General features: G+C 62.8%; 212 protein-coding genes, 3 tRNA genes and 2 pseudogenes (2 of these 217 cut by a window edge). 121 read left to right on the top strand and 96 right to left on the bottom strand.

The genetic code is table 11. The features are described 5' to 3' along the window. Nucleotides 1-507: the 5' portion of a 4-hydroxyphenylacetate 3-hydroxylase C-terminal domain-containing protein gene (locus EN862_RS02575; RefSeq protein WP_245519481.1), read on the bottom strand. Its footprint begins 120 nt before the window's first position; only the first 507 of its 627 coding nucleotides appear in the window; it begins with the start codon at nt 505-507; its stop codon lies off the left edge, out of view. An 80-nt stretch (nt 508-587) separates the two neighbouring features. Here EN862_RS02575 and EN862_RS02570 point away from each other — a divergent pair, with 80 nt between their 5' ends. The 4 genes from EN862_RS02570 (at nt 588) to EN862_RS02555 (ending at nt 2,628) form a co-directional block, all read left to right on the top strand. Then, nucleotides 588-1,157: a rod-binding protein gene (locus EN862_RS02570; RefSeq protein ID WP_245519480.1), complete on the top strand. Its 570-nt coding sequence runs from the start codon at nt 588-590 to the stop codon at nt 1,155-1,157. Between the two features lie 8 nt (nt 1,158-1,165). Then, complete coding sequence (locus EN862_RS02565) at nt 1,166-1,585, top strand: hypothetical protein (RefSeq protein WP_127864309.1); 420 nt, start codon at nt 1,166-1,168, stop codon at nt 1,583-1,585. A 31-nt stretch (nt 1,586-1,616) separates the two neighbouring features. Further along, nucleotides 1,617-2,147 (top strand): hypothetical protein, encoded by a 531-nt coding sequence (locus tag EN862_RS02560; RefSeq protein ID WP_127864308.1) that lies wholly within the window; start codon nt 1,617-1,619, stop codon nt 2,145-2,147. Between the two features lie 196 nt (nt 2,148-2,343). Further along, complete coding sequence (locus EN862_RS02555; protein WP_127864307.1) at nt 2,344-2,628, top strand: SCP2 sterol-binding domain-containing protein; 285 nt, start codon at nt 2,344-2,346, stop codon at nt 2,626-2,628. A 116-nt stretch (nt 2,629-2,744) separates the two neighbouring features. Here the strand turns inward: EN862_RS02555 and EN862_RS02550 are convergent, their stop codons facing one another. After that, on the bottom strand, nt 2,745-3,458 hold the full coding sequence (locus EN862_RS02550) for an N-acetyltransferase (RefSeq protein WP_245519479.1): 714 nt from the start codon (nt 3,456-3,458) through the stop codon (nt 2,745-2,747). Between the two features lie 101 nt (nt 3,459-3,559). Then, nucleotides 3,560-4,693 carry an ornithine/lysine decarboxylase gene (gene odc2 / locus EN862_RS02545; RefSeq protein ID WP_127864306.1) on the bottom strand — a complete coding sequence of 378 codons (1,134 nt, stop codon included), beginning with the start codon at nt 4,691-4,693 and terminating at the stop codon, nt 3,560-3,562. A 540-nt stretch (nt 4,694-5,233) separates the two neighbouring features. Here odc2 and EN862_RS02540 point away from each other — a divergent pair. From EN862_RS02540 to EN862_RS02525, 4 genes are all read left to right on the top strand, one after another. Continuing rightward, on the top strand, nt 5,234-6,430 hold the full coding sequence (locus tag EN862_RS02540; RefSeq protein WP_127864305.1) for an amidase: 1,197 nt from the start codon (nt 5,234-5,236) through the stop codon (nt 6,428-6,430). A 2-nt stretch (nt 6,431-6,432) separates the two neighbouring features. Beyond that, the gene (locus EN862_RS02535) at nt 6,433-7,335 is read left to right on the top strand and encodes a LysR family transcriptional regulator (RefSeq protein WP_127864304.1); all 903 of its coding nucleotides are present in this window, start codon (nt 6,433-6,435) and stop codon (nt 7,333-7,335) included. Nucleotides 7,336-7,410: 75 nt separating this feature from the next. Beyond that, the gene (locus EN862_RS02530) at nt 7,411-8,079 is read left to right on the top strand and encodes a DUF1007 family protein (protein ID WP_127864303.1); all 669 of its coding nucleotides are present in this window, start codon (nt 7,411-7,413) and stop codon (nt 8,077-8,079) included. A gap of 121 nt (nt 8,080-8,200) precedes the next feature. Beyond that, nucleotides 8,201-9,385 carry a nickel/cobalt transporter gene (locus EN862_RS02525; protein WP_127864819.1) on the top strand — a complete coding sequence of 395 codons (1,185 nt, stop codon included), beginning with the start codon at nt 8,201-8,203 and terminating at the stop codon, nt 9,383-9,385. A gap of 35 nt (nt 9,386-9,420) precedes the next feature. Here EN862_RS02525 and denD read toward each other — a convergent pair whose 3' ends face one another. The 4 genes from denD to EN862_RS02505 are packed head-to-tail and all read right to left on the bottom strand — an operon-like array spanning nt 9,421 to nt 12,321. Continuing rightward, a complete protein-coding gene (gene denD, locus EN862_RS02520; RefSeq protein WP_127864302.1) occupies nt 9,421-10,395 on the bottom strand; it encodes a D-erythronate dehydrogenase in 975 nt (324 codons plus the stop codon). A 2-nt stretch (nt 10,396-10,397) separates the two neighbouring features. Further along, nucleotides 10,398-10,604, bottom strand: a complete 207-nt coding sequence (locus EN862_RS02515; RefSeq protein ID WP_127864301.1) for a hypothetical protein — start codon at nt 10,602-10,604, stop codon at nt 10,398-10,400. Nucleotides 10,605-10,647: 43 nt separating this feature from the next. After that, entirely contained in the window at nt 10,648-11,622 is a 975-nt protein-coding gene (locus tag EN862_RS02510) for a cation diffusion facilitator family transporter (protein ID WP_127864300.1), read from the bottom strand. 12 nt (nt 11,623-11,634) lie between these two features. Then, on the bottom strand, nt 11,635-12,321 hold the full coding sequence (locus EN862_RS02505; protein WP_127864299.1) for a GNAT family protein: 687 nt from the start codon (nt 12,319-12,321) through the stop codon (nt 11,635-11,637). A gap of 82 nt (nt 12,322-12,403) precedes the next feature. Between EN862_RS02505 and EN862_RS02500 the strand changes: the two genes are divergently transcribed. Then, a complete protein-coding gene (locus EN862_RS02500; RefSeq protein ID WP_127864298.1) occupies nt 12,404-13,588 on the top strand; it encodes a pyridoxal phosphate-dependent aminotransferase in 1,185 nt (394 codons plus the stop codon). A gap of 157 nt (nt 13,589-13,745) precedes the next feature. On the opposite strand, the gene EN862_RS02495 is transcribed toward EN862_RS02500, so the two are convergent. The 3 genes from EN862_RS02495 to EN862_RS02485 form a co-directional block, all read right to left on the bottom strand. Beyond that, complete coding sequence (locus EN862_RS02495) at nt 13,746-14,507, bottom strand: SDR family oxidoreductase (RefSeq protein ID WP_127864297.1); 762 nt, start codon at nt 14,505-14,507, stop codon at nt 13,746-13,748. Nucleotides 14,508-14,748: 241 nt separating this feature from the next. Further along, nucleotides 14,749-15,480, bottom strand: coding sequence for a tellurite resistance TerB family protein (locus EN862_RS02490; protein WP_127864296.1), 732 nt, complete (start codon nt 15,478-15,480; stop codon nt 14,749-14,751). 112 nt (nt 15,481-15,592) lie between these two features. After that, entirely contained in the window at nt 15,593-16,522 is a 930-nt protein-coding gene (locus tag EN862_RS02485) for a rhodanese-related sulfurtransferase (RefSeq protein WP_127864295.1), read from the bottom strand. Nucleotides 16,523-16,667: 145 nt separating this feature from the next. Here EN862_RS02485 and EN862_RS02480 point away from each other — a divergent pair, with 145 nt between their 5' ends. Next, the gene (locus EN862_RS02480; RefSeq protein ID WP_127864294.1) at nt 16,668-17,306 is read left to right on the top strand and encodes a 2-dehydro-3-deoxy-phosphogluconate aldolase; all 639 of its coding nucleotides are present in this window, start codon (nt 16,668-16,670) and stop codon (nt 17,304-17,306) included. Between the two features lie 9 nt (nt 17,307-17,315). On the opposite strand, the gene EN862_RS02475 is transcribed toward EN862_RS02480, so the two are convergent. Beyond that, nucleotides 17,316-18,065 (bottom strand): SDR family NAD(P)-dependent oxidoreductase, encoded by a 750-nt coding sequence (locus tag EN862_RS02475; RefSeq protein ID WP_127864293.1) that lies wholly within the window; start codon nt 18,063-18,065, stop codon nt 17,316-17,318. Nucleotides 18,066-18,251: 186 nt separating this feature from the next. On the opposite strand from EN862_RS02475, the gene EN862_RS02470 reads away from it, so the two are divergent. The 12 genes from EN862_RS02470 (at nt 18,252) to EN862_RS02415 (ending at nt 32,535) form a co-directional block, all read left to right on the top strand. Continuing rightward, nucleotides 18,252-19,145 carry an AraC family transcriptional regulator gene (locus EN862_RS02470; RefSeq protein WP_127864292.1) on the top strand — a complete coding sequence of 298 codons (894 nt, stop codon included), beginning with the start codon at nt 18,252-18,254 and terminating at the stop codon, nt 19,143-19,145. A 274-nt stretch (nt 19,146-19,419) separates the two neighbouring features. Continuing rightward, nucleotides 19,420-20,769, top strand: a complete 1,350-nt coding sequence (locus EN862_RS02465) for a tyrosine-type recombinase/integrase (protein ID WP_127864291.1) — start codon at nt 19,420-19,422, stop codon at nt 20,767-20,769. Continuing rightward, nucleotides 20,769-21,383: a hypothetical protein gene (locus tag EN862_RS02460; protein WP_127864290.1), complete on the top strand. Its 615-nt coding sequence runs from the start codon at nt 20,769-20,771 to the stop codon at nt 21,381-21,383. The genes EN862_RS02465 and EN862_RS02460 overlap by 1 nt, the downstream gene beginning before the upstream one ends. 95 nt (nt 21,384-21,478) lie before the next feature. Further along, nucleotides 21,479-21,754, top strand: coding sequence for a transcriptional regulator (locus tag EN862_RS02455; RefSeq protein ID WP_245519478.1), 276 nt, complete (start codon nt 21,479-21,481; stop codon nt 21,752-21,754). Between the two features lie 133 nt (nt 21,755-21,887). Further along, a complete protein-coding gene (locus EN862_RS02450) occupies nt 21,888-22,511 on the top strand; it encodes a hypothetical protein (protein ID WP_127864289.1) in 624 nt (207 codons plus the stop codon). Further along, on the top strand, nt 22,508-24,997 hold the full coding sequence (locus EN862_RS02445) for a hypothetical protein (protein WP_127864288.1): 2,490 nt from the start codon (nt 22,508-22,510) through the stop codon (nt 24,995-24,997). Before EN862_RS02450 ends, EN862_RS02445 begins: the two co-directional genes overlap by 4 nt. A gap of 192 nt (nt 24,998-25,189) precedes the next feature. Beyond that, nucleotides 25,190-25,534, top strand: coding sequence for a hypothetical protein (locus EN862_RS02440; RefSeq protein WP_127864287.1), 345 nt, complete (start codon nt 25,190-25,192; stop codon nt 25,532-25,534). Beyond that, on the top strand, nt 25,531-25,725 hold the full coding sequence (locus tag EN862_RS02435) for a hypothetical protein (RefSeq protein ID WP_127864286.1): 195 nt from the start codon (nt 25,531-25,533) through the stop codon (nt 25,723-25,725). The genes EN862_RS02440 and EN862_RS02435 overlap by 4 nt, the downstream gene beginning before the upstream one ends. A gap of 116 nt (nt 25,726-25,841) precedes the next feature. Next, a complete protein-coding gene (locus tag EN862_RS02430) occupies nt 25,842-26,375 on the top strand; it encodes a helix-turn-helix domain-containing protein (RefSeq protein WP_127864285.1) in 534 nt (177 codons plus the stop codon). A 306-nt stretch (nt 26,376-26,681) separates the two neighbouring features. Continuing rightward, on the top strand, nt 26,682-28,241 hold the full coding sequence (locus EN862_RS02425; RefSeq protein WP_127864284.1) for a C1 family peptidase: 1,560 nt from the start codon (nt 26,682-26,684) through the stop codon (nt 28,239-28,241). Then, nucleotides 28,238-28,783 (top strand): OmpA family protein, encoded by a 546-nt coding sequence (locus EN862_RS02420; RefSeq protein ID WP_127864283.1) that lies wholly within the window; start codon nt 28,238-28,240, stop codon nt 28,781-28,783. The genes EN862_RS02425 and EN862_RS02420 overlap by 4 nt, the downstream gene beginning before the upstream one ends. A gap of 14 nt (nt 28,784-28,797) precedes the next feature. Then, entirely contained in the window at nt 28,798-32,535 is a 3,738-nt protein-coding gene (locus EN862_RS02415) for a caspase family protein (RefSeq protein ID WP_127864282.1), read from the top strand. 184 nt (nt 32,536-32,719) lie between these two features. Here the strand turns inward: EN862_RS02415 and EN862_RS02410 are convergent, their stop codons facing one another. Then, nucleotides 32,720-33,982, bottom strand: a complete 1,263-nt coding sequence (locus EN862_RS02410; RefSeq protein ID WP_127864281.1) for a hypothetical protein — start codon at nt 33,980-33,982, stop codon at nt 32,720-32,722. 460 nt (nt 33,983-34,442) lie between these two features. On the opposite strand from EN862_RS02410, the gene EN862_RS02405 reads away from it, so the two are divergent. From EN862_RS02405 to EN862_RS02395, 3 genes are all read left to right on the top strand, one after another. Further along, entirely contained in the window at nt 34,443-37,013 is a 2,571-nt protein-coding gene (locus tag EN862_RS02405; protein WP_127864280.1) for a UvrD-helicase domain-containing protein, read from the top strand. A 373-nt stretch (nt 37,014-37,386) separates the two neighbouring features. Beyond that, entirely contained in the window at nt 37,387-38,271 is an 885-nt protein-coding gene (locus EN862_RS02400; protein ID WP_127864279.1) for a class I SAM-dependent methyltransferase, read from the top strand. A 471-nt stretch (nt 38,272-38,742) separates the two neighbouring features. Further along, nucleotides 38,743-39,411 carry a hypothetical protein gene (locus tag EN862_RS02395; RefSeq protein ID WP_127864278.1) on the top strand — a complete coding sequence of 223 codons (669 nt, stop codon included), beginning with the start codon at nt 38,743-38,745 and terminating at the stop codon, nt 39,409-39,411. 97 nt (nt 39,412-39,508) lie between these two features. Here the strand turns inward: EN862_RS02395 and EN862_RS02390 are convergent, their stop codons facing one another. The 3 genes from EN862_RS02390 to EN862_RS02380 all read right to left on the bottom strand — a co-directional run bounded on the left by EN862_RS02390 (nt 39,509) and on the right by EN862_RS02380 (nt 47,777). After that, nucleotides 39,509-40,537 (bottom strand): hypothetical protein, encoded by a 1,029-nt coding sequence (locus EN862_RS02390; RefSeq protein WP_127864277.1) that lies wholly within the window; start codon nt 40,535-40,537, stop codon nt 39,509-39,511. Further along, entirely contained in the window at nt 40,534-46,227 is a 5,694-nt protein-coding gene (locus tag EN862_RS02385; protein WP_127864276.1) for a hypothetical protein, read from the bottom strand. The genes EN862_RS02390 and EN862_RS02385 overlap by 4 nt, the downstream gene beginning before the upstream one ends. Nucleotides 46,228-46,289: 62 nt before the next feature. Next, nucleotides 46,290-47,777: a sigma 54-interacting transcriptional regulator gene (locus tag EN862_RS02380; protein WP_127864275.1), complete on the bottom strand. Its 1,488-nt coding sequence runs from the start codon at nt 47,775-47,777 to the stop codon at nt 46,290-46,292. A gap of 146 nt (nt 47,778-47,923) precedes the next feature. On the opposite strand from EN862_RS02380, the gene EN862_RS02375 reads away from it, so the two are divergent. Both EN862_RS02375 and EN862_RS02370 read left to right on the top strand, forming a co-directional pair. Next, on the top strand, nt 47,924-48,241 hold the full coding sequence (locus tag EN862_RS02375; RefSeq protein WP_127864274.1) for a hypothetical protein: 318 nt from the start codon (nt 47,924-47,926) through the stop codon (nt 48,239-48,241). Then, a complete protein-coding gene (locus EN862_RS02370) occupies nt 48,238-48,510 on the top strand; it encodes a helix-turn-helix domain-containing protein (protein WP_127864273.1) in 273 nt (90 codons plus the stop codon). Before EN862_RS02375 ends, EN862_RS02370 begins: the two co-directional genes overlap by 4 nt. Here EN862_RS02370 and EN862_RS36725 read toward each other — a convergent pair. After that, nucleotides 48,492-48,635 carry a hypothetical protein gene (locus EN862_RS36725; RefSeq protein ID WP_245519477.1) on the bottom strand — a complete coding sequence of 48 codons (144 nt, stop codon included), beginning with the start codon at nt 48,633-48,635 and terminating at the stop codon, nt 48,492-48,494. The two genes, EN862_RS02370 and EN862_RS36725, sit on opposite strands and share 19 nt — an antisense overlap. Nucleotides 48,636-48,704: 69 nt before the next feature. On the opposite strand from EN862_RS36725, the gene EN862_RS02365 reads away from it, so the two are divergent. The 5 genes from EN862_RS02365 to EN862_RS02345 all read left to right on the top strand — a co-directional run bounded on the left by EN862_RS02365 (nt 48,705) and on the right by EN862_RS02345 (nt 61,220). After that, nucleotides 48,705-50,366, top strand: coding sequence for a DEAD/DEAH box helicase family protein (locus tag EN862_RS02365; RefSeq protein ID WP_245519476.1), 1,662 nt, complete (start codon nt 48,705-48,707; stop codon nt 50,364-50,366). Nucleotides 50,367-50,538: 172 nt separating this feature from the next. After that, nucleotides 50,539-54,051 carry a DUF3883 domain-containing protein gene (locus tag EN862_RS02360; RefSeq protein WP_127864271.1) on the top strand — a complete coding sequence of 1,171 codons (3,513 nt, stop codon included), beginning with the start codon at nt 50,539-50,541 and terminating at the stop codon, nt 54,049-54,051. Nucleotides 54,052-54,126: 75 nt separating this feature from the next. Beyond that, a complete protein-coding gene (locus tag EN862_RS02355) occupies nt 54,127-54,930 on the top strand; it encodes a hypothetical protein (protein ID WP_127864270.1) in 804 nt (267 codons plus the stop codon). Continuing rightward, the gene (locus tag EN862_RS02350; protein ID WP_245519475.1) at nt 54,923-57,850 is read left to right on the top strand and encodes a DUF1156 domain-containing protein; all 2,928 of its coding nucleotides are present in this window, start codon (nt 54,923-54,925) and stop codon (nt 57,848-57,850) included. The genes EN862_RS02355 and EN862_RS02350 overlap by 8 nt, the downstream gene beginning before the upstream one ends. 25 nt (nt 57,851-57,875) lie before the next feature. Further along, complete coding sequence (locus tag EN862_RS02345) at nt 57,876-61,220, top strand: DUF499 domain-containing protein (RefSeq protein ID WP_127864269.1); 3,345 nt, start codon at nt 57,876-57,878, stop codon at nt 61,218-61,220. Nucleotides 61,221-61,661: 441 nt separating this feature from the next. Here EN862_RS02345 and EN862_RS02340 read toward each other — a convergent pair. The 3 genes from EN862_RS02340 to EN862_RS02330 form a co-directional block, all read right to left on the bottom strand. Further along, nucleotides 61,662-61,735: transfer RNA gene (locus EN862_RS02340), tRNA-Gln, on the bottom strand. A gap of 84 nt (nt 61,736-61,819) precedes the next feature. Further along, nucleotides 61,820-63,682: a DUF882 domain-containing protein gene (locus EN862_RS02335; protein WP_127864268.1), complete on the bottom strand. Its 1,863-nt coding sequence runs from the start codon at nt 63,680-63,682 to the stop codon at nt 61,820-61,822. 378 nt (nt 63,683-64,060) lie between these two features. Continuing rightward, complete coding sequence (locus tag EN862_RS02330; RefSeq protein ID WP_127864267.1) at nt 64,061-65,608, bottom strand: sigma-54 dependent transcriptional regulator; 1,548 nt, start codon at nt 65,606-65,608, stop codon at nt 64,061-64,063. A 156-nt stretch (nt 65,609-65,764) separates the two neighbouring features. Between EN862_RS02330 and EN862_RS02325 the strand changes: the two genes are divergently transcribed. From EN862_RS02325 to EN862_RS02275, 11 genes are all read left to right on the top strand, one after another. Beyond that, nucleotides 65,765-67,603 (top strand): M3 family oligoendopeptidase, encoded by a 1,839-nt coding sequence (locus EN862_RS02325; RefSeq protein WP_127864266.1) that lies wholly within the window; start codon nt 65,765-65,767, stop codon nt 67,601-67,603. Between the two features lie 351 nt (nt 67,604-67,954). After that, nucleotides 67,955-68,656, top strand: a complete 702-nt coding sequence (locus EN862_RS02320; RefSeq protein WP_127864265.1) for a proton-conducting membrane transporter — start codon at nt 67,955-67,957, stop codon at nt 68,654-68,656. 153 nt (nt 68,657-68,809) lie between these two features. Then, complete coding sequence (locus EN862_RS02315; protein WP_127864264.1) at nt 68,810-69,955, top strand: aminodeoxychorismate synthase component I; 1,146 nt, start codon at nt 68,810-68,812, stop codon at nt 69,953-69,955. Next, nucleotides 69,904-70,566: an aminotransferase class IV family protein gene (locus tag EN862_RS02310; RefSeq protein ID WP_127864263.1), complete on the top strand. Its 663-nt coding sequence runs from the start codon at nt 69,904-69,906 to the stop codon at nt 70,564-70,566. Before EN862_RS02315 ends, EN862_RS02310 begins: the two co-directional genes overlap by 52 nt. Nucleotides 70,567-70,605: 39 nt before the next feature. Next, the gene (locus EN862_RS02305; protein WP_127864262.1) at nt 70,606-71,541 is read left to right on the top strand and encodes a DUF3445 domain-containing protein; all 936 of its coding nucleotides are present in this window, start codon (nt 70,606-70,608) and stop codon (nt 71,539-71,541) included. Between the two features lie 132 nt (nt 71,542-71,673). Continuing rightward, nucleotides 71,674-73,119: a homospermidine synthase gene (locus tag EN862_RS02300; RefSeq protein ID WP_127864261.1), complete on the top strand. Its 1,446-nt coding sequence runs from the start codon at nt 71,674-71,676 to the stop codon at nt 73,117-73,119. An 86-nt stretch (nt 73,120-73,205) separates the two neighbouring features. Further along, nucleotides 73,206-73,580 (top strand): hypothetical protein, encoded by a 375-nt coding sequence (locus EN862_RS02295; protein WP_127864260.1) that lies wholly within the window; start codon nt 73,206-73,208, stop codon nt 73,578-73,580. A 187-nt stretch (nt 73,581-73,767) separates the two neighbouring features. Then, entirely contained in the window at nt 73,768-75,780 is a 2,013-nt protein-coding gene (locus tag EN862_RS02290) for a bifunctional UDP-sugar hydrolase/5'-nucleotidase (RefSeq protein WP_127864259.1), read from the top strand. A 143-nt stretch (nt 75,781-75,923) separates the two neighbouring features. Beyond that, the gene (gene hemH / locus EN862_RS02285) at nt 75,924-76,988 is read left to right on the top strand and encodes a ferrochelatase (RefSeq protein ID WP_127864258.1); all 1,065 of its coding nucleotides are present in this window, start codon (nt 75,924-75,926) and stop codon (nt 76,986-76,988) included. Between the two features lie 134 nt (nt 76,989-77,122). After that, nucleotides 77,123-78,073: an SPFH domain-containing protein gene (locus EN862_RS02280; RefSeq protein WP_127864257.1), complete on the top strand. Its 951-nt coding sequence runs from the start codon at nt 77,123-77,125 to the stop codon at nt 78,071-78,073. Nucleotides 78,074-78,103: 30 nt separating this feature from the next. Further along, on the top strand, nt 78,104-78,568 hold the full coding sequence (locus EN862_RS02275) for an NfeD family protein (RefSeq protein WP_127864256.1): 465 nt from the start codon (nt 78,104-78,106) through the stop codon (nt 78,566-78,568). A gap of 153 nt (nt 78,569-78,721) precedes the next feature. On the opposite strand, the gene EN862_RS02270 is transcribed toward EN862_RS02275, so the two are convergent. Then, nucleotides 78,722-79,723: a KpsF/GutQ family sugar-phosphate isomerase gene (locus EN862_RS02270; RefSeq protein ID WP_127864816.1), complete on the bottom strand. Its 1,002-nt coding sequence runs from the start codon at nt 79,721-79,723 to the stop codon at nt 78,722-78,724. Nucleotides 79,724-79,896: 173 nt separating this feature from the next. Between EN862_RS02270 and EN862_RS02265 the strand changes: the two genes are divergently transcribed. The 3 genes from EN862_RS02265 to EN862_RS02255 all read left to right on the top strand — a co-directional run bounded on the left by EN862_RS02265 (nt 79,897) and on the right by EN862_RS02255 (nt 83,378). Further along, nucleotides 79,897-81,696, top strand: coding sequence for an outer membrane beta-barrel protein (locus EN862_RS02265; RefSeq protein WP_127864255.1), 1,800 nt, complete (start codon nt 79,897-79,899; stop codon nt 81,694-81,696). A 219-nt stretch (nt 81,697-81,915) separates the two neighbouring features. Further along, entirely contained in the window at nt 81,916-82,446 is a 531-nt protein-coding gene (locus EN862_RS02260; protein ID WP_245519474.1) for a TetR/AcrR family transcriptional regulator, read from the top strand. Between the two features lie 113 nt (nt 82,447-82,559). Then, complete coding sequence (locus tag EN862_RS02255) at nt 82,560-83,378, top strand: alpha/beta hydrolase (RefSeq protein WP_127864253.1); 819 nt, start codon at nt 82,560-82,562, stop codon at nt 83,376-83,378. A 264-nt stretch (nt 83,379-83,642) separates the two neighbouring features. Here the strand turns inward: EN862_RS02255 and galU are convergent, their stop codons facing one another. After that, on the bottom strand, nt 83,643-84,548 hold the full coding sequence (gene galU / locus EN862_RS02250) for a UTP--glucose-1-phosphate uridylyltransferase GalU (RefSeq protein WP_127864252.1): 906 nt from the start codon (nt 84,546-84,548) through the stop codon (nt 83,643-83,645). A 236-nt stretch (nt 84,549-84,784) separates the two neighbouring features. Between galU and EN862_RS02245 the strand changes: the two genes are divergently transcribed. Together EN862_RS02245 and EN862_RS02240 are read left to right on the top strand one after the other, a co-directional pair. Then, the gene (locus EN862_RS02245) at nt 84,785-86,005 is read left to right on the top strand and encodes a lytic murein transglycosylase (protein WP_127864251.1); all 1,221 of its coding nucleotides are present in this window, start codon (nt 84,785-84,787) and stop codon (nt 86,003-86,005) included. A gap of 114 nt (nt 86,006-86,119) precedes the next feature. Beyond that, nucleotides 86,120-87,328 carry a DUF459 domain-containing protein gene (locus EN862_RS02240; protein ID WP_127864250.1) on the top strand — a complete coding sequence of 403 codons (1,209 nt, stop codon included), beginning with the start codon at nt 86,120-86,122 and terminating at the stop codon, nt 87,326-87,328. Nucleotides 87,329-87,482: 154 nt separating this feature from the next. Here the strand turns inward: EN862_RS02240 and EN862_RS02235 are convergent, their stop codons facing one another. Beyond that, a complete protein-coding gene (locus tag EN862_RS02235) occupies nt 87,483-88,937 on the bottom strand; it encodes a glutamate synthase subunit beta (RefSeq protein ID WP_127864249.1) in 1,455 nt (484 codons plus the stop codon). A gap of 191 nt (nt 88,938-89,128) precedes the next feature. Next, nucleotides 89,129-93,865, bottom strand: coding sequence for a glutamate synthase large subunit (gene gltB, locus EN862_RS02230; RefSeq protein ID WP_127864248.1), 4,737 nt, complete (start codon nt 93,863-93,865; stop codon nt 89,129-89,131). A gap of 490 nt (nt 93,866-94,355) precedes the next feature. On the opposite strand from gltB, the gene EN862_RS02225 reads away from it, so the two are divergent. Then, entirely contained in the window at nt 94,356-95,405 is a 1,050-nt protein-coding gene (locus EN862_RS02225) for a low specificity L-threonine aldolase (protein WP_127864247.1), read from the top strand. A gap of 14 nt (nt 95,406-95,419) precedes the next feature. Then, a complete protein-coding gene (locus EN862_RS02220; protein WP_127864246.1) occupies nt 95,420-96,313 on the top strand; it encodes an MBL fold metallo-hydrolase in 894 nt (297 codons plus the stop codon). Between the two features lie 101 nt (nt 96,314-96,414). On the opposite strand, the gene EN862_RS02215 is transcribed toward EN862_RS02220, so the two are convergent. Beyond that, complete coding sequence (locus EN862_RS02215) at nt 96,415-96,882, bottom strand: Hsp20 family protein (RefSeq protein WP_095806478.1); 468 nt, start codon at nt 96,880-96,882, stop codon at nt 96,415-96,417. Nucleotides 96,883-97,395: 513 nt separating this feature from the next. Between EN862_RS02215 and EN862_RS02210 the strand changes: the two genes are divergently transcribed. Further along, nucleotides 97,396-98,352 carry an alpha/beta hydrolase gene (locus tag EN862_RS02210; protein WP_127864245.1) on the top strand — a complete coding sequence of 319 codons (957 nt, stop codon included), beginning with the start codon at nt 97,396-97,398 and terminating at the stop codon, nt 98,350-98,352. 27 nt (nt 98,353-98,379) lie between these two features. On the opposite strand, the gene hisN is transcribed toward EN862_RS02210, so the two are convergent. Both hisN and EN862_RS02200 read right to left on the bottom strand, forming a co-directional pair. Beyond that, nucleotides 98,380-99,153, bottom strand: a complete 774-nt coding sequence (gene hisN / locus EN862_RS02205; RefSeq protein ID WP_127864244.1) for a histidinol-phosphatase — start codon at nt 99,151-99,153, stop codon at nt 98,380-98,382. 357 nt (nt 99,154-99,510) lie between these two features. Then, nucleotides 99,511-100,467: an N-formylglutamate amidohydrolase gene (locus EN862_RS02200; RefSeq protein WP_127864243.1), complete on the bottom strand. Its 957-nt coding sequence runs from the start codon at nt 100,465-100,467 to the stop codon at nt 99,511-99,513. Nucleotides 100,468-100,617: 150 nt separating this feature from the next. Here EN862_RS02200 and EN862_RS02195 point away from each other — a divergent pair, with 150 nt between their 5' ends. From EN862_RS02195 to EN862_RS02185, 3 genes are all read left to right on the top strand, one after another. Further along, nucleotides 100,618-100,980 carry a response regulator gene (locus tag EN862_RS02195; protein WP_006199474.1) on the top strand — a complete coding sequence of 121 codons (363 nt, stop codon included), beginning with the start codon at nt 100,618-100,620 and terminating at the stop codon, nt 100,978-100,980. 231 nt (nt 100,981-101,211) lie between these two features. Next, nucleotides 101,212-101,286, top strand: a tRNA-Val gene (locus EN862_RS02190). A gap of 198 nt (nt 101,287-101,484) precedes the next feature. Next, on the top strand, nt 101,485-102,669 hold the full coding sequence (locus EN862_RS02185) for a hypothetical protein (RefSeq protein ID WP_127864242.1): 1,185 nt from the start codon (nt 101,485-101,487) through the stop codon (nt 102,667-102,669). A 67-nt stretch (nt 102,670-102,736) separates the two neighbouring features. On the opposite strand, the gene EN862_RS02180 is transcribed toward EN862_RS02185, so the two are convergent. The 4 genes from EN862_RS02180 to EN862_RS02165 all read right to left on the bottom strand — a co-directional run bounded on the left by EN862_RS02180 (nt 102,737) and on the right by EN862_RS02165 (nt 106,917). Next, on the bottom strand, nt 102,737-103,030 hold the full coding sequence (locus EN862_RS02180) for a DUF1330 domain-containing protein (RefSeq protein ID WP_189400987.1): 294 nt from the start codon (nt 103,028-103,030) through the stop codon (nt 102,737-102,739). 249 nt (nt 103,031-103,279) lie between these two features. After that, the gene (locus EN862_RS02175) at nt 103,280-104,710 is read right to left on the bottom strand and encodes a hypothetical protein (protein ID WP_245519473.1); all 1,431 of its coding nucleotides are present in this window, start codon (nt 104,708-104,710) and stop codon (nt 103,280-103,282) included. Next, nucleotides 104,697-105,683, bottom strand: a complete 987-nt coding sequence (locus EN862_RS02170) for a GDP-L-fucose synthase (protein ID WP_127864240.1) — start codon at nt 105,681-105,683, stop codon at nt 104,697-104,699. Before EN862_RS02170 ends, EN862_RS02175 begins: the two co-directional genes overlap by 14 nt. A gap of 79 nt (nt 105,684-105,762) precedes the next feature. Next, nucleotides 105,763-106,917 (bottom strand): dihydrodipicolinate synthase family protein, encoded by a 1,155-nt coding sequence (locus tag EN862_RS02165; RefSeq protein ID WP_127864239.1) that lies wholly within the window; start codon nt 106,915-106,917, stop codon nt 105,763-105,765. Between the two features lie 241 nt (nt 106,918-107,158). Here EN862_RS02165 and EN862_RS02160 point away from each other — a divergent pair, with 241 nt between their 5' ends. The 14 genes from EN862_RS02160 to EN862_RS02095 all read left to right on the top strand — a co-directional run bounded on the left by EN862_RS02160 (nt 107,159) and on the right by EN862_RS02095 (nt 123,116). Next, nucleotides 107,159-108,202 carry a LacI family DNA-binding transcriptional regulator gene (locus tag EN862_RS02160; RefSeq protein ID WP_127864238.1) on the top strand — a complete coding sequence of 348 codons (1,044 nt, stop codon included), beginning with the start codon at nt 107,159-107,161 and terminating at the stop codon, nt 108,200-108,202. Then, nucleotides 108,199-109,215: a Gfo/Idh/MocA family oxidoreductase gene (locus EN862_RS02155; RefSeq protein WP_127864237.1), complete on the top strand. Its 1,017-nt coding sequence runs from the start codon at nt 108,199-108,201 to the stop codon at nt 109,213-109,215. Before EN862_RS02160 ends, EN862_RS02155 begins: the two co-directional genes overlap by 4 nt. Then, nucleotides 109,212-110,813 (top strand): acyl CoA:acetate/3-ketoacid CoA transferase, encoded by a 1,602-nt coding sequence (locus EN862_RS02150; RefSeq protein WP_127864236.1) that lies wholly within the window; start codon nt 109,212-109,214, stop codon nt 110,811-110,813. The genes EN862_RS02155 and EN862_RS02150 overlap by 4 nt, the downstream gene beginning before the upstream one ends. Then, nucleotides 110,806-111,579 (top strand): enoyl-CoA hydratase/isomerase family protein, encoded by a 774-nt coding sequence (locus EN862_RS02145; RefSeq protein ID WP_127864235.1) that lies wholly within the window; start codon nt 110,806-110,808, stop codon nt 111,577-111,579. The genes EN862_RS02150 and EN862_RS02145 overlap by 8 nt, the downstream gene beginning before the upstream one ends. A 10-nt stretch (nt 111,580-111,589) precedes the next feature. Beyond that, nucleotides 111,590-113,101: an aldehyde dehydrogenase family protein gene (locus EN862_RS02140; protein WP_127864814.1), complete on the top strand. Its 1,512-nt coding sequence runs from the start codon at nt 111,590-111,592 to the stop codon at nt 113,099-113,101. Nucleotides 113,102-113,159: 58 nt separating this feature from the next. After that, nucleotides 113,160-114,413, top strand: coding sequence for an ABC transporter substrate-binding protein (locus EN862_RS02135; protein ID WP_127864234.1), 1,254 nt, complete (start codon nt 113,160-113,162; stop codon nt 114,411-114,413). Between the two features lie 125 nt (nt 114,414-114,538). After that, nucleotides 114,539-115,498: a sugar ABC transporter permease gene (locus tag EN862_RS02130; RefSeq protein WP_127864233.1), complete on the top strand. Its 960-nt coding sequence runs from the start codon at nt 114,539-114,541 to the stop codon at nt 115,496-115,498. Then, nucleotides 115,495-116,439 carry a carbohydrate ABC transporter permease gene (locus EN862_RS02125; protein ID WP_127864232.1) on the top strand — a complete coding sequence of 315 codons (945 nt, stop codon included), beginning with the start codon at nt 115,495-115,497 and terminating at the stop codon, nt 116,437-116,439. The genes EN862_RS02130 and EN862_RS02125 overlap by 4 nt, the downstream gene beginning before the upstream one ends. A gap of 23 nt (nt 116,440-116,462) precedes the next feature. Continuing rightward, nucleotides 116,463-117,578, top strand: a complete 1,116-nt coding sequence (locus EN862_RS02120) for an ABC transporter ATP-binding protein (protein ID WP_095817080.1) — start codon at nt 116,463-116,465, stop codon at nt 117,576-117,578. A 5-nt stretch (nt 117,579-117,583) separates the two neighbouring features. After that, nucleotides 117,584-119,083 (top strand): GMC family oxidoreductase, encoded by a 1,500-nt coding sequence (locus EN862_RS02115; RefSeq protein ID WP_127864231.1) that lies wholly within the window; start codon nt 117,584-117,586, stop codon nt 119,081-119,083. Continuing rightward, nucleotides 119,080-119,841 carry a 3-ketoacyl-ACP reductase gene (locus EN862_RS02110; RefSeq protein ID WP_127864230.1) on the top strand — a complete coding sequence of 254 codons (762 nt, stop codon included), beginning with the start codon at nt 119,080-119,082 and terminating at the stop codon, nt 119,839-119,841. Before EN862_RS02115 ends, EN862_RS02110 begins: the two co-directional genes overlap by 4 nt. A gap of 6 nt (nt 119,842-119,847) precedes the next feature. Further along, nucleotides 119,848-121,476, top strand: a complete 1,629-nt coding sequence (locus EN862_RS02105) for a choline dehydrogenase (RefSeq protein WP_127864229.1) — start codon at nt 119,848-119,850, stop codon at nt 121,474-121,476. A 10-nt stretch (nt 121,477-121,486) separates the two neighbouring features. After that, complete coding sequence (locus tag EN862_RS02100) at nt 121,487-121,804, top strand: Dabb family protein (protein ID WP_127864228.1); 318 nt, start codon at nt 121,487-121,489, stop codon at nt 121,802-121,804. A gap of 94 nt (nt 121,805-121,898) precedes the next feature. After that, nucleotides 121,899-123,116, top strand: a complete 1,218-nt coding sequence (locus EN862_RS02095) for an MFS transporter (RefSeq protein ID WP_127864227.1) — start codon at nt 121,899-121,901, stop codon at nt 123,114-123,116. A 6-nt stretch (nt 123,117-123,122) separates the two neighbouring features. Here EN862_RS02095 and EN862_RS02090 read toward each other — a convergent pair whose 3' ends face one another. From EN862_RS02090 to EN862_RS02025, 14 genes are all read right to left on the bottom strand, one after another. Next, nucleotides 123,123-123,968: an EamA family transporter gene (locus tag EN862_RS02090; RefSeq protein WP_127864226.1), complete on the bottom strand. Its 846-nt coding sequence runs from the start codon at nt 123,966-123,968 to the stop codon at nt 123,123-123,125. A gap of 7 nt (nt 123,969-123,975) precedes the next feature. Then, nucleotides 123,976-124,893, bottom strand: a complete 918-nt coding sequence (locus tag EN862_RS02085; RefSeq protein WP_127864225.1) for an endonuclease/exonuclease/phosphatase family protein — start codon at nt 124,891-124,893, stop codon at nt 123,976-123,978. Between the two features lie 227 nt (nt 124,894-125,120). After that, complete coding sequence (locus EN862_RS02080; RefSeq protein ID WP_127864224.1) at nt 125,121-126,671, bottom strand: sodium:proton antiporter; 1,551 nt, start codon at nt 126,669-126,671, stop codon at nt 125,121-125,123. A gap of 169 nt (nt 126,672-126,840) precedes the next feature. Then, a complete protein-coding gene (locus EN862_RS02075; RefSeq protein ID WP_127864223.1) occupies nt 126,841-127,905 on the bottom strand; it encodes an ABC transporter ATP-binding protein in 1,065 nt (354 codons plus the stop codon). Nucleotides 127,906-127,916: 11 nt separating this feature from the next. After that, complete coding sequence (locus EN862_RS02070) at nt 127,917-128,708, bottom strand: ABC transporter permease (protein WP_095817069.1); 792 nt, start codon at nt 128,706-128,708, stop codon at nt 127,917-127,919. Further along, nucleotides 128,705-129,619 (bottom strand): ABC transporter permease subunit, encoded by a 915-nt coding sequence (locus EN862_RS02065; RefSeq protein ID WP_127864222.1) that lies wholly within the window; start codon nt 129,617-129,619, stop codon nt 128,705-128,707. The genes EN862_RS02070 and EN862_RS02065 overlap by 4 nt, the downstream gene beginning before the upstream one ends. Before the next feature lie 61 nt (nt 129,620-129,680). Next, nucleotides 129,681-130,787, bottom strand: a complete 1,107-nt coding sequence (locus EN862_RS02060) for an ABC transporter substrate-binding protein (RefSeq protein ID WP_095817067.1) — start codon at nt 130,785-130,787, stop codon at nt 129,681-129,683. Between the two features lie 244 nt (nt 130,788-131,031). Beyond that, nucleotides 131,032-132,204 (bottom strand): iron-containing alcohol dehydrogenase, encoded by a 1,173-nt coding sequence (locus tag EN862_RS02055; protein ID WP_127864221.1) that lies wholly within the window; start codon nt 132,202-132,204, stop codon nt 131,032-131,034. An 18-nt stretch (nt 132,205-132,222) separates the two neighbouring features. Beyond that, nucleotides 132,223-133,608, bottom strand: coding sequence for an aldehyde dehydrogenase family protein (locus tag EN862_RS02050; protein WP_127864220.1), 1,386 nt, complete (start codon nt 133,606-133,608; stop codon nt 132,223-132,225). 17 nt (nt 133,609-133,625) lie between these two features. Further along, nucleotides 133,626-133,988, bottom strand: coding sequence for a hypothetical protein (locus EN862_RS02045; RefSeq protein WP_127864219.1), 363 nt, complete (start codon nt 133,986-133,988; stop codon nt 133,626-133,628). Between the two features lies 1 nt (nt 133,989). Further along, nucleotides 133,990-135,360 (bottom strand): glutamine synthetase family protein, encoded by a 1,371-nt coding sequence (locus tag EN862_RS02040; protein ID WP_127864218.1) that lies wholly within the window; start codon nt 135,358-135,360, stop codon nt 133,990-133,992. 87 nt (nt 135,361-135,447) lie between these two features. Further along, nucleotides 135,448-137,004 carry an amino acid permease gene (locus EN862_RS02035; RefSeq protein ID WP_127864217.1) on the bottom strand — a complete coding sequence of 519 codons (1,557 nt, stop codon included), beginning with the start codon at nt 137,002-137,004 and terminating at the stop codon, nt 135,448-135,450. A gap of 88 nt (nt 137,005-137,092) precedes the next feature. Then, entirely contained in the window at nt 137,093-138,631 is a 1,539-nt protein-coding gene (locus tag EN862_RS02030) for an amino acid permease (RefSeq protein WP_127864216.1), read from the bottom strand. A 12-nt stretch (nt 138,632-138,643) separates the two neighbouring features. After that, nucleotides 138,644-139,471, bottom strand: a complete 828-nt coding sequence (locus tag EN862_RS02025; protein WP_127864215.1) for an N-formylglutamate amidohydrolase — start codon at nt 139,469-139,471, stop codon at nt 138,644-138,646. 143 nt (nt 139,472-139,614) lie between these two features. On the opposite strand from EN862_RS02025, the gene EN862_RS02020 reads away from it, so the two are divergent. After that, a complete protein-coding gene (locus tag EN862_RS02020; protein ID WP_127864214.1) occupies nt 139,615-140,439 on the top strand; it encodes a MurR/RpiR family transcriptional regulator in 825 nt (274 codons plus the stop codon). 101 nt (nt 140,440-140,540) lie between these two features. On the opposite strand, the gene EN862_RS02015 is transcribed toward EN862_RS02020, so the two are convergent. The 6 genes and pseudogenes from EN862_RS02015 to EN862_RS01990 form a co-directional block, all read right to left on the bottom strand. Then, nucleotides 140,541-140,948, bottom strand: coding sequence for a GtrA family protein (locus tag EN862_RS02015; RefSeq protein WP_127864213.1), 408 nt, complete (start codon nt 140,946-140,948; stop codon nt 140,541-140,543). Further along, nucleotides 140,945-141,766: a ChbG/HpnK family deacetylase gene (locus EN862_RS02010; protein ID WP_127864212.1), complete on the bottom strand. Its 822-nt coding sequence runs from the start codon at nt 141,764-141,766 to the stop codon at nt 140,945-140,947. The genes EN862_RS02015 and EN862_RS02010 overlap by 4 nt, the downstream gene beginning before the upstream one ends. Beyond that, nucleotides 141,763-142,731, bottom strand: coding sequence for a glycosyltransferase family 2 protein (locus tag EN862_RS02005; protein ID WP_127864211.1), 969 nt, complete (start codon nt 142,729-142,731; stop codon nt 141,763-141,765). Before EN862_RS02005 ends, EN862_RS02010 begins: the two co-directional genes overlap by 4 nt. Beyond that, nucleotides 142,724-143,890 carry a glycosyltransferase family 87 protein gene (locus tag EN862_RS02000; protein ID WP_127864210.1) on the bottom strand — a complete coding sequence of 389 codons (1,167 nt, stop codon included), beginning with the start codon at nt 143,888-143,890 and terminating at the stop codon, nt 142,724-142,726. Before EN862_RS02000 ends, EN862_RS02005 begins: the two co-directional genes overlap by 8 nt. 121 nt (nt 143,891-144,011) lie before the next feature. Next, nucleotides 144,012-145,048 (bottom strand): annotated as a pseudogene (locus EN862_RS01995) (zinc-binding dehydrogenase). Between the two features lie 4 nt (nt 145,049-145,052). Further along, complete coding sequence (locus tag EN862_RS01990; RefSeq protein WP_127864209.1) at nt 145,053-146,294, bottom strand: acyl-CoA dehydrogenase family protein; 1,242 nt, start codon at nt 146,292-146,294, stop codon at nt 145,053-145,055. Between the two features lie 115 nt (nt 146,295-146,409). On the opposite strand from EN862_RS01990, the gene EN862_RS01985 reads away from it, so the two are divergent. From EN862_RS01985 to EN862_RS01960, 6 genes are all read left to right on the top strand, one after another. Beyond that, nucleotides 146,410-147,225, top strand: a complete 816-nt coding sequence (locus EN862_RS01985) for an SDR family oxidoreductase (RefSeq protein ID WP_127864208.1) — start codon at nt 146,410-146,412, stop codon at nt 147,223-147,225. A 39-nt stretch (nt 147,226-147,264) separates the two neighbouring features. Beyond that, nucleotides 147,265-147,750, top strand: coding sequence for a MaoC family dehydratase (locus EN862_RS01980; protein ID WP_281035842.1), 486 nt, complete (start codon nt 147,265-147,267; stop codon nt 147,748-147,750). After that, nucleotides 147,747-148,784 carry a phosphotransferase family protein gene (locus EN862_RS01975; RefSeq protein WP_127864207.1) on the top strand — a complete coding sequence of 346 codons (1,038 nt, stop codon included), beginning with the start codon at nt 147,747-147,749 and terminating at the stop codon, nt 148,782-148,784. Before EN862_RS01980 ends, EN862_RS01975 begins: the two co-directional genes overlap by 4 nt. Nucleotides 148,785-148,800: 16 nt before the next feature. Continuing rightward, nucleotides 148,801-149,577: an SDR family oxidoreductase gene (locus EN862_RS01970; RefSeq protein WP_127864206.1), complete on the top strand. Its 777-nt coding sequence runs from the start codon at nt 148,801-148,803 to the stop codon at nt 149,575-149,577. A gap of 141 nt (nt 149,578-149,718) precedes the next feature. Beyond that, complete coding sequence (locus EN862_RS01965) at nt 149,719-150,363, top strand: TetR/AcrR family transcriptional regulator (RefSeq protein WP_127864205.1); 645 nt, start codon at nt 149,719-149,721, stop codon at nt 150,361-150,363. A 165-nt stretch (nt 150,364-150,528) separates the two neighbouring features. Continuing rightward, nucleotides 150,529-150,762: a DUF680 domain-containing protein gene (locus EN862_RS01960; RefSeq protein WP_127864204.1), complete on the top strand. Its 234-nt coding sequence runs from the start codon at nt 150,529-150,531 to the stop codon at nt 150,760-150,762. Nucleotides 150,763-150,840: 78 nt separating this feature from the next. Here EN862_RS01960 and EN862_RS01955 read toward each other — a convergent pair whose 3' ends face one another. The 7 genes from EN862_RS01955 to EN862_RS37310 form a co-directional block, all read right to left on the bottom strand. Continuing rightward, complete coding sequence (locus EN862_RS01955) at nt 150,841-151,062, bottom strand: hypothetical protein (RefSeq protein ID WP_127864203.1); 222 nt, start codon at nt 151,060-151,062, stop codon at nt 150,841-150,843. 86 nt (nt 151,063-151,148) lie between these two features. Continuing rightward, entirely contained in the window at nt 151,149-151,730 is a 582-nt protein-coding gene (locus tag EN862_RS01950) for a sarcosine oxidase subunit gamma (protein ID WP_127864202.1), read from the bottom strand. Then, a complete protein-coding gene (locus EN862_RS01945) occupies nt 151,723-154,716 on the bottom strand; it encodes a sarcosine oxidase subunit alpha (RefSeq protein ID WP_127864201.1) in 2,994 nt (997 codons plus the stop codon). The genes EN862_RS01950 and EN862_RS01945 overlap by 8 nt, the downstream gene beginning before the upstream one ends. Continuing rightward, on the bottom strand, nt 154,713-155,009 hold the full coding sequence (locus tag EN862_RS01940) for a sarcosine oxidase subunit delta (RefSeq protein ID WP_040997306.1): 297 nt from the start codon (nt 155,007-155,009) through the stop codon (nt 154,713-154,715). Before EN862_RS01940 ends, EN862_RS01945 begins: the two co-directional genes overlap by 4 nt. Nucleotides 155,010-155,022: 13 nt before the next feature. Further along, entirely contained in the window at nt 155,023-155,445 is a 423-nt protein-coding gene (locus EN862_RS01935) for a hypothetical protein (RefSeq protein WP_127864200.1), read from the bottom strand. Continuing rightward, entirely contained in the window at nt 155,445-156,698 is a 1,254-nt protein-coding gene (locus EN862_RS01930; protein WP_127864199.1) for a sarcosine oxidase subunit beta, read from the bottom strand. The genes EN862_RS01935 and EN862_RS01930 overlap by 1 nt, the downstream gene beginning before the upstream one ends. A gap of 41 nt (nt 156,699-156,739) precedes the next feature. Beyond that, complete coding sequence (locus EN862_RS37310) at nt 156,740-156,865, bottom strand: hypothetical protein (protein WP_281035831.1); 126 nt, start codon at nt 156,863-156,865, stop codon at nt 156,740-156,742. Nucleotides 156,866-156,895: 30 nt separating this feature from the next. Here EN862_RS37310 and EN862_RS01925 point away from each other — a divergent pair, with 30 nt between their 5' ends. The 7 genes from EN862_RS01925 to EN862_RS01895 all read left to right on the top strand — a co-directional run bounded on the left by EN862_RS01925 (nt 156,896) and on the right by EN862_RS01895 (nt 162,114). Then, complete coding sequence (locus EN862_RS01925) at nt 156,896-157,264, top strand: DUF2568 domain-containing protein (protein ID WP_127864198.1); 369 nt, start codon at nt 156,896-156,898, stop codon at nt 157,262-157,264. Nucleotides 157,265-157,430: 166 nt separating this feature from the next. Further along, nucleotides 157,431-157,823 (top strand): SET domain-containing protein-lysine N-methyltransferase, encoded by a 393-nt coding sequence (locus EN862_RS01920; RefSeq protein ID WP_127864197.1) that lies wholly within the window; start codon nt 157,431-157,433, stop codon nt 157,821-157,823. 173 nt (nt 157,824-157,996) lie between these two features. Beyond that, complete coding sequence (gene rpsU / locus EN862_RS01915) at nt 157,997-158,263, top strand: 30S ribosomal protein S21 (protein WP_042639546.1); 267 nt, start codon at nt 157,997-157,999, stop codon at nt 158,261-158,263. Nucleotides 158,264-158,395: 132 nt separating this feature from the next. Continuing rightward, nucleotides 158,396-159,247 (top strand): tetratricopeptide repeat protein, encoded by an 852-nt coding sequence (locus tag EN862_RS01910; protein ID WP_127864196.1) that lies wholly within the window; start codon nt 158,396-158,398, stop codon nt 159,245-159,247. Nucleotides 159,248-159,480: 233 nt separating this feature from the next. Then, a complete protein-coding gene (locus tag EN862_RS01905; protein ID WP_095817041.1) occupies nt 159,481-159,957 on the top strand; it encodes a DUF992 domain-containing protein in 477 nt (158 codons plus the stop codon). A 147-nt stretch (nt 159,958-160,104) separates the two neighbouring features. Further along, nucleotides 160,105-160,587, top strand: coding sequence for a DUF992 domain-containing protein (locus EN862_RS01900; RefSeq protein ID WP_127864195.1), 483 nt, complete (start codon nt 160,105-160,107; stop codon nt 160,585-160,587). Between the two features lie 135 nt (nt 160,588-160,722). Next, nucleotides 160,723-162,114: an MFS transporter gene (locus EN862_RS01895; RefSeq protein ID WP_127864813.1), complete on the top strand. Its 1,392-nt coding sequence runs from the start codon at nt 160,723-160,725 to the stop codon at nt 162,112-162,114. Between the two features lie 46 nt (nt 162,115-162,160). Here EN862_RS01895 and EN862_RS01890 read toward each other — a convergent pair whose 3' ends face one another. Beyond that, nucleotides 162,161-163,018, bottom strand: coding sequence for a LysR family transcriptional regulator (locus EN862_RS01890; RefSeq protein WP_127864194.1), 858 nt, complete (start codon nt 163,016-163,018; stop codon nt 162,161-162,163). A 96-nt stretch (nt 163,019-163,114) separates the two neighbouring features. Here EN862_RS01890 and EN862_RS01885 point away from each other — a divergent pair, with 96 nt between their 5' ends. Both EN862_RS01885 and EN862_RS01880 read left to right on the top strand, forming a co-directional pair. Then, complete coding sequence (locus tag EN862_RS01885) at nt 163,115-164,494, top strand: aspartate aminotransferase family protein (protein WP_127864193.1); 1,380 nt, start codon at nt 163,115-163,117, stop codon at nt 164,492-164,494. 68 nt (nt 164,495-164,562) lie between these two features. Beyond that, a complete protein-coding gene (locus EN862_RS01880) occupies nt 164,563-164,928 on the top strand; it encodes a VOC family protein (protein WP_127864192.1) in 366 nt (121 codons plus the stop codon). An 8-nt stretch (nt 164,929-164,936) separates the two neighbouring features. Here the strand turns inward: EN862_RS01880 and coaBC are convergent, their stop codons facing one another. From coaBC to ubiE, 3 genes are all read right to left on the bottom strand, one after another. Further along, nucleotides 164,937-166,409, bottom strand: a complete 1,473-nt coding sequence (gene coaBC / locus EN862_RS01875; protein ID WP_210235647.1) for a bifunctional phosphopantothenoylcysteine decarboxylase/phosphopantothenate--cysteine ligase CoaBC — start codon at nt 166,407-166,409, stop codon at nt 164,937-164,939. Between the two features lie 73 nt (nt 166,410-166,482). Next, nucleotides 166,483-168,057 (bottom strand): 2-polyprenylphenol 6-hydroxylase, encoded by a 1,575-nt coding sequence (gene ubiB, locus EN862_RS01870; protein ID WP_127864191.1) that lies wholly within the window; start codon nt 168,055-168,057, stop codon nt 166,483-166,485. A 57-nt stretch (nt 168,058-168,114) separates the two neighbouring features. After that, nucleotides 168,115-168,891, bottom strand: coding sequence for a bifunctional demethylmenaquinone methyltransferase/2-methoxy-6-polyprenyl-1,4-benzoquinol methylase UbiE (gene ubiE, locus EN862_RS01865; RefSeq protein ID WP_127864190.1), 777 nt, complete (start codon nt 168,889-168,891; stop codon nt 168,115-168,117). Between the two features lie 168 nt (nt 168,892-169,059). On the opposite strand from ubiE, the gene EN862_RS01860 reads away from it, so the two are divergent. The 3 genes from EN862_RS01860 to EN862_RS01850 all read left to right on the top strand — a co-directional run bounded on the left by EN862_RS01860 (nt 169,060) and on the right by EN862_RS01850 (nt 171,465). Continuing rightward, nucleotides 169,060-170,034: an adenosine deaminase gene (locus EN862_RS01860; protein ID WP_127864189.1), complete on the top strand. Its 975-nt coding sequence runs from the start codon at nt 169,060-169,062 to the stop codon at nt 170,032-170,034. A 128-nt stretch (nt 170,035-170,162) separates the two neighbouring features. Continuing rightward, a complete protein-coding gene (gene upp, locus EN862_RS01855; protein WP_027165262.1) occupies nt 170,163-170,792 on the top strand; it encodes a uracil phosphoribosyltransferase in 630 nt (209 codons plus the stop codon). 106 nt (nt 170,793-170,898) lie between these two features. Beyond that, complete coding sequence (locus EN862_RS01850) at nt 170,899-171,465, top strand: TIGR02281 family clan AA aspartic protease (RefSeq protein WP_127864188.1); 567 nt, start codon at nt 170,899-170,901, stop codon at nt 171,463-171,465. A 106-nt stretch (nt 171,466-171,571) separates the two neighbouring features. On the opposite strand, the gene deoA is transcribed toward EN862_RS01850, so the two are convergent. From deoA to EN862_RS01820, 6 genes are read right to left on the bottom strand one after another with little or no spacing between them, the layout of a single operon-like run. Then, nucleotides 171,572-172,888, bottom strand: coding sequence for a thymidine phosphorylase (gene deoA / locus EN862_RS01845; RefSeq protein WP_127864187.1), 1,317 nt, complete (start codon nt 172,886-172,888; stop codon nt 171,572-171,574). After that, a complete protein-coding gene (locus EN862_RS01840; protein WP_127864186.1) occupies nt 172,888-173,691 on the bottom strand; it encodes a purine-nucleoside phosphorylase in 804 nt (267 codons plus the stop codon). The genes deoA and EN862_RS01840 overlap by 1 nt, the downstream gene beginning before the upstream one ends. Next, nucleotides 173,688-174,098: a cytidine deaminase gene (gene cdd / locus EN862_RS01835; RefSeq protein ID WP_348632070.1), complete on the bottom strand. Its 411-nt coding sequence runs from the start codon at nt 174,096-174,098 to the stop codon at nt 173,688-173,690. Before cdd ends, EN862_RS01840 begins: the two co-directional genes overlap by 4 nt. A gap of 57 nt (nt 174,099-174,155) precedes the next feature. Next, nucleotides 174,156-175,127: an ABC transporter permease gene (locus tag EN862_RS01830; RefSeq protein ID WP_127864184.1), complete on the bottom strand. Its 972-nt coding sequence runs from the start codon at nt 175,125-175,127 to the stop codon at nt 174,156-174,158. 1 nt (nt 175,128) lies between these two features. Then, nucleotides 175,129-176,268, bottom strand: a complete 1,140-nt coding sequence (locus EN862_RS01825) for an ABC transporter permease (protein ID WP_127864183.1) — start codon at nt 176,266-176,268, stop codon at nt 175,129-175,131. After that, nucleotides 176,265-177,797, bottom strand: coding sequence for an ABC transporter ATP-binding protein (locus EN862_RS01820; protein WP_127864182.1), 1,533 nt, complete (start codon nt 177,795-177,797; stop codon nt 176,265-176,267). The genes EN862_RS01825 and EN862_RS01820 overlap by 4 nt, the downstream gene beginning before the upstream one ends. Before the next feature lie 156 nt (nt 177,798-177,953). On the opposite strand from EN862_RS01820, the gene EN862_RS01815 reads away from it, so the two are divergent. Both EN862_RS01815 and EN862_RS01810 read left to right on the top strand, forming a co-directional pair. After that, nucleotides 177,954-178,160 (top strand): SlyX family protein, encoded by a 207-nt coding sequence (locus EN862_RS01815; RefSeq protein WP_095817028.1) that lies wholly within the window; start codon nt 177,954-177,956, stop codon nt 178,158-178,160. Between the two features lie 22 nt (nt 178,161-178,182). After that, nucleotides 178,183-178,590, top strand: a complete 408-nt coding sequence (locus EN862_RS01810) for a hypothetical protein (protein WP_127864181.1) — start codon at nt 178,183-178,185, stop codon at nt 178,588-178,590. Nucleotides 178,591-178,696: 106 nt separating this feature from the next. On the opposite strand, the gene EN862_RS01805 is transcribed toward EN862_RS01810, so the two are convergent. From EN862_RS01805 to EN862_RS01785, 5 genes are all read right to left on the bottom strand, one after another. Then, entirely contained in the window at nt 178,697-179,686 is a 990-nt protein-coding gene (locus tag EN862_RS01805; RefSeq protein WP_112126444.1) for a BMP family ABC transporter substrate-binding protein, read from the bottom strand. A gap of 278 nt (nt 179,687-179,964) precedes the next feature. Further along, a complete protein-coding gene (locus tag EN862_RS01800) occupies nt 179,965-180,291 on the bottom strand; it encodes a hypothetical protein (protein WP_127864180.1) in 327 nt (108 codons plus the stop codon). Nucleotides 180,292-180,376: 85 nt separating this feature from the next. After that, entirely contained in the window at nt 180,377-181,078 is a 702-nt protein-coding gene (locus EN862_RS01795) for a DUF2569 family protein (protein ID WP_127864179.1), read from the bottom strand. 104 nt (nt 181,079-181,182) lie between these two features. After that, nucleotides 181,183-182,595 carry a bifunctional serine/threonine-protein kinase/universal stress protein gene (locus tag EN862_RS01790; protein ID WP_127864178.1) on the bottom strand — a complete coding sequence of 471 codons (1,413 nt, stop codon included), beginning with the start codon at nt 182,593-182,595 and terminating at the stop codon, nt 181,183-181,185. 120 nt (nt 182,596-182,715) lie between these two features. Continuing rightward, a complete protein-coding gene (locus EN862_RS01785; protein WP_127864177.1) occupies nt 182,716-183,456 on the bottom strand; it encodes a metallophosphoesterase family protein in 741 nt (246 codons plus the stop codon). A gap of 485 nt (nt 183,457-183,941) precedes the next feature. On the opposite strand from EN862_RS01785, the gene EN862_RS01780 reads away from it, so the two are divergent. From EN862_RS01780 to EN862_RS01765, 4 genes are all read left to right on the top strand, one after another. Next, nucleotides 183,942-184,031, top strand: a tRNA-Ser gene (locus tag EN862_RS01780). A 297-nt stretch (nt 184,032-184,328) separates the two neighbouring features. Then, nucleotides 184,329-184,562 (top strand): hypothetical protein, encoded by a 234-nt coding sequence (locus EN862_RS36540; RefSeq protein WP_127877182.1) that lies wholly within the window; start codon nt 184,329-184,331, stop codon nt 184,560-184,562. A gap of 196 nt (nt 184,563-184,758) precedes the next feature. Beyond that, nucleotides 184,759-185,040: a hypothetical protein gene (locus EN862_RS01770; protein ID WP_127864175.1), complete on the top strand. Its 282-nt coding sequence runs from the start codon at nt 184,759-184,761 to the stop codon at nt 185,038-185,040. A gap of 711 nt (nt 185,041-185,751) precedes the next feature. After that, a complete protein-coding gene (locus tag EN862_RS01765; RefSeq protein ID WP_127864174.1) occupies nt 185,752-186,027 on the top strand; it encodes a helix-turn-helix transcriptional regulator in 276 nt (91 codons plus the stop codon). A gap of 7 nt (nt 186,028-186,034) precedes the next feature. Here EN862_RS01765 and EN862_RS01760 read toward each other — a convergent pair whose 3' ends face one another. Then, nucleotides 186,035-187,087 (bottom strand): hypothetical protein, encoded by a 1,053-nt coding sequence (locus EN862_RS01760; protein ID WP_127864173.1) that lies wholly within the window; start codon nt 187,085-187,087, stop codon nt 186,035-186,037. A gap of 257 nt (nt 187,088-187,344) precedes the next feature. Between EN862_RS01760 and EN862_RS01755 the strand changes: the two genes are divergently transcribed. The 10 genes and pseudogenes from EN862_RS01755 (at nt 187,345) to EN862_RS01710 (ending at nt 196,517) form a co-directional block, all read left to right on the top strand. Further along, nucleotides 187,345-188,067 (top strand): heme-binding protein, encoded by a 723-nt coding sequence (locus EN862_RS01755; RefSeq protein WP_127864172.1) that lies wholly within the window; start codon nt 187,345-187,347, stop codon nt 188,065-188,067. Further along, nucleotides 188,064-189,937 (top strand): annotated as a pseudogene (locus EN862_RS01750) (methanol/ethanol family PQQ-dependent dehydrogenase). The gene EN862_RS01755 and the pseudogene EN862_RS01750 overlap by 4 nt, the downstream one beginning before the upstream one ends. Further along, nucleotides 189,918-190,787, top strand: coding sequence for a substrate-binding domain-containing protein (locus EN862_RS01745; RefSeq protein ID WP_127864171.1), 870 nt, complete (start codon nt 189,918-189,920; stop codon nt 190,785-190,787). Before EN862_RS01750 ends, EN862_RS01745 begins: the two are co-directional and overlap by 20 nt. Further along, nucleotides 190,784-191,317: a c-type cytochrome gene (locus EN862_RS01740; protein ID WP_127864170.1), complete on the top strand. Its 534-nt coding sequence runs from the start codon at nt 190,784-190,786 to the stop codon at nt 191,315-191,317. The genes EN862_RS01745 and EN862_RS01740 overlap by 4 nt, the downstream gene beginning before the upstream one ends. Next, nucleotides 191,314-192,327 carry a cytochrome c oxidase subunit II gene (gene coxB, locus EN862_RS01735; RefSeq protein ID WP_245519471.1) on the top strand — a complete coding sequence of 338 codons (1,014 nt, stop codon included), beginning with the start codon at nt 191,314-191,316 and terminating at the stop codon, nt 192,325-192,327. Before EN862_RS01740 ends, coxB begins: the two co-directional genes overlap by 4 nt. Then, on the top strand, nt 192,324-194,300 hold the full coding sequence (gene ctaD, locus EN862_RS01730; protein WP_127864169.1) for a cytochrome c oxidase subunit I: 1,977 nt from the start codon (nt 192,324-192,326) through the stop codon (nt 194,298-194,300). Before coxB ends, ctaD begins: the two co-directional genes overlap by 4 nt. Then, the gene (locus EN862_RS01725; protein WP_127864168.1) at nt 194,297-194,902 is read left to right on the top strand and encodes a cytochrome c oxidase subunit 3; all 606 of its coding nucleotides are present in this window, start codon (nt 194,297-194,299) and stop codon (nt 194,900-194,902) included. Before ctaD ends, EN862_RS01725 begins: the two co-directional genes overlap by 4 nt. Nucleotide 194,903: 1 nt before the next feature. After that, nucleotides 194,904-195,245 carry a hypothetical protein gene (locus EN862_RS01720; RefSeq protein ID WP_127864167.1) on the top strand — a complete coding sequence of 114 codons (342 nt, stop codon included), beginning with the start codon at nt 194,904-194,906 and terminating at the stop codon, nt 195,243-195,245. Beyond that, the gene (locus EN862_RS01715) at nt 195,242-196,120 is read left to right on the top strand and encodes a cytochrome c oxidase assembly protein (RefSeq protein WP_127864166.1); all 879 of its coding nucleotides are present in this window, start codon (nt 195,242-195,244) and stop codon (nt 196,118-196,120) included. The genes EN862_RS01720 and EN862_RS01715 overlap by 4 nt, the downstream gene beginning before the upstream one ends. Further along, a complete protein-coding gene (locus EN862_RS01710) occupies nt 196,101-196,517 on the top strand; it encodes a c-type cytochrome (RefSeq protein ID WP_127864165.1) in 417 nt (138 codons plus the stop codon). Before EN862_RS01715 ends, EN862_RS01710 begins: the two co-directional genes overlap by 20 nt. On the opposite strand, the gene EN862_RS01705 is transcribed toward EN862_RS01710, so the two are convergent. The 14 genes from EN862_RS01705 to EN862_RS01635 all read right to left on the bottom strand — a co-directional run bounded on the left by EN862_RS01705 (nt 196,518) and on the right by EN862_RS01635 (nt 206,765). Next, on the bottom strand, nt 196,518-197,324 hold the full coding sequence (locus EN862_RS01705; protein WP_127864164.1) for an ABC transporter permease: 807 nt from the start codon (nt 197,322-197,324) through the stop codon (nt 196,518-196,520). Next, on the bottom strand, nt 197,321-198,046 hold the full coding sequence (locus tag EN862_RS01700) for an ATP-binding cassette domain-containing protein (protein ID WP_127864163.1): 726 nt from the start codon (nt 198,044-198,046) through the stop codon (nt 197,321-197,323). The genes EN862_RS01705 and EN862_RS01700 overlap by 4 nt, the downstream gene beginning before the upstream one ends. After that, nucleotides 198,043-199,002 carry a PQQ-dependent catabolism-associated beta-propeller protein gene (locus EN862_RS01695; RefSeq protein WP_127864162.1) on the bottom strand — a complete coding sequence of 320 codons (960 nt, stop codon included), beginning with the start codon at nt 199,000-199,002 and terminating at the stop codon, nt 198,043-198,045. The genes EN862_RS01700 and EN862_RS01695 overlap by 4 nt, the downstream gene beginning before the upstream one ends. Next, nucleotides 198,990-200,096 carry a branched-chain amino acid ABC transporter substrate-binding protein gene (locus EN862_RS01690; protein WP_245519470.1) on the bottom strand — a complete coding sequence of 369 codons (1,107 nt, stop codon included), beginning with the start codon at nt 200,094-200,096 and terminating at the stop codon, nt 198,990-198,992. Before EN862_RS01690 ends, EN862_RS01695 begins: the two co-directional genes overlap by 13 nt. Before the next feature lie 203 nt (nt 200,097-200,299). Then, nucleotides 200,300-200,809, bottom strand: a complete 510-nt coding sequence (locus EN862_RS01685) for a ferritin-like domain-containing protein (protein WP_127864160.1) — start codon at nt 200,807-200,809, stop codon at nt 200,300-200,302. Nucleotides 200,810-200,882: 73 nt separating this feature from the next. After that, complete coding sequence (locus EN862_RS01680) at nt 200,883-201,749, bottom strand: DUF3618 domain-containing protein (protein ID WP_127864159.1); 867 nt, start codon at nt 201,747-201,749, stop codon at nt 200,883-200,885. Then, nucleotides 201,746-202,138 carry a phage holin family protein gene (locus tag EN862_RS01675; RefSeq protein ID WP_127864158.1) on the bottom strand — a complete coding sequence of 131 codons (393 nt, stop codon included), beginning with the start codon at nt 202,136-202,138 and terminating at the stop codon, nt 201,746-201,748. Before EN862_RS01675 ends, EN862_RS01680 begins: the two co-directional genes overlap by 4 nt. Next, a complete protein-coding gene (locus EN862_RS01670) occupies nt 202,135-202,749 on the bottom strand; it encodes a hypothetical protein (protein ID WP_189400990.1) in 615 nt (204 codons plus the stop codon). Before EN862_RS01670 ends, EN862_RS01675 begins: the two co-directional genes overlap by 4 nt. A gap of 162 nt (nt 202,750-202,911) precedes the next feature. After that, nucleotides 202,912-203,241: a hypothetical protein gene (locus EN862_RS01665; RefSeq protein ID WP_127864157.1), complete on the bottom strand. Its 330-nt coding sequence runs from the start codon at nt 203,239-203,241 to the stop codon at nt 202,912-202,914. A 2-nt stretch (nt 203,242-203,243) separates the two neighbouring features. Further along, nucleotides 203,244-203,603 carry a hypothetical protein gene (locus EN862_RS01660; RefSeq protein WP_127864156.1) on the bottom strand — a complete coding sequence of 120 codons (360 nt, stop codon included), beginning with the start codon at nt 203,601-203,603 and terminating at the stop codon, nt 203,244-203,246. After that, complete coding sequence (locus tag EN862_RS01655) at nt 203,603-204,823, bottom strand: divalent metal cation transporter (protein WP_127864155.1); 1,221 nt, start codon at nt 204,821-204,823, stop codon at nt 203,603-203,605. The genes EN862_RS01660 and EN862_RS01655 overlap by 1 nt, the downstream gene beginning before the upstream one ends. Beyond that, a complete protein-coding gene (locus tag EN862_RS01650; RefSeq protein WP_127864154.1) occupies nt 204,820-205,254 on the bottom strand; it encodes a hypothetical protein in 435 nt (144 codons plus the stop codon). The genes EN862_RS01655 and EN862_RS01650 overlap by 4 nt, the downstream gene beginning before the upstream one ends. 237 nt (nt 205,255-205,491) lie before the next feature. After that, nucleotides 205,492-206,460 carry an alpha/beta hydrolase gene (locus EN862_RS01640; protein WP_127864152.1) on the bottom strand — a complete coding sequence of 323 codons (969 nt, stop codon included), beginning with the start codon at nt 206,458-206,460 and terminating at the stop codon, nt 205,492-205,494. Nucleotides 206,461-206,519: 59 nt separating this feature from the next. Beyond that, nucleotides 206,520-206,765, bottom strand: coding sequence for a hypothetical protein (locus EN862_RS01635; protein WP_127864151.1), 246 nt, complete (start codon nt 206,763-206,765; stop codon nt 206,520-206,522). 242 nt (nt 206,766-207,007) lie between these two features. Between EN862_RS01635 and EN862_RS01630 the strand changes: the two genes are divergently transcribed. Next, entirely contained in the window at nt 207,008-207,202 is a 195-nt protein-coding gene (locus EN862_RS01630; protein WP_127864150.1) for a hypothetical protein, read from the top strand. Nucleotide 207,203: 1 nt separating this feature from the next. Here the strand turns inward: EN862_RS01630 and EN862_RS01625 are convergent, their stop codons facing one another. Beyond that, nucleotides 207,204-207,530, bottom strand: a complete 327-nt coding sequence (locus EN862_RS01625) for a DUF768 domain-containing protein (RefSeq protein WP_127864149.1) — start codon at nt 207,528-207,530, stop codon at nt 207,204-207,206. A gap of 238 nt (nt 207,531-207,768) precedes the next feature. Here EN862_RS01625 and EN862_RS01620 point away from each other — a divergent pair, with 238 nt between their 5' ends. The 7 genes from EN862_RS01620 to pqqE all read left to right on the top strand — a co-directional run bounded on the left by EN862_RS01620 (nt 207,769) and on the right by pqqE (nt 212,214). Beyond that, complete coding sequence (locus tag EN862_RS01620) at nt 207,769-208,098, top strand: low affinity iron permease family protein (RefSeq protein WP_127864148.1); 330 nt, start codon at nt 207,769-207,771, stop codon at nt 208,096-208,098. Between the two features lie 206 nt (nt 208,099-208,304). Further along, nucleotides 208,305-208,823: a ferritin-like domain-containing protein gene (locus EN862_RS01615; protein ID WP_095820222.1), complete on the top strand. Its 519-nt coding sequence runs from the start codon at nt 208,305-208,307 to the stop codon at nt 208,821-208,823. A 58-nt stretch (nt 208,824-208,881) separates the two neighbouring features. Then, nucleotides 208,882-208,977 carry a pyrroloquinoline quinone precursor peptide PqqA gene (locus EN862_RS01610; RefSeq protein ID WP_108702850.1) on the top strand — a complete coding sequence of 32 codons (96 nt, stop codon included), beginning with the start codon at nt 208,882-208,884 and terminating at the stop codon, nt 208,975-208,977. A 123-nt stretch (nt 208,978-209,100) separates the two neighbouring features. Continuing rightward, on the top strand, nt 209,101-210,039 hold the full coding sequence (pqqB, locus tag EN862_RS01605) for a pyrroloquinoline quinone biosynthesis protein PqqB (RefSeq protein WP_127864147.1): 939 nt from the start codon (nt 209,101-209,103) through the stop codon (nt 210,037-210,039). Continuing rightward, nucleotides 210,036-210,794 (top strand): pyrroloquinoline-quinone synthase PqqC, encoded by a 759-nt coding sequence (gene pqqC, locus EN862_RS01600; protein ID WP_127864146.1) that lies wholly within the window; start codon nt 210,036-210,038, stop codon nt 210,792-210,794. Before pqqB ends, pqqC begins: the two co-directional genes overlap by 4 nt. Continuing rightward, complete coding sequence (gene pqqD / locus EN862_RS01595) at nt 210,791-211,087, top strand: pyrroloquinoline quinone biosynthesis peptide chaperone PqqD (RefSeq protein WP_127864145.1); 297 nt, start codon at nt 210,791-210,793, stop codon at nt 211,085-211,087. The genes pqqC and pqqD overlap by 4 nt, the downstream gene beginning before the upstream one ends. Further along, complete coding sequence (gene pqqE, locus EN862_RS01590; protein ID WP_127864144.1) at nt 211,084-212,214, top strand: pyrroloquinoline quinone biosynthesis protein PqqE; 1,131 nt, start codon at nt 211,084-211,086, stop codon at nt 212,212-212,214. The genes pqqD and pqqE overlap by 4 nt, the downstream gene beginning before the upstream one ends. 184 nt (nt 212,215-212,398) lie before the next feature. On the opposite strand, the gene EN862_RS01585 is transcribed toward pqqE, so the two are convergent. Next, nucleotides 212,399-213,031, bottom strand: coding sequence for a hypothetical protein (locus EN862_RS01585; protein ID WP_127864810.1), 633 nt, complete (start codon nt 213,029-213,031; stop codon nt 212,399-212,401). Between the two features lie 185 nt (nt 213,032-213,216). On the opposite strand from EN862_RS01585, the gene EN862_RS01580 reads away from it, so the two are divergent. The 5 genes from EN862_RS01580 to xth all read left to right on the top strand — a co-directional run bounded on the left by EN862_RS01580 (nt 213,217) and on the right by xth (nt 216,623). Further along, nucleotides 213,217-213,780, top strand: a complete 564-nt coding sequence (locus EN862_RS01580) for a DUF1003 domain-containing protein (RefSeq protein WP_127864809.1) — start codon at nt 213,217-213,219, stop codon at nt 213,778-213,780. A gap of 53 nt (nt 213,781-213,833) precedes the next feature. Continuing rightward, nucleotides 213,834-214,199, top strand: a complete 366-nt coding sequence (locus EN862_RS01575; protein ID WP_127864143.1) for a VOC family protein — start codon at nt 213,834-213,836, stop codon at nt 214,197-214,199. Between the two features lie 181 nt (nt 214,200-214,380). Further along, nucleotides 214,381-215,130 (top strand): DUF4142 domain-containing protein, encoded by a 750-nt coding sequence (locus tag EN862_RS01570; protein WP_127864808.1) that lies wholly within the window; start codon nt 214,381-214,383, stop codon nt 215,128-215,130. A gap of 24 nt (nt 215,131-215,154) precedes the next feature. Further along, nucleotides 215,155-215,760, top strand: coding sequence for a general stress protein (locus EN862_RS01565; protein WP_127864142.1), 606 nt, complete (start codon nt 215,155-215,157; stop codon nt 215,758-215,760). A 92-nt stretch (nt 215,761-215,852) separates the two neighbouring features. Further along, nucleotides 215,853-216,623 (top strand): exodeoxyribonuclease III, encoded by a 771-nt coding sequence (gene xth / locus EN862_RS01560; protein ID WP_127864141.1) that lies wholly within the window; start codon nt 215,853-215,855, stop codon nt 216,621-216,623. A gap of 345 nt (nt 216,624-216,968) precedes the next feature. Here the strand turns inward: xth and EN862_RS01550 are convergent, their stop codons facing one another. Continuing rightward, nucleotides 216,969-217,844, bottom strand: coding sequence for an SDR family oxidoreductase (locus EN862_RS01550; protein ID WP_245519542.1), 876 nt, complete (start codon nt 217,842-217,844; stop codon nt 216,969-216,971). An 867-nt stretch (nt 217,845-218,711) separates the two neighbouring features. On the opposite strand from EN862_RS01550, the gene EN862_RS01545 reads away from it, so the two are divergent. Further along, nucleotides 218,712-219,335, top strand: coding sequence for an NAD(P)H-dependent oxidoreductase (locus EN862_RS01545; protein ID WP_127864140.1), 624 nt, complete (start codon nt 218,712-218,714; stop codon nt 219,333-219,335). 82 nt (nt 219,336-219,417) lie between these two features. On the opposite strand, the gene EN862_RS01540 is transcribed toward EN862_RS01545, so the two are convergent. From EN862_RS01540 to EN862_RS01530, 3 genes are read right to left on the bottom strand one after another with little or no spacing between them, the layout of a single operon-like run. After that, nucleotides 219,418-221,697, bottom strand: a complete 2,280-nt coding sequence (locus EN862_RS01540) for a xanthine dehydrogenase family protein molybdopterin-binding subunit (RefSeq protein ID WP_127864139.1) — start codon at nt 221,695-221,697, stop codon at nt 219,418-219,420. A gap of 2 nt (nt 221,698-221,699) precedes the next feature. Further along, nucleotides 221,700-222,722 (bottom strand): xanthine dehydrogenase family protein subunit M, encoded by a 1,023-nt coding sequence (locus EN862_RS01535; protein ID WP_127864138.1) that lies wholly within the window; start codon nt 222,720-222,722, stop codon nt 221,700-221,702. Nucleotide 222,723: 1 nt separating this feature from the next. Next, nucleotides 222,724-223,344, bottom strand: coding sequence for a (2Fe-2S)-binding protein (locus EN862_RS01530; RefSeq protein ID WP_127864137.1), 621 nt, complete (start codon nt 223,342-223,344; stop codon nt 222,724-222,726). A 204-nt stretch (nt 223,345-223,548) separates the two neighbouring features. Between EN862_RS01530 and EN862_RS01525 the strand changes: the two genes are divergently transcribed. Genes EN862_RS01525 through EN862_RS01515 form a run of 3 tightly spaced genes read left to right on the top strand, consistent with a single transcriptional unit; the run spans nt 223,549 to nt 225,474 of the window. Next, nucleotides 223,549-223,992, top strand: a complete 444-nt coding sequence (locus EN862_RS01525; RefSeq protein ID WP_127864806.1) for a PPC domain-containing DNA-binding protein — start codon at nt 223,549-223,551, stop codon at nt 223,990-223,992. A 46-nt stretch (nt 223,993-224,038) separates the two neighbouring features. Beyond that, nucleotides 224,039-224,470, top strand: coding sequence for a GFA family protein (locus tag EN862_RS01520; protein ID WP_127864136.1), 432 nt, complete (start codon nt 224,039-224,041; stop codon nt 224,468-224,470). Continuing rightward, a complete protein-coding gene (locus EN862_RS01515; RefSeq protein ID WP_127864135.1) occupies nt 224,464-225,474 on the top strand; it encodes an ATP-dependent DNA ligase in 1,011 nt (336 codons plus the stop codon). Before EN862_RS01520 ends, EN862_RS01515 begins: the two co-directional genes overlap by 7 nt. Before the next feature lie 28 nt (nt 225,475-225,502). On the opposite strand, the gene EN862_RS01510 is transcribed toward EN862_RS01515, so the two are convergent. Next, nucleotides 225,503-226,714 (bottom strand): FAD-binding oxidoreductase, encoded by a 1,212-nt coding sequence (locus EN862_RS01510; RefSeq protein WP_127864134.1) that lies wholly within the window; start codon nt 226,712-226,714, stop codon nt 225,503-225,505. Between the two features lie 135 nt (nt 226,715-226,849). Here EN862_RS01510 and EN862_RS01505 point away from each other — a divergent pair, with 135 nt between their 5' ends. Further along, a complete protein-coding gene (locus EN862_RS01505) occupies nt 226,850-227,131 on the top strand; it encodes a hypothetical protein (RefSeq protein WP_127864133.1) in 282 nt (93 codons plus the stop codon). A gap of 3 nt (nt 227,132-227,134) precedes the next feature. Here the strand turns inward: EN862_RS01505 and EN862_RS01500 are convergent, their stop codons facing one another. Together EN862_RS01500 and EN862_RS01495 are read right to left on the bottom strand one after the other, a co-directional pair. Next, complete coding sequence (locus EN862_RS01500; RefSeq protein ID WP_127864132.1) at nt 227,135-227,881, bottom strand: metallophosphoesterase; 747 nt, start codon at nt 227,879-227,881, stop codon at nt 227,135-227,137. Next, nucleotides 227,874-228,358, bottom strand: partial view of a nucleotidyltransferase gene (locus tag EN862_RS01495; RefSeq protein WP_127864131.1) — the 3' portion only. Its footprint extends 322 nt past the window's final position; 485 of the gene's 807 nt are visible here — the last part of the coding sequence; the start codon falls outside the window, past its right edge — the gene reads right to left on this strand; its stop codon occupies nt 227,874-227,876. The genes EN862_RS01500 and EN862_RS01495 overlap by 8 nt, the downstream gene beginning before the upstream one ends.

Here is a 228,358-nt window from a genome sequence, read left to right as displayed (position 1 = left end):
CGAAGCCAGATCTCCGGTCGCGGCAGCGGCGTTCAGCGTTTCAAGCCTCAGGTTCTCATAGTTGCCGGCATAGTTTCGTTCATAAAGTTCGTGTCGTCCGCCGAATTCGGTTCCGATGGCGTCCCAAAGCAGTTTCAGCAGCTTGACGCGGTCGAGCGCTGCGTAACCGTTCGAACCGCGCACGAAGCGGTCGAGATAGGGCCGGATCGCCTCGCTCTCGAAATCGGCCGAACTCGACGGCAGGTAGATCAGCCCGCTGGCGACGTGCCGTTCGATAAGCTCCTTGATCCTGGGGTAAGCCACCGGTGCCAGCACGCGGTAAGCAAGCCCGGCATTGAGGTTGGGGAGGTTGTACCCGTCGGTACCGTCCCATGGAACCGGCGATTTGACCATGGCGTCGCCGAGCGCATGGAAGGTGTTGCGCCATGCGATGACTTCGCCGACGCCTGCCTGGACGCCGCGAAAGTCCTTTGGCGCGAAGCAGACAGCCGACCCATACATCCGCATTCCGCCTCCGTTCCCGCAAGCCTGCCACAAGCTTGTTCAGTCATTGTGCGGATAACAAAACCGGCAAAGGGCGGACTTTCTTGGCCATTTCCCCACCCAGCGACATCGTCATGGACGTTGCCCGCGCAGCGGAGCCGGCCGATGTCGAGGCCGCTCGCGCGGCGCTCCTCAGGCGCGCGGGTGGTGCGCCTGGCGCCTTCTCGGTCGACCCATCCGCGACCGTCGATGCCGGCTCCGTGCTCTCGCGTGCGACCGCCGACAAGGCGGAAGCCGCCAATCCCGCGAAGAAGTTCCAGCGCTTCGAGGCGATGGTGCTGACGACCTTCATCCAGAACATGATGCCCAAGGACACCGAGGGCGTTTACGGCAAGGGCCTGGCCGGCGACATGTGGAAGTCACAGCTCGCCGAAAAGGTTGCCGATGTCATGGCCGCGCATGGCGGCATCGGCATCGCCCGATCCATGCTCGCCGACCACTATCTCGACGGCAAGCACAAGGTGCCGGTCGGCCCCGTTGCCGGGGGACCCCAGAAGGCGGAGATCGACCAGCAGACCAGGCTTTCGACCTCGATGGTCGAGGAGCTTGAGCGCAAGGCCGCACGGTCTATGACCGGCGACGACACAACCATAAAAACGGACATCAAGATCTAGGGACCTACATGGCCGACCAGACGGACCTTTCCAGCCTTCCCGCGCGCGCCAATGCATTGGAAGCGCCCGCCGCCGCACGACCCGGCAACCTCGCCGCCATCATCGGCCGCATCGAGGAAGTCGTGGACGAGGAGACCGCCGGCATCCGCAGTGGAACAGCCTATGACCTCAAGGCCTCGAACGCGCGCAAGAGCCGGTATCTCTACGAGCTGAACCGGGCGCTCAAGGGCGCCAACGAGATCGAATTCCTCGAGCAGCATCGCGAAGGCCTTTTGCGGCTGCGCCAGAAACTGGCCAAGAACGAGGCGGCGATCCTTGCCCATCTCAACGCCGTCAACGAGGTCGCCACGCTTCTGAGGAACGCCATCCAGCGCGCCGACGCCGACGGCACCTATTCGGCCGGCGAGTTCGGAATGGCCAGGGCCTGACGACGATGATCACGGCGCGAGGGCAGATTCGGTGATAAAATTCATCGCCGCCGCGCTGTGGATTTGCGCCGTGACGCTCGGCGCGGTCTTCTATTCCTTCCAGGCGGCCAGCCAACGCGGCGCGGCCGAACCGCCGAAGCCGATGCTGGGCGGCCTCGACTACGTCAAGACCGACATGATCTCGGTGCCGCTGCTGCGCGATGGCACGATCGACGGCTATTTCCTCACCAAGCTCGTCTACACGATAGAGCCGGAACAGATGAAGAAGCTGTCGGTCCCGGCGCAGGCGCTGATGACCGACCAGGTCTATTCCTATCTCTACTCCAATCCGCAGATCGATTTCACCAAGAAGGAATCGATCGATCTCGACGCCTTCCGCAAGTCGGTCCGCGACACCATCAACGCCCGCATTGGCGTCGAGCTGGTGCACGACGTGCTGATCGACCAGGTTAACTTCCTCTCCAAGGACGATATCCGCGACAACGCGCTGCGCCGCCGCAGGGGTGCCGGTGAAACCGCGGCGGCGATGACCAAGGCGTTCAAGACCGCGCCGGAGCATTGATTGTCCGGCCAAGGTTCGGCATGGATGCCTGAGCCAGCTTCCCCGTGATGCGACTTGACGCATGGTGACCGCGTTGACGTTAACGTCAACTCAAAGCTATATGCGCCGGTGACAGGTGGCCGCGCAAGGGCGCGGCGCCTCGCCCAGCGGCTCGACAAGCCGGTGCGCGTCAACGCAACAAACGAGGAGAACAGCCATGGGCGTTCAGGAGATTGCCGACAGGATCAAGTCGCGCGTGGCAAGCGCCGGCTTCGAACATTCGGTCAAGTTCGACACCGGCAGCGACGGCGTCATCGTCATCGACGGCGCGACCGTCTCGACGACTGATGCGCCAACCGACTGCACCGTCAAGCTCTCGCTTGACGATCTGGACTCGCTGATTGCCGGCGACCTCAACCCGACCATGGCCTTCATGGCCGGCAAGCTCAAGGTCGAGGGCGACATGACCGTCGCCATGGCGCTCAGCCAGCTGCTCGGCTGATCATTCGCAAAAAACAACGCCGCCCATCGGGCGGCGTTGTTTTTTGTCGAACTTAGAGCAATTCCAGGAAAAGTGCGTAGCGGTTTTCCGTCCGGAATAGCGTGAAAACAAAGCCTTCAGGCGACGAAGCCCTGGGCCTGTCCCTTGATCTTGCGGCCGGCGGCCTTGATCGTGCCCTTGGCGCCATCCAGCGCGCCGTCCTTCAGCTCCAGCGCCAGAAGCCGGTGCCGCTCATAGGGGCCAGGCATGGCAAGCGCTCCGGTGCGATCGGCCGAGAAGCCGAACCGTCCGTAATAGGGAGCGTCGCCGACGAGCAGGATCGCGCCATGGCCGAGCCGCGCGGCCTCGGCGACCGCATGCCGCATCAGTGCCGAGCCGATGCCGCCGCTCTTCAAGCCAGGCTCGACCGCGAGCGGCCCAAGCAGAAGCGCTGCAGGACCGCCCTCGCCCAGCCTCACATCCCAAAGCCGCACCGTGCCGACGACGACGCCCGACGCATCGCGGGCGACGAAGGCCAGTCCCTCCGACGGCCGGCGGCCGCGCCGCAGCTTCTCGGACGACTTCTTCTTGCGCTTCGGCCCCATGGCGCGGTCGAGCAGCATTTCGCGCGCCGCGGCGTCGCCGGCGCCTTCGCCCACGATGACAAAGGCCGGCGCCTGGGCGGCCCCCTCGTCCGGCGCGCCGCGCGAGCCAGCCTGTGCCCGGTGGGCAAGGGAGGGCGCCAGCGCCGCCGAAAGACTCTTCTCCCCCGCGGAGAAAAGCTCAGCCGACGGTCCGGACGAGGGGGCAATTTCGGTGGCCGCAATGGCCGATTTGATCAGGTATTCCATGTCCGCGATCCTTCACGAGCGGAGATCTGTTCCACAAGCGAGCCCGGACGGGCGATGGACATCGCCCGCGCCGGTCGATCTGAGCTGTCCTTGCGAACGGCTCAGATCACGTAGGATCGGAGAGGCTCGAAGCCGTTGAAGGCGACCGCCGAATAGGTGGTCGTGTAGGCTCCGGTGCCTTCGATCAGCACCTCGTCGCCGATGGTCAGCGACAAAGGCAGCGGATAAGGCGTCTTCTCGTACATCACGTCGGCCGAATCGCAGGTCGGGCCGGCGAGCACGCAAGGCGCGGTCTCCGAGCCGTCATGGCGGGTGACCAGCGGATAGCGGATCGCCTCGTCCATCGTCTCGGCGAGACCGCCGAACTTGCCGATGTCGAGGAACACCCAGCGCACATTGTCGTTGTCGGCCTTTTTGGAGATCAGCACGACTTCCGACTTGATGACGCCGGCATTGCCGACCATGCCGCGGCCCGGCTCGATGATCGTCTCGGGCAGCGCGTTGCCGAAATGCTTGCGCAGCGCCGAGAAGATCGCCTGGCCATAGGCCTGCGCGGCGGGCACGTCCTTCAGGTAACGGGTCGGGAAGCCGCCGCCCATATTGACCATCTTCAAGACGATGCCTTCGTCGGCCAGCGTCGCGAACACCTTCTTGGCGTCGCCCAGCGCGCGGTCCCAGGCCGTGAGATCCGTTTGCTGCGAGCCGACATGGAACGACACGCCATAGGCGTCGAGTCCGAGGCCCTTGGCATGGCGCAGCACGTCGACGGCCATCGCCGGCACGCAGCCGAACTTGCGCGACAGCGGCCACTCGGCGCCTTCGCCGTCGGTGAGCACACGGCAGAACACGCGCGAGCCGGGCGCGACGCGAGCGATCTTCTCGACCTCCTCGACGCAGTCCACGGCGAACAGGCGAATGCCGAGCTGATAGGCGCGTGCGATGTCACGCTCCTTCTTGATGGTGTTGCCGAAGGAAATGCGGTCCGCAGGCGCGCCCGCGTCCATCGCCATCTCGACCTCGGCAACCGATGCGGTGTCGAAGGACGAGCCCATCGCAGCAAGGAGGCGCAGGATTTCCGGCGCCGGGTTCGCTTTCACCGCATAATAGATCTTGGAATCGGGCAACGCCTTCTCGAAGGCGCGGAAATTGTCGCGCACCACATCGAGGTCGACGACGAGGCAGGGGCCGTTCGGACGTCGGGTGGCGAGGAAGTCAAGGATGCGCTGGGTGGCCATCGGGTCTCTCCATAACGCCTTTCGGCGCGCACAAAGGCTGCGAACGCGGGCGCTCAGCCTCGCGAACTCGCGGTCAAACAAAGGCGGGACGTCAAATTCATGGAACCAGCCGGTGGAGACCCCGGAACCATGAAATGCCGTCTCGCGGCGATGAACCTTGGCCTTGCCCGGCCTCGGTTCGCTTTGTCTGCCTTGGCTTGGATGGGAGACCCCGTCCGCACTGCCGGCAATGAAGGTGTGCCTCTTTAGTAACCCCGGTCTTTGGACGACCGGAAGAGAACCAGAAAGGCCCGCACCGTCGTTGCTTCAAGGTGTCCTCGATCTTGTGGTTGGCCACTGACCGACTGGAGTGGTTGGCTCCAGTTACCTTACCGATTGCCCTCACCATTCGAGGATCGGCGGACACCCACAGGCACGTGCGACTTTGGGCAAGCGCGATATAGGGGCGAAGGGTTTCACAATCAATAAAAATCGTAAGCCCAGGTTGTAAAATTTCTGGCATCGAACAATGTTTGTCGCACCGTATCCGGAAATCGAACGATGCCAGGAACTCAAGGACCGCTGAACGCCTTCCTCGATCTGCGCCAGATGCCTGTGGCGCATGCGGAATTGGGCCCGCTCGCCGGCCTGCGCCTCGCGGTCAAGGACATCTATGACGTCGCCGGCTACCGCACCGGCTGCGGCAACCCGCAGAAATACGAGGAGGCGCATGCCGCCTCGCGCACGGCCGAAGCGGTGCAGGCGATCCTCGATGCCGGCGCGCGATTCGTCGGCAAGACCCAGACCGACGAATTGGCCTTCTCGCTGTTCGGCCAGAACGCGCATTTCCCCTACCCGGTCAATCCCGCCGCGCCCGATCGCGTCACAGGCGGCTCCTCCTCCGGCTCGGCGGCCGCCGTTGCGGGTGGGCTGGCGAACATCGCCACCGGCTCCGACACCGGCGGCTCGATCCGCGCCCCGGCGAGCTTCTGCGGCCTGATCGGGCTGCGCACCACCCATGGCCGCATCTCCCTCGACGGCGCGATGAAGCTGGCATCGAGCTTCGACACTTTCGGCTGGTTCGCCGACGACATCGAGACCTACGAGACGGTCGGCAAGCTTCTGCTCGGTCGCGACCCGCACCAGCACCCGCTCAGCCGCCCGCTGTCGATCCGCTGGCTGGACGCCTTCGTCATGGGTCAGGCGGAGGCCGTGCAATATGCGCGCATGAAGGCGCTGGCCGCCTCCGTCATCGGCCAGCCGGTGGAGACCGAATACGCCTTCGCCTCATTCCCCGACGAGCTTTACTGGTGCTTTCGCCGCCTGCAGGCCTTCGAGGCCTGGCGCGAGCATGGCCCGTGGATTTCGGCCGGCGGCCGCCTCAGCCCGGGCGTCGAGGAGCGTTTTGCCTTCGGCCGCACCATAGATGCCAAGACCACCGCCGCCGAAGCGGCGCGGCGGCTGGCGTTCCGGGCCGAGCTTGGCGCCCTGCTCGGCAACAACGGCTTTCTGGTCCTGCCCACCGTTCCCGGCGCGGCACCGCTCGCCGCCAGCACACCGGAACAGTTCCAGGCCTATCGCGAAAGGGCGCTGCATCTCTTGTGCCTTTCAGGCCTTTCGGGCTTTCCGCAGATCACCTTGCCGATCGGTTCCGTCGACGGCGCACCCTTCGGCCTTTCGCTGCTCGGCCCTTCCGGCAGCGACGTTGCCCTGATACGGCTCGGCCGCAGAATTCTCGACGCGGCACGGAAGGTCTGACCATGGATACATTGACCCGCATGCGCGCCTTCATCGACGTGGTCGAGGCGGAAGGCTTTTCGGCCGCAGCGCGCAAGATCGGCCGCTCCAAGGCGCTTTTGTCGAAATATGTGCGCGAGCTGGAGGACGAGCTCGGCGCGCTGCTCTTGAACCGCACCACGCGCCAGTTCTCGCTGACCGAAGCCGGCCACACCTACTATCAGCGCGCCTCGGAGATCGTGCGCGAGGTCGACAGCCTGGCCGAGACGGTGCGCCAGTCTTCCGGCGACGTCCGCGGCAGGATCAAGCTGTCGGCCGCCCGCACCTTCGCCGACGCGCCGATCGGCCAATCGCTGATCGATTTCACCAGGCAGCATCCCGACATCGTGCTCGACATCCATCTCGACGACCGTTTTGTCGACCTTGTCGAGGAAGGTTTCGACCTTGCCGTGCGCATCTCGCGGCTGGAGAACTCTTCGCTGATCGCCAGGCGGCTGGCGCCGTTCTCGGTCAGGCTTTGCGCGTCGCCGGAGCTGATCGCCAAGCATGGCGCGCCGACCAGGCCGCAGGATCTCGCCAACCTGCCCTGCATCGTCGACACCAACGGCCGCTCGCTGGCCAACTGGCGCTTCAAGGGCGAAGGCGAGGAATCCATGAGCGTCGCCGTTTCCGGGCCTATCGAGGTCAACAGCCCGATCGTGGCGAGAGCCGCCGCGCTCTCCGGCCTGGGCTTCGCCATGCTGCCCGATTTCATCGCCGCCCCCGACGTCGCGTCCGGCAAGCTGGTCACAGCGCTCGACGATCGGCTCCTGGCCGGCACCGGCATCTTCGCCGTCTACCCGCACCGCCGCTACCTGCCGGCCAAGGTAAGGGTCTTCGTCGACTTCCTGGTGCACTGGTTCCGGACGCGCGACACGGGCGCCTGAACAAGCGTCCCAATTTCGCCCCCTTTCTGCTAACTCTCGGGCTCGCCCTAGAAGTCAATGGAATCGCGGCACGGAATGCATCTGAAACGGCAAGCAACCATGCTGGCTTCGGCCCTTGCGGCCACATTGGCCTCGGTCGAGCAGGCTGAAGTCCACCCGCATGTCTTCGCCGAAGCCCGGCTCGACGTCATCCTCAGCCAGGATCACCAAAGTGTGACGGCGCTACGCCACCTTTGGCGCTTCGACGACCTGTTTTCGAGTACAGTGATGATGGAGTTCGACAAGAACTCCGATCTGAAGCTTGACGACAAAGAGCTCAAGGAAGTGGCCGACACCGTCCATTCCTCGCTGGCCGAGTTCAACTACTTCCAGCTCGTCACCCAGGACGGCAAGGACGTGCCCATGGTGCCGCCGCCGCATCTGATGGCGAATTTCGACAACGACCAGTTGATCATCCTCTTCGAGTCGCAGCCCAAGACGCCGATCAAGCTTGCCGGCAAGATCGACATCGGTGTCTACGATCCAACCTTCTACACCGCGATCGACTTCACCGACGACGCCAACCTCACCGTCGAAGGCCTGCCCTCGACCTGCGCCAAGAAGGTCATCCGTCCGGATCCGGACGAGGCGATCAAGGAAAACCAGAAGACCCTGACGGACGCGTTCTTCAACGATCCGACAGGCACCGACATGAGCAAGATCTTCGCCACCAAGCTCGAATTGGACTGCCCGCCGGAAGGATGATTTGGTGATGAAACCGTCGTTGCGCGCAAGCAGGTTCCGCAAAAGTGTCCCACGGTTTTGCGATCGGAACCTGCGACAGACAAGGGAATCCAGGCGCACATTCGTGGGGCATCCCACGAATATGCGCCTGGCGCTTGGCCTGCTGGCCGCCACCTTGGTGATCGCCCACCTGCCCGGCGCCGCGCATGCGCAAAGCTCGCTCGGCATCGGCACCAATGACGGCATGGCGCCGACCACCACGGGCCCGTTCGCCCACATCCTGATGTGGATCAATCTCAGGCAGCAGGAATTCTACCATTCGCTGGCGGCGGCCATGAAGGCGATGCGCCAGGACGGCAGCAAGCTCTGGCTGCTGATCGGCCTGTCCTTCGCCTATGGCATCTTCCATGCCGCCGGCCCCGGCCACGGCAAGGCGGTGATCTCCTCCTACATGGTCGCCAATGAAGTGGCGCTGAGGCGCGGCATCATGCTCTCCTTCGTCTCGGCGCTGCTGCAGGGCCTGACGGCGGTGGTGGTCATGATGCTTGCCTATTTCGTGCTGCGCGGCACCGCGATCTCGATGACCGACGCCGCCTGGTTCCTCGAAATTTCCAGCTTTGTGCTGGTCACCTTGTTCGGCGCCTGGCTGCTTTGGCGCAAGCTCGGCCCATCGGTACTGCGCCTCTTCGGCAGGACGCCCGCCTACAGCCTGTCGGCCGCCCATTCCAGCCATTCGCATGGCGGGCATTCCCACGCTCACGCTCACGCGCATTCCCATGCCGGCCATTCCCATGCGCATGCCCACGCGCTGCATGTGCATGACGATGATGACCATGACCATACACATAGCCATGATCACGGCGCGCATGATCTCCATCATCAGGACCATGCCGCGCACAGTCGCAGTCATGAACATCAGCATCACGACCACGGCCCGGGCGAAGTCTGCGAGACCTGCGGCCATTCGCATGCGCCGGATCCGGCGATGCTCTCGGGCGACCGCTTCGACTGGAAGACCGCCTGGTCGGCTGTGGCCGCCGTCGGCATCCGCCCCTGCTCCGGCGCGCTAATCGTGCTGAGCTTCGCGCTGCTCAACGGACTTTGGTTAGGCGGGCTGCTGTCGGTGCTGGCGATGTCGATCGGCACCGCGATCACCGTCTCGGCGCTGGCCACGATCGCCGTGCTGGCCAAGAACTGGGCGGTCTATTTCGCCGGCGAAGGACGTATCGGCAACCGCATCCATTCCATCGTAGAGGTCGGCGGCGCCGCCTTCATCTTCCTTGTCGGCCTGCTGCTGCTGTCGGCCAGCCTGTCGGGCGGCGCCTGACCGCCCGAATTTTCGCCGCCCAGCGCCGAATAGCCCTACGCTATCTTCCCGCCGAGCTCGTCCTCGATATGCGCTCGAATGATCTCGTCAAAGCTGCTCTCGGCGGCAAAGCCGAGCTCCCGTGCCCTGCTTGCCTCGAACCGTGTCGGCCAGCCTTTGACGATCGCCCAGATGGTCTCGTCGGGCTGCTCGCGGATCCGCTTCGCGACCGCGGCGCCGGCAATGCGCTCCAGCGCCTCGATCTGCTCGCCGACGGTGACGGCGACGCCAGGCATTGTGAGGTTGCGGCGCGGTCCGACCTTGTCGCCGTCGATCTCGGCCGCATGGATGAGGAAATTCACCGCCGAGCGCGGGCTGGCATGGGTGTGCAGCACCGAGCGCGGCACCGGCAGGATCGCCTCCTGCCCGGCGAGCGGCTCGCGGATGATGCCGGAGAAGAAGCTGGAGGCCGCCTTGTTCGGCTTGCCGGGGCGCACGCAGATCGTCGGCAGCCTTATACCGATGCCGTCGAAGAAGCCGCGCCGTGTGTAATCGGCGAGCAGCGCTTCGCTCATCTGCTTCTGCGTGCCGTATGAGGTGAGCGGCGTCGGATGGAATTCGTCCGGAATGACATCCGGGAACGGCGCGCCGAACACGGCGATCGACGAGGTGAACACAAGGCGCGGCGCGAAGGCCGCCAGCCGCACCGCGTCGAACAGCGCCCGCGTGCCGTCGAGATTGACCCGGTAGCCGAGATCGAAATTGGCTTCCGCCTCGCCCGAGACGATGCCCGCCAGGTGGAAGATCACATCCGGGCGCGGAGCCACGAGAGCCGCCATGGCGCCGGGCGCGGAAAGGTCGCCGGTATGGATCGACACATCGACGCCCGCGAGCGCCGGCGCCTGCGGCGCGACGATGTCATGCAGGTCGAGCGCCGTTATCTTGCGCCCGCGCAAGGCGCCGTCCCTCGCCAGCCGCGCGATAAGCTTGCGGCCCACCATTCCGGCCGCGCCTGTGATCAGAATTCTCATCTTCAGAGACCTTTCTTGTGCTGGCTGCGTCCGCGCAGCCACAGGACGACGAACAGCCCGACCATGAAGACCACCGCGATGACGGCCGCCAGCACCGTCGACACCTTGCCCGCGGCCAGCATGATGGCCGGCAGGAAATAGGCGGCGAGACCGAACACGAGCAGTATCACAGCCGCGGCGATCGCCGCGTTGCGTGTGTCACGATCCATCAGCAGGATTTCCTGGCTTCGACGCTGTTAGGCATAATGGTGATCAGTGGTAGTGCCGGCGATCGGCGGGCGCGCCATGCGCGTGATCGTGGTGGTGGTCGTGCATGTCATGGCTGTCGGCGCATTGCCCGAATTCCGGTTCGACCGTGGCATGATCGATACCATGCTTTGCGGCAAGCCGTTTCTTGATGGCGCTCACCGCTACAAACGCATCCACGCCGTCGTTCAGGCAGGCATGCAACGTCGCCATGTTGGAGGTCCCGTCGAGCGACCAGACATGCATGTGGTGCACCTCGCGCACGCCCTTGACCGCGCCTTCGATGTCCTTGGCGATCAGGTCGCGATCGAGGCTCGCCGGCACGCCTTCGAGCAGCACATGCGCGGCCTCGCGCATCAGCGACCATGCCGTCGAAAGGATCAGCAGCGACACCAGCACCGACAGGATTGGATCGATCGGAGTCCAGCCCGTCGCCAGGATGATGATGGCGGCGATAATGGCCGCGGCCGAGCCCAGCAGGTCGCCCAGCACATGCAGGATGGCGCCGCGCATGTTGAGGCTCTCTCGGTCGCCGCCATGCAGCACGAAGAAGGAGGCGATATTGACCAGCAGGCCTGCCACCGCCACGACCAGCATCGGCCCGCCGAGCACGGGCGCCGGGTGCATCAGCCGTCCCCAGGCTTCGTAGACGATCCACAGCGCGATGACGAAAATGGCGATGCCGTTGGTGTAGGCGACCAGCGTCTTCACCCGGCCGAAGCCATAGGTCAGACGGCCCGTTGCCGGGCGTCCGGCGAGATGGAAGGCATACCAGGCAAGGCCGAGCGCGATGGCGTCGGCCAGCATGTGGCCGGCATCGGCGACAAGCGCCAGCGATCCGGTGAGCCAGCCGCCGAGGGCCTCGGCGACCATGAAGCCGGCCGTCAGGCAAGTGGCCGTCAGCACCCGTTTCTTGTCGGTCGAGCCATGCACATGGCCGGCGCTATGGTTGTGCCCATGCGAACCGTGGTCATGCGCCATCGCGGAACTCCTTTACGCGCCAAAGTCGGAGCGGAAATCCTCCAGCCGCCGCTTCTGGACGCCTTCGCCATCGAAATTCGCCGGGTCGAGCCAGCCCTCATAGGCTTTGCGCAAGGCCGGCCATTCCTTGTCGATGATCGAATACCACGCCGTATCGCGGTTTTCACCCTTCACCACAAGATGCTGGCGGAAGATGCCTTCGAACTTGAAACCGAAGCGCTCGGCGGCGCGCTTCGAGGGCTCGTTGCGGTTGTTGCATTTCCATTCGTAGCGGCGGTAGCCGAGATCGTCGAAAAGATATTTCGCAAACAGGAACTGCGCCTCGGTGGCCGCCGGCTTGCGCGAGATCAGCGGACCCCAATAGATGTTGCCGATTTCCCCGACGCCGTTGGCGGCGTCGATACGCATCAGCGTCTGGCGCCCGGCGATCTTGCCGCTGGCCTTGTCGATGACGGTAAAGAACAGCGGATCCTCGCTCGCTTCCGCCTTGTCGAGCCACGGCTGGAAGGCGGCGCGGGTCTCCGGCGGGTAGTCGGGCAGCCAGGCGAAACGTCCGCCGACATCCGAAACCGACGAGGCCTCGTAGAGGCCGTCACCGTGCTTTGCCGCGCTCAGCGGCTCGAGCCTGACTGTGCGTCCATCGATCGCCTTGCGTTCCGGCCGTGGGCGCGGCTGCCAATTCTTCAGATCTTCCGACACCGGCCACTCCAATCCGTTGACTTTTCCCAGCGGACGGTCACAAAAACGCTCGCTCATAGAAAGAACCACAGGGACGGGAAAAATGCTCCACACCATCGCCGCCTTCGATCGTCTCGGCGAGGAAAATGCCTTCGCGGTGCTGGCGAGGGCCACCGCGCTTGCCCATCAGGGTCGCGACATCATCAATCTCGGCATCGGCCAGCCCGACTTCAAGACGCCGCAGCACATCGTTGAGGCCGCGATCAAGGCGCTACGCGACGGCCACCACGGCTACACGCCGGCCAACGGCCTGCTCGCCACACGCGAGGCCGTCGTGCGCCGTACGCTGACCACCACCGGCGTCGAGGTGTCGCCCGAGAATGTGATGATCCTGCCCGGCGGCAAGCCGACCATGTTCGCCGCGATCCTGATGTTCGGCGAACCCGGCGCCGAGATCCTCTATCCGGATCCCGGCTTTCCGATCTACCGCTCGATGATCGAGTTCACCGGCGCGACGCCGGTGCCGGTGCCGATCCGCGAGGAGAACGGCTTTGCCTTCTCGGCCGACGAGACGCTGGCGCTGATCACGCCGAAGACCAGGCTGCTGATCCTCAACTCGCCCGCCAATCCGACCGGCGGCGTCACGCCGCGCGCCGAGATCGAGAAGCTGGTCAAGGGCCTGGAGAAGCACCCTGACGTCGCCATCATGTCGGACGAGATCTACGACGTGATGACTTACGACGGCGAGACTCATTTCTCGCTGCTCAACTTCCCCGAAATCCGCGACCGGCTGATCGTGCTCAACGGCTGGTCGAAGACCTGGGCGATGACCGGCTGGCGCATGGGCTGGTCGATCTGCCCGAATGGCGACAAGGGCGCCCATCTCTACGACAAGGTGCGCAAGCTGGCGGTGAATTGCTGGTCCTGTGTCAATGCGCCCAGCCAGTTTGCCGGGATCGCCGCGATCGACGGCCCGCAGGACGATGTCGACAAGATGATGCGCGCCTTCGACAACCGCAGGAAGATCGTGGTCGAGGGGCTGAACGCGCTGCCCGGCATTTCCTGCATTACGCCGAAGGGCGCCTTCTACGCCTTCCCCAATGTGTCGAAGACCGGCTGGAAGGCGAAGAAGCTTGCCTCGGCGCTGTTGGAGGAAGCCGGCGTGGCGCTGATCGGCGGCCCGGATTTCGGCGTGCTTGGCGAAGGCTATATCCGGCTTTCCTACGCCAATTCCGAGGAAAACATCCTGCGCGCGCTGGAACGGATCGAGGCGTTTCTGACGAAGTGACCCCGCTCGTCCGGCTGCTTCGCGGCCATCTTCTCCCCGGTGAGGAGAACAGGTTGGCGCCGGCGTCGGCGATCTCCTCTCCCCTCGGGGAGAGGTCGGATTGCTCCGAATTGCCCTTCGCAATTCGGTTGGCAATCCGGGTGAGGGGGACTCTTCTCTAACCTCGCCCGACAAACGGCATCTTCGTCGCCATCACCGTCATGAACAGCACGTTGGCTTCGAGCGGCAGGCTGGCCATATGCAGCACCGCGTCGGCGACGCGCTGCACATCCATCACCGCCTCGGCGGCAATCGAGCCGTTGGCCTGCGGCACGCCGACCGTCATCGGCTGCGCCATCTCGGTCAGCGCATTGCCGATGTCGACCTGGCCGCAGGCGATATCGAAGGGCCGGCCGTCGAGCGCCAGCGTCTTGGTCAATCCGGTGATCGCATGCTTGGTCGCCGTGTAGGGCACGGAGCCCGGCCGCGGCGCATAGGCCGACACCGAGCCGTTGTTGATGATACGGCCGCCCATCGGCTTTTGCCGGCGCATGGCGCCGAAAGCGGCGCGAGCACACAGGAACGAGCCGGTGAGGTTGACGCCGACGACGTCGTTCCAGACCTCGACCGGGATCTCGTCGATCAGTGTCGATTTGTAGCCCATGCCGGCATTGTTGAAGAGCAGGTCGACGCGGCCGAAGGCCTCGAGCACCGTCTCGAACATGTCGTCGACTTCTGCCGCCTTGCTGATGTCGCAGGCGACGGCCAATGCCTTGGCCTGCGTCTTGCCGGCATCGGCGATCGCCTCTTGCAGCACCGTCTTGCGGCGGCCGCAGAACACCGTGTTCCAGCCCGCCTGGAGCAGCGCCGTGGCGACGCTCTTGCCGATGCCGGTGCCGGCGCCGGTCACGATAGCGGTCTTCTCTGCTATGGCGGTCATCGCCGTCCTCCCGGTCATGCATGGAAAGACGTGGCATCGCAAATGCCAGGGATCAAGGCAAGCCGCTATTGGCGATAAAGAAAGGGCCAACAAAAAGGGCGGCCATTGGCGACCGCCCCGATCTGAACCGCGCTTGGGAGGAGGAAAAGCCGGTCCGACTGATTAGAATGATGCGCTTGCTGGGTTAACGAGAGATTAATGACCGGCGAGGCGTGGCCGGATAGCGTTTACCAAGGCTTATTCACCACGGCGAACCGGGCGCGCTCCCGGCCGGCACCTTGGCCGCCGAAACCGTCGCTTCGACATGATCGACCAGGGCATCCGGCAGGCCAAGCCGGCCGGCAAGCAGGTCGAGATAGCCGCGCTCGGCGCGCGTGTCGGGATCGATGGTCAGACGCGAGGCGGTGTAGAGCTCGAGCTTCTGCGCATCCGTCTTGGCGCCGGCGACCAGCGTGTCGAGATCGAGCGGTCTGTCGAGTTCGGCAAGCAGGAATTTTTCGGCTTCCGCGCCGATGCCGGCGAGCTTGAGCTTGTCGGCGATTTTCTTGCGCTCTTCGTCGTCGACATGGCCGTCGGCCTTCGCCGCGGAGATCATCGCCCGGACCAGCGTCAGCGTGAACTCGGCCTCGCCCTGCGGCGCCTGCGCGGGATCGAAAGCGGTATCGGCTGGCGGCGGGAGCAGTTCAGGCTCGCCGGACGCGGGCGCCTGCGCCGGCTCGTTGCCGGCCTTGTAATTCTGATAGGCCTTGTAAGCGAGGCCGCCGATCGCCGCCAGGCCGCCGAGCTTGATGGCCGCGCCCGTCACCTGCCGGCCGGTGCCTGTGCCGAGCAGCACGGCGGCAAGCGCTCCGGCAGCCAGCGGATTGTCCTTCGCCATCTGCACCGCTTGCCCCGCCTTGTCGCGGACGGTCGAGCCCGTACCGGGAACTTGCGAGCCGAGAAGGTCGTCGAGCAGCTTCTTGGGGTCGAGCATCAATGCCTCCAGAATTGGCCCGGCCGAATGCGCGCGGGCAAGGTTTCGGACCGGCAAGAGGTAGGCCCCGCGCTTTAACATTACAATGACGGAGCGGGTTTTGCGTGAGGCTCTAGCTGCCGATATGGCGCTTGCCGCCGCGCGCCTGCGCCAGTTCCACCTGGCGATGCCGTTCGGCGTAGCGCGCTCGATCTTCGTCGGAGCGCGTTCCAAAACAATGCGGGCAGGAGACGCCGATTGCGTATTTCGGCGACAGCCGGTCCTCGACCGTAAGCGGATGCCGGCAGGCGCGGCAGAGCTCCGCCTCGCCCTCGGCCAACCCGTGCGAGACGGACACCCGCTCGTCGAACACAAAACACTCGCCCTGCCACAGGCTCTCTTCGGCCGGCACCTCTTCGAGATATTTCAGGATACCGCCCTTGAGATGGAAGACATTTTTGAGGCCAAGCGACCTCACATAGGCCGTCGCTTTCTCGCAGCGAATGCCGCCGGTGCAGAACATCGCCACCTTGCGGCCCTCGAGCTCTTCACGGTGCTCTTCCACCCAGGCCGGGAACTCGCGGAAGCTGGAGGTCCTCGGGTCGACCGCGCCCTTGAACGTGCCGAGCGAGACTTCATAGGCGTTGCGCGTGTCGATGACGACGGTGTCGGCATCTGAGATCAGCGCGTTCCAGTCGGCCGGCGCGACATAGGCGCCGGCGCTGGTTGCCGGATCGATGTCCTCGACGCCCATGGTGACGATCTCTCGCTTCAACCGCACCTTCATGCGGTGGAACGGCATCTCGGCGGAGCTGCTGTATTTGACTTCCAGCCCGGCAAGGCCTTCGATGGCCTGCAGATGGCCAATGAGCGTGGCAATCGCCTCCTCGCTGCCGGCGACGGTACCGTTGATGCCTTCATGCGCCAGAAGCAGCGTGCCCTTGATGCCGCGCCCGCAACAGAAAGCGGCGAGTGGCGCGCGAAGGGCCTCGTATCCGTCGAGCCGCGCGAATTTGTAGAGTGCGGCGACGCGGATTGGGTGGATTTCCGTGGCTATTGTCATGGCAATGCCACTAGACCGTGCTGAAAGCGCTTTCAAGGGAGCCAATATGCAACTGGCCACGCGGCATCACGAAACGCCACCCTTCGTGGACTTGGCATATTCCTTCTGCTAATCGGTTTAAAACGATCGAAATGGAGATCAGCACATGACCAGCAAGACCGAAAAGCTCCTGTCGCTCCTCAACGGTCAGCCGGTTATCCCGGTGCTCAAGATCGCCAATGTCGCCGATGCCGTGCCGCTTGCCCGTGCTTTGTCGCGCGGCGGGTTGCGGGCCATCGAGATCACGCTGCGCACCGCCGACGCGCTGGAAGCGATCCGTCGCGTGGCAGCCGAAGTCGAGGACGCGGTCGTCGGCGCCGGCACAATTCTCGATGCCAGGCAGTTCGACGAAGCAGCCCGCGCCGGCTCGAAATTCATCGTCAGCCCGGGCATCACCAGCCAGCTTCTCGACGCGGCCAAGGACAGCCCCGTACCGCTGCTGCCGGGCGCCATCACGCCCGGCGAAATCATGGCCGCGCGCGAAGCCGGCCTGCGCTTCCTGAAATTCTTCCCGGCCGAGCAGTCCGGCGGCATCGCGTCATTGAAGGCATTCGCCTCGCCGCTCGCCGACGTGAAATTCTGCCCGACCGGCGGCATAACGGCCAGGAACGCCGCGGACTATCTCAGCTTGCCCAACGTCATCTGCGTCGGCGGCTCCTGGGTGGCGCCCGACGATCTCATCAAGGCCGGCAAGTGGGACGAGATCGAAGCGCTGGCGCGCGAAGCGAGCAAGCTCAAGACGTAATCAGCGCTTTCACCAGGGCAGCGCGCCGTTCTCATCGAAATAGCCGCCCGTCGGCCCGCCTGGCTCCAGCGTCGCCAGGCGCACGATGATCTCGGCCGCCTGCTGCACCGTGCGGCCGCCCCTGTGCGCGTTGAGATCCGTCGCGGTGTAGCCGGGAGCGGCGGCATTGACCATGATGCCGTGTGGCGCGAGTTCCCTGGCGAAGGCGAGCGTGACGGCGTTGAGCGCGGTCTTCGAGCTGCCATAGCCCATGACATTGGGCGACTGGCTGTTGCCGGCCGCGCGCGCCAGCGATCCGAGATAGCTGCTCACCATGACGATGCGTGAAGCGGGCGATGCCAGGAGCAGCGGCAGGAATGCCTGCGTGACCCGCACCGGACCAAAGACATTGACGTCATAGGTCGCTTTCATGTCAGCGAGACTCTCGCGGCTCGGCGGCCGTTCATAGCGGCCGTCCGGGCCGAGCGCCTCGACATAGCCGGGGGCGATGCCCGCATTGTTGACCAGAATGTCCAGGCCGGGCGCCCGCGCCGCGACGGCTTTGGCCGCGGCCGCCACGCTGTCGTCGCTGGCGACGTCGAGCGCGAGCCACTCGACGTCCAGCCCCTCGCCGCGCAACGCGTGAGCAGCGGTCTCGCCACGCACGGCGTCGCGCGCGCCGAGCCACACCTTGTAATCCAGCGCCGCCAGCCGGCGGGCCGTCTCACGGCCGATGCCCTTGTTGGCGCCGGTCACCAGCGCGTTCTTTCGCGTCGTCATATCCATGTCTCCTGTTCGGTGACCTAGACATGAGGTGAACCGGCTCGCTTCGCGCGCCAAAAGCTCTCAACCTCTTGCCTGATCCTCTCAGGTGCGCGTCTTCGCGTCACCCAGGTGCGCGTCTTTCCGGGCGCGTCAGCGCCTCGCTTGGTTGCTTGGCCGCGATGGATCGGCAATGCTGAAACGATGAACGAAGCGCTTCGGGAATTGATCGCCATCGCCGGCCGCCATGCGCGCGGACGGCGCACGAAGACGGCCATTCCACGCGTCACGATCGGCCGCAGCGAGGTTCCAACGCCGCCGCTGCCGGAGCTTTGCCAGCCGACCACGCTGTTCGTCCTGCAGGGAACCAAAACGGTGCTGCTGGGAGACCGCACGCTCGCCTATAGCGCAGGCAGTTATTTCGTCTATGCGGTCGAGACACCAGCAACCAGCCAGCTGATCGAGGCCAGCGTTGCGCAGCCTTACACGGCCATCGCCCTCTCGCTCGATACCGAGCTGATCGCCGGCCTGCTCATCGACCACAAGCCGGCGATCGACGGCGATAGCTTCGCGACCAATCAGGTCGGTGACTTGCTGCTCGACGCCTGGCGCCGGATGTTGCGGCTGCTCGACAAGCCGGCCGAGATACCGGTTCTCGCGCCCATGCTCGAACGGGAGATCGCCTTCAGGCTCTTGCAGGGCCCGCAGGGCGAAAAGCTGCGCCAGCTCGCGCTCGCCGATGGCCGCCTGTCGCGGATCCGCCGCGCCACGGCTTGGATCCGGGCGCATTACAACGAACCGATCGATGTGAGCGAACTGGCCGCGCTGTCGCATATGAGCAATGCCGCTTTTCATCGCCACTTCAAGGCCGCGACGGCGATGAGCCCGATCCAGTATCAGAAGCAGCTCCGCCTGCTGGAGGCCCGCCACCTCTTGATCGCGCAACCGGGCAACGCCGCGCAGGTTGCTTTCACCGTCGGCTATGAAAGCGCTTCCCAGTTCAGCCGCGAATATGCGCGCCAATTCGGCCTGCCGCCCGCGCGCGACGCCGCACGACTGCTGGCCAAGGGTGAAGCGGCTGCGCTGGAGGTCGACTGAACAGTAAAAGCCGGCCGCCTGGTTCCGACCTCCTCAGGGAAAGTTCAAGCCGATCAGCTCGCGCAATGCCAAACAACGCCAACCGAGGACTGGTTCCCGCTCATGGATTCGAACCACGATTCACGCCTTCAAAGGGCTTGTAACCAGTCCATCCTGGTCCAGTCTGAATCACTAAAACCGACGCTTTCGTGGGATTTCAGCCGGTCAAGTGCATCCTTGTCCAACTCAGTCCAAGCCTATATATTGGACAAAATGTTGGACAAACGGAGCGATCATGGCAAGGCAGGTGAAGGATGCGCAGCTTGGAAGCCGCACGGCGCGCGAGAAGCTGAAAGTCCAAGGCAAGCCCTATTATCGGGAGATCGGCGGCGGCCTGCATCTCGGCTACCGGAAAGGCAAGACCGGCGGCCGCTGGGTCGCTCGCCTCTATAGAGGTGAACGCGATTATCAAGTCGAGACGTTTGCCGATGCCGACGACAAGCTCGACGCCAACGGTAAGACCGTTCTGACTTTCAACCAGGCGCAGGACAGGGCGCGCGAGCTGCATGCCAAGCTGCATGCGCCGGCCGAGCCGGCCGCGCCCGTGACTGTCGGGCAGGTCGTGAAGGACTACGTCGCGATGCGTGATGCTCGTGACAACCGCCGACAAGGTCGAGAGGTGCGCTCGGACGCCGCGCGCCGTCTGGGCCGCTACGTGCTCGGGCAGGACAAGCGCGGCAAGCAGGAAGGGGTGCCAGCGGCGCCCCTGGCTGGCGTAGCGATGACGGCGCTGAGCGAGGATGACCTCGTCAAATGGCGCGCTGGCCTACCCTCAGCGTTGAAGGAGACGACCAAGCGCAGGCTGGTCAATGACCTGAAAGCCGCGCTTAATTCTCGCGCCAAGCTCTTGCCCGCCTCGCTGGCAATCGGCTCCGGGCTGAAGGGCGATGCGGCCGACGACGCCGAGCCCGTCGCGCGCGACAACCAGATTTTGAGCGACGCGCAGCTGATGCGATTGCTGGTGGCCACGCGCCAAGTCGACGCCGATCTCGGATATGACGGTGATCTTTTCCGGCTGGTGGCGGTTCTGAGCGCCACGGGCGCGCGGTTTAGCCAGATCGTCCGCATGAAGGTCCGAGACTGTCAGCTGGACAAGGCCCGCCTCCTGGTGCCCAGCAGCCGCAAAGGCCGCGGTGGCGGCAAGTCTGGTGCGATCACAATTCCGGTCGAACCTGCCGTCGTTGACCTCCTACGTCCGGTGGTGACGGGTCGCAGCAGTGATGCGTCATTGCTTGAGCGCTGGAACCATCGTCGCATATCTGGCGCCATTCGCTGGGAGCGCACGACGCGCGGGCCGTGGCAAACCGCCAGCGACCTTGCTCGGCCTTGGAAGGCTATCCGTGCGCGGGCCGAGATGCCCGGCGTCATCGCCTATGCATTGCGGCACTCATCCATCGTTCGCGGCATTCGGCAAAATCTGCCGATCCGGCTCGTCGCCGCCGCGCACGACACGTCGGTCGCGATGATCGAAAAGCACTATGCCAAGTGGATCACCTCGGGCTTGGAAGAAATGGCGCGGGCGGCGATTGTTCCGCTGTTGCCGCCGGTCGAGAGCGGCAAGGTCGTTCAGATTGGAACGCGGTGATGAATGCAAAGAAGCTTGATGACCTCATGGAACTCGCTGGCGCCGACGTCAACGACAGCGACGCGCGTTGGCGGCTGGAAACAGCGCTAAAGGCAACGACCTCGGACTACGACCCCGAAACCGTCCACCGACCCCTACCATCTGATTGGAACGCGCCTTTGGACGAATTGAAGAAGCGCGCCGACGCGCTGCTGGGGCAGCTCGAAAAACTGCAATACCATCACCACGCGAACTCGGCCTTCTGGCGCTCTCCATCGTTCGTCGACAATAAAGACGATCACGAGCCAGACGATCAAGTTGATGAGCCCGCGAGAGACGTCGTGATACGGACCGTTGAGATGATCTCTAGCGCAGCGGCGCAGGCGCGTTTCGAGCAACAAGGTCGGCCCACCGAGCATCGGAAGCAGCATGCGGTTGATCGCGCCACCGAGTTCTGGGTGCGCCATTCACCTTATGAGATCAGCGGCACGTCGACTGGCAAATTCGCTGACTTCGCTCGTGCTTTTTATCTCGCTGCCCGCGGCAATGGTGGCGACACACCTGACTTGGATCGGCAGATAAAGCGCGCCGCTGCCCGTGTGGTATCCGAACGAAAGCCTCCTGTTTTATCGTAGGGTTTCATCCTACCCAACCGCAGCCCGCTCGACGAGAAATGGCTCATCAGCAAACCTGGTTGTGCCCAACCGGGTCCAGAAAGAGGATGTAGCCCATGAACGCCGTCGTCAGCGCCGCAGTCAACGACCCGTCTTTTCGCGACCTTTTGCGCGATCTCTCAATCGACCACACCGACCGGTCCATTCCCGGCTTCTGTCGCCGGCAAAAGATCAGTCGCTCCAGCTATTACAATTTGAAGACAGCGGGGCTGGCCCCACGCGAGTACGTCATCGGCAAATTGGTGCGGATTTCACCTGAAGCCGAGGCCGACTGGGTCAAAGCCCGCGAAGCCGACGGCGATGCTCGCCGCGCAGCGAACACAGAAGCATAAGAACGAAAACGCCGGCCGCGCGAGGGCGCACGACCGGCGAGGAATAGGACTACGTCAACAACTAGGAATATAGTCCTATTACCCTCGCCAAGGCAAGCCCCTCTGCGACCGGTCCGAAAGGACCGTCTACGTGGTGTACAGTCTCGTCAAGCGCGCTCTGGTGCCGCCGCTTTCCGAACTCGAACGAGAGAACACGCTAGCTGAATTTGCGGCGCGGGGGCGCCGCGATGGCTGGCGCCGGCGGCAAGCGGCCTGCCTTTTAGCCGACGACTACGGCTACAAGCGCGGCTGGTACCGCTCGCGTGCCACGTTCTGCCTTGGCCAGCTGGAACGGCGCTCCAATCAGACGCGCCGAGGCGAGCAGGCCGGTGTCATCGAATACGGAGCGCTAATCGACCACCCCACATGGTACCGCGCAGGCGGCCGGCCGGCCGCGATTGTGGCGCAGCCTTACTACGTCAACGAACGTCTGCTCGCGGAGCTGCGTCGGCGCTACCTTCTGCGTGTCGAGGTCGACGACAGCTACCCTCCATGGAAAGGCAGCGCGATCCTCGTCATGACCCCGGACGACGAGCAAATCGCGGCGCTCGACGCTGAAGCTGCACGCCTGCAGGGGCTGTACGGCAAAGGCTCAGTCCGGGATTGGTGCGACCATCTGCGCGGCAGGCGGCTGCTACTCATGCCGAGGATCGGCCCGGCACCTGGCTTCGGTTCCTGGACCGCACCGACCGCGCCCAAAAAGGAAATCACAGCATGACCATCACTCAACGCATAACCGACCTGCGCACGCTGTTGCTACAGAACGGCTTCACGCCAACGCCTAACGAAGGAAAGCCTTGCTACCTGCCGGGATGGCCAACAGAAAAGGTTACAAGCGAGCTTATAACCAAGCGCTGGAACCGTATGCTCAAATACACCACTACGGGCATACGCCTCGATGGTGACCTCGCCGTGATCGACATCGACATCGATGACGAAACGCAGGTCAGCCGGATACTGAACGCGTTCTATGATGCGTTTCCCGACACGCTCGGCAATCCCGATCTGCCGCTTCTGATCCGCCATGGCGGCGGCGCTAAGCTCGCCCTCTTTGTCCGAACCAATGAGCCGTTCGGATGCATTCGCTCGCGGTGCTGGGTGAAGCCTGGCGAGACGGCCGACGACGGGGCCCACAAAGTCGAAATCTTCGGCAGTGCGTCGGGTCGGCAATTCGGGTCCTTTGGCCCGAGGAGCTTCGCCAAGGATGGCAGCGTCGAGACTGAGTACCGCTGGCAGGACCGCTCACCAGCCGACACCCGCAAAGCAGAATTGATCGAGCTGCCTAAGAATAACTTCTTTAAGCTCATCGACATCACAGACGCCATCCTCGAAGCGGCAGGCTGGCAGGTCGTTCAGAAAAGCACCAAAGGCGAAAGTTCCGGCAGGCCAATCTACGATCTCACAGACGAGATGCAGTTCGACTGCGCCGATGGCGTAAGCCGCACGCTTGCGGAATTGCAGGCGCTTGGTGAAGGCATAAAAGGCCTCCGGTGTTCGGCGGCATGGCTCGAAGGTCCGACGGCGAAAAAGACTGACCGCTGTCTGCTCGGGCTCGACCACGCCGGTGAGGTCTTTGTCCATGAGTTCACGACCGGCACCCACATGCCTGTAACGGCCGCGCCTGCTAGGGTGGCGGAGATGGCCAGGAAGCTAAAGGAGAAGGGTCTCACGCCTCGTACGATACAGGTCAAGGCCGGCGTACTGCCTGAACTGGCAACCGAAGCCGAACAGGCGTTGATAGAGGCGGGCGCGCCCTTTTACGTGCACGGCGACACGATCAAGCGGCCGGTAATCGACGACGTCGAAGCATCCCGCGGACGCGAAACCAAGGTCGCTCGGCTCACGCCCGCCACGGCCGACATGCTGCGCGATCACTTCAGCCGTGTGGCAAACTGGGAAAAGTACGACGCGCGGGCGAAAAAGCTTGTGCCGACCGACCCGCCGCGCGACGTCGCCGCAACGCTGCTTTCGCGCGTGGGCGAGTGGAAATTTCCGCCTGTCGCTGGCGTGATCACCACGCCAACGCTTCGGCGCGACGGGACCATAATGAGCGAGCCGGGCTACGACCCCGAGACCCGGCTGCTGCTCGTCGAGCCGCCGACACTACCGCCGATCCCTGAAGTTCCGAGCCGTGATGACGCGCTCGCCGCGCTCGACACCCTCGACCAGTTGCTCGCCGAGTTCCCGTTCGTGGACGACGCCAGCCGGTCGGTGGCGCTGTCGGAACTGATTACACCCGTCGTTCGCGGCGCCATCGCGGCTGCTCCGCTGCACGTCAACACCGCTCCCGAGGCGGGCACCGGCAAGAGCTACATCGTCGATATCGCTTCCGCAATCGTGAGCGGGCAGCGCTGCCCTGTGTTCGCGGCCGGGCACACAGGCGAAGAGACGGATAAGCGCATCGGCGCCGCGCTCATGACTGGGCAGGCGCTGGTCTCGATAGACAACCTCAACGGCGAGCTTGGCGGCTCTAGCGTCTGCCAAGCGGTTGAAAGGCCCGTGGTCGACGTCCGCGTGCTAGGGCAGTCCAAGAATGTGCGCGTCGAGAACCGGGCAACCTTTTTCGCCAACGGCAACAACATCAAGCTTGTCGAGGACGTCGTCCGGCGCACGGTGCTGTGCTCGCTAGATGCGAACATGGAACGGCCGGAGCAGCGCCAGTTCAAGGCCAAGCCCTTCGATCTCGTGATCGCCGACCGTGGCCGCTACATCGCCGCCGCGCTGGTCGTCGTGCGCGCCTACGTCGTGGCGGGATGCCCTGACACGCTGCCAGCGCTCGCCTCTTTCGAAGATTGGTCGAGGCTGGTCCGCTCGGCGCTCGTCTGGCTTGGCCGGGCCGACCCGGTCGCGACGCAGGAAGCCGCGCGCAGAGACGACCCGAGCAAGAACCTGTTTCGACAGTTCGTTGCCGGGTGGCGGGAGGCCTCCGGCACCGATCACCCACTGACCGCCACGGAATTGAAAAAGTTGGCTGAAGAGAAGACCAATATCGGCATGTTCGAACCCAAGCACATGGAACTGCACGCGGCGCTCGTCGCGATTGCAGCGCCTCCCGGCCGCGGCGAAATCAGCGTGCTACGGCTGGGGAAGTGGCTCGGGGAGCGCTTCGGGCAGATCGTTGACGGCGTGAAGCTCTTGGGCGAGCGGGACAAGCACTCAAAAGTCAACGTGTACTGGCTGAGCGAAACGGAGCCGCGTGCGTGAATAACGGCCTCGGCAATGGTCAATTTTGCGGGGGGTTGCGGGTGTTGCAGAGTTCCTTTTGCTCAAGCGCAGCAAACTGTCAGTGTTGTTAGATGACATACGAGTATGACAGTTACGTAGAGGTGGCTCAAACGACCCCCGCACCCCTACGCAACCCCCGCAAGCGGGATTGAAACGAAAGGAGAGTTGAAAATGGTCAACGATGACAACGTTGTCTACCCAGACGCATGGCGCCGCCGCCGCGACCCGGCGCTACCTGATAACGGGCTAGTCGGGATCATCGACGTAGAGCGCGCGCTTGTTCTGGGCTGGCTAGCGCGGTACGGCCGGTTTCAGCCGGCTGACCTGCTTGATCGGGTTGCTCATGAAGAGCGGGCGGTGATGCTGACCGACGACGAGCAGCAGCTTTTGAAAGAGCTGTGCGCGAATGACCGGCCTTCGCGCTCGCAGCGCGAAAGTCTGGCTGCTGCCGTACAGCGCGTCATCCTTTGCTACGCCGACCCACCAGAGCCGCCGCCAAAGGCGATCTCAGGTTGAGCGGCGCGATGTCGGAAGAAGACCTAAGACGATCTCTTGAAGAGGTTGAGCGGCGTCTGCGGCAATCGCCTGCCGCCAAGCCACCACCGGACCGTGCCGCAGCGGAAGCGGAGCAAACCCGCAAGCTTGGCTTTCTCAAGCAACTCGACGAGATCGAGAGGCAGTTGCGTCGCAAATCGTCGAAAGAATAGGGCAACGACAACGGCAGAAGACGGCGAGGCTTTATGTCTATACAAATCAAAATCCCACGAGACCCCCTAAAACGCGCGCGCGCCCTCGCGCGCGAGGCGCCACGCGGTGGCTGCTGATGGGCCGGCCGCCGACCTACCAGGCCAGGAAGGCCATCCGGTTGGCCGAGACCGGGATCGCGCAGCCAGAGATCGCAGCCAAGCTCGGCGTCACGAACCGAACCCTTTCGCGCTGGGCATTGACCTACCCTGATTTCCGGGAAGCCCTCGACCGCGGCATCGCCAAGCGAGTGGCGGCTTTGGACAAGCGACGGGCGGAAGTGGCCGAGCGGCGCGCGGCCGAGCGGCGCTCAATCGAGGCTGCAGAGGCGGCCGAGCGTGCGGCAGTCCGTGAGAACGCCAGGGCGCTGAGACAGCTTATCGAGGAGGCGCTGCGGGCCGCTGACGAGCCTGCAGAGACAAACAGCGCCTCTGGCAAGCCCTTATCAGCGCCCGACGCCTCTGTGCGGCCCGCAGATCACCCTGAACACCGGCGCCCCGCAGACGAGTATCTGTCTGGTGTCAACGACCACGATGTCGCGCCGGATTGGCAAGACGCCGACGGCGGCGTCGACGGTTCGCTCCCCCTCGACGACCCGCGAAGCAATTGGTGAATGCCAAACATTTTTTCCGGGCGACCCCACGGCCTCTAAGCAGCATGACCACGCCCCAATAAGGCGTAAACTTGGGTGTATCGGCATGTGGAAAAATCATCCAAAACAATGACCGGCTGATTGCTCCGTGATAGTTTGTCCAACGGAAAAGCAATATTCAGGTCCAAACATGCCCGCAGTCAGGGCCGCCGGGCATTCGCAACGCCTAGAGCATTCGAACAAATCGATGTGACAGAATGGCGATCGGGATTGCGTGGTGGCGTTTATTATGATGAATCTCTAATATTACCTCGGGATTGAGAGCTTATGCACCGAACAGCCCAAAGTCGGTCGCGCGTCCTAGGCGTCACCTCAATTTGTACCGTTGGCCTTCTTGTCGCGGGGGGTGCTGTAGCCCAGTCGTCCTCTGAAGAACCCGTTGAGCCCGACCCCCCAGGAACTCGCTATGCAACAGGGCTTAACCTAATGCCGGTTGCCGAGATGCGGAGTCTCCCGGAACTACCGACATTTAGAGCCTTTTTGCCAGACACCGCTGACTTGTCATCGAAATTTCCACGTGCCGGAGATCAAGGCAGGCTCGGCTCCTGCTCCTCATGGGCCGTAGGATATGCTGCTCGAAGCTATTATACATCAACGGTTGAGGGAAAGGTACTTGATCCCGCCTCAATTGTAAGCCCAAGCTACCTCTTCAATCGTGCGCGACCACGCGGTTGTGACGGTGGATCAAGTTTATCAGACAATGTATACGCACTAAAGGACGGAGCGGTATCGCTCGCCCAACATCCCTACATCGACAAGTGCGAAACGATTTCGACCGAGGAGATCAGTGGCGCTACTGAGTTCAAGGTTCAGGGTCTATTTAGGTTAGACGCGACCAGAATCGATGATGTGAGAGGCAGGCTGGCGCAAGGGGAGCCCGTCATTCTCGCCCTGCAGTTGTGGCCTAGCTTCGACGATTACCGTGGGGGGGTTTATCACGTTGATAAGACCAGCAACAACGCGGAAGGCTATCACGCGGTTGTGGCTACCGGTTACGATGATCACAAGCAGGCGCTTCGTGTTATCAATTCATGGGGCCGAAAATGGGGTGAGCACGGGCTGATGTGGCTGTCTTACGACGCCTACGCCCAAATGGCAGAGGAAGCAGTGGTGTTGCGTGTGGCGGGTTTCAAACCTAACCCACCGGTCCAACCTCTAGACACCTCTGAGTTGTCACAGCTCATCGCCGACATCAATACGAGGACTTGCGCTAACGTAACATTCCGTCAAGACGGCAAAACGGTTGTCGTATCTGGGTTTGTAGGAAGCGACGATGATCGCCGGCGACTTGAAGAGTTGGCCTCAAAGAATCCGGATATCAAGGTCGTCTCGGTCGCAACCGCACCTTGGCCTCAATGCGAGCTCAAACAGATGCTGGCTAGGGCGACAGAAGAGCCCGAAAAGCCAATAATTTCTGTCGTAGATCAGGATCATCTCTCTCCGGGACGTTTGCTCAACGTGACCGTCCATACCCCGGGGCATTTTAGCTACGTCTACATATCGTACATTCAAGCTGATCAAACCGTTGTTCATTTGGTGCAACCAAACGGCCCAGCAGGCCAAACGGAGCCTAACCGCGAACTACACTTCGGTGACGGCCAGCAAGGCCGCCCGAAATTCACGATAGCACCCCCTCTCGGGCGAGAGTTGATGGTTGTGGTGACATCAAGGAGTCCATTGTTTGAAAACAGGCTTCCGACCAGTCAATCGGCCAGAGACTATCTGAGTCTGTTGCGGAAGGCTTTGATCTATCGGCCGCGAACCGATCTGCCTGAGCGAGTGATAGCGGCAGCACTCGTAGATTTCGAAACGAAGGCGACACCATGAGAACGCCCATTGCCGCAGCTTTGATGGCACTGTTTTATGCTGCCACTGCTTGCCCCGCTCAAACCCTGAGTTCTGAGGAGATACGTTGTCGGCTCGACCCAACTTGTCCTAAGCCTGGTTACAGAGCGTTACCCTTCGGCAAAAGGGGGGTACTAGTCGATCCCACCGTGGTTTCGGACAAGCCCAACGCGGTCAATCTCTACGTGACGTTCGCATACGATTCCGCCGATCTTCTGAACGATTCCATCATAACCCTGGATGCACTTGGGAAAGCTCTGACAGATCCCAGCCTCACATCGTCTCGCTTCCTTATAGCTGGCCACACCGACGCTCGCGGCACCGATGAATACAATCAAAAGCTCTCTGTGCGCCGCGCAGAGGCCGTAGCGAACTACCTCATCTCGAATTTTAGTATCAGCGCGTCTCGCCTGGACGTGAAGGGATACGGGAAAACAGAACTTTATGATCCGAACAGACCCGATGATCAGGTCAACAGACGGGTGCAAGTCGTGAATTTGAGTGCGGATGACACACACAAATAGCGCAGGGGATTGCGATGATAAGGGTTCCGGCATTCCAAGGCATCGCTCCGCGTTTGCTCGTTTGGTTGGTCGTAGCCCTGGTCGCCTCCAGTTTTGGGAGATCTGCGTTTGCGTCCGACGAGACGCGCGAGATCCAAAGAAAATTATGGGTACTTGGACTCTCTAGCGAAGAGCTTGACGGCAGAGATAGTCGCGCACTGCGAGATGATATAGCGCGCTTTATGTCAGACCACGGCAAGACTTTCACCACAGAGGAAGACGCCGTTGGCCTCCTTGACCAATCAATCAAAGAGAAAATCCACGAGGCTGTCGGCCCATACGACAATGCACAACCATTTGACCGGCCATCATTCTCTAACGATTTAATCTCTAACTTAGAAATATCTTACAATGACAATATCGTCTTGGCAGGAGACTGCAATAATATTGCACGATTTAGACTAGATTCCGGCATGCCACTTAAGAGCTTTATGCAGATATCCGGACAGCACTTTACATACAACAGTTTTAGTAAAAAGATCGCTTGTCTTGCGACATGGTCCGGCCAAAACAAAGGGGTCCATGTTGTAGATTCTACATCCGGGATTTCTAACGACTACGTTAGAATTCCCGGCATGTCGGATTTTACATTTGGCAAGATCGCGTCCGTGCCTGTCAATTCCGTCGTCTGGGTTCTTTCAGACGGCGGAGTGTGGTCCGTTGACCTCGCGACACGCGATGTTCGTGAGCTGGACCGAATTACCCAGAAAATAATGCCGGGAGAACTGTTCGTATCTGCTGACGGCTCAATAGTAGCGGTTTCATTCCTCGATCTAGAGAGACATCGCGACGAGATAAGGGTCTATGATGCATCTTCGGGGCGCCGTCTGACCGGGACTACAGAATATTTCAGTACGTTCAGCTTATCTCGCGACGGCCGATATTACTACGTTCTGACAAAAAAAGCGTCGGAGATCCATGATTCCAGATCTGGGAATATCGTTTTTACGAAGGAATTTGAAGATGGCGAAGCGCCGTACGAACAAGTCGCATTTAGCTCAGGTGATAAATCTCTTCATTTTGTTAATAATTCCGGTAGTGTCAGTTCGATTTTTCAATGGGATTTCGAGACTGGGGAAGTGCGGAATATTTCGCATTTTCCGTCCACGGGTACCGAGTTGCGGATCGACGAGGAGCGAGGTGAGATTTACACCGTCGGGAGCGACGGTGTGTTTAGGTACCGGCTGACAACTGGGGAGCCTCTAATACCTCGGACGGCGGTACGCCGACTGGCCCTGGATGCTGGGGCAGTCAGCCTCGATGGGAGTGTGGCAATAGGTATCGCTGGCAGGGCCGCCTACGTTCTCGATACCCAAACCGGGCAAATGCGGACCTTGCATTTCGAAGACTGTAACGTCAGCAAATCTGGGGAGCTCTCCGCTGCAGTTGAATTGGCAGATTTTATCGAAGACGAACACGTAGCCATGGCCTGTGATGATGGCTCTATAAGAGAACTTGATCTCACAAATGGTAAAGTTAGACTAATTGCAGATTTCCCTAAGGAGCAGGCCAAGGATATAAGGGTGTCTCCGGATGGTCGGTATATAGCGGCTAGGTATTCTGAATACAGTCCGAAAACAACGAATACGCTACTGGTGGCGGAAGCTACTACCGGAAGAATTGTCCTAAAGAAAACTTTCTCAGGCTGGCTGGCTGCATTTAACTTTGTCGACGGGGGGAGCAGCATTCTTTATGGTCTCGACCATTTTGCTATCGTTCAAAGCCTGGCTACCGGGAGGGCTGTATCTCGACAAGAGCTCAAGCTGGAAACGACGAGGTCTGGCAACAGAACGCGATGGTATTGGGGGGTAGTAAAATGGATAATTCCCGACACCCCCAGTGATGCGGCACTGCTCGGTGTCGGTGGTTCCGGCGGCCTGATTTACAAATACGAGAGCGGGAAGTTTACGCTGCTTTCGGGACAACTGGCTGCTGGCAAAAAGTCAGCTGATGAGACCGCGCAGGCATCTAGAGCCAGCCGCCTCGGTGGTAACCGCCTTGTGAGCCTAAAGGGTAACAAGCCAGTAACCGCGGTTGTTGGCGCGGACAATTACAGTTCCGAGCACGATGTCGCGGGGGCGAACGTGCTCGCACTGGCGCAACAGAGGCAAGGACGTTTTCTAGCGATAACTGATGTTGGTGACTTTCTGCTGTATGACGTTGGCAAGCCGGAACCAATCTTAAGAACCGTCCTCAGCGAAAATGGAAACTGGTTGACCCGCATTGAGGGCGGCTATTTTGGCGGAACGAGAGAGGCTGCGGAAAACCTCTTCCTCGCGCCTAGTTTGAACGAAACGGTCACAATCGACAGCTTTTTCAATACGCTTTACAGACCCGATCTAGTGGCCGCTGTTGCTTCAGGAGGCATTGGTGAACAGAAGGTAGGCGAAGGTCCCACGATAAGTACACTTCTAAAGGGTGGGCTGCCACCCACTGTCACGATTGTATCCCCGGCGGGTGACAGCGTGGCGGACAAGGAAACGATTGTTGCCAAGGCAACTGTAACAGCCTCGACCGGAGGCATCGGTCGTATAGAGTGGCGGGTGAACGGGATCGTACGTGTTGCTCGCACGTTGCCTCCCTCGGTAACTGGTGAGGGCGAATCGGTCGAAATAGAAGACAGCCTTCTACTTGAGCCGGGGAAGAACGTCCTGGAGTTAAGCGTTTTCAACTCATCCAACGGAATTGCCTCAAGTCCTGCCACTTCGAACATCAGTTGGGCGGCAACTGGTGCCTCAGTCTCACCACGGCTTTTTGTGCTAGCCGTCGGGATCAATGATTACTGGGACAGCAGGCTCACTCTTAAGTTCGCCGCGAATGATGCTGCTGATTTGATCCATTCCTTCGAGGTTGCCGGTGCCGATTTCTTCGACGGTGTGAAAACCTGGCTGGTCACCGATCAAAAGGCGACAAGGGGCGGAATCGATTTGGCGTTTGACGAGATCGCCAAACAAATACGCTCTACGGATGTGTTCGTTCTCTTTGTCGCTGGCCATGGCAAGACTGAGGACGGGCGCTATTATTTCATACCCTATGATTTCAAGTATTCTGACGCTGGCTCATTCTCGGAACAAGGCATCAACCAAGACGACTGGCAACATTGGCTGACCCGTGTCGCAACTCGGAAATCCCTTCTCATGTTTGACACTTGTGAGAGCGGTACGCTGACGCTAGAGCGCACTACCCGTGGCTTTGATCGTCTAGCTGCCCTTGACCGTCTCACACGAGCAACAGGACGGTCGGTGCTAGCCGCGTCTAGCGATGATGGTCCGGCGCTCGAGGGCTTCCAAGGTCACGGTGTTTTTGCCTACTCGGTGATGGAAGGGCTTGGTGCGGCAGACCCTAACAGAACCGGCTTGATACAAGTGACGGCATTGGCATCTTATGTTGGCGCCCGAGTGCCCGATTTGTCTTTTGGCAAATTCGGGATACGCCAGGTTCCCCAGATGAAGCTAATCGGTGAGGACTTCGCTGTCGGGAGGACGGTCAATACACTGGCTAATCCGTCCGAAGATTTCGTGCCGATTCAGCCAACGCATGTCGTCATCGCAGTTGCGGCTGTCACTGATGAACGCGGGAGCGTCGTGGGAGATTCCCTTCAACCTGGCACCTTGGTCAGGGTCGTACGCACCGAAGCGGCGAGGGTGGAGGTTGCTCGCGAGGGGAAGCGTATTGGCTTTGTTTCTCCGTCGGCTTTAGCTCCGATGCAGTGATTTTGAGGACGGAACCCTCTAGGCTTTACGCTATGCTTGATTTCCGGCAAACCGGACATGGTTGCCGGACACTTTTCGATGTCGCATAGAGCGTCCATTTCCAGACATCTCTTATCGCGCCTATTCTGGACGAGGAACGCCAAGACGGGACCTTGCCGCCAAAAAGGGTCGTCCGATGGGGCCGTTACCGATGAACCAGCATCCGACCTGGATCATTGATGGAAGTCGTCGGCCAGCCAAAGCCGAAGCGCCCGACGTAGTACCTCTCATAAAGGAATTCCAAGTCCTGTTCCCATTGCCTAATGGCTTCTTCGAGCCGCTCAACGCCGCTCCTCTTACCGTTCCGGGCAAATGCAGCCAAGGACTCGGCCATCTTACGGAGCCGCTGGGCACTCGCGGGGCTTCCCCATGCTCGCATGTACTCGGCATCGAAGACGCGCGGCAGTCTCCCTTCGAACACGCGTGCAAGGATCGACTGCCGTAGGACGGCGGGAAGGCTCGCGGTCTTCCCTACCCGGTACTCAAGATAGGAAAGCATGCCTTCGGATCGAAATGCCGGCACTGTCAAAGTTCCGGAATGCCCCCGCACCTCTGTGGACGGCCAGGCGAATTCGTCGTCCCTCTTTTTATCGAGCGCGTCCCACGCCGTCTCGACCGCATCTAATACCTTGCGCGCGCGCTCGTGCTCCGCCGTCCCGGAGGCGACGGATAGAACTTTCACGGCGTTCGACCAAAGAACTATCAGCCTTTCCGGAGGGAGGGTCGGAATCGTTTGCAGAAGTCTGTTCGCGTCGCGAGCATTCACTGCGGGGAGCTGCCTAACAGTATTGGGTCCCTTATCCGGACGCCTGTACTTCTTCGGGATTTCGTCGCCCTCGAAGGGCCTGTTGTCCTGAAGCCGGGCATGGCCTCGCGGCAGGATCGAGATCGCACGTCCTTCGCGTTGGATGTATCCCAGCGATTTATGCTGCTCGATGCAGAGAGCTAAACGGTCCTCGAAACTGTGTTCCGACACATGCCTCGCCGTCGTCCTTACTGGAAGAGCCAGCGCCTTGGACACCGCGGATCGAACCGCCGCATGATGCTTCGCGCCTGCGTCAACGGCAGCCAACACGACGCGCATTATTTGCCCTATCCCTGGTGACTGTGAAGTCCCTGCCTTCGCATGAGATCTCATGGTGAGAGGCTTGCGGACGATTCTAAAGGCGTAGGAGTCAGGCATCACCTCGACGTTGGTTAGCTTTCCGGCCTGGGTCATCCGTTCTATGAATGAGCCGATCTCCTCCAGGGTGACCGCCGCGTTCTGACCCTCCGCATTCTTTGCGATGATCCGGTCAGCAGGAATGGTGACCTTTCCCTGCCCTTCGTTGATGGCGGCGATGTAGTCCATGAGGGCGGTGGCGACGCGCACCCGTCTCCTCGCGGCCGGGCCAAGCGGGACGGCCAACTTGATCTTCGGCGCCTTCTGAATTCTCGCTGAATTTTTCGCGGCTCGAGCGCGTACTCGATCTGCTGCTGACTTCTTGTGTTTTGATTTCGCCATCCTGCCCCCAACAGCACCCCAGAATGCACACTTGACGAAGTGGATCAATAACCATGCTTCAAGGTCACGCCGCGACTGGGCCTGTGCAGGTGGCAATGCAGCAGGCGATATTGGGTGCTTTCGCAGCGATAGCCAACAAGCAGCGTGCCGTCGGGGATAAGAAACGGGACGATCAGCGCCCCCCCTAAAGGACCCGACATCCTTTTAATCGTCAGGCTTGTCAGACGCATCCCACTTAACACATAAACGATGAATTATTTTCTCACTAGCACGGTTTGGCGCCGCAAGCCTCGAGCGTCGGCTTTGACGTTGAAATTACCCTTCTGCGCGATAGTACAGCAGCAGTTCCGGATTTGGGGTGGAAATGTTTGAGTTGTTTGTCTTGGTCATGGTGTTTGCGATTGGGCATTCTATCTTGACCAAATTGGGACTGATTCGGGATAGCAATAAACACCTTGCTGCGACCAACAAAGCGACTGTTTTCCCGCCTCTCAGCACGGATGATTATCACGAGCGCGTTCGTGACTGGCGTGCGCAATGGGAACCGCTCGTTAACCGCGCGAGGTGGATACCTTCGGGCACGGCCGAGAGAATTCTGGAGAAGTTCCCTGCCCCGAGCAGGTCGAGCGGTTCTGCCATTGCCGGGCTTCTCAGCCAGGGGAATCCGACTCTTGAGGAGTTGAAGGCGGATTTCAAAGACAGCAATGACATGTTTCAGGTCGTGCAGAAAAAGCTCCTGAAACCGTTCTTCGATTCCGTCGAAAAGAACCCGCTGACGGAAGAGCAAGTCAGCGCCTGCATCTGCATGGATAGCAGCGTTCAAATCGTAGCGGCTGCCGGATCCGGGAAGACGTCGACGATGGTGGCGAAGGCAGGCTACGCCCTGCATCAGAAATTGTTTAAAGGAAGGCAGATTCTTATTCTCGCATTCAACTCTGATGCAGCACAGCAATTGAGAGATCGTGTGAAGGCACGCCTTGCAGACCAGAAAGGCGTCGATGAAATCAATGTAGATACATTTCACGGCTTCGGCCTGCATGTGATCGCATCAGCAAGCGGTGAGAAGCCCCGGCTGGCACCTTGGCTCGAAGGCTCGGGTCAAGATGTCGAGATGATAGCGAAGATCATCAAAGAACTCGCTGACAAGGATCCACAATTTAACAACGACTGGAATATTTTCCGTGTCATTTACGGCCGCCATATCGGTCGCCGAGGTGCTCCATCTGAGCCCGACGCCTACGAAAATGGTCGGCGTGGTCACCGAACTGCCAACGGGGATGTGGTTAAAAGTAAGGAAGAACGGCTGATAGCGGATTGGCTATTCTATCACAACGTGCCCTACGTCTACGAGCGGGACTATGAGCACGGAACCGCGACCGAAACTCATCGACAATATCAGCCGGACTTCTATTACCCCGACATCCAACTTTACCACGAGCATTTCGCTCTCGGGCCGGATGGAAACGCTCCAGACCACTTCGGTCCTAATTACGTCGAAGGAGTGAAATGGAAGAGATCGCTGCATGCGGAAAAGGGTACTGCGCTCTTCGAGACCACGTCGCACCAGATTTCGACAGGAGCTGCGCTATCAAACCTGGAAAGGGAGCTCAAAAAGCGCGGACAGACAATTCGTTTCGATCCAGATCGCAAAGGCGAAGGTCTCCAGCCGATCAGCAACAAGGAACTGGCTCGTACGGTTCGAGTGTTTCAGCAGCACGTTAAGAGCAATGGTCTGACGCCGACACAAATGAAGGAAGCGATCACCAGCCAGCTGAATGACGGTCATCCTGCCCGCATCCTTCTCTTCGTAAAGCTGTTCTACCGAATCTCCCATGAGTGGGAACGACTGCTGAGGGAAGGAGGCTGGATCGACTTCGAGGATATGCTAGTTCAGGCCGGAGAGCATATCGAGGCCCGCACATATCAGAGCCCCTACAAGATGGTGCTCGCTGACGAGTTCCAGGATTCCTCCCGTGCCCGAATTCGCCTTCTGAAGGCACTGTCCGACGCAAAGAATGGCGATGTACATCTGTGCGTCGTCGGAGATGACTGGCAAGGCATCAACAGATTCGCCGGTGCCGACATATCTGTGATGACTGAGTTTGAGAAAATCTTTCCCTATGCAACCCGGCTGACATTGGGGACGACATTTCGGTGTCCGCAATCGCTGTGCGACGTCTCCAGCGCGTTTATCCAGGCGAACCCTGTCCAAATAAGAAAGACAGTAAAAACAACGAGCACCTATTCAAATGCGTCCGTCCTGGCATTCGGCTTCAATGACATGACCAACGCTCGGGCGCACTTGGGCGAACAGTTCGAGCTGATGCGCCGATATATCAAGCAAGGAAGGCTCAAGCCCAGCCGCGGAGACCGAGTCACAATCCTTCTTCTTGGACGTTACCGAAGTGACGCACCGGGTCAGCTGAAGATGTGGCAACGCAAATTCGGCGATCTGCTCGATATTTCTTTCAAGACAATCCATTCATCGAAGGGATTGGAGGCTGACTACGTGATGCTGCTGAACGTCGTAGAAGGCTTACGTGGTTTTCCAAGCCAAATTGAAGACGATCCGATACTGCAGATCCCAATGCCGGCGCCGGACCCGTATCCGATGGCTGAGGAGCGACGTCTGTTCTACGTGGGACTGACCCGCGCAAAACGACAAGTTCGAATTTATACAAGCTTGCAGACCCCCTCTCGTTTCGTCACCGAACTCGTCACCAATGGTCGCTTGAAGATCGAAGCCTTTGACGGCGAGATGCTAGAGACCTGCCCGAAATGCAGGATCGGGACCCTCAAACTTCGCGTCGGGAAGTATGGTGGATTCGATGGCTGCAGTACCTTCCCACGTTGCGACTTCAAAAGGAATGTCGCCGATGCTGACAAGACGACTACACGTCATTGGTCTCAGGCTCTGACGCACGTTCGCCGGTGAAGGACCGTAAGTCCTTCTTCAAGGCCAAGCGTAGCTGAAATTCTCAGCGAGGTAACGTGAAAGCCCAGCCCACCGGATCATCGTGCTAATGCCGACATAATAGAACCGCTGCCGGCCGCCGCCGTCAGCTCCCTCCTGCTCAACCGAAGCAACAACCCGCTCCCGAAGATCGTCGAATATGGCCGGCTATCCACGCCACGTCCTTCGCCCAACCAGCATCTCGAAACTGATTTACGCACCTTGGGAACCCCTGTCATGGACAGTCTCGGTCTATAAGGGGGAGGATAAAGTCTTAGCCCACGCGAAATTCTCGGTAGCCAAGCCGGCTGGCCGTAGCTACAGAAGGCGATGAGACGACAGGATACTTGGTTGGATGAGCCAGACTGAAAGCTTTCTACCTGCCTCCGAACGGAACGCCCCTACCAGGGCCGAAATAGCAAGATTTCTCGAAGCCGAAGACTATGACTTGGTTTCGTCGTCGAGCCGCTTGGACGAGCGGCTGCTTGCGGCTTGCGACCCAATTCAAGCACGGCGACTGGAGAAGGCTTGGGCGACGCGGAATGAGGGCCTACGGCTAGAAAGGCTCTATTCTTTCCCGAAAACGCTAAAGCAAGCTCATCTGCTGTTCAGCCATGACCGCGAACGTATCGCACAATCGTTCGAATGGATTCTGGCATCGATACCGCCGCAAGCGAAAGCGATTGCAGATGTAGGATGCGCGACCGGAACCTTGTCTCGCCTTATCGCCCAATCCCATCCCTCAACAAGAGTGTGGGGGATCGACAAAGCGGCCAATCTCGTTACTGCGGCGAAGGCGGCGAGCAATCCCTCTAACGTTCAGTTCGAAGCGATCAATATGTCTCGCCTGTCAAGTGTCGGGAAATTTGACGTGGTCGTTTCAGCGTGCGGCATTGAACAGCCATACCTGCCGGAGCCAAGTTTTGAAGACCTCATGATGACCCAGGGAAAGGGGATAATGCCTGGGTATCGGCGGACGGTAGCATCAGGGTACGCCGGGATGCTATCCGGTCTGCGACAGGCGGCCCATGATGGTGCATACTTGATCGGAGTTTTTCGTATCTCTTCTCAAACACACTTCCTCACCTTCACGGACGTCGCGGCCGAAATCGGATGGCAGTTGGAGGGCGGTTTGTCAAAGAAACTTCGAGTCGGCAACGAAACCTTCCCAGGCGCCGTCTTCGTAGCACGCGCGCCGGGAGCCCCGGTGGACGCGTCAGTGGCAGCAAAGTTCTACTAGACTAATCCCTCCGCGGATCGGGCAGCCAGCTCGGCCAAAGTATGCACGCATCCGGCCTGGGATTACGGCGCGCAGCGCCTCGATTGGGCGCCATCGCGCCAGCCATAGTCCAATTTCGCCGACCACATCGGCCGCGAGGATGGCGGCAAGGGTGCGCTGACCGCGTTCTTTGGCCATTGGCAATGCGCTGACCTAGAGCGAATGAAGTCGTGCGGATTGTTTGGCCCCTCAGGTGTGGAGTCTATCGCGCCCCTTGGCTGCTATTGGGTTAGCTTCTGACCTTGGCCGCACCGTGTCGAACGTCCGCTATCGCATTTCGGACGCCATTGAATCCGGCCTCAGCGGCTCTTCCGTGCATCGATCATCGCTTGCCGTTTGATTGCCCACAATGTCAGCATGACGCGTCCGCCGGAGTCAGCCTTTGATCTGTTCTTCGGTGGGTACGATCGAGCGTAAGCTAGGAGGTTCCTTATGGACCCCGCGGAGGTAATTGTTGACGCAATCCGGCGCATACCTTCTGGGCCAGGCCTATTCAATCACTATGAAAGCTATGAATCCGCTCGCGAGGATGCGGATGCGCCGAAATTACGCCGGCACAATCTTGGCCTCTATCTTCGGAGCTTTATCGAGCGACCAAGTGCCGATTTGTGGATAGCCGAGGCGCCTTCGCGTTATGGCGCGCGCTGGTCAGGTGTGCCCTTCACCCATCAAGGTAAGCTGAAAGAAATGGGCGAGATGCTGGGCATGCGTGACGCGTTCGCAGTGCCGACACGCAATCCAGAAAGCAGCGCAAGCCGAACCTCAGCAGCGATCTGGAAAATTCTCCCAAAGCCGGTGCCCTTGCTATGGAACGTCGTCATGCTGCATCCCTTCAAAGTGAAGAGCGGTCAAATCAGAAATGCAGAAACGACCCGTGAGCATCACGACATTTGCCGTGATTCCCTGACGCTAGTCCTCGACACTTTCAAGCCAAGGCGCATTATCGCGATTGGCGATGTATCTGCAAAGGCGCTAGGCCGAATGGGCGTATCTGTGACGCGGGTGGCCCATCCAGGACGTAATCGCCACCATGAATTTTGGGCCGACATGAAGAAGTTGGGTATTGGATGTGGGCTAGTCGACGACGGAAATATCGGTTAGGGGCGACGGATCTGGTTATCGTCGCGATTCAACCAGAACTCATCAGCGATCCGCCGGCACGCTTGGGCTACGCGCATCGTGGCGAGCGCATCTCCGGCTACGTCCAGGCGAGTAGTGCCTCGACATCCTGTTTGGCACGGCAAGCGTCCTGCCAGCTAAGTGGACGGCGATGTGCCAGGGAATTGCGGACGAGCCGGATGCGGTGGGCGCGGTCAGCTTGGGTTTGATGCCGACCGCTTAGTGCATAGACAATGTCTCCCCACTCGAAGTCTTCCCGGCGAATAGGGTTTCCGGCGTGTTTGTCGGGAACTGTCGTAGGAAGCTCCGATGCATGTTTGTGAAGAAAGGCGCTGAGAGCCTCGGCAAGCCATGGGAACATCACCGAGACGTGGCCACGCCAAACCCGGTGAGTTAAGCGTGCAGGGGCGTTTTTGGCGAGCCAAGTTGCACAGACTTCTTCCTTTCCCCGCCAAGGCAGCTTTGCCGCGTCGATGTTAAGCTGTTGACGGACCCAGCCTGAGGGGTCGAATCGATCGCGATCGCTAAGGTCCAGCATCGCGCCCAACTGGGTGAGGTCGCCCCGTGACACCTCGATAGCGGCCGCGTCGCCGCACTCGGCTATTAGACCCGGCGCTTGTCGGCGCTCACGGGCGAAAACCGCCGCCTCAGGAGGGCCTACAAAGACACCGTCGTCGAGCAAATCGCAACCGCCCGGAACAATTGCGCTGTCGACTATCAATGCTAGTGCGGGACCGTCCTCCGCCTTTGCACGTTCTGATGCGAAGGTTCCCGCCAACATCAGCCACGGCGCGGCATCATAGCCTCGCAGATCCGCAATTAACAATTTGTAGCTGAGCTGCCGACAGGTGCAGAGTGCGCCAAGATTGGTTGCAATGGGCGCGATGTCGGCGACAGCCTCGAGCAAAGCATGTTGGGCGCTGCGGGTAGGACTGACGTCGATCGGCACCGTCTCGAGCATCGCTTGGCCTTCGGCGGCTCGGGCAAAGAGTCGCTTCACCGTGTTGGGCCGCCGTGCACGTGTGATCAGTGGCCGGCCACCAAGCGCCTGCATCAGCGCGTCGTCGAGCCTGGAGTCGACGAGCGCATCTAGGAAGCTTCCTTTCACGACAATAAGCGTGCAGCGACGGGGTTGAACGAGAGCATTGCATCGCCCCTATGCATCGGAACGATTTCGATAACGCCAAGCGCCCTAAGGAGGTGCAACCGCTGACAATCCGGCTCGTCGCCAAGAATCGTAGCCCATTCCTGCATCTCGTTTTCGCTTACTGGTTTGCCGCCTTGTTCGCGTAGCAAGTCTCGTGCGAAACTGGCTATATCCCCTGTAAGGCCGATGTCTTTAAGCGTAAGCTTCGCAGCACTTGCCCGGGCTGCTTCGATAAGCGCGTCAGAGCCCGCCTTTCGCACCGCTGCAGTCAGCGACATGGCCTCAAGGCACTCGAGCCAGCCTCCGCTCGCGTCGCGCAAAGCCGCCTGAACTTGCGCATCGTCCGCAAAGCCAAATTGCTCTCGTGTCATCCAATGCGCCAGAGTTTCCATCGATAATGGACCGACCAGCACGGTCAGCAGCTCTGGCACCTTTGGCATGGCCAGCACCTCAGCCGTCGGGACGCCGCAAAGGATCAGTCGCACCGGTCGCGCCGCTTCGCGGAATGTGCGATCCTTGCGCAGGGCATGGAGCTCTTCGGGGTTGGGCCACACACCTTCGACAACCACCAGGCCCGGCGCATCTGCGATCGCATCGCGTCGCAAGGTAGCCGCAACCTCCGCAATACGGGAGGAGAACGATGATTTGAGCTGCCTGGGTTTGGGCCATCCCACATTCGGCGCCGTCACCAGAACATCGATCGCCTCGCGCAAATGAGCAAGGCCCGAGCCCTCAGTCGCACCGAGCAAAACGATTTTAGGTCCTGCAGGGTCGGCCAGCAGTTTTTGCAAAGAAGCTTCTTGCCGCAACGTCAGTGGCGACCATCTCTTGGCGATCCGCCGATGGCTCGTTAAAGGGTCTGGCCGCCTGCGCGGAGCGCGGTCGATTAGCGCCTCAAGCCCGGTGCCGATCTCGTTTCGGCCGCCGAGCATCGCGGCAATGCGCTGCGAACGCAGCGCATAAAGGTCGCCTTTGCGCGCCAGTACTCCCATCTCTTCCATCTCGTCGAGGATTGCGGTGAAGCTCTCAAGCGAGTCGGTCTCGGCAAAGCCTGCGGACCACCATTCGCGCGCAAGCTTGGAAATCTCCGCGGCGGTGTAGCCGAGAGCAGTCGAGCGTCCACCCTGACTATCGTCCTGCATCCTGTCCCAGACAGCGTAGGTAATGAGTTCGTAGCGCTCATCCAGCTGAAGCGTCTGCTGGAAACGGTTGAGCACGCCTTGGCGAAAGGTCTGCTCGTTGAAACACGCATCGATGATGTCGCGTTTGATGACGATCGGCATCTTATCCGGCTCCCCCGAACGACCAAGCCTTTCATTCATAGCCGTAACAACGGACTTCCCGAAGCTCTGCATAAGGGAGGGATAGAAACCGATCAGAGATAGCATGTGATAAGCGTCGATCTTGTCTTCAAATGCAAATCCCAAAGCCGCCATCGGCTCAAGCGCCATCTGCCGTGCGGCTCGGCGGTCTGCACCTAAAAGCGGACCGACGTTCACTGGCACGCCTAGGTGCAATAACGGACTGTTAGGCGCCCTGTAGAAGCGCTGGACATTGTGGAGGCCAGCGAAAACGAACTTCACGCCTCGCTGAGTATCCGCCATCAGAGACTTCATTTGTTCAATAGTCGGGAAATTGGCGGCAATCTCACTTTCGAGGAAGGCGTCGGCCTCGTCGAGCATTATCAACAGATAGCGGCCCGGCTTTTGCTCCACCCACAACTTGAGTTGCTCGGGCACGGTGGCGGCCTTGGGAAGCATAAGTCCGCGGGCCGTGAGCTTGCTATGGATTTCCTCCCAAACAGTTTGGCTATCGCCGGCTTCCTTGATGAAACAATAGACGGCGATCTGGTCGGAATTATCTCGTTGACGAAGCTCGATCTGCTTGAGCAGTGCGGTCTTGCCGAGCTGCCGGCCGCCGTAAACGAAGGAGTCTCCACGCGGATCCAGCAAAGTCTTGAGTTCGCGCTCGCGCCCGAAGAAATTCTCGATTGCCGTCTCGGAACCTTTGTCAGCATAAGGTTGGGCACCGCCCATAGGGATGGCAAGGTCGAAAAACTGACGCGTGCGCGCATCTGGGGTCATAGCCAGCATCGCGATCGTCACCGCATCCGCCACCGCAATTGAGAGCGTACCGCGCCGCGTCTTGCGCTGGAGTTCACGGCGCTGCCGACTGTTCAGAGCCTCCGTAATGAACAGGAGAGCCGGATTTGGCAAACGCTCAAGTGAGCCGATACATGCATCAACGTCGTCAGGCCCAGCCACCACCAGCGCGTATTGTGCCTTAACCGTATTGCTTGGTACGCGCTCGCTCCCGAATATTGGTACTGGGCAGTCGTCGCGCGAGCGGAGTGCCACAGTTGATATCGAAAGCTTGTACCAATTAGTATCGCGCTCGCATTCCTTGACCTGAACGTCAGTCCAACCAATTGCGGCCATTACCTTCCCTGCAGACTCCCGCACCTTCTGTGTAGGATCAATCTTGCGAGCTTGCTGTTGGAAAGCACGGCGCAATGCAACCCAGGACTCAAGCAAGGTTTCAGCGCGATCTCGATCGAGGCTTGTGAGCAACCGAAAATCGAACTCGCCAATTGCAACGCCGTCGCGCGCTGCGCGCGGCAAATTGCCAAAGGGAAACCCGGGTTTTTCGCCAAGCCTTCCCAAGAGCTCGGTGAACTTGCTTAGCAAGACAAGTGGTGCCGTGTCTGCGGGGCCAGCAAGCCCGTGTTTCTCGATCTGATCGACTTCCTCGGACAAAGTGCCAAGATCGCCCCGCGCCAACTGGGCGCGACAATCGTCCAACGTCGTGTTGTGCAGCGTCTCGAGGGCCGTGATGCGCGTTTCAAGGTTCGCGCGCTGCGGATAGCGTACTTTCTCGATCAATCGTTCCAGACGATCGAGCTCTTCGTTTGCCAATGGAAAATCGGCAATTGAGCCACGTTCGCCCACGTCTCGCGGCAATTCGGCGATATTCAGACGCTCGAAGCTTGTCAGCGAACGTTCTAGCTCATCTAACTCACCGCTTCCCGCTGTCGTCGCTATCTGCAGATCATCGAGCAGCCGCCTCAATGCCCGCTTACGAGCCAACAAATCTGCCCGCGCTTGTGCGATCGTCCGAGTCAGTGCCTCAGTGGCACCATCTGATTGCTGCCCTCCTAGATAGTCTACTAGTCGCCCCGCAGAACTTGCGGCTCCAAGAGCGAGCGCTTGGGCAAAAGCGCTCTCAGGCGACAAGATTGCCCCACGGATGGCATCAGCGGCCGCTGCCGCCAAGTCTTCAACATCGTCCGCTTCGATGCGCAGTCCTATACGGGCATTCAGCGGAAACCGCGGGAGGAGTGCGATCTCCCAGTCGAGGGCTTCGTCTGCATTTGGAACAGCTGCGACCGTGCCACGAAGTTGCGTTTCGACGCTTTCCGTAACCGTATTGAACACCTTGGCAGCCCCCTCCAGACCGGCGTCCGCATCTGTCAACGCTCGGATGCGGCCACGCGCTTCGACCAGCGCGGTCAGCAGAGTGTCGCGATAACTATGAAATCGGTCTTCACGCGGTCCTAGCTCTTCCTCCGCATCTGCCCACCTACGTAACAGTTCGGTTGCATTGGCTATGTGACCGTTGAGGTGCTTGCGCGCCATGCCCTCGATCGCATCTTTGCGAACACCCCTGGAAACGTTGGCGTGTGCGTCATCGATCGCCTTGTCGCTTTCCTCATCGAGCTGGCTGACCAAGGCGCGAACTGCGGCGATCGCTTCTGGCTTGCCGGTGAGCGCAAAATCAAGTGCACGACCAAGCGGTCCGTGCGGCGTAAGCAATTCCTGCCACACCAATGTCGCAGGCTGATAGTTCATCTTCCGTGCCGGCGCGTTCTCCCCCCATTTGGCAAGGGCCGCGCGGAGTTCACTTGCCCGCCGTCGAGTTGCCTCTCGATCGGACGTGGCAGCAATTTCGGCAATTGCGCCAAGCCGCAGCGCGGCCACACGCTCAATGACATTCCTCAGCGGTTTTAAGGCCGCTGCGATCTCCCCTTCGATCGCAGCGAGCACGGCAAGTCCGGTTGTCGATTGCACCAAGGCAGGGCGAATTGCGCCGGCGAACAGAAGCAAATCAGTCTCAAGCTGGATCGTTCTTGTCGCATGCGTTGCTTCTAGCAATGGCTCCTTGAGATCCTCGTAAGCTGCCCACCCGCGACCATAGGCAGCCTGAACCGCGCCGCCGCGGAGCAATCCCTCCAGGACCCCTGGTGCGATGCTTTCGACTGAGTCGGCGCCGGCCTTATGCCGGCCGTTGGCGAGATGCAACGCGAGCCCGTAGCGACCAGCACTAAGCGCCGATGCAATCCAGCCATCCCAAGTCGGAAACAACGTCATCGGCGCATCCGGCGGATCCGGCTCATCTGAGTCAGCTGGAAATGCCACTGCCGACACCTGAGACGGTTTTGCTGATCCCGATTCAGCCCTTGGGGAAGGCTCGACGATCAAAGGTTCCAGTCTTCTTTGCGCTGCCACGGCATCGAAGACACCTTCCTGGCGCACATCGTCAGAAACACCGGTATTGGAAGGGTGAGTGCGTGGCGCTATCTCAGTTGCGCCGCCATTGGACGACGACACCTGAGGGGGTACGGCGTGGAAGGACCCACTCAGGCCTATTGCCTGTGGCAAGAAGCTGATTGTCGCGCTCTTCGCTACAGATTGAACGTCTGCCTGCTGCACCTTGCACTGCTCGATCTCGTTTGCGAGATGAGCAATGGCGCTGTCACGCGCCACCTCCGCCCGATCTAATGCTTCGTTCGCCAAAGCTCGCTCTGCCTTGCTGGCATCGATCGCAAAGCGCGCATGGTCGCGTGCCTTGGTGAATTCCAAGTTCGCGTCATCAAGATTGAGGAGGGATGCTTCGATCCGCTCAACCGCTTCGAGAGTCAGCAACTCAAATGATGGGGCATCCAAGTGGACGGGCAAGTTAGCGTCGAGGGCCTCGAACTTCTTCATCAGCGCTTCGCGCTGTTGCGCGAGCTCTGCATTTGTCCGCTCAGCATGGATCGCCGCAGTCGCGTGCAATTCAATCGCGTCGGCAAGCGCTGCCGCCCGTTCCAATAGCGTCGGATCTGGCCATTCCCGCAGCGCCGTGATCGCTCCGATCAAGCGCTCGAGAGTGGCATTCGCATCTCCGACCGAGGATGACATTGCAGTTTCGACCCGTGTATCCTGGCGTTGAGCGCTTTCACGGACTTGTTCGGCGCCCAGCGCCTCATCCGGAGGTTCCGAGCCAAACTTTAGCCAAGGATAGTTCGCCGCAAGCGCACGCAGTAATAACGCATCGCGCCCGCCTTTTTCTATGACGTGGTTCACCATGCTTTGGATGAGGCCAGCTCGGTCGTTACCTTGAGGGTGCGGGACTGGTGCGCGCTTGATCAGCCATTCATAGAGTCTCGCCCCTAAGCCGCGCTCGTCATGCTTGCTTGATGTCTTCTGAATCGCGGCGTCGACTAACGGACCGTCGCCGAGTCGATAGCGCTCGGCCAGCCAACCATAAAATTGCCGCTCGTCGAGGCATGAGATGCCCGTGACGCGCATTGCTTTGAGCAAAAGGCGCCGGTCACGATTGGGAAGAGGGTGGAACTCTTTGACAAATGTCCAGTCAAATTCGGTCTGCATCGCCCTTTGTGCGCAACTATGATCGAATTTTCTAGACCGATGCTGACGAAAACGTGGAAATTTTATATGCCAAGCCTCGCGCGTTGGGTGTCCAGCCGCTGATAGCTTGCAAACCCAATCAGTGCGGCGGCGCGAGTCTTGTTGCCGTTGGCCGCTTGTAATGCGCGCTTAATATAATGTTCTGAAACCCGATCAAGTATTGCGTCAAGGTTGCAACCGAAGCCGAGAGGTTGGTCGAGAATGCCGTTTACTTCATTTGGCGTTTCTGGAAACAATGCACCTTCAATATCGGTTGCGTCTAATACTTCCGAATCAGACCAGACCAGCGCTCTGCGCAGCGTATTTTGCAATTCCCGGACATTTCCCCGCCAGGTCTGGGCGAGCAGAACTTGGCGAGCATCGGCATCGAGCGACTTCGGCGTGTAGAGTGGATCCTCCTTCATCTCTTCATTGATTCGCTTGAGCGCGCTGTCGATCAGCGGTTCGAGATCCGCGCCGCGTTCGCGTAGCGCCGGCAGCTTAATGAGAAGAACGGCGAGCCGGTAGAACAGATCCTCGCGGAAGCGACCCTCTCGTGTCTCGACGAACAGGTCACGGTTGGTGGCGGCGATCAACCGCACATCGACCTTTCGTACCTTATTTTCGCCTATTCGCGTAACCTCTCCCTCCTGTAAAACGCGGAGCAGCGTCACCTGCGCCGGCAGCGGCAGTTCGCCAATCTCGTCTAGAAACAATGTGCCGCCATTGGCCGCTTCAAAGCAGCCGACCTGATCTGCATGGGCTCCGGTGAATGCACCTTTGATATGCCCGAACAACCGCGATTCCAGTAGATTAGGAGGAATCGCGCCGCAATTGACCACCACCATGTCCTTGGCCGCGCGCGGACTCGCACGATGAACCGCCTGAGCGAGCAATTCCTTGCCGGTGCCGGACTCGCCTTCGATCAGAAGTGGCACGTTGCGCGGTGCAGCCTTCTTGGCAAGGCTGATTACGCGCCGCATCCTCTCGCTTTGATAGGTGATTTCGCCAAAGCTGCTCGCCGCCATCGGCCGCTCGGCCGTTGCTTCGGTCAGCCGGCGGTCAGGATCGCGCAGCAGGTCTGGGAGAACCTGCGCTGGCAGATTGAATGGCTTTTCGACGGTGTTGAGCCTGCCAGCTGAGGACTCGATCAGTTCTGCCGGAAAGCGCGAGGTTGCCAGCAACAGCCAGACCGAAGCCATTACTGGAGTGCCCGGGCTCAAATGGAAGGTTAGCTTGGGTGGCCTCGGGGCTGCCTTGACGGCTTCGGCTATAGTAGCCGAGGCATGGCGATAGATCTCGGCGAAGGCATTGGGCTGACTGAGAGGTACCGGACGGTGGTGGATCCGCACATTGGGAGCCTTGATTCCGAGCCAGGCGAGATAGGGCACAACTTCTGCTTCGTCCCAGTTAGTCAGGAGCCAGGCTTCGTGGAAGGGTCGGCGCAGCAGCGCACCCAGGATGGGTCCCTCCCAATCCCTTTTTTCCGCATCGAGGTCGGCTCGGCCTACCCAGGCAAGCAGGATGTTCATTACATCACAATAATACATTGTATGAAAACATAATAGAATTTATTTTCTATCCCACGACGAAATCGTCAAAAAAGGCGGTTTTCCGCCACTCTGAGGATTGGCACGGTCTTTGCAATCTCCCTGGCAGGACAACAGGGAGGAATCGGATGAGGCGCTCAACACAGTTGGTGATGGTTTACGCAGAGCTCCGCCGTGCGCTCGGCCACGAGGTGGGCGCAAGTGTGGTACTTGAGATCGCGCAGCGGCTCACCAATCTGGCTAATTACCGCAAGGTAATAGACCTGCGCGGCGCCGCCGAAGTTATCGCACCGGGTTGCGTGCCACTTGACCGCGCCTTCGAAGATGGCGGCTGGGCGCTGCTCCATGAGGTCTACGCTAGCGGCCTCTTGGGCGATGACGATTCCGGAGACTATTCCTGTCCCCCTGGCCGACGGGCGGCGCAGATGATGGAGAATTGGGCATGAAGAGTTTTCGCCACAGCGGCGTCGTCGCGGCGCGCGAGCACCTTCTGTCGGGTGAGCCGATGACCCGCCTCGAGGCGATTATCCTATTCGGCGTGCCAGACTTGACCAAGCTCATCAGCGACCTGCGCCACGAGGGGTTCATCATCCACACTCGCCAGGTCTCGTACGTCGCTGCCGTCAGTCGTGTCAACCGTCACGCTGTGCTCCACCCGCCGGCCAACCTGCCGGTCAAGGAAATCACGCTTACCGACTATTGGGTCAGCAGATGAGGCGCCGGTTCACCCGCCGACAGCGCCGGGTAGCCGCCATGATAGCTGCCGGGCGCTGTCGCCTCTGCGGTGGTCCGCTGCCGCCCTCCTTCCATGTCGATCATCGGCAGCCCTTTATCAGGCATGGCCCCACCATCCTCGCCAACGCGGACGCCGTCTGCGGCACGTGCAATCTTTCGAAAGGTTCAAATACCATGCTTAAGCTCCGCCCCTGGCAGCGCGAAGCCCATGACCAGGCGATCACCTGGCTCACCGAAACGCGCGCTGACCGTCACTTCCTGATCAACGCTGCTCCAGGTGCCGGCAAGACGCTCGCAACCTGCGCGATCGCCGCTACGCTGTTCGAAAGGGACGAGATCGACCGCGTCGTCGTGATAGCGCCGCGCACCGAGGTAGTTAGTCAGTGGGCGGCCGACTTCGCCCGCGTCACCGGTCGTCATATGAACAAGGCGACTGGAGCCGACCGCGAGCTTCACGCTCTGGGACTCGATGTGTGCGCAACTTGGAGCGCCGTCGCGGGCCTTCAGGACGCCTTTCAGGCGATCTGCCGTGACAAACGCGTCCTCGTAGTATGCGACGAACATCACCATGCCGCGGTCAGAGCGGCATGGGGCGATGGCGCGGACAATGCCTTCACTGACGCTCGATATGTAATCGTCCTCACCGGGACGCCGATCCGTTCGGACGGCGCTCAGTCCGTGTGGCTCGCTTATGACGATTGCGGAGCGATCGACCACCCAGCCGAGGGCACCTACACGCTCACCTATGGCGAGGCGGTGGACCTTGGGTATTGCCGGCCGGTGACCTTCCATCGTCATGAAGGCCGTTTCACTGTCGATCTCGAAGATGGTGAGGCAGTGCGGGTGTCAAGCCGTGAAAAGGCCGCGATCACCGGCAAGCTTGCCCGCATTCCCGCGCTCCAGCGCGCGCTCAACTTCTATCGCCTTGCCTGTGTGCCGCAGTATGAGCCTGGCGGGCGGGTGCCGTTGGCAACTGGCTATCAGGCATCGATGGTCGAATGGGCTAGCGCAAAGCTGAGCGACCTGCGCCAGCGCATGCCGCTCGCTGGGGGGCTGGTAATCGCACCGTCGATCGAGATGGCGGAGTATTTCGTCGAGCTAATAGAGGGACTGGAGGGCGAGCGCCCGATGATCGTCCACAGCCAGATGCCTGGCGCGGAGAACCGCATCGCGGCGTTCCGCAATACCGAGCGGCGGTGGATTGTCTCGGTCGCGATGATCTCGGAGGGAGTCGACATTCGGCGACTTCGCGTTCTCGTCTATCTGCCCCACGCTTTGACCGAACTCGCCTTCCGCCAGGCGATCGGGCGGGTAGTACGCACCGACGGTCCTAGTGACGATACCCGCGCCTATGTCGTCATGCCGAGTTTCGAGAGGCTTGAAGCATATGCCCGCCGCGTCGAGGAAGAGATGTCGGCTGACGCCCGGCGCGATACGCCGGTGCGCACCAAGCGCTGCATTGTTTGTTCAGAGGAAAATTCGCTGGGTGCGAGCGAATGCTCAGCCTGCGGTCATGAGTTTCCGCCTCGTGTCGGCAGGTTCAATGCCTGCCCGGATTGCGGCGCCCTAAACCTCGCTGGTGCGCAGGTATGCCAGCATTGTGGTACGGGCCTTGGCCATGCCTTCACCCTCACCCTGGATGAGGCACTGCGCACGGGCGCAATCGTGCGCGGCATGGAAATCGACGAGGACGCTGTCCGAGCAGGCGAGCGCATCGCACCCAGGGTCCGCGAGATGGTGCTCAATAGCGGTGATACCGCTCTTGTACGCGTGACCCAACTCCTTCCGGAGGAAAGCTGGCACCGCTTGCGCGCGATCTTCGAGGACACCGCCTAGTGGCGTTGGACGAATAATCTTAATCCACTTAAGAAGCGGAACGCGCCCTAACGCTTCGACCACTAGTGGCCGTCAACTCGAGTGAGCGCTTCCTGAACATGGAGGGACTGAAAACGAGCTACCGTTATTCATCTGACCTTTTTTTCGCCGATCCATCCTGTAAAGGCGTGGTATGAGCACTTTCGAAGACATTAAGCCGGGAGCCCGGATCCGGGGCCTCGATGCATCTGGGCCGGCGGAAATCGTATCGGTTTCGCGCTTCGGAGCTGACGCCCTTAATCTGGTTTTCAGGGCGAACGGCAAGATTGCGGAGCGTCTTGTCTACCGTGGCGAGGAGAGCAGTTTCGAGTTCGTCGAATCGGGTCGGCGCTACGCCTTCGACGCGGACGGCGGCCTCTTACGCCTGGCTTCGGAAGCCTATCGCATCCGGCTTGCCCATCTGTTCGATCCGTACCTGGCCGTAAGCGCTTCGCAGATCGAGGCCCTTCCGCACCAGATCACGGCCGTCTATGGCGAGATGTTGTCCCGCCAGCCGCTCCGTTTCCTGCTCGCCGACGATCCCGGCGCGGGCAAGACGATCATGGCAGGGCTGCTCATCAAGGAGCTTCTGATTCGCGGCGACCTGGAGCGCTGTCTGATCGTCGCGCCCGGCGGCCTCGTCGAACAATGGCAGGAGGAAATGGCTGAGAAGTTCGGCCTGCACTTCGATCTACTGACCCGCGACCAGATCGAAGCATCCGTCACAGGCAATCCCTTCGTCGAGAAGAACCGGCTGATCATGCGCTTGGACATGGCGGCGCGCTCGGACGAGTTGAAGGCGAAGCTGGAAGCGGCCGGCGATTGGGATCTGATCATCTGTGACGAGGCGCACCGCATGGCTGCTTCGTATTTTGGCGGTGAGGTCAAGGAGACCCGCCGGCACAAGCTCGGCAAATTGCTCGGCACGCGGACGCGAAACTTCCTGCTGATATCGGCCACGCCGCACAATGGCAAGGAGGCCGATTTCCAGCTTTTCATGGGACTGCTCGACGCCGACCGGTTCGAGGGTCGCTTCCGCGAGGGTGTTCACAAGGCCGACGTGTCCGACATGATGCGCAGGCTCACTAAGGAGGAGCTCTACCGGTTTGACGGCACCAAATTGTTTCCCGAGCGCCGGGCCTACACCGCAAGCTATCAGCTATCTCCAGCCGAAGCCGATCTCTACCAGGCAGCGACGACCTACGTGCGCGAGGAGATGAACCGCGCCGATCGTACTGGCGATGACAAACGTCGCTCGAGTGTCGGCTTTGCTTTACAGATATTGCAGCGCCGCCTCGCCTCTTCGCCTGCGGCGATCCACCGCTCGCTGGAACGAAGACGCAAGCGCCTCGAAGACCGGCTACGTGAAGAGAGGCTGATGCGGCACACGGGCTGGGCGCCTTTGAGCAGCGCGCCCGTGCTGCCCAGCTACGACCCCGACGACCTTGACGACGTTCCAGGTGACGAAGCTGAAGCCGCCGAAGAGCAGATCGTCGATCAGGCGACCGCCGCCGCAACGCTTGCCGAGCTCGAAGCCGAGATCATGATACTGAAAGACCTGGAGGAGCGCGCGCTGCGGCTCAAGCTCTCAGGGCAGGACGCAAAATGGCGAGAACTCGAATCGGTCCTCGACGAGCCGCTGATGATGGACGCTGCTACCGGCCTCAGGCGTAAGGTGCTGATCTTCACCGAGCCGAGGGACACACTCGAATACCTGCAGCAGAAGATCGCTGCCCGCGTCGGTGATCCGGCCGCGGTGGTCGTGATCCATGGCGGCATCGCGCGTGAGGCAAGGCGCGCTGCGATCGCCGCGTTCAACTCCGACCCGCTCGTTCGTGTGATGATTGCGAACGACGCGGCCGGTGAAGGCGTCAACCTACAGCGTGGCGCGCATCTAATGGTCAACTACGACCTGCCCTGGAACCCGAACCGTCTCGAACAACGCTTCGGCCGCATCCACCGCATAGGGCAGACCGAAGTTTGCCACCTCTGGAACCTATGTGCGACGAACACTCGGGAGGGCGAGGTTTATCGCCGCCTCCTCGAAAAGCTCGAAGAGGCCCGCGCCGCGCTCGGCGGCAAGGTCTACGACGTGCTCGGCGAGCTGTTCGAGGGCCACGCCCTGCGTGATCTTCTGGTCGACGCGATCCGCTACGGCGACCGACCGGAGACGAAGGCCGAGCTTTTCCGCAAGGTCGACGGTGCAGTCGATGTCGACATCATCGAGAGGCTGGTGGCCGAACGGAAACTCACGTCCGAGGGCATGAGTCCAAACTCGGTCGCCGAGATACGCGAACAGATGGAGCGGGCGGCCGCCCGCCGTCTGCAACCGCATTTCATTGGCGCGTTTTTTCGCGAAGCCTTCACGATGCTCGGCGGACGTATCGCCGAGCGCGAACATGGCCGCTTCGAAATCCTGCGCGTTCCCTCGATCCTCAAGGAGCGCGACCGGCTGATCGGCCGGTCCGATCCCGTGCTTGATCGATACGCGCGCGTCACCTTCGAGAAATCCCTGATCGTTGGTCAGCCGCAGGCCGAACTCGTGGCGCCCGGCCACCCGCTTCTGGAAGCTCTGGTCGACGTGATCCTTGAACGGTTCCAGCCTCTTCTGTCGCAAGGCGGCGTGCTGGTGGACGAGGCAGACAAGCGCGAACAGCCGCGCCTTCTTGTTTATCTCGAACACGCCGTCCGTGATGGACGAACCGGGCGCTCCGGCGAACCCCGCGCGATTTCACAGCGGCTTCAATTCCTGTTCCTGAAGGAAGACGGCACTGCGACCGATGGCGGCCCGGCGCCCTATCTCGATTGCCGACCGATCACGGTCGAGGAACGAGCGACCGTCGCCGACGTGATCTCGGCCCACTGGCTGTCGGGTGACGTCGAGGCGGAGGCGCTAGGCTGTGCCGTGCGGATGCTGGTGCCGCAGCATTTGAATGAAGTGCGGACGCGCCGGATCGCGGAGATCGACAAAGTCGAGCGCGAGGTGCGGGCAAGGCTCAATCGCGAGATCAATTACTGGGATGCGCGCGCCGCACGGCTTCGGGAAGAGGAGCGCGCGGGCAAGGAACAGCGCATCAACGCCCAGAACGCGGAAGCGACGGCAGCGCGCTTGGTCGAACGATTGTATCGTCGGCAATCGGAGCTCGAACGCGAGCGCCAGATCTCGGCGCTGCCGCCCGTCCTGAAGGGAGCCGCGCTGGTGATCCCGGGGGGCCTTTTGAAGGCGAGAACAAGTGCAACTCCCACAATTGAGGCGAAGCCCGACGGTTTTGCGGAAGACCCAGTCGCCCGAGCGGTGATCGAAAAGCTCGCGATGGAAGCGGTGATGGCCGCTGAGCGAATGCTCGGTAACGAACCACGGGACGTATCCGCAGAGAAGAAAGGCTACGACATCGAAAGTCGCGACCCACGAGCAGCCCGCCTCCGCTTCATTGAGGTGAAGGGGCGACATGCGGAAGGCCGTGACGTGATCTTGACCAAGAACGAGATCCTGTCGTCGCTCAATGCTCCCGAGGCATTCATTCTGGCGATCGTGCAGGTAGAGGATGGCTTTGCGCTTGACCCCATCTACGTGCGGCAATTTTTCAAGCGAGAAATGGGCTTTGCAGAAACGGCCGTTGTATTCGACATCGCGGATCTTGTCAGCCTTGGGTCGGGACCTGGCTAGGCAGAATTCTTCGGAAGCCATTGGACTTTGCGTGCGAGGCCCTCTAAGCCTCCGTGCAGATTACGGGGAGAGTAAATGAAGGGTTTGATCATCGACGAACCTTGGATCGGCCTGATCCTCAAGGGTGAGAAGATCTGGGAGATGCGAAAAACGGCTTGCCATCACCGTGGACCGGTTGCCCTCATCAGGAAAGGTAGCGGGGCGGTGGTCGGAACGGCCAAAGTAATAGAATCGTTGCCTGCCATCGAAACGCGAGAGGCCTACTCCGCGGCGGAGCGCCACCACCGTATTCCCTTTGCTCGACAAGGGACCGCGTTCGATGACGGTTGGCGGACGCCGTGGGTACTGAGCAATGCACAGGCGTTGCCGAAGCCAGTTCCCTACAAGCACCCTTACGGCGCGGTGATCTGGGTTAATCTCGATAACGATGTGATTGCGGCGATCCAGTCCCGCGAAACGGCTGATGGGCCGGCGACCGGCACTGGGTCCGTGGCTGCGATCCAACATCCCCTGGCCGCGAGTTCACCGAGCCCTCAAGTGCATTCTCACCTGGATCGCGAGCAGCGCGGCGCCGTGCGAGTGGTTCGAGTGACCGGCGGCAATCTCCGCAACAACCATATCTACCTCCCGCTCGATTTTTTTCCGAAAGATGCGATCGGCGGCAGCAACCAATCCGAACTCGCAGCGAGGACAATCGCAGTAAGGTTCGTTCCCGGCCAGACGGTCGAGACCGACATTGATGGAACTAAGCGCATCCTGCGAGCGCGTTCTCCGGTAGCGGATTTCTTTGCCCGCTCCGGGATGAAAGACGGCGATGCGGTCCGGATCGCCGGGGTCTCGCCATACAGATATGAAATCACAAAGGTCGAAGATGCCTGAAGGCACCGTGACGATGCCCCGCAAAAAGCTTATCGAAGTCTCAATCCCGCTGGAGGCCATCAACAAGGCGTCGGCGCGGGAGAAGTCGATCCGGCACGGCCATCCCTCGACGCTGCATCTGTGGTGGGCAAGACGGCCGCTGGCGGCGTGCCGGGCGGTGGTGTTCGCGCAACTCGTCGACGATCCGTCGAGCTGGCCTGAGCGGTTTCCAACCGAAGAAACGCAGGAGGCCGAGCGAAGACGGCTGCACAAGGTCATTGAGGACATGGTGCCGTGGGAGGCGTCCAACGACGAGACGATCTTGAATGCGGCGCGTTTCGAGATCGCACGTTCGGTCGCATGGGGCCTTGGCGAAGAACCTCCGGCCAAGGGCGACGGCAAGGCGATCCTCGACTATCTCCAGACAAAGGCGCCGCCCGTTTACGATCCATTTTCCGGCGGGGGCTCGATTCCGCTCGAAGCACAGCGGCTGGGGCTGCGCGCCTATGGTTCCGACCTCAATCCGGTCGCGGTGCTGATCGGCAAGGCGCTAGTCGAGATTCCACCGAAGTTCGCCGGCCTGCCGCCGGTGAACCCGAAGTCACAGGCCGAACTGAAACGCGGCGGCCGCTGGAACAGCAAAGGTGCTGAGGGACTCGCTGAGGACGTGCGCTATTACGGCCAGTGGATGCGCGACGAGGCCGAAAGACGGATCGGCCATCTTTATCCGAATGCCACGCTGGAGGATGGATCGGATGCCACGGTAATCGCTTGGTTGTGGGCGCGAACGGTGCGTTCGCCTGATCCGGCGGCAAAGGGCGCGAAGGTGCCGCTCGTCACTTCCTTCATGCTGTCCACCAAGGACGGCAAGAAGACCTGGGTCGAACCGGTCATCGACGCCTCGGCCGCCGACGGGTGGCGGTTTCATGTGAAGTCGGGGAAGCTGACCAAGGCGGATGAAGACGAGAAGAAGAAAGGCACGAAGACCGGCCGCGGAACGAATTTCGCATGCGTGCTAACCGGTTCCTCTATTTCGCCTGACTACACCCGCGAAGAGGGCTTGGCTGGACGGCTCGGCAAGCGGCTCATGGCGATAGTGGCCGAAGGCGACCGTTCTCGCGTCTATCTTTCCCCCAGCCACGAGCATGAAGCGATCGCGGCTGAAGCGCGGCCCGGCGACACCTCGGCGATCGAAGTTGAGATGCCCGAAAATCCGCGATGGTTTTCGCCCCCTGGTTATGGGATGACACGCTACGTAGACCTCTTCACCTCCCGCCAACTCGTGGCGTTGACGACTTTCTCCGACCTGGCTTACGAGGCGCGTGAAAAGGCTTTAGCGGATGCTCGCGCAGCCGGGGTTGGCCAGCGCCCGTCATCGAGCGATGTTCCGAGGGACGGCGCGCCGCTCCATTCCGGCGGTATGGGCGCGGGAGCCTATGCCGATGCGATAGCGACGTATTTGGGGCTGATCGTTGGCCGATGCACTGATGCGTGGAGTTCGATCACTTCATGGGCCTCGACTGGAGAGTTCATTCGGAACACCTTTGCTCGCCAAGCTTTGCCAATGGTGTGGGACTTTTCGGAATGCAATCCGTTCAGCGCATCTACGGGTAATTTCAACAATGGTATTGAATGGACTTGCTTGGCTCTTACACGAGCAAGTGCGGCAAGCCCCGGGGAAATCCACCAAATAACCGCACAGAATAACAATTATCCTGTGAGTCCCGTCTTGATCTCAACTGATCCGCCATACTACGACAATATCGGTTACGCCGATTTATCAGATTTCTTTTACGTGTGGCATCGGCGAACGCTAAGCAATGTCTGGCCCGATCTCTATCGACGGCTGACAGTTCCCAAAGAAGCAGAACTCGTCGCTACGCCATATCGTCACGGGGGCAAGGCACAAGCAGAAGCCTTCTTCATGAACGGAATGGGTGAAGCGTTGACTGCAATGCGCAACGCAGCGGCCGACGGGGAGCCTCTTGCAATCTACTATGCCTTTAAGCAGGCAGAAGCCGCAGAAGACGGCACCACCTCCGCCGGCTGGGCCTCCTTCCTCCAGGCGGTGGTCGACTCCGGCCTTGCGGTTGACGGCACTTGGCCAATCCGCACCGAACGTCAGGCACGAACCATCGGTGTGGGCACCAACGCACTTGCTTCCTCCATCGTCCTCGTCTGCCGCAAGCGCAGTCCGGCAGCCACCGTCGCAACACGTTCCGAGTTCATCCGCGCCCTGAAGCGCGAGATGCCGGACGCGATCGCCAAGATCCGCGCCGCAGGCGTCGGGCCGGTCGACATGCAGCAAGCTGTCATTGGCCCTGGCATGGGAGTATTTACGCGCTTTGTCGAGGTGCTGGAGGACGACGACAGCGCAATGACTGTAAAGACCTCGCTGTCGGTCATCAACCGCGTCTGGGAAGAGATCGACAACGAGATCGTCGCTAGTTTCGACCCCGAGACCCAGGTCGCGCTCACCTGGTTCGGCTCCTATGGTTTCGATGCGCGCGCCTCTGGGGAACTGATCGGCCTGGCGACCGCGAAGGACACGGCGACAAATGGACTGTACGCTTCAGGTGTCTTCAAGGACCTAAAGGGCAAGTCGGCGCTGATGCCGCGAGAGGAACTGCCGGAGAACTGGTCGCCGTCGAGCGACAGGACGCTGACGATCTGGGAATGCGTGCAGCATGTCGCCCGCACATTGAACGATCCGGCCGGCGGCGCCCAGGCTGCGGCTCGTCTGATCGCCGAAATGGGGCCGAAGGCCGCCGACGCCCGCGCTCTGCTCGATCGGCTCTTCAAGATCGCCACCGACAAGGGCTGGGCGCCCGAAGCGCTGGTTTACAACCAGCTTGCAGAAGAGTGGCCACATCTGCTCGACCGCTCGGCGAACATCTCCGGCGAACTGAGGCAGGCGACCACAGGGGATTTGTTCGGCTGAACGCATTTGGTGAGGAGACGCGGGCATGACGAAGGAAAAAGAAACGCTGCGGCGCGTCCAGGACGGGCTGTTCCATCTGCAGAAGGCGATCCAGCCCTTTGTCGCCGAGCGGATGGAAGCGAAGCTCGGCAAGCGCTGGATCATGTTCGCGAGCCGCGCTCAGGGTTCAGGCCCGCTCGACCCGCTCGACGGCTACGGCCTGCTCAAAACCATGATCGACCAGTGGCGCGATGTCTTCGACGATGCCTTTGCCCGCAACGAAAAGTTCAAGGTCCGCAATTTTCTCTCGACCGCATTCGATGCCCGCAACGCCACCTCGCATCTGGCGCTGCCGCTGACCGACGCCGAGGCTTTGCGCTATCTCGATGCGATGGTCTGCCTCGCACGCGCGGTGAAGGGGCCGAAGAAGGACGTCGAGGAGATCGAAAAACTCTATGCTGAGCAGCGCCGTGACGACGGTGCCAAAGGGGATGCAGGCACCGCACCGGCCACGCCGGCGCCGGTGCCGGAAAAACCCGGCACATTGTCGCTCGGCCTGGACGATGCGGAGACGCCGCCGGGCGGATTGCGGCCCTGGATCGAAATTGCCTTTCCGCATCCGGATGTTCTCGCCAACCGCTACAAGCAGTCGGAATTCGCCGCCGATCTCGCCGCGGTCGACATGGGCCAGGCGAGCGACGACTACGCTACGCCGGAGAATTTCTTCCGCATCACCTTCCTGACCGAGGGTCTGCAGCGGGTGCTTCGCACCGCGCTCGAACGTCTCACCGGCAGGGGCGGCGATCCGGTGCTCGGGCTTCAGACCTCGTTCGGCGGCGGCAAGACGCACACAATGCTTGCGCTCTATCACCTCGCCCATGCTACCAATCCTGCAGTGCTCGCGGGCGTCTCTGACATCTCCGACACGCTCAGCATCGACGACTGGAAACCGGTCAAGACGGCGATCTTCGTCGGCACTGCCAAGGGTGTCGATTCCGCTTTGGTGCTGAGAGACGGCCCGAAGGTGCGAACGCTCTGGGGATATATCGCCTGGCGACTGGCGGGCAAGGAAGGGCTGGAACTCGTGCGCGAAGCAGAGGCCGGCGGCACCAATCCGGGCTCCGAACTCATGGTCGAGGTCTTTCGTAAAGCTGGGCCGAGCGTGATCTTGCTCGACGAGGTCGTGGCGTTCGCGCGCCAGCTTCCCGACGACCGGTTCGAGGCCTTCCTGTCGTTCATCCAGTCGTTGACCGAAGCCGTCAAGATGGTTCCGAACGTTTTGCTGGTTGGCTCGCTTCCGGAAAGCAAACTGGAGGCCGGCGGCGAGAAGGGCGTCGCGGCGCTGCAGCGGCTCGAAAAGGTGTTTGGCCGCACCGGCTCGCCCTGGCTCGCCGCGCATGGCAACGAGACCTATGAGATCGTCCGCCGCCGCCTGTTCCAGCAACTCGACGCGGAAGGCGAGAAGGCACGCGACGAGACCGTGAAGGCGTTCCATGAGCTTTACAGGAAGAACGCTGCCGAGTTCCCGCCCCATACCAAGGAAGCGCGCTATGCGGAGTTGCTGCGCCTTTCCTATCCGATCCACCCCGAACTCTTCGAGCGCCTGTCGAAGGACTGGTCGACGCTGCCGAATTTCCAGCGCACGCGCGGTGTGCTGAGGTTCATGGCGAATGTCGTCAGCGTGCTGTGGCAGGCGAGAGCGCGCGACCCGTTGATCCTGCCGGGGCGTGTGCCGATCGCCGACGAGCGCATCAAGGCGAGCGTGATCTATCCACTGGACTCCGCTTATTCGGCGGTCGTCGACAGCGAGGTCGACGGCGACGGATCGCTGCCTGCCCGGATGGAAGCCAATCCGTCTCGGCGCCTGTCGCAAGCTCGGGCGGCGACGCGGACCACCCGCTCGATCTTCCTCTGCTCCGCGCCCACGGTCGGCCAGCCGCATGCCGGCGTCACGGGTCAAGCGGTCCGCCTTGCCGCCGCCGAGCCCGGCGACCAGATCGCCATATTCGGCGAGGCGCTTCGTGAGTTGCATGAGCGCGCGACCTACCTGTATGAGGAAGCGGGGCGTTATTGGTTTTCCACCCAGCCGACCCTGAACCGGCTCGCCGACGAACGCGCCGCCGCCTTGCCGGCCCACGAAGTCGACGCCGAGATCCTGCGCGTCCTGATGACCGAAGCCGGCAGCAAGGGGAACTTCGCGCGCGTGCATGCCGCACCTGACGATCCGGCCACTGTCGACGAAGCCGCAGCCCTCTCCCTCGTGCTCCTCGGTCCCGCGTCCACGCACGCGAGGGCAGCAAAGAGTTCGCCCGCGATCGATGCCGCGGCCGATGCGCTGACTCGCTGCCGGACCTCTCAACGGCGCTATCGCAACACGCTGATCTTTGCGGCACCAGACGAGGCGTTGCTCGCGACCGCTCGGGAAGTGGTGCGGAAGGCGCTGGCCTGGGCGTCCATCAACGACGATAGGAATATACAGGGGCAGTTGACGCAGGCGCAGGCCGCCGACGTGAAGGAGAAGGCGAGGTCGCACCACGAGGCCGCGGAAAAGGCTGTGCGGTCGGCCTGGACACACATCCTCTATGCCGAAAAGCACGAGGCCAGGCTCGACGGCAGGCCGTTCGAAATCGAGCAGACGACGTTGATGGCGAAGGACCGACCGTCCATCGCCGCGTCGATCTACGAGAAGATCTCCCCGCGCGGCGATAGCATCGTCAAGGACACCCTCGGCCCGAAGATGCTGATGGCGAAGCTGGACAGTCTTTGGCCGGTCGAGAAGCCGCATCTTGCGATCGCCGACTTGCGGGAATGGTTCGCGTCCTACGTCTATCTGCCGAAGCTGCGTGATCCGGCCGTGCTCGAAAGCGCGATCGCAGAAGGCGTTTCAAGCGCCGACCCGCTCTTCGGCTATGCCGACGGATATGACGAGGCAACCGGGCAATACGACGGGCTGGTCTATGCCAAGCTTGCACCGACAAGCTTTTCACCCGGTGCAGTGATTGTCCGAAAGGACGTGGCAGCGGCCCATGCTCAAAAGGCGCCAAGCGGACCTGGTCCGACGACTGCTGGATTGTCCAGTGGCGGCCCGACCACCGCAACCGCACCCGGCATCAGCGGACCTGAAACGCCAGCGCCCGCACCCGGTTCGCAACAGCCGACTCGTTTCTACGGGTCTGTCGAGATCGACATGGTGCGACCGGTGAAGTCCTTCGACGCGATCCTCAACGCCGTCGTGATGGAACTGCAGCGGACGCAGGGGGCGAAGGTGAAACTCACCCTGGAGATCGAAGCAGAAGCCACTGGGGGATTTCCCGACAGCGAGGTGAGCGTCGTCCGCGACAACGCGAAACAGCTTAAGTTCAAGGCGGAATCCACTGGGTTCGAAGATTAGAGTCGAATGGAACGGCAAACCTTTACCTCGCGCCAATAATGCCCGCAACGATTCCCACATTCGGAATTGTTGCGCCGGCGGGCAATTCGACCGTCGGGCCGCCGCGCGGCCGCCGTAAATGGGTAACTTCGGCAAGTTGCACCTTCTTGCCGACTGGCTCATAGAAGGCACTATTTTGGCCCCTGGTTCCTCGATAGCGATCAACAGCGGCGTCGCGGCGAACTCGCGCAGAGAAGTCTCAATGACCAGCCTGCGATGGACGCTTGTGATGTCTCTGCATCATTAATGCTTCGGGGCCATTTTCGAACGCGAAAAGGCCATGAGGTCGTCGGGCTCAGGTGCCGGATGATGCGATCAGTCGGAAGGCTTGCGCCGAGATCCATCTATATTGGACACATGTTGGACAGAAATGACAATGTTGTGCTTAAGTCCTTGAAATTATGGTTCCCGCTCATGGATTCGAACCACGATTCACGCCTTCAAAGGGCGCTGTCCTACCATTAGACGAAGCGGGAAGACCCGGCGATCGAACAGGCCTTCAGGGAAAACGAAAGCCGCGTTGTCCTGCAACGCGGCTTCTCCGGTGTCTGGCGGGATCGCTATTTCGTCTGGAAACGGGCGACCGACAAGAACTTGACCGCGTTGCCGCTGAAACGGCTGGCATCTTGCATCCCGCCATCCGTCTGGAAGCCGGCGGTGTACACCTCGCTCGGCGGCGTATGCACGATGTTATAGGCATAGCGCGGAGCCGTGGTCGGATCGGAAACCGAAGCAATGTTCACGCCGCTGCCCAGCGCCCAACGCGCGGCTTGCGGCGCTGCCGCCACCACCATGGCCTTCGGTCCCGGCTTCAGATCGTGGGCGGACGCCCTGGCTTCCTTGGCTGTCGTCTTTACACTGCCGCCGATCGCCTGCGAAGGATCGGTCCCTGCCGGAAGGGCGGCGATGGCCTTGCGCGGCGAGGCCGCATCCGCATCCGCATCCGAGGGATCGTTGAACGCCGAACGCGGCTCCGGTTGCGTCAGCGACGCAAGCTGGTATTCGGCGCCGGCGCCGCCGGCCTCGACGGTCGCGTTGGCCTGTTCGAGAACGGCTCTGACCTCATCCTGCTTGCCGGGCTGCGGCCGGGCGGTCGGCAGCACGGAGAACGCGTCGGTCGCGCTCTTGTCCTGCGAAGACGTTTCGGCCAGCGCCAGAAGCACGTTCTTATCCTTCGACGCCAGCTCGGCCGGCGTCGAGCGATCGGGGCGCCAGGTCGGAAGCGGAATGTTGTTGACCGCCACCTGCGCCGGATCGGTGCCCGCGGCCTCGGCCGCGCTGGCAGCGCCGAACGGAACCTTGTCAGGCAAGGGCGCCTGCGCCGTCGAAACCGCCTGCTCGGTCGTCGCCGAGGCATCCGCCATGGCGAACGGCACGTTTTGCGGCGTCTGCTGGCCGACATCGACCTTCGGACGCGGCGCGAAATCGGGCAGCGGGATTTCCTTGGGCGGCAGGGCGGCGATGATCGTCTCCGGCGTATCCTGCTGCGGTTGCTGCGAATCGTCGGCGCTGTCATCCGCGATCTGCGGGATGTTGGCGCGCTTGGCATCCTTCGGCGAGACGACCGCGATACCCGGAAGGTTGCTGCTGCGCGCCGTAGCGACCTGAACCTGCTTCACAGCATTCGCCTGGGGCGCACCGCCGCCGTCACCGGTATCGGCATCATCGTCAGCCTCATCGGCACCACCGCCGAACAAGGCGGCAAGCAATCCGCCCGACCTCTTGCTCGAGCCGCCGGCGCTGGCCAGTTCGATGTTCGGGGTGCCCGCGCCCTTGCGCGACTGATAGGCGGCCAGCGCCTGCTCATAGCCGGGCAGCGGCCTGCCGTCGCTAGGCACATGCAGCGTCTTGCCGTTCGGGAACAGGCTGACCAGTTCCTGGCGGCTGATGCCCGGCCAATGACGCACATTGCCGACATCCATGTGCACGAAGGGCGAGCCGGAGGTCGGATAGTAGCCGACACCGCCGCCCTGCATCTTGAGGCCGATGTTGCGCAGCTTCTTCAGCGGCACGCCGGGGATGTAGAAATCCATCGCCTTGCCCAGCATGTGCTGGCTCTTCTCGGCGACGCCGCGGCTGCGCGAACGCAGCATCGCGTTGGTCGACGGCGAACGATAGCCGCAGACGACCTGGATATAGTCGGTCGCGCCGGCTTCGCGATAAGCTTCCCAGACGAGGTCGAGCAGCCGCGGATCCATCTTGGTCGGCTCGTTGCGGCGCCAGTCGCGAAGGATGATGTTGATCTTGCGCAGGCCTTCCGGATCGTAGCGGCCATTGCGCTTGTAGACGATCTCGGCCTTCTCATGCGTGTGCAGGTGATAGAGCTTGAGCGTACGAACCTCAGCCCTGGCGCCCGACATTGCCGCGGACAAAAACCCGACAGCCAAAATCACAAACGTCAGCCACCTCGGCCAGACGCTCATGTGAAAATGCCGCCCGTTTGTATGTCGTTCGACTTTGTTCAAATCAAATGGCTTTCAGGCTGCCGTTTGTCCCCGGATTTGACCAAACGGATGCGTGGTTCTCACATCCGAATATCGATCCTAATGGTTAATCATCGTTTATTGAAGCCGAAATGCGGTAACACCGTGGCGATATCCCGTCAAAAATGATGCACAGCATTTCGTGGTAAACCGCTGGTTTAGATCAAGAATCCGGCCTCCGCCAGAACACGATCTGTTACCGTTAGCGTTAATGCGTGATCCTCGGCAACGTTAACCGCTGAAAACCCTGCGTTTTCACGTCAAAAGCGACAATTTGACTCGGATTTTAGGCGCGCAAGCTAGTTCGAGGCTTGCCTGTCATGAGGCAAGCCGGTCGACGCGACCAGCTTCGGGATCAATGCCATATTCCTTCAACTTGCGGTAGAGAGTCGAGCGGCCGATGCCCAAACGGCGCGCGACTTCGCTCATCTGGCCATTGTAATGGTCGATCGCCAGCTTGATCATCTCCAGCTCGACATCGGCCAGCGCCCGCACATTGCCGCGCTCGTCGAGAGCACGAAGCGTTCCGAACCGTGGCTGCGGCCTGGCCGACGTTTCGTCGTCCGACAGGACAGATCTCGTTGTCTCTGCAGCCGCCTCGTCCGCTTGCCCTGCCCCGTCCGCAACCGTTTCGGCTGTGGCGGATGCCGTTTCCGCTCCCAGATTGACCGTGCCTTCCACCTGGGCCCGGATTTGCGGGAACTCCTCCTCGGTCAGCACGTCGCCCTCGGCAAGCACCGACGCGCGGAAGACCGCATTCTCCAATTGGCGAATGTTGCCCGGCCAGTCATAGGCTTGCAGCATCGCAAGCGCTGGCGCCGATATGCCGGCAAGGCGGCGGCGCGGATCGGCCGGCGCCACCTTTTCCATGAAATGCCGGACCAGATAGGGAATGTCGTCGCGGCGATCGCGCAGCGGCGGCACGAAGATCGGGTAGACATTCAGGCGGTAGAACAGGTCTTCGCGGAACTTGCCATCCTTGACCTGCTGCAGAAGGTTCCGGTGCGTGGCCGAGATCAGGCGGATATCGACCTTGACGGTCGAGCGGCCGCCGACCGGATCGACCTCGCCCTCCTGCACGGCGCGCAGCAGCTTGACCTGGACGTCGAGCGGCAGATCTCCGATCTCGTCGAGGAACAGCGTGCCGGAATTCGCCTCGACGAATTTGCCGGTGTGCTTCTCGGTGGCGCCGGTGAAGGAGCCCTTCTCGTGGCCGAACAGGATCGATTCGACGAGATTGTCCGGAATGGCGCCGCAATTGACGGTGACGAACGGCTTCGAACGGCGATCGCCGCTGCCCTGGATGGCGCGCGCCACCAGTTCCTTGCCGACGCCGGATTCGCCCTCGATCAGGATCGGGATGTTGGAGGCCGCCGCTTTCTGTCCGAGGCGTATCACCCGGTCCATTGCCGGGCTGCGCGTGATCATGTCCTTGAAGGTGAGATGGCCGCCGCCGCGACGTCGCGACGCGCGCTTTATCTCGTCTTCGACGGCTTCCACCTTGAGCGCGTTGGAGATCGCGGTCTGCAGCCTGTCGGGCGACGCCGGCTTGACGACGAAGTCGAAGGCGCCGTGCCGCATTGCCGAGACGACCGTCTCGATGCCGCCCTGGGCAGTCTGTACGATGACGGGAATGTTGATGGCGCGCTCGCGCATAGCCTTCAGCACGCCGATGCCGTCGAGGCCGGGCATGACGAGGTCGAGAATGACGACGGAGACCTCGCGCGCGTTCGGCCCGTCGAGCACGTCGAGCCCAGCCTCGCCGCCATCCGTGACAATCGCGGTGTGGCCGAACTTTGTCAGCGCGGCCTCGACCAGCCTGCGCTGCACCGGATCGTCATCGACTATGAGTATGGAACCTGTCATGACTGTTCGAGTTGTCCGCCCGAGGAAATCCCCATGGATCATCTTGGCACAGGGTTCTAAATAAGGTTTCAAAAAACCCGGTGAACGAATTCCTTAGGATTTGACCGGCTTCCTCCTTCCCTCTGATTTGGCATCGATTCAAAGAAGGTATTGCTGATGCGCATGGAATTTGGTCATCGGCTTGCGGCGCCAGCGTCCGGACACGGCGCGGCGGAGCTTGGCGATCTGCCGGAGTGGAATCTCGCCGATCTCTATTTCGGCATGGAAGCGCCCGAATTGAAGCGCGACATCGCCAAGGCGGCCAGCGACGCCGTCGCCTTCGAGACCCGCTGGAAAGGCACGCTGGCCGCGGAAGCCGGGCGCGGCGGCGCCGGCCGGCTGGGCGAGGCGCTGCAAGCCTACGAGGCGCTCGAGGAACTGATCGGCCGCATCGTCTCCTATGCCGGCCTCGTCTACGCCGGCAACACCGCCGATCCGCAGCGCGCCAAGCTCTACGGCGACGTCCAGGAAAAGATGACGGACGCGAGCGCCCATCTTCTGTTCTTCGCTCTCGAGCTCAACCTCATCGATGATGCGGCGATCGAAAGCGCTCTGGCCGCCGACAAGGCCTTCGGCCATTACCGGCCCTGGGTGCTCGACCTCAGGAAGGACAAACCCTACCAGCTCGAGGATCGCGTCGAGCAATTGTTCCACGAAAAGTCGGTCACCGGGCGCGGCGCCTGGAACCGCCTGTTCGACGAGACGATGACCGACCTGCGCTTCGACGTCGACGGCGAGGAGCTGACGCTTGAGCCGGCGCTCAACCGGCTGCAGGATTCGAATGGCGATGTGCGCCGCCGCGCTTCCGAGGCGCTGGCCGCCACGTTCCGCAAGAACCTGCGCACCTTCACCCTCATCACCAACACTTTAGCCAAGGACAAGGAAATCTCGGACCGCTGGCGCGGCTTCCAGGATATCGCCGACTCGCGCCACCTCGCCAACCGTGTCGAGCGCGACGTGGTCGACGCGCTGGCGGCGGCCGTGCGCGAGGCCTATCCCAGGCTGTCGCACCGCTACTACGCGATGAAGGCGCGCTGGCTCGGCATGGAGGTGATGAACCACTGGGACCGCAACGCGCCGCTGCCGGAGACGCCGAAGGCGGTGATCCGCTGGGATGACGCCAGGGACACGGTGCTCTCCGCCTATCAACGCTTCTCACCCGACATGGCCGAAATCGCGCGCGGTTTCTTCGATCGCAGATGGATCGACGCGCCGGTGCGGCCGGGCAAATCGCCCGGCGCCTTCGCCCATCCGACCGTGCCGTCGGCGCATCCTTATGTGCTGCTCAACTATATGGGCAAGCCGCGCGATGTGATGACGCTGGCGCATGAGCTCGGCCATGGCGTGCATCAGGTGCTGGCCGCCGGCCAAGGCGCGCTGATGGCCTCGACGCCGCTGACGCTGGCCGAGACTGCCTCCGTCTTCGGTGAGATGCTGACCTTCCGCTCCCTGCTGGAGCAGACCAGTGACAGACGCGAGCGCAAAGCCATGCTCGCTCAGAAGGTCGAGGATATGATCAACACGGTCGTGCGCCAGATCGCCTTCTACGAGTTCGAGCGCAAGGTCCATACCGAGCGCAAGAACGGCGAGCTGACCTCGGACAGGTTGGGCGAATTCTGGCTGGAGGTGCAGGCCGAGAGCCTGGGACCGGCGATCAAGCTGCGCGAGGGCTATGAGGTCTTCTGGACCTATATCCCCCACTTCATCCACTCGCCTTTCTACGTCTATGCCTATGCCTTCGGCGATTGCCTGGTGAACTCGCTCTACGCCGTCTACCAGAATGCCGAGCGCGGCTTTCAGGAGAAGTATTTCGAGATGCTGCGCGCCGGCGGCACGAAGCATCACTCCGAACTCCTGGCGCCCTTCGGCCTCGACGCCACCGATCCCGCGTTCTGGCAGATCGGCCTTGGCGTGATCGGTTCGCTGATCGACGAGTTGGAGACGCTGGACAAGTGAACAGCAACGAAGCGTGCATCGATAGCTATAGTTTAGCCGAGACGCATATTAGCCGGACTCTATTCTTGCCCTAAATAGCTGTTCTTGAATAACTCTCCGGCGCATTTTCAACTGGCTTTCGACAAGCCATATGATAGCGTCCGGCCTCAAGCTCAGCCGGACGCATCGCGCAGGCCAGAGATGCCTGTCGCTCCGCCACGGCGAATGCGATGATGGCCGTCGGTCCGGACAAGGCCGAACGCCGATGGCTCGATTGAAGCCGGCGGTTCCACCGACCACGGAACCTTTGACGATCATTGGCGGCAAGCGTGCCCTCCCAGCCGCGGCCGACGGATCGGACTGGAGAGGGAAATGAGCACTTTCTTCTACATGCTCCTGGCGTTCGTTGTGGGTATCCTGGTTGGCTGGTTCATCTGGGGCCGCCTGCGCGGCGAGCTCGACAGTCTGCGCGGCGATCTCGATCGCACGCGAAGCGAACGCGACAGGCTGAAGGCCGACAGCGACCGGCTGAAGAGCGAGCTCGATGCCTGCGGCCGTGCCCGCGCCGATCTCGAAAGCCGGCTAAGCGGAGCGCCTGCCGCCAAGGCAGTCGCCGCCAAGGCCGCCACGCCGGCCCCGGCGGCGCTGGTCTCGACACCGACGGCCGCGACTTCGGCAAAGGCCGCGCCGGCGAAGCCGGCCGCCGCGAAGAAGCCGGCAGCCACGAAAACTGCAGCAGCGAAGCCCGCAGCCAAGGCAGCCGCGCCGAAGAAGGCAGCTCCCGCCAAGAAAACCGCCGCGCCGAACGCCGCGACAGCCAAGGCCGACAATCTGCGCCGCCTCATCGGCATCGGCCCGGTCAACGAAAGGCTGCTCAAGGGCCTGGGCGTCACCACCTATGCCCAGATCGCCGCCTGGACCGGCGCCGACGTCAAACGCGTCGAGGAGGTGCTCAATTTCGACGGCCGCATCGCGCGCGAGAAATGGATCGAGCAGGCAAAATTGCTGGCCGCCGGCGACGAGGCCGAGTTCGCCAGGCTGTTCCCGACGGCTGGAACCGCCAATAACACGTGATGAACGATCCTATTGGCCGCAGGCGGCGCCCACACGGGCGCCGTCTTTGTTTTGGGGCCGGACGCCTTTGCGCCGCCCGACGCCGCTCCCTCGATTGCGCCTCGCCGGTCCCCCATATAGAGCGATCGACTGAATTGTCCGCTTTCAAGGCTCATGTCCCTGCCCGCAGCCATTTTCCGCAACGACGAGAGCGCGCGTCAGCTGGTGTTCGACCGGCCGCACGAGATCATTCTCGCGCGCACTGCGGAGGAGTTCGTGCCGGCGCTCGAGCGAGCCCAGGCCGCCTCCGACTCCGGCAAATGGCTGGCGGGTTATTTCTCCTACGAGGCCGGCTACCTGCTCGAGCCGAAACTGGTGCCGCTGCTGCCCGAAGGCCGCCGCGCGCCGCTGGTCTGCCTCGGCATCTTCGACGCGCCCGTCGAACAGGCCGTGCCGCAAAATGCGGGATCCGCCAGCAATGGCCCGATTTTCGATGCAAGGGCAACGTGGTCCGCCGAGGACTATGCCGGCCGCTTCGCGCGCCTTCACAACCACATCCGCAAGGGTGACTGCTACCAGGGCAACCTTACCTTCCCGGTCCGCGCGCAATGGTCCGGCGATCCGCTTGCGGCCTTCGACGCGCTGACCGAACGCCAGCCAGTGAAATATGGCGCGCTGGTCTCGCTCGGCGATCCGATCGTCCTGTCGCGCTCGCCCGAACTGTTCTTCGAGATCGACGCCGACGGCATGATCGAGACGCATCCGATGAAGGGCACCGCGCCGCGCGGTGCGACCAAGGCCGAGGATGCCCGGCTGAAAGCCTTCCTGCGCCACGACGAGAAAAACCAGGCCGAGAACCGGATGATCGTCGACTTGTTGCGCAACGACATCTCGCTGATCAGCGAAGTCGGCACGCTGGACGTGCCGGAATTGTTCCGCATCGAGTCCTATCCGACCGTGCACCAGATGGTCAGCCGCGTGCGGGCGAAGCTTCTGCCGGACATCGGCATCCGCCAGGTCTTCGCCGCGCTCTTCCCTTGCGGCTCGATCACCGGTGCGCCGAAGATCCGTGCCATGGAAATCCTGCACGAGTTGGAAGGCGCGCCGCGCGACGTCTATTGCGGCGCCATCGGCTGGATCGCGCCGGGCGGCAGGATGCGTTTTTCGGTGGCGATCCGCACCATCTCGCTCTTTGCCGACGGCGAGGCGGTCTACAATGTCGGCGGCGGCGTCGTCTTCGATTCTACCGCCGAGGAGGAGTATCGGGAGTGTCTGTTGAAAGCGCGCTTCGCGACGGGAACGGTGCCGGCTTCGAGCTGATCGAGACCATGCGCTGGGAGCCTGGTTCCGGCTTCCTGCGCTTCGAGCGCCACCTTGCCAGGCTTTATGCGTCCGCCGCCGAACTCGGCTTCGCCTGCGATTCCGAACGGATCGGCGAAGTGCTTTGGAACGCCGTCGACGGACACCTTATTGCCTTGCGCGTGCGCCTTGCCTTGCAGCACAACGGCGAAGCGACGGCCGCCGCTCAAGCCTATGAACCGCTGCCCGCCGACAAAGTCTGGCGGCTGCAGCTGGCGCGCATCCGGCTCGATTCCGCCAACATGCTGCTGCGCCACAAGACCAGCCTGCGTCAGGTCTACACGCATGCCCGCGCGGAATATCTCGCCACGCGCGCCGAGGAAGTGCTTTTGGCCAACGAGCGCGGCGAGCTCTGCGAGGGCACGATCACCAATCTCTTTGCCGATTTCGGCGACGGTCCGCTCGCCACGCCCCGCCTCGACTGCGGCCTTTTGCCTGGAATATTGCGCGGCGAGCTTCTGGACGAAGGCCGCGCCGTGGAAGCGATCTACAGCTTCGACGACTTGAAGGCGGCGAAGGCGATCTTCGTCGGCAACTCGCTGCGCGGGCTGATCCCGGCGCGGCTTGGCTGACCGGGCTGGAGACATAAACTGGATAACAATCAAACAGGCATGACCGTCTGCCACCCGACCCATACGCCCTATGACGGATCCTCGAAGCTCTTCACCATCGGGTTGAAGCCGCTCGATTTCGACCGCTGGATCGAGGTCGACGAGTTCCTGCTGCCGCATCTGGCCGAAAAGCAGCGGCTCTACACGGAAATCCCGGAAAGGGTCTTTGTCGAGGAAGACGGTACAAGCGACGCTCAGCGCGAAGTGCTCGACCTGCTCGTCGCCCATCTCGAAGCCGCGCATCCCGACACGCACCGCCGCAACGGAGCCGATCTCGAGCCGGTCGGTTTCGATAGGGCAAGCGACAGACTGCCCCCCGCCTTGCGCGAGGCGCCGCTGGCAAAGGCCTCGCTGCTCGTTCAGGAGGACCTGATCCTGATGCGCCGCGACGAGCGCGGCTGGCGGCTCGCCGCCGGCTCGCTGTGCTTTCCTTCATCCTGGTCGCTGCGGGAGAAATTCGGCAAGCCGCTGCAGGAGATCCACCAGCCGGTGCCGGGCTTCGGCCCCGGCACGCGGCCGGCCGAGCTCATCAACCGCATGTTCGACGGACTGCAGGGCCAGGCGGTCGAGCGCTTCAACTGGTCGATCCAGGCGAATGACAGGCTCTATCATCCACTCTCCAACGTCGAGCGCATCGACCGCGCCACCAACCGTCCGAGCCGCTTCCCCGACGGCGACGTCAACGCCCATGCCTTCATCCGCGTCGAACGCCAGACGCTGCGCAAGCTGCCCGCTTCGCGCGACATCCTCTTCACCATCCGCATCCACCTCGATCCGCTCAAGGCGCTTGATGCGCATCCGGACCGGCCGGCACTGGCGGCCTCATTCGCGGAGCAGCTCCTGGCCCTCGACCAGCAACAGCTCGACTACAAGGGCCTGACCGCCGACCGCGACCGGCTGGTTGCATTCCTCGGCCGCATGGCCGGATCGGCTTAACCACACACCCAGAACGGCTTAGCCGGCGGTTGGCGCTTTTCGCTGGTTTATGACAATGATCTGTGGTGTAGCGCTTGGCCGTCGGGCCAAAAGCGCCCGGTTTTGCGCGTGTTTGAAGGAGTGTGCGAAAAAATGGCGAATGAAAACTGGCCCGTTTACGGTGAAATCACCGGTCCCGTCGTGATGATCGGCTTCGGCTCGATCGGGCGGGGAACGCTGCCGCTGATCGAGCGCCATTTCAAGTTCGACAAGTCGCGCATGACGGTCATCGACCCGCTCGACACCGACCGCAAGCTGCTCGACGAGCGCGGCATCGCTTTCAAGCAGGACGCTGTGACCGAGAAGAATTACAAGAAGCTGCTCACGCCGCTTCTGACCAATGGCGGCGGCCAGGGCTTTTGCGTCAACCTGTCGGTCGACACGGGTTCGGTGGACCTGATGAAATTGTGCCGCAAGCTCGGCGTGCTTTACATCGACACCGTCGTCGAGCCGTGGCTGGGCTTCTATTTCGACCCCGAGGCCGACAATGCCAGCCGCTCCAACTACGCGCTGCGCGAGGCGATGATCAAGGAAAAGCAGGACAAGCCCGGCGGCCCGACGGCGGTCTCCACCTGCGGCGCCAATCCCGGCATGGTCTCGTGGTTCGTTAAGAAGGCGCTGGTCAACCTCGCCACCGACCTTGGCCTCGAGTTTTCGGAACCCGCGCAGGAAGACCGCGAGGGCTGGGCCAAGCTGATGAGGAAGGCCGGCGTCAAGGGTATCCATATCGCCGAGCGCGACACCCAGCGCACCAAGAAGCCGAAGCCGATGAATGTGTTCTGGAACACCTGGTCGGTCGAAGGCTTCATCTCGGAAGGCCTGCAGCCGGCCGAGCTCGGCTGGGGCACGCATGAAAGCTGGATGCCGAAGAACGGCAAGAAGCACAAGCACGGCTCCAAGGCGGCGATCTATCTGGAGCAGCCCGGCGCCAACACGCGCGTGCGCAGCTGGTGCCCGACGCCGGGCGCGCAATACGGCCTCCTGGTGACCCATAACGAGTCGATCTCGATCGCCGACTTCTTCACCGTGCGCTCGAAGAAGGGCAAGGTCCAATACCGCCCGACCTGCCACTACGCCTACCATCCCTGCAACGACGCCTTGCTGTCGCTGGACGAGATGTTCGGCGCCGCCGGCAAGCCGCAGCCGGTCCACCACGTGCTTGACGAGAACGAGTTGGTCGACGGCGTCGACGAGCTCGGCGTGCTGCTCTACGGCCACGACAAGAATGCCTACTGGTACGGCTCGCAATTGTCTCTGGCCGAGGCGCGCAAGCTCGCCCCCTACCAGAACGCCACCGGCCTGCAGGTCACCTCGGCGGTGCTCGCCGGCATGGTCTGGGCGCTGGAGAACCCGGCGGCAGGCATCGTGGAAGCCGACGAGATGGACTACCGGCGCTGCCTCGAAGTGCAGTTGCCTTATCTCGGGCCGGTCAGGGGATACTACACCGACTGGACGCCGCTGGATAACCGGCCGGGACTCTTCCCCGAGGACCTGGACAAGGACGACCCGTGGCAGTTCCGCAACATTCTGGTCCGATAGCAGGCGGCTTGACGACCCTCACCGCCTTGCAATCGCCCGGAAATCGGGCGATTGAAGGGAGCGGACCGAGGAGAGGATTTTCAAGAATGACCATTGCGCGCAAACTGCTTTCGCTGGGCGCCGCGGCAAGCCTTTTGGCCGCCGCCGCCTGCACAACCACCGGCCCATCGGAACCACCGGCCTCCGCCGCGCCGAAGGGCGTCGAGGGCAACTGGATCGACGCCAAGGGCACGGGCCTGTCGACCTTCGCGGCCGGCAACTTCACCACGGTCGCCACCGACACCGGCCAGAAGCTGTCGGAAGGCAGCTACACCATGACCGGACCGACCTCGGTCGAGATCCACGGCACCTCGCTGATCCGCCAGACGCCGGTCAGCTTCAACTGCCTGATGGTCTCAATCAGCCAGCTCAACTGCACCAGCGCCAGCGGCCAGAATTTCGTGCTGACGCGCCGGGCCTGAGGCTCGCAGACATCAATCCGACAGGATGGCGGCGCGAGCCGCCGTCCTTTTTTGTGCCGGCAAATATCTCCCCGATTTGTGCTTGCATCGACCGGGACCCGATGTGAACATGACCGAGGCTGACTGTTATTTTCCAGTCAAGCGAAGGCGTTAAGCACTGTCGAAGTCAATTTACCGGGAGACGAAGATGAAGAAGATTGCCGCCATCCTAGCCCTTTCCGCTTCGACGCTTGGCCTGTCGGCCGGCGTGTCCTTTGCCGACTACACGCTGAACATCCTTCATTTCAACGACTGGCACAGCCGCATCGAAGGCAACAACAAATACGAGTCGACCTGTTCCGCCGAAGAGGAGACCAAGGGCGAATGCATCGGCGGCGCCGGCCGGCTGATCACCGCAATCGCTGAGGAGCGTAAGAAGCTCGAAGGGCAGAACGTGCTCTTGCTCAATGCAGGCGACAGTTTTCAGGGCTCGCTGTTCTACACCACCTACAAGGGCGCCGTGGAAGAGGAATTCCTCAACCAGATCAAGCCTGACGCGGTGACGCTCGGCAATCATGAATTCGATGACGGCGAGACAGCACTGGTGCCTTTCCTCGACAAGGCGAAGTTCCCGGTCGTCAGCGCCAATGTCGTGCCCAACGACAAGTCCGGCGCCGCCGGCAAGTTCAAGCCATCGATCGTCGTCGAGGTCGGCGGCCAGAAGATCGGCATCATCGGCGCCGTCACCAACGACACGCCGGAACTCGCCTCGCCCGGCCCGAACATCGCCATCGCCGACGACCTAAAATCGATCACGGCCGAGGTCGAGAAGCTCAAGGCGCAAGGTATCAACAAGATCATCGCGGTCACTCATATCGGCTACAGGCGCGAACGCGACGTGATCGCCAAGATCCCGGGCATCGACGTGGTGGTCGGCGGCCACAGCCACACGCTCCTGTCGAACACCGATCCGAAGGCCGAGGGGCCGTATCCGACGATGGTCGACAACCCCGACGGCTCCAAGGTGCCGGTCGTGCAGGCCGCGTCCTATTCGAAATATCTCGGCGAGTTCAAGGTCGTGTTCGACGACAATGGTGTCGTCAAGGAAGCCAGCGGCGCCCCGATCTATCTCGACAAGTCGATCACGCCCGATCCCGCCGTGCTCGCCCGCATCAAGGAACTCGGCGCGCCGATCGAGGCGCTGAAGAACAAGGAGGTGGCCGAGACCACCAAGGCGATCGACGGCAGCCGCGAGAACTGCCGCGCGCGCGAATGCGAGATGGGCGATCTCGTTTCCGATGCCATCCTCGACCGCACCAAGGGCCAGGGCGTCGAGATCGTCATCTCGAACGGCGGCGGCCTGCGCGCCTCGATCGACCAGGGCACGGTGACCATGGGCGAGGTGCTGACCGTGCTGCCGTTCCAGAACACGCTGGCGACCTTCAAGATCTCGGGCAAGGACCTGGTCGCGGGCCTCGAAAACGGTCTCAGCCAGGTCGAGGACGGCGCCGGCCGTTTCCCGCAGGTTGCCGGCCTGAAATACTCTTTCGACAAATCGGCAGCGCCCAATGCCGGCCGCGTCAAATCGGTCGAGGTGATGGAGAACGGCGCCTGGGCGCCGATCAATCCGGACAAGCAGTATCTCGTCGCCACCAACAACTATGTCCGCCAGGGCGGCGACGGCTACAAGGTCTTCGCCGAGAAGGCCACGGACGCCTATGACTACGGCCCAGGCCTGGAGCAGGTCGTGGCCGACTATCTCGGCGCCCATCGCCCATACACGCCGAAGCTTGACGGCCGCATCACCGAGATTGCGGCAACGACTGCAGCGGCTGAGCCGGCCAAGCCTGTGGAACCGGCGAAGCCCGCCGAGACCGCCACCCAGGCGCCCGCGGCCGAGCCTGCAATGCCGGCCATGCCTTCCGGTTCCAGCGACATAGCCGGCACACCACCGGCCGTTCCGGCTGAAACCGCCCCGGCCGCTCCCGCCGATGCAGCCCTGGCGACCCCTGCTCCCGCCGCCGAGCCGGCAAAGCCCGCTGAAACCAAGCCGGCGGAAGCCAGCCACACCGTCGCCGCCGGCGATACCTATTGGGACCTGGCCAGGAAAGCCTATGGCGACGCGACCAAATGGAAGCTCATCTCCGAGGCCAATAAGGACTTCAAGCCGCGCCGCCTGCCGCTCGGCGCGACGCTGACCATCCCGCCGGCCGCGAAATAAGCGGCCGCCCGAAATTCACGACACCCGCCCGGAAGCGGGCGGGTGTTCCTTTTCCGCTGCCAGACACGATAAGGTGCGGCCAGACGCAGCATTGAAAACCGGCGGGGCATCGCTAATTTCCGCGGCGCTACCGGAGACCGTTCATGACGCTTGCCAGCCCCACCGATGCCAAAGCCGCCAAGGCTGTCGGTCCGTTGTCCGCCGACGGCGCGCCCGTCAGGCCGGGCAGGATCGGCATCATACTGGTCAACCTCGGCACGCCGGACGGCACCGACTTCAAGCCAATGTGGCGATATCTGAGGGAATTCCTCTCCGACCCGCGCGTCATCGAGCTCAACAAGGCGATCTGGTATCCGATCCTCTACGGACTGGTGCTGACCACCCGGCCGAAGAAATCCGGCGCCAACTATGCCAGGATCTGGAACCGGGAGAAGAACGAGTCGCCGCTGCGCACCTTCACCCGCGCTCAAGGACAGAAATTGGCCGCAGCGCTTGCCGACCTGCCCGATGTGGTGGTCGATTGGGCGATGCGCTACGGCAATCCCTCGACCGCAAGCGTCGCGCAAAGACTGGTCGAGCAGGGCTGCGAGCGCATCCTCACCTTCCCGCTCTATCCGCAATATTCCGCAACGACGACGGCGACCGCCAACGACCAATTGTTCCGCGCGCTGATGAAGATCAGAAACGCGCCGGCGATCCGCAGCGTGCCGCCCTATTATGACGAACCGATCTATATCGAAGCGCTCGCCCGCTCGATCGAGCAGCATATCGCAGCGCTCGATTTCGTGCCGGAAGTGGTGATCACCTCCTATCACGGCATCCCGAAACCCTATTCCGACAAGGGCGACCCCTACCAGACGCATTGCCTGGAGACGACCCGGTTATTGCGGGCAAGGCTCGGCTGGGACGAGAACAAGCTCATCACCACCTTCCAGTCGCGTTTCGGCGCGCAGGAATGGCTGCAGCCCTATACCGACGTCACGGTCGAGAAACTGGCCAAGGACGGCATCAAGTCGATCGCCGTCGTCAATCCGGGCTTTTCCGTCGACTGCATCGAGACGCTGGACGAGATCGGCCGCGAGGCAGCCGAGACCTTCCATCACGCCGGCGGCAAGAACTTCGCCCATATCCCCTGTCTCAATGACAGCGCCGAGGGCATGGCGGTCATCGAGGCGCTGGTGCGGCGTGAGCTTTCCGGCTGGGTGTGACCGGCTTCATCGACAGCTCGAAAGCGGTGCGCAAAACCCGCCGCTAACCAATATTGGCGATCACCTGATTGTAACGCTACGGAAACACACTTAAGTGATTCCGTGAGGTCGCCGCCTTTTGAGGGAGAAACGAAATGGGCTTTAGCGGTTTCAGCATCTCGATCATTGTTCTTGTTTTCTTTGTCGTCATCCTCCTTTTCAAGGGCATCAAGACGGTGCCGCAGGGCTACAACTACACAGTGGAACGCTTCGGGCGGTACACCAAGACACTGACCCCCGGCCTGAACATCCTCAACCCGATAGTCGAGCGCATCGGCGCCAAGATGAACATGATGGAACAGGTGCTCGATGTCCCGACGCAGGAGATCATCACCCGTGACAACGCCATCGTCGGCGTCGACGGCATCGCCTTCTTTCAGATCCTCAATGCCGCGCAGGCCGCCTACCAGGTCTCAGGCCTGCAGAACGCCATCCTCAACCTCACCATGACCAACATCCGTACCGTCATGGGCTCGATGGACCTCGACGAATTGCTCTCCAATCGCGACGCCATCAACGAGCGCCTTTTGCGCGTCGTCGACGAGGCGGCGCACCCCTGGGGCATCAAGATCACGCGCGTCGAGATCAAGGACATCAACCCGCCGGCCAACCTTATTGAATCGATGGGCCGCCAGATGACGGCCGAGCGCAACAAGCGCGCCCAGATCCTGGCTGCCGAGGGCTTGAAGCAATCGCAGATCCTCGAGGCCGAGGGCCGCCGGGAAGCCGCCTTCCGCGACGCCGAGGCGCGCGAGCGTTCCGCCGAAGCCGAAGCCAAGGCCACACAGGTGGTATCGGAGGCCATCGCCAAGGGCGACGTTCAGGCGCTCAATTATTTCGTCGCCCAGAAATACACCGAGGCGCTGACCAAGATCGGCTCGGCCACGAATAGCAAGATCGTTCTGATGCCGCTTGAGGCGTCATCCCTCATCGGCACGCTGGGCGGCATCGGCGAGATTGCCCGCGAAGTTTTCAAGGGCGACGGCTCGTCCGGCACGCAGCGGCAGGCATCCCGCCCGCCGGTCGTCAAGCCCGGCGACAACTGATGTGACGCCGTCTGGGGTGGGAGAACATCAATGATCGACCGCATCGTTTCGGAACTCGGCCCGTGGAACTGGATGGTTCTCGGCATCGTGCTCCTGGTGATGGAAGTCGTGGCGCCCGGCGTGTTCATGCTGTGGATCGGCATCGCGGCGCTGATCATCGGCGCGGTGTCGCTGGCGATCTGGGACGCCGCCTTCTGGACCTGGCAGGTCCAGGTCCTGGCCTTCCTCGTGCTGGCCGTTGTCTCGGCCTATGTCGGCAGGCAGATCGCCGTTGGCCGACAGGGCAGCGTCGACCAGCCGCTGCTCAACCGCCGCGGCGCGCAGATGGTCGGCCGGACGGCGACGCTGTCCGAGCCGATCAAGAACGGCCGCGGCCGCATCCGGCTTGGAGACACGCTGTGGCGCGTCTCCGGACCCGACCTGCCGGTCGGCACGCAGGTGCGTGTGACCGGGGCGGCGGACACCGATCTGGAGCTGACCGTGGAGGCTATCTGAGCCGAGCTTCCAAGGGTGCATTGAGATTCAGGTCAGGCCGTGCCGAAAATGGCGGTTTCCGAGAACCGGAGCGGAACATACTTAAGTACGTGAGCACCGGAAGCGCAGGAAGCCGCCATTTGCAGGCCGGTCTCACCTGAATATCAATGAATCCTAGGCGGCGCCGATGCGCAGCAGATCATGCAGATGCACCAGTCCGACCGGGCGTCCGCCTTCGACGACCATGAGGCTGGTGATTTCGGATGTGTTGATGGTCTGCAGCGCCGTCGCCACCAGCGTGTCCGGGCTGGCCGTCTTCGGCTTCCTGGTCATCACCTGATCGACGCTCATCGTCAGGAGGTCGCTTGCAATGTGGCGGCGGATGTCGCCGTCGGTGACGATGCCGACCAGCGCGCCGTCGGCGCCGGTGATCGCCACGCAGCCGAAACCCTTGCGCGACAATTCCAGGATCGCCTCCTGCATGCCGGTGCCTGAAGGCACCAACGGCAGCCTTTCGCCGACATGCATGATCTCGCGCAGCTGGGTCAGATTGGCGCCGAGCTGTCCGCCAGGATGGAAGGTGCGGAAATGGTCCGGCGTGAAACCGCGCGCCTCGAGCAGCGCGATCGCCAAGGCATCCCCCATGACGAGCTGCAGCAGGGCGGAGGTTGTGGGGGCCAGCCCGTGCGGACAGGCCTCGGGCACGGGCGGCAGCAGCAGCACGACATCGGCGGCCCGAGCCAGCGCCGAGCTCTCGCCCGACGTGATGGCGATCAGCGGGATGGAAAAGCGCCTGGAATAGGCGACGATGCCCATCAATTCCTTGCTCTCGCCCGACCAGGACATGGCAATGATGGCGTCGTCCCGGGCGATCATGCCGAGATCGCCGTGATTGGCCTCCGCCGGATGGACAAAAAAGGCTGGCGTGCCGGTCGAGGCCAGCGTGGCGGCGATCTTGGAGCCGATATGGCCGCTCTTGCCGACGCCGGTGACGATGACGCGGCCGTCGATCCGCGAAATCAGGTCGATGGCCGCCGCAAAGGGCTCGGCCAGTCCGTTTGCGAGCCCGGCGGCCAGGGCCGCCATGCCGGCCTGCTCCGTCGCCACCGTTCTCAGCGCCGATTCGATCGCAGCCTGCCTGTTGGGCTGCTTTCTTTCTGGGGACCCCGCATGCATGGGCGAAGCGATTAGCGCTTTGCCGCGCCCCTGTCCAACAGAATTGTCCAACAGAATTGCCTTGAGCCGCCCCTCGGAAGGCTTCCGAGGGGGCTCTCTCAACCCTCCGTTAACCATCCGCATTTACGGTTCGGTAAGTATGGCGCAACCGCGCCGCGCAAGCAGTGGTGACGATGTCCGGGGGCCAGCCTGAAGCGAAAATCGGTCGGAGGGGCATTGCCGTCGCAGCACTGCTGCTGACGGCGAGCGCGCTTGCCTTGCTGCGTCCGGCGCCGGCATTTTCGCAGGAAACCGAGCTGCGCGGCGAGGTTTCCGAGTCGGCGATACTTGCCGACCAGCAGCGCAAGGCCAGGCAATTGCGGGCGCAAGGGTCGCAGGATCAGAACGCTCCCGCCGCGGCCGTCCAGGACACGGCGCCGACGACCTACCAACCGGCAAGCCCCGGCGCCGTTCCCGATGACGGCCAGACGGCGGGTGCGTCGGACAGCATCTTCGACCAGCCGCAGGCAGCCACCGATCCGCTGGCCGACACGACAGCGCCGACAAAGCCGCGCCGGCCTTCGACGGCAAGGCAGCGCGCTCAGGACGCCAAGACCGACACCAAGGCGAACACCAAGACCGCTGACAAGAAGAAGGCTAAGAAGAAAGCGGGCGAGGCCACTGACAGCACCACCACTGCCGCGACCGCTTCCGCAGGCGACAAGGCTGATGCGGCAGCGGCCGACGACGACAGCAGCAACCGCCGCGCCGTCACCATCGACAGCGTCGACAAGCAAAAGCTCGACCCGGGCCAGGAGCGTACCGGATCGATCGATGGACAGAAGGTCAAGCCGGAGGAAGATCCGTTCGCTGCTCCCGGCGTCAGGATCGGCACGTTTCTGTTCCGGCCGACGCTCGAGCAAGGCTTCACCGCGACATCCAATGCCGATTCCAGCAGCACCGGCAAATCGGCCGTCCTGTCGGAGACTGCGCTGCGTTTCACCGCGACCTCCGACTGGCGCGAGAATTCGGCTTTGATCACCGGTTACGGCCAGTTCCGCAACACCGTCTCGGGCCAAAAGATCAACGACGCGCAGGGCCGCATCGAAGGCCAGCTCAATGTCGATCTCGACAACGAGCTGCGCGCCATCGCCAAGCTAGGTTACGAGGCGGCGCCCGAATCGGCTTCCTCGCCGGATGCGATCGCCGGCGTCACCTCGCAGCCGCTGCGCCAGACCGTGGACGGCAGCCTCGGTCTCGAAAAGACTGTCGGCAAGATGCGCTATGCGCTGACCGGGGCGATTTCGCATGATTTCTACGGCGATGCCGAGCTCTCCAACGGCACCACCGTGTCGCAGAAGGATCGCGACTCCACGCTCTACACCGCGACCTTGCGCGCTGGTTACGAGGTCTCGCCCGCGCTGACGCCCTTCACGGAAGTCGAGGCCGGGCGGCGCGTCTATGACCTGCGCACCGACACCGACGGCTTCCAAAGGTCCTCGACCAGGCTTGGCGCGCGCGCCGGCCTCGAGCTCGACATGGGCGAGAAGCTGTCCGGCGAATTCTCCGTCGGCTGGCTGCGCGAAGCGATCGATGACAGCCGCCTGCCGGCGGTGGCCGGCCCAAGCATCAACGCCGACCTCAAATGGTCACCCGAGCGCGGCACCACGATCGGGCTAACCGGCAAGACCAGCGTGGAGACGACAACGAACGCCGGCGAGAGCGGCGATATCCTCTACTCCGGCCGTCTGACCGGCGAGCGCCAAATCCGCGCCAACCTGACGGCGAACACCGCGCTCGGCCTCGACTGGCGCGACTATACCGGCTCCGACGGCCACGACCTGATCCTGAGCGCCGAAGCCGGACTGACCTGGTGGCTCAACCGCTATGCCGGGCTTACCACCCGCGTCAGGACCGAGAAGCTGACCAGCAACCTGGTCGGCCGCGACTACACGGCCAACAGCGTCTATCTCGGTCTGAAGGTCCAGCGCTGAGCGGTAGCGAAGGCCAAGCCCATGCCGAGATTCAGGTCAGGCCGAGTCGAGAGCAACGGCTTCCGATAACCGGAGCGGAGCGTACTTAAGATACGTGAGCACCGAAAGCGCCAAAAAAACCGCTTGACGATAATAAGACGACCGGTCATATATTAATCCATGCCTAGACCAGCCAATCCCGAAACGCGATCGCGCCTCCTGGAAAAAGGGGGAGACCTTGTGAGCACCCGCGGCTTCAACGCCACCGGCGTGCAGGAGATCACCGCGGCAGCCGGCGTGCCCAAGGGTTCGTTCTATAATTACTTCGACAGCAAGGAAGCCTTCGCCGTCGCGGTACTGACCGAATATTGGGAGGCGGTTGTCGCTGAGTTTGGGGCCATTTTGAATCAAGGCCAAACGCCGCCCTTGTCGCGCATCACGCGCTATTTCGCCGGGCTTGCCGAGTTTCACGAGCGCCGCCGCTATGCGGTCGGCTGCCTGATCGGGAATATGGCGCTGGAGGTCACGCCGACGAGCGAGGATGTGCGGATCAAGCTTGCGGCGATCTATCGCGAGTGGTCGGCCGCGCTTGCCTCATGCCTGCGGGAGGCGCAGGAGAATGGGGAATTGTCGGCCGGAAAGGATCCAGGGCAGCTTGCCGTCGCGCTGATCGACACGTTCGAAGGGGCGGTCATGCGGGCCAAGGTCGAACGTAGCCGGGCGCCCTTCGACAGCTTCGAGCGCTTTGTTTTGCCCTCTTTGCTGACTTAAGCATTTTGGGCAATTAATAGACGACTGGTCATCTTAAGTCGCTGGATCATCGCTGGAACGCCGCGCCAGCGAGCGATGACTCTCATCCGCGGCCAATCGAAAGGAACTGAACAATGCCTACGATCACCACTACAGACGGCGTGAACATCTTCTACAAGGACTGGGGCTCGGGTCAGCCGATCGTCTTCAGCCACGGTTGGCCGCTGACAGCGGACGACTGGGATGCCCAGATGACGTTCTTCCTTCATCACGGGTATCGGGTGATCGCCCACGACCGGCGCGGCCACGGCCGGTCCGACCAGCCCAGCACCGGCAACGACATGGACCACTGGGTTGCCGACCTCGCGGCCCTGACTGAACACCTCAACCTGCGCGACGCGATCCATATCGGGCACTCGACAGGTGGCGGTGAGGTGGCGCGCTATGTCGCTCGCCACCAGGAGCGCGTCGCGAAGGCGGTGCTGGTCGCTTCACTGACGCCGAACATGTACCGGAGCGAGGACAACCCGGCCGGTCAACCGCCGGAGTGGTTCGAAGCGATCCGGGCAGGCGTGCTGGCCAACCGGGCGGAGTTCTACCGTTTCGTTCCTGAGAATCCGTTCTACGGCTACAACCTAGATGGGGCCAAGCCTTCGGAGGCAATCATTGCGAACTGGTGGCGCCAAGGCATGGCCGGCGGTGCCCTCGCTCACTACGCGACTGTCGACTCCTGGCTCGAAGACTATACCGAAGACCTCAAGAAGATCACCGTGCCGGTGCTGGTGATGCACGGCGAGGCCGATCAAGTCGTCCCGTTCGCAAGTTCAGTGCCGCGTGCGGTCAACCTGCTGAAGAACGGGTCGCTGAAGACTTATCCCGGCTATCCCCACGGCATGCTCACCACGCATGCGGATGTCCTCAACCCCGACCTGCTCTCGTTCATCAGGTCTTGACGACATCTCTCGTCCATCATCGTCTATGGTAAACATTTCGGGTTGTGAATTGAGGAGGGTTTGGGTTTCGGCGTCGTGACGAAGGAACGAACAAGAAGCTCAAACCCTCCTCGAAAATTCGTCGGCCAAGGCCCTATCGAAGCAGCGGCCCTCGCGTCATTGCGAAGCCTTGAGTCCACTCCGTCGTCGGCCTCGCGCCCTGCTCCCTGCCGGCCCCAAGGGGCGCTCGGGGCTACGGTGGTATGCGGAATTTGCCCACACCACCTAGGAAGCGACCTCGCGGCGCTCGACCGGCCGCACTTCATCCAGCAGCGTGCGGATGACGCCGGCCATGCTTGCGTTCATGTCGCTGCGCCACAGCGCGAAGGCGACATTGGCCTCGACGAAACCTTCCGGCGAGCCGCAGTCGAAGGTGCGTCCCTTATAATGGTAGCCATAGAAGGGCTGCTTCTTCTCCAGCTTCAGCATCGCGTCGGTCAGCTGGATCTCGTTGCCGGCGCCGCGTTCCTGGCTCTCCAGGATGCCGAAGATTTCCGGCTGCAGGATATAGCGGCCGTTGATGTAAAGATTGGAGGGTGCTGTGCCCTGTTTCGGCTTCTCCACCATGCCAGTGATGCGAAAGCCGTGATGGGTGTCCTCGCCGCGGCCGACAATGCCGTATTTATGCGCCTCGGCCGGGTCGCATTCCTGCACCGCGATAATGTTGTTGCCGGTCTCGGCATAGAGCTCGACCATGTCCTTCATGCAGCTCTTTTCCGACTGCATGATCATGTCCGGCAGAAGCAGCGCGAAGGGCTCGTCGCCGACCAGCTCGCGGGCGCACCAGACGGCGTGGCCGAGACCCATCGGCACCTGCTGGCGCGTGAAGCTCGTCTGACCCGGCGCCGGCTGCAGCCGCTGCAGGCGGGCGAGCTGGTCGTCCTTGCCGCGCTGGGCGAGCGTGTCATAGAGCTCGAACTGGACGTCGAAATGGTCCTCGATGACCGCCTTGTTGCGCCCTGTCACGAAGATGAAATGCTCGATGCCGGCCTCGCGCGCCTCGTCGACCACATACTGGATGACCGGCCGGTCGACGACGGTCAGCATTTCCTTCGGAATGGCCTTGGTGGCCGGGAGGAACCGCGTGCCGAGGCCGGCGACCGGGAAAACTGCCTTGCGAACGCGCTTCATGCTGACACCCCTGCTTTTCGCCAATTATCCGCTCGGCGGCACGCTCCGCAATCCCCCCAAACATTTTCACGCCGGAATCATTTTCACGCCGGAATGGTGGGCTACCGAACGGCCAGGTTGAATGTGAGCTAAAAGCCGCGACACCTCTTTTCGTTCCCGGCGGCACCTATGGTAAACTAAATACTAACCCGGTTCGGCGTTGAATGATCCTTCCTGATTTGACGAAGGAGGAAATGATGTCCGTTCGCAACACCGCGAGGCGCCTGACGGCACTGGCGACCGCAGCCGGCCTGACATTGGCCCTGCTGGTGCCCGCCGGACCCGCTTTCGCCGATGCCGGGTTCCGCCAGTGGGTTGCCGGCTTCCGCGCCACCGCGATGGCAGGCGGCGTTTCGGGCGCTGTCTACGATCAGGCCATGAGAGGTATCGAGCCCGATCCGGTCGTGCTGGAAAAGGCCCGCACCCAGCCGGAATTCACCGCCCCCGCCTGGGATTATTTCGACAATCGCGTGCATGACCAGTCGGTGGCCAACGGCCGCGCCATGGCGAAGAAATGGAAGCCTTGGCTCGATCGCATCGAGGCGCGGTTCGGTGTCGACCGCAACATCCTTTTGGCCATCTGGTCGATGGAATCGAACTATGGCGAGATCCTCAAGCGCGACGACATCATGCGCAATGTCATCCGTTCGCTTTCCACCCTCGCCTATGGCGACGCGAAGCGCTCGAAATATGCCCGCACGCAGCTGATCGCGGCGCTGAAGATCCTGCAGACCGGCGACATCGACGAGAGCCATCTGATGGGCTCCTGGGCCGGCGCGATGGGCCAGACCCAGTTCATCCCGACCAGCTATCAGCGCTATGCCGTCGACATGGACGGCAACGGCAGGCGCGATATCTGGAACTCGATCCCAGATGCGCTGGCGACCTCCGCCAATCTGCTCATGAAGAATGGCTGGCAGGCAGGCAAGACCTGGGGCTACGAGGTGACCATTCCGGACGGCAAGCTGCCCGGCGGCGCAAAGACAATCGCCCAGTGGCAGGCTCTGGGGGTCGTCAGGGCCAGCGGTAAGCCGTTCAAGAACCTGACCGACAAGGCGACACTGAAAGTGCCGGACGGCCGGGGCGGCCCCGCCTTCCTGATGATCCGGAATTTCTCGGTCATCAAGGCCTACAACAATGCCGACAAATACGCCTTGGCCGTCGGCCTGCTCGCCGACGAGATCGCCGGCGGCACCGGCCTGGTGCAGGACTGGCAACGCCCCTTCACCAAGCTCAGCTTCGAGGAGCGGCAGGAGCTGCAGAAGCGGCTTTCCGAGCACGGCTATTATGAGGGCAAATTCGACGGCAAGATCGGCGACAGCTCGAGGGCCGCCATCATGGCCTATCAGGCCAAGGTTGGCTTGACGCAGGATGGCTATCCGAGCCTTGAAGTGCTCAAATGGCTCCGCAAGCAGTAGAACTCGCGGAATCGCCAGGCATCCTTTCAAAGACGGCAAGGATGCTGTAGCGCTTCGGCTTGCGCATGACTTTCCCGCGTCTGCCTGGTCATGCGCCAAGGGATGGAGAGTTGTTTGGTGTCGGTTGCGCGTATCAGGCAGAGCATTCGCCGGGCGCCCGTCCTGATTCTTGCCCTTGCCGTGCTTGTCGTCACCGCCGCCGGCGCTTTCCACGCCCCTGCGTTCGCGCAGGAGGAAAGCCGTGGCTGGTCGCTGCGCGACCTTCTGTTTCCGCGCCGCAGCGAACGCATCGAACCGCCCATCGAAGTGCAGCCAAGGTCGAAACCCAAGAAGAAGCCCAAGCCGCGCCCGCCGACGGAGCCCGAGACGCCGATCGTCGAGAAGACGAACGACGCCCGCGTCGTGCTGGTGGTCGGCGATTTTCTGGCGGGCGGGCTGGCGGAGGGCTTGGACACGGCCTTTGCCGACAATCCCGCCGTCAGGATCGTCGCCCGCTCCAACGGTTCCTCCGGTTTCGTTCGCGACGACGTCTACAATTGGCCAGCCCAGATAAAATCGCTGATCGAAACCGAGAAACCGGCGGCTGTGATCATCATGCTGGGTTCCAACGACCGGCAGCAGATGAAGGTCGGCGACGTGCGCGAGCAGCCGCGCTCGGAGAACTGGACCAAGGAATATGAGCGCCGCACCGATGCGCTAGGCAAGGCCCTTCAGGAGACCAAGGTGCCGTTCCTGTGGGTCGGCATGCCGGCTTTCGGTGTGTCGAAGATGAACTCCGACATGCTCGCCTTCAACGACATCTATCACTCGGCCGCCCAAAGCCATGGCGGCGAGTTCGTCGATGTCTGGGACGGCTTCGTTGACGAGAACGGCGCGTTCGTCACCACAGGCCCGGACATCAACGGCCAGCCGGTGCGCCTGCGCTCCGACGACGGCATCAACGTCACCAAGGCCGGCAAGCGCAAGCTCGCTTTCTACACGGAAAAGCCGTTGGCAAAGATCCTCGGCCTGGCGGCGCCGGGAAGCATCACCACCGTGTCGGCGCCGGCCGGCGCTCCGGTCGAGGCGCCGAAGCCCGCCGCCGCGCCCATCATCGTCGACCGCACCGCGCCGATGCTGCTCGGCGACCCGGCGCTCGACGGAGGCACCGAACTGCTGGGTGCCGCGCAGCCGGCCAAGGCCGATCCGAATCTGCCCGGCGAAAAGCTGATCCTGGAAGGCAAGGCTCCCGCCGCCTCGCCCGGGCGCGCCGACGATTTTTCCTGGCCGCCGAAGCCGACCGCCGCCTCTCAGCCCGATACGACGACGGGCATCAATCAGTAGCTCATCGGCTCGGAGACCGTTTCAGAAATTCGCTCCTGTGAGTCAGATGGTGGTGTTTTCGAGAACCGGAGCGGAGCGTACGTTGTCGTACGTGAGCACCGGAAGCGCAGAAAACGCCATCAGCTGGCCGCAGGAGTAGAATTTCTAAACGGTCTCAGCGCGGCAGTACCGTCGACCCCATCAATGCCTCATCGATCGAGCGCGCCGCCTGGCGGCCTTCGCGGATCGCCCAGACCACCAGCGACTGGCCGCGGCGCACGTCGCCCGCGGCATAGAGCTTGTCGACGCTGGTCCTGTAGTCGCGATCGTTGGCCTCGACATTCCGAGAGCGGCGGCTGTCGGTGACGACCTTGATCTTGCCGTCCAGCTCCTTCATCAGGCTGTCGCCCGCCGGGCCGGCAAAGCCGATGGCGATGAAGGCGAGGTCGGCGCGGATGACGAATTCGCTGCCGGCGATCGGCTTGCGCTTCTCGTCCACCTCGCAGCAGCGCACGCCGGTCAGCTGGCCGTCCTCGCCGATGAATTCGAGCGTCGCCACCTGGAATTCGCGCTCGGCGCCCTCGGCCTGCGAGGAGGACGTGCGCATCTTGGTCGCCCAATAGGGCCATACGGAGAGCTTGTCTTCCTTCTCGGGCGGCTGCGGACGGATGTCGAGCTGCGTCACGCGCACCGCGCCCTGGCGGAAGGCGGTGCCGATACAATCGGACGCGGTGTCGCCGCCGCCGACCACCACGACATGCTGGCCGCCGGCGATGATCGGATGCGAGGGCCAGGCCACCGACTGGATCGGCTCGCCGCCGACGCGGCGGTTCTGCTGCACCAGATAAGGCATCGCGTCGTAGACGCCGCTGAGATCGGCCCCCGGAATGCCGGCCGGACGCGGCGTTTCCGAGCCGCCGCAATAGAGCACGGCGTCGAATTCATCGATGAGCTCGGCCGCCTTCATGTCGACGCCGACATTGACGCCGCAATGGAAGGTCACGCCCTCACCCTGCATCTGCTCGATGCGCCGGTCGATATAGTGCTTCTCGATCTTGAAGTCGGGGATGCCGTAGCGCATGAGGCCGCCGGGGCGGCTCTCGCGCTCATAGACATGCACGTCATGGCCGGCGCGGCCAAGCTGCTGGGCGGCCGCCATGCCGGACGGTCCGGAGCCGATGACGGCAACCCGCTTGCCGGTCTTCTTCTCCGGCGGATAGGGTCGGATATGGCCGGTTTCATAGGCCTTGTCGGCGATCGCCTGCTCGACCGTCTTGATGGCGACCGGAATGTCCTCGAGGTTCAGCGTGCAGGCTTCCTCGCAGGGCGCCGGGCAGATCCGGCCGGTGAATTCCGGGAAATTGTTGGTCGAATGCAGGTTGCGGATCGCGCTGTCCCAGTCGCCATTGTAGACGAGGTCGTTCCAGTCCGGGATCTGGTTGTGGATCGGGCAGCCGGTCGGCCCATGGCAGAACGGAATGCCGCAATCCATGCAGCGCGCGGCCTGTTTCTCGACCTCCTTGTCCGACATCGGCAGCGTGAATTCGCGGAAATGCCTGATGCGGTCCGAGGCAGGCTGGTACTTGTGCACCTGCCGGTCGATCTCGAGAAAGCCTGTTACCTTGCCCATAGTCCAGTCCCTGCTGTCCGAAGGCACGCCTTTGTCGCGCACCCGTTAACCCCATAAGGCCGCCATGGCAACCGCACCTTGTTGGAGCATGGCCTTCGCCGAGTTCCCACTTTTCGGGATCATGCTCTCGGGGTCAGGATTGTTGGTGAGGATGCCGGCCGGAAAGTCATCTTTCCGGCCATGCCCGATGCTTATTCCGCAGCCACGCTCATGCGCATGCGTTCCATCTCGATCAAGGCGCGGCGATATTCCACCGGCATGATCTTGCGGAATTTCGGCCGGAAGTTCTGCCAGTCGTCCAAGATCTCGCGGCCGCGCACCGAGCCGGTGTAATGCACGTGGTTCGAGATCAGCTGGTAGAGCCGTTCCTCGTCATGGCTGGTCATGTCGCCCGACACGTCGACGCGGCCCTTGTGGTCGAGGTCGCCGCCGTGATGGAGCAGCTTCTCCATCAAATCGTCCTCTTCCGGAACCGGCTCGAGCTCGACCATCGCCATGTTGCAGCGCTCGGCGAAATCGCCCTTCTCGTCCAGCACATAGGCGACGCCGCCCGACATGCCGGCCGCGAAGTTGCGCCCGGTCTTGCCGAGCACGACCACGATGCCGCCGGTCATGTATTCGCAGCCATGGTCGCCGACGCCCTCGACGACAGCCGCCACGCCCGAATTGCGCACGGCGAAGCGCTCGCCGGCGACACCCGCGAAGTAAGCCTCGCCCTCGGTGGCGCCATAGAGCACCGTGTTGCCGACGATGATCGAGTCGGCAGCCACGATCTTGGCTTCTTCCGGCGGGCGGATGACGATGCGGCCGCCCGACAGGCCCTTGCCGACATAGTCGTTGCCGGCGCCGACCAGCTCGAACGACACGCCGCGCGCGAGAAACGCGCCGAAGGACTGGCCGGCCGTGCCGGTCAGCTTCACCTGGATGGTGTCCTCCCGCAGGCCCTTGTGCTTGAAGCGTTTGGCCACCTCGCCCGACAGCATCGCGCCGGCAGAGCGGTCGACGTTGCGGATCGGCAGCTCGATGGTGACGGGCTGCTTGGCGTCGAGCGCCGGCTTGGCCAGCTCGATCAGCTTGCGGTCGAGCACGTCGTCGATCGGATGCTTCTGCCGCTCGGTCCAGTGCAGCGCCTCATGCGGCGCGTCGGGCTTGAAGAACATCTTCGAGAAGTCGAGCCCGCGCGCCTTCCAGTGCTGGATCACGTCGCGCTTTTCCAGGAGGTCGCTGTCGCCGATGATCTGGTCGAGATGGGTGAAGCCCATTTCGGCAAGCAACGCCCGCACCTCTTCCGCCACATAGAAGAAGAAGTTGATGACGTGCTCCGGCGTGCCCTTGAAGCGCTTGCGCAGCACCGGATCCTGCGTCGCCACGCCCACCGGGCAGGTGTTCAGATGGCACTTGCGCATCATGATGCAGCCGGCCGCGATCAGCGGCGCGGTCGAGAAGCCGAACTCGTCGGCGCCGAGCAGCGCGCCGATGATGACGTCGCGCCCGGTGCGCAACCCGCCATCGACCTGCAACGCGACGCGGGAGCGCAGGCCGTTGAGCACCAGCGTCTGGTGCGTCTCGGCCAGGCCCATTTCCCACGGGCTGCCGGCATGCTTGAGCGAGGTCAGCGGCGAAGCGCCGGTGCCGCCGTCATAGCCGGAGATGGTGATGTGGTCGGCGCGCGCCTTGGCGACGCCCGCCGCGACCGTGCCGACGCCGACTTCCGACACCAGCTTGACCGAGACATCGGCCGCCGGATTGACGTTCTTCAGGTCGTAGATCAGCTGCGCCAGATCCTCGATCGAGTAGATGTCGTGATGCGGCGGCGGCGAGATCAGGCCGACGCCGGGCGTCGAGTGCCTGACCTTGGCGATGGTGGCGTCGACCTTGTGGCCGGGCAGCTGGCCGCCCTCGCCGGGCTTGGCGCCCTGGGCCACCTTGATCTGCATGACGTCGGAATTGACCAGATATTCCGCCGTGACGCCGAAGCGCCCCGAAGCGACCTGCTTGATCGCCGAGCGTTCCGGGTTCTTGCCGCCGCCGGGCAGCGGCAGATAACGGTCGGCCTCTTCGCCACCCTCGCCGGTGTTCGACTTGCCGCCGATCTGGTTCATGGCGCGCGCCAGCGTGGTGTGCGCTTCCCTGGAGATCGAGCCGAACGACATCGCCCCGGTCGAGAAGCGCTTGACGATCTCGGCCGCCGGCATGACGTCCTCGAGCGCGACCTTCTTGCGGCCGGTTTCTTCGGCCAGCTTGATCTTGAACAGGCCGCGGATGGTTTGTGCCCGCGCGGTCGCGCTGTCGATCTGAGCCGAATAGGCCTTGAACGTGTCCCAGGAGCCCTGCCGCACGGCATGCTGCAAGGTAGCGACCGCATCCGGCGACCACATATGCGCCTCGCCGCGCATGCGGAACATGTATTCGCCGCCAACCTCGAGGCTGTTGCGCAGCACCGGATCGCTGCCGAAGGCGTCCGAGTGGCGGCTGAGCGTCTCGGTGGCGATCTCGTCCAGGCCGACGCCCTCGATCAGCGTCGCCGTGCCGGTGAAATACTTCTCGACGAAATCGGACTTCAGCCCGATGGCGTCGAAGATCTGCGCGCCGCAATAGGACTGGTAGGTCGAGATGCCCATCTTGGACATCACCTTGAGGATGCCCTTGCCGATCGACTTGATATAGCGCGAGACCACCTCGTATTCGTCGACCTCGGCCGGCAGCTCGCCGCGCTTGTGCATGTCGAGCAGCGTGTCGAAGGCAAGATAAGGATTGATCGCCTCGGCGCCATACCCAGCGAGGCAGCAGAAATGATGCACTTCGCGCGGCTCGCCGGATTCGACGACGAGGCCGACCGACGTGCGCAACCCCTTGCGGATCAGGTGATGGTGCACCGCCGCCGTGGCCAGAAGGGCTGGAATGGCGATGCGGTCGGGCCCGACCTGACGGTCGGACAGGATGATGATGTTGTAGCCACCAGCGACCGCCGCCTCGGCCCGCTCGCAGAGCCGGTCGATGGCGCCCTGCATGCCGGCAGCGCCCTCGTTCGAGCCGTATGTGATGTCGATCGTCTTGGTATCGAAACGGTCCTCGGTGTGGCCGATCGAGCGGATCTTTTCCAGATCGCCATTGGTCAGGATCGGCTGGCGCACTTCGAGCCGCTTGCGCCGCGACGTGCCGACCAGGTCGAAGATGTTCGGCCGCGGCCCGATGAAGGACACCAGGCTCATCACCAGCTCCTCGCGGATCGGGTCGATCGGCGGGTTGGTGACCTGGGCGAAGTTCTGCTTGAAATAGGTATAGAGCAGCTTCGACTTGTCCGACATCGCCGAGATCGGCGTGTCGGTGCCCATCGAGCCGACGGCTTCCTGGCCCGTGGTCGCCATCGGCGCCATCAGGAGCTTGGTGTCCTCCTGCGTGTAGCCGAAGGACTGCTGGCGATCGAGCAGGCTGACATCCTTGCGCAGCGCGCGCGGCTCTACCGGCTTGAGGTCTTCCAGGATCAGCTGCGTGTTGGCGAGCCAGGTCTTGTAGGGATGCCTGGTCGCGATCTCCGACTTGATCTCCTCGTCGGAAACGATGCGGCCCTTGGCAAGATCGATCAGCAGCATGCGGCCGGGCTGCAGCCGCCACTTCTGCACGATCTTCTCCTCCGGCACCGGCAGCGCGCCGGCTTCCGACGCCATGATCACGCGGTCGTCGTCGGTGACGATATAGCGCGCCGGGCGCAGGCCGTTGCGGTCGAGCGTGGCGCCGATCTGGCGGCCGTCGGTGAACACCACCGCCGCCGGTCCGTCCCACGGCTCCATCAGCGCCGCATGGTACTCGTAGAAAGCCTTGCGGTCGGCGTCCATGAGCTTGTTGCCGGCCCAGGCTTCCGGGATCAGCATCATCATGGCGTGGGTGAGCGAATAGCCGCCCTGGAACAGGAACTCGAGCGCGTTGTCGAAGCACGCCGTGTCCGACTGGCCCTCATAGGAGATGGGCCACAGCTTCGAGATGTTGTTGCCGAACAGCTCGGAATCGACCGAGGCCTGGCGTGCCGCCATCCAGTTGTTGTTGCCGCGCACGGTGTTGATCTCGCCGTTGTGCGCGACCATGCGGTAGGGATGCGCCAGCTTCCACGACGGGAAAGTGTTGGTCGAGAAGCGCTGGTGAACGAGGATCAGCGCCGTTTCGAAGCGCGGATCCTTGAGGTCCTTGTAGTAGGCGCCGACCTGGTAGGCGAGGAACATGCCCTTGTAGACAAGGGTGCGCGCCGAGAGCGACACGCAATAGGCGCCGATGTCCTTGTTGTCGTTCTCGGCGTAGATGCGGCCAGAGATCACCTTGCGCAGCAGATAAAGCCGCGCCTCATATTCCTCGTCATCCGGAATGTCGGCCGTGCGGCCGATGAACACCTGCCGGTGGAAAGGCTCGGAAGCCACGATATCGGGCGCCTTGGACAGCGACGAATTGTCGACCGGCACGTCGCGGAAGCCGATGAGCGGCAGCCCTTCCGACTGCGCCGATTCGGCGATGATCTCTTCGATATGCGCGCGAAGCGCCGCGTCCTGCGGCATGAACCAGTGGCCGACGCCGTACTGGCCGGCCGGCGGCAGCTCGACGCCCTTGGCGGCCATTTCCTCGCGGAAGAAGGCGTCCGGGATCTGCACCAGCACGCCTGCGCCGTCGCCGACCAGCGGGTCGGCGCCGACGGCGCCGCGATGGGTGAGGTTTTCCAGCATCGCCAGACCGTCCTCGACGATCCGGTGCGACTTCACGCCCTTCATGTTGGCGATGAAGCCGACGCCGCAGGCGTCATGCTCGTTGCGCGGATCATAGAGGCCCTGGGCGGCAGGGCCGTTGGTGATTCGGCCGGCTTTGGTCAGGACGGTATTTTTAACGGCTGCCGCTTTCGTCTGCGCGGCCTGGCCGTAGATCGCAGATGGCGTCAGTTCCGTCATCGTCCTATCCTCCGTTCTCCACCTTGGCCCTGACTGTCTGAGGGCGCTGGTTTGCCTTGGGAAGCACAAGGCTTCCCCTTCGTCCTGCTGCACGTCTCGCGAAATCTACCGAACCATACGGCTATACGCCCGGTTCGCATCCGGTATCGTACAGGCTAGAGCCGGGCCGTCTACCCGCCGCTCGCGACAATGGCCGGAATGGCAGCAATGATACGCCAGTCCAGCCTGTTTTGTGCGACAAAATAAGACAGCACTACTGTCCTAAATTTTTTATGGCAGAAATCAGGGACCTACACAAGACCGATTCACAAAAAACTTGGGCGCGCCGCGACACAAAATTTCGTGACGAACGCTGCAAACGCAAGCTTTGGTCCGGCTCTTTTGAGGTGATGCGCTGGCTTCACCGCTTTGCCGGCGATTGGCCCTTGCGCTTCTTCCGCCGAAGCGGTCAAGTCCCGCCGCTTTTGGCAACCACAATACGGACCTCTCGATGTTCTTTGCATCCGACAACTGGGCGGGCGTGCATCCCGACATTTCGGCCAATCTCTCCCGCCACGCCGCCGGCACGGCCACCGCCTATGGCGACGGCGATCTGGACCGCGCCGTCTATCGCCGCTTCAACGAGATCTTCGAGCGCGAGGTTCAGGTCTTCTTCGTCGCGACCGGCACCGCGGCTAATGCGCTTTCGATGGCCGGGCTGAACCGCATCGGCGGCATCGCGCTTTGCCACTCCGAAGCGCATATGAATGTCGACGAGTTCGGCGCGATGGGTTCCTACACCGGCGGCGCGCGCACGGCGCCGGTGTCCGGACCGCTGGGGCGCATGAACCCGGAGGCGCTCGACCGCGCCATCAGGCGCTATTCGCAGGACCTTGCTCCCGCCGGCCAGCCGATGGCGGTCACCCTCACCCAGGCGACCGAGGTCGGCACGGTCTACAGCGTCGACGACGTCAAGGCGATCGCTGAGGTCAGCCGCCGCCACAAGCTGCCGCTCCACATGGACGGCGCGCGCTTTGCCAATGCGATCGCGGCGACCGGTGTCAGCCCGGCCGAGATGACCTGGAAGAGCGGCGTCGACCTCATCTCCTTCGGCGCCACCAAGAACGGCTGCTGGATGGCCGACGCGGTGGTGATCCTCAATCCGGATGTCGGCAAGGAATTGCGCCTGTTGCGCCAGCGCGCCGGGCAGACTTTTTCCAAGGCGCGCTTCATCTCGGCCCAGTTCGAAGCCTATTTCAACGACGATCTGTGGCTGCGGATGGCAGGCCACGCCAATCAGATGGCCGCGCACCTGGCCGAGACCGTCGAGGATGCGCCGGCAGGCAGGCTCGCCTGGCTGCCGCAGGCCAATGAGGTGTTCGCGATCCTCAACCGCGAGACAGCCGAGAAGCTGCGGACGGCAGGCGCCAAATTCTACGAATGGGGCGTGCCTTCGGGGTTCGACGGGCACCTCGGCGACAATGAAGCGATCTACCGCTTCGTCGCCAGCTTCGCGACCGCGACCGAGGAGATCGAACGCCTCGGTAAGCTACTGGCTTGAGTTGAGGTGAGCCGATGACCAGGCCGCCTCTCGGCTCGACCATGCGGCTGGTTCGTCCGGCGCCGAACGTGCTGGGCTTCTACGACGGCCGCGTCGACGGGGTTCGTATCCGGTCGGACGAGCCGAATTGGCTCGACGACGGCGCCTACACGCTCGGCATCTGCACCTATGCGATCGTCGATGGATCGCAGGCGCTTGTCTATGACACGCATATCTCGCTCGCCCATGCCCGCTTCATCCGGCGCACGCTTGAAGAGATGGGTGTGACGTCGATACGCGTCGTGCTCAGCCACTGGCATGACGACCATATCGCCGGCAACGAAGTGTTCCAGGACTGCGAGATCATCGCCAATAGCCTCACCGCATCGGCGCTTGAACGCGGCCGCGCCGAGATCGAGGGCGGCAATCCGCCGATCAAGCCGCTCGTGCTGCCCAACAGGATATTCGACAACAGCCTGAGCCTGCGGGTCGGAACGATCGCGATCGAACTGCGCCAGGTGGAAATCCACAGCCATGACGGCACGGTGCTGCTGATGCCCGATGCCGGCTTGCTGCTGGCCGGCGACACGCTGGAGGATTCCATCACCTATGTCTCTGAGCCAGAGCGTCTGGAGGAGCACTTGATCGACCTCGAGCGCATGTCCGGTTGGGGATTCGATCGGATCCTGCCCAATCATGGTTCCTTCGAGACAATCAAGGCCGGTGGCTATGACAGAAGCTTCATCACGGCGACGGAAGCCTATGTGCGAAAGCTGCTTGCCTGCCGGCAAGACCCCGATTTGGCGAAACAGGATCTGAAGACCTTCGGCGCCGACATGTTTTCAACGACGGCGGTTGAATATTTTGCGCCTTATGAACCCGTGCACCGACAGAACGTGGAGGCCGTTGTCGCGGCAAAGCGCCGGTAATGTGCCAGAACGGTCGTTGCCGGTTGGCACAACGAAAAGCGGCGCCTCTCGGCGCCGCTTCCGTCTCGGGGGGAGACGTTGTCTGTGATGGAGCCCGCGGATTACGCGGCGGCCTTGGCTTCGATCTGCTTGGCCTTGTCCGAGGACGAGGTGATCGCGATCTTGCGCGGCTTCAGCTCCTCGGGAATGTTGCGCTTGAGGTCGACGAAGAGCAGGCCGTTCTTCAGCGTGGCGCCTTCCACTTCGACGTGGTCGGCGAGCTGGAAGCGGCGCTCGAAGGCGCGCGAGGCAATGCCGCGATAGAGCAGCTCGGAACCCTCGCCATTGCCCTCTTCCTTGCGCTCGCCCTTGACGGTCAGCACGTTGCGGTGAGCTTCGATCGAAATCTCGTCTTCCGAGAAGCCGGCAACGGCCATCGAGATGCGATAGGCGTTCTCGCCGGTGCGCTCGATGTTATAGGGCGGGTAGGTCTGCGCGGTCTCGGGCTGGCCGAGCGAATCGAGCATGGTGAACAGCCGGTCGAAGCCGACGGTCGAACGATAAAGCGGGGAAAAATCAACGTGACGCATGAGGTGTTCTCCTGTTGAGCAACATGGTTTGCGTATGACCTGGTGCGAAACCCTCGAAAGGCGTTCCGGATAGGCCAGCGGCCCCGACATCGGCGGCCGCAAACTTCATTTGGGAAGCGGAGAAAGCCATTTCAAGGCTTTTTGATCGACGCAAAACCGCCATGTTGATGAACGGCGGATGAACTCAGGCTTCGGCATCCGTTCACCCGGGCTTTGTTAGGTTTCGGTCAAGTCAGGCAATTCGGGAAAAGCGCGAGGCGCTTTGCGCAGAATTGCGTCAAGACAAAGAGACAAGCGGCGCCTTGATCCCGGCACCGCGACGAGGCCGAACCGGGTGCAACGTCCCTTCCTCCCGGATCGACAGAGGCCGGAAGTGCGCCGCAGGCACTTCCGGCCTTCCCTTTGCGAGTTGCCGCGTAACGCCTCGCGACGCCTTTGCTTTTGCCGCCCGGCCGTCTATCACCATGCCAACGCCTCGCCCGTCCGGGCAAAGAACAGGCAACGACGCGCCGAATGACGGATCTTTTCCATCTGACCGAGGACAATCCCGCGCCGCAGAACGCGGCGGGCGGCTTCTTCACCACGCGTGACGGCAAGAAGATCCGCTACGGCGTCTTCGCAGCGGTCGCCCGCCCGCTGCTGGGCACGGTGGTTCTGCTGACCGGACGCAACGAGTGCATCGAGAAATATTTCGAGACCATCCGCGACCTCGCCGATCGCGGCTTCGGCGTCGCGATCCTCGACTGGCGGGGCCAGGGCGATTCCAGCCGTCTGCTGCGCGACCGTCAGCGCGGCCATGTCCGCAGCTTCCGCGACTATACGCGCGACTTGGAGCAATTTTTCGAAGAGATCGTGCTGCCCGACTGCCGCGGCCCCTATTACATCCTCGCCCACTCGACCGGGGCGGTGATTGCGCTGCTTGCCTCGCCGTCCATGGTCAATCGGGTGCGGCGCATGGTGCTGCTGGCGCCTTTTCTGGAGGTGCCGGACATGCCGGTCTCGATAGCCACGGTGCGGCGCGTCTGCGCGATCTTCTGCGCGCTTGGCCTCGGCTGGCTCTACGCGGCGATCGGTCCGCGACCGAAAGTGCCGCCGCCTTTCGAGGTGAACAAGGTGACCTCGGACCCGGCGCGTTACCGCCGCAATGTCGGAATCTATGAAGCCTGGCCGCAGCTCGCGCTCGGCGGTCCGACCATCCGCTGGCTGAAGGCCGCGGCCGCCGCCGCGCAAGCCGTCAGCGATCCGGATTTCATGGCAAGGGTCCGGGTGCCGACGCTGATCGTGGCCGCCGGCGCCGACCGGGTGGTCTCGACCAAGGCCGTGGAGGCCTATGCCAGGAAACTGCGCGTCGGCTCGCTGTTGATGATCGACGGCGCTGAGCACGAACTCCTGCAGGAGAAGGACATCTATCGCGAGCAGCTGCTCGCCGCCTTCGATGCCTTCATTCCGGGCACCGGCGACGCTCCCTGATCGCGATCGCAACCAGGCCGCGGCGGATCAACCGCGCAGCGCCGCCATTGCCGCGGCGTGCAGCTCCGGTGTCGCCGCGGCCAATATATCGCCGCCCTTCTCCGCCGGGCCGCCTTCGAAAGTGGTGACGACGCCGCCGGCCTTCTCGATGATCGGGATCAGCGCGACGATGTCGTAGGGCTTCAAGCCCGGATCGGCGACGATGTCGACACAGCCCGCGGCCACCATGGCGAAGGCGTAGCAGTCGGTTCCGTAGCGGGCGAGCTGGACCTTCGTCTCGAACTGGTCGTAGCGCTTGCGCGCTTCGCCCTTGAACAGGGCGGGCGTGGTCGTGAACAGCGTCGCTTGCGAGAGCTCGGTCGTCTTGCGGGTCGAGAGCCTGCGCGGCCCGCCCGGTCCTTCGTAGTGCGAGCCGGAGGCGTTGGCATAGAACAGCTCGCCGGTGAAGGGTTGCGACATCATGCCGGCGACCGCGTCGCCGTCGGCGGTCAACCCGACCAGCGTTCCCCAGACCGGAAGGCCGGAAATGAAGGCGCGGGTGCCGTCGATCGGGTCGATCACCCAGACATGCCGGTTGGTGATGTTCTGGCTGCCATGCTCTTCGCCGAGGATGCCGTGCTCGGGATATTCGGCGGAGATCAGCGCCCGGATCGCACGCTCGGCTTCGCGATCGGCCTCCGTGACCGGGTCGAAGCTTCCCGCCTCCTTGTTGGCGACCGCCCCCTGGCTGCGGAAGCGCGGCAAGGTTTCCGCGGCGGCGGCATGCGCTATGCGCCGCATGAAATCGGTGCTGATATCCAATTCACTCTCCCCGTCGCGGCCTTTGCCAGCCGCTCTTTCTCGGTAGAACAGGCGCGCTGACGATGGTCAGGCGCCCGTTTTCTGTTGCCCTAATGTCACATCTGAACCGTCGAAGCGGAATTTCCACATCATATTGAATTAAAAAATCCTGCTGTCGATTGACATTTGTGCGCCGCACAATAATTTTGTCATCGGACAGGTTTTCCTGTCCATGCCCTCCTTGGGCGTTTCCTCCCTAGACTTCGACCGTGTCGTGAAAACGATGCGGTCTTTTTTTCGGGCAATTCCCGAAAAAGCGTGAAGCGTTTTCCGTCTGGAATTGCGTTTATTAAGAACTCAGGCGCGCCGACCGCGCCGTCATTCCGCCGCGAGCGGCAAATCGACGAAATGATAGTCGGGCATCGACATCAGGTCGGCCGAGAAGCGGGTCAGGTCGCAGGCCAGGGCGTCGAAACCGGCCGATTTCTGGAATGTCCGCTCATCCATGTAAAGCCCGCGATTGACCTCGATCTGCAGCGCATGCAGATGCCGCGCCGGTCGGCCGTAATGCTCGGTGATGAACCCGCCGGCATAGGGCTTGTTGTGCGCGACCGTATACCCCATGCCGACAAGCAGGCTGATCGCCATCTCGGTGAGCGCCGGCGAGGCCGAGATGCCGAACCGGTCGCCGATGATGAAGTCGGGCCGCGCGCCATTGTCGCCGACGCGGATCGAGGCCGGCATCGAGTGGCAGTCGATCAGCACGGCATAGCCGAACCTGGCATGCGTCCTGGTCAGGAGCCGCTTCAGCGTCTCGTGATAAGGTTTGTATACCGCCTCGATGCGTCCCACTGCCTCGGCCAAAGGCAGCCGGCCGGGATAGATATCCAGCCCTTCGCCGACCAGCTTGGGCACCGTGCCCAACCCGCCGGCGACGCGCGCCGAGCGGATGTTGCAGAAGGACGGCACCGGCTCCGCGAACATGCGCGGATCGAGCTCCCAGGGCTCGCGGTTGACGTCGAGATAGGCACGCGGAAAGTTCGCCGCCAGCAACGGCGCGCCGAGCGGCACGGCGCCGCCGAAGAGTTCCTCGACATAGCAGTCCTCCGACCGGCGGATGGCGTTGCGGTCGAGCCGCGCCATGGCCAGGAACCGCTCCGGATAATGGCGGCCGCTATGCGGTGAGTTGAACAGGAAGGGGACGCGCTGCTCGGCGCCCGATCGGATTTCGAAGGGTGGAACGACCGAAAAATCCTCGGCTGCCGTCTTCAATTTGTGCGAACCAGGAAACAGCACTGCATCATGACGTAAAACTTGCCACCTTGCGTGCGGCATGTCCAGCATTTCAGGCAGCAAAACGGTGCTGCGAACCGCATCTTGGATGCCCTTCATTCACTTGATGTTTACCGGCTCCACCTCATATACAGGATGGTTAACGGCCTTGCCCGGCGGCAGGCTTGGGGCGGGTGATTCGGACGGGATATGATGGCACGCATTCTGCTGGCGGAAGACGATGATGATATGCGCCGCTTCCTCGTCAAGGCGCTGGAACGCGCCGGCTACCAGGTAAGCGATTTCGACAATGGCGCCAGCGCCTATGAGCGGCTGCGCGAAGAACCCTTTTCGCTGCTCTTGACCGATATCGTCATGCCGGAAATGGACGGCATCGAGCTCGCCCGCCGCGCCACCGAGATCGATCCCGACCTCAAGGTGATGTTCATCACCGGCTTCGCCGCTGTCGCGCTCAATCCTGATTCGAAGGCGCCCAAGGACGCCAAGGTGCTGTCGAAGCCCTTCCACCTGCGCGATCTCGTCAACGAGGTCGAGAAGATGCTGCAGGCGGCCTAAAGCATGTCTCCCGAAAGTGGTAACCGGTTTCGGGACGAAGACATGCGCAAAATCAAAAAAGCTAAAGCGCATGGAGCGAATCTGAAAGATCGCGACGCGCTTTAGCCGCCTCCGGCCCGTATCGGGCCGTGCATCGGCAGGCACTTCGCCGATGCGACAAACGGAAGCCGTCTTTCCACATTCCCGCTATTGACGTGCCGGATCAAAAGTGGTGTATGCGCGGCGTCGGATGGGCGTGTAGCTCAGCGGGAGAGCACTGCATTGACATTGCAGGGGTCACAAGTTCAATCCTTGTCACGCCCACCATCCTTCCTTCGATCTATCTGAGAAAATCAGGCTCAAGCCTCACTTGAAAGCGCTTCAGTTCGCTGCCGATCACACTCCGGTCACAGCAAACGCTTCGTTGCGGCGACAAACCACCAAAAGCGGACGGGTGTCGACGATAGGCAGGCATCGTGGATACGCTTATAGCAATGATATGAAACTGGTCCGGTGCTTTAAGCCATGAATTTTGAAACTGCCGAACCAGGCAGCGCAATTTCGATTCCTTCTCCTGACGAACTAAACCTGTTCAAAGCGCTTTTTTCCTTCAGGGTACGCGACGGGCATTCGCCCAAGGAAAACTTCCTGACGGAGGCTCTGGTTTACACGCTGAAGAAGAATCCTGTCGCGATGCGCGAATGGGTGAAACTGCTGACCAGCGGAGAAATCTCAACAAGTTCTGCTGAAATAAACACACGCCTGACGCACATCGATGGCGAAAACCACTCATCGATCTACCCGGATGTACACGTTTCCGGATGCGACGCCGGAGAGAAAACCTTCAACCTGGTCGTTGAGCACAAGTGGGATTCGCCCTGCAGCCTGCCTCAGCTTAAGAGATACGCAAAGCTTAAGGGAACAGGCGAACGGCGCTTTTTGGCGTTTGTCTGTGTGAGCGCACAAGAGAAGAGGGTCGCCGACAAATTCCCGAAAGCGGAATTTGATGGCCTGTCATACAAGACCGTTCTTTGGCGCGACGTATATCGCGTCCTGTTTGCCATCGAATCAAAAGATCGCACGCTCGAGGAGTTCCTGGATTTTATGAAAAAGGAAGGTTTGGCCCCAGGAAAGGCGATCACGATCCAAGAAATGCAAGCTTTCCTCGCCTCGCGTGGGTTCAAGCGGCAATTGGACAGATACTGCCAGCGCCTGCTGAACGAGTACGACTGGAGCTCTGTTCCCCAAAAATTCCATTACGCGCCCAAAATCACCGACGCCTGGGGGCGCACAGCCATTGTCTTCTCAGAGAGTTCCTGGAAGCCGGCAATAGCGATCGGCTTCTTGTACGACCCTACGGACCATGGCGTTCAACTGCTCAAACCCGAAAAAGGGATCGATCTGGCAATTCGAATCCACGCTGACCCAGCTGCCAATCCTTCGCCAACCAAAGTGCTTGAACTGTTGGAACTGCGTGCTGCCGAGCTTCGGAGACAGGGCGCTGTGGTTCATACGAAAAATCAACCAGGCAACAACAACAAGCACACGCTCATCCTGATCAGAAGGTCCCTTGGGGAAGTGATATCGGATGCAGCCACCGAGGACGAGCAAGTTGAAGCCATCCATGGCCAACTGAAGAAATGGTGCCTCACTCTCTTTGCGGACCAGGACCTCCTGAACGCCCTGGCCACATTGAAGCCATACAGATAGAGCGCCTCGCCGAGCCGGCTGGCTCTGCGACGATTCTCCGAGTGCTGACGCGCACCGTCGATATCTCCTACCCGAGATCCCCTTCGAACATCACAAGCGTGCGATTAGACGCCTTCAGCGCGAAGCGCATGGCTTGCGCATAGGCCGGGTCGGCATAGCAGGTCTTGGCGATTTCCAGCGACGGAAACTCCACAAGCACCATGCGCTTGGCGTCACGCGCCTCGACGAGCAGAGGCGGCTGTTTCGTCGTGTTGGTGCGTGCCTGGTATTTTTCGCCGATCGGCTTCCAAAGCCGGGCGTATTCTGCCTGCGCCTCCTGGTCCGAAATCTCGGTTCCGACGATGAGCCAGTATCCCTTCACGCTGAAGCGCTCCCTTGCCGATTGCGGTCCTACACCATGAACGCGCCGCCGTTGACGTGCAACAAATGACGAACTTGCCCATGTCCGATGCGAGATAGAGGCAGGCATTGGCGACGTCCTCGGCGGGTCCCAGCGTCCTCAGCGGCACGCGGCTTTTCCATGCTCGTAGGTTTCCTTGCGATCCGGGCGCCATGCCGCGTTCCTGTCCGTGTCCAGCAACCGCGGGCACCCGGTCATGGCCGCAGCCCCCTAGATTCGGATCCCGGCTTTCCACAGCCGCAGCCGCGCTTTCGCCAGAAGACCGGACTGAGGCGTCACCAATGGCCGTATGTGGCGTTTGATCCTCTTGAACAGGGCATTGTCCGGTTCCGCCTCCAGCGACATCGCAATCATCCGGCGGGCCGGTTCCAGCTTTCCGAACACGACATGGAGGATATGCGCCGAGCATGCTGCCGCATAGGGATGCCCATCGGCGGCCGCCGCGAAGAAGAATTCGAAATCCTTCGACATCACATGGCCGAGCCACGACCTGCCGACCAGAACGCCAATCGCACGCAACGGCATTGCGGAAGAGGCTTCGAACTGCCTGGTCATGAGCGCCTTCAAAACGGCCTCGCCGGACCGGTAATCACGGTCGCGAAAGAACGCTACCGCGATTTTGAGCGGATAGATGTCGTTCTCGGGATCCAGCGCGTAAGCCTTTCCGAGGATGTTTTTTGCCCGCGTCGGGCTGATCTGGCCTTCGAGGTCGAGAAATGCGCTTTGATAGCCGAAAGCGGCCTCGAGCGGGTGGTAGTCGCTCTGATGACGGCTCAGTTCGCCCAGGATCATTTCCGCGGCTTTCGAACCGCCGAACAAGGTTTTCGGGTGGACGAGGGCGATATCGCCCATCGTCGATGCCACGGACGCATAGACGCTGCTGCCTGCATAGATTGTCCGGCAGCGCGCCATCAGCCTCATTTCGAAGAATGCCCTGAGCGTCTCATCCTCGAATTCCGCCGATCCCAGATCATCGCTCAGCAATGCGCCGGTTTGCGACCGCAGATATTCGAGCGTCGCGCGATCCTGGCCGATCAAAAGGGTTGTCAGGCCTTTCGACGAAAGCTCCGAGGCGATGGACTTGACCAGGGCCGAGGCTACCACCTTGTCGCTGAAATCCAGCATGAAGCGATATTTGCCGCGGACAATGTCGCCGCTGCGAAGATGCAAAGCCGCGGTCGGCCCAGGAAAGGGGCGCCTGTCGGCGGCATCGAACGCCTGATTCACGGCCTGGGAAAAGCCGAAACCTCGCAATGTCTCCGATCGCCGGACGAGTTCGGGTCCGCCGCGAAAAAAATCCAGTATCTTGAACTCGTTGCAGATCCAGCCGCGAAGACTTCGCCGTCCCGCCGCGGCATCGAGACTGGCACGGGTAAAGGCCACCTCCTTGAGAACATCGAAACCCGTTGGTTCGACCCTCTCCCCCAGCCAGTGCTTCTCGATAAAATCGGCGGAGAATATCTTGTCGACCTTCTCGACCGAGTGAAATTCGTCGTCATGCATCGGCCACCAGGTAAAGCCGAAGCGATAGCCAAGCGTGTCGGCAAGGGCCTTGGCGTTGACCATGGCCAGAAGGCGGCCGCCCAGACCGTCCTCCCTGGTCGCAGCTATGAGTTTCGACTGAGGATCATGCCGGGCCAAGACGGATGTCGCCTCCCTCGACATGTTCAAGGAACCACGCATAGGTCTGTTCCAATCCACGTCGAAGCGAATATGCCGGTCTCCAGCCGGTTGCGAACAGGCGCGACACATCCATCAGCTTGCGCGGCGTGCCGTCGGGCTTCGTCGGATCGAGTTCGATCGAGGCGGCGGCGCCGACGACCGAAACGACAGTGCTGGCGAGCTCCGCGATGGTGACGTCCTCGCCGCTCCCGACATTGACGTGGCCATCGTCCGCATAGGTCTTCAAAAGCCAGATAAAGGCGTCGGCGGCATCGTCGACATGCAGGAATTCCCGCATCGGCCGGCCCGACCCCCACACCGGCAGGGTCTTTTGGCCGGTGCGCTTCGCCTCATGCGCCTTGCGCATCAGCGCCGGAATGACATGGCTGCTGCCCAGGTCGAAATTGTCGCCCGGACCGTAGAGATTGGTCGGCATGGCCGAGACGTAGTTGATGCCATATTGCCGCCGGTAAGCCTGGCAGAGCTTCAATCCGGCGATCTTGGCGACGGCGTACCATTCATTGGTGGGTTCGAGCGGACCGGTGAGCAGGGCGTCTTCCGGGATCGGCTGCGGCGCGAGTTTCGGATAGATGCAGGACGAGCCGAGGAACAAGAGTTTCTGCACCTCGCTGCGAAAGGCAGCTTCGATCACGTTGGTCTGCACGACAAGGTTTTCGTAAAGAAAATCCACCGGGAAGCTGTCATTGGCCATGATGCCGCCGACCTTGGCGGCAGCCATGATCACCGCGTCAGGCCGCCGGTCCTGCATCCATCGGCGCACGCCGGCCTGGTCGAGAAGATCGAGCTCGCTGCGCGCGACGGTCACGATCTCGCAATCCTCGCTTGCCAGGCGGCGCACCAGCGCCGAGCCGACCATGCCACGATGACCGGCGACAAAAATGCGCTTTCCTTTGAGGTCGAAGGTCTGGTCCACCCGGCAGCCTTCCGCCATTGCCTTATTCGTCCGCGCTAATTTCCGGCAAGCGAATACGATTTCCCGGCGGAACGCAATTCCCCGTGCGGGGACCGGCTCAGATTCCGGCCGTCGCCAGCAGGATCTTCATCCTGGCAGAGGCAAGATCGGGGTCGGCCAGCAGGCCGGCCTGATCGGCGAGGCGGAACACGTCCGCATAGTGGCATATGCCGCGCGCCGACTGCATGCCGCCGACCATGGTGAAATGGTCCTGATGCCCGTTCAGCCAGGCCATGAAGACGATGCCGGCCTTGTAGTATTCGGTCGGCGCCTCGAAGATTTTTCGCGACAGCGGCACGGTCGGGGCCATCAGCGCGTCGTAGCCGGCACGATCGCCATCGGCCAGCTTCGCCAGCGCAGCGTTGGCGACCGGCGCGATGGCGTCGAAGATGCCGAGCAGCGCATGCGAATGCCGCCTGCCGTCGCCGGCGATCAGTTGGGGATAGTTGAAATCGTCGCCGGTGAACATCACAACGCCCTCGGGCAGCCGGTCGCGCAGCTGCACCTCCTTGCCGGCATCGAGCAGCGATATCTTGATGCCCTCGACCTTGTCCGCATGCCGCTCGATGATGGCGACGACCGTGTCGAGCGCAACGTCGAAATCGTTGCTGCCCCAATAGCCCCTGAGCGCCGGATCGAACATGTCGCCCAGCCAGTGCAGGATCACCTTGCCGGAGGCCTGCGAAAGGATGCGGTCGTAGACCCGAGTATAATCGTCAGGCCCTTTTGCCACCGCCGCCAGCGCGCGGCTCGCCATCATGATCGCCTTGCCGCCCTCGCCTTCAATGAAGGCGAATTGCTCTTCATAGGCGCGGGTGACGTCGTCGGGCGTCTTGGCCGCGGCAGGAGCCAAGTGATCGGTCCCCGCCCCTGAAGCGAGGTCGGCGCCCGGCACTGTCCTGGCCTCGGCGATCGAACGGCGGATCAGTTCCCTGGCGCTCGTCCAGTCGAAGCCCATGCCGCGCTGAGAGGTGTCCATGGCCTCGGCGATGCGGAAGCCGAGCCGCCACAGATGATGGCGGAACGCCATGGTCCTGTCCCAGTCGACCGCCGGCCGCGACCACGGATTGGTCATGGCGATGGGGTCGGCGACGACATGGGCGGCGGCATAGGCGATGCGCGAAAAACGCGCGCCTTCACTCGGCGCAACCGGTTTGCCGACGAGCCGGTAGCTGACCCGGTCGCCGTTCTCCGCAGGCAAGATGATGTCCATCGAACTCTCCCGTCGCGGCTCCTATAAATGGAACGTTCCAATAAATCAAGAAGCTTTATGATTCAAGAGATCCGAGCCGGTCGGCTGCTGCACCGCGATGCGAAACCCTTGCGTCGTCGAAAGATTTGAACCGCTCCAATCAATTTTGGCCTTGTCACAAGAATCACGATTGACTCTGATTTCGGACAGTGATTAGAACGTTCCAATAAAATTGTTCAAAAGCGTGGAGGACGGGACGAGGATGGCCAGCCGGGCCAAGGCGACGATCCTGGACATTGCCCGGGAGGCCGGCGTGTCCAAATCGACGGTGTCGCTCGTGCTGCAAGGCAGCGGGCTGATCCGGCCTGAAACCGCGGTCAAGGTGCGCAAGGCGATCGAGGATGTCGGCTATGTCTACAACCGCGGCGCCGCCAACCTGCGCAAGGCCCATTCCAACGTCATCGGCATGGTGATCAACGACCTCACCAACCCCTTCTTCGCCGAGCTTGCGGTCGGCATGGAGCGCGTCTTCCAGGCGGCCGGCGTCGTCCCCTTCATCGCCAACACGGCGGAGAACCCGGTGCGCCAGGAAGAGGTGCTGAAGTCGATGATGGAACAGGGCGTCGCCGGCCTGATCGTCTCGCCGGCGCGCGGCACGACGCCCGGCGCTTTCCGGCGCATCGAAGCGGCGGGCGTGCCCGTGGTGTTCGCCATGCGCAGGCTGCCCGAGAGCCGCATACCGGCAATCGCGCCCGACAATCGTCGCGGCGCCTGTCTCGCCACCGAGCATCTGATCCGCAAGGGCCATCGCCGCCTCGCTTTCTTCGGCGGCTCGTCCGACCTTGTCGTCTATCAGGAGCGTCTGGGCGGTTTCCTCGAAGCCTGCGACGCGTTCGCCATTCCGGTTGCCGACCGGACGATCGTCGAGGGCGAGACCAGCCGCAAGGGCGGCATGGCCTGCCTGGAGACAGCGCTGGCCATTTCCGAACCGCCGACAGCGGCCCTTTGTTTCAACGACGCGGTTGCCTTCGGCGTCATGCTGGCATTGCGTAAGCGCGGCCTCGAGGCGGGAACGGACTTCGCCGTCGTTGGCTTCGACGACGTCGCCGAGGCCGAGCATTACAGCCCGGCGCTGACCAGCGTTGCCGTCGACACCGCGGGCCTCGGCGAGCGCGCCGCCCATGTCATGCTGAAGATGATCCAGTCGCGCACCACGCGCGCCGAGGACCATATCGGCGCCGTCAGCCTCGTCGTGCGGGAAAGCAGCGGCCCGGACCGCAACAGCCAAGTGGGAGACGCGGCATGAGCGTGCGATGGGGACTGATCGGCGCCAGCACGATCGCCAAGCAATTCATGATCAATGCCATCCGCGCGCAGGCCGATGGCGAGATCACTGCCGTGATGAGCTCCAGCGCCGAGCGCGCAGAGGCTTATGCCCGCGAAAATGGCATTCCTGCCGCCGTCTCGACCCTCGATGCGCTGCTCAACAGGGATGTCGACGCCGTCTACATCTCCACCACCAACGAACTGCATCTCGAACAGGGCTTGGCGGCGATCAAGGCCGGCAAGCATGTGCTGTGCGAGAAGCCGCTGGCCCTGACCAGCGCCGATGCGCGCAAGATGGTTGCGGCGGCCAGAGAAGCCGGCATCGTGTTCGGCACCAATCACCATCTGCGCAATGCCGGCGCGCACCGCGCCATGCGCAAGGCGATTGCTGACGGCCGTATTGGCAAGCCGGTCGCAGCCCGCGTCTTCCATTCCGTCTACCTGCCGGAAAACCTGCAGGGCTGGCGCATCGCCAGGCCTGAAGCCGGCGGCGGCGTGGTGCTCGACATCACCGTGCATGACGCCGACACGCTGCGCTTTGTGCTCGGCGACGATCCGGTCGAGATCTCGGCCTTCACGCAATCGGCCGGCATGGCCGGCAGCGGGCTGGAGGATGGCGCCATGTGCATCTGGCGCTTCAAGTCCGGGGTCATCGCCCAATCGCATGAGGGCTTCACCACCAAATACGCCGGCACCGGCTTCGAGGTGCACGGTTCAGAAGGTTCGCTCATCGCCACCAACGTCATGACGCAGAAGCCGATCGGCTCGGTGCTGCTGCGCACAGCTTCCGGCGAGGAAGAGCTGAGCTTCGACCGCGAGGACCTCTACACCCGCTCGCTGCGCCAGTTCCATGCCGCGATCCGCGGCGAAGGTCAGCCATCGGCCACTGGCGAGGACGGCATCTGGTCGCTGGCTTCGGCCGAAGCGGCATTGCAGTCGGCCAAATCAGGCAAAGCCGTCAAGATCGACCCGAAACTCGGGAGCATGAATTGAGCAAGGTCGTTTCCGCAGCGCAGGCGGCAAGCCTGATCAAGGACGGCATGGTCGTCTCGGTGTCGTCGTCGAGCGGCCTTGGCTGCCCGGACGCCGTGCTTGCCGCGATCGGCGAGCGCTTCGACGCGGAAGGCCATCCGAAGAATATCACCACGCTGCACCCGATCGCCGCCGGCGACATGTACGGTATCAAGGGCATCGACCATCTCGCAAAGCCCGGCCTGTTGAAGCGCACGCTCTGCGGCTCCTACCCGTCCGGCCCCTCCTCCGCCGAGCCGCCGCAGATCTGGAAGATGATCGGCGACAATTCGGTCGCCGCCTACAACGTGCCCTCCGGCATCCTGTTCGACATGCACCGCGAGGCCGCCGCCAAGCGTCCTGGCGTGCTGACCAAGGTCGGCCTCGACACCTTCGCCGATCCGCGTCACCAGGGCTGCGCCATGAACGCGGCGGCCAGCGAGCCAATCGTGTCGGTGCAGCAGTTCGACGGCGAGGAATGGCTCTATTTCCGTTCGATCGTGCCCAGCATCTCGATCATCCGCGCCACCACGGCCGATGAGCGCGGCAACCTGACCTACGAGCATGAAGGCGCCTATCTCGGCGGGCTGGAGCAGGCGCTTGCGGCCCGCAACAATGGCGGCATCGTCATCGCGCAGGTGAAGCGCGTCGTCGAAAACGGCACGCTGAAGCCGCATGACGTGCGCGTTCCCGGCGTGCTGGTCGACCATATCGTCGTGGCGCCCGATCAGTTGCAGACGACGCAGACCCCCTACGATCCGGCGATCTCGGGCGAGATTTTTCGCCCGCTGTCGAGTTTCCGCACGCCCGAGATGAACATCCAGAAGGTCATCGCGCGGCGCGTCGCCATGGAGTTGCGCGACGGCATGGCCGTCAACATCGGCTTCGGCATCTCCGCCAACGTGCCGCGCATCCTTCTGGAGGAAGGCCAGCACGGCAAGGTCACCTGGGTGATCGAGCAGGGCGCGGTCGGCGGCGTGCCGCTGCTCGACTTCAAGTTCGGCTGCGCGTCCAACGCCGAGGCAATCATGCCCTCACCGCACCAGTTCATCTATTTCCAGGCCGGCGGCTTCGACGCCTCGCTACTCTCCTTCCTGCAGATCGACCGCCACGGTTCGGTCAATGTCTCGAAGCTTTCGGCGCGGCCGCATGTTACGGCCGGCGCCGGCGGCTTCGTCGACATCACGTCGCGGGCGAAGAAGATCGTCTTCTCCGGCTTCTTCAATGCCGGCGCGAAACTCTCGCTGGCCGATGGCGCGATCCGCATCGACCAGGAAGGCAAGGTCAAGAAGGTGGTCGAACAGGTCGAGCACATCTCCTTCTCGGGAAAACGCGCGGTCGCTCAAGGGCAGGACATCACCTATGTCACCGAGCGCTGCGTCATGAAGCTGACGCCGGACGGTTTGATGGTCACGGAACTGGCTCCGGGCGTGGACCTCGAACGCGATGTGCTGGCGCAGGCCGAGATCCCGCTTGGCGTCGCCAACGACCTCAAGGTCACGCCTGCGGCGCTTTACCAAGACCGGCCGATCGGCCTGTCGCTCAACGGCGGCGCTTCGCTCGGAGGCGCGCATGGCTGAGCTTGTCACCTTCGAAAAGGACGGCGCCATCGGCATCGTCACGCTGCGCCGGCCGGAAAAGTTCAACGCGCTCGACATCCCGATGCTGCGTGCGCTGGAAGCAGCGCTCGACGAGGCGGAACTGGCCGAGGGCGTCCGCGTCGTGCTCGTCCGTGGCGAAGGCAAGGGCTTTTGCGCCGGCGGCGACGTCGAGGCCTGGGGCGCGATGAGTGCCGCTGATTTCCAGGTGCAATGGGTGCGCTACGGACACCGCGTCTTCGACCGACTGGCGCGGCTGCGGCAACCGACCATCGCGGTTCTGTCCGGCCATGCGCTGGGCGGTGGGCTGGAGCTGGCCGCGGCCTGTGACTTCCGCGTCGCCGAAACGCAGATAAAACTAGGCTTCCCCGAAACCTCCATCGGCGTCGTTCCCGGATGGTCGGGCACGCAGCGCGCCGTGCGCCGGTTCGGTGCGCAGATCGTGCGCCGCATGGCGATTGGCGGCGAGATTTTCCTGGCGGCCGACGCGCTCGCGCACGGTGTCGTCGACCGCGTTGTCGAAACGGGCAAGGCGTTCGACGAAGCCAAAGCCTGGGCCGAAAAGATCGCCGAGCGCGGCCCGCTGGCGACCGAGGCCGCCAAGCTGATGATCGGCGTTGCCGAGGGCGAGGAAGACGCAGCCGCGACCGAGGCGCTGGCCAGCGGCTTCATTGCGCTGACGGGCGACCTCAAAGCCGGCGTCGGCGCCTTCAAGGCCAAGCAGAAGCCGGCCTTTTCGAGATCCTAGAGAAGACATGATGAACGCACCGCTCAACATCTCCATGCCGAAAGAGGCGTCCCAAGCGCCGAAGGCTTACAAGCTCCTGATCGACGGCAAGCATGTCGAAGCCCGTGACGGCCGCAGCATCGAGCGCGCCAGCCCCGGCCACGGTTTTGTCGTCTCGCGCTACGCCCAGGCAAATGCGGCTGAAGTGGAAGCTGCCGTGCAGGCCGCGCATAAGGCTTTCGAAACCGGCCCATGGCCGCGCATGAAGGCGTCGGAACGCGCGGCGATTCTGCTGAAGACGGCCGACCTGATCGAGACCCGCCTGGAGGAGATCGCCCGCCTCGATGCGCTGGAGTCCGGCAAGCCGATCGCCCAGGCGCGCGGCGAGATCGGCGGCGCGATCGACATCTGGCGCTACGCCGCCTCGCTCGCCCGAACGCTGCATGGCGAGAGCTATGCCAATCTCGGCGACGATATGCTGGGGGTGGTGCTGCGCGAACCGATCGGCGTCGTCTCGATCATCACGCCGTGGAATTTCCCCTTCCTGATCGTCAGCCAGAAGCTGCCTTTCGCGCTCGCCGCCGGCTGCACGGCGGTGGTGAAGCCCAGCGAGATGACGTCGGCCTCGACTTTCGTGCTTGGCGACATCCTGCTCGAAGCCGGGCTGCCGGCCGGTGTCGTCAACATCCTCGCCGGCTACGGCGCCGATGTCGGCGCGCCGATGGTCAGCCATCCGCTGGTCGAGATGGTCTCCTTCACCGGCTCGACCCACGTCGGCAAGATGACCATGGCCACGGCGTCCAATTCGCTGAAGAAAGTCTCGATGGAGCTCGGCGGCAAGAACGGCCAGATCGTCTTCCCCGATGCCGACCTCGAAGCGGCTGCGGATGCCGCTGTGTTCGGCGGTTTCTTCAATGCCGGCGAATGCTGCAATGCCGGCAGCCGCCTCATCGTGCATGAGGCGATCGCCGACGATTTCCTCAACGCGGTCAAGACGCTGTCCCAGAAAGTCCGCGTCGGCGATCCGCTCGACGACCGCACCAAGGTCGGCGCGATGATCTCGGCCGACCACATGGAAAAGGTAACCGGCTATGTAACGGCGGCGAAAACCGACGGCGGCAGCGTTTTCGCCGGCGGCACCCGGCTTGCATCCAACGCCGGCCAATATCTCGATCCGACGATCATCCGCAACGTCACCGAGGATATGGCGATCGCGCGTGAGGAAGTGTTCGGCCCGGTGCTGTCCGTGCTCACTTTTGAAACGATTGAGAAGGCATTGCACATTGCCAACAACACGCCCTATGGTTTGTCTGCAGGGGTGTGGAGCGCCAGCATCGACACCTGCATGTCGGTGGCGCGCGGTGTGCGTTCGGGGACGGTTTGGGTGAACACGTTCATGGAAGGTTACCCCGAGCTGCCTTTCGGGGGCTACAAGCAGTCCGGTCTGGGACGCGAACTCGGCAAACGCGCCGTCGAGGATTATACCGAGGAAAAGACTATCCAGTTTCATCGCGGCCAGCGCACCGGTTGGTGGGTCGGCTGAGTTGGGAGACGCCGGCGGACACCCGCCGGTTATGTGAATGCAACAAGGGAGGTAGTACATGTTGCGCAAATTCTTTATCGGAACGGCTCTTGCGACGAGCTTCGCGTTCTCGGCGCATGCCGCGGACGTCAAGGAAGTGCAGATGCTGCATTGGTGGACGTCGGGCGGCGAAGCGGCCGCTCTGAACGTGCTGAAGCAGGATCTGGCCAAGGAAGGCTATGCCTGGAAGGACGTGCCGGTGGCCGGCGGCGGCGGCGACGCCGCCATGACCGCGCTGAAGGCCATGGTCGCGGCCGGCAACTATCCGACCGCATCGCAGATGCTGGGCTACACCGTGCTCGACTATGCCGCCGCCGGCGTCATGGGCGACCTGACCGAAACCGCCAAGAAGGAAGGTTGGGACAAGTCGGTTCCGGCCGCCCTGCAGAAGTTCTCCGTCTATGACGGCAAGTGGGTGGCCGCTCCGGTCAACGTCCACTCCGTCAACTGGCTGTGGATCAACAAGGCGGTGATGGACAAGATCGGCGGCACCGAGCCGAAGACCTTCGACGACTTCATCGCATTGCTCGACAAGGCCAAGGCTGCCGGCGTCATCCCGCTCGCTCTGGGCGGCCAGAACTGGCAGGAAGCCACCATGTTCGACTCCGTCGTGCTGTCGACTGGCGGGCCGGAATTCTACAAGAAGGCGATGAACGACCTCGATGAGGACTCGCTCAAGTCCGACACGATGAAGAAGTCGTTCGACAACCTCGCCAAGCTGGTCACCTATGTCGACCCGAACTTCTCGGGCCGCGACTGGAACCTCGCCACCGCCATGGTCATCAAGGGCGATGCGCTGGTTCAGGTCATGGGCGACTGGGCCAAGGGCGAGTTCCACGCCGCCAACAAGACCCCTGGCACCGACTTCCTCTGCTACCGCTTCCCGGGCACCGACGGCTCCGTGGTCTACAACTCCGACATGTTCGGTATGTTCAACGTGCCGGAGGACCGCAAGGCCGCCCAGGTGGCGCTTGCCACCGCCACCCTGTCGAAGAGCTTCCAGTCGGCCTTCAACGTGGTGAAGGGTTCGGTCCCGGCCCGCACCGACGTGCCGGATACCGACTTCGACGCTTGCGGCAAGAAGGGCATCGCCGACCTGAAGAAGGCTAATGAAGGCGGCACGCTGTTCGGCTCGCTGGCCCAGGGCTACGGTGCCCCGCCGGCCGTCGCCAACGCCTACAAGGATGTTGTGTCGAAGTTCGTCCATGGCCAGATCAAGACCTCCGACGAGGCCGTGACCGAGCTGGTCAAGGCGATCGACGACGCCAAGTAAGCTTCGCTTGAACGCAGGTCTCCCCCGCTTCGGCGGGGGAGGTCTCCTGTCGATGAAAGGTGTGGGACAACCCTGGTGCGTTTTCGCGCCGGGCGGTTTCCGACCAACCGGAACTGGACAAGCCGATGAGCACAGTTGCCGAAACCCAGATCAAGCTGACACCGGAGCATGACGCCCGTCCCGGCGCGACGGTCCGTTCGCGGTTGCAGGATCTGCTGCCGAAGATCGTCCTGGCGCCGAGCTTCGCGGCGACGATCGTCTTCGTCTACGGCTTCATCCTTTGGACGATCTATCTGTCCTTCACCAACTCCAAGACCTTCCCGTCTTATGCCATCACCGGCGCCCGCGCCTATCAGCGGCTGTGGCGATGGACGTTCGAGAGCGACCCGCCGTCGAGCTGGTACACCTCGATCACCAATATGGGTATTTTCGGCTTCCTCTACATCCTGATCTGCCTGGCGCTCGGCCTTTTCCTGGCCATCCTGCTCGACCAGAAGATCCGCGGCGAAGGCATGCTGCGGCCGATCTATCTCTACCCGATGGCGCTGTCCTTCATCGTCACCGGCGTTGCCTGGAAATGGTTCCTCGACCCCGGCCTAGGGCTGGAGCAGACGCTGCACCAATGGGGCTGGACGAGCTTCCATTTCGACTGGATCAAGAACAAGGATTTCGTCATCTACACGGTGGTGATCGCCGGCGTCTGGCAGGCTTCCGGCTTCATCATGGCGATGTTCCTGGCCGGCCTGCGCGGCATCGACGGCGAGATCATGAAGGCGGCGCAGATCGACGGCGCTTCCACCTTCCAGCTTTACCGCCGCATCGTCATTCCGATGCTGCGGCCCGTATTCCTGTCGGCCTTCATCGTGCTCGCGCACCTCGCCATCAAGTCCTATGACCTGGTCGTGGCGCTGACCAGCGGTGGCCCCGGCGGCTCGGCATGGCTGCCGTCGAACTTCATGTATGAGTTCACCTTCAAGCGCAACGAGATGGCGGTCGGATCGGCGAGCGCGGTGATCATGCTGATGACCATCACGGCCATCATTGTTCCGTATCTCTATTCCGAGCTCAGGGAGAAGTCGCGATGAGCGCCATCACTTCACCCGCCCGCCAGGCTTCGAGCGGCATGCACGCCAGGACGATAAACCGCATCGTCATCTACGGCCTGCTCGCGCTGTTCGCGATCTTCTACCTGATGCCGCTCTTCGTCATGCTGGTCACCTCGTTCAAGACCATGGACGAGATCCAGAACGGCAACATGCTGTCGCTGCCGCATGCGCCGACTTTCGCACCATGGGTAAAGGCCTGGAGCGAAGTTTGCTCGGGCCTGACCTGCGTCGGCATGAAGGGCTATTTCTGGAACTCCATCAAGATGGTCGTGCCGGCGGTGCTGATCTCGACGCTGCTTGGCGCGCTGAATGGCTACGTGCTGACCAAATGGCGCTTCCGCGGCCACACGCTGGTCTTCGCGATGATGCTGTTTGCTTGTTTTATCCCGTTCCAGTCGGTGCTGTTGCCGATGGCAACCATTCTCGGCAGCCTCGGACGCTTCGGCGTCACCTTGCAGAACGCCACCGGCTTCAATTTTGGCCTTGGCAATTCGACCGTCAATCTCGTCTTCGTCCACGTGGTCTACGGCCTTGGCTTCACCACGCTTTTTTTCCGCAACTATTACGAAGCTTTCCCGACCGAGTTGATCAAGGCGGCACAGGTCGACGGCGCCTCCTTCTTTCAGATTTTCCGCCGCATCATGCTGCCCAATTCGCTGCCGATCATCGTTGTGACGGTGATCTACCAGTTCACCAACATCTGGAACGACTTCCTGTTCGCTTCCGCCTATGCCGGCTCCGGCGACGTGATGCCGATGACGGTGGCGCTGAACAATGTCGTCAACACCTCGACCGGCGTCGTCGAATACAACGTCAACATGGCCGCGGCGATGATCGCCGCGCTCCCTACCCTGATCGTCTATGTCGTCGCCGGGCGCTACTTCGTGCGCGGGCTGATGGCTGGCGCGGTCAAGGGCTGACCCTATTTTCTGAAGGAACGACCATGGCTTTTCTGGAAATTGATGGGCTGAAGAAGCGCTTCGGGAGTGTCGAGATCCTGAAGGGCATCAATGTCGAGCTCGAAAAAGGCGGCTTCCTGGTGCTGGTCGGCCCGTCCGGCTGCGGCAAGTCCACCTTGCTCAACACCATCGCTGGGCTGGAGCAGATCACGGAGGGCGAGATCCGCGTCGACGGCCGCGCCATCAATGACCTGCATCCTTCGAAGCGCGACATCGCCATGGTGTTCCAGAGCTACGCGCTCTACCCGAACATGACGGTGGCCGGAAACATCGCCTTCGGCATGGAGATGCGGGGCGTGCCGGCAGCGGAGCGCCAGGCGGCGATCGACAAGGTGGCCAAGATCCTGCAGATCGGCCATCTCCTGCAGCGCAAGCCCAGCCAGCTTTCCGGCGGCCAGCGCCAGCGCGTCGCCATGGGCCGGGCGCTGGTGCGCGACCCGAAGCTCTTCCTGTTCGATGAGCCGCTCTCCAATCTCGACGCCAAGCTGCGCGTCGACATGCGCATCGAGATCAAGCGTCTGCATGCCACCACCGGCACGACGATCGTCTATGTCACGCACGACCAGATCGAGGCGATGACGCTGGCAACCAAGATCGCCGTCATGCGCGACGGCGAGGTGCAGCAGTTCGGCACGCCGGCCGAGATCTACAACAACCCGACCAACATCTTCGTCGCCGACTTCATGGGTTCGCCCGCGATGAACCTGATCCCGGCCAAGATCGACGGCAATGGCAGCGGGCTGTCGGTGGTGCTCGACCGCGAGTCGCGCCAGCCGATTGTGCTGCCGATGCCCGGCGCCCCCGCCGGCCTTGCGGCCTTCAAGGACAAGCAGGTCATCTTCGGTGTCCGCCCGGAAGCGCTGACCGATCCGGAAGGTGCCGAGCGTAACGGATCCGAGATCGCCACCGCCGACTGCCACATCGAGGTGGTGGAGCCGGCGGGCTCCGACACCTTCGCCGTCACCAATCTCGGCGGCAAGGGCGTGGTGGCGCGGCTGAGAGCCGACGCCAGAATCCAGCCCGGCACCAGCACGCCGCTTGCGTTCAATCTGAGCAAGGCGGTGTTCTTCGACCCGGCGACCGAAAAGCGCATTCTCTAACGACCATGAACCCGGATATCGTCATCATCGGCTCCGGCATCGGCGGCGCCACGATCGCCTCCGGCTTGGCCGGCAGAGGCGCCTCGATCCTGATCCTGGAGCGCGGCGAACCGCTGCCCGCGACGCCGCATGCGCGCTCGACGCGATCGATCTTCATCGACGAACATTACCGGCCGAAGGAGATGTGGCGCGAGGCCGGCGGCGCGGCCTTCAACCCCGGCAACTATTATTATGTCGGCGGCAATTCGAAATTCTTCGGCGCGGTGCTGATCCGCTACCGCAAGGAAGATTTCTCCGAGCTCGAGCATTTTGGCGGCGTGTCGCCGGCCTGGCCGTTTTCCTATGACGAGTTCGAGCCCTGGTACTCCAAAGCCGAACAGCTGTTTCGCGTGCGCGGCGCGTTGGGCGAGGACCCAACCGAGCCGTTCCATTCAATCCCCTATCCCTTCAAGCCGGTGCCGGACGAGCCGCCGATCGCACGCGCCCGCGCCGAGCTCAAGAACCTCGGCCTGCATCCCGCTTCGCTGCCGCTCGGCGTCGACATCGAGACCTGGCTGAAGGACGGCAGGACCGGCTGGGACGCCTTCCCCAACACCGGCCTTGGCAAGATCGATGCGCAGACAGGGCCGCTGGCGGACGCGTTGAAGGACCCGAATATCCGTCTCGAAACCAGCGCCCATGTCGACTGGCTCGAAACCACGCCGGACGGCAAGTCGATCGCTGCCATCCACTACACGCAAGATGGCGCGCAAAAGACGCTGTCGCCGAAACTGGTGATCCTGTCGGCCGGCGCCATCAACTCGGCCGCCATCCTGCTGCGCTCGCCTTCGGCCAACGGAAGAGGCCTCGCCAACAGTTCCGACCAGGTCGGGCGCAATTTCATGAACCACAATTCGAGCGCCATGCTGGCGATCGACCCGCGCCGCCGCAATGATAGCGTCTACCAGAAGACGCTGATGCTCAACGACTACTATCTGTCGGACGGCAAGGGCGGCAAGCCGCTCGGCAATGTGCAACTGCTCGGCAAGATCGACGGCAACATGCTCAAGGCCAATGTGAAGACGATGCCGAAATTCGCGTTCGACTACCTGGCCGGCCACGCCGTCGACTGGTACCTGATGTGCGAGGATCTGCCCGATCCTGAGAGCCGCATCATGGTCGACGGCAAGGAGATCGTCATGCAATGGCGACGTTCCAACATGCAGTCGCTAGAAGGCCTGACCAAGGTGATGCGCGAGAACCTGCGCGCCTGCGGCTATCCGATCGTGCTGTCGCGCCCTTTCGACAAGCGCACGCCCTCGCATCAATGCGGCACGGTGAAGATGGGCAACGATCCCGCCACCTCACCGCTCGACCCCTTCTGCCGCGCCTGGGATCACCGGAACCTGTTCGTCGTCGATGGCGGCTTCCTGCCGACATCGGCCGCCGTCAATCCAGCGCTGTCGATCGCGGCGCAGGCGCTGCGCGTGGCTGACTATCTCCGCAAGACGGAGCTTGCCGCATGACCCGCCCGTCAGCCATCATCACTGGCGGCGCGCGCAGCATAGGGCTCGCCTGCGCCGAGGCGCTTGCCGATGCCGGATTCGATATCCTTGTCGCCGATCTTGCCGAAAAAGCGCCAGACAAGCTCGCCACCAACTTTGCGGCTCGCAGCGCGAAATTCGCCTATTTCCAATGCGACATTGCCGATCTTCCCGCTCATCAAAGAATGGTCGAAGCCGCGATCAACGCCTTCGGCCGCATCGATTGCCTGGTCAACAATGCTGGCATCGGCGCGGTGGTCCGCGGCGATTTGTTGGAACTGAAGCCGGAGAATTTTGACCGCGCCTTGAACATCAACCTGCGGGGCACGGTGTTCCTCAGCCAGGCGGTCGCCAAGGCCATGCTGGCGACACCTGCGGTATCAGCTCGGTCGATCATCACCATCACTTCGGTCAGCGCCGAAATGGCTTCGCCGGAGCGCGCCGACTACTGCGTCTCGAAAGCCGGCCTTTCGATGTGGGTGAAGAACCTGGCGCTGCGGCTCGCCGCCGAAGGGATCGGCGTGTTCGAGGTGCGGCCGGGCATCATTCGCACGGATATGACCGCTGGCGTCTCCGCCAAATATGACGCGCTGATCGATGGCGGCCTGGTGCCGGCAAAACGCTGGGGCGAAGCCGCCGACATCGGCGGCGTCGTGGCCGCGCTCGCCTCCGGCAAATTCGGCTTTTCGACCGGATCGGTCATCGATGTCGACGGCGCGCTCTCCGTGCCACGCTTGTGAGGAACAATGGCTGACTACATCATTGTTGGCGCCGGTCCGGCCGGCTGCGTGCTCGCCAACCGGCTGAGCGAGGATCCGGGCAATTCCGTCCTGCTGCTGGAAGCCGGTGGCAAGGACTGGCATCCGCTCATCCACATGCCGGCGGGCTTCGCCAAGATGACCAAGGGCATCGCCTCCTGGGGCTGGTCGACTGTGCCGCAGAAGAACATGAAGGACCGGGTCTTCTGGTACACCCAGGCCAAGGTCGTCGGCGGCGGCTCGTCGATCAACGCGCAGATCTACACGCGCGGCAACGCCCGTGACTACGACGCCTGGGAGAAAGAGGAAGGGCTGACCGGCTGGGGCTATCGCGACGTGCTGCCCTATTTCAAGCGCGCCGAGAACAACCAGCGCTTCGCCAACGATTTTCACGGCGACCAAGGCCCGCTCGGCGTCTCCAACCCGATCTCGCCGCTGCCGATCTGCGAGGCCTATTTCCGCGCCGGCCAGGAGATGGGCATCCCGTTCAATCCGGACTTCAATGGCGCCAGCCAGGAAGGCGTCGGCTACTACCAGCTCACCCAAAAGAACGCGCGGCGCTCGTCGGCCTCCGTCGCCTATTTGAAGCCGATCCGCGAGCGCAAGAATTTGACGGTCCGGACCGACGTGCTGGTCACCCGGGTCGTCGTCGAGAAAGGCCGCGCCATCGGCGTCGAGGTGGTCGACAGGCCAGGCGGTGAAAAAACCATCCTGCGCGCCGAGCTCGAGGTGATCGTGTCGTCCGGCGCCATCGGCTCGCCCAAGCTGCTGATGCAGTCGGGCATCGGCCCCGCCGATCATTTGAAATCGGTCGGCGTGACGCCTGTCCACGACCTGCCCGGGGTCGGCTCCAACATGCAGGATCATCTCGACCTCTTCGTGATCGCCGAATGCACCGGCGACTATACCTACGACAACTACGCCAAGCTGCACCGCACCCTGTGGGCCGGGCTGCAGTACCTCTTGTTCAAGAATGGACCCGTCGCCTCCAGCCTCTTCGAGACCGGCGGCTTCTGGTACGCCGATCCGACCGCCGCCTCGCCCGACATCCAGTTCCATCTCGGCCTCGGCTCCGGCATCGAGGCCGGCGTCGAGAAGCTGAAGAACCCGGGCGTGACGCTGAACTCCGCCTTCCTGCGTCCGCGTTCGCGCGGCACGGTGCGGCTGAAGAGCGCCGACCCGGCCGACCACCCGCTGATCGACCCGAACTACTGGTCCGACCCTTATGATCGCGACATGTCGATCAAGGGCCTCAGGCTGGCGCGCGAGATCATGCGCCAGAAGGCGCTGCAACCCTACGTGCTGCGCGAGGTGTTGCCGGGGCCGAGCCTGCAGAGCGACGACGACCTCATCGACTATGCCTGCCGCACTTCCAAGACCGATCATCACCCTGTCGGCACCTGCCGCATGGGCCATGACGCGATGGCCGTGGTGACGCCGGATCTCAGGCTGCGCGGCATCGAGGGCTTGCGCGTCTGCGACGCCTCGGTGATGCCGCGCGTCCCTTCCTCCAACACCAATGCGCCGACCATCATGGTCGGCGAAAAGGGCGCCGATCTCATCCTCGGCCGCGAGCCGCTGCCGCCGGCCGTGTTCAGGGGCAACCAGGCGGCATGAGGCCTCAACGATGATCCGGCATTGCGTCTTTGTCCGCTTTCGCGACGACGTTCCTGGAACCGAACGGGCAGCGATCCATGCCGATCTCGAAGCCTTGCGCGCCGTCATCGATGGCATGGGTAAGGTGCAATTCAGCGCCAATGTCAGCCCCGAGCCTTTCGCGCGCGGCTTCACGCATGGCTTCACCATCGATTTCCGCGATACCGCCGCGCGCGACGCCTATCTGGTGCACGAGGCGCACCAGCGCGCCGGCGCGCGCCTTGTCGCCGCCCTCGAAGGCGGTACCGAGGGGCTGATGGTCATCGATCTCGAGGTGACGCAAATGTGACCGCTCGCCGGCTTAAAACCGGCAGTTGTCCCGTTCTCTTTTGCCCGCTGTGGAACATATCGCTCCTTTTGGGGAATTCAAAAGGAGCACTGCCTTGAACCTCACCCTCGAGCAGAAGAAAACCGTAGTCGCATCCTTCCTGGGCTGGACGCTCGACGCTTTCGATTTCTTCCTTCTGACCTTCCTGCTCACCGATATTGCCGCTGAATTCCAAACCGACGTCCCGGCGGTCTCCAAAGCACTGTTCCTGACACTGGCGACGCGCTTCATCGGCGCGTTCTTCTTCGGCATGCTTGCCGACAGATATGGCCGCAAGCCTATGCTGATGCTGAATATCGTCAGCTATTCGATGATCGGCGCCTTGGCCGCCTTCTCGCCTAATCTCGGCATATTCCTGGCGCTGCGCGCGCTGTTCGGCATCGCCATGGGCGGCGAATGGGGCTTGGGCAGCTCGCTTGCCATGGAATCCATTCCCCCCAACGCGCGCGGCATGGTCTCGGGCATTCTGCAATGCGGCTATCCGGCCGGCTACCTGCTGGCCGCCGTCGCTTACGGACTGCTCTACGGGCAGAAGATCGGCGACTTCACCATCGGCTGGCGCGCCATGTTCCTCTTGAGCTTCGCGCCGGCGCTGATCGTGCTGTTCATCCGCTCGCATGTGCCGGAATCGCCTGCTTTCATCGAAGGCCGTTCGGCGGCGCGGCCCGGTCTTCTCGAAACGCTGCGGAAGCACTGGGGCATCGCCCTCTATGCCGTGGTGCTGATGATGTTCTTCAACTTCTTCAGCCATGGCACGCAGGACCTCTACCCTACCTTCCTGAAGAAGCAGCACGGCTTCGATCCGCACACGGTGAGCTGGATCACTATCGTCGCCAACATCGGCGCCATCGTCGGCGGCCTCGCCTTCGGCGCGCTGTCGGAGAAGATCGGCCGCATCAACGCCATCACGCTCGCTTGCCTGATCGCCCTGCCGGCGATTCCGCTCTGGGCCTATACGACCACGCCCTTCATGCTGGCGATCGGCGCCTTCATCATGCAGGTGGCCGTGCAAGGCGCCTGGGGCGTCATCCCCGTGCATCTCAACGAATTGTCGCCGGGCTCGGTGCGGGCGACGCTGCCCGGCTTCATCTATCAGGCCGGTAATCTGGCCGCTTCCTATGGCGGCCCCTACCAGGCCGGCATCGCCGAAGCGCCGGGAGGCAGCTACGGTTATGCACTGGCGCTGTTTGCCGGCGTGGTTGCAGTCTGCATCATCGTCGTCATCCGCTTCAGCCCCGAGAAGCGCGGCCAGGTGATGACCGTGCTCGGTTGAATGGCATCAACCCATTCTCAGCGCGACGACGCCGGCGACGATGCCGAGCGCGGCCGTGGCGCGCCAGGCCGTCATCTTCTCGCCCAGCGCCAGCACCGAGATCAGCATGGCGAACAGGATCGAGGTTTCGCGCAGCGACGCGACCGAGGCGATGGGAGCCTTGGTCATCGCCCACATGACGATCCAGTAGGCCGCGCCGCTGAGCACGCCGGTGAACAGCCCAGCCTTCCAGTCGCGAGCCAGCACGGGCAGCGACTGTGGCCCGCGAAAGGCGACGCACAGCACCAGCGCCCACGTCGCATCGCAGACGAACAGCCAGGCGGCGTAGCTCGTCGCGGTCGCCGCCAGCCGCGCGCCGCTGCCGTCGGAAAGCGTGTAGCTGGCGATGAAGATCGATGTGCCAAGCGCGAAGCCGACGGCGCGCAGATTGAGCCTTTCCAGATGCGCGCCGCCGCGAAACGACATGACCAGCGTGCCGATCGACAACAGCACGATGCCGACGATGGCAAGCGGCGCAGGCACCTCCCCGACCAGCACGATGCCGCCCAGCGCCGAGAGCAGCGGCGCGGTGCCGCGCGCCAGCGGATAGGTCTGGGCGAAATCGCCGGCCTTGTAAGCACCGATCAGGAATGTCCGGTAGCCCATGTGGAAGAAGACCGAGGCGAGGATGAATGGCCAGACCTCGGCCTTCGGCACCTCGACAAAGGGCAGCACCACGAGCGCCGCGGCGCCCATGCCGAGCGTCATCAGCGTGATCGACAGGAAGCGGTCGAGATGCACCTTGACCAGCGCGTTCCAGATCGCGTGCATGGCCGCCGCCGAGAGCACCGCCAAGAAGACGAACAACGTCATGCCCGCCTCATCTGCCCGTCAGACCCGAGGCGATGCCCGGCGTTTCCAGGTCGATATCGACCCTTAGCGGAAAATGGTCGGATGCCACCGCGCCGATATCCGCTGTTACCGAACGCACGCGCCCGGCCAGCACGCCGCCAATGAAGCAATGGTCGAGCCGGCGTTTTGCGAGCCTGCCGTCGATGATCTTTTCATGCGTGTGGAAATCCGGTCCGGGCTCCCTGACGACGGCAGCAGCATCGACGAACCCGTCGATATAAGCAGCGCCGGGATGGTAGGGCGTATTGCCGACTATGCGCCGGTATTCGGCGCTGCCCGGCTCCATGTTGAAATCGCCAAGCCAGATCGCCGCCCGGGGGTTTTCGGGCTCCGCCTGGCCGTTCGACCAGTTGCGCTGCGGCTCGTCGTCGGCGCCGCTCCACGGGCCGCCGTCGGATGGCGCGCGACGATGCTCGGCAGTGAGATAGTCGATCTGCTCCAGCCGCTCCTCGGCCGCAATATGCGCCAGATGCAGAGAAAGCACCCGCACCGGTCCGGCCGGCATGCGGATCATGCATTCCAGCGCCGCGTTGCGGGTGTTGAGCGGTCTCAGCGTGCGGCGCATCGGCAGCGCATGCAGCCGCGACCAGACGATCGGCAGCTTCGACAGCACCATCGTGCCGAACTGCCGCCGGCGGTTGACGACGCGACCGTCGCGCTTCTCGCTGGCGTCCATGTCGAAGGCGGGGCCATAGGCCCAGTAATAGTCGGGCAACAGCCTGGAAAGGATCTCGGGCTGGTCGTCATCATTGGTTCGCCGCCAATGCCGCTCGACCTCCTGCAGCGCGATGATGTCGGCGCCGTCAACCAGCCTGGCGGCACGTGAAAGATCGTAGCGCCCGTCGCTGCCGTAGCCATACTGGATGTTGTAGCTGATCAGCTTCATTGATTAACCGGCTCACTTCCAGCGATCGCAGTAGCCCCTCACCGTCAGCGTTTCAATGGACCGCGAGGACGAGCGGAATAGTCCAATGGTGCCTGCGAACCAAGCTTGCCACACCGTTTTGGCGTCCCATGGAGGCGAACCGCTCTATCTCCCTGTGCTGACGCAAACCCGGGCAGGCACTGCGGTGAATCGCCGACCGCAACCGCCCACGCCTTCGCTGAAATCCGTCAGGTGGTGAGCGGCTGGAAGCTTCCGGCGGGGGCCGCCGCCAGTTCCGACCAGTCGATCTCCTCTTCCAGCCGGTGATAGGCCTCGTCGCCGATCGTGCCGTTGCTGCGAAGCTCCTCCAGCCTGTCACGCTGCCGCTTGATGGCGTAAAGACGCAATCGGTCGTATTCCGTGGCGGCTTGCGCATCGTCCGGATTTTCGGCGATCCGGCGTTGCGCCTCATATTGTTCGCGCACGACGGCGGCAGCTGACGAAGTCTTGCCGCTCAGCACATCGAGCGCCGCCTGCATGATAGCCACCCGCGCCTCGGCCACTTCGCGGTCGATCGAGGTATCCCGCTCGAAGTTGAGCCGGCGCAGCAGCGGCTTCAAGCTCATGCCCTGCAGCACGAGCGTTCCGAGCACGACGGCGAAGGCCGCCAGCACGATCGGGTCGCGGCCGGGAAAGTCGGCAGGCAAGGCGATGGCCACCACCAGCGTCACCAGCCCGCGCATACCGCACCAGCCGACAAGCACCGCGCCGCGAAACGTCGGCGCATCCCGCTTCTGCCCTTCGCCGTCGAAACGCTTAAACTGCCTTATCACCGCAACGTAGCTCATCACCCATACGAGACGCGCCGCGATGACGACGGCCAGCACCGTCGCGGCGAACAGAAAGGCCTCGCCTTGCCCGTCGCCGGAGAGCCGGCCAACGATCGATCGAGCCTGCAGGCCCATCAGCACGAAGGCCAGCACGTTGAGCACGAAGACGGCCGACTCCCAGACCGAATAGGTGCTGACGCGTCGCCTCGCCGACATCCGGCGTGGCGCGGTCCGCGCGATGGTGATCGCATAGACGACGATGGTGATGATGGCGGAGAGACCGAGCTTGTCGGCAATGATCCAGACGGCGAAGGTTCCGGCGAACTGCACCACGGTGCTGCTTGCCGCATCCTCGATGCGCGTCAGCGCGAGCAGCGACACTCGGCCGAACACATAGCCGGCGACGACGCTGCCGACCGTCGCAAGCAGGATGACGGGCACTGCGTCCTTGAGCATGACCGAGCCGATGGCCGCCGAAACCGATATCCTATAGATCAACAGTGCTGTGGCATCGTTGAGCAGGCTCTCGCCCTGCAGGATGGCTGTGATGCGGTGCGGTACCTTGAATTGGCCGAGCACGGCGCTCGCCGCGACCGCGTCGGGCGGAGCCACGATGGCGCCTAGCGCGATCGCCGCCGCGATCGGAAGGCCGGCCATCTTCCAGCCGACGAAGGCAACCACCACGGTGGTGAACACGACGGCGCCGAGCGCCAGAAGCACCAGCGACAGCCGGTAGCGTTTCAGGTCGCGCAGCGAGGTGTCATAGGCGGCGTCGAGCAGCACCGGCGCGATGAACAGCGCCAGCGCCAGTTCCGGATCGATCTCGATCGTTGGTGCGCCCGGCACGAAGGCCAGCGCAACGCCTGCAAGCGCCAGCAGCGACGGATAGGGTATCTCAAGACGGCGCGACAGCGCCGTCAGCGCGACGGCGATCAGAAGCAGGATGAGGGTGAGCTCGAAGAGGGCCATGGCTCATCGTAGCGATGGAACCAGGCGTTTGGCACTGCAAAAGTGAATGGTGAATGGTGAATGGTGAATGGTGAATGGTGAATGGTGAATGGGCATCATCATAAGAATTCGAGCACGTAAAGTGCTCTCTTCGCTGACTACCATTCACCATTCACCATTCACTCTCTCCCTAATGCAGAACCAGCATATCACCCGACGAGAACGAAATGTCCGCCTTGTCGCCGACGACCGGCGGCGGCGTCGTCGAATTGTTGAATGTGTCGAGCGACACCGTGTTGCCGCCGATGCCGACGCGCACGCGGATAACGGAGCCGAGGAAATGCACCTCGGCGATCTCGCCCGACAGGCTTGCGTCATGGCCGGGCTGCCGCCCCAGCGAGATCGCTTCCGGCCGCAGCGCGAGCGACAGCGTGTCGCCGGACTTAGAGCCATTGAGCTTGCCCTTGAGCGAGACTTCCTGGCTGTTGACCTGCACCTTGCCCGAGGCGGCGTCGGTTACCTTGCCTTCCAGCACATTGAGCGTGCCGACGAAATTGGCGACGAACTTGGTCGCCGGCCGATTGTAGATCTCGAACGGCGTGCCGACCTGCTCGGCCCTGCCGCCATACATCACCGCGATGCGGTCGGAGATCGACAGCGCCTCTTCCTGGTCATGCGTGACGAAGATCGTGGTGATGCCGAGCTTCTTCTGGATCGAGCGGATTTCCTCACGCAGCGACACGCGCACCTTGGCGTCGAGCGCCGACAGCGGCTCGTCGAGCAAAAGCAGTTTGGGTTTCGGCGCAATCGCCCGCGCCAGCGCGATGCGCTGCTGCTGGCCGCCCGAGAGCTGATAGGGATAGCGGTCGGCCATCTGCGGCAGCTTGATGATGTCGAGCATCTCTGCGACTCGGGAATCGATGGCCGGCTTCGACATGCCCGCCACCTTGAGCCCGAAGCCGATGTTCTGCGCCACCGTCAGGTTCGGGAACAGCGCATAGGCCTGGAACACCATGCCGACATTGCGCTGGTTGGGCTTCAACCGGGTGATGTCCTTGCCGCCGACGACGATTTTGCCGGCCGAAGGTTCCTCGAAGCCGGCGACCATGCGCAGCACTGTCGTCTTGCCGCAGCCGGACGGGCCGAGGAAGGAGACGAATTCGCCCGGTGCGACATCAAGATTGAAATCCTCGACCACGGTCGTGGCACCGAAGGATTTTCGCACATGCTGGATGGAGAGGAACGGCTCGGCCATGGCTATTGCTTTCAGTTCGGTCGGTTCGCCGATTTCGGCGCGAAGCGGGACAGGATCTGGATCAGCGACATGCAGCCCCAGGTAATGGCGAAGGCGATGATGGCAAGCGCCGCCGGTTCATAGGCGCGGTTGGCGCCGATGTTCTGCAGATAGGGGCCGAAGGCCGGGCGATTGAGCAGGCTGGCCATCGTGAACTCGCCGATGACGATGGCAAAAGTCAGAAAGGCGCCGGAGAGCACAGCGATCAGCACGTTTGGCAGAATCACCCGAGTAATGATCGTGGACCAGCCGGCGCCAAGGATCTGCGCCGCTTCCGTCAGCGTGCGCACATCAATGGTGCGAAGGCCTGTATCCACCGCCCGATACATATAAGGCAGCGACAACGTCGCGTAGCCGATCACCAGCAGGGCGTTGGTGGCCGTATCGTTTGCCAGGAACGGCAGCGGCGAATTCGAGCCGTACATTCTGATGTAGCCGAAGACGATGACGATTGCCGGGATGACAAGCGGCAGCAGCGTGATGAACTCGACGATCGGCCTGAGCTGCGGCAGGCGCAGCCGGATCCAATAAGCCGCCGGCACCACCACCAGCACGCCGAGGATGATGGTGAATATGGCGGCAACCACCGAGTACATGAATGTCGCCTGGAAGCGGGCGTCGCCAAGCACGATCTGGTAGGCGTCGAACGAGTAGGCGCCGCGACGCATGCGCATCGAGAATTCCGCGGTCGCGATCAGCGGGATAAAGAAATAGGCCGCGCCAAGGATGAAGACGACCCAGGCCCAGAAGCGTCCGGTCTTCATTTCAGCCACCTCTCCGAGCGCGTCCGGAACCAGATGTAAAAGACATTGGCGAGGCCGGTGATGACAATCATGCCGAAGGCGATCGCATAACCGAGATGCGCATTGTGAAGCACGTCGCCGCGGATCTGGGCGTAGAGGAGGATGGGCACGATGTTGAGCGACGAGCCGGTCAACGCATAGGCGGTGGCAATCGCTCCGAAGGCGTTGGCGAACAGCAGGATAACGGTGCCGAGGAAGCTCGGCCAGATCACCGGGATGACGACCATGCGCCAGTACTGGGCCGTCGTCGCGCCAAGTGTCGCGGCAGCCTCGCCCCATTCCTTCTTCAGTCCGTCTATCGCTGGCACGATAATGACCACCATCAGCGGAATCTGGAAATAGACATAGGTCAGCGTGAGGCCCCAGAACGACAAGATGTTGAAGCCATGTGCGTAGATGTTGAGGCCAAACACGGTGTTGAGGATCACCGTGGCGAGGCCGAGGCGTCCAAGCGTTGCGAGGAAGGCAAATGCCAGAGGGACACCGGCAAAATTGGAGGCTACCCCGGAAAAGGTCAGTGTCGCCGACCGTATCCAATTGGGCAAGCCGCCCCGCACGATGGCAACGGCGATAGCCAGGCCGGCAAACGCTCCGATGAGGGCCGATGCCAGGCTGACCTTGATCGAAATCAAGTAGGCGGCAACGATATTTGGCTCCGACAGGGCGATGAGATTTTCCAGCGTAAACTCACCAGCCTCGTTCTGGAACGCGCCCAGCATCAGGTAGAGCGTGGGCAGGATGAGAAACATGACCGCGAAGATGAAGAAGGGCGCAACGCCGATCCATTGCGTCGGCAGCCGCAGCGCGCGCGCTTCGCTGGGCGGCGCGGTCTTTCCCGCAATTGTCTGGTTGGAGAGCGAGAGGTCGGTCATGCGCGGGCTACCGTCTGGGAGAAGCGCCGGGCGGCCAGAGCCGCCCGGCCGTTTCATTTCGTTACTTCACGTTGGCGCCGACAGTGGCGTCCCAGTTCTTGGTGATCGCCTCCTTGGCCTTACCCTGCTCGTCAAGGGTCGGGAACACGGCCGACGCGTAGGCTTCGGCCGGCGGCAGCTTGGCCATCACATCGGCCGGAAGCTTGCCGTTCTTGGCGAGGTCGTTGAACCGGATCGGATGGCAGTAACCCTTCAGCCAGCCAATCTGACCCTCGTCGGAGTAGAGGTACTCGAGCCAGAGCTTGGCGGCGTTCGGATGCGGCGCATAAGCGCTGATCGCCTGCACATAGACGCCGGCGACGACGCCGGTCTTCGGCACGACGACGTCGACCGGCGGGTTGCCCTTCAGCGTGTCGCGGCCAGCAAGCGCGTTGTAGTCCCAGGTGACCAGGATCGGGGTCTGACCTTGGGCCAGCGTGGCTGGCTTGCCGATGACCGGCACAAAATTGCCGGCGGCATTGAGCTTCTTGAAGAAGTCGAGACCTGCTGTGCCGGCTGCTTCACCAGCAGCGGCACCACCGGACAGGCCGGCGGCGTAGACCGCCTGGATCGCTTGGTTCGAGGCACGCGGATCCCCGGCGAGGGCGACGGTGTTGGCATAATCTGACTTCAGCAGGTCTGCCCAGTCAGCCGGAGCTTCCTTCACAAGATCCTTGTTCACCAAGAACGACAGCACGCCGTAATAGTCGCCCGTCCAAAAACCATCGGCATCCTTGGCGCTGTCCGGGATCGAATCCCAGGTCGAGACCTTGTAAGCTTGGATCAGGCCGTCTTTCTTGGCGGTCGGGCCGAAGGACAGGCCGACGTCGATGACGTCAGGGGCCTGCGGGCCCTTGTTGTCCTTGTTGGCCTTGATCGCCTCGACCTCATCGCCCGAACCGGCGTCGGGATTGAGTTCGTTGATGGTGATTTCCGGATACTTAGCCTTGAAAGCGTCGATCACTGCCCCGTAGCCGCACCAGTCATGCGGAAGCGCGATGACCGTGAGCTGGCCTTCCGCCTTCGCGGCCTTGACGAGATCGTCCATCGAAGCGGCGGACGAAATCACCGTCGACGCGAAGAGCGCCGCGGCCGAGAGGGAAAGCACTTTCCCCGTGAACTTGAACATGTGTTCTCTCCGTTGAACTGGCGCGCTAAGCGCCTGCGATGCGGGTATCGTTTTCGTGTGACAGCCAGATGAAGGCTTTTTGAAACCGGAGCCCCACAGCGAAAAAAGTTAACTCTTTTTAACGGACTGTAGCAATTAGCCCGCACTTAATTTTCCGGCTAATGGTTAGCTGTCTTGATTTTTGCCCCTCCTCCTTTTTTTCTTGAATGTTCCCTTCTTCAATTTTGGTATTGAAAGCCGGCTCTCAGACGGAGCCGGCAATGGCATTTTCGAGCAGCGTGAGCGCCGCTTTCTTGGTCAGCTTGACCGGATTGCCGCCGGCTGTCGGATCGACCACCGCCATATCGGCGATCAGCGTCTTGCGCTTCTTGTCCATGTCGAGCCCCTTGATCAGCCCGGGCAGCGCGTGCGGCACCTTGAGTTCCTTGCGCAGCTTAATGATGGCCTTGGCGAAGCCGTCGAAGCCGCCCTTGATCGCGCAATAGGCGGCTAGCCGTGCGATGCGGTCCTCGATCGCCTCGCGGTTGAAGGCCAGCACATAGGGCATGAACACCGCGTTGGTCATGCCGTGATGGGTGTCGTAGAGCGCGCCGATCGGATGCGACAGCGAATGGATGGCCCCCAACCCCTTCTGGAAGGCGGTGGCGCCCATGGCCGCCGCGCTCATCATATGGGCGCGCGCGACGAGGTCCTTGCCATTGGCGAAGGCCTTCGGCAGGTTCTCGAACACCAGCCTTATACCTTCCACCGCGATGCCGTCGGCCATCGGATGATATCCCGGCGCGCAATAGGCCTCCAGGCAATGCGCAAGCGCGTCCATGCCGGTGCCGGCGGTGATGAAGGGCGGCATGCCGACCGACAGTTCCGGATCGGCAATGACGATTGCCGGCAGAAGCTTCGGATGGAAGATGACCTTCTTGGTGTGGGTCTCCTCATTGGTGATGACGCCGGCGCGGCCGACCTCGGACCCCGTGCCCGCCGTGGTCGGCACCGCGATGATCGGCGCAATCACGTCCGAATTGGCCCGGGTCCACCAGTCTCCCACATCCTCGAAATCCCATACAGGCCGTGTCTGCCCGGCCTGGAAGGCGATCAGCTTGCCGAGGTCGAGCGCGGAGCCGCCGCCGAAGGCGATGACGCCGTCATGCTTGCCTTTCTTGAACACCGCGATGCCGGCGGTGAGATTGGACTCGACCGGGTTCGGCCTCACCTCCGAGAAGACCCCATACGGGATCTTGGCATCGTCGAGGATCTTCAGCGTCGAGGCGACGACGGGCAGCTTCGCAAGGCCCGGATCGGTGACGAAGAGCGGCCGCTTGATGCCCGTCGCATTGAGCACATCAGGCAATTCCTTGATGCGCCCTGCGCCGAAGCGGACGGTGGTGGGGTAGTTCCATTTGGAGATGAGCTTGGACATTTTCTGTCTTTCGAAAGGTCAGATCGTTTCGCGCAGGTGATAGGATTTCGGCCGGGTCAGATTGTCGTAGCCGATGGCCGAGAGCGCCGCGCCCTTGCCGGTGTCCTTGACGCCGGTCCAGACCAGCGCCGGGTCCAGATAGTCGCAGCGGTTCATGAACACCGTTCCGGTTTCGACACGGTCGCCGATCGCAACCGCACGCTCGGTGTCGCGCGTCCAGATCGAGGCCGTCAGCCCATAGGGGCTGTCATTCATCAGCGCGATCGCCTCCTCGTCATTGCGCACCCTCATGATGCCGACGATCGGGCCGAAACTTTCCTCGCGCATGACGCTCATCTGGTGATCGACATTGGTCAGCACTTCCGGCGCCAGATAGGGCGAGCCCGGCTTGTCGTTCTCGACCTTCATGTTGATGTGTGCGGTCGCGCCCTTGCGCAGCGCCTCGGCCTTCTGCTCGCGGATAAGGTCGGCGAAGCGCGCCTGCGCCATCGGCCCCATGGTGGTCGCCTGCTCCAGCGGATTGCCGACGACATAGTTCCTGGTCTCGGCGATGAAGCCTTCGACGAACTCGTCATAGACCTTCTCATGCACATAGACGCGCTCGATGCCGCAGCAGCACTGGCCGGAATTGAAGAAAGCGCCGTCGACCAGATTGGCAACCGCATGATCCATCTTGGCGTCGGGCAGCACATAGGCCGGGTCCTTGCCGCCGAGCTCGAGGCCGAGCGTCATGAAGGTGCCGGCCGCCGCCTTCTCGATCGCGCGGCCGCCGCCGACCGATCCGGTGAAGTTGACATGGTCGATCTTGCCCGAGCCGAGCAGCTTCTCGGTCTGGGCATGGTTCATGACCAGGTTCTGGAACAGCCCCTTCGGCAGGCCGGCCTTGTCGAAAGCCTGCTGGAAGCGCTCGCCGACTAAGAGGGTTTGAGCCGCGTGCTTGAGGATGACGGCGCTGCCCGCCATCAGCGCCGGCACGATGGTGTTGACCGCCGTGAGATAGGGATAGTTCCACGGCGCGATCACCAGCACGACGCCGAGGGGCACCTTCTTCACATAGCGCCGAAAACCGTCCTTCGGATTGGAGGCCATGACCGGCTTGAGCGCCGCTTCGGCGATCTCGACCATGTAGTTGGTGCGTTCCTTGACGCCGCCGAACTCGCCGCCATAGCGCACCGGCCGCCCCATCTGCCAGGCGATCTCTGGCACGATCTCGTCGGTCATGGCGACCAGCGCCTCGAGCATCGCCAGCATGTATTTGCCGCGCTCGACGACCGGGGTCTCGGCCCATTTCTCCTGCGCCGCCCTGGCGCGCTCGACCGCCGCATTGATCGCCTGGTCGCTCGCGACCGGCCGCTCGGCGTAGATCGATCCGTCGATGGGTGATTTCAGTTTTACGGTTTCCAATTACACACTCCTGAAGTTCATTCTTCCAAGACAGCTGTCGTGCCGAACCAGACGTCTCCGACGTCCGGATCGCGCATGCCTTTCGATAGCCAAATCTTCACGACAGTCTCGATTATCTCTTCCAGCCCTGTTCCGTACTTGTGTTCCGCGACCCAGCTTTGGCCCCGGCCGGTTATCGAGATCGCTCCCTTTTCTAGGAGCCCCTTCAGCGCCTTCCGGGTGAAAGTCTCGAGGTCCTCGCCATCAAGACCGAATTCGTGCCGGCCGACGGGAATAACCTGCCACAGACCGACGGCATCGATATCCAGTTCATTTGGAACAAGCGTAACCCATTCTGCTGCCGACATATCGTAGCCGCGACGGCGCTTGCTCCAATCCATCCTAATACCGTTCAAAACCCCGATGCAGTTCCCAATCCGTAATGCGGCGGTCGTATTCGAACTGCTCCCAGCGGGCGGTGTGCACATAGTGGTCGATGACGTCGTCGCCGAAGGCCTGCTTCAGCATCTTCGACTTGGCCAGCGTCTCGGTGGCGTCGCGCAAGGTCTTCGGGATCTCCGGCAGCCGCGAGGCCTGATAGGCGTCGCCGACGAAAGGCTTCTGCAGCTCCAGCTTTTCGTCGATGCCGGCGAGGCCGGACGCGATCAAAGCGGCGAAGGCGAGATAGGGGTTCAAATCGGCGCCGCCGATGCGGCACTCCATGCGGATGCCCTTAGTGCCCTCGCCGCAGAGCCGGAAGCCGGCGGTGCGATTGTCCTCGCTCCACATGATCTTGGTCGGCGCGAAAGTGCCGGCCTGGAAGCGCTTGTAGGAGTTGATGTAGGGCGCCAGGAACCAGGTGAACTCCTTGGCGTATTTGAGCTGGCCGGCCGCCCATTGCTGGCCAAGCGTGGACAGCGTCCACTCAGCCTTCTTGTCGAAGAACAGCGGCGTCTTGCCGTCGGCGCTCCACAGCGAATTGTGGATGTGGCTGGAATTGCCGGCGAACCCGTAATTGTACTTGGCCATGAAGGAGATGGCCTTGCCTTCGGAATCGGCGATCTCCTTGGCGCCGTTCTTCAGGATGACGTGGCGGTCGGCCATGTCGAGCGCCTCGGCGTAGCGCACATTGATCTCTTCCTGGCCCGGACCCCATTCGCCCTTGGAATTCTCGATCGGGATACCGGCGGCTTCCATCTCGTTGCGAAGCCGGCGCATGACGCCTTCTTCCTTGGAAGTGATGCCTATCTGATAGTCGCCGATATAAGGCGAAGCGCTATCGAGCCCCTGCCAGTGCTTCTTGCGCGCCGAATCGTAGGTCTCGTTGAACAGATAGAATTCGAGCTCGGAGGCGAAATAGCCGATATAGCCACGCTCCTGCAGACGCTTGACCTGCTTCTTCAGGATGGCGCGAGGCGAATGCGCGAGATCGTCATGCGTGTGATGATCGAGCACGTCGCAGATGACCAGCGCTGTCTTTTCCAGCCATGGAATGCGCCGCAGCGTCGAAAGGTCCGGCTTCATGACGAAGTCGCCATAGCCCTTCGACCAGCTCGCCGCCTTGTAGCCCGGCACCGGCTCCATATCGATGTCGCAGGCCAAGAGATAGTTGCAGCCATGCGTCTCGCCATGCGCGGAATCGACGAAATACTGAGCCAGGAAGCGTTTTCCCGAGAGGCGGCCCTGCATGTCGACTATGCAGGCCAGCACCGTGTCGATCTCGCCATTCGAGACCGCCTTCTTCAACTGATCGAACGAGAAATTCCCGGCCATTCCTTTGGCGCTCCAGTGCTTGGTCGTTGAGAGGGAGAAACGAAGCCATGGCCGGCACAAGGCCGGCCATGGTCCACAATGCGCATATCAGTGGCCGGTCTCGCCGACCGCCTGTTCGGCCGCCTTGATCGCCGCCTGGCGCGCCGCGATGATGTCGCCCAGCGGCGGACCCTGGAAGCGGTTGCGCTCGAAGGCGAACCAGACGATCGCTGTCAGGATGAAGAAGCCGACGGTGATGTAGAGCGCCCAGTCGTTCGGCGGCTGGATGCCGATGACGAAGATCAGGATCATCGACACGATCGACAGGAAGGCGAACAGCATGAAGATGCCGCGGCCCATGTTCCACGGCCCCATCTTGTCCCACTTCGGCGTGCCCCAGGCCATCATGCCGAGCACGATCGGCACGGTGAAGGAAAGGAACAGGAAGATGACGGTGCAGGACACCACGATCGTATAGGCCGAGGTACCGGCGACCGAGACGACCGACGAGCCCCACACGAACAGCACCGACAGGATCGAGGCCGTCCAGATCGCGGCCACCGGCGTGCGGTAGGTCGGGCTGACCTTGGCAAGCGATGCCGAGCCTGGCAGGCCGCCGTCGCGCGAGAAAGCGAAGATCATGCGCGAGGCAGAGGTCACCGTGGCAAGGCCGCACAGGAGCTGCGAGATGAACACCACGAGGTAGACGAACTCCTTAACGCCGGTGCCGACGCGCTGGTCGAAGGCCCAGAAGAACACGTTCCAGCCCTGCTTGGCAGCGTCGTCCATGTTCGGGATCATCAGGACGAAAGCGGCGAGGAACAGGTAGCCGAAGACAGCCGACCAGATCACGGACATGACCATCGCGCGCGGCACCGACGAGGCCGCCTTGATGGTTTCCTCCGACGTATGCGCCGAGGCGTCATAGCCGGTGATCGTATAGATCGGCAGCAGCAGGCCGAGCGCGAAGACCCAGGCGTTCGACACCTGCGGCCACACGCCGCCGCCGGCATCGCCGGAATAGTTGTGGAAGGTGAAGAGACGGCTGAAATCCCAGGTCTCGGCCGAAAGCAGGCAGACCACCGCGATGAGGATCGAGCCGAAGAAGATCAGATAGCCGGAGAAGTCGGTGAGCTTCGCCGTCAGCTTGATGCCGAGGTGATTGATCAGCGCCTGGGCGCCGGTGATGATGACCAGGAAGATCATCTGGTTGGTCAGCGTGCCCTCGATGCCCAGCGCCGGGCCGAAGGCGCCGACGAAGAACGTCCAGGTGCCGACATTGATGGCGCCGAGCACGGTGATCAGGCCGAGCAGGTTGAGCCAGGCCGTCACCCAGCCGGTGCCGCGATTGCCGAGGATCGACCCCCAGTGATAGAGGCCACCGGCCGTGGGATAGGCCGAGCTGATCTGCGACATGGCCACCGCGAAGGTCAGCGACACAAAGCAACCGACCAACCAGCCGATGCCGATTCCGATACCGCCGGCGCCGGAGGTTGCCTGGGCCAGCGAGTTGATGCCGCCGGACAGGATGCAGATGATGGAGAAGGAAACCGCGAAGTTCGAGAAGCGGCTGAGCCGCCGCTCCAACTCCTGGGCGTAGCCCATGCTGTGGAGGTGTTTTACGTCCTCCGCCTTGTCTGACTCGGTATAGCCCGGTGTCGTCATGTCGGAATTCCCCTATGGTTCTTGGCTGGCCGGTGCTGCACGTCGATGCCCGATCGGCCTGGACCGATCGGGCGGCATTGCGTCGCCTTTAGCTCGCTGTCTGACCGACGGCTTTTTCCGCCGCCGCTATCTCCGCGGCGCGACGAGCGATGTCGGCACCGATAGGCGGACCCTTGAAGCGCCGCGATTCAATACCGAACCACAGGACCACAAGCAGAATGATCAGGCCGATGGCGTAGTTGATCAGGATGTCGAAGGGCGGTTGAATGCCGGCATACATCAGCACCAGGACGCCGAGCACGGTAACGATGGCGAAAGGCTTCGACCAGACGCCGAGACGGAACGGCCCGAATTCGGTCCAGGTCTTGCCTTCCGCCAGCAGGCCCGCCGCCACCGGCATGGCGTAGGAGACATAGAGGAAGAGAGCGCAGCCCGCCGCCAAAGCTGCGAAAGCCGGCGAATAAAGCGTGGCGGCGATCGACAGCACGACGCCGAGCCAGATGGCAGGCACCGGCGTGCGCCAGGTCGGCGAAACCTGCTTCCACAAGGACGACCCCGGCAGGCCTCCGTCACGCGAGAAGGCGAAGATCATGCGCGAGGTCGACGTCAGTCCGGCCAGCGCGCACAGATAATTCGACACCACGATGGCGATGCCGAGCAGATCCTTCAGCCAGGTCGGCGCCGGCAGGTTGTTGAACAGGTTGAACCAGGCATTGCCGCCGTCCTTGGCGGTCGCCACGAGATCGGGGCTCGCGACGACGAAGGAAACCGCCATGACGAAGCCGAAGACGAGAGACCACAGAACCGCGTGGATCATGCCCCTGGGCACCGCGACGCGCGCATTGTGCGTCTCCTCGGCGGTATGCGCCGAGGCATCGAAGCCGGTGATCGTGTAAAGCGGATAGAGGAGGCCGATCAGGAAGGCCACGAATGCCGTGCGGGCTGACGGAACATAGCCGCCGCCAAGATCGCCGGTCGTGTTGACGAAGGTCGTGAACCGCGACAGCTCGAAGCCATGCGCGCCCCAGATCAGGAAGGTCAGTGTCAGCACGACCGCGACAACGAGGATGAGGTAGCCCGAAAAGTCGGTCAGCATCGTCGTCGTCTTAATGCCGAGATGGTTGAACAGGCCCTGGGTGACGGTGATGAGAACGACCGCCGTCGTCTGCTGCCAGAAACCCCAGCTTGACGTGTCCCAGCCGAGAATCGGTCCCGCGACAAGCCCGGAAAACAGCAGGTAGACGCCGACATTCACCGAAGCGACGACGAAGATCAGGCCGAGCAGATTGATCCAGGCCGTCGCCCAACCCCAGCCGCGCCCGCCAAGGATCGAGGACCAGTGGTAGAGGCCGCCGGCGGTGGGATAGGCCGAGCCGATCTGGCCGAGCGAAGCCGCGACCACAAGCGCAAAGAGACCACCGATGATCCAGCCGACGGTAGCCTCGAAACCGCTGCCGGTGCCCATGGCCAGCGGGAACGACGTGATACCGCCGGCCAGAATGCAAATGATCGAGAAGGAAATGGCGAAATTGGAGAAGCCGCTCATGCGGCGGGCCAATTCCTGGGCATAGCCCATGCTGTGAAGGATTTTTACGTCCTCCGATTTCTCTGCGTGATCCGTTGTCATGTTGGAGTCCCCTTATAGTTCTTGGCTGGCCGTTCGTACTGACTTTCCCATTGCGCGTTGTCGGGAGCCCCTGGCCTCCTCGGGCTCCAGATTGGAAAATATGCCCGTGAGCAGATCCGCCCATTTCCGCTGCCCGGTCTCGCCGGCGATTTCGTCGTTGCGGATTTCGATCATCGCGCAGGCAAGGCCGCGCGAGCGCGCGTGCCGCTCCAGCGTGAAATAGACGCGGTCGGCCGGCGAATAGGGTTCGTTGACGCCGACGGTGACGCCGGCAAGCCGTTGCAGCGCCGAGATCAACGGCGCTGCCAGCCTGCGATCCTCATCATGGATGATGCCGATATGCCAGGGCCGGCTCTTGCCCTTGTAGACCGGCGTGAAGGAGTGCACCGACACCAGCCGCGTCTCCTGGCCACGCGCCAGCCGCCGCTCGATTATCTCGGCGATCGTGTCGTGGAACGGACGCCAGGCGAGGTCGACCCGGGCGGCGCGCTGCTTCTCCGAAAGACCGGCATTACCGGGAATGACCGTCGTTTCGCTGACCGGCGGCACCAGGTCCGGCGCGTCGAGAGGACGGTTGCAGTCGATGACGAGGCGCGAGACGCGGGTTTCGACCAAGGGAGCGTCCAACGCCTCGGCCATGCGGCTGGCGACAGGCAGCGCGCCGGGGTCCCATGCGATGTGGCGCGAAAGGTCCGCGGCCGGCAGACCGAGCGTTCCGAATTCGGCGGGGAGGAAATTGGAAGCGTGATCGCAGGTGAAGACGAAGGGGCTTGAGCCGTCGGGGTTGGACACCCTTACGGTCTCAGACGGGGCAAGGCTAGCGGGCCGAGCTTTCTCCATATCGTCCCCTGCGGGGCGCTGTATCTTATGTTACGTATTTTGTCTCATTGCGTCCCTGTGAATGATTTCATACAGTTTGAGCGGCTTTGTCAAACGCGAATTCGGGAAAACGGCGGCCGCGGGTCAACGGGTGGGGGAAAACCATGATTTCCAGCATTGCCGAACTGATCTCTGACCGTATCGGCGCGATGCCGGCCGGCGAGCGCCGCGCCGCCCAGACGCTGATTGCCAACTATCCTTTGACCGGGCTGAAGACGGTCGCCGAATTCTCGGCCGCGGCCGGCGTGTCCTCGCCGACGATCCTGCGTTTCGTCGCCAGGCTGGGTTTCCAGAACTACCCCGAATTCCAGTCGGCGCTGCAGGATGAACTGGCCGCGCAATTGCAGTCACCCGCCTCGCGCACGCTCAATCCAGGCTCGACCGGCGGCGCCGTCTCGCCGATGCTGGAGGCAACGCTCGACAATTTGCGCGAGACGTTCCGCCACCTTACCGATAAACAACTGGCCGACATCGCGGCGCGGCTTGCCGAGCGGCGTGGCAAGACCTTCCTCATCGGCGGCCGCTTCACCGATCCGCTGGCGCGCTACATGGCCGCCCATCTCGCCATCATCCAGCCGGATGTCTATCACCTCGCCGGCCAGGAGAGCATTTGGCGCGACCGCCTGATCGACATGGGCAAGCGCGACGTGCTGGTGATCTTCGACATCCGCCGCTACCAGGAAAGCCTCGTCCGCTTCGCCGAGAAGGCGCATCAGCGCGGCGTGCAGATCATTCTCTTCACCGACCAGTGGCTGTCGCCGATCGCCCGCTTCGCCCGCCATGTGATCGCCGGGCGTACCGCCGTGCCCTCGGCCTGGGATTCGTCCGCCGCTCTCTTCGTCGTCGCCGAAACACTGATCGGTGCGGTAACGAGGCAATTGGAAGCGGCCGGCGCCAAGCGCATCCGCGATCTCGAAAGCTTGCGATAGATCGGGATGACGGTTCGTTGGATCGCCATCCCGCTTCCGGCATGAGCAGATCATGGATCAGGTCCTGATATCGAGCCGCCGAATAGCGAAACTGCCTCGGCTTATCTCACCAGTCGCCCCTCGATCGACCAGCGCGCGGCCAGGAAGTTCAGCACGGCCGCCACCACGACGCCGATGATCTTGGCCGGCCACACGCCGATGGCCCCTGCCAGTGCCGCGATCGAGAGACTGGAAACACCAAGTGAAATCAGCGCTCCCAGCGAGACGAAGCGCAGGAAGGAGTGGTGCAGCCGGATGTCCGGGTCCCGCTCGAACGACCAGAAGCGGTTCGCCACGAAGGAGAAGAGAACCGCGACGAACCAGGCGCCGACATTGGCAGCCAAAGCCGGTGCTGCGAGCTTGAGCAGCAGGAAGAATGCGGTGAGGTCGATGCCGGTGTTGACCAGCCCGACCAAGGCGAAGCGAAGGATCTTGCTGCCGGTCGAACGCTGCGGCTGGCCGGCGCTCATGCCTTGCCGTCCATGACGCGGGCTCCGGCCTTGTCGAGGATGTCGCTGAAATCCCGCGAGGAAAGAACCGTGTGCTCAACCTCGCGCACGGCCTGCATCGGGTCTCGGGCGCGCAAAATCTCATCGACATGGCCCGGATGGCACATGAACACGCCTTGTTCGGGCAAGCTATCGACGGCGGCGCGCAGCGTTGAGGCGAATCTCTCCGGCTGCCGCCAGTCATAGATCCCGGAAAGCGGCGTCATGACGTTAAAGCCGGCCCGTCGCATCGATCCGTTGAACCCCGCGGCCAAGGCGGCGACCGCCGCGATCTTGGGCGCCGCCGCATCCATGCCCGGAAGTCCCGGCGCCCCTCTTAGCGCCGGTTTGCGCGCGCTTGCCCCGAACCGCGCGAGCAACCAGTTTCGCACCATGGGAAGAAAATGCACATGCTGGTGTCCGTCGATATAGTCGGGCGGGCCACCCAGCGCTTCGACGAAGCGGTCGTATTGCGCGTCGAGCTCGGCATGAACGTCCCGCTCGTCGATACGCCCGCGCCGCACCGGCAGCGCAAGGGATGCGAGCCCGGGCAGCTTGCCGTCCGGCGCCAGGCTGGACGGTCCGGTCGCGGCGACCTGATCGGTGAGGGTCAGATGCAGCCCGACGGCAGCCTGGCGGCGGAACGGCCTGATGCGCGCCGCCGCCTCCTCCCACTCGGGAAAACCGGTCATGCAGCCGGTTCCGGTCAGGCGGCCGCGCTCGATCAGCTCGAGGATCGCGTCCGACACGCCCGGCGCCAGCCCGTAATCGTCGGCAATCAAGCGGACCGACCGGGTCATTCGCCGGGGGTGGCCTGCTCGGCGGCGTTGCCCTGCAGGACATCGCGCACGATATAGACGGGCCGGTCCTTGCTTTCGCTGAGCGTCACCCAGACATATTCGCCGATCAGGCCGAGCAGTGCCAGGTTGAGGCCGCCCAGCAACACGACGGCGACCATGATGCTTGGATAGCCAGGCACGGCGATGCCGTAGAAGAGCACCTCGAAGAGCACTTTCACGCCATAGGCGAGACCGGCAAATGCCGCCAGCAATCCGATAAGGCTGATGATGCGCAGCGGGATCACGGAAAACGAGGTGAACCCTTCGATCGAGAACGCGATCAGGTTGAACCGGCTCCATTTCGACGTGCCGCCGGCGCGGCTTTCCGGCGAATAAAGCACCGCCTTCTGGCGAAAGCCGGCCCAGGCGAACAGGCCCTTGTTGAAACGACGCTTGTCGCGCACGCTGGTCAAGGCGCGCGCCACCGCGCCGCGCATGACGCGGAAGTCTCCCGCATTTTCGGGGATATCGAAACGCTGGCTGCTGTTGATCAGCTTGTAGAAAAGCCGCGCCAGCTGGCTGCGCCGCCAGCTCCCCTCGCGCCGGTCGTTCTGCGCATAGACGACATCGATCTTCGGGTTGTCGACCAGCTCGCCGATCATCTTCAGGCTGATGTCCATGGAATGCTGCAGGTCGGAGTCCATGATCAGGACCAGGTCGCCGCGGGAATGGTCGAGGCCGGCGAGCACCGCCGCTTCCTTGCCGAAATTACGGCTGAGCCGCACGATCTCCCAGGAGCCGGACAGCGCCGCCGCGAATGTCTCGGCGCTGCCGTCATGGCTGCCGTCATCGACGAGTATCTTGCGCACGGTCATGCCGAAGCGCTCCGCCACGGCAGCCTCGAGCCTGTCGAGCAGCCCGACGAAGGCAATCGCGGATTCGGCCTCGTTGAAGAACGGCGCGATGACGTCGAGCCTCTCAGCCATGCGCGACGGCTCCCGTGGCCGGCATCTTCTGTTTGCCTCGCGCCCAGAGCCAACCGATCAGCAGGCATGCAACAATGCTGATGCCGATTGGCCGGAACCACGGGTGGAAAAGGTCGTGCAGCCGCGTATCGACGCTGGTCAGTCCAGTGACGAAGAGGAGCACAGCCAGCGACCATCGCATGATCACGGGTCCCTTCTCCCGCCACAGCAAAGCAATGGACAGGCCTGCCGGCACCGCCACCATGGCATAGGTGTTCTGCTCGACCCGCGGATTGAAGACGCACATATAGAACGCCGCGGTGAGGAAAATGGCCAGACCGCTGACATTCGGGTCCAGCTTGCGGTCGAACTGGAGCACCACCCACAGCGTAAGCAAGCCCGCGGCGACGCGCACGCTCGTCGCGTCAATGTCCGGGAGCGTCATCCCAAACCTTGTGAAGGGCGCCGTGAAATCGGCCGGGACGAAGGGGCCGGTCGGGTCAACAGTCATCGAAGTGAGCATCCGGAAGAAATCGTAATACTGGGCGTTGATGTAGCCCGCGGGTGCAAAACCGTAGGGGATGACGAGCACGACAATCACCGCCAGCGCCAGGACCGGTATCAGCCTGGGACGCAGCGCGCCCACCAGCAGCAGCATGATGATCGCCGTCGGCTTGGCGATGATCGCAAGCATGGCCCAGAAGAAGCATTCGGCGCGGCGCCCCTCGAGTGACGACAGCGTCAGAAACCAGCACGCACCGGTCAGCAGGATCGTCGCCTGGCCGTTGCGAAGCGCTCCCAGCGAAACCGGCAGGGCGAGGAAGAGACCGAAGGACAGGAGCCATGTCTGCTCCTCGCCGCCCACCTTGCGGACCTGGCGCATCGCGGCAAAGGTGAGCGCCCCGAAGCCCAGCGCGTGCCACAGGATGTTACCCAGATATGGCCCGAGTTTCAGCAGGGGGACGTAGAGGACGGCGAAGGCGGGAGCGTATAGGTACCCCATGGCGACTTGGACCTGATACAGAGGTTGGCGGTTCAGGAAAGCTTCACTGCCATATCGATAGATACGGATCACCGAGCGTGTCTCGGGCGACCATAGCACCAGGCCGAGCACGACCAGAAACGACCCCACCCACAGCCAAAATCCCAAACGGTCGAAAACTGGCTTGGAAATTATCATCGAATGCCCCCACCCAACGCTCGAAGCGGGATCAGTCAAGCACCGTCCCGGCATTTTGATGGCGGCATATCATGGCCAAAACAACGGAGCATAGCCGCCGCCGGCCCGCCGTCCGGCGATATCATGGTTTTATGAACACCTTTCCATTGGGCTTGGCGAGCTCGGCCGGCAGCCGTGCCATCGCCTCGTCCAGCGGCACGACCGCCGTGACGTCGGTCGACCAGCGTCCGTCGGAAAAGCGCTTCTGCGCCTCCAGCACCGCCGGACCCAGCCTGTCGCGGAACTGGCGCATCCATTCGGCCAGCCAGAAACCCTCGACGCGTTTGTGCTGGAAGATCAGCTGCCCCGGCTCGCGGATCACCGTCGGCTCAGCGTCAAGCCGGCCATAGACGATCCAGCGCGCGCGTTTCGGCATGGCATTGAAAATAGTCGAAGCCAGCGGGCCGGTGACCGCGTCGAGGAAGATGCGCGGCTGCTCGGCCTTCATGGTTTCGCGCAGCATGGCCTCGAAATCCGCCGCCTTCTCATTGAGCACGTGGGCGGCGCCGAGGTTCTTCAGCAGCTGGATCTGCTCATCACGGCGCACGGTGACGATCGGGCGAAAGCCTTCCTCCTTCGCCAGCCCGATGATCAGCTTGCAGAGCTGGCTGGCGCCGGCGGTCATGATGAAGGCCTTTTCGCCCTCCTCTCTGACGATGTCGAACATGGCCAAGGCGGTCAGCGGGTTGACGATCATCGCGGCCCCATCCTCGTCGCGCACCGTGTCGATGAGCGGGATGCAGGACGCGGCCTCGGCAACCGCATAGTCCGCCCAGGCGCCCCAGTTCGACACGCCGGTGGCGAAGGCGACGCGCTTGCCGGCAAGGCTTTTTGCGTAGGGCCGTCGCCGGTGGCGACGACGACGCCGACGCCTTCGAAGCCCGCCGGACGGCCCTTGACCCGCGGCTGGCCGTACTGGCCCTTGATGAAGGCGACGTCGGAGGGGTTGATCGAGGCGAGGCTGACCTTGATCAGCGCCTGTGTCGTACCGGGGGCCGGCACGGCTATGCTGCCGGGCTCAAGGTAAGGCTCCATTGCCTCCAGCGCGGCCGCAGAAGGCGTCTTTGTATAGCCGTCGCCGACAAGCAGCAGACCTCGCATTTGCGATGGAAGCGTCATGGCGTCAGACCTTTTCCTGCGTGTATTTCTTCAGTTCCGTGCGCGCCACCTGGCGCCGGTGCACGGCGTCCGGCCCGTCGGCCAGCCGCAGCGTCCGCAAATGTGTCCAGGAGCGGGCAAGCGGCGTATCCTGGCTGATGCCTTGCGCGCCGAACATCTGCACCGCCTCGTCGGTGACCTTCAGCGCGACGCGGGGCGCCACGACCTTGATCTGGCTGATCCAGGGCGCGGCCGCGCGCGCGTCCCCCTGGTCGATCATCCACGCAGCCTTGAGGCACAAGAGCCGCGCCATCTCGATCTCCATCCGGCATTCGGCGATGATGTCGAAATTGGCGCCGAGCTTGGCCAGCGACCGGCCGAAGGCCTCACGCCGCACCGAGCGCTGGCACAGCATCTCCAGCGCCATCTCGGCCTGGCCGATGGCGCGCATGCAGTGATGGATGCGGCCCGGCCCCAGCCGCCCCTGCGCGATCTCGAAGCCCCTGCCCTCGCCGAGGATCAAATTCGCCGCCGGCACCCGCACATTGTCGAATCGCAGATGCATATGGCCATGCGGGGCGTCGTCGTCGCCATAGACCTGCATTGGCCGCAATTTGGTGATGCCCGTGCTGTCGGCGGGCACCAGGATCATCGAGTGCCGGCGATGCTGCGGCTCCTGGTCCGAGCCGGTCCTGACCATGACGATATAGATGGCGCAGCGCGGATCTCCGGCGCCGGACGCCCACCATTTCTCGCCGTTCAGCACATAGTCGCCGCCCCGTCGCTCGCAGCGCATCGAAATGTTGGTGGCGTCCGACGACGCCACGTCCGGCTCGGTCATCAGATAGGCCGAACGAATCCTGCCCTCGAGCAGCGGCTCCAGCCAATCGCGCTTGTGCGCTTCCGAGCCGTAACGCTCCAGCACCTCCATGTTGCCGGTGTCGGGCGCCGAGCAGTTGAAGGTCTCGGCGCCGAGATGCGCCTTGCCCATCTCCTCCGCCAGATAGGCATATTCGACGGTGGAAAGACCGTAGCCGCGTTTGGAATCGGTCAGCCAGAAATTCCACAACCCGCGCTCCCGCGCCTTCGTCTTCAAGCCTTCGAGGATCTCGGTCTGCCTGGCGGTGTAGGCCCAGCGGTCGCCCTCCTTGCCGATTTCGGCCAGAAACTCCTCGCCCAGCGGCGCGATCTCGTCGCGCACCATCGCCGCCACGCGCTGGTGGATCGGCTTCAGCCGCTCGGTCATGCCGAGATTCATGTCCGCCATCGCTTCCGGCCCTTTCGCAGATAGATCTTTACCCGTGGCAAGGATGACCGTACTTCGGCTAGCCTTGTCAACGCGAGTCCCTCGCCGGTTTGATCGAGGGTGCGGGAGGAATGCGATGAGCTATCTGGACAAGCTGTTCTCGGTCGCCGGCAAGACCGCGCTGGTGACGGGCGCGGCGACCGGCATCGGCCGCATGGTGGCGACCGGCCTGGTGCGCGCCGGTGCTCATGTGATGATCGCCTCGCGCAAGGGCGAGGATTGCGCCAAGGTCGCCAACGAATTGAACGCGCTCGGCGGCGCCGGCCAGGCCGAAGGCTTTGCCGGCGACGTGTCCAGCGAAGCGGGCATCGCCGCACTTGTCGCCGAGGTCAAGGCGCGCACGGAGCGCCTGCACATCCTGGTCAACAATGCCGGCATTTCCTGGGGCGCGCCGCTGCAGGATTTCCCCTACCATGCCTGGGCCAAGGTGTTCGGCGTCAACGTCACCGCCGTCTTCCACCTGACCAGGGAACTCTTGCCGCTGCTCGATGCCGCGGCAAGCGACGAGGACCCGGCCCGCGTGATCAATCTCGGCTCGGTGATGGGCACCCAGCCGCTGGCCGACGACGCCTATTCCTACGCGGCCTCGAAAGCGGCGGTGCATCATCTGACGCGCACGCTGGCAATCGAGTTCGCCGCCCGCCGCATCACCGTCAACGCCTTTGCGCCCGGTCCTTTCCAGAGCCGCATGACGGCCTTCGCCACCGCGACCGAGGAGCAGGCGAAACATGTTGGTAACCATGTTCCGCTCGGCCGCATCGGCGTGGCGGATGACATTGCCGGCGCAACGCTTTATTTGTGCAGCCGTGCCGGAAGCTATGTCACCGGCGCCATCCTGCCCATCGACGGCGGCCAGTCGGTGCAGCATGGAATGACGTTGTTCAAGGAATAAGACCCCGGTTCAAGGAATCCGGGCGGGGGTGCGGAGGACATCAGCGTGGAACCGATCAGTCTCGATACGCTTCTGGCAAGCGTCGGCAAGGAGGTCGGCGTCTCGCCCTGGCGAACGGTGACGCAGCGCATGATCGACCAGTTCGCCGACGCGACCGACGACCACCAGTTCATCCACTGCGATCCGGAGCGCGCCGAGCGCGAGACGCCGTTCGGCGGCACCATCGCGCATGGTTTCCTGTCGCTTTCGCTTTTGTCGGCGATGACCTTCGAGACCATGCCGCCGCTGGAAAACACCAAGATGGGCGTCAATCACGGCTTCGACACGCTGCGTTTCCTGGCGCCGGTGAAGACGGGCGCGCGCATCCGCACCCGCTTCGTGCTGGCCGACGTCAAGGTGAGGCCCTCCGGCTGGGTGCAGACGGCGCATGACGTGACCATTGAGATCGAAGGCTCGAAGAAGCCCGCCCTGACGGCGCGCTGGCTGACTTTGACGCTGATCGAGCGTCAGCCCGAGAACGCATGAGCGGCGAGGCCGGCGCCATAGATAAGGCGGTGCTTGCGCCCTATCTCGAGGCGCATATTCCGGGCTTTGCCGGCCTTGCTTCGATCGAGAAATTCAAGTCCGGCCAGTCCAATCCGACCTATCTGTTGACCGCTGCCAGCGGCCGCTATGTGTTGCGCGCCAAGCCACCGGGACAATTGCTGAAATCCGCGCATCAGGTCGACCGCGAATTCCGGGTGATGCGGGCGCTTGCCGGCACGGCTGTGCCGGTGCCGCGCATGCTGCATCTTTCGGGCGAAGAATCGCCGATCGGCCGCATGTTCTACGTCATGGAATATCTCGACGGCCGCATCTTCTGGGACCCGTCCCTGCCCGATGCGTCCGACAGTGGCGAGCGCGCCGCGATCTATGACGCGATGAACGCCACGCTGGCAGCCCTGCACGATGTCGACGTGGAAGCCGCAGGCCTTGGCGATTTCGGCAAGCCCGGCAGCTATTTCGAGCGCCAGTTCGCCCGCTGGACGAGCCAGTATCGCGCTTCCGAGACCGAAACCGTCGCCGACATGGATCGGCTGATTGCATGGCTCGAAACTCATATGCCGGCCAATGACGGTCGCGTCTCGCTTGTCCATGGCGACTACCGGCTGGACAACATGATGTTCGCGCTCGATGCGCCGAAAGTCATCGCGGTGCTCGACTGGGAGCTGTCGACGATCGGCCACCCCTTCGCCGACCTCGCCTATCAATGCATGCAATGGCGGTTGCCGCATGCCTCGGGCTTTCGCGGCCTCGGCGGCGTCGATCGCGCCGCTGCCGGCCTGCCGTCCGAGGAGGCCTATGTCGCAGCCTATTGCAAGCGGCGCGGCATCGGGAAGATCGACAACTGGACCTTCTTCCTGGCCTTCTCATTCTTCCGTCTGGCGGCGATCTGCCAGGGTGTGTATCGGCGCGCGCTCGACGGCAATGCCTCCAATCCCGAGAAGGCCAGGACCTACGGAGAGGCCGTCAAACTGCTTGCGGCGCTGGCGGTGGAACTGATCGACAAGAAGAGCTAAGGCGGAGAGCGGATAAATGGGCCGTTTCAACGGGGCGACCGTCCTCATCACCGGCGCGACGGGCGGTCTCGGCAGCGGCGCGGCAAAGGCCTTTGCCGCCGAGGGCGCGCGGCTGGTTCTTTCCGACCTCAACGAGGCCGCGCTTGCCGATTTCGCGGCTACTCTCGACGCCGAGACGGCGATCCTTGCCGGCAACATCGCCGATGAAAAGCTCTCGGAGGATCTTGTGCAACTGGCCGTCGAAAAATTCGGCCGGCTCGACATTGCCGTCAACAATGCCGGCATCGTGCACAGCTTCGTGCGCCTGCCGCAGGTCACATCCGAGGAGGCGCGCCGCGTGGTCGAGGTCGACCTGCTCGGCGTCTTCTATGCCATGAAGCACCAGATCCCTCAGATGGGGCGCCAGTTCAGGGAAAGCGGCAAGGGCGGCGTCATCGTCAACATCGCTTCGGTCGCCGGCCTCTCCGGCGCGCCCAAGCTTTCGGTCTATGCCGCCGCCAAGCATGGCGTCGTCGGGCTGACGCGCTCGGCGGCCGTGGAATACGCCAGCAAGGGCATTCGCATCAACGCGGTCTGCCCGGCGCATACGCGCACGGCGATGGTCGACGGCTTCGTCCGCCTCACCGGCGCGCCTGAAGCCGAAGCACTTGCCGAGCTCACGCGCGGCGTGCCGATGAAGCGTGTCGGCGAGGTCGACGAGATCACCACCGGCATCCTGTTCCTCGCCGACCCGGCCAATTCCTTCATGACCGGCCATGCCCTGGCGCTCGACGGCGGCATCGGGGCGATCTGAGCAATTCCAGGAAAGTGCTTTGCGGTTTTCCGGCCGGAATTGCGTTTGGAGCGCACGCAAGGGAACCAGCCTGCTCTCTTGTCCGTTTCCGTACAGCGTATATAATTTCGTCAGGCAACCAACGACAAAAGGCAGCGGACATTGACGCTGAGCGTTCAGAAACGCCGCGAAAAACAGAAGGCGGAGCTGCGCTCCGAACTCGTCGCGGCAGCTCACAAGCTGGTGCAGGAAGAAGGCTACGAAGGCCTGACCATCCGCAAGCTCGCCAAGCGCGTCGGCTATGCGCCGATGTCGGTCTATTCCTACTTCGCCGACAAGCAAGACATCCTGTTCGCGCTCGCCGAGGACGCCTTCGAAACGCTCGCCCGCCGCATCGAGGAGCACCCCGCCGACGACCCGGTCGAGGCGCTCAAGGCGGTAATGACCGAATACGCCGCCTTCGGGCTCGGCAATCCCAACGAATACCGCACCGTCTTCATGACTGAGAAGACCAAGCTGCCGGAGGGGCGCAGTTACGAGGAGATGGAAGAGGGCAACCCCGCCATGAAGGTGCTGATCAAACGTGTCGAGGCCTGTGTTGCCGCGGGCAGGCTCAAGGGCGATCCGCGCGCCATTGCCACCATGCTGTGGACCGTCGGTCACGGCACGATTTCGCTGCTGATCACCTTCCCCTTCTATCCGTTCGGTGATCCCCAGGCCTATGTGAAGCGGATGTGCGATTTCATGCTGGCCTCTTTGTCGGCGCAGGATATCCCCCCGCTCACCGAAACACCTGTCAACTGCTGACCGGCGTTTGCGCCGCTTTTCCGTGATGCCGATCGCTTGGATTCGCGGCGACGAATTCTTACGTTCAAGAAAAGTTGTCGTACGCGTACAAATTGCCTCTTGAATTCAGCTTCCGTTAACCGTATCTGTACGCTGTATCGTACATGTACGAACTGGAGACGGAAAATGAAGAAGACCATCCTCACCCTCGCTGCCGTCCTGGCTTTCTCGGGCGCCGCGTTTGCCGGCGCGAGCCAGCCGGCCAAGCATGCGCCGGCTGCCTGCAACCAGACCAACGCCAACGTGGCCCTCGATTGCACCGCGACCGGGTCCGTCGAGAAGGCGGACACCACCAAGACCCAGCCGAAGAGCCCGAAGCTTGGCATCGACGTCAACCCGTGGTTCGTGCCCGGCCTGTAAGCGCTACTGGTAAGATTTCAAACGAAACGGGCGGCACTTGGCCGCCCTTTTCGTTTTGTCTGTCGCTTCGAGTAAAGCCTATTTCTTGCGCGATTTCGTTCCCGCCACGGTCTTGGCCTTGCCGGGCTTGGCCGGGGCGCCGGGAATGGCGCTACTGGTAATTGATACGGGGTCGCTGGCCGGAAAAGTATCCTCGAGGCCTTCCTCGAGTTCTTCTTCCTCGATCTCGTGCCTTTCATGCTCCAGCGATCGGACAGCCGCCGTCTTCTTCGGCGACTTCGGCGCGGTTCTGGACGGCATCGGCGATCTCCCTCGCAGGCTGCGGAAACGGACAGGGCCGGCAATGGTTCCGGCTGCGCGGCTATCCGAGGCCGCAGCGTGAAAGATCAGTTCGCCGCGTCGCTCGCCGCTTCCGAAAGCAGAGTAAAGACATAGTCCGAGAAGGAACGCCAGCATTCCACGCGGAAGCTATCTTCCGCGGTGCGCAGCAGCACGATCTCGGATTTGCCAAGGATGGTGCGCGAGGCCGCTCCGACCGGGAAGGCCTCGAGCGACAGGTCTTGCGGACAACCTGAATTGACCGTCACGGCGGCCGCTGGTCCGGCGACAGAAATCCCCACATTCCGATGCGAGATGCCGACCGCCGAATGCAGCGCGGTGACCTTGGCGCAGTCGGCGAGCGGGTCATTGCCGGCCTCGTCGATGATCATCCATTCGTCCGGGCCGAGCCACAGTGCGGTGCGCCCGTCCTTCATGGCCGAGGTCTTCGGCTTGACCGGCAGCGTCAAGCCGAGCGCCTTGGAAAGCGCGGCAAGCGAAGCCTGCGGCGCGCGCAGCGAGATGCGTTCGGCCGGCGGCAGCATCTCCACCTTCACGCCGGGCGCCGACAGTGTGCGGCCGGCAAGCGCGGGGCGGCGCTCGACGGAAGCGGATGCAGCGGCTTTTGTCTTGGCAGCAGCCTTAGCCATTGAGGCGTTCTCCCTTCTCGTCGACGAACACCATGCCGGTGACTTCCACCTCGATCGTGCCGTTCGGCATCGGCACATAGAGCGTCTGCCCCATGCGGTCGCGGCCGCCGGCAACCAGCGCCAGCGCGATCGAACGGCCGCAATTCTCCGACCAGTAGCTGGAGGTGACGTGGCCGATCATCTTCATCGGGATCGGCTGTTTCGGATCCGCGACAATCTGCGCGCCCTCTTCCAGCACGACTTTCGGGTCCTTGGTCTTCAGCCCGACAAGCTGCTTGCGGCCCTTGGCCACCAGGTCGGAGCGGGTCAGGCCACGGATGCCGACGAAGTCGGTCTTTTTCTTACCGACCGCCCAGTCTAGCCCGGCATCGTTCGGCGTCACCGTGCCGTCCGTGTCCTGCCCGACGATGATGTAGCCCTTCTCGGCGCGCAGCACGTGCATCGTCTCGGTGCCGTAGGCGGTCGCACCATGCTTCTGGCCCTCGGCCCACAACGCTTCCCAGACCGCTTCGCCATAGTCGGCCGGCACGTTGACTTCAAAACCGCGCTCGCCGGTGAAGGACATACGGAACAGCCTGGTCGGCACGCCGCAGATCTTGCCCTCGCGCACCGACATATGCGGCATCGCCTCGTCCGACATGTCGATGCCTTCGACCAGCGGCGCGATGATGTCCCGCGACTTCGGCCCCTGCACCGCGATCACCGCCCATTGCTCGGTGATCGAGGTCAGCCAGACATTGAGATGCGGGAACTCGGTCTGGAGGTAATCCTCCATATGATTCATGACACGCGGCGCGCCGCCCGTGGTCGTCGTCACGTGGAAACGGTCCGGCGCAAGCCTGCCGACGACGCCGTCGTCATAGATGAAGCCGTCCTCGCGCAGCATGATGCCATAGCGGCAGCGGCCGGTTTCCAGCTTCTCCCACGGATTGGTGTAAAGCAGCTCCATGAACTTCGCCGCGTCCGGCCCGACCACCTCGATCTTGCCGAGCGTCGAGGCGTCGAACAGCCCGCCCACTTTTCGCACCGTCACGCATTCGCGATTGACGGCGGCATGCATGTCCTCGCCCGCCTTGGGGAAATACCAGGCGCGCTTCCAGTGGCCGACATCCTCGAACACCGCACCTTGCGAAGCGGCCCAGCCATGCGTCGCCGTGCGCCGGGTCGGGTCGAACAGCGCGCCGCGCGCGTGCCCGACGATCGAACCGAAGGTCACCGGCGTATAGGGCGCACGGAAGGTGGTGAGGCCGACCTGCGGGATCGGCTTGCCAAGCTCCTCGGCGGCGATCGCCAGGCCGTGCATGTTGGACGTCTTGCCTTGGTCAGTCGCCATGCCGTTGGTGGTGAAGCGCTTGACGTGCTCGATCGAATGCATGCCTTCATGCACCGCTTGGCGGATATCCTTGGCGGTGACGTCGTTCTGGAAATCGACGAAGGCCTTGACCGTGGTGCCCGGCCCGGCGCCGGGAGCGGCGCCCAGCATGCCGCGCGACCAGCTCTCGCCGGCATCGACTTTCGGCTTGGCGCCCTTCCCGGCCTTGCCGCCGGCATCCTTCGCCGCCTTGGCTCCGGCCGCATAGGCCTCGTCGACCGTTGCGTCCAGCCCGTCGGTGCCGTTGCTGGCGCCGACCGAGACGCAATCCTGCGCGTAGGTGCCGGGCACGAAGCGCTTGGTCTCGTCGTTGAAGGCGACCTTGCCGCGCGACTGCGAGAACAGATGCACCGACGGCGTCCAGCCGGCCGACATCAGGATCGCGTCGACCGGGATGGTGCGTTCGCCGCCGCCATTCTTCGGCTGCACGGTCATGGATGACACGCGCAGCTTGCCGCCGGCGCTCACCACCGCGCGGCCGAAATTGATCTCGATGCCGAGCGCCCTCGCTTCGTCGATCACCGGACAGGTCGGATTGTCTCGCAGGTCGACGATGGCCGCGATGTTGACGCCGGCCTTCTTGAGATCGATCGCCGCGGCATAGGCGGAATCGTTCGCCGTATAGACGCCGACATTCCTGCCCACCGCGACGCCATAATGGTTGAGATAGGTGCGCGCCGCGGACGCCAGCATCACGCCGGGACGGTCGTTGTTGGCGAAGACCATGTGACGCTCGATGGCGCCGGTGGCGATGACGACGCGGCCGGCGCGGACCTGCCACAGGCGCTCGCGCGCAAGCTCGCGGCCCGGGCTCTTGAGATGGTCGCTGACCCGCTCGACCAGGCCGACGAAATTCTGCGCGTAATAACCAAAGGCCGTGGTGCGGGAGAGCACCCGCACATTGTCCATTGCCTTGAGCTTCGCGATCGCGCCTTGAGCCCACGCATAGCCGTCCTGGCCGTCGATCCTGGCGCCGCTCTCGAAGCGCAGGCTGCCGCCGAATTCGGCCTGCTCATCGGCGAGGATCACCCGCACGCCCGTTTCGGCGGCGGCAAGGGCAGCTGCAATGCCGGCGGCGCCGCCGCCCAACACCAGCACCTCGCAATGCGCGTAGCGCGCGGCATAGTGGTCCGGGTCCGGCTTCTCGGGCGAAACGCCGAGGCCGGCCGCAGCGCGGATATTCGGTTCGTAGAGATCCTTCCAGGCCCATTTCGGCCACATGAAGGTCTTGTAGTAGAAGCCGGCCGAAAACAGCGGCGAGGCGACGTCGTTGACGGCGCCGACGTCGAAGGCGAGCGACGGCCAGCGGTTCTGCGAATGGGCTGTCAGCCCGTCATAGAGCTCCTGCACGGTGGCGCGAACATTCGGCGTCTTGCGCGCATCGTCGCGCACGATCTGCACCAGCGCGTTGGGCTCCTCCGCGCCGGCGGACAGGACGCCGCGGGGTCGGTGGTACTTGAACGAACGGCCGACCAGATGCACGCCGTTGGCCAGCAGCGCCGAGGCGAGCGTATCGCCCTCGATGCCGGCATAGGATTTGCCGTCGAACCTGAAGGAGGCGGTCTTCGCCTGGCTGAGGCGCCCGGCGCCGGAGATACGGAACAGGGCGGTCATTTCGAGGCTCCAGGCAGCTTCGCGGGCTTCGGCTCGCCGGCCTTGTAGGTCATGACGAACTTGTCGGTGACGGTGTCGCGCACCGCGTTGAAGAAGCGCGCGCAGCCATGGATGTGCCGCCAGCGCTCATAGATGACTCCCTTCGGATTCGCGCGGATGAAGAAGAATTTCTCGAAATCGTCGTCGCTCTCGGCGGCAATGTTGGTGGGGCGCGCGATATGCGCCTCGCCGGCATTGCGGAACTCGAGTTCCGGGCGCTCTTCCTCGCAATAGGGGCAGCGGATGAGAAGCATTTTTCGGTGGATCCTACAATTCGCCATGGCCGACGCGGGCGCCGGCCGGTTGATCGCAAAGCCTCTGGCCGAGCGCCGCGAAAGGCGCCACGAGCCGCATGCGCTCCTCGACGCTGACCGAGGGTTTGAACAGCGCGCGGTTTGCCATATTTCCGAGCGTCAGCTGCATCGGGTCGGTGGTGACGATGACGCCGCGCGGCTGGAAGGGCTCGTTCTCATCCAGATCCTTCGGCCTGTTCTCGAAGAACATCACCACTTTTTGGCCTGCACTCCAGACGCAGGCCAACATCCCTTCGTCGACGGAGAACGGCCAGCCCATCTCGTTGTCCTCGCGGCTGATCGCCTGCAAACGGACTTCGCCAGGCGTCGGCAGGTGAAACAACCCCTGTTCGCCGGCGAGCACCAGCGGCATCGCGACAGCCATTTGCGCCATCATCAGTGCGCCACCGCCGCCGCCGCGGCCTCGTCGATGAGGCGGCCGGTGCGGAAGCGCTCGAGCGTGAAGGGCGCGTTGATCGGGTGCGGCTCGTCCTTCGCGATCGTATGCGCGAAGACATTGCCCGAGCCGGGCGTCGCCTTGAAGCCGCCCGTGCCCCAGCCGCAATTGACGTAAAGGCCCTTGACCGGCGTTTTCGCCAGGATCGGCGAGCGGTCCGGCGTGACGTCGACGATGCCGCCCCAGGAACGCAGCATCTTCATGCGCGTGAAGATCGGGAACATCTCGCAGATGGCGTCGAGCGTGTGCTGCAAGATGTGCAGGCCGCCGGTCTGCGAATAGGAGACATACTGGTCAGTGCCGGCGCCGATGACCAGCTCGCCCTTGTCGGACTGGGAGATATAGGCGTGCACGGTGTTGGACATCACCACGCAGGGCACCACCGGCTTGACCGGCTCCGACACCAGCGCCTGCAGCGGATAGCTTTCGAGCGGCATGCGCACGCCGGCCATGTTCATGATGACGGAGGAATGGCCGGCCGCGACCACGCCGACCTTCTTGGCGCCGATGAAGCCGCGCGTCGTCTCGACGCCGCTGACCGCGCCGTTGGCCGCGCGCTTGATGCCGGTGACCTCGCAATTCTGGATGATGTGTACGCCGCGCGCCGAGGCGCCGCGCGCATAGCCCCAGGCGACCGCGTCGTGCCGCGCCGTGCCGCCGCGCCGCTGCAGCGCAGCCCCCATCACCGGATAGCGCGCTTCCTTGGAGATGTTGAGCGGCGGACAGAATTCCTTCGCCTGTTCCGGCGTCAGCCATTCATTATCGATGCCGTTGAGCCGGTTCGCATGGATATGGCGCTTGAACACCTGCACGTCATGCACATTGTGCGCCAGCATCATGACGCCGCGCGCCGAATACATGACGTTGTAGTTGAGCTCCTGGGAGAGCCCATCCCACAGCTTCAGCGCATGGTCGTAGATGCCGGCGCTTTCGTCATAAAGGTAGTTGGAGCGGATGATGGTGGTGTTGCGGCCGGTGTTGCCGCCGCCGAGCCAGCCCTTTTCCAGCACCGCGATGTTGGTGATGCCGTGCTCGCTCGCCAGGTAATAGGCCGTCGCCAGGCCGTGCCCGCCGGCGCCGACGATGATGACGTCGTATTCCTTCTTCGGCTCGGGCGAGGTCCACTGCTCTTCCCAGCCCTTGTGGCCGCGCATCGCCTCGCGGGCGATGGCGAATACCGAATATTTCTTCACGTTGTAGCCTCGCGCCAAAAATCGCGGATGTCGTCCGCCCGTCACGCGAGGAGTATCACTAGCGAAACCGCGATGTCATCCTTGCGCTGTTTGCGACGGCGCTTGCCGCTTTGCGCCATGCCGAAAGGATGGCGTCCGGGCTGGTAGCGGCGGCCGCGATCGGCCATACCGACCGCTCCGGAACCTGGAGGATGGATATGGGTAATGCCTGGTGGAATCTGACCCTGCGCTTTCTGCTCGAACTTGCGGCGCTGCTTGGGCTCGGCATGGCAGGCTGGAGCCTTTCCGAAGGCTGGTGGCGCTGGCTCCTCGCCTTGGCCTTGCCGCTTGTTGCGGCAGCGCTGTGGGGAACCTTCGCGGTTCCCGACGACCCAAGCCGGTCAGGCCGCGCGCCGGTTCCTGTGCCGGGCGCGGCGCGGTTGGCGCTGGAACTCGCCATACTGTTCGGCGGCTCCGCCGGGTTCTATCTGGCAGGTCATGCGGCCGCGGGCCTGGCCATGGCTCTGCTGATCGCCCTCAGCTACGCCTTCTCCCTGGACAGGCTGGGTTGGCTGTTGAGGCAGTAGGGCGACAGCGGCCTTTGCCGCGGCCAAAGCCGGCCGCCTCGATCAACCGGACGTGATCCGTTTGGCGGACAGCAGGCTTGCTCATCGGCTGAAATCTCGCGATACGGCCTTGCATTCCGGTCCGTTTTGACGATTTTTCGTTTCCCGTCGAAACGGGGCTGGAACGATGCTGCTGATCAGAACCTATGTTGCCCAGAGCGCCATCGAGGGCGTCGGCGTCTTCGCCGCCGAGCCGATCCGCAAAGGCGCGTCGATCTGGCGACTCGATCCCGATTTCGACCGGCTGATCCCGATGGAAAAATACGAGGCCGCGCCGCCGCATCTGAGGGAGTTGCTCGACCGCTATGCCTATCCGAGCCCGGACAAGCCGGGCTTCATGGTCTATGAGGTCGATAATGGCCGCTTCATGAACCATGCCGAGCGGCCGAACACGGATTTCTCGCAATATGGCGGCGCCACCGCCATTCGCGACATCGCCGCCGGCGAGGAAATCACCTGCGATTATGGCGAGTTTTTCGAGGATTTCGCACGCCTCCATCTGGCGGCGGTGGAAGGCTGAATCGCGGCGGGGCGGACCGCTCCGGTTTTTGATTGCGCTTTCCCGCAATCAGCGGTGGACATCCCAGCCTGATTCTGCTATCAGCCGCCACAATTCGCGGTGCAACTCGCCGCGGAGGCATCCCGGCTATGGCCGATTGCCTAACGATTTCAAACCCGAAGACAGGATTGCCCGTGCAGGTACTCGTCCGCGACAACAACGTTGATCAGGCGCTTCGCGCGCTGAAGAAGAAAATGCAGCGCGAAGGTATTTTCCGCGAAATGAAGATGCGCGGTCACTACGAGAAGCCGTCCGAGAAGCGTGCCCGCGAGAAGGCCGAAGCCGTGCGCCGCGCCCGCAAGCTGGCCCGCAAGCGCGCCCAGCGCGAAGGCCTGCTGCCGATGACCCCGCGTCCGGCTCCGGCCGGTGCTGGTGGCGCGCCGCGTTCGCCGCGCTCATAACGCCTATTTTTCGTCCTTTTCGAAGGATACCGAAGGTGGCGCGATGCGGAATCGCCGCCACCTTTTTGTTTACAGATTCGAGCCGGTTCGGAGAGGGAACGGACTGACGGCGCTGCGGCAGTGAGGACAAAGATGAACGCTATTACCGTGGAGCGTGGAACCGCTTTTCGCGGCTTCGCCCTGACGGCGGCCCTGCTTTCGGGTCTGATGCTTGCAGCATGCCAGACGGCCCCGACGGGTGAGTTCAACTCGATCGACAAGGCGCAGGGCTCGAGCGAGAACATCTCCTCGCTCTCGGCGGTCATCCAGCGCAATCCGCAGGATCCCGAGGGCTATAATGTGCGCGGCTCGGCCTATGGCCGCGGCGGCCAGTACCAGGCGGCGCTGAAGGACTTCAACCAGGCCATCCAGCTCAATCCGAACTTCTACCAGGCCTATTCGAACCGCGCGCTGATCCAGCGTTTCCTCGGCAACCAGGAAGCGGCTCTGGCCGACTACAACCGCTCGATCCAGATCAACGCCAATTACGATGCCGCCTATATCGGCCGCGGTAATCTCTACCGTAAGGTGGGCCGCACCCAGGATGCCTTCAACGACTTCCAGAAGGCGATCCAGCTCGACACGACCGATGCGCGCGCCTACCACAATCGCGGCCTGATCTATCAGAGCCAGGGCCAGCACAAATTCGCCATCGAGGACTTCTCGACCGCCATCTCGCTGGCGCCGGACGCCGCCGAGCCCTACAACGGTCGTGGCCTCTCCTATCTGGCGACAGGCGACGAGGACAACGCCTTCTCCGACTTCAACATGGCCATCAAGCTCGACGGCAAGAATGCCGAGGCCTGGGCCAACCAGGCGCTGATCTACGAGCGCCGTGGCGACAAGGTCAGGGCCGCCAAGTCCTACCGCGAGGCGATCCACCTCGACCCGAACTACCAGCCGGCCAAGGACGGTCTGTCGCGCACGGGCGGCAACGCCAGCTGATCGGAAGCTGACGCCCACAGAGGTCTATTACACGACGCTTGGGCGTCGTCCCCGATCGCCTGGGTCGCCGCCGGTGACCGCGGTGTTGCGCCGCGGCGACGCCGATAGCGAACCGTTAACTGCTCAGGGCAGTGCGTTAATCTTTGCCATGTTCGCGCCAAGTTTTCGGCGGAACGCTCGGCGCACCTCGCTCGTTTAAGCCGGGGCAAAATTTTCGCGAAAGGACCTTTCCAATGATCAAATCCCTTGCCTGTGCCGCTGCCGCGCTTGCCGCCACGGTCCTCGCTTCCCCGGTCAGCGCCGGCACGCTCCGGCTCGGCACGCTCGACTGCACCATCGATGGCGGCGTCGGCTATGTCATCACGTCCAACAAGGGCGTCTCCTGCACCTTCCGTCCCTATCATCACGGTCCGGCCGAGCAGTACACCGGCATGATCTCCAAGCTCGGCGTCGACATCGGCCAGACGCATCAGGGTCAGCTCGTCTGGGCAGTGCTCGGCGCCACGCGCCATCATGAGGCGGGCGACCTCGCCGGCAGCTATTACGGCGTCAACGCCGAGGCCTCCGTCGTGACCGGCGGCGGCGCCAATCTCCTGGTCGGCGGCCTCGACGGCGCCTTCATGCTCGAGCCGCTCAGCGTCCAGGCGCAGACCGGCGTCAACCTGGCCGTCGCGGTGGCATCGCTGGATCTGGTCCACTCCTACAAATAGGCGCTCAGCCGCCAACGAAATCCGCCTATACGCGCGGCCCGGAACAGGACATTGTAGCCGTTCCGGGCCGCATGCTTTTGCGCAATTCCAGGAAAAGTGTGACACGGTTTTCCGTCCGGAATTGCGTCAAAAAGAAGAGGGGGACATATGTCGAGGATCATCGCCGCAGCCGCGATCGTGATTGTTGCACTGGCCGGACAGGCTCGGGCGGAAACCGGCGGCGTCGAGCTCGGCGTGCTGGATTGCGCCATCGGCGGCGGCACCGGCTTCGTCTTCGGCTCCAGCAAGGATCTGAGCTGCACCTTCACGCCGGCTGACAAGACCTTCGCGCCGGAAGCATATTTCGGCGCCGTCAACAAATACGGCCTCGACATCGGCACCACCAGCCAGAGCGTGATGCGCTGGCTGGTGCTGACGCCCATGAACAACATCTACGCTCCGGGCGCGTTGGCCGGCGACTATGTCGGCGCCAGCGCCGAAGTGACCGCCGCGGTCGGCGCCGGCGCCAATCTCCTGGTCGGCGGCACCGGCAACGCCTTCACCCTCCAGCCGCTCAGCATCCAGACCCAGACCGGCCTCAACATCGCCATCGGCGTCAGCCAGTTCCAGCTGCGCAGCACGGCGAACTGACTGGCCGCCATCACGGCATAAAAAATCCGCTTGAGCTCAAGTCCGCTTGAGGTTCTACAGACATGCCCGACATGAAATCGGGAGAGCGTCTTGAATAGGGAATCGGAAAACAAGGTCGACTGGCTGGCGCTGTGGATGAGCGGCGACCTGGCGCGCTTCTGCTTCATCAATCTCGGCATTCTGCTTTACGCCACCAACGAGACGATGGTGGCGACGGTGATGCCGGCGATGGTCGGCGAACTGGACGGTGTGCAACTGGTCGGCTGGTCGCTGGCGATCTACGAGCTTGGCGCCATCACCGCGGGCGCCGCGGCCGGACGGCTGGTCACCTATGTCAGCCTGCGCAGCAACATGACGGTGGCCGCCCTGCTTTACGCCGCCGGGGCGCTGGTAAGCGCCGTAGCGCCCTCGATGACCCAGTTCCTCGCCGGACGATTGATCGAGGGCCTCGGTGGCGGCGCGCTGGTGTCGCTGGCGTTCATCTCCGTCGAGCGGCTGTTTCCACGCAACATCTGGCCGCAGCTCTTCGGCGTGATGTCGGCGATCTGGGGCATCGCCGCCTTCAGCGGTCCGATGATCGGGGCGATCATGGTCGGGCTTCTGTCCTGGCGCTGGGCGGTCGGCATCTTCACCCTGGGCGGCATCGCCGTCGCGCTTGCCAGCCTCACCGTCCTCAACACCGCAGGCGCGTCACGGCCGCAGGCCTCGGGCGATGCGGCACCGCCCTTCCCCTATGGCGCGCTCGGCTGCCTTGCCGTCGCCGTCGTGCTGATCGCAACCGCTGGCGTCGATATCGCGCTGCTTCGCTCCACACTGCTCCTTTGCCTCGGCCTGATCGGCCTGGCGCTGTTCGTCCGGGTCGATGGGCTCAGACCCCGCTCGCGGCTCTTCCCGTCAAATCTGTTTTCGTGGCGCTCGCCGGTCGGCAACGGCATGACCATGGTCGCGGCGTTCTCGGTGGCGACCTGCTCCTTCGGCATCTACGGGCCGCTTCTTCTCACCACGCTGCATCAGATCCCGCTTCTCACCACCGGCTATATCATCGCCGCCGAATCGATCTCATGGTCGATCCTGTCGATCCTCGTCGCCAACGCGCCACTGCATCGCGAGCGGTCGATCATCGTCGTCGGGGCGCTGATGATCGCCTGCGGCATCGCCGGTTTCGCCTATACGATCCCTGCTGGCTCGATCTCGCTGATCCTGCTCTGCGCCCTTTTGCAGGGCGGCGGCTTCGGCGTCGCCTTGCCGTTCCTGACCCGCGTCATCGTCGCATCGGCGGGCGAGGGCGAACAGACCATCGCCTCCGCCGCAGTGCCCACGATGCAGCGCATCGGCTATGCGGTCGGCGCGGCCGTCGCCGGCATCATCGCCAACGCCAGCGGCTTCTCCGACGGGCTGAGCCGCGAGGCGGCCGCGACTGTCGCCGGCTGGCTGTTCCTGGCTTTCGTGCCGCTCGGGATCGTCGGGTGCCTGGCGGCGCTCAGGATGTCTTTGACGGCAACCCGGCCGGAAATGGCCGCGGGCTGACGGTCCAGGCCGCGAGCTGATCCAGAAGCCGCAAGGCAGCAGACCCTCAAAGCGACGGCAGAACGTTGCGGATGTGATCGGCAAAGGCCGTGGCCGCGGGCGATCGTTCCGCATCGGCGAAAACGATCACAATGCCGAGCCCGGGCAGCGGAGGAAGCGGAGCGCCGAGAACATGAAGATCGGGCGGCACCGCCCCCTCGGCCATCACGCTGATCGCCAGGCCTGAGCGCGCAACGGCGATCAGCCCGGCAAGGCTGTTGGAGGCATAGGCTATCTTGTAGCGCAGCCCGGCGCGGGTCATGGCCTCGCAGGCGCCCTTGTGATCGATGGCGTTCGACGCGGCCAGGGCGAGCGGAACGGTGTCGCCGAAATCGTAGAGTTCCAGGGTTGGCCGGCTGCCGACCCAGACCAGGGACTCCCTGCGCACCACATCCGGCGCATCGCTTGGATTGGGCGTGGAAACGAGCGCCAGATCGACCTGACGCGCATTGATGAGCGTGCGCAGTTCGACCGTCGGCGCCGAGACCACCTTGATCTCGACATCGGGATACACCGTGCCGAAACTCTTCAAGAGCGCCGGAAAGAACGCGCTCAGATAATCCTCGGGGCTGCCGAAGATGATCGAGCCGTGCAGCCCCTTGTCGGAAAAGGCCGAGATCGCCTCGTCGTGGATTTTGAGGATACGCTCGGCATAGGCCAGAAATCGTTCGCCGCTGCCGGTAAGCCGCACGCCGCTGCCGCTGCGATGAAAAAGGCTTTGGCCAAGCGCTTCCTCCAGCCGCTGGATCTGCATGGTCACGGCCGATTGCGTGCGCCCGACCTGCACCGCCACTGCGCTCAGCGTGCCGGAATGCGCCGCACGCACGAATGTCGACAAGAGCTTGAGATCGAGCGGAGCCTGCATATCAAATCCATTGATATCCGGATTTGACCACTATCAATTTTACTGCACACACGCCAACCGCTATTTGTTGCCAATCGATGCGGTGGAGCTGGAAGGATGTCGAAGAACCAGGATCATGGTTTTTGGAATGCGGCGCAAAAGCATCTCATCCGGTATGGTGGGAGTTTCGAGCCGGCGATCATCGAGCGCGCGGCGGGATCGTTCGTCTACGACGCCGATGACCGGCCGATCCTCGATTTCACCTCCGGCCAGATGAGCGCGCTGCTCGGCCATTCCCATCCCCGCATCGTCTCCACGGTGAGCCGCCAGGTCGGGCAGGTGGCGCACCTGTTCAGCGGCATGCTGTCCCGTCCGGTGGTCGAACTCGCCGAGCGGCTGGCGGCGCTGGCGCCGGGGCTCGACCGGGTGCTGCTCCTGTCGACCGGTGCAGAATCGAACGAAGCCGCGATCCGCATGGCCAAGCTGGTCACCGGCAAGCATGAGATCGTCGCCTTTTCGAAGAGCTGGCACGGCATGACCGGTGTCGCCGCATCGGCGACCTACAGCGCCGGCCGCAAGGGCTATGGACCGGCAGCGGTCGGCTCGCTCGCGATCCCGGCGCCGAACAGTTTTCGGCCGCGTTTCAGGAATGCCGACGGCTCACTGGATTGGCAGACCGAGCTCGACGATGCTTTCGATCTGGTCGACAGCCAGTCGACGGGCAACCTGGCGGCCTTCGTCGCCGAACCGATCCTGTCGAGCGGCGGCATATTGGAGCTGCCGCAGGGCTATCTGGCGGCGCTGCAAAAGAAGTGCCGCGAGCGCGGCATGCTTTTGATCCTCGACGAGGCGCAGACCGGCATCGGCCGCACCGGACATATGTTCGCCTTCCAGCGGGACGGCGTCACCCCGGATATCCTTACGCTTTCCAAGACGATCGGCGCCGGCCTGCCACTGTCGGCCGTCATGACGACGGCCGAGATCGAGGAGGAAGCGCATGTGAAAGGCTTCCTCTTCTACACCACCCACGTCTCCGACCCGTTGCCGGCGGCAGTCGGCCTCGCCGTGCTCGACGTGGTGGCAGAAGAAAAGCTGGTCGAGCGCGCCCGGCATCTCGGCGCGCGACTGTTCGACGGCCTCTCGCGGCTGAAGCAGCGCTACGACTGTGTCGGCGACGTGCGCGGCCGCGGCCTGCTGCTCGGTGTCGAGATCGTCAAGGACGGCAGGGTTCCCGACCACCAGCTTGGCGCCGCGATCGCGGCTGAGGCGTTCCGGGGCGGCCTCAGCATGAACATCGTGAAGCTTCCCGGCATGGGCGGCGTCTTCCGCATCGCCCCGCCGCTGACGATTTCCGAAGAGGACTTGGACCTCGGTCTGAAGATCATTGCCCAGTCGATCGAAGCCACCGTGAACACGAACCGTCAAGGTATCGCCGCCGATGAGGCTATTGGGGATGGCGTCGGCATCCAGGCGAGCTGGATCGATGTCGCTTTTTAATAACTAGATGCTGCCGCTCGCCCGCGGATTGGCTACTGTGTGGAAAACCCCCGCAGCAAGGATAGCCGATGTCCGCCGTACGGTACTTCGTCCATGATGTTCAGGAAGCGATTGCCTTCTACAAGGATGTCCTGGAGTTCGAGCTCATAGCGCAATATGGACCCGCGATGGCCATCGTCAGGCACGGCTCGTTGACATTGTGGCTCGCCGGTCCCCGCTCGTCGGCCGCGCAACCGACCGCCGAGGGCGAGACGCCTTCGGCCGGAGGCTGGAACCGGATAGTCCTGATCACCGAGGATTTGAAATCCCGTTTGCCGGCGATCGAGGCCGCCGGCTGCAAGATACGCGTGCCCCTGAGGACTGGCCCCGGCGGCTCGCAACTTGTCATCCAGGACCCTTCCGGCAACTGCATTGAACTCTTCGAGGAAGGTTGAGCCCCGTTCTAAACGACGACGGTTTGCAGCCGCTCGGCAATCAGCGCGGCGAGCCGCGCCGCAACCTCCTCCTTGCCCATCTCCGGCCATTCCTCGACGCCGGTCCTGGAGACGATGCGCACCTTGTTGCGGTCGCCGCCCATCACACCGGACGGCCCGATGCCGCTTTCATGCGAGACGTCGTTGGCGACGATGAAGTCGGCGCCCTTTTTCTTGAGCTTGGCTTCGGCATTGGCGATCAAATCCTGCGTCTCGGCGGCGAAGCCGACGACGAGGCCCGGCCGCTGGCTGTGATGGCCGATGCCGGCAAGGATATCCGGGTTCTCGACCATCTTGAGCGACGGCGGTCCCTCGCCCGCCACCTTCTTGATCTTCTCGCCGGCGGCACTGGCCGTGCGCCAGTCGGCGACCGCGGCGACGAATATGGCGGCATCCGCCGGCAGCAGGCTCTCGACCGCTTGCTTCATCTGGGCGGCCGTTTCGACATGCGTGGTCGCGACGCCGGTGGGATCGGGGATGTTCACCGGACCGGAAACCAGCCGCACATCGGCGCCGAGCTTCGCCAACGCGGCCGCGATGGCATGGCCCTGCTTGCCGGACGAGCGGTTGGCGATGTAGCGCACCGGGTCGATCGGCTCATGCGTCGGTCCGGAGGTGACGATGATCCTGCGGCCGGCAAGCGGCTTCGGCCTCTCGTCGAGTATCGCCTCGATCGCGGCGACGATCTCTAACGGTTCGGCCATGCGGCCCTCGCCCGCTTCGTTGCTTTCCGCCATCTCGCCCTTGCCTGGACCGACGAAGACAATGCCGTCCTTCAGCAGGGTTGTCCGGTTGCGCCGCGTCGCTGGATGCGCCCACATCTTCGGGTTCATCGCCGGCGCCATCACCACCTTCTTGTCGGTGGCGAGAAGCAACGTCGAGGCAAGGTCGTTGGCATGGCCGTTGGCAAGCTTCGCCATGAGGTCGGCGGTCGCCGGCGCCACCACCAGCAGGTCGGCCTCGCGCGACAGCCTGATATGGCCGACATCGTGCTCGTCCTTGCGGTCGAACAGCTCGGTGAAGACGTGGTCGGCCGAAAGCGCGCCGACCGACAAAGTGGTTACGAATTCCTGCGCGGCCGATGTCATGACCACCCGCACGGAAGCGCCGCGCTCGCGCAGCCGCCGGATCAGGTCGAGCGATTTGTAGGCGGCGATGCCGCCGCCGATGATCAGCAGGATGCGCTTGCCGGAGAGTGAGCCGCGCGGGACCGGCTTACCGGACGTGGCGACAGCCTGCACCGCCTGCTCGTGTGAGCCTGTCAGCGCGCGCAGCTTCTCCTCGATCTGGCCGATGCGGTCGGCCTGCCCCGCCCGGCCCTCGACCGCGGCGCGGATCATCGCCCGCGCCTGCTCTTCCATCGAGCAGCCGTTTTCGGCGGCGAGCTGCCGAAGCAGATCCTTGACCTCGTCATCGAGATTGCGGATCGTGATGCTGGCCATGTGATTGCACTCGCTTTCAGAAACGCGCTTGCAATGATAGCAATGCAATCAAACGACGGCAAGCCGACCGGCGTCAGAGCAACTTCCACGCGACATAGATCAGCGTCAGCGCGATCACCCACAGCGCCACGCGGCCGGAGCGGGTGTGACGTGCTTCGGCCTTGCCGATAGCACGCGCCGTCGCCTCGTCGAAGCGCAGGCCGTTCTCGGCCATCAGGTCGATCTCGCGCGACAGCCGGTCGGTGCGGGCCGCAAGGTCCGGCGCCTGGCGCGCCAGTGCCAGCAGCGCCTTGGCGCCGTCGCGCGCGTCGGTGAGCAGCCCGCGCGGGCCGAGATTGCCGGCGATCCAGTCGCCCACCACCGGCTCCGAGGTCTTCCACATGTTGAAGGCCGGATCGAGCGTGCGCGCGACACCTTCCACCACCACCATGGTCTTCTGCAGCAGGATCAGCTCCGGCCGCGTCGCCATGTCGAACAGCTCGGTGACCTCGAACAGCAAGGTCAGGAGCTTGGCCATCGAAATGGTGTCGGCCGACTGGCCGTGGATCGGCTCGCCGATGGCACGGATCGCCTGCGCGAAGGCCGAGACATTGTGCTGGCGCGGCACGTAACCCGCCTCGAAATGCACTTCGGCGACGCGCTGATAGTCACGCACGATGAAGCCGTAGAGGATTTCCGCCAGGAAGCGCCGCTCCTTCTTGCCGAGCCGCCCCGCAATGCCGAGATCGACGGCGACAATGGTGCCGTTTGCCTCGACGAACAGGTTTCCCGGATGCATGTCGGCATGGAAGAAGCCGTCACGCAGCGTGTGCCTGAGGAACGACTGGATGAGGTTGGCAGCGATCGCCTTGAGGTCGTGCCCGGCGGCGGCGAGGCCGGCGATGTCGTTCATCTTGACGCCGTCGATCCACTCCATGGTGAGCACGTCGCGACCGGTCCGTTCCCAGTCGACCGCGGGCACGCGGAATCCCGGATCGTCCTTGGTGTTCTCGCCGAGTTCCGAAAGCGCGGCCGCCTCGAGCCTCAGATCCATCTCGATTCTGGTGGTCTGCGCCAGCGTCTGCGTCACCTCGATCGGGCGCAGCCGACGCGACGATGGAATGTATTTCTCCTGCAGGTGGGCGGCGAGAAAGTAGCTTTCGAGGTCCTGGAAGAAGCGGTGCCGCACGCCTGGCCGGATGACCTTCACCGCCACGCGCGAAGCAGTACCCTCGCGCACGACCTCGGCGCTGTGCACCTGCGCGATCGAGGCCGCCGCCACCGGCTCGCCGAAGCTCGAATAGAGGTCGTCGATCCTGCGTCCGAGCGAGGCCTCGATCGCGTGGACCGCCTCCGCCTTCGGAAAGGTGTGCATCTTGTCCTGCAACAGCGCGAGGTCGAGCGCCATGTCGTTGCCGACGACATCGGGCCGCGTCGCCAGGAACTGGCCAAGCTTGACATAGGAAGGCCCCAGCCGCACCACCGCGCGCGCCAGCCTGTCGCCGCGCTGATAGCTCAGCGCCCGCCGGCGGGTGAAGAGCCGCGCCACGCTCCAGCCGAATTTCGGCATGCCGGAGAGTTCTTCGCCCGGCAACGCCGCGACGACGCCCTCGCGGACCAGCACCCAGCCGGCCCTGGCGAGCCTGAAGGCGGCGCCCACGCTGCTCATTGGCCAACCCGATTCAAGAGGGCCTGTTTCAAGGGGGCCTGCTTCAAAGGTCCGGCCTCAAAGCTTCCAGCCGGAATGAAGGGCGGCGATGCCGCCTGAATAGTTGCGGAAGGTGACGCGATCGAAGCCGGCGCGCGCGATCATCGCCGCGAAATTCTGCTGGTTGGGGAACTTGCGGATGGATTCGACGAGGTAGGAATAGGGCTCGCCGTCGCCGGTCACCACCTTGCCGATCCTGGGGATCGCGTTGAACGACCAGGCCTCATAGGCCTTGTCGAGCAGCGGCATCTCGACCTCCGAGAATTCAAGGCACAGAAACCGCCCGCCGCGCTTCAGCACGCGATAGGCTTCGGCAAGCGCCACCTCGATGCGCGGCACGTTACGGATGCCGAATGCGATCGTATAGGCATCGAAGCTGTCGTCCCCGAAAGGAAGCTCTTCGGCGTTGGCCTCGACGAAGTCGGTGTTTGCCGCAAGGCCCAGCTTCTCGGCGCGGTCGCGGCCGACGGAAAGCATGGAACCGTTGATATCGAGCACCGTGGCGTGGGCCTGGCGCTGGCTGGCCTCGACGATGCGGAAGGCGATATCCCCGGTACCGCCGGCGACATCGAGCACCTTCCAGCCCGGCCGCTTCGGCGGGTTCAGCCAGGCAACCATCGCGTCCTTCCACAAGCGATGCAACCCGGCCGACATCAGATCGTTCATCAGGTCGTATCGATTGGCCACCTTGTGGAAGACGTCGTTGACCAGGGGCTGCTTCTCGCCTGCCCCGACCTTCCTGAAACCATAGGAGGTTTCCATGCCGCCCGCGGCCGTGGTTCTCTCAACTGACATTATTTTGATCCGTCATAAAACCGGCGGGACCATAGCCGATCGATGGTGCCGACGCTATTGTCCAAGGCGCGGTTTTCGGCCGCGCTTGCAAAACCCGGTCGAGAAAGGTCCCGCATGATTTTCCGACCAGATTCCGTGCGAGAACAGCATGCCGGGCGGAATGACCGCATGATTTTGAAGGCCGAGTTGCACTGCCACATCGAAGGGGCGGCGGCACCGGAGCTTGTCGTCAGCCAGGCCCGCAAATATGGCAAGGACCCTTCGCCCTATATCCAGAACGGCTCCTTCGTCTGGCACGATTTCACCTCGTTTCTCGCTGCTTATGATTTCGCTTCCGACCTGTTTCGTACGGAAGACGATTATGCGCGCCTCGCGGACTATTATCTGACCAGCCTCGCCCGCGACGGCGCCATCTATTCAGAGGTCTTCACCTCGCCGGACCATGCGAAGAAGGCTGGCCTCTCGCCAAAAGCCTATACGGATGCGCTGGGCGAAGGCATAGCCCGCGCCAAGGCCAAGACAGGGATCGAAGGCCGCATGATCGTCACCGGCGTGCGCCATGTCGGGGTCGAGGCGATCGAACAGGCCGCACGCTTCGCGGCGCGCTGCGGCCATCCGCTGGTGACCGGTTTTGGCGTCGCCGGCGACGAGCGCATTGGCGACTTCGAGGATTATGTGCGCGCCTTCGAGATCGCGCGCGAGGCGGGCCTCGGCATCACCATCCATGCCGGCGAGCTGATGGGTTGGGAGAGCGTCAAGGCGGCCCTCGACCACATCCGTCCCTCACGCATCGGCCATGGCGTGCGCGCCATCGAGAACCCGGACCTCGTCCGCCGCATCGCCGCCGAAGGCGTGGTGCTGGAATGCTGCCCGGGCTCCAACATCGCGCTGAAAGTGTTCGACAGCTTCGCCGACCATCCTTTTCCGGCGCTGCGCGCGGCGGGCTGCAAGGTGACGCTCAACTCCGACGATCCGCCCTATTTCTGGACCTCGCTGAAGCGCGAATACGATATCGCAGCCGAGCATTTCCGCATGGATGACAAGGCGCTTACCGCCGTCACGAGGACGGCCATCGAGGCGGCCTTCGTCGACAGGAAGACCAAGGCCGCCCTACTCGCGCGCGTCAATGGCGGCGGCCGCTGACTCTCTGCTGGATTCGTTCTTCTTCTGGATTTAAGGCAAAAGCTGTGGTGGATAGCCGCCGGGCGGTTCCTTGGCCGGCGCATTGTCGGTAGGGTCGCTTCCAGTAGCCGGAATTTCAGGAGATCACGATGCAGGGCGTCACCGTCGTCGACCACCCCCTTGTCCAGCACAAGCTGACCATCATGCGCAAGAAGGAGACCTCGACGGCCGGCTTCCGGCGGCTGCTGCGCGAGATCTCGCTGCTGCTCGGCTATGAGGTGACCCGCAACCTCGAACTGACGACCACTATGATCGAGACGCCGATCGAGGAGATGGAGGCGCCGACGCTGGAAGGCAAGAAGCTGGTCTTCGCCTCGGTGCTGCGCGCCGGCAACGGCCTGCTCGAAGGCCTGCTCGATCTGGTGCCGGCCGCGCGCGTCGCCCATATCGGCCTCTACCGCGACCATGAGACCCTGGAAGCGGTCGAATATTTCTTCAAGGCGCCGAGCGATCTTGCCGACCGCCTGGTGATCGTCGTCGATCCGATGCTGGCGACCGCAAATTCGGCGATCGCCGCGATCGACAAGCTGAAGGGACGCGGCGCCACCAACATCCGGTTCCTGTGCCTGCTCGCCGCCCCGGAAGGCATCGAGCGCTTCACCAAGGCGCATCCGGATGTGCCGATCTTCACCGCCTCGATCGACCGCCAGCTGAACGACAAGGGCTACATCATGCCTGGCCTTGGCGACGCCGGCGACCGCATGTACGGGACAAAATGAGCGCATCCGTTTACCGCGCGTTTACACAAACGCGCGGTTCCGGCGCAGGTTAAAGCGGAAAACACCATGTCGGCGTTAGGATGTGGCCTTGATCTAAGGGCCATCCATGCTGCGCAGGCTTCTCATCCTCGGCATCTTTGCCGGAACCTCGGCCTCGATTCCGATCGTCTTTCAGGCCAATCCGCATCTGGTGGACGGCCTGCTGAAATCGACCGATGCCGCGCAGCCGGCGGCGCCGAAGGACGAGCCCCAGGTCAATCTCGTCTCGGTCCCGGCCAAGCCGGCCACGCCGATGCCGCTTGGCCGCCAGGTGCTGGTCAATGCCGATGGCCGCGGCCATTTCACATCGCAGTTCAAGCTCAACGGCCGGCAGATCGACGGCTTGATCGACACCGGCGCGACGCTGGTCGCCATCAACAGCTCGACCGCGCGCAGGATCGGCATCTCGCTCAACCCGTCAGATTTCAATCAACAGGTGAACACCGCCAATGGGGCGATCAAGGCCGCCGTCGTGACGGTCGACCGCTTGCAGATCGGCAGGATCTCGGTCGACAACGTCCAGGCGGTGGTGCTCGATGACCGGGCGCTGCAGACCAATCTGATCGGCATGAGCTTCCTGCAGCGGCTGCAGAAATACCAGGTCCAGGACGGCGCGTTGCTGCTCGTCCAGTAAGCGTCATAAGCAATTCCAGGAAAAGTGTGCAGCGGTTTTCCGTCCGGAATTACGTCAAACAAAACAGATAGAGCAGGTCATCGTTTCCGGGAAACGGTGACCTGCTCTATCGGGGCAATATTCGCCTGAGCACCGTCTTTTCGGCGGGTGGCTTGGAAATCCCGATTGTGTAAGCGGCACGCACGGCCGCGGCTGCCGCCTCGGCCTCCGCGTCGGTACGGGCATGGACCAGCGCCAGCGCCTCCCCCGGGCGCAGCTCGGCGCCGACCGGCAACAGTCGGGTCAAACCGACCGCATGATCGATCTTGTCGTCCGGACGAGAACGCCCGCCGCCAAGCGTCACGACGGCAAGCCCGATATCGCGCGTGGCGATTCCGGTCACAAAGCCGGCCTGTTCGGCTTTCACGGCCAGTTCGACCGGCGCCGCCGGCAAATATTTTTCCGGTTTCTCGATGAAATCGGCCGGTCCGCCAAGCACCGCCACCATTCGCGCGAAGACGGCTGCTGCACGCCCCCCGACAAGCGCTTCGGTCGCGCGCCTGAGACCATCTTGCTGCGACGAAACCAGCCCCGCCGACTGCAGCATTTCGGCCGCCAGCGCCAGCGTTACCTCCTCCAGCCGCTTGTCGCGAAAACGGCCGGTGAGGAAATCGACCGCATTCTTCACCTCGACCGCGTTGCCGGCAGCCGAAGCCAGCGGTTCGTTCATGCCCGTCACAAGCGCGGAAGCGTTCAGGCCGGCGCCATTGGCGACCTCGACCAGGCTGTTCGCCAGGGCCACCGCATCGCGCGACTTTTCCATGAAGGCGCCATTGCCGACCTTGACGTCGAGCACCAGCGAGCCCAAGCCCGCGGCAAGCTTCTTCGACAGGATCGAAGCGGTGATCAGCGGGACCGATTCGACCGTGCCCGTCACGTCGCGGATCGCGTAGAGCCTGCGGTCGGCAGGCGCCAGGTCGGCGGTCTGGCCAATGATGGCGCATCCCGTTTCAAGCACCGTCTTGCGCAAAAGCGCCACATCCGGCTGGCTGGCATAGCCCGGGATGGCATCCATCTTGTCCAGCGTGCCGCCGGTGTGGCCGAGGCCGCGCCCGGAGATCATCGGCACATAGGCGCCGCAGGCGGCGACGGTCGGCGCCAGCATCAGCGAGACATTGTCGCCGACGCCGCCGGTAGAATGCTTGTCGGTGACCGGGCCGGGCAGGTCGGACCAGTCGAGCACATCGCCGGAATCGCGCATGGCGATCGTCAGCGCCACCGCTTCCTCGCGGCTCATGCCGTTGAGGAACACGGCCATGGCGAAAGCGCCGATCTGGCCCTCGGAGATAGTGCCGGCCGTCAGCCCGGCGATGAAGGCCGCGATCTCCTCGGCCGCGAGCCTGTGGCCGTCGCGCTTGCGGCGAATGATCTCCTGCGGCAGCATCAGTCGGGCAAACCGTCCTGGAAGACGCGCCGCAGGATCGTCGCCAGCCGCGCGCCGCCGACCGGCGCCATGTCCTTGGTTTCCTGGTGCGAGAGCTCCGCTCCGGTCATGCCGGCCGCCAGGTTGGTGATCACCGAGCAGGCGGCGACCTTAAGGCCGAGAAAGCGGGCGAGGATGACCTCCGGCACGGTCGACATGCCGACCGCGTTGGCCCCCATGACGCGCGCCATGCGGATCTCGGCAGGTGTTTCGAAGCAGGGACCGGAGAACCACATATAGACGCCTTTGTGCAGCGCCGTGCCGGTCGCCTTCGCCGCCTTCTCGATTGCGCCGCGCAGGCCGGCGTCATAAGCCTCGGTGAGGCCGACGAAGCGGCGATCGCTCGGCTCGCCGATCAGCGGGTTGGAGCCGGAAAAATTGATGTGGTCGGTGATCAGCATCACCGACCCAGGTCCCATTTCAGGATCGACCGAGCCGGCGGCATTGGTGAGGATCAAATGCGAGATGCCGATGCCGGCAAGCACTTCCAGCGCCGGGCGCATCGCGGCTGCGTTGCCATGCTCGTAATAATGCGCGCGGCCGGACAACATCAGCACCGGCGTGCCGGCGAAATGCCCGGCAACCACCTCGCCGGCATGGCCTGAGACACCGCTGCGCGGGAAGCCGGGCAGCTCCGCATAGGAGATACGCCTGGCATCCTTGACCTGGTCGACCAGCCCTCCCAGACCCGAGCCCAGCACGAGCGCCGCCGTGGGCGCCAACCCGTCCAACTTCTCGACCAGATGATCCAGCGCTTCCATCATTTCAACATATCGCCCCTGAAGCCGTAGGGCAGCATGTCGCCCATGGTGACCGTCTCGGCCACGCCGGTGTCGTCGCAGAGATAGAGCTTCGTATCAGGCCGGCAGAATTCCGCCAGCCGCTGCCGGCAGCCGCCGCAGGGCGGGCATTTGGCCATGCGCTCGGCGATCACCGCGATCTCGACGATCCTGCCGCCGCCGCCCATGATGTAGTGGCCGAGCGCCGTCGTCTCGGCGCACCAGCCTTCCGGATAGGACGCCACCTCGATATTGGCGCCGGTGAAGACACGCCCGTCCTCAGTGCGAAGCGCGGCACCCACCGGGAATTTCGAATAGGGCGCATAGGCCTTGGCCATCGCCGTCTTCGCCGCCTCGAACAGATCATGCGACATACGGTTCTTCTCTCCCACGATCTTGTTCAAATGCCGGTCGCGGCGGACGAAAATCCAGCCTCGGCGTTCCCGACCTCAACGTTCCTTGACATAGGGCACGCCGCCGGCGCGCGGCGGGATGGCCTTGCCGATGAAGCCGGCGAGCAGGATGACGGTCAGCACATAGGGCAGCGCCTGCATGAACTGCGCCGGCACCTTGCCGACAAGCGGCAGCGGCGAACCCTGCAGGCGGATCGAGGCCGCGTCGAGGAAGCCGAACAAAAGGCAGGCGAACATGGCGTTGACCGGCTTCCACTTGGCGAAGATCAGTGCTGCCAGCGCGATGTAGCCTTTGCCCGCCGTCATGTCCTTCACGAAGCCGCCATTTTGGACCATCGACAGATAGGCGCCGGCAACGCCGGTCAGGATACCGGTGCAGATCAGCGCGCGATAGCGCAGCCACGCGACCGAGATGCCGGCGGTGTCGACGGCGGCCGGGTTCTCGCCCACGGCGCGCATCCTCAGCCCAAAGCGGGTGCGAAACAGCACCCACCAGGTGAACGGCACCATGGCGAAGGCGAAATAGACCAGGATCGAGTGGCCGGAAATCAGCTCGGCATAGATCGGGCCGATGATCGGCACATCCCTGATCGCCTCGGCGCCGGGCCAGGTGATCGCCTCGAAACGTTCGCCCGGCTGCAGCGCCGGCGTGCGCCCGCCCTGCTGGAACCAGGCCTGGCCAAGGATGATGGTCGATCCGGCGGCAATGAAGTTGATGGCGACGCCGGAAACGATCTGGTTGCCGCGATGCGTGATCGAGGCGAAGCCGTGCACCAGGGCGAAAGCGACCGAGATCAGTATCGCCGTGCCGAGGCCGATCAGCGCCGAATGGAAGACGGCGGCGGCGGAAGCACCGGCAAAGGCGCCGACCAGCATCTTGCCTTCCAGCCCGATGTCGAAGATGCCGGCCCGTTCCGAATAAAGGCCCGCCAGGCAGGCGAGCAGCAGCGGCACCGATAGGCGGATGGTCGAGTCCAGCACCTGGACGATTGCGTTGAACATGTCCATCTCAGGCCCCTGTCCCCTTGACCGCCTGCATGCCGACCGACTTCGGACTGACCGAGGCGAAAAGCGCCTGGATGTAAGGCCTGAACATATGTTCCAGAGCGCCGGCGAAGAGAATGACCAGCCCCTGGATGATGACGATCATGTCGCGGCTGATCGCCGGCATCTCGAAGGCGAGCTCGGCGCCGCCCTGGTAGAGCATGCCGAACAGGATGGCCGCCAGCACGATGCCGACCGGATGCAGCCGGCCCATCAGCGCCACCGCGATGCCGACATAGCCGGCGCCGGAAACGAAATCGATCGCGACATTGTGCTGGTCGCCCATGACGGGGTTGAGCGCCATCATGCCGGCCAGCGCGCCCGAGATCATCATCGCCGTGATGATGATGCGGGTTTCCGAAATGCCCGCGTAGCGCGCAGCCTTCGGGCTATGGCCATAGGTGCGCATCTCATAGCCGAGCCTGGTGCGCCAGATCAGAAGCCAGACCAGGAAGGCCATGACCAGCGCCAGCAGGAAACAGATGTTGAGCGGCGCCGAGCGGATCTTTGCGCCGAACAATTCGATCACCCAGTTGAGCTTCGGCAGTTCCGCGCCGGCAAGGAAATTGCGCGTCTGCGGCGCCTGCGAGCCGGCCGGCTTCAGCGCGCCGACCAGCAGATAGACCATCGTCGAGGCCGCGATGAAGTTGAACATGATGGTGGTGATGACGATGTGCGAGCCGCGCTTGGCCTGGAGATAGGCCGGGATCAGACCCCAAAGCGCGCCGAACGCCGCGGCGGCCACGATCGCGATCGGAAAGATCACCCACCAGGGCAGCACGCTGTCGAAGCTCAGGCACACAAGCGCTATGCCCAGGCCGCCTATATAGGCCTGGCCCTCGGTTCCGATGTTGAACAGGCTGCAATGCGCCGCCACCGCCACCGACAGTCCGGTGAAGATGAAGGTGGTGGCATAGAAGAGCGTGAAGGCGATGCCTGTGCCCCTGCCGAAGGCGCCTTCGACCAGGATGACGGCGGCGCGGAATGGGTTTTCGCCGACCAGCATGACGACGAAACCGGCGACGATGAAGGCAACCGACAGGTTGATCAGCGGGATCAGCCCGTAATCGGCCCAGGCCGGCAGCTTGGCGTAGGGCGTGCTCATTCGGCGGCCTCCTGGTGCTCGACACCGGCCATCAGCAGGCCGAGCTCGCCTTCGGTCGCGTCCGGGCCGCGCTCGCCGACGACACGGCCGGCAAACATCACCAGGATGCGGTCGGAGAGCGAGCGGATCTCGTCGAGCTCGACCGACACCACCAGCACGGCCTTGCCCTGGTCGCGCATGGCGATCAGCCGCTTGTGGATGAATTCGATGGCGCCGACATCGACGCCGCGCGTCGGCTGGCCGACGATCAGCACGCCGGGGTCCTGTTCCATTTCCCGCGCCAGCACGATCTTCTGCTGGTTGCCGCCGGAGAAATTGGCCGTCTTCAGCCGCGGATTGGCGGGGCGGATGTCGTATTTCTCGATCTTATCCTTGGCGTCGGCCATGATGGCATCGACGTCGAGGAACGGGCCTTTCAGATAGCGCTCGTCGTCGTGATAGCCGAGGATGGTATTCTCGTTCTCCTCGAAGGCGAGAACCAGCCCGACATGGTGGCGGTCCTCCGGCACGTGGGCCAGCCCGCGGTCGCGCAATTCGCCGGGATCGGCCTTGCCGGTGAGGTCGATCGGCTTGCCGTCCAGCATCACCTCGCCGGAGACAGCATGCCTGATGCCGGAGATCGCCTCGAGCAGCTCGGACTGGCCGTTGCCGGCAACGCCGGCGATGCCGACGATCTCGCCGCCGCGCACATCGAAGGAGACGTTGTCGACCATGGTGACGCCGCGCTGGTCCTTCACCGTCAGGTTCTTCACCGACAGTTTCACCGCGCCGGCTTCCGACTGGCCCTTCTCGACCCGCAGAAGCACGCGCCGGCCGACCATCAGCTCGGCCAATTCGCCGACCGTGGTTTCCTTTGTCGTCCTGGTCGCCACCATGGTTCCCTGGCGCATCACCGAAACCGTGTCGGTGATCGCCATGATCTCGCGCAGCTTGTGGGTGATGAGCACGATCGTTTTGCCCTGGTCCTTCAATTGCTTGAGGATGCGGAATAGGTGATCGGCCTCGGCCGGCGTCAACACGCCCGTCGGCTCGTCGAGGATCAGGATCTCGGCGCCGCGATAGAGCGCCTTGAGGATCTCGACGCGCTGCTGCAGGCCGACCGGCAGTTCCTCGATGACGGCGTCGGGATCGACCTCGAGGCCGTATTCGCGTTCCAGCCGGTCAAGCTCCGAGCGCGCCTTGGTTATGCTGCTCTTCAGCAACGCATCGCTTTCGGCGCCGAGGATGACATTTTCCAGCACCGTGAAATTGTCGACCAGCATGAAATGCTGGTGGACCATGCCGATGCCGAGCGCGATGGCGTCGTTGGACGTGTGGATCGAAACAGGCTTGCCGCCGACGCGGATTTCCCCGCTGTCGGCCTGGTAGAAGCCGTAGAGGATCGACATCAGCGTCGACTTGCCGGCGCCGTTCTCACCGACGATGCCGTGGATGGTGCCGCGCGCGACCTCCAGGTTAATGTCGCGATTGGCGCGTACCGCGCCAAAGCTCTTGTTGATGCCTATGAGCTCAATTGCGGCTTGCGCCATGCAGCCTGTCCCACTCAGTTTTTTTATCGCTTGGTCAAAATGCCTAGCATGATGCCCCGCTTATGCCAATCGGCTGTTCACTCTCGACAAATCCCCGCGCCCTTGTCAATTTCGAACGTGGCTAGAGTTCTCACATTCGCAAGGACCAGGTTTTGCATGGCCATGCCTGACGATCGGCTGACGACGCTGGAAATCCGCGCCGCCGAGCAGGAAAAGACCATCGAGGAACTGTCCGGCCAGATCGCCGAACAGTGGAAGGTGATCGAGCGTATGGAGCGCAAGCTTGCCGCCCTGACCGACCGGTTCCTGGAGTTGGAGCAGACCGCCTCCGACGTGCCGGTGACCAAACCGCCGCATTGGTGAGGAGCCATGGGAAAAGACGGCCATGTCCAGTGAAAGCGAACGTGTCGCCCGGGCCGGCGACTATGTCTTCGGCTTGATGAACGACAGGGAACGCGCCCGCGCCGAACGCGACCTCGAGATCGATCCCGCCTTTCGCGACACGGTGCTGCGGCTCGCCGAGCGCTTGCGCGCGCTTGATCCCGCGGCAGCCGAGGCACGCGGCAATCGCTGGGAGCTGGTCACGCAACGGCTTGCCGAACTGCCGCAGATGCAGGCGCGGCTCGCCGGCAATGCCGCTCCGGAGGCCGAACCGCCGCCGGTGATGATCCACCGGCTCGAGCGCAAGCCCTACGGCGTCGGTCTGCATTCGCTTGGCGGCAGGCTTGGTTTTGTCATTGCGCTCGCTCTGCTGGCAGCGTTCGCGCTCGGCTATATCGTCGGCACGCTATAGAACGTCGCCTTCGGCCATGGCTTCGATCGTCGGCCGCATGATCCCTTCTCAAAAATGAAACCGCCGGGCACTGGCCCGGCGGTTCAAACCCTGCTTCAACTGCCGATCAATAGGGGCACTTGTTGTCAGCGGTGTAGTCGTGCACCTCGATCTTGCCGGCGATGATGTCGGCCTTGGCCTTTTCGACCGCGGCCTTCATCTCGTCGGTCACCAGCGCCTTGTTGTTGTCGTCCATTGCGTAGTCGACGCCGCCTTCCTTGAGGCCAAGATTCTGGAGGCCGCCCTTGAAGGTGCCGTTCTTGCCGTCCATGAAGGCGTTGTAGACGGCGACGTCGACGCGCTTCATCATCGAGGTCAGCACCTTGCCCGGCTGCAGGCCGTTCTGGTTGGAATCGACGCCGATGCCGAGCTTGCCGGCATCCGCCGCCGCCTGCAGCACGCCGACGCCGGTGCCGCCGGCAGCGGCGTAGACCACGTCGGCGCCCTGGTCGATCTGCGTCTTGGCGATCTCACCGCCCTTGGCCGGGTCGTTCCAGGCGGCCGGCGTGTCGCCGGTCATGTTCTGGATGACGTCGGTAGCACCCGCCGACTTGGCGCCGCCGACATAGCCGCATTCGAACTTGCGGATCAGCGGGATGTCCATGCCGCCGATGAAGCCGACCTTCTTTGACTTCGACGCCATCGCCGCCAGGATGCCGACGAGGTAGGAGCCTTCGTTCTCCTTGAACACCAGCGAGCGGACGTTGGGCAGGTCGACGGCGTCGTCGATGATGGCGAAGTTCAGGTCCGGATAATCTTTCGCGACCGCTTTTAGCGCGTCCTCCCAGGCAAACCCGGCCATGACGATCGGGTTGCGGCCGTCCTCGGCGAAGCGGCGCAGCGCCTGCTCGCGCTGCGAGGCATTCGAGACTTCGAACTCGACATAGGCGACGCCCGTCTCGGTCTTGAATTTCTCGGCTCCGTGATAGGCGGCCTCGTTGAAGGATTTGTCGAACTTGCCGCCCAGATCATAGAGGATGGCCGGCTGCACGTCCGCGGCGAAAGCCGGAAGAACCATTGCGGTTGCGGCCAGAAGGCCGAGAACGATACGTTTCATGTGATCCACACCCTGTCGGTTATTTTTCCGTTTTGCACCGCCTGCCTGCCCGGTTCTCCGGCAGGCTTGCGATGCCAGGCAGGAAGTGTTTGCCCTTCCCGCTCGCGGTCAATCTGGCACGGCGCGAAACAAAATTCACGTGGATTTTTGACCTGTTGGAAAAAGCGGTTACCGGCGGTCCGGCGTGGCTCTTCGAGCAATTCCGGGAAAAGTGTGAAAGGTCAGGCTCGGCGGTTCGCCGCAGCCTTCCGTCCGGAATTGCGTCGGAACGAGAGCCTTCAGGGGCTGGGAGCGAAATCGGCGCCCCGGCGTTTGCGCCGGTAGCCGATGGCGTAGAGCAGGAAGGCAAGCACCGCGAACACGGCGAAACCGGGCTGCGCCAGCACCCAGGCGACGGCGCCGTCCCACACCAGCGGGCTTGCCTTGGCGCGCACGAAAGTCTCGAAGGCCGCACGGGTATCCGGCGAAACCGCCAGCCAGCTTGCGTTGAGCGGCGTCATCACCAGCGAGGAAGCGGCGACCGAGCGTGTCGTGTCGATCACCGCCATGATGACGGCAATCGACAGCGCGACCATGGCTGCCAGCCGAAAGATGAAACGCAACATCGACGCTCTCCCCGGGAAAGCTCCCGTCTGCCCCGCCATCGACATAGAGCGTGCGTGGTTCCCGCGCAATCGCGGATCCGTGAAATTAGCGAGCCCGCGCCAGCCTGCGCCGGTTGACCCGCCAGATGGCGAAAATGCCGCCGGCGATCGCTCCGACGATCAGGCCTCCAAGCCCGATGAAAGCCGCGAAAAATCCGCAGGCGCCCTCGAAGCAGCTCATATGCGTCAGGTCCGCGATCAGCGAGCCGGCGAAGAATCCGGCGCAGGCGCCGATCGCGCCGCCAAGGATGATGCCGAGCAGCGCGGCAAGGATTGAGACGAGGACCGGCGGCCGCTCGGTCTCCGGATTGGCGTAGACCGTCTCGGCGCCGGCCCCGTTGCGCAGGAGATAGATACAGAGCAGGCCGATGGCGATCTCGGCGACGGTGAAGGCCAGCCCCTCGGCCGAGAAGACGAAGTCGGACACGAGCAGCACATAGGCCTGGCGCACGAGGATCCAGATGATGATGGCGATCTGCCAGATCGTGTAGTGGCGCGGGAAACGGGCGGATCGGTTGAAGGCGAGACCAAGCAGGTACAGCCCCCACAGAATGGTGATGACGCCGCCGGCGAGGCCGCCATAGATCAGGAAGAGGACGTTATCCGGCAGGCTGAAGTCGCCGATCAGCCGCCAGTTCGAGATCAGGCCATAGGCCGACAGACCCATGACGATGACGAGCCAGGCCACCGGGATGAAGGAAAGCCCGCTGTCCGGCCGCCCTGCGGGTTGCTGGTCGATCGACGCCATGTCAGGACAATGCCCCTCGCAAAGCCCAATGCAATTCTGGGGAGCAGTCGACAGGCAGGCAAGGCCGAAGTCAAGCTCGGATGGTCTGCAGGGCACCGACCACCTCACGGCCGCAGCCGGCTTTCCTCCTCGACCGCTTTCAATCGCACGACCGATACCGAGCAAAGGGCTCGCGCCACCACCTTGGTCGACACGCTGCCGAGATGGCGGCGGATTGCCGAAGAGGATCGCGCGCCGACGACGATGTGCCCGACATCATTGTGCTCGGCATAGTTGAGGATCGCGTCGGCCGGACTGACCGCCTCCAGCACGTGGTAGCTTATGCGGTCCTCCGGCAGATGCAGCGGGCGCGCCCAGTCCTTCAGCGCGACCAGCCGCTGCAGATAGACCAGGCGCCCCGATTCATCGACATCCGGTGTCGTGCCGACAATCTCGGTCTTCAACACCGTCACGCAGGCGAGCCAGGAATCCTGGCGTGCCGCAAGCACACGCGCGGTTTCGTTGCGAACCTCGCCCGCCAGCGCATCGCTTCCGCTGGCAAGGTCGACCGCGGCCAAGACGATCGGCGGTCCGGCGCGCGCCGCGGAGTTGGCAGCCTTGCCAACCAGCGACTTCTCGTCCGTCCTGCGGAAAAGGTTCCTGATCGCGCCCCAGCCCCATTCGTTCGATGGCGTGCTCTTCCTGGCGACCACGACCTGATCGGGGTTCCTGAGATCCGAGAGAACATGCGCCGCTTCGCCGTAGCGCCTGGATCTGTCGACTTCCATGCATCGCACAATGACGGCCTCCAGCCACCTCGGTATGGCCTTGTCGATGTCTCGCGGTGGCTTGGGCGCATGATAGAGCCTGCGCTTCATTCCCGCGAAGGTGGCCGGACGCCCGAACGGCTCCTCGCCGGTGGCGAGCTGATAGAGGATGCAGCCCAGCGCGAATATATCGCTTGCCGGGTCGGACCGCTCGCCCAGCACCTGTTCCGGCGACATATAGGCTGCGGTACCCATCGGCACGGAACTCTCTTCGCCGAGAAGGTCCGGAAGCTCTGCATGGCGGGCGAGGCCGAAGTCCAAAAGCACGGCGCCGCGCTCGGCCAGAATGATGTTTTCAGGCTTGAGATCGAGGTGGACGACCTTCTGGCGGTGCAAGGCGGCGAGCGCCTTCGCAATCTCGGCGCCGATCCTTGCCACCTCGTCCGGCGGTTGTGGCGCGCCGTTCGTCAGTTCCGCCAGACCGACGCCGGCGACGAACTCCATCGCAATATAGGGAACCTTCGCCAGGCTGCCGGATGCCGCGAAGCGCGGCACATGCGGACCCGACAGGCGTTTGAGGATCAGTTCCTCGGCTTCGAAGCCGAGAATGACGGAAACGTCTCCGCCTGGGTCGAGAAATGGGATCTTCAGCAGAAGCGGGAAATCGAATTTCGGATTTCTCGCCCGCCACAGCGTCGCCATGCCGCCGGATTGAAGCCGCTCGACGAGCTCGAACCCATCGATGCTTGCCCCTGCCTCGAACTTCTGCATCCATCGCCTCCGGGTTGACTAGAGCAATTCCAGGAAAAGTGTGAGCGGTTTTTCCGTCCGGAATTGCGTAAAAACAAGGAGATAGAGCGGTTCGCCGTTTCCGTGAAACGGTGAAACGCTCTAGCGGCCGATCTTCAAGCGCATGCCAAGCCACCCGGGCAAGCCTGACGCCTGAATCTTGCGAGCGGTTTCTTCATGATCGTAAGGAACGCGCACCATCGTCACCTCGCGCCGCTCCGTGTCGAGAAGCGCGAAGCAGGCGGATGGGTTGCCATCACGCGGCTGGCCGACCGCCCCGACGACGACAAGATGCCGCCTGAGCTCGGACAAGGGTGCCGCGACATTGTCGAGCGGCCGAAAATGAACCGGCCGTCTGCCGGACAAAGCATAATAAATGGCTGGAATGTGGGTATGACCACAGAAGATGAAGCGCGCATCGCTTGCGGACAGGCAGCGTTCCGCCGCGTCGACGTCGCGTATATACAACCATTTTTCCTGCCGCTCCGCGCTGGCGTGAACATACAGCCGGTCTTCGGACCGGAGCGAAAGCGGCAACTGCGCAAGAAAATCGAAATGCTCCCGGGCGAGCCGTTCGCGGGTCCACTCGATGGCGACCCGCGCATTCTCCGTCATGTCGGTCCGGCCCAAAGCCGCCGCTTCATCGTGGTTGCCCTTGATGCAGAACGCACCGCCCTCCACCAGATCGGCGGCCTTCTCGACCACATAGACAGGATCGGGCCCGTAGCCGACCAGATCGCCAAGCAGAACCAGCTGGTCCGGCGCCTGCTTGCGAACGACACCGAGGACTGCGTCGAACGCCTCACGGTTGGCATGGATGTCAGACAGGATCGCGATGCGCATTCAACCTTGTCCCGGGAAGCGCGCAACATAGCAAGGCGACCGCTGCAGGGAATTTGATCCGGCTCAATACCCGTGCGCAAGCTTACGGCGGAGCATCCCCCGCCAATGCGGTTACCTTGTCGACTTCCACGACATTGGCCGCAGATCGGCTGTCCGGCCTCTCACGCGCCCTGAAACCAGGCTGCGGCTTAGGCGCGAACGGCTCCTGCGGGTCAGCGCACACACATCACGCGAACGCGCGGCACGCGGTCGTTGAGGCGGCCTTCGGGGCCACCCACGGCCAAAAGCCTTTGCAACGCCATTATGGCTTGGCATTCGCTTTCGGATCGACTAGATGAGCCCCGCGCCTGTTTGCCTGGACGGCTAGCGGCGCAGGGAAGGGTTGCCCGCCGGTTGAAGGCACACCACATATCCGTCAAGGACTTCCCATGGGAGCATCTCCCCAACCCGCGCGGCAAAACCGGCCGGCGCGAGATGTCAAGGACGGAGAGGTGGCCGAGTGGTTGAAGGCGCACGCCTGGAAAGTGTGTTTACGGGAAACCGTAACGCGGGTTCGAATCCCGCTCTCTCCGCCAGCTATTTTCCTAATAAACCAATGATTTCATATACTTATATTATTCACGAAGTGCTTCAAGATCGAAGCGACCTTCATCTGCGTAACAAATTGCCAAGAATCCGCCAAGCCGAAACCGAAGGTATGCAGTGGACCTGATCTATCCGGATCAGGTCCGGCTGAGGCCCGCGCTATCGCTGGTTGCCAATCCACCAAAACCCGCCGAGTGATTTCTGTTCCATTAGGTGCAACTGAATCAACAATGGAACAATTCCTGGACGGTCGGAATTGTTGGTCGGTTTCAATAGAGGGCCAGCCAATGTCCATCATTGAGAGCATCACCGGCATTTTCTCGTCGAAGAAAGAACCGAAAAAGGCGCGTGAAAGAAAAGCTGCGCCGAAGAGTGACGCTCCGAAAAGAGCGTCTGCTGGATCGTCAGCCGCCAAGAAGACTGGTGCTGCTCCGGCGATGTCGGCCCACTCGAAAGACGCTGCCTCAAGGGGCAAGTCGGGGCAGCCCAAGGCGCCAGCCAAAAAGAAGGCAGCCCATTGACCGAAAGAACCCGCAGAAGCGAGGTTCGTTAGCGTTCACCACCACGCTGCTTGTGCAACATCAACGGTAGCGCCTTCTATCTGGTGCGGTCTTCGATCGCGGGGTTCGCCAATTCATTCCCTGAAACGATATTCCGTGCCGGACGCGGAACCAATTCCACGCGCCAAAGTTAGGAAGCGCTTACGGGGACTTTGCTATGCTCCTTGCCGTGGACGATGCGATCTCGTCGGCTGTTTTGGCCGGCAGAGGGAGGGATGCGGAAATCTTTGGTGTCATTGATCTCACCACCAAAACCGAAGCCAGGTTCAGCACCCTCAGCTTGGGACATGCTATCCAATTTGTCGCTAACGCGTCAGTGCTGGGCTACGATGTTCGCGGTGCGATGGTCCTCTACGGATTGCAGGGAAAGCCGAGCCTGAGAAAATGGGACTGCGACCGGCTATGGGCACAATACGGCGGCGCCTTGCTCCAACCATAAGATGCCGATTCACTTTGTCCAAAGGCCGAGTTCCTCCCGGCTCCGTGCTGATGACCGCCGCTCGTAGTCCACCGGGCCACTGAACAGCATCCGAGCCTCACCGCGCCCGACATCCCTGCCAAGTCTGAAGGCAGCATACACCGCGCCGAGGGCGATCATAAATCTAAGCATGTACTCGTTCTCCGGTTTTGAGGGGAAGGAACCGCCAACCATCCCGGTTGGTTCCGGCGTACCCCGAAAAGGAAACCCGCGCCCCTCGGCGAGGACGCGGGCCGGTGTTTCCACCATTCTGCGACCGCTTGAGGGGGACAGTCGCAGACCTTTTCAACAGGGCAAACTGCAGCTTGTTCCGAGTTGCAAAAAGAAAACCCGCCGAACAACGTCGACCGTCCGGGCTCATGATCGCATCACGCGCGCAGTTACATACAGTGGCAAATCCTCACGAGGAAAAACGCGCCCACTCCATAAGGGATGAAGAGAAGACCGAGGGCAATCCAATAACCCGGCTGCGCCATTGCCGCGAAATCTGAAAGAAGCTGTTTCATCGCAACCGAACGAAAGGTGATCATCATTGTTCCAAGGGGCAGCGGTCCGAGGGGCATGTTGCCTGCGATTTTGGGGGCAAGGGAACATGTTCTTGAACTTTCAGTTCGATATACGATCAAGAAGCAGTGGAGATGTTTGGTGGCTCCTCTAACGCCAGAGCAGGTAATGGCAGCCAGGGCCTTGTTGAACTGGCCCCGGGTACGGCTTGGGGCAAAATGCGATTTGAGCGAAGCAAGCATTCGCGAATTCGAGCGCGGGGGCCGGATGCCTCCGGCGGAAAAACTGCTTGCCATGCGCCAGGTATTGCAGGCCGCCGGCGTCGCGTTCTTTGGACAGGACAGCTCCGGCACGCCTGTCGTTCGATTGCACGCTTCGAAGGCTCCGCACGTCACCAATCTCGCCGAAGGCGAAGCCGGGATCATCGGCAACAGCGAAATGTGAGGACGGGTCAAGGAAGCTGCGCCAGTTCTCCGCGTGGCAAACCGCGGTCGTTCGGCAGAAGCGGCGCAGGCGGACTGCCCAGATGACGCGAAAGGGCTTCGACCGGTGGGACGTAGCGTTTTCTGAGCGATCCCAGTCGCTCTAAACTACGCCGTGTTGGGTTTCCGTAGCCTGCCCTTGCCGCACGTTCCAAGACCTGCTGCAGCGGCTCTCTATCGGTTTCCGGGTGGTCGATGTCGAGCCGCAGCAGTTTGCTCAGCTCGTCAGCAAGGTGAGTGCCTTCCTCACGCAGCAGAATGGCCTTGCCGCGCAGGCTGGGCTCATCGATTGCTTCGAGAACGGCAGCAAGGTCCAACAACGCGGCGAGCGTGGCAGGCCACCCCGCACCGGTTTCCAGGGATCGGAAATAAATCAGGAACGGGTGCGATGCATGGCTCTGCAGCACCTCGGCGCACCAGTCCCTGCCCTTTACGAGCACCTGTTGCAGCTCATCCTTGCAACCGAGTGAAGCATAGCGTTCCAGCAGCGCGATCGCGGACGGCGGATCGCCTGACGCGGTGGTGATCTTGAGGATGCCGGAGTCACGCCTGCCGATGCTGGTCTGCACCTGAAGCAGGTAAGTGACGGCCATCGTCATGACCGACAGGCCGCAAAATCCCGCCGCGATGTTGACCCAACGGGCAGGACCGGTCGCGTCCGTTTCGCTAAGGCCGACCGTCACCAGGCTGCTTCCCGCGACGAATACCGCCTGGGAGAAAGTCGGTACCGCGGGCCGGTACCAACCGCTCAGCGCAGCCACCATCAGCCCGAAACCGAAAATGAGAAGCAGCATCCAGCCGGTGAAGGACGCTACCAGCACGAAAGGCGCGAAGGCCGCCGGAATGGCGGCGCCGGGCCTGCGCGTATGGCGCAGCCCGAACAAGCCGGCGAAAACCATACGGCTTGCGAGACGCAGGGACGCCCGGCTCTCGCCCGGAACAACGACGGTATCAAAGACATCGCGAAGCGTGAACCAGACCACAAGGGTTCCGATGCCGAATTGCAGGATACCGACGACCATCTCCTGTAACGCCCAGATCGGACTTGTGTTCAGAAATCCTGCTGTATCGGACTCGCAGGGAAGCGGATAGCGCAAGCTCCCCGAGCCGCCGATCGCTCATCTCGGCCAGCCAACCTCGCCAGTGCAACCCTTCGCGATGTTCGAGGAACAAAGTGGCCGATTGTCAGTTCGGTAACATCAACAAACGTTTTCGGGTCATGGCTCATCGTCGGTTTTTGTCACTAGCTCTGGGCCTGCTTGTCTTGGCATTTGGCTCGATGCAGCAAGGCACTGCTCGGGCCCAGGCGCCCTGCCCGGCCGATCACGACAAGCTGCTCTCGGCCTTGAAGGCCAATGTCAAGGCGAGCGGCGGCCCCGCGAATGGCGGCTTCGAGACCAATGAATGGGCAGCGATCGTAGCTCGCGACGGCACCGTCTGCGCGGTCGCCTTCAGCGGGCCGACGGCCGATGCGCAGTGGCCGGGCAGCCGGCTGATTGCGGCCGAGAAAGCGAACACGGCCAATGGGCTCAGCCTGGCGAACATGGCGCTTTCGACAGCCAATCTCTACGCGGGGGTGCAGCCCGGTGGGCCGCTGTTCGGCCTGCAGGCCACAAACCCCGTCAACCAGGCAGCGGCTTACACAGGCGACCCGAAGACGTTCGGCAGCGCCAGTGACCCGCTGATCGGCAAACCGATCGGAGGCCTTGTCGTGTTCGGCGGAGGCCTGGCTCTGTATGACGGCAAGGCCATTGTCGGTGGCCTCGGTGTCAGCGGCGATTCCTCCTGCGCGGACCATAATGTCGCCTGGCGCGTTCGCGCGGCCCTCGGGTTGGACAAGGTTCCTGCGGGTGTTAATCCCAATCGCAAGGACGCCATCATCTACGATCTCGACCCCGGCGGAAAAAGCGCCTCCGGCTGGGGTCATCCGCTATGCGCCGGCCACGAGGCCGACATTGCGGCGGAAATCGGCTCCGGCGTCGGAGGTTCGACGCCGAAATGAAGCAAGCAACGCAACTTGCAGCATTCTGCGGTGACCCGGTATGTACGGACCGCGCGCCGGCATTTCGAAAACATTTTGGCGTTCTTACTGCCACGCTGCTGGTCTGCGCGCCCTTGCTGACGGCTGCTTCACAGACCCCGCCAGCACCTGCGATCTCTCCGCCTGCCACGGCCGCACCGCCCGATGACGGGCATTGGACGATGCCGGCCAAGAACTACGCCTCGACCCGCTATAGCGAGCTTGCCGAAATCAACGAAGGCAACGTCAAGAACCTGCAGGTCGCCTTCACCTTCTCGACCGGGGTGAACAAGGGCCAGGAAGCGGCGCCGCTGGTGATCGGCAACACGATGTATATCGTGACGCCATTTCCGAACGTCGTCTACGCGCTCGACCTCTCCAAGCCCGGCGCGCCGATGAAATGGAAATACGAGCCCAACCCCGAGCCGGCCGCGCAAGGGGTTGCCTGCTGCGACGTGGTCACCCGTGGCGCGGCCTTCGCGGACGGGCGCATCTTCTTCAACACGCTGGACGGCCACACCATCGCGCTCGACGCGAACACCGGCCAGCCGATCTGGAACGCCCATATCGCCAACATCAATATTGGCGAGACCATCACCATGGCGCCGCTGGTGGTGAAGGGCAAAGTGCTCGTCGGCAATTCCGGCGGCGAGATGGGCGTGCGCGGCTGGGTCAAGGCGCTCGACGCCGGCGACGGTCATGTCGTCTGGACGGCTTACAACACCGGTCCCGACAAGGAGGTGCTGATCGGACCCGACTTCAAGCCGCATTACGACATGGACAAGGGCAAGGACCTCGGCGTCACGACATGGCCGCCGGAAGCCTGGAAGATCGGTGGCGGCAACATGTGGGGTTGGATTTCCTACGATCCGGATCTCAACCTGATCTTCCACGGCACCGGTAATCCCGGCCCCTGGAATCCCGATTTGCGGCCCGGCGACAACAAATGGACGTCAGGCATCTTTGCCCGAGATGCCGATACCGGAGCGGCGAAATGGTTCTACCAGTGGACCCCGCACGATCTTCACGATTATGACGGCATCAACGAGCAGGTCCTGCTCGACATGAATTGGCAGGGCAAGCCGCGCAAGGTGCTCGTCCGCCCGGAACGCAACGGCTATCTTTACGTCCTCGACCGGACGACCGGCGAAGTCCTGTCCGCAAAACCTTATGGCCCCGTTAATTCCAGCAAGGGCGTCGACCTCAAGACCGGCCGCCTGATAGAAAACCCGGACAAGCTGACGGGTACCGGCAAGGTTGTCCGCGACATCTGCCCGACCGCCTCGGGCCTCAAGGACTGGCAGCCTTCGGCCTTTTCGCCGAAGACCGGCCTGCTCTACATCCCGCACAACAATCTGTGCATGGACGAAGAGGGCGTCGAGGTGAACTACATCGCCGGCACGCCCTATGTCGGAATGAACGTCCGCATGATCCCCGGGCCGGCGGCAATCGCGGCGCCTTCACGGCCTGGGATATCGCCGCCGAAAAACCCGCCTGGAGCCTTAAAGAGAATTTCCCGGTGTGGAGCGGCGCGGTCGTGACCGCCGGCGACGTGGTCTTCTACGGAACGATGGAAGGCTGGTTCAAGGCGGTGAGCGCCAAGACCGGCGACCTGCTTTGGCAGTTCAAGACCTCGTCCGGCATCATCGGCCAACCCATCACCTATCGCGGCCCGGACGGCCACCAATATGTCGCCATCTTATCCGGCGTCGGCGGCTGGGCCGGCGCCATCGTTTCGGGCGACCTCGACCCGCGCGACGCCACCGCGGCGCTCGGTTTCGTCAATGTTATGAAGGACCTGAAGAACGCGACCACGGCGGGAGGCACGCTGTATGTGTTCCGTCTGCCCTGATGTGTTCGGCTTGATCCACGGCGTGGCCCAGAAGCTGCTCACGCGGATCGCGCTCGGCATCGCCGCGCTCGCCTTGCTACTCTTGCCGGCGACCGCCAGCGCTCGCGAGCTCAGGGTCTGCGCTGACCCGAACAACTTGCCCTTCTCCAACGCGGCCGGTCAGGGTTTCGAGAACAGGATCGCCGAGATCATCGCCGACGATCTCGGCGCCAAACTGACCTATACTTGGTGGGCGCAGCGCCGCGGCTTCGTGCGCAACACGCTGAAGGCGGGGCTTTGTGATCTCGTGCCCGGCACGCCCGCCAATCTCGAAATGCTGCGCACCACCACGCCCTACTACCGGTCGTCCTATGTCTTCCTTACGCGCCAGGACGGCCCGGACGTGACCTCCTTCAACGATCCGCGATTGCGAGGCCTGCGTATCGGCGTTCAGCTCATCGGCGACGACGGTGCCAACTCGCCTCCTGTCCGGGCGCTTAGCCGCCGCGGCATCGTCGGGCATCTCATCGGCTACCCCGTCTATGGCGACTACGCCGCTCCCAATCCGCCGGCGCGCATCGTCGATGCGGTGGCGAGCGGCGAGATCGATCTCGCAGTGGTATGGGGGCCGCTTGCCGGCTATTTCGCCCAGAAGCAGAAGGTGCCGCTGCGCATCACGCCGGTCACGCCGCGCATAGACGGCCCGCAACTGCCCATGATTTACGACATCTCCATGGGCGTGCGCCGCGAGGACGATGCGCTGCGTGGCGATGTGAACGGCGCCTTGGCCAGGCACAAGGCCGAGATAGACGCCTTGCTGGCTCAATATGGCGTGCCGCGCCTCGATGCCTCCGGGAGCCCGGTGCGATGAGGCCGGTCATCGCACTGCTCCTGTCCGCATCACTGGCCCTTGCTGCCTGCCAGCGCGAAGAGCGGGACACGCGCCCGCAATCGGCGCTCGGCTCCGGCGAGCGGCCGACGCCGGTGACGACGCTGGAACCTGGTGGGCAGCGGCCATCCCCCACGGACAACAAAGCGGCGAGCTTCGAGGCCAATGCCTTTCATCTGAGCGAAGGCAAGCGCCTGTTCGGCTGGTTCAACTGTTCGGGGTGCCATGCCAATGGCGGCGGCGGCATGGGCCCGGCTTTGATGGATGAGAAGTGGATCTACGGCGACTCGATGGAAAGCATCCATGCCACGATCCGCGATGGCCGTCCGAACGGCATGCCGAGCTTCCGCGACAAGATCCCGGACGACCAGATCTGGGAGCTTGCGGCCTTCGTTCGCTCCTTGAGCGGCAACGCGCCCTCCTCCGCCGCGCCCTCGCGCAATGACGACATGATGGTGCATCCATCCGAAAACCGCATGCCGGATGCCGCCACGCTGGGGAAGTCGCCGTGAAACACCGCGCCTCGATTGCGTTCGCCACGGCAATCGCCCTGCTTCTTCAGGGATGCGCAGGCTGGCAATCGGCGCTCGACCCCAAAGGCCCGGCGGCGAGCGAGCTCGCATGGCTGATCTGGTTCTTCACCGGCCTCTGCGCGGTGGTGTGGGTGCTGGTGATGATCGCCCTTGCCATGCCGTTGTTGATGCGCTCGCGGCTGCATGCCGACCCGCTCGTGCTCGACGCCGGCGCCGACAATCGCAAGCTGCGCGTGGTGATGATTGCCGTCGGGCTGACCGCCGTGATCCTGGTCGGACTGACCTTGCTCAGCTTCTTCGCCAACAGGACGCTTGCGGCGATCGGCTCGGACGCCGCGCTGACCATTCGCGTCACCGGCCATCAATGGTGGTGGGAGGTGCGCTACGAAGATGCCACGCCGAGCCGCATCCTGACCACGGCGAACGAGATCCATATTCCCGCCGGCGAACCTGTGCGGCTTCTTCTCACCTCGACCGACGTTATCCACTCCTTCTGGGTTCCAAGCCTGTCCGGCAAGCTAGACCTCATTCCCGGCCGAATGAATGTGCTCGATATCAAAGCCGACAAGCCCGGCATCTACCGGGGCCAATGCGCCGAGTTTTGCGGCGCGCAGCACGCGAATATGGGCACCTTCATCATCGCCGAGCCGCGCGCAAAATTCGACGCCTGGTGGAACGACCAGTTGCAGCCGGCCGCTGCTCCAACGAGCGACGAGGCAAAAGCCGGCGGGGAGCTCTTCCTGAAACGCCCCTGCGTGATGTGTCACAAGATCGGCGGCACGCCTGCCGGCGGAACGGTCGCGCCCGATCTCACCCATGTCGCCAGCCGGCAGACGCTCGCGGCCGGGACATTGATGATGAGCCGGGGCAATCTCGCCACCTGGATCGCCGACCCACAGGGCGTGAAGCCCGGCTCGCACATGCCGGTGGTCGATCTGAGCGGCGACGAACTCAATGCCATTGTCGCCTATCTTGAGGGGCTGAAATGAGCAGCGCGGATCTCACCAGCGAACGCGATCTGACGCCAGAGCGCGAAACGTCCGCCAAAGGCGATATAGCGCCAGAGCGTGACGGACCGCGCGACACAGGCATGGACGATGCCAGCCTGCATCGCTGGCTGGCGCGCACATGGCGCACGCCCCCCGGCATCATCGGCGCGCTGTCGAGCGTCGATCACAAGGTCATCGCACGCCGCTATCTGATCACCGCCTTCCTGTTTCTGTGTCTGGGCGGGCTCAACGCCGTCGTCATGCGCGTCCAGCTCTCAGGCCCGCGGCGCGGGCTCGTCGGCCCGGATCTCTACAATCAGCTGTTCACGATGCACGGCGTCACCATGATGTTCCTGTTCGCCGTGCCCATCGTACAGGCGACCGGCATCTATCTGGTGCCGTTGATGGTTGGCACCCGCAACATCGCATTTCCCCGCCTCAACGCCTTCAGCTATTGGATCTATGTTTCAGGCGGCCTCTTCGCCTGGGTGTCCTTCGCCCTCGCGATGGCGCCGGATGTCGGCTGGTTTGCCTATGTACCGCTGTCCGGACCGGAATACGGTCCAGGCAAGCGCGCCGACGTCTGGGCGCAGATGATCACCTATACCGAAGTGTCCTCATTGGCAGTCGCGGTTGCGACCATCGTGACCGTGTTCAAGCAACGCGCGCCAGGCATGTCGTTGGACAAGATCCCGCTCTATGTCTGGGCCCTCCTGGTCACGTCCTTCGTCGTCGTCTTCGCGATGCCTGCGGTGATGATCACCTCGACGTTCCTGATCCTCGACCGGCTCGTCGGCACGCATATCTTCAACCCGGCCGAGGGCGGCGACGCGCTGCTGTTCCAGCACCTGTTCTGGTTCTTCGGCCATCCCGAAGTCTACATCATCTTCCTGCCGGCGACGGGCATGGTCTCGGCGATCATTCCCGCTTTCGCCCGCCGCCCGGCCTTCGGCCATCTCGGGCTGGTCCTGTCGCTGATCGCGGTCGGTTTCCTGTCGTTCGGCCTCTGGGTCCACCACATGTTCGCGATCGGGCTGCCGAAGCTCGGCGCCAGCTTCTTCACCGCGTCCAGCATGCTGATCGCCATCCCCAACGGCGTTCAGATCTTCTGCTGGCTGGCCACTCTCTGGGACGGCAGGCCGGTGATCCGCACGCCGGTGCTGTTCGTCTTCGGCTTCTTCTTCACCTTCGTCATCGGCGGCCTCACCGGCGTCATGCTCGCCTCCGTGCCGCTCGACCTGCAGGTGCACGACACCTATTTCGTCGTCGCTCACTTCCACTATGTGCTGATCGGCGGCTCGGTCTTCCCGCTGCTCGCAGCCGCCTATTTCTGGTTCCCCAAGATCACCGGCCGCATGATGAGCGAGCGCCTCGGGCGCTGGCATTTCTGGCTGGCGATGATCGGCTTCAACGCGGCATTCTTCCCCATGCACATCGTCGGCCTGTGGGGCATGCCGCGCAGGGTCTATACCTATCCGGCCGAGCTCGGCTGGGGAAACATCAATCTCTTCATCAGCGCCGGCGCGGTGCTCTTCTTCCTGAGCTTCGTGCTGTTCGCCTTCAACTTGGTCCATGGCGCGCTAAGGGGCGCGCCCGCGGGCGACAATCCCTGGGACGCGGGCACGCTTGAATGGGCGACCTCCTCGCCGCCGCCCAGCTATAATTTCGCGCGCATTCCGGTCGTGACCAATGTCGAGCCGCTCTGGGCCGAACGTGGGGCGCTTCCCGTCGCGACCGGGCTTCGCGTCGACGTTCGCGAATTGCTCGTCTCCACCGTGGCGGAAGCCTATCCCGACATCCGCGAAAAATCGGCGACGCCGTCGATCTGGCCGCTTTTCGCGGCGATCGCGGTCGGGGCCACCTTCCTCTATTCGATCTTCACGCCGTGGGCGATCGTCTGGGGCGCCGCGCCGATCGCCGTCACCCTGGTCGGATGGTTTTGGCCCAAGGGCGATCCGGAGGACGAGGAATGAACCAGAGTCCTGCTCTCGATCTTGCCGGCCTCCCGACCTTTGGGCATGGCCCGCGCAGCCCGACCTGGTGGGGCACGCTCGGTTTCATGGCGCTGGAAGGCATGGGCTTCGCGCTGGCCGCCGGCGCCTACCTCTACCTCGTCACCTTGTGGCCCAACTGGCGCCTGAGCGCACCGGTGCCCAATCATTGGCCGGGAACCATCGTGACGCTGCTTCTCGTCGTCAGCCTGGTGCCCAACCACCTGCTCAACCGCTATGCCAAGCAATGCGCCATGGGGCCGGTGAGGATCGGCATGGTGGTGATGTCGCTGCTCGGTCTCGCGCCTCTTGTCGTACGCTGGTTCGAGTTCCCCGCCCTGAATATCTATTGGGACACGAACGCCTACGGCTCGATGCTCTGGGTGCTGCTTGGTCTCCACACCACGCATCTGATCACCGATGTTGGCGACACGATTGTCCTGACGGTGCTGATGTTCACGCACCATGGCTATAGCGGCCGTCGCTTTGGCGATGTCGGCGACAATGCCTTCTATTGGGATTTCGTGGTCCTCACCTGGATTCCGATTTACCTGCTCATCTACTGGCTGCCGAGGTTAGGCTGAGATGCGCGCGCTGCGGCTGGGCACGTCATGGGGAGGTTTGTTGTCGGGCCCTTTGGCCTGGGCAATCTCGACGCAGGTGAACTACGCCCTCGTGCATTGGCAGTGCAATCGCCAGGTCCAGGTGGTGCTACCGGTGGCGCTGCTGCTCGCGGTCTTTTCCCTGCTTGGCGGCGCGCTGTCATGGCGGGCTAAGCGGCAAGGCGGCGCGGCATTCAAACCGGAGCGCACGCGAGACACCGAGCGTTTCGTCGCCAATCTCGGCATTCTCGCCGCATTGCTGTTCGCCCTCGTCATCATCATGCAGGGCAGCGCCGCGCTCATCCTCGACGAGTGCCTGCGATGAGCTTCGACACCTTCTTCTCGACCTCGATATGCTACGGCGCCGGCGCGCCGGACGCCGGATGGACATTGGCGTTTCCCATCACGCTTCCCTTGGCGGCGATCGCTCTGATCTACGGGATCGGCGCGGGCCGTCTATGGCGTCGCAGCGGCCGCGGCCGTCCCGAACGGCTGCGGCAAGCTCTGCTGTTCGCGGCCGGCTGGGGCGTGCTGGCCGTTGCGCTGGTGAGCCCCATCCATGCGCTCGGCGAGCGGGTGTTTTCTGCCCATATGATCGAGCACGAATTTCTGATGGCCGTGGCGGCGCCGCTGCTTGTCGCCGCTTGCCCCGGCGCGCCCTTGATGTGGGCATTGCCGGCCACACTGCGCCGAGGGACGGGAAAGTTCACCCATGGCAAGGTGCTGCAGGCGCTCTGGGTCTTCGCCGCTCGCCCGCTCAGCGCGACGATCCTTCATGGGATAGCAATCTGGATCTGGCATGTCCCGGTGCTGTTCGAGGCAGCGCTGCAGCAGGGGGCGCTGCATTATGCGCAGCATGCGAGCTTCCTCGGCACCGCCTTGCTGTTCTGGTGGGTGCTCCTGCCGCGCTCCGGGCGCCAGCAGACCTATGGCATTTCCGTCATGCATCTGTTCTTCACCTCGCTTCACACCGGCTTGCTCGGCGTCCTGCTGCTGGTCTCGCCAAGACTCTGGTACCCAGAGAATGGTTCCGGCGCAGCGCTTTGGGGGCTTAGCCCGCTCGAGGACCAGCAACTGGCGGGGCTGGTGATGTGGGTTCCCGCCGGGTTGATCTACGGCGGAGCCGCTTTGCTGCTCGCCGGCCTCTGGATAAGCAACAGCGCAACGAGGGAGGCGGCGCATGCGCTCCGACCTGGCTAGGCTGCTCGGGGGCGTCCTCGTCGCGATCGTGCTTCTGGTGGTCGTAATCGCGGCGACGACCTTGTGGTTCGACCGGCGCGAGCGTGTCCAACACGAGGCGGATGTGGCGACCGGCGGGGTGGGCGCGCGGGCCATTCCGATCATGACAGCGAATGGCTGCTCAGGCTGCCATACGATTCCCGGCGTGCCGGGGGCGCAAGGCCAGGTCGGGCCGCAGCTCGACGGCAGCCTTGCCGGGCGCGTCTATATCGGCGGTGTGCTGGCGAACAACCCGGAGAACCTGATCCGCTGGATCCGCTCGGCACGGGAAATCAACCCGCACACCGCCATGCCCTCGACAAGGATCACCGAGCAGCAGGCGCGCGACATCGCGGCCTATCTCTATGCCCTCAGATGATCAGCCCTCGCCGCCGCGCCGGGACCACAGGCCGCGGCCGGGATCATAGCCGGCCACCGCCGCGAGGAAGAATGCCACGAGACAGGCGACAACGACGAGCATGGAAACCATGTCGAAGCGCAAGTAGAGCGCGAAGCGGATCAACTCGACCGCCGAGCTGAACGGATTCCAGGCGGCGATCGTCGCCAGCACCGGACCGGCTTCAGCGAGGCGCCAGATCGGATAAAGTGCTGTCGAGGCGAAGAACATCGGGAAGATGACGAAGTTCATCACGCCGGCGAAGTTTTCCATCTGAGTGGACATCGAGGAGACCAACAGACCGAACGCGCCGAGCATCAAGCCCGACAGCACGAGCGCCGGGAACACGGCGACATAGCCCAGGATCGGCGGCCGCACGTCCCAGAAGCGCGACACGAAAAGAAACAGATAGACGAGCGGCAGGCCGACAATCACGCTAGCCAGCAGGCGCGCGGCAAGCAGGTACCAGCGCGGCAGCGGGGCCGTCAGCAACAGGCGCATGCTGCCCATCTCGCGGTCATAGACCATGGCCAACGAGCTCGCCATGGCATGGAACAGCAGCATCATGGCCGCCAGCCCAGGCACTACATAGACCTCGTAAAGAACATAGGTCTGGTAGGGCGGCGTGATCGACAGGCCGAGAACGGAGCGGAAGCCGGCCGCGAAAATCGCCAGCCAGACCAGCGGCCTCACCATTGCGGAGAAAAGGCGCGCGCGCTGCCGGAGCGAGCGCAGCATTTCCCGCCGCAAGATGCCGTCGAGTGCCCGTAATGCGTGATCGACTTTCATGGCGAACCCGTCAGCAAGGCGAATGCTTCAGCGACGCTTCCTACGCCGAGCTCGGGCACGATGCGGTCCGCGAGGCCGGTCCAGCACACCCTCCCCCGATCCAGCACCACGACATCATCGTCGGCCGCCACCTCTTCAAGGAAATGCGTCGCCCACAGCACGGCAATGCCACGCTCGCGGCAAAGGTCCCTTACATGCTGCTCGAGCGCGCGCCGTCCCGGCACGTCAAGCCCGGTGGTCGGCTCGTCGAGCAGCAGCAGGCGCGGGCGGTGCATCAGCGCCCGCGCAATCTCCACGCGCCGGCGCTGGCCGCCGGATAGCGCGCGGGTCCGATCGTCGATCCTGTCCAGCACTTCGAGGCGGCTCAATTCCTCCCGTGAGCGCGCCTTGCTCAGTTCCATCGGAAGTCCGTGCAGCGCGGCGTGGTAGCGCAGGTTCTCGCCCGCCGTCAGATCGAGATCGAGCGTCGGCAACTGGAAGACGACGCCCATTTGCGCGAGCGCGGCGGAAGGGTTCGCCTGCATCGCCATATCGAAGACGCGCACCAGCCCGGTGCGCGCGTAATAGAGACCGGTCACCAGCGAGAACAACGTCGTCTTACCGGCGCCGTTACGGCCAAGCAGGATACACATTCTGCCTTCAGCCACAGTGAACGAGACATTCTGAAGAACCTGGCGGGTTCCGAAATTGTGGCTCAGATTCTCGACGGCCAGGGCGTTCATGGGCCGATCACGACGCCCCATGGACCGCGCCCCACCGGCAGCGATTTCACGACCTCCTGATTCTCCAGGTCGATGAAGGAGATGTCGCCGGAGTTGCCGTTGGCGCTGATCAGTTGCTTCTGGTCGTCAGAGAGCGCGACATGCCAGGGTCGCTGGCCGACGAGATAGAGGCGCCTGACCGTGAATGTCTTCGTGTCGACCTCGGCAATCCTGTTGGCCGGGCCGAGCGCGACATAGGCAGTCGCGCCGTCGCGTGACATCTCGATGCCGACCGCTTGCACGCCCTCACGCCGGATACCCGGCACCTCGAACTCGATCTTGCCCGTTTGAGCGCGTGTCGCGGTGTCGAAGACGGTGACGGTGCCTCGGATTTCGGACGACACCCATAATTGCTTGCCGTCCACCGAGAACGCCACGGCGCGCGGGCGCGTGTCGACGAGCAGATTGTCGATGAGTTCGAGCGTAGCGGCATCGATGAGATGGACCATGCTCGTTGTCTCCGACGTGCAGGCAACGGCTCGGCCATCGGCGCTGACCGCCATCCCCTCCGGCTCGACGCCGACATCGACTGTGCCGATGATTTTGGCGCCAGCTATATCCACCACCGAGACCTGGTTGTCGTTCTCATTGGCGACGAAGAGCCGCTTGCCGTCCGGGTGCACGACAAAGAATTCCGGATCGGCGCCCGAAGGCAGTTGACCGACGACCTGCCGCTTGGCGAGATCGACCACGTCGATGCGGTTGTCGTCGCCTTCGGCAACGAACAGCGTCTTCTTGTCAACCGAAAGCGCCATTCCGCGCGGGCGCCGACCGACGTCGATCGCCGCCTGCAGTGTCATGGTCGCACCGTCGACGACCGCGACGGTGTTGTCCTGCTCGTTGGAGACGTAAATCGTCTCGGCCGCCGCGGGAGGGACAAGGATTAGCATCAGAACGAGCGTGATCAGAATCTGCATGTGCTCTCCTCCAGGTCGATGCCCAGAGTGTCGAGCGGCGTGCGCTGATGCAGAAAACCCGGTTGTGGCGAACTGGAAACGAGCAGCCGCGGGCCTGCGATCAGAATGGGCTGGCGCATCTGCCCGTCCCACGGACGGAAACTCAGCCCTTGCCCCTTGAAGCCGGCGAGCAGGAAATCGTCGCCGCGCAGATACTTTGCTATCGCAGTCGGATCGAGGCTGTGCAGCCGCGTTGCCGCCTCGCCGATGCTTCTGACCGCCAGCCAGGCAGCGTAATCGCTGGGCAGCATCCAGCGTCCGGCCTGCTTGTGAAAGCGGTCCTGGAGCTGCGTGGCGCCCCATTCTTGGTCGACCGCGCTCCAGCCGGTCGCGACAAGCCCTTGCGTCCCGGCCACCGTCCTCGGCAAGGCGGTGCGCCCCTCGAGATAGGCGCCGAATTCGTCGGCTTCATCGGCGACGACCAGAACATCATAGTCGCCAACCTGCGTTGCGGCAGGGATCTCGGTCTGCAGCGTGACATGTCCAGTGTCGGCGCGGCCGTTGGCGGGCCGAAACGTCCAAGGTTTGTCGATGGTGATCTGCGCCCCGAAACGCGTCGCTGCCCGTCGAAAGGCCGCCGCCATGGCCAAGTCGTCGGGATGCGGACCAGTCAGCAGGAACCAGTGCTGCCAGCCTTTCCAGACCAGGTATTGCGCCAAGGCGTCGGCCAGCATGGCGCGGCTCGGAATGGTGTGCAGAATGTTTCTTCGGCAGTTCTCCTGACGCAGGCCGTCATCAGGGTCGCGGCTGTTGAACAGCGTCATCCGCTGGGCACCAGACGCTGCGCTCGCCTGCAGCAATTGCGCGGCATCGAGATCGGCAACAATGAAGCTGATGCCGGCGGCTGCGAACGCGTTGACAGCTTCGGCAGGCGCTTCGCCCGGCTTGAGAACCTTTTCTTGCAGACGAAATTGCTGGCCGAGAAAGCGGCCCGTGCCGGCGTCGTCGGCAATGCCCAGCCTGGCACCTTGCAGACCATCATCGGTGACGGCCTCGTCCAACGGCCCAAGAGATAGAGGCAGTTTGCGCTGTTCGCCGAGATAGCCGATCACCATCGTCTGCGGCCCGGCAAGCGCGGGGACGGCGACGGCGAGCAGACCGACAAACGCCAGCGCCAGCGTCGTCCGACTCAGGTCGAGCAAGCCAAGTTGGATGTTCGAAATCGCCACGGGAACTCCAGGACCGCAGCGACCCTAATGATTTTCAGCAAGGAATGTTCCTGGACTCGTGGAACCTCCGATTGTTCCTGCTTCCAAACTCAGCGTTTCGCGCTGTCGCTGTCCATGTCTGCCCGCGCCAAGAACTGTTCTGTGACCTGCGGCAGGTTGCTCTTCAGCCACTCGGCCATAGCTTCCTCCTCACGCAGGTTCTGTCCGCACACGCGGGCAATTTCGGCCTCGCCCGCGGCATTGGCCACAGCGATGAGGATCGTGTAGGAGGCGATTTCCATGTGTTCGAAAGTGTAGCTCGCCAGTGAGCCTTTCATGACTTCGTCGCCGGCGAACACGCCGCTGATCGATTGTGCCGTGGCAGTCAGCTTGCCGCCTGCATCCTTCAGCATGGACGATCCTTCGTCGAGGCGGTCCAGGCAGCTCTTCAGCCGCCTTGCCTGCTCTTTCGTCTCTTCCAGATGAGTGCGAATTCGGTCACTGAGCTGAGGGTAGCTCTCAATCCGGCTCAATTGTCCCGACAGCATCGTCTCTGCCTGCTCCTCCATGGCGTGAGCGTCCCTCAACCATTGGACAAGCCATTCGCGCGATTCTGCCATTTCAGTGTCTCCATCGATCTGACGCCGCCCGAACCGTCGGCGGCGTGCATTGTTCCTTGAACGTGAGTTCCGATTACGATTCCCGCGAGGAGAACGGATCGGAATCGGAGAGCCTCTGGCGCACCGACTCATCAGTCTTGTCGGCCGCGGCCTTGACGACACCGCCGACTTTATCGGCCAGCGTCCCCTCGCTTGACGCCAGCCGTCCGGCTTCGTCGCTCGCCGTCTGGTAGGCTTCGGCCGCGACCTGCTTTGCGGCGTCGAGGCCTTCTTTCAAAGTCTCTTCGGCGCTTTCCCGAAGCTTCTCGCGGTAGCCGCCCAATTGCTCGTCCTCGAGTTCCGTGTGGGGCAGCATGGCGCCGATCGCAGCTCCGATGGCGAGGCCGACGGCGGCCGCGGCGAGAGGCTGGTCCTGAAGCAGATTGTGCGCGGAACGGCCGGCGCTCGTCGCCATATCGGCCGTAGCTGCCGCCGAGCTCGCGAGTGTGTCCGCCGCGCTGTTTGCCATGTCCGACACTGTGCCGGCTGCTTCGCTTGCCATCCCCGAAACAGTTGCGGTCGCTCCGCTGGCCGCATCGGCGACAGAGCCTGCCGCATCCGAGACCCTCGAACCCATTCCAGCGCCGAATGCTCCATGGTCGAGCCCGGGACCGCGCCGTGTCACACCGTCGGTACCAGCCGACGCGGCCGAAGCGCCGCTGCCCAACATCAGCCAAGCCAGGCCCGCGCCGATCACGGTCAGCGGCAACGGATTGTCCCGCACCTGGACCTTCAGGTTGTGGAGCATGTCGGAGCCCGCGCCATTCCTGAAAAGCCCGGTGAACTCGTCGAAGAGCTGCCCGGGGGTCATCTTGTCGCGAATGGAGTCGGCGGTTGCCACCACTCTTGCGCGCGTGGCTTCCGCCTCGCGTTCGAGCTCGGCTGCGGATTTGTCAGTCATCTCGCTTGTTCCTTGATCACGTTCACGTCACGCTTGAGCTGTTCTTGTGTACGGTCCGGCGCGAGCTCGGAGGGCGCCATGCTTGCCATGCCCGTCCGCAATAGGATCACGCCCAGAACGGCAACCACCACGCCGACGAGCAAGGAGGACCACCCGGCGCCCAGGCCAAGCCGAGCCAGGGCGATGACCAGCGCCTGCAACAAGACCAAAAGCGCCGCGAGCAGGCATATCGCGCCGCCCAGCACCTCGACGGCGCCTGCCCCGGCCTTGGTCGCGCTCTCCGAGATTTCCGCCCTTAGGAGCCTGGCCTCCGTTTGCACGAGCCTGCTTACCTGTTGCGCCAGATCGGCGACCAATGTGCCGAGACTTGGATTATCCTGAGTGCTCATTTCTTCAGCTCCGCTGCGTTCCCCGGTATGCCGCCGTCGGAACCCCAGTTGACCGGAGGTTGACTGCGGCCGGCACTCGTTTCCGTGCCGGTTTGGCTGGGATACTCAGGCGTGGCCGCGCCCTGCGTCTGGCGGTGGTTTCCGGGCGGCGAAGCCTTGATGAATCGGCCAAGCGCCAGTCCCGCCAGAACCGAACCGGCAAGAAGCGCTCCAGGATTCTGACGGCCAAAGGACTGGACGTCTTCGAGGACTTGTCCGAACGGCTTCTCCTTCAACGAGGAGGACAGCCGTTCCAGCCCGCTCGCCGCCTCCTGCATGAATTGCGAGGCCGCGCTCTGATCGCTCTCGGCCAGGTGATCGCTCGCGGCACGCAGGGCGCCGCCGAAAGCGGACAGGCTCGATCCGATATCGCGCTGCGCCTGCTCGGCTTTTTCGGCGGCGGCCTGCTGGGCTTCGCCCGCATACGCGCCGGCCCTGCGGGCGACCTCGTCACGGGCATCGTGGAGCGCTTCGCCGGCGCTTTGCGTTTCTTCCTGGATCCTGTCGGAAAGTTCGTCCTTTGCCCTAGCAAAGTCGGCGGGCTCGCGGCCCCGATCGTTCTCGCGCTGCATGGTGCCTCCTAGTGAAAACCGAGGAAGGAAAGCACCGCGAGCACGACGACGATCAGACCGATGAGATAGATGACACTGTTCATGGCGCAGCCTCCTCCATGCCAATCCGAACTTCGCGCCGGCTGCTATGTTCCCCCGCACGCACAGCTTTTTAGCAAATCGTCATTTGCCCTCGGGCTGCGCCTTGAAAGCGACAAGCTCCTGGTCGGGGCAGAGCAGTCTGGGGCGTGTCGGATCGGAAATATCGAGCTTGTCCCAGGGAATGCGATAAAGGCCTTCACGCCGCCGCAACGCGAAGAAGTCGAGCAAGGCGGTGCCGATGGTCGAAGCGGACAAGCGCTCGAACGCAGCGAAGATCCCGACATGGAATTCGGTAACGATAAGGTCGCTGCCGTCCTGCTCGGCGATGATCTCCTCGATATAGCCGATGCTCCTGCCGTGCTCCGAGAACACGCCCCTGCCCGCAAGATGATCGAGGTGCACAGTCGTCATGCTCACGCTCCGGGGATTCGGCAGACAACATGTTCGCGCAGCCAGTCCTGCCAGGCGAAGATCCTGGTCCGGCGCACGTCGATGTCGAACTCGATATCGACGCCGATATCGCGCACCTTGTTCCACGCGATCCGGTGCGGCCGTGCCTGACGCCTGCCGCTCAGCCTTGCCGCGAGCTTCGCGGTCCATCTTGCGGGCGTCGAGCCAAGCCGTCGCGCCAGCGCAATCGAGCCGAGTTCAACGGCGCTTACCCTGGGCGGCTTGCCCGGCTTCAGCTCGGCGACAATGCTATCCACCTTCCCGATCTTGATCTGCTCGCGATCGACGACCTGCTTGTCCAGTATGTCGCGCAGCAACTGCATCACGTGCCTCCGAATATCTGCAGTGGAATGGACACCACCGCCAGCACGAAGCCGAGCGCGATGACGAAGATCACGGCCGCGTTCGAAACGACGCCATTGCGGTGCTCGCCGACATAGCGGTCGTCATTCAGCAGAAAAAGGAAGGGCACGACCGTCAGCGGCAGGCTCGCCGCGGTCAGCGCCATCGAGAAGATGGTGAGCTTCAACGGGTCGAGACCGAGCGTGATCGGAACGGCGGCAAGGAAGAGCGTCAGCGTGTAGACCAGGCTGAAACCGGGATCGTCGCGGGGCTTGAGATCCTCGCCCCAGTTCCAGCCGAACCCTTGTGCGACGAGATAGGCCTGCTGCAAGGCCACTTCGAGCGCGGCGCCGAAGCAGGCGATTGCCAGCGAAGCAACAAAAAGGACGAAGCCCCAGAAGCCGAATATCGGGATCAGCATCAGCGGAAGCTGGTTGTAGTCGTCCACCTCGTTAACGCCATGAGCGCCAAGCACGAGCGCGGCCACGATCAGAACGCCGACGGAGATCGTGCCACCGAAACTCATACCGAGACCGGCGATCGCCCGATTGGTGCCAAGATAGCTCTTGTCCCACTGATCCTCGATCGCGCCCGAGGAATAGAACATGAAAAGGTAGGGCGAGATCGAGGCGCCGAGAATGCTGACGGCCATGAACCAGTATTTCGCCGTGTCGTGGTGCGGCAGGCTGGGCACGGCGCCGACAGCCACCTCTTTCCATTCGGGCCGCAGCATCACGGCCGCTTCGACGAAGCAGAGGGTGACCAGGCCAAGCATCGACACCCCCTTCTCGATGAGGCCGAACGTGCCTTTCCACAGCAGCAGCCACGCCAGGAAGGCGACCGGCAAGGCCCACCATTGGAAGCCGATTCCCGTGGCAAGCTCGGCGGCAATGGCAACACCGCCGATCTCGGCGGAAAGCACCAGGAAGTTGACCAGCAAGACTGCAAGCAGCGGCCAGATGAACGCGTTGAAGCCGAACCTCTCGCGGATGCCGTCGGCGATGGTGTGATGACTGACCGCAGCGAAACGGCCCGCCATTTCGACCAGGAAGATGATGCAGATCGTGCCGAGCACGATCGCCCAGATGAGCTGGAAGCCGAACAGCGCGCCGGCCTGTGCCGCCGTCGCCATCGACCCGACCTCCAGGAAGCCGCCGACGCTGGTCACCACACCGAGCGATATCTCCAGCAGCTTCTTCATCGGCCCGGCGAGAAATACTGCCGATAGGCAGTGGCGAGATCGCCTTGCGCGGCGCGAAGCTCCTGTTGCGCCTGGGCGGCCTGTGGATGCTGTTCGGCCTCTATCGCGTTCTTGGCCTGCTTTGCCGCGTTCGACAGCCGGCTGAGAGCCTTTGCCAGTTCATCCCGCTTTGCCTCGTCGGACGGAGACACCGATTCCACTTGCCGCCCGGCGTCGGCAAGTGTCTCGGCGAAGGATTGCAAGGCAGACGATGCGTAGCGGGACGGCGCGGCGCCGGCGAGCCAGGCATCGCTCACCAGCACCGCCGCCTGGGCCGTCGATGCTGCAAGCTTTGATTGCTGGCCGACGGTTTCAGACGAGGAGCAGGAGGCAAGCGCCAGCGCCAGTAGAGGCAGGAAGACCCGGCACGGCCGGGCAACGGTGCGCAACATCTTTCACTCGTTGCAATTGCTTGAAATCACGATGATAAAGCCGCACCCACAGGAAAGTTCCTCCGTGTTGGGGATTTGCGCCACCGATTGCCTGCTGCAGGGCGTGCGCGAAGACAGGGTTCGGCTTTTCCATCCTGGCCGGGAATTGCAGTTTTCTTGTCGGTAAAATACGTGGCTGGTTCTCCGTAGGAAGCCAGCCGAAACTCGGCGTGTTACTTTGTTCCGCTCGCCGGGGACTTAATCATGCTTCGTCATGTCACCAATATTGGCAAGAGCCGCAACCTTGTCGATCATCGCCAGGATCGCCGCCGGACTGCTTTGATGCACCATATGTCCGGCATCCGGGACGATATCCAGAAGTGAATGGCTTATCTCGGATTGCAGCCGCAGCGCCTCGGCCTTGGCATCGAACAGCTGATCACCGGCGCCGGCAATTATCCCGACAGGGACGGCGATGTCGGCATATCTGCGATTTGGGAAAAGTGCCGATGCCAGCATCAGGAAGGATTCAGCGGAGATGGATCGCAGCTGCGAGGGCCGGCTCGCCAACCCTCTTGTCGTTGTCGCGAAAGGGATCGCGATCGTTGCCGGATGAAAAATCTTCCTCATCGCCCAGCGCCAGTTCAGCCTGACCAGCGAAGGAAGCACCGCGTGGCGCAGCACAGTCCCGATCAGCGGAACCGCCGGCAGCGCGGAGATGGCAAGCGCCAATCTTGGCGACGGGTAATGATAGCCGGCGACGACAACGACGCCGGCAACCGACCGGGGATGCCGGCGCGCCATCTCAAGCGCCACCGCTGCCCCCCAGGAATGGCCGACAACCATGTAGCGCTCGATGCCGAGTTTCGCGACCGCGGCATCGATGAGGTCGGCCTGGGCGGCTGCAGTCCAAGGTCTGCCTGCCGGGCGTGTGCTCATGCCGAAGCCGGGCCTGTCGAAGGCAAGTACGCGATATCTGGCGGCGGCTCTGTCAAAAATGCCGCTTGTCGTGAAGTCTTCCGCGGAGGCGCCATTGCCGTGCAACAGCAGAAGCGGTTGCCCATTGCCCGCCTCCAGGAAATGCAGCTTCGTTCCGCCGAGATCGATGAAGCGCCCGAGCAGGCGTGCATCCAATGCCCGTCTCGCGAGGAGATTGTTGTAGAGCGCCAAGCCAGCCGTGGTCGCCGCAAGCAACAAAAGCAGGTTCTTCCTGGACTTTGCCGTCATGGTCGCAAATCAAGGCGGGGGTGGCGAAAACAGGCGACTTTGCAGTGGTGCGCTGCCTATCAGGCCGACCCCTTCTGAGGCAGCTCGGTCTCTTCCTCGATTTGGTCGCGCAGACTCTGCTCGGCCTCGTCCTTACCAGCCCCGGCCGGCGGCTTTTGCCGGGCGAGCTCGCGATCCACAACCTTGCGCGAGCCTTCAGCCGGATCTTCTTGCGGCGAGCCCCTGTCCGCTCCTGCTTGCCGGCCGGTCCTGTCACTGCCTGGAGTGGATCGCACAGGATCGTCGTTTTGGCGCGATTTCGTCATTGAGGAACTTCTCCGCTTTGGTCGGATGTCTGCTGGCTTCCGGGCAGGTTGGAAGCAGGGCCAAACCTCTGTGGCCGCCCTTTGTTCCGTGCGCGGCGCGACCGGCCTCGCCACCGCTCCGCAACCGGGCAGAACCAACGGCTGCTTACTGCAACAAATGTGGTTGAGGCTGAACCGCTGCCCTTCTACGACTGCGGCAAGCGGCCGGTTGCGTTCTGCGTCCGTCTCGCGACGGAGGAACCATGACGCGCCACTCTCCACTCAGTCTTTTGGAATTCGAAGCGCTCACGCAGGCAGCGTCGAAACTAGCAAAGGATCACGGCGGAACGCTGGAAGGCGTGGTAACCTCGTTGTTCGAAGCGCTGCGCGAAGGAGAGACCTGCCCAAAGGCGGTTCTGGACGCGGTAATCGCGGCGCTGACCAAGGAGACCCGCTAGACTAGTCGGCCGGCCGGCCGGACCCCTCGGCATCACCCTGTTCAGGCTCAACGGCTTCCAGGGCATCGATCACAGGCGCCAGCGAATTCTCTTCATCGGGACTGGATTCGGACCCTCTGTTTTCCTCGCCGGTTTTGTCCAGCGCGCGTTGGATGGCGTCTTCAATGTTGCCGACCTCCTGCCCGCGCACCTCGCGACCGTAGCCGGCGGCGTCGGCATCCTGCTCGAATTGCTGCGCCAGCATCGGAACGCTGATCTCTGTGTCGGTTGGCAAGTTGCCGACATTCTCTTCGAGCCAGCTGCGCAGAAATTCCTTCGTCGCGTTCATGGAGTACCTCATCCTCGACGCGAGATAACCGGACGATGACGCCGATGTTCCCGTAAATTCCGAAAAGGCGGGGAATGAACGGATCGCTGCACGGTGGAAAGCTTGAACACCAAGGCGAGACACTCGATGGCTTTCCACGGCGAGAGCGCTTGACACGAGCGGGACGTTCCCGCCCCGAGCTAGGTTCCGGCCCAATATATCCAGCGGGAACCCGGATTGTTCTCAGCCGTTCGCAGACATGGCAACATTGCAGACTCGAGAAGCGCTGACCAAGGTCGGCACACTTATGTCCCGACCGGCGGCCTTTTTGATTTTGGGCGGCTACACCGTCGCTTGGTTCGTCTTCGAGCGGGAGACACTTGACTGGCACGGCGCCGCCACGCTGATCACCTGGGCGATGACGCTGTTTATTCAAAGGGCAGAGCATCGCGACACCCAAGCCCTGCAGGCGAAGCTCGATGAGCTGATCAAGGCGAACGACAAGGCTCGCAACGAGATCGCCGGAATGGACGACAAGGAGCCGGAGGAAATCGAGCGGATGCGCGATGTCGGACGAGGCGGAAGTTGACGTCTCCTTAATCGGACTGCCTTCGGAGCTAAGTCGTTGTGAGCACGTTGTTAGCAATGATGACACTCTTGAAGTGACGAGCCTGTTTGCGTCGGCCACCGCGACCGCGCTGACGCAACACCGCGATCTTGTCGGAACTTCGGGTCGTCGAGCGGATTAGGGAGAGTGCCGCAGGCACATCCCTACACCCAAGGAGGATCCAAAAAATGCCGAAGAAAGCTTCGACCGCGACCTCGAACGGCTTGGAAAGCTTGTTCCTGGACGGACTAAAAGACCTCTACTACGCGGAAAAGAAGATCCTGAAGGCTTTGCCAAAGCTGGCGAAAGCAGCTCAGTCCGAAAAGATAGGCGCCGCTTTCGAAAAGCACCTCAAGGAAACTGAAGACCAGGTGGATCGCCTGGAGCAAGTCTTCGACATGCTCGGCAAGCCGGCCAGGGGCAAGACCTGCCCGGCCATTGACGGCATCATCGAGGAGGGCTCGGAAATCCTCGAAGAGTACAAGGACGAGCCGGCGCTTGACGCAGGGCTGGTTGGTGCCGCCCAAGCGGTCGAGCATTATGAAATCGCGCGCTACGGCACGCTGATCGCATGGGCCGAACAGCTCGGTCTCAAGGATGCTCTTCCGCTGCTCCGGCAGACTTTGAAGGAAGAGTCGGCAACCGACGAGGCGCTCAACGCTCTTGGTGAGAACGACGCCAATCAACGTGCCTTGCAGGCGGCCTAAGTGGACCACTTGGTCCGAACGGCGGCCCTCGGTCCTATGGTTGCAGAAGGAGAACTCGATGAAGAAGACCTGGAAAAAACCAACCATGTGTCAGGTGGCTGCGGGCTTCGAGATTTCGCGGTACCTGCCTGCTGAAATCCGGCCGAAAAAGTAGCTCGTGAATTGCATGCCCCCTCAACGGGGCATGCAATTCTTTGCGATATCAGGAGACGCGGACGCAAATCGATCGCAGTCGCAAACGTGGTGCCGGTCAGTTGACCGCTGGGCATGCACTGCCATGCGCGTGAAGATCATCGGATCGGCGGCGGGAGGCGGCTTTCCGCAATGGAACTGCAATTACCGCCTGAGCCGCGCGGCTCGCACCTGCATGCCCGGCGTGCAGTCGCGAACCCAATCATCCGTTGCCGCGTCGGCTGACGGGACAGGATGGGTTCTGTTCAACGCATCGCCCGACATCCGCCAGCAGATTGCGCAAACGCCTGAGCTGCATCCCGCGGCCGACGCACCTCTGCGTTCGACGCCCATCCGCGCTGTGGTGCTGACCAATGCCGACGTGGACCATGTCGCCGGCCTGCTCAGCCTGCGTGAGCGACAGCCTTTCGCGATCTATGCCACGGCGCAGGTGCTGGCGACGCTGAAGGCTAATTCGATTTTCAATGTCCTCGATCCGGCAATCGTACCACGGCGCCTGCTGGCGCCGACGCAAGAGATGGCGATCTGCGGCGCGGACGGCCACCCGACCGGCGTGGTCGTCGGCAGCTTTCCGGTGCCCGGCAAGGTCGCGCTCTATCTCGAGCAAAGAAGTGACCCCGCCGCCGATTTCAGCTCCGGCACGGGCGACACGATCGGCGTCCGCATCAGCGGGGCCGACGGTCGCGGCGCCGTCTTCTACGTTCCGGGCTGCGCGCGTATCGATGCCGCGCTGCGCGAGCGCCTCGCCGGAGCCGCCTGCCTTCTGTTCGACGGTACCGTCTACACGGACGACGAGATGATCACGGCCGGCGTCGGCCAGAAAACCGGTGCACGCATGGGGCATATCGCAATGTCGGGAGAAGCGGGTTCGATCGCCGCTCTCGCCGATGTGAAGATCGGTCGCCGTATCTTCATCCACGTCAACAACACCAATCCCGTTCTGGACGAGAATTCCGCCGAGCACTCGGCGGTCAAGGCGGCTGGCTGGGAAGTCGCCGCCGATGGCATGGAGATGGAATTTTGAGCGATTTCCACGACGCGGCGCGAGACGGACTGTCGAAGAGCGAGCTCGAGGCCGTGCTGCGGCGGATCGGCGACGAGCGCTATCACAACCGCCATCCTTTCCATCACAGAATGACCGTCGGCGCCCTGTCGAAGGCCGAGATGCAGGCCTGGGCGCTGAACCGCTATTGCTACCAAGCCGTGATTCCGCGCAAGGACGCAATGATCCTGGCGCGCGCCGAGGATCCGGCGTTCCGCGCCGCCTGGCGCAAGCGCATCGAGGATCACGACGGCGAGGACGGCTGGAGCGGCGGCATGGCGCGCTGGCTGCATCTGGCGACCTCGCTTGGGCTCGATGCCGAATCCGTCAAGAGCGAAAGGCTGGCGCTGCCGGCGACCCGCTTCGCCGTCGGCGCCTACCTTTCTTTCTGCACCGACCGTACGCTGCTCGAGGCGGTCGCGTCGTCGCTGACGGAAATGTTCTCGCCGAGCATCATCGGCGAGCGGGTGCCGGCGATGCTGGCCAAATATGATTACATCACCGAGGATACGCTGGTCTATTTCAGCCGGCGGCCCGAACAGGCAGCGCGCGACGCCGACTTCGCTCTCGCCTATGTGCTCGCCCACGCCGACACGCCCGAGCGCCAGCAGCAGGCTATCGATGCGCTGGTGCTCAAATGCGACATACTCTGGGCCATGCTCGATGCGCTCCAGCATGCCTATGGCGCGCCGGGAAACATACCGCCCGGCGCCTTCCGCTCCGAGGCGGCCTCATGACGGCGCTGTGCGAAAGAGCCATCGTGTCGTTGCGGTCGGCGCCATCGCTGCCCAGGCATGTGCGCATCCAGTACGATCCCGTGCGACTGGCCTTCGCCGTGCTTTCGCCGGAGAAGGTGTTCTGGCCGAACGACATCAGCCTCGACATACTACGCCGCTGCGACGGGCAATCCACCGTCGAGCGCATCATCGCCGATCTTGCGGCGGACTACGACGCCGATCCGCAGGACGTAGCGGACGATGTTGTCGCCTTCCTGCAGGAGTGGTCGGACAAGCTTTTGGTGAAGCTGTGAGCGAGGCACTTCTGCCTCCGATCGGCATGCTGGCGGAACTGACGCATCGCTGCCCGCTGCGGTGCCCCTATTGCTCCAATCCGCTCGAACTGCTGAAGGCCAACCGCGAACTCGACACGCAGACCTGGCTCGATCTCTTCTCACAGGCCGCCGATCTCGGTGTCCTGCAGGTGCATCTTTCCGGTGGCGAACCGACGCTGCGCCGCGACCTCGAACAGCTGATCGCAGCGTGTTCGGCGCTTGGCGTCTACACCAACCTCATTACCGCCGGCGTCGGCATTGCCGAAGGTCGCATCGAGGCCTTTGCCGAAGCCGGTCTCGACCACCTGCAACTGAGCTTCCAGGGCGCCCGTCCGGCGACCACCGACCGTATCGGCAACCACCAAGGCAGCCATGAGAAGAAGTTGGAGACGGCGCACCGCGCCCGCGCGGCCGGGCTGCCTCTCACCATCAATGCGCCGGTCCATCGCCACAATATCGAGGAGGTGCCGGAATTCATCGACCTTGCCCTCTCCTTGGATGCGGAGCGGCTCGAGATCGCCAATGTCCAATATTCCGGCTGGGCGCTCGCCAATCGCGATTTGCTGATGCCCGACCGTGCCGCCGTCGACCGGCAGGCCGACATCGTCGCGGCTGCCCAGGAACAGCTAGCCGGCATCATGAACATCGATTTCGTCACACCGGATTACTTCGCCATCTACCCCAAGCCATGCATGGGCGGCTGGGCGCGCGACGCCTTCATGGTGACTCCCGACGGCACCGTGTTGCCGTGCCACGCCGCCCAGACGATCCCCTCGCTGCGCTTCGAGCGCTTCGGAGACCGCAGCCTCGCCGAAATCTGGACCGATTCACCGGCATTCAACGCCTTCCGCGGCACCGAGTGGATGCGGGAGCCGTGTCGAAGCTGCGAGCGCCGCGAGGTCGATTGGGGTGGCTGCCGCTGTCAGGCATTGGCGATTGTCGGCGATGCCGCCGCAACAGATCCAGCCTGCATCAAGTCGACAGCACACGCCCGTATGGCCACCTTGGTCGATGAAACGCGGCGCAGCAATACCGCCGGCGACGATGCTTTCATGTATCGCCGGATAGGACGTAACTTTGACGGTGGCAACAATCGCCGCCGATAGGGGCCCGGCTTCGGCTAGAGCAATTCCAGGAAAAGTGTGCGCGGTTTTCCGCCCGGAATTGCGTAAAAACAAATAGATAGGGCGTTTCGCCGTTTCTATGAAACGGTGAAACGCACTAGAAGCGACGGTCCATCTCGGCCAATGATATACGCGTCGCTTGGAAGCACGTTGGCGGGCAATTCCCTCAGCGTAAAAGGCCGTCGATATCGAAATCTTCCCAACCTCTCAGGCGGGGCGCATCGTTCCGACTCTCGTCGGTGTTACTTGCGGCCCCGCCGCGATTCTTTTGGGAGCGCTTCAGAGCTGCCCTTGCGGCGGCGCGTCTCCGGTTCTCGGCAGCTGTCGCCGCGTCTTCATCACGCCAGACAGTGACCAGATCTCGGTCGAGCACATCCTCGATGTGGCGCGGGTCAAACACGTGGAAAGTGATCTTCCTCGCCCGGCCGCGAAGTTTCACGGTTCGCGTCCCGGCGCTCTGAAGCCGACCGTCCTTTAGCCAGCGGTGCCGCTCGCCGGACGAGATCGTCAGGATATCCTCGACCTCGCGAGGGATGACCGGCAGATCTTCGATGTCGCGCATGGCTTTGGATACGATCGCCCTTGCCGCGTCAGGGTCGGCATCCGAGCCATCTGGGAGCCGCAAAGTAAGCACACGGGATTCGATGTGGAGCAGCTTTCTCAGCGGCGCGGGAAGGCGCGCGCGGATCTCGAGGAAAATGCCCCTCGCCCGCATGGACGATCCCAAAGTCGCCGCAGGCAAAAGCGGCCACTCAGCGATCAACTTGGCGGTCGGTTCGGTTTTTTGGCGCCCGGGCATATCGGATAAATAGGCCGGGTTGGGCCCAGCACAACGCCGGTTCGAGAGGCAATCCGGTGTGGCGCGGCGCCTGTGATCGCAAGCAAGAGCATTCTCGCCACATTCGGCCATCTGAGAAGGCTCCGTGGAGCGAATTGTCAATCGGCGAGTTAGGCTGGCTAGACCGAAGAGACTGGATTGGACGGATGGCCGCGTCGAAAAGGAACAGATATTTCACGCCAACCAAGCCGGCGCCAGAAGGCCTCGCCCCTGCCCTGGCGCGAAACATTGAGGCGCTGATCGAGAGGCGAAAACGCGAAGCCAAAGCCGCAACGCTGGAGGAGCGCGCAGCCGCAGCGATCAGCGGCTTCGCCGGAAGCATGGTCTTCGTCTACTTACACGTCGCCTTCTTCGGCGGTTGGATCGCCCTCAATGTGGGCATCCTGAGCTCCGTAAGACCTTGGGACCCATCACTGGTCATCCTGGCCATGTTCGCCTCGGTCGAGGCCATCTTCCTCTCGACCTTCGTGCTCATCAATCAGAACCGAATGGCCGCGGAGGATAATTCCAGGGCAGACCTCGATCTGCAGGTCAGCCTGCTTAACGAGCACGAAACCACCAAGCTCATCAAGCTGGTGGAGGAGATTGCCAAGCGTCTCAACATAGATACCGACGCGGATCACGAGATCAAGGAACTCAAGCGCGATGTGGCGCCGGAGGCAGTCTTGGACAAGATCGAAGAGGTGTCCGACCGTCAGCCGCCCGAGTGACAGATCACCAAAAGCTAAACGTTACTGAGTTGGGCTAATCAGAGGATAGGCGCATGTTCGACCACATCGGCTTCAACGTCGGGAATTTAGAGAAATCGCTCGCCTTTTACAAAGCAGTGCTGGCACCTCTCGGTCTTGGCGTGCTGGAATCTGGCGAGGGCTGGGCCATGTTGGGCGGCTACTCCGGTCGTCTCTGGATCGGGGCATTCGGTCCTCCTCCTGGACCCATCCACATGGCGTTCCGCGCCGGCTCTCGGGGAATGGTACACGCGTTCTACGAGGCAGGCCTTGCCTCCGGAGGTCGCGATAACGGCGCGCCTGGCATTCGCACCCAATACGCGCCGGATTACTTTGCAGCTTTCTTGCTCGACCCGGATGGGCACAATGTCGAGGCCGTAACCTTCGTCGCGGAAAATTGAGCTGCGCGTTCTGCGCCCGTGAGCGCAGGAGTCCGTCGGTACCGAAATCTTCCCAGCCCCTTAGGCGCGACGTAGATGCGAAGCTCAGCGGCTTAGCACCAAATCGAATTGGCGTTGGAACAAACGCTTCGCCCCTCTGTTTGCCTCCAGGCACAATTCAGTGCGTTGGAGGACATCATCTATGAAACTTCGTTTGCTATCGGCCGGGCTCTGCACGGCCGTCGCGCTGGGTTTTGCCCAGCCGGCGCTCAGCGCCGAGAAGGCACAGGATTTCGTTAACAAGGCAGCCGAAGGCGGGATCTTCGAAGTCGAGTCAAGCAAGATCGTCCAGGGCAAGGCGAAAGACCAGGCCGTCAACGACTTCGCCCAGAAAATGATAACCGATCATGGCGCGGCTAACGCCAAGCTGCAGTCGATCGCCGGCGAGCAGAAACTACAGGTTCCCGCGGACACCGATGCGAAGCACAAGAGCGACCTCGAGGCGCTGAAGTCCGCGAACGGATCGGTCGACCAGTCCTACGTGAAGATGCAGCAAGACGCGCATGCCGACGCGGTCAAACTGTTCCAGGACTATGCGGCCGACGGCGACAACGCCGATCTCAAGGCATTCGCGCAGCAGACGCTGCCGACGCTCAAAATGCATCAGGAGATGGTCGAAAAGATCGCCTCCGGCAAAACCGACGATACCACAACCACCAGCACCGCCCCCGCGGCCACAGGCACCGATCAGAACGCATCCGCCCCGGTGCCCGGAGCCAATAGCTTCACTGAAACGCAGGCGAAATCGCGCATTCAGGATGCCGGCTTCTCGAATGTCAGCGCGCTGACGAAGGACGACCAGGGTATCTGGCGCGGCACCGCCGAGAAAGACGGAAAGCAGGTAGCCGTCGCGCTTGATTTCAAAGGCAACGTTGTTGCCGGGGCTCAATAACCAAGATTACGAATGGAGTGAAAAATGACGACTGTCACCGGACTTTTCGATGACTATCAGGACGCTGCCAACGCCGTAAGCGAGTTGGAAGCGATCGGCGTGCCGCGAGACGACATCAGCATCGTGGCGAACAATGCCGACAATCGGTATCGACAGGATGAGACTTCAGACGCCGGTGAAGATGCCGCCGCCGGCGCTGGCCTGGGAGCGCTCGTCGGCGGCGCCGGCGGGCTCCTTACCGGGCTTGGGATCATGGCCATCCCGGGTGTCGGGCCCGTCGTGGCGGCAGGTTGGCTCGCTGCGACGGCTGCCGGCGCGGTCGGCGGCGCTCTGGTCGGCGGAGCCGCTGGCGGCATCGTCGGTGCGCTGACCGAATCCGGCGTCTCGGAACGCGATGCGCATGTCTATGCTGAGGGCGTGCGCCGTGGCGGCAGTCTCGTGACTGCCAGAGTGGATGATCGGCTTGCCGGCGAGGCTGAACGGATCCTGCGTGGAGAGCGTGCCGTCAATCTTGACGAGCGGCGTAGCGCTTACGAGGCCGGGGGATGGACAGGATTTGACGCTGCCGCGGAGCCCTATGATGACATTGAGGCTGAACGAGATCGTGTTCGGCGAACCACACCGCTCTAAGAAATGCGGCCCCGTCGAACTCTCGGCGGGGTCTTTTTTTGCCGGGCGAGCGAGGCGCCGGCAATTGGATTGCCCACGTCGGAGCTGAGGAGATGACCCGGATCGCGACCTTCAACGTCAATGGTGTGAACGGCCGACTCCCCGTGCTCCTGAAGTGGCTTCGCGAAACCGATTATGACGTTGTCTGCCTCCAGGAGCTGAAAACGTCCGACGAGAATTTTCCCATCGAGGCAATACGGGACGCCGGCTTCGGCGCTATCTGGCACGGCCAGAAATCCTACAACGGGGTGGCGATATTGGTGCGCGGAAAGGATCCGGTCGGACGCCGCCGTGGCTTGCCTGGCGATCCCGATGACACGCACAGCCGCTATCTGGAGGCAGAGATCGACGGTCTCATCGTCGGCTGCATCTATCTGCCCAATGGCAATCCCGCGCCAGGGCCCAAGTTCGATTACAAGCTCCGCTGGTTCGAGCGTCTCATCACCTACAGCCGATCGCTGTTGGGCGAGCGCACGGTGCTTTGTGGTGACTACAACGTCGTGCCCACTGAGATAGATGCTGCAGTACCCAGGCGTTGGCTGGGCGATGCTGTCTTCTTCCCCGAAAGCAGGAAAGCTTATGCGCACATGCTGAGCTTGGGCTGGGTGGATGCGATGCGCCGTATCCATCCGGACAAGGGCATATACACCTACTGGAACTTTTCCTATCGCGGCGGCTACGACCGAAGCTCCGGCCTGCGGATGGACCATCTGCTCGTAAGCCCGTCTCTTGCGAAGGGCATTCTGGCCGCAGGTGTCGATGTCGAGACTCGTGGGTGGGAAAAGCCAAGCGATCACGCCCCCGCCTGGGTCGAGATCGGCTGAACCTTTTGCGCTGTCGCAGTTGCAGATAGCCTGCTTGGCAGCGGTCGCCCAAGCCTTATGTCAAACCCTGAAAGGAGTCCTCACGATGCCAAAGTTCGTTACGATCGAATATGGCGATCGGGCCGGATATCGTCGCACGACCCAACCGGCCAGGATGCCGCTCATGAACAGGACGCGAAATTGCGCTCCGAAGGCGCCCTGATAGGGCGGGCGGGGACGCAGGCATAGGTGCGCAACCCGGATGCGTCGGGATTGCAAACACGCGATGCCCGCCCCGGGAATGGCCCGGTCCTCCTTGCCCGTCGATTTGGGCGGCGCTGAACTCGGCGCCGCCCGTTTATCTGCCTACGGTTGTCCCTGACCTCCGCCCGACCCGTAGATGTTTCCGGTTGCGAAGCTTGCGTCATCGGCGGCCAACTGCACGTAGATCGAGGCCAGTTCCACCGGCTGGCCCGGTCGCTCCAGCGCGGTGGTGCTGCCAAATTTCTTGTACTTCTCCTCGGACGCTCCGCCGCTGATCTGCAACGGCGTCCAGACCGGGCCAGGCGCCACACCGTTGACGCGGATGCCCTTGGAGCCGAGCTGCTTCGCCAGCGACTTGACGTAGTTCATTGTCGCGGCCTTGGTCTGGGCATAGTCGTAAAGCTCGGGCGAAGGATCGTAGGCCTGTTCCGACGTCGTGCCGATTATACAGGAACCAGGCTTCAGATGCGGCAGCGCCGCCTTGATGATCCAGAACGGCGCGTAGATGTTGGTCTTCATCGTGGCATCGAAATCCTCGCTCGTGACGTCGAGGATGGATGGCTTCGCCTGCTGTCTTCCAGCATTGCAGACGACGATATCGAGGCCACCGAGCTGCTGCACGGCGTCAGCGACGAGCCTCTGGCAAAAGCCCTCGTCACGGAGATCGCCTGGAAGCGCCACGCCGGTTCTGCCAGCATCGCGGATAAGCTGAATCACCTCGCTCGCGTCAGGCTCTTCGGAAGGATCGTAATTGATAGCGACATCCGCTCCCTCGCGTGCATAGGCGATGGCAGCAGCGCGGCCCATTCCGGAATCGCCGCCTGTGATCAGGGCCTTTCTTCCGGCAAGCCGACCCGATCCCTTGTAGCTGGTTTCCCCATGGTCGGGTTTGGGTTTCATATCTCGTGCCAAACCGGGCCAAGGCTGGGTTTGCGCTTCGAAGGGCGGCTTCGGATACTTGGTGCGAGGATCTTGCATGGCGGGTCCATTCTCTAGAGGTTTGGTGCTTGCTTGCTGGGCATTGGCCGGACCTGCGACGCCGGCCGCTATTCCGACTCCTGCTGCAGCCATGACTTCGCGTCGTGACAATGAATGCGGATGGTCTTTGGTCATTCGGCTTCTCCGGGGTGCGTGAAGCGCCCGAACAGAGCCCAGTCGATTAAGTTCCTTGCTTTCGATCTCGATGAGGAAAAAAGACCGCCGCCATGTCATCTTTTCTGCAGACTTGGGTTAGCGGGCGCATAGGCGGACGGGAGGCATAGCGGTCATCCGCGGCTGTGTAACAAACTGGTAACAAGGGATAAGAAATCAGAATAGATTCAATGCTTTAGCGCTAATTCGAAAGACGCTCTCTCGGCCAGTTCCGAAATGATCAGGGTTTCAATCTCCGATGCGCTGCCTCGAAGGATCGAGGAGGTAGCAGACCTCTGGCTCGATCCACACGTCCTACCTAAGATGCAGTTGTTTGATCTCGACAGTCCCTGCTCGGAAACCGAACCTATCCACTGAAATAGTTTGCTGGTATTTCTGTTGGTAGCAGCTGCGGTTGGCCTACCCCCTAAGCATCTGAAAGCAAAATAGGATTTTCTTTACTTGGATGCCGCCTGTGACACCTCAGCATTTTGGTTTTCATTAGTATCTTCAATAGCTTAACCTGCAACTAAACTCGACTCCACCAACCGGAACCGAACCGACGCCCGAGGCGCATGAGGTCGCAACGGCATTCTGGCCACGCCCCACCTTGCCAATGAAAACACCTGACTCTTTCCGGCTGGCTGTTGCGCAGAAAGAGGCAACCAGTGTCTGCCCTCCGCGTTGGTCATCATGTTCAGCCGGGAAGGTCCGATGCCGCTAACCGCTTTTGCCTTGAATTGCACACTCAAGATGCCTCAGGACGATGACGAGTCCTCGACCGATCGGATGCTCGCTGAGTTGACCAAGGCCTTGGCGGCACATGACGTCGAATGCCAAACGACACGTGCGCTCGCCCACAACATCAAGCCTGGCGTGCTCTCCGATATGGGGGAAGGCGACGACTGGCCGAAGCTGCGGCAAAAGATCCTGGCCGCCGACATCTTTGTCCTTGGCTTGCCAATCTGGATGGGACAGCCGTCTAGCGTTGCCAAGCGCGTGATGGAGCGGATGGACGCTTTCCTGTCCGAGACCGACGACAGCGGACGCATGCCGGCCGCCGGCAAGGTCGCGCTGGTCGCGATCGTCGGCAATGAGGATGGCGCACATCACTGCCACGCCGAATGCTATCAGGCGCTCAACGATGTCGGGTTCACCGTTCCCGCCAATGGCGGCGTGTACTGGGTCGGAGAAGCGATGGGTGACGTCAACTTCGTCGACCTTCCCGGGACACCGGAGAAAGTCGTCAGCATGATCAAGATGGCGGCCTCCAACGCTGCCCATCTGGCCGGGCTCTTCAAGACGCAGAACTATGTCGGTGTCCCTGCCGGCGATTGATATCGCTCGCTTATCGCCCGATGGATGGCGTGCGCGGCTATGGCGCTACCACCGGCAACCTCGCCTGGGGATGGGCCCACGCTCAAACGAGCAACTGCTCGATCCTGATCGGCAGATCGCGGATACGCTTGCCGGTGGCGTGGTACACCGCGCTGGCGACGGCGGCGGCGGTGCCGACATTGCCGAGTTCACCAAGCCCTTTCACGCCGGCCGGGTTGACCGCAGGGTCCACTTCCGGAACCAGGATCACCTGCAGGTCCTTGATGTCGGCATTGACCGGCACAAGGTAGTCCTGCAGGTCACGATTTACATAGCGCGCATAGCGCCTGTCGATCTCGGTCGCCTCTTGCAGCGCCTGACCGATGCCCCAGATCATGCCGCCCATCAGCTGGCTGCGCGCGGTGCGCGTGTTCATGATGCGGCCGGCCGCGAACGCCCCGACAATGCGCGGCACGCGGATTTCCCTGGTGTGGCGGTTGATGCGCACTTCCACGAACTCGGCGCCGAAGGCGTATTTCACCGAATCCTCGTCCTGGTCGCCGCCGTGGAATTCGGGCGTGCCGGCATAGAGTTTCTTCAGCGCATCCGGCGTCGCGCCCTTGGGAGCGAACTCGGCATATTCCTCGATCGCGCCGACCTGCATTGCTTTCAGAACGTCCTCCACCTTTGCCGATGCGCCGCTCTTCGCGACGATCTTTCCGCCGGCAAGCTCGAGTTCTTCATTATGGGAGCCGGCCAGCGGACCGCCTTCCGCGGTCGCCGCGGCGTAAAGCTTGGTACGGATGGCGTCGCAGGCCATGAGCACCGCAGAACAAACGCTTGCCGTGGAGATCGACCCGCCCGAGACCGGAGCCGGAGGCAGGCTGCTGTCGCCCATTTCGACGCTGATCCTGTCGATGCTGACGCCGAGACGCTCCGACGCCATCTGGCCGGCCACCGTGCGAACGCCTGTGCCGATCTCGTGCGAACCGCATTGCAGCCGCACGTCGCCGTCGACCGTCAGGCGCACGCGCGCCGCGCATGGCGCGACGGCAGTGGGGTAAATCGCCGTCGCGCAGCCCATGCCGACCAGCCACTCGCCGTCGCGCATCGCGCCGATTTTCGGATCGCGCTTGGCCCATCCGAAGGCCTCCGCCGCCTCGTCGTAGCACCGGATCAGCGAACGACTGGAGAACGGCTTCTTGCCGATCGGCTCCGTCTTAGGTTCATTGATGCGGCGGAACTCGACCGGGTCCATGCCGAGCGCCACCGCCATCTCGTCCATTGCGTTTTCAAGCGCATAGACATAAGGCGTCTCGGGCGGCGAACGCATGTAACCCGGCGTGTTGCGGTCCGCCTGCACCAGCGAGACATGGGTCAGAACCGAGCCATAATCATACATGCGGCCGGTGGCCGAAGTGCCGCCGACGACATAGGGGTCCGGACGCGACGTCACTTCCCAGCCTTCATGCGCGAAGGCGGTGATGTGGCCGTCTCTGCCGGCGCCGATGCGGATGCGGTGCCGGGTTTCGGCCCGGTAGGTCTGCGTGCCGAATGCCTGCATGCGACTGGTCACGCAGCGCACCGGACGTCCGAGGCGCTTGGCGGCCACCGCGACGATTGCCGTGCGTGGTGTCATCGGCCCTTTCGAGCCGAAGGCTCCGCCGATGAACGGGCTGACGATGCGTACCTTCGCAGGATCGATCTTCAACTGCCTGGCCAGTTCGACCTTCCAGCCGGTCACGTTCTGCGACGGCTCGTGTACGGTCAGCTGGTCGCCTTCCCAGAAGGCCGTCGTTGAAAACAGCTCGATCGGGTTGTGATGCTGCGTGGGTGTCGAATAGCGCTGGTCGATCTTGACCGCGGCATCGGCATAGGCCGCATCGAAGTCGCCCGCCTTCACATCTTCCTTGAACAGAGGGCTCTTTCCGGCGGCAGGGATGGTCGCCGTCCCCGGGCTGTCGAAAGTCGCAGTCGGCTTCTCTTCCTCGTACTCGGCGCGGATCAGCCGCGCCGCTTCTTCGGCCGCCTCGAATGTCTCGGCAACCGCGAGCGCGACGATCTGACCGTCATGGAAGATCGTCCTGTCGTGCAGCGGTCCGATAGAAGTCGCGCCGGAATTGCCGAATTTCGGTTTGTCGACCTTGTCCATGTCGCCATAGGTGACGATGTCGAGCAGGCCGGGCACCGCGCGGGCGTCGTCGAGACGAAGCTTCGTCACTTTGCCCTTGGCAATGCTGCTGGTGGCCAGCGCGCCATAAGCAATGTTGGCGATGGGCAGATCGGCGGGGTAGTGGGCTTGTCCGGTGACTTTCAACCGTGCATCGACGCGCGGCAGCGGTTCGCCCATGTTCTCCTTGGGTCTGGGAGCGGCAGCGTCCATGGTCACGCCTTCATGTCTCGGGTTTCAAGCAGTGCCCGCACCAGCGTTCGTTTTCCAAGCTCGATCTTGAATGCGTTGTGCTGGCGCGGTTGGGCTTGGGCGAAGGCGGCGTCGGCCGCTGCTTCTGCCGATGTCTCGTCGAGCTTCTTGCCTTGCAGGCTTTGTTCGGCCGCGCCGGCACGCCAGGGCACGGTCGCCACACCGCCGAGCGCAATGCGTGCTTCGCGCACAGTCTCGCCGTCCAGGTCGAGCGCGACGGCCGCCGAAGCCAGCGCGAAGGCATAGGATTCACGGTCACGGATTTTCAGGTAAAGCGAGCGCCGGGCCCACGGAACGGCGGGCACTGCGATAGCAGTGATGATCTCGTCGGCGGCGAGATCAGTCTCGATATGTGGCGTGTCGCCGGGCTGCCGATGCAGTTTGGCGAACGGTATGCTGCGCGCCCCGCGCGATCCCTCGGCATGGACCACGGCATCGAGTGCGATCAACGCCTGGGCAAAGTCGCCATGGTAGGTGGCGATGCACGCATCGCTGCCCCCCAGAACCGCATGCTGCCGGTTGAAGCCTTCCATCGCCGCGCAGCCGGACCCAGGCACACGCTTGTTGCATTGCCAGGACGTCTCGCGAAAATATTCGCAGCGCGTGCGTTGCAGGATGTTTCCGGCAAGGCTTGCCATGTTGCGGATCTGGCCGCTCGCGGCCAGCCGCAAGCTGTCGGCAATGACCGGGTAGCGGCGCTTCACTTCGGCGTGGTCGGCAGCCTCGCCCATACGCACCAGGGCGCCGAAGCGGATGCCGTCATCGGTTACCCGGATTTGCCTCAGTCCAGACTCCTTGAGCCGGTTGAGATCAAGCAGGCGGTTGGGTTCCGCCACGCCGAGTTTCATGTAGTCGGCAAGGTTGGTACCCCCCGCGATGAACTGCGCATTCGCTCGCGTGGGTTGATCGTCGTTGGTCGTGAACCGGGACGCGATCGCGACCGCCGCGGAGATGTCGGCAGGCTGTTCATAGACGAACGGACGCATGTCAGGCTCCCTTCGTCTCGTCGCGCGCCTGCAGGATGGCGGCGACGATGTTGGGATAGGCGGCGCAGCGGCAGATATTGCCGCTCATATATTCGCGGATGTCATTCTCGGATTCGGCGTGACCTTCATTGACGCAACCTATCGCCGACAGGATCTGGCCCGGCGTGCAATAGCCGCACTGGAAGGCATCGTGGTCGATGAAGGCCTGCTGCATCGGATGCAGCTTGCCGTCGCTGGAGGCGAGCCCTTCGACCGTCGTGATGTCCTTGCCTTCGTTCATCACGGCGAAGCTCAGGCAAGACAGCACCCGCTTGCCGTCGACCAGCACCGTGCAGGCGCCGCACTGGCCGTGGTCGCAGCCCTTTTTGGTGCCGGTAAGGCCGGCGTGGTCGCGGAGGGCGTCGAGCAGGCTGGTTCGGGTGTCGAGCGAAAGTTCATACGGCTGCTCGTTGATCCTGAGCGACGTTACGACCGGCTGCCTCAGTTTCGGCTCAGCTGCGACCGGCGTCGCGGCCTCGGCCCGTGAAGCCAGCAATGGCGCAGCCGCGGCCGCCGAGACCGTGCCTGCCATGAACTTTCTTCGGCTGAGACCATTGGTGGACAGGGCTGAGGGCTGTGACATGGCTCTCTCCTGGCTGGCTGGTTTCGTGCGCTAACCTCTCAACAGAGCCAATGTTCCAAATTGCCAGCCAAAGACTTCGCCATTTCACCGAAGCGTGACTTCGCTATCCTGAAACGGATCGATCTCCCGGTTCCGCCGCAGGTTGGAACATGCGTCCCGCCCGTGAGTTTTGCGCAGGAACCGCTGCTGCATGCGAAGGGCATCATGAAATCGAAGCTGGTCACTGAAACCCCGGGACAAAGAATATTCGTGGTCGTGCTCGATCCGGGCGAGGAAGCCTTCACGTCCCTCACCGCTTTCGCGGGGCAGAAGGGGATTACCGGCGCCTCACTGACGGCAATCGGCGCTTTCGAAAGAGCAACGGTCGGCTGGTTCGATTTCGGCTCGAAATCCTACCGCAAGCTACCGGTCGACGAGCAGTGTGAGGTGCTGAGCGCCATCGGCGACATCGCCGTCGACGACAGCGGCAAGCCAAGTCTGCATCTGCATGCGGTGCTGGGCCTGAGCGACGGATCCACCCGCGGCGGGCACCTGCTGGAAGGCGTGGTGAAGCCGACACTCGAGGTCACCGTGACAGAATCGCCCGTTCATCTGCGGCGCACGAAACGACCGGGCCTCGGCATCGCCCTGATCGATCTCGACGCGTGAAATCTGCGCTGCTGAAACCGCATCTTCGATCAAGCGTTCAAGCTTGATGGACGAACCGGACGTCGATACGCGAAACGAAGCTGTCGAGCGATATGGCGGATGCCTGTGCGGCAATATCCGTTATCGCCTGACGAGCGAGCCGCGCGTGCATTACTGCCATTGCGATATGTGCCGGCGCGCAACGGGGAGCGCCTTCGCCGTGCTTGGCTGGGCGCCTGTCGCCAGCCTCTCATGGCTGACGATGGAACCAGCCTGTCGCCGCTCCTCGCCGATTGCGCGGAGAAGCTTCTGCCAGTCTTGCGGCACGCCGCTTACCCTTGCCTATGACGCCAACCCATACGAGGTCGCGATGCATATCGGGACCTTTGACGATCCGTCCGGGCTTGAGCCGCGACACAATTACGGTTCCTCGCAGCGGCTCGGGTGGGTTTGCTGCGGCATTGACCTGCCGCACCATGACACGGAAGAACGATGGTAGCGGCTCACCGGAGCGACTTCCCGTTGCCGTTGGAAACGCCGCCGATGGAAGCGCGAACGGCGGAAGCGTTACCGGAGGGAAATGGTTCCTGGCAATACGAGCCGAAATGGGATGGCTTCCGCTGCCTTGCCTTCAAGAACGGCAAGGCTGTCGATCTCAGGGCGAAATCCGGAAAGCCGCTTGGCCGCTACTTTCCCGAACTGATAACAACGATGCAAAGCCTCGACGCCAAGAACTTCGTCGTTGACGGCGAGATCGTCATCGAGGTCGACGGCCGCGCTTCCTTCGACGCGCTGCAGATGCGGCTGCACCCCGCGGAAAGCCGTATCCGCAAGCTGAGCATCGAGACGCCGGCGCGGCTGACACTGTTCGACATGCTGGTCGCCCCGGAAGGCAAGATCATACTCGAACGACCCCTGCGGGCCCGGCGCGAGGCTTTGGAGGCCTTTCTGTCCAAGGCGGCCAATCCCGACCTCCAGCTGTCGCCATCGACCACCAATGTCGCCACCGCCAGGCAATGGCTGCAAGGCGCCGGCGGTTCGACCGATGGTGTCGTCGCCAAGATGCTCGACGAGCCATATCGGCCGGGCGAGCGCGCGATGGTCAAGGTCAAGCGGCTGCGCACCGCCGACTGCGTGGTCGGTGGCTTCCGCTATCTGAACGGCAAACGGCAGGTCGGATCGCTTCTGCTCGGCCTTTACAACGACAATGGGCAGCTCGATCATGTCGGCTTCACATCGACCATCGCCAATGAAGACCGCGCGGCGCTCACGGTGAAGCTCGAGGCCTTGCGCGGAGGGCCGGGCTTCACCGGCAAGGCGCCGGGCGGTCCGAGCCGCTGGAGCACAGAGCGCAGCGGTGAATGGGAGCCGGTGAAGCCGGACCTGGTCGTCGAGGTTCGTTTCGACCATGTCACCGGTGAGCGCTTCCGGCATGGCACAAGGTTGCTGCGCTGGCGGCCGGACAAGGCGCCGCGGCAGTGCACGTTCGAGCAGATCGCGTAGCCTAATCTATCGAAGATAGCATGGATGATCATCTCTTGAACGCGAAGAGGCTTGCATCCGCATCCTCCTTGCCGGCGATGGAGGCCGAGATGATCTCGGACGCGATCTGTGAAAACGTGATTCCGTTTCCGCCGTAGCCCATCACCGCCTGAACGCGCGGGTGGCCGGGCACGCTGCCGATGATCGGGAGTCCGGTGTCGGTGGCTCCGAACGAGCCGGTCCAGGCGAATTCCGCAGCCGTGTCGAGTCGCGGGAAGATCTTTCCGAGTTTCGCCTCAAGGCGGTCCGTCTTTTGCGCGATCAGAGCGTCGCGCCGTTTCTCGTCGGTGAACTCCTCGTCTTCGCCGCCGCAGATCACGCGACCATCGGATGTCGCCCTGAGATAGAGATAAGGGTCCGAAGCTTCCCAGATCAGGGCGGCGAGCGGCCAGATCTTCTCCGGCTGCGGCCGGGTGGCAATCGCCCATGTCGAGATGATGCGATGGCGTATCTTCGGCACGATATCGAGCAGCTCGTAGCCGGTCGCAAGGACAAGATGGCGAGCATGGATCCTCGGACCCTGGCGCGTCGCCACCGTCACGCCGAGGCGGGTATCTTCGATCGCCGTCGCTTCCGCCGGCGCATAGAACCGCGCTTTGCCTAGCAGCGCCCTCATCAGCAGTCCGGACGTCAATTTGCGTGGATCGAGCGCCAGATTGCCATGGCTCAGAATCGCTGCGGCGCGCTCTATCCCGAAATCTTCTCTCAGCTTCTTGCGTGGCAGGAAGGACGCTCCGATGCCCGCCTCACGACGCGCTTCAGCCTCGCGGCGCAGCTCCGATGCGTGGAGCCGATCGCCGGCCAGATAAAGCGACGGCGTCTCCGCCGATCGGCAGCGGATATCGAGTTCCGCGATGCGCCCGCGCAGGTTGAGCAGCGACAGCCGCGAGCGCCGCCAGGCCTGTCGGGAGGCATCGCCCCCGATCATCCTGGACAGCCTAATGAGCGGCTGATCGATCTCGAACTGGACGAGCGCCGTCGTCGCGGCCGTCGACCCTTTCAGCGGCGCGCGCCTGTCGATGCAAATCACGCAATGGCCGTCGCGTGTCAAAGCTTCGGCCATCATCGCGCCGCTGATGCCCATGCCGACGATCAGGACATCGGTCTTTGCATCCCGGGTCAGGCGTTCCACCGGCACCGCGGGCGAGCGATAGGCAGACCAGACAGGTTTGCCGCTTCTGAGATCGAGCTGGCGAGGCATGAAAGTTCCCGGTTCGGCACGATAAGTCACAAGGCGCAGTGCTGTTCCCGGGCCGACCATCCGTGATTGGATATGAAGCGGAACAACTGTTTCGGCGAGAGGTTCTTCACTTGAAGCTCAGAAATGGAGAACGTCATGGACCCGCGCGACAAACAGCGGCCTGCAAAGACCGACGAAACCGAAGCGCCGACCATCGAGCAGCAGGACTGGGACGCTCTGGAGGGAGGCAGAATCCTGCCTGACAGCGTCGCGGTGAACGGTGATCCGCAGGACGATGCCGAAGCGGAAGGCGACCTTCCGGAAGAGGATGACGACAACCCCTTCCAGGACAGCGATGAAGCCTTGCCCGATGACGAAGAAGAACGCGTCCTGTCGAAGGACCCTTCCAAGGAAGGCAGCCGGTTCGACGAGGTCTAACGTTCAGATTTCGAGCAGCGCGTAGGGCCGGCCCGTCGGCTTCGTGATGTGCATGGCGACGTTGTAGACTTTGGCGCCGCCGGGGGTCAGGCCTTCGAAAGTGCCGCGATGGGCATGGCCGTGCACGACCGCGCTCACCTTGAACCGGTCGATCGTTTCGGCAAGCCGCGACGATCCGAGGAACGGAAAGATTTCCGGCGGCTCGCCGGCGACCGTCTCCGCGATCGGCGCATAGTGAAGCACCACCAGCGTGCGCTTGGCGCGGACCTGCCGCATGGCATTCTCGAGCCGCATCGCCTCGTTGACGCTCTCGGCCACCATGGCCTTGATCGCCGGCTCGCCGAAAGAGCCAAGCATCCTCGAGCCGAAGCCGCCGACAAAACCCTTGACGCCGACAAAGCCGACTTCCATCAGCTCCGTCGCTTGCCCATCGAGGAGATAGACGCCTGCCTGACGGAGCGTCGCCGCGACCTGGTCGACGCACCCGGATTCGTAATCGTGATTGCCGAGCACCGCTACCACGGGAATGGAGCAGGCGCGCAAATCCTCCGCGAGGAGTTCGGCCTCCTTCGGCCTGCCGAGATTGGTGAGATCGCCGGTGAGCACCAGGACGTCTGCTTCTCGGGAAACCTCGCCGAACAGGTCACGGTAGGACGTCTGCGCATCTTCCTGAACATGCAGATCGCCCATCGCGGCGATCTTGACCTTGCCGTTGCCGCTCGCGCGGCCTGTTCTGCTTTGTTCAGCCATCGCGGAATTCTCCAACGCCGCCGACGCCGGCGAAGCCCCATTCCTTGACGTCGATCTCGTAGTCGACCTGCGACAAAAGCCGGCCGCGGCAGATCTTCATCCGCGGCGAAGGCAATCGCCGCTGCCTGGCGAGGCGGTCGAGCAGATCGTCAAGCAACCAGTCGGGGATGTGGTCGCGTTCGCTGGGATAGATCCATCTGAAATTCAGCAACTGCATCAAGAGCACCTCCCAGTGGGTGTCGAGATAGGACAGCAATCTTTGCCAGTCGATCTGCTCATGCGCCTTGAGGATGGTATGGGCGATGTCGGCGCCGTCATGCCGGCCCCTGTCCTGGATGAAGCATTTCGACCAGATAAGCTCGGTCGGACCGATGATCCTGACCCGGCTGCCCAGCAGCTCGATCTGGCGGGCATGCTCCAGCCATCGGTCGTCGACCTGCATGGTCCCATTGGCGGAAGCAAAGATCACGTCGAAGA

The organism is Mesorhizobium sp. M2E.F.Ca.ET.219.01.1.1 (genome assembly GCF_004016445.2).
Lineage (GTDB): Bacteria > Pseudomonadota > Alphaproteobacteria > Rhizobiales > Rhizobiaceae > Mesorhizobium.
Note: the sequence above shows the minus strand (reverse complement) of the source record. Positions and strands in the feature narration are given on the sequence as shown.

Excerpts from the sequence above, each read along its gene's own strand:
- EN862_RS02565 (WP_127864309.1), top strand. The coding sequence starts at position 1,166 with ATGGCCGACCAGACGGACCTTTCCAGCCTTCCCGCGCGCGCCAATGCA.
- EN862_RS02555 (WP_127864307.1), top strand. The coding sequence starts at position 2,344 with ATGGGCGTTCAGGAGATTGCCGACAGGATCAAGTCGCGCGTGGCAAGC.
- EN862_RS02550 (WP_245519479.1), bottom strand. The coding sequence starts at position 3,458 with ATGGAATACCTGATCAAATCGGCCATTGCGGCCACCGAAATTGCCCCC.
- odc2 (WP_127864306.1), bottom strand. The coding sequence starts at position 4,693 with ATGGCCACCCAGCGCATCCTTGACTTCCTCGCCACCCGACGTCCGAAC.
- EN862_RS02540 (WP_127864305.1), top strand. The coding sequence starts at position 5,234 with ATGCCAGGAACTCAAGGACCGCTGAACGCCTTCCTCGATCTGCGCCAG.
- EN862_RS02535 (WP_127864304.1), top strand. The coding sequence starts at position 6,433 with ATGGATACATTGACCCGCATGCGCGCCTTCATCGACGTGGTCGAGGCG.
- EN862_RS02530 (WP_127864303.1), top strand. The coding sequence starts at position 7,411 with ATGCATCTGAAACGGCAAGCAACCATGCTGGCTTCGGCCCTTGCGGCC.
- EN862_RS02525 (WP_127864819.1), top strand. The coding sequence starts at position 8,201 with ATGCGCCTGGCGCTTGGCCTGCTGGCCGCCACCTTGGTGATCGCCCAC.
- denD (WP_127864302.1), bottom strand. The coding sequence starts at position 10,395 with ATGAGAATTCTGATCACAGGCGCGGCCGGAATGGTGGGCCGCAAGCTT.
- EN862_RS02515 (WP_127864301.1), bottom strand. The coding sequence starts at position 10,604 with ATGGATCGTGACACACGCAACGCGGCGATCGCCGCGGCTGTGATACTG.
- EN862_RS02510 (WP_127864300.1), bottom strand. The coding sequence starts at position 11,622 with ATGGCGCATGACCACGGTTCGCATGGGCACAACCATAGCGCCGGCCAT.
- EN862_RS02500 (WP_127864298.1), top strand. The coding sequence starts at position 12,404 with ATGCTCCACACCATCGCCGCCTTCGATCGTCTCGGCGAGGAAAATGCC.
- EN862_RS02495 (WP_127864297.1), bottom strand. The coding sequence starts at position 14,507 with ATGACCGCCATAGCAGAGAAGACCGCTATCGTGACCGGCGCCGGCACC.
- EN862_RS02490 (WP_127864296.1), bottom strand. The coding sequence starts at position 15,480 with ATGCTCGACCCCAAGAAGCTGCTCGACGACCTTCTCGGCTCGCAAGTT.
- EN862_RS02485 (WP_127864295.1), bottom strand. The coding sequence starts at position 16,522 with ATGACAATAGCCACGGAAATCCACCCAATCCGCGTCGCCGCACTCTAC.
- EN862_RS02480 (WP_127864294.1), top strand. The coding sequence starts at position 16,668 with ATGACCAGCAAGACCGAAAAGCTCCTGTCGCTCCTCAACGGTCAGCCG.
- EN862_RS02475 (WP_127864293.1), bottom strand. The coding sequence starts at position 18,065 with ATGACGACGCGAAAGAACGCGCTGGTGACCGGCGCCAACAAGGGCATC.
- EN862_RS02470 (WP_127864292.1), top strand. The coding sequence starts at position 18,252 with ATGAACGAAGCGCTTCGGGAATTGATCGCCATCGCCGGCCGCCATGCG.
- EN862_RS02465 (WP_127864291.1), top strand. The coding sequence starts at position 19,420 with ATGGCAAGGCAGGTGAAGGATGCGCAGCTTGGAAGCCGCACGGCGCGC.
- EN862_RS02460 (WP_127864290.1), top strand. The coding sequence starts at position 20,769 with ATGAATGCAAAGAAGCTTGATGACCTCATGGAACTCGCTGGCGCCGAC.
- EN862_RS02455 (WP_245519478.1), top strand. The coding sequence starts at position 21,479 with ATGAACGCCGTCGTCAGCGCCGCAGTCAACGACCCGTCTTTTCGCGAC.
- EN862_RS02445 (WP_127864288.1), top strand. The coding sequence starts at position 22,508 with ATGACCATCACTCAACGCATAACCGACCTGCGCACGCTGTTGCTACAG.
- EN862_RS02440 (WP_127864287.1), top strand. The coding sequence starts at position 25,190 with ATGGTCAACGATGACAACGTTGTCTACCCAGACGCATGGCGCCGCCGC.
- EN862_RS02430 (WP_127864285.1), top strand. The coding sequence starts at position 25,842 with ATGGGCCGGCCGCCGACCTACCAGGCCAGGAAGGCCATCCGGTTGGCC.
- EN862_RS02425 (WP_127864284.1), top strand. The coding sequence starts at position 26,682 with ATGCACCGAACAGCCCAAAGTCGGTCGCGCGTCCTAGGCGTCACCTCA.
- EN862_RS02420 (WP_127864283.1), top strand. The coding sequence starts at position 28,238 with ATGAGAACGCCCATTGCCGCAGCTTTGATGGCACTGTTTTATGCTGCC.
- EN862_RS02415 (WP_127864282.1), top strand. The coding sequence starts at position 28,798 with ATGATAAGGGTTCCGGCATTCCAAGGCATCGCTCCGCGTTTGCTCGTT.
- EN862_RS02405 (WP_127864280.1), top strand. The coding sequence starts at position 34,443 with ATGTTTGAGTTGTTTGTCTTGGTCATGGTGTTTGCGATTGGGCATTCT.
- EN862_RS02400 (WP_127864279.1), top strand. The coding sequence starts at position 37,387 with ATGAGCCAGACTGAAAGCTTTCTACCTGCCTCCGAACGGAACGCCCCT.
- EN862_RS02395 (WP_127864278.1), top strand. The coding sequence starts at position 38,743 with ATGGACCCCGCGGAGGTAATTGTTGACGCAATCCGGCGCATACCTTCT.
- EN862_RS02385 (WP_127864276.1), bottom strand. The coding sequence starts at position 46,227 with ATGCAGACCGAATTTGACTGGACATTTGTCAAAGAGTTCCACCCTCTT.
- EN862_RS02380 (WP_127864275.1), bottom strand. The coding sequence starts at position 47,777 with ATGAACATCCTGCTTGCCTGGGTAGGCCGAGCCGACCTCGATGCGGAA.
- EN862_RS02375 (WP_127864274.1), top strand. The coding sequence starts at position 47,924 with ATGAGGCGCTCAACACAGTTGGTGATGGTTTACGCAGAGCTCCGCCGT.
- EN862_RS02370 (WP_127864273.1), top strand. The coding sequence starts at position 48,238 with ATGAAGAGTTTTCGCCACAGCGGCGTCGTCGCGGCGCGCGAGCACCTT.
- EN862_RS36725 (WP_245519477.1), bottom strand. The coding sequence starts at position 48,635 with ATGCCTGATAAAGGGCTGCCGATGATCGACATGGAAGGAGGGCGGCAG.
- EN862_RS02365 (WP_245519476.1), top strand. The coding sequence starts at position 48,705 with ATGCTTAAGCTCCGCCCCTGGCAGCGCGAAGCCCATGACCAGGCGATC.
- EN862_RS02360 (WP_127864271.1), top strand. The coding sequence starts at position 50,539 with ATGAGCACTTTCGAAGACATTAAGCCGGGAGCCCGGATCCGGGGCCTC.
- EN862_RS02355 (WP_127864270.1), top strand. The coding sequence starts at position 54,127 with ATGAAGGGTTTGATCATCGACGAACCTTGGATCGGCCTGATCCTCAAG.
- EN862_RS02350 (WP_245519475.1), top strand. The coding sequence starts at position 54,923 with ATGCCTGAAGGCACCGTGACGATGCCCCGCAAAAAGCTTATCGAAGTC.
- EN862_RS02345 (WP_127864269.1), top strand. The coding sequence starts at position 57,876 with ATGACGAAGGAAAAAGAAACGCTGCGGCGCGTCCAGGACGGGCTGTTC.
- EN862_RS02335 (WP_127864268.1), bottom strand. The coding sequence starts at position 63,682 with ATGAGCGTCTGGCCGAGGTGGCTGACGTTTGTGATTTTGGCTGTCGGG.
- EN862_RS02330 (WP_127864267.1), bottom strand. The coding sequence starts at position 65,608 with ATGACAGGTTCCATACTCATAGTCGATGACGATCCGGTGCAGCGCAGG.
- EN862_RS02325 (WP_127864266.1), top strand. The coding sequence starts at position 65,765 with ATGCGCATGGAATTTGGTCATCGGCTTGCGGCGCCAGCGTCCGGACAC.
- EN862_RS02320 (WP_127864265.1), top strand. The coding sequence starts at position 67,955 with ATGAGCACTTTCTTCTACATGCTCCTGGCGTTCGTTGTGGGTATCCTG.
- EN862_RS02315 (WP_127864264.1), top strand. The coding sequence starts at position 68,810 with ATGTCCCTGCCCGCAGCCATTTTCCGCAACGACGAGAGCGCGCGTCAG.
- EN862_RS02305 (WP_127864262.1), top strand. The coding sequence starts at position 70,606 with ATGACCGTCTGCCACCCGACCCATACGCCCTATGACGGATCCTCGAAG.
- EN862_RS02300 (WP_127864261.1), top strand. The coding sequence starts at position 71,674 with ATGGCGAATGAAAACTGGCCCGTTTACGGTGAAATCACCGGTCCCGTC.
- EN862_RS02295 (WP_127864260.1), top strand. The coding sequence starts at position 73,206 with ATGACCATTGCGCGCAAACTGCTTTCGCTGGGCGCCGCGGCAAGCCTT.
- EN862_RS02290 (WP_127864259.1), top strand. The coding sequence starts at position 73,768 with ATGAAGAAGATTGCCGCCATCCTAGCCCTTTCCGCTTCGACGCTTGGC.
- hemH (WP_127864258.1), top strand. The coding sequence starts at position 75,924 with ATGACGCTTGCCAGCCCCACCGATGCCAAAGCCGCCAAGGCTGTCGGT.
- EN862_RS02280 (WP_127864257.1), top strand. The coding sequence starts at position 77,123 with ATGGGCTTTAGCGGTTTCAGCATCTCGATCATTGTTCTTGTTTTCTTT.
- EN862_RS02275 (WP_127864256.1), top strand. The coding sequence starts at position 78,104 with ATGATCGACCGCATCGTTTCGGAACTCGGCCCGTGGAACTGGATGGTT.
- EN862_RS02270 (WP_127864816.1), bottom strand. The coding sequence starts at position 79,723 with ATGCATGCGGGGTCCCCAGAAAGAAAGCAGCCCAACAGGCAGGCTGCG.
- EN862_RS02265 (WP_127864255.1), top strand. The coding sequence starts at position 79,897 with ATGTCCGGGGGCCAGCCTGAAGCGAAAATCGGTCGGAGGGGCATTGCC.
- EN862_RS02255 (WP_127864253.1), top strand. The coding sequence starts at position 82,560 with ATGCCTACGATCACCACTACAGACGGCGTGAACATCTTCTACAAGGAC.
- galU (WP_127864252.1), bottom strand. The coding sequence starts at position 84,548 with ATGAAGCGCGTTCGCAAGGCAGTTTTCCCGGTCGCCGGCCTCGGCACG.
- EN862_RS02245 (WP_127864251.1), top strand. The coding sequence starts at position 84,785 with ATGTCCGTTCGCAACACCGCGAGGCGCCTGACGGCACTGGCGACCGCA.
- EN862_RS02235 (WP_127864249.1), bottom strand. The coding sequence starts at position 88,937 with ATGGGCAAGGTAACAGGCTTTCTCGAGATCGACCGGCAGGTGCACAAG.
- gltB (WP_127864248.1), bottom strand. The coding sequence starts at position 93,865 with ATGACGGAACTGACGCCATCTGCGATCTACGGCCAGGCCGCGCAGACG.
- EN862_RS02225 (WP_127864247.1), top strand. The coding sequence starts at position 94,356 with ATGTTCTTTGCATCCGACAACTGGGCGGGCGTGCATCCCGACATTTCG.
- EN862_RS02220 (WP_127864246.1), top strand. The coding sequence starts at position 95,420 with ATGACCAGGCCGCCTCTCGGCTCGACCATGCGGCTGGTTCGTCCGGCG.
- EN862_RS02215 (WP_095806478.1), bottom strand. The coding sequence starts at position 96,882 with ATGCGTCACGTTGATTTTTCCCCGCTTTATCGTTCGACCGTCGGCTTC.
- EN862_RS02210 (WP_127864245.1), top strand. The coding sequence starts at position 97,396 with ATGACGGATCTTTTCCATCTGACCGAGGACAATCCCGCGCCGCAGAAC.
- EN862_RS02200 (WP_127864243.1), bottom strand. The coding sequence starts at position 100,467 with ATGCCGCACGCAAGGTGGCAAGTTTTACGTCATGATGCAGTGCTGTTT.
- EN862_RS02195 (WP_006199474.1), top strand. The coding sequence starts at position 100,618 with ATGGCACGCATTCTGCTGGCGGAAGACGATGATGATATGCGCCGCTTC.
- EN862_RS02185 (WP_127864242.1), top strand. The coding sequence starts at position 101,485 with ATGAATTTTGAAACTGCCGAACCAGGCAGCGCAATTTCGATTCCTTCT.
- EN862_RS02170 (WP_127864240.1), bottom strand. The coding sequence starts at position 105,683 with ATGGCGGAAGGCTGCCGGGTGGACCAGACCTTCGACCTCAAAGGAAAG.
- EN862_RS02165 (WP_127864239.1), bottom strand. The coding sequence starts at position 106,917 with ATGGACATCATCTTGCCTGCGGAGAACGGCGACCGGGTCAGCTACCGG.
- EN862_RS02160 (WP_127864238.1), top strand. The coding sequence starts at position 107,159 with ATGGCCAGCCGGGCCAAGGCGACGATCCTGGACATTGCCCGGGAGGCC.
- EN862_RS02155 (WP_127864237.1), top strand. The coding sequence starts at position 108,199 with ATGAGCGTGCGATGGGGACTGATCGGCGCCAGCACGATCGCCAAGCAA.
- EN862_RS02145 (WP_127864235.1), top strand. The coding sequence starts at position 110,806 with ATGGCTGAGCTTGTCACCTTCGAAAAGGACGGCGCCATCGGCATCGTC.
- EN862_RS02140 (WP_127864814.1), top strand. The coding sequence starts at position 111,590 with ATGAACGCACCGCTCAACATCTCCATGCCGAAAGAGGCGTCCCAAGCG.
- EN862_RS02135 (WP_127864234.1), top strand. The coding sequence starts at position 113,160 with ATGTTGCGCAAATTCTTTATCGGAACGGCTCTTGCGACGAGCTTCGCG.
- EN862_RS02130 (WP_127864233.1), top strand. The coding sequence starts at position 114,539 with ATGAGCACAGTTGCCGAAACCCAGATCAAGCTGACACCGGAGCATGAC.
- EN862_RS02125 (WP_127864232.1), top strand. The coding sequence starts at position 115,495 with ATGAGCGCCATCACTTCACCCGCCCGCCAGGCTTCGAGCGGCATGCAC.
- EN862_RS02120 (WP_095817080.1), top strand. The coding sequence starts at position 116,463 with ATGGCTTTTCTGGAAATTGATGGGCTGAAGAAGCGCTTCGGGAGTGTC.
- EN862_RS02115 (WP_127864231.1), top strand. The coding sequence starts at position 117,584 with ATGAACCCGGATATCGTCATCATCGGCTCCGGCATCGGCGGCGCCACG.
- EN862_RS02110 (WP_127864230.1), top strand. The coding sequence starts at position 119,080 with ATGACCCGCCCGTCAGCCATCATCACTGGCGGCGCGCGCAGCATAGGG.
- EN862_RS02105 (WP_127864229.1), top strand. The coding sequence starts at position 119,848 with ATGGCTGACTACATCATTGTTGGCGCCGGTCCGGCCGGCTGCGTGCTC.
- EN862_RS02100 (WP_127864228.1), top strand. The coding sequence starts at position 121,487 with ATGATCCGGCATTGCGTCTTTGTCCGCTTTCGCGACGACGTTCCTGGA.
- EN862_RS02090 (WP_127864226.1), bottom strand. The coding sequence starts at position 123,968 with ATGACGTTGTTCGTCTTCTTGGCGGTGCTCTCGGCGGCGGCCATGCAC.
- EN862_RS02085 (WP_127864225.1), bottom strand. The coding sequence starts at position 124,893 with ATGAAGCTGATCAGCTACAACATCCAGTATGGCTACGGCAGCGACGGG.
- EN862_RS02080 (WP_127864224.1), bottom strand. The coding sequence starts at position 126,671 with ATGGCCCTCTTCGAGCTCACCCTCATCCTGCTTCTGATCGCCGTCGCG.
- EN862_RS02075 (WP_127864223.1), bottom strand. The coding sequence starts at position 127,905 with ATGGCCGAGCCGTTCCTCTCCATCCAGCATGTGCGAAAATCCTTCGGT.
- EN862_RS02070 (WP_095817069.1), bottom strand. The coding sequence starts at position 128,708 with ATGAAGACCGGACGCTTCTGGGCCTGGGTCGTCTTCATCCTTGGCGCG.
- EN862_RS02065 (WP_127864222.1), bottom strand. The coding sequence starts at position 129,619 with ATGACCGACCTCTCGCTCTCCAACCAGACAATTGCGGGAAAGACCGCG.
- EN862_RS02060 (WP_095817067.1), bottom strand. The coding sequence starts at position 130,787 with ATGTTCAAGTTCACGGGGAAAGTGCTTTCCCTCTCGGCCGCGGCGCTC.
- EN862_RS02055 (WP_127864221.1), bottom strand. The coding sequence starts at position 132,204 with ATGTCCAAGCTCATCTCCAAATGGAACTACCCCACCACCGTCCGCTTC.
- EN862_RS02045 (WP_127864219.1), bottom strand. The coding sequence starts at position 133,988 with ATGGATTGGAGCAAGCGCCGTCGCGGCTACGATATGTCGGCAGCAGAA.
- EN862_RS02040 (WP_127864218.1), bottom strand. The coding sequence starts at position 135,360 with ATGGCCGGGAATTTCTCGTTCGATCAGTTGAAGAAGGCGGTCTCGAAT.
- EN862_RS02035 (WP_127864217.1), bottom strand. The coding sequence starts at position 137,004 with ATGACGACACCGGGCTATACCGAGTCAGACAAGGCGGAGGACGTAAAA.
- EN862_RS02030 (WP_127864216.1), bottom strand. The coding sequence starts at position 138,631 with ATGACAACGGATCACGCAGAGAAATCGGAGGACGTAAAAATCCTTCAC.
- EN862_RS02025 (WP_127864215.1), bottom strand. The coding sequence starts at position 139,471 with ATGGAGAAAGCTCGGCCCGCTAGCCTTGCCCCGTCTGAGACCGTAAGG.
- EN862_RS02020 (WP_127864214.1), top strand. The coding sequence starts at position 139,615 with ATGATTTCCAGCATTGCCGAACTGATCTCTGACCGTATCGGCGCGATG.
- EN862_RS02015 (WP_127864213.1), bottom strand. The coding sequence starts at position 140,948 with ATGAGCGCCGGCCAGCCGCAGCGTTCGACCGGCAGCAAGATCCTTCGC.
- EN862_RS02010 (WP_127864212.1), bottom strand. The coding sequence starts at position 141,766 with ATGACCCGGTCGGTCCGCTTGATTGCCGACGATTACGGGCTGGCGCCG.
- EN862_RS02005 (WP_127864211.1), bottom strand. The coding sequence starts at position 142,731 with ATGGCTGAGAGGCTCGACGTCATCGCGCCGTTCTTCAACGAGGCCGAA.
- EN862_RS02000 (WP_127864210.1), bottom strand. The coding sequence starts at position 143,890 with ATGATAATTTCCAAGCCAGTTTTCGACCGTTTGGGATTTTGGCTGTGG.
- EN862_RS01990 (WP_127864209.1), bottom strand. The coding sequence starts at position 146,294 with ATGGCGGACATGAATCTCGGCATGACCGAGCGGCTGAAGCCGATCCAC.
- EN862_RS01985 (WP_127864208.1), top strand. The coding sequence starts at position 146,410 with ATGAGCTATCTGGACAAGCTGTTCTCGGTCGCCGGCAAGACCGCGCTG.
- EN862_RS01975 (WP_127864207.1), top strand. The coding sequence starts at position 147,747 with ATGAGCGGCGAGGCCGGCGCCATAGATAAGGCGGTGCTTGCGCCCTAT.
- EN862_RS01970 (WP_127864206.1), top strand. The coding sequence starts at position 148,801 with ATGGGCCGTTTCAACGGGGCGACCGTCCTCATCACCGGCGCGACGGGC.
- EN862_RS01960 (WP_127864204.1), top strand. The coding sequence starts at position 150,529 with ATGAAGAAGACCATCCTCACCCTCGCTGCCGTCCTGGCTTTCTCGGGC.
- EN862_RS01955 (WP_127864203.1), bottom strand. The coding sequence starts at position 151,062 with ATGCCGTCCAGAACCGCGCCGAAGTCGCCGAAGAAGACGGCGGCTGTC.
- EN862_RS01950 (WP_127864202.1), bottom strand. The coding sequence starts at position 151,730 with ATGGCTAAGGCTGCTGCCAAGACAAAAGCCGCTGCATCCGCTTCCGTC.
- EN862_RS01945 (WP_127864201.1), bottom strand. The coding sequence starts at position 154,716 with ATGACCGCCCTGTTCCGTATCTCCGGCGCCGGGCGCCTCAGCCAGGCG.
- EN862_RS01940 (WP_040997306.1), bottom strand. The coding sequence starts at position 155,009 with ATGCTTCTCATCCGCTGCCCCTATTGCGAGGAAGAGCGCCCGGAACTC.
- EN862_RS01935 (WP_127864200.1), bottom strand. The coding sequence starts at position 155,445 with ATGATGGCGCAAATGGCTGTCGCGATGCCGCTGGTGCTCGCCGGCGAA.
- EN862_RS37310 (WP_281035831.1), bottom strand. The coding sequence starts at position 156,865 with ATGGCCGATCGCGGCCGCCGCTACCAGCCCGGACGCCATCCTTTCGGC.
- EN862_RS01925 (WP_127864198.1), top strand. The coding sequence starts at position 156,896 with ATGGGTAATGCCTGGTGGAATCTGACCCTGCGCTTTCTGCTCGAACTT.
- EN862_RS01920 (WP_127864197.1), top strand. The coding sequence starts at position 157,431 with ATGCTGCTGATCAGAACCTATGTTGCCCAGAGCGCCATCGAGGGCGTC.
- EN862_RS01910 (WP_127864196.1), top strand. The coding sequence starts at position 158,396 with ATGAACGCTATTACCGTGGAGCGTGGAACCGCTTTTCGCGGCTTCGCC.
- EN862_RS01905 (WP_095817041.1), top strand. The coding sequence starts at position 159,481 with ATGATCAAATCCCTTGCCTGTGCCGCTGCCGCGCTTGCCGCCACGGTC.
- EN862_RS01900 (WP_127864195.1), top strand. The coding sequence starts at position 160,105 with ATGTCGAGGATCATCGCCGCAGCCGCGATCGTGATTGTTGCACTGGCC.
- EN862_RS01895 (WP_127864813.1), top strand. The coding sequence starts at position 160,723 with ATGAGCGGCGACCTGGCGCGCTTCTGCTTCATCAATCTCGGCATTCTG.
- EN862_RS01890 (WP_127864194.1), bottom strand. The coding sequence starts at position 163,018 with ATGCAGGCTCCGCTCGATCTCAAGCTCTTGTCGACATTCGTGCGTGCG.
- EN862_RS01885 (WP_127864193.1), top strand. The coding sequence starts at position 163,115 with ATGTCGAAGAACCAGGATCATGGTTTTTGGAATGCGGCGCAAAAGCAT.
- EN862_RS01880 (WP_127864192.1), top strand. The coding sequence starts at position 164,563 with ATGTCCGCCGTACGGTACTTCGTCCATGATGTTCAGGAAGCGATTGCC.
- coaBC (WP_210235647.1), bottom strand. The coding sequence starts at position 166,409 with ATGGCCAGCATCACGATCCGCAATCTCGATGACGAGGTCAAGGATCTG.
- ubiB (WP_127864191.1), bottom strand. The coding sequence starts at position 168,057 with ATGAGCAGCGTGGGCGCCGCCTTCAGGCTCGCCAGGGCCGGCTGGGTG.
- ubiE (WP_127864190.1), bottom strand. The coding sequence starts at position 168,891 with ATGTCAGTTGAGAGAACCACGGCCGCGGGCGGCATGGAAACCTCCTAT.
- EN862_RS01860 (WP_127864189.1), top strand. The coding sequence starts at position 169,060 with ATGATTTTGAAGGCCGAGTTGCACTGCCACATCGAAGGGGCGGCGGCA.
- upp (WP_027165262.1), top strand. The coding sequence starts at position 170,163 with ATGCAGGGCGTCACCGTCGTCGACCACCCCCTTGTCCAGCACAAGCTG.
- EN862_RS01850 (WP_127864188.1), top strand. The coding sequence starts at position 170,899 with ATGCTGCGCAGGCTTCTCATCCTCGGCATCTTTGCCGGAACCTCGGCC.
- deoA (WP_127864187.1), bottom strand. The coding sequence starts at position 172,888 with ATGCTGCCGCAGGAGATCATTCGCCGCAAGCGCGACGGCCACAGGCTC.
- EN862_RS01840 (WP_127864186.1), bottom strand. The coding sequence starts at position 173,691 with ATGATGGAAGCGCTGGATCATCTGGTCGAGAAGTTGGACGGGTTGGCG.
- EN862_RS01830 (WP_127864184.1), bottom strand. The coding sequence starts at position 175,127 with ATGGACATGTTCAACGCAATCGTCCAGGTGCTGGACTCGACCATCCGC.
- EN862_RS01825 (WP_127864183.1), bottom strand. The coding sequence starts at position 176,268 with ATGAGCACGCCCTACGCCAAGCTGCCGGCCTGGGCCGATTACGGGCTG.
- EN862_RS01820 (WP_127864182.1), bottom strand. The coding sequence starts at position 177,797 with ATGGCGCAAGCCGCAATTGAGCTCATAGGCATCAACAAGAGCTTTGGC.
- EN862_RS01815 (WP_095817028.1), top strand. The coding sequence starts at position 177,954 with ATGGCCATGCCTGACGATCGGCTGACGACGCTGGAAATCCGCGCCGCC.
- EN862_RS01810 (WP_127864181.1), top strand. The coding sequence starts at position 178,183 with ATGTCCAGTGAAAGCGAACGTGTCGCCCGGGCCGGCGACTATGTCTTC.
- EN862_RS01805 (WP_112126444.1), bottom strand. The coding sequence starts at position 179,686 with ATGAAACGTATCGTTCTCGGCCTTCTGGCCGCAACCGCAATGGTTCTT.
- EN862_RS01800 (WP_127864180.1), bottom strand. The coding sequence starts at position 180,291 with ATGTTGCGTTTCATCTTTCGGCTGGCAGCCATGGTCGCGCTGTCGATT.
- EN862_RS01795 (WP_127864179.1), bottom strand. The coding sequence starts at position 181,078 with ATGGCGTCGATCGACCAGCAACCCGCAGGGCGGCCGGACAGCGGGCTT.
- EN862_RS01790 (WP_127864178.1), bottom strand. The coding sequence starts at position 182,595 with ATGCAGAAGTTCGAGGCAGGGGCAAGCATCGATGGGTTCGAGCTCGTC.
- EN862_RS01785 (WP_127864177.1), bottom strand. The coding sequence starts at position 183,456 with ATGCGCATCGCGATCCTGTCTGACATCCATGCCAACCGTGAGGCGTTC.
- EN862_RS36540 (WP_127877182.1), top strand. The coding sequence starts at position 184,329 with ATGTCCATCATTGAGAGCATCACCGGCATTTTCTCGTCGAAGAAAGAA.
- EN862_RS01770 (WP_127864175.1), top strand. The coding sequence starts at position 184,759 with ATGCTCCTTGCCGTGGACGATGCGATCTCGTCGGCTGTTTTGGCCGGC.
- EN862_RS01765 (WP_127864174.1), top strand. The coding sequence starts at position 185,752 with ATGGCAGCCAGGGCCTTGTTGAACTGGCCCCGGGTACGGCTTGGGGCA.
- EN862_RS01760 (WP_127864173.1), bottom strand. The coding sequence starts at position 187,087 with ATGGTCGTCGGTATCCTGCAATTCGGCATCGGAACCCTTGTGGTCTGG.
- EN862_RS01755 (WP_127864172.1), top strand. The coding sequence starts at position 187,345 with ATGCAGCAAGGCACTGCTCGGGCCCAGGCGCCCTGCCCGGCCGATCAC.
- EN862_RS01745 (WP_127864171.1), top strand. The coding sequence starts at position 189,918 with ATGTGTTCCGTCTGCCCTGATGTGTTCGGCTTGATCCACGGCGTGGCC.
- EN862_RS01740 (WP_127864170.1), top strand. The coding sequence starts at position 190,784 with ATGAGGCCGGTCATCGCACTGCTCCTGTCCGCATCACTGGCCCTTGCT.
- ctaD (WP_127864169.1), top strand. The coding sequence starts at position 192,324 with ATGAGCAGCGCGGATCTCACCAGCGAACGCGATCTGACGCCAGAGCGC.
- EN862_RS01725 (WP_127864168.1), top strand. The coding sequence starts at position 194,297 with ATGAACCAGAGTCCTGCTCTCGATCTTGCCGGCCTCCCGACCTTTGGG.
- EN862_RS01720 (WP_127864167.1), top strand. The coding sequence starts at position 194,904 with ATGCGCGCGCTGCGGCTGGGCACGTCATGGGGAGGTTTGTTGTCGGGC.
- EN862_RS01715 (WP_127864166.1), top strand. The coding sequence starts at position 195,242 with ATGAGCTTCGACACCTTCTTCTCGACCTCGATATGCTACGGCGCCGGC.
- EN862_RS01710 (WP_127864165.1), top strand. The coding sequence starts at position 196,101 with ATGCGCTCCGACCTGGCTAGGCTGCTCGGGGGCGTCCTCGTCGCGATC.
- EN862_RS01705 (WP_127864164.1), bottom strand. The coding sequence starts at position 197,324 with ATGAAAGTCGATCACGCATTACGGGCACTCGACGGCATCTTGCGGCGG.
- EN862_RS01700 (WP_127864163.1), bottom strand. The coding sequence starts at position 198,046 with ATGAACGCCCTGGCCGTCGAGAATCTGAGCCACAATTTCGGAACCCGC.
- EN862_RS01695 (WP_127864162.1), bottom strand. The coding sequence starts at position 199,002 with ATGCAGATTCTGATCACGCTCGTTCTGATGCTAATCCTTGTCCCTCCC.
- EN862_RS01690 (WP_245519470.1), bottom strand. The coding sequence starts at position 200,096 with ATGGTGATCGGCTATCTCGGCGAACAGCGCAAACTGCCTCTATCTCTT.
- EN862_RS01685 (WP_127864160.1), bottom strand. The coding sequence starts at position 200,809 with ATGGCAGAATCGCGCGAATGGCTTGTCCAATGGTTGAGGGACGCTCAC.
- EN862_RS01680 (WP_127864159.1), bottom strand. The coding sequence starts at position 201,749 with ATGACTGACAAATCCGCAGCCGAGCTCGAACGCGAGGCGGAAGCCACG.
- EN862_RS01675 (WP_127864158.1), bottom strand. The coding sequence starts at position 202,138 with ATGAGCACTCAGGATAATCCAAGTCTCGGCACATTGGTCGCCGATCTG.
- EN862_RS01670 (WP_189400990.1), bottom strand. The coding sequence starts at position 202,749 with ATGCAGCGCGAGAACGATCGGGGCCGCGAGCCCGCCGACTTTGCTAGG.
- EN862_RS01665 (WP_127864157.1), bottom strand. The coding sequence starts at position 203,241 with ATGACGACTGTGCACCTCGATCATCTTGCGGGCAGGGGCGTGTTCTCG.
- EN862_RS01660 (WP_127864156.1), bottom strand. The coding sequence starts at position 203,603 with ATGCAGTTGCTGCGCGACATACTGGACAAGCAGGTCGTCGATCGCGAG.
- EN862_RS01655 (WP_127864155.1), bottom strand. The coding sequence starts at position 204,823 with ATGAAGAAGCTGCTGGAGATATCGCTCGGTGTGGTGACCAGCGTCGGC.
- EN862_RS01650 (WP_127864154.1), bottom strand. The coding sequence starts at position 205,254 with ATGTTGCGCACCGTTGCCCGGCCGTGCCGGGTCTTCCTGCCTCTACTG.
- EN862_RS01640 (WP_127864152.1), bottom strand. The coding sequence starts at position 206,460 with ATGACGGCAAAGTCCAGGAAGAACCTGCTTTTGTTGCTTGCGGCGACC.
- EN862_RS01635 (WP_127864151.1), bottom strand. The coding sequence starts at position 206,765 with ATGACGAAATCGCGCCAAAACGACGATCCTGTGCGATCCACTCCAGGC.
- EN862_RS01630 (WP_127864150.1), top strand. The coding sequence starts at position 207,008 with ATGACGCGCCACTCTCCACTCAGTCTTTTGGAATTCGAAGCGCTCACG.
- EN862_RS01625 (WP_127864149.1), bottom strand. The coding sequence starts at position 207,530 with ATGAACGCGACGAAGGAATTTCTGCGCAGCTGGCTCGAAGAGAATGTC.
- EN862_RS01620 (WP_127864148.1), top strand. The coding sequence starts at position 207,769 with ATGGCAACATTGCAGACTCGAGAAGCGCTGACCAAGGTCGGCACACTT.
- EN862_RS01615 (WP_095820222.1), top strand. The coding sequence starts at position 208,305 with ATGCCGAAGAAAGCTTCGACCGCGACCTCGAACGGCTTGGAAAGCTTG.
- EN862_RS01610 (WP_108702850.1), top strand. The coding sequence starts at position 208,882 with ATGAAGAAGACCTGGAAAAAACCAACCATGTGTCAGGTGGCTGCGGGC.
- pqqB (WP_127864147.1), top strand. The coding sequence starts at position 209,101 with ATGCGCGTGAAGATCATCGGATCGGCGGCGGGAGGCGGCTTTCCGCAA.
- pqqD (WP_127864145.1), top strand. The coding sequence starts at position 210,791 with ATGACGGCGCTGTGCGAAAGAGCCATCGTGTCGTTGCGGTCGGCGCCA.
- EN862_RS01585 (WP_127864810.1), bottom strand. The coding sequence starts at position 213,031 with ATGCCCGGGCGCCAAAAAACCGAACCGACCGCCAAGTTGATCGCTGAG.
- EN862_RS01580 (WP_127864809.1), top strand. The coding sequence starts at position 213,217 with ATGGCCGCGTCGAAAAGGAACAGATATTTCACGCCAACCAAGCCGGCG.
- EN862_RS01575 (WP_127864143.1), top strand. The coding sequence starts at position 213,834 with ATGTTCGACCACATCGGCTTCAACGTCGGGAATTTAGAGAAATCGCTC.
- EN862_RS01570 (WP_127864808.1), top strand. The coding sequence starts at position 214,381 with ATGAAACTTCGTTTGCTATCGGCCGGGCTCTGCACGGCCGTCGCGCTG.
- EN862_RS01565 (WP_127864142.1), top strand. The coding sequence starts at position 215,155 with ATGACGACTGTCACCGGACTTTTCGATGACTATCAGGACGCTGCCAAC.
- xth (WP_127864141.1), top strand. The coding sequence starts at position 215,853 with ATGACCCGGATCGCGACCTTCAACGTCAATGGTGTGAACGGCCGACTC.
- EN862_RS01550 (WP_245519542.1), bottom strand. The coding sequence starts at position 217,844 with ATGCAAGATCCTCGCACCAAGTATCCGAAGCCGCCCTTCGAAGCGCAA.
- EN862_RS01545 (WP_127864140.1), top strand. The coding sequence starts at position 218,712 with ATGCCGCTAACCGCTTTTGCCTTGAATTGCACACTCAAGATGCCTCAG.
- EN862_RS01540 (WP_127864139.1), bottom strand. The coding sequence starts at position 221,697 with ATGGACGCTGCCGCTCCCAGACCCAAGGAGAACATGGGCGAACCGCTG.
- EN862_RS01535 (WP_127864138.1), bottom strand. The coding sequence starts at position 222,722 with ATGCGTCCGTTCGTCTATGAACAGCCTGCCGACATCTCCGCGGCGGTC.
- EN862_RS01530 (WP_127864137.1), bottom strand. The coding sequence starts at position 223,344 with ATGTCACAGCCCTCAGCCCTGTCCACCAATGGTCTCAGCCGAAGAAAG.
- EN862_RS01525 (WP_127864806.1), top strand. The coding sequence starts at position 223,549 with ATGAAATCGAAGCTGGTCACTGAAACCCCGGGACAAAGAATATTCGTG.
- EN862_RS01520 (WP_127864136.1), top strand. The coding sequence starts at position 224,039 with ATGGACGAACCGGACGTCGATACGCGAAACGAAGCTGTCGAGCGATAT.
- EN862_RS01515 (WP_127864135.1), top strand. The coding sequence starts at position 224,464 with ATGGTAGCGGCTCACCGGAGCGACTTCCCGTTGCCGTTGGAAACGCCG.
- EN862_RS01510 (WP_127864134.1), bottom strand. The coding sequence starts at position 226,714 with ATGCCTCGCCAGCTCGATCTCAGAAGCGGCAAACCTGTCTGGTCTGCC.
- EN862_RS01505 (WP_127864133.1), top strand. The coding sequence starts at position 226,850 with ATGGACCCGCGCGACAAACAGCGGCCTGCAAAGACCGACGAAACCGAA.
- EN862_RS01500 (WP_127864132.1), bottom strand. The coding sequence starts at position 227,881 with ATGGCTGAACAAAGCAGAACAGGCCGCGCGAGCGGCAACGGCAAGGTC.